We start from the raw sequence: 182,257 nt of genomic DNA, 5'->3' as shown, positions 1-182,257 counted from the left end.
CCCCAGCCGGAAACCCTTTCCACCACCAGACCATGCGGTCAGCGGTCACATCCGGTATTAGCCCCAATTTCTTGGAGTTATCCCAGAGCCGGGGGCAGGTTGCCCACGTGTTACTCACCCGTTCGCCACTGATCCCCCACCGAAGCAGGTTCACCGTTCGACTTGCATGTGTTAAGCACGCCGCCAGCGTTCGTCCTGAGCCAGGATCAAACTCTCCGTAGATGCTTGAACCAGGCCGAGAACCAAGAGCTAGCACTCTCGATATCCATCAACCCAAAGAAACCCACAAAGGGGTTGTTACTTGGCACTAACTTTCGGCACGCTGTTGAGTTCTCAAGGAGCGGACGCGCTCGTACTCCAGCCTTTCGGCCTTCGTTCGAGGCGGTATCTCGATTGTACACCGCGCTCCGCAGCAGTCAAACCTCGGGGGCTTGTCCGGCGGTTGACCAGGCTGGCGGCCCGGTCCGTTCTCGCTCGGTGCAGGAAGAACGGTACACCACTCTCGAGGCCCCTTGCACGGGGGTCCGGAGAGGGGGTCGTCCTCCCCGCGCCGTCCCTGTCGCCAGGGCCGGCGACGTCCTCGGGAGCGACTGGGACGCCGCTCGGCCAGGACGTGTGGTGGAACGTCGTCCGCGCCGTCTCCCTTCCCGCACCGTGCACGTCCTGCGACACGCGAGGGGCGAGGTGGCGGGGCGCGCCGGCGTCCCAGCTGCCAGGGCGGCGGACACCCTCGCCGGCTCCCCCGCCGCATCCGCGCTCCGCGTCATGGAGCCGCGGCCGGGTGGCCGGCCGCTGGCGCCGCGATGTCCCGACGGGAGCGCACGACGCAGCCCCCTCGTCGGCGCTCCCGGCTACGACCGCGGCCTCCGTCGCAGCGGCGCGAGAAGGTCAGGCGACGCCACGGGGACGGAACTGCACGCTGACCCGGGGGCCCACGGGCCTGGCCGTCTTCGGGATGCAGTGCTCCCACGTGCGCTGGCAGGACCCGCCCATGACGACGAGGTCGCCGTGGCCCAGAGGAAAGCGCAGGCTCTCCCCGCCCCCGACCGGGCGCAGCAGCAGCGGCCGCGGCGACCCGAAGGACACGATCGCCACCATCGTGTCGGCGCTGCGGCCACGACCGAGCCGGTCACCGTGCCAGGCGACGCTGTCCCGCCCGTCGCGGTAGAGGCACATGCCTGCGCTGACGAAGGGCTCGCCGAGCTCCGGACGGTAGTGCCTGGTGAGCATCTCCCGGGCCTGGGTCAGCAGCGGGTGCGGCAGCCGCTCCTCTCCGCCGTACCACCGCAGCAGGCGGGGGACGGCGACCTCGCGCTCGTACATCTGCCGCCGGTCCGCCCGCCAGCCGATGTCCCCGAGCAGCACCTCGAGGACCTCGTCGGACCCCTGGACCCAGCCGGGCAGGTGGTCGACCCAGGCGCCGCGGCCGAGGTGGTGCCGGGTGAGCAGGAGCGGTTCGAGCGTGGCCTCCTCGGCGAGGTCCCACATCGACGGCTGGTGCAGGAGCGACATGGGCGGAGGCTACGACAGATCGAACGTGTGTACGAGCGCGAACGGCGCCGGCGGCTCTCCCGAGGTGTGGCCCCGTCCCGGGTCCCGCCCTGAGCCTGCGGAGGGTAGGCAGGACGGGGTCCTTCTTCAGGCGGTGAGGGCCAGCGCGAAGGGCAGGACACGGGAGACGCCGGCCAGCCGCAGCTCACGACCGGCGACGGTCATGGTCCAGCGCGAGTCGGCGAGGTCGTCGACCAGCAGCACCGGCACCGGACCCAGCTGGGCCAGTCGCTCCCGCAGGTCCGGGCCGACGACGATGCGCTGCCACACGCCGGCGAGGCGGAAGGCGCTGTTCCCGCCGGGCTGGCCGGTCGGACCGCCCTGCGCCAGGGACAACTCGCCGAGGTAGGGCAGCCGGCCCAGACCGGCCAGACCCTGCGCCAGCCCGGTCACCAGCCGCGGCCGGCGGCGGGAGGGGACGGCGACCACGGCGGCCGGTCGTTCGGCCCAGTCCCAGGCCCCGAGCACCCGCGCACACGCACGCAGCAGCTCGTCGTCCGGCGGTACGTCCGACGGCGTCCGCCGCACGGGCACGTCGAAGGCGGCGTCCGGGTCCTCCTCCAGCCCCGGGGCCTCGAGGTCGACCACGCCGCCGACGCCGTCGTCCCCCAGCAGGGTGCGCAGCCGTTGACCCCAGCCGAGGTCGGTCAGCCGGGCGACGGCGCGGCCCGGGTCGAGCTGCTCGCCCGGTGCGATCTTGCCCTTGACCTCGACGCCGAGGCGGTCGGCGCCGGTCGGCCACTGGGCGCGCGGAGCGAGCTCCACGCCGGGGCGGTCGAGCGCGGCCGAGGCGGCCCGGGCCGCGCCCTCCGGGACGTCGGAGGAGTACCAGGGGCCTGCGCAGACGTCGCAGCGGCCGCAGGGTGCGGCGCTCGGGTCGTCGAGGGCCTCCTGCAGGAAGGCCATCCGGCACCGCGCCTCGTCGACCGGCTTCGCGTAGGCGATCATCGCCCGCTGCTCGGCCTCGCGGGTGCGCGTCACCCGGGCGTACCGGTCGGCGTCGTACACCCACGGGCGGCCGGTGGACCGCCACCCGCCCTGCACCCGTTCCACCGCGCCGTCGACGGCGAGCACCTTGAGCAGCAGCTCCAGCCGGGAGCGGCGGACGTCGGCCACCGTCTCCAGCCGCGCCACCGACCAGGCCTTCCCGTCGGCCATCGCCGAGAGCACCGCGGCGGCGTGGTCCTCCCGCGGCATGGAGGAGGTGGCGAACCACTGCCAGATCGCGAGGTCCTCAGGGCCGGGCAGCAGCAGCACGTCGGCGTGCTCGACGGCGCGGCCCGCGCGGCCGACCTGCTGGTAGTAGCTGACCGGCGACGACGGTGCCCCGAGGTGGACGACGAACCCGAGGTCGGGCTTGTCGAAGCCCATGCCGAGCGCGGAGGTGGCCACCAGCGCCTTGACCCGGTTCTCCCGCAGCGCCTCCTCGGCGTCCTTGCGGTCGGCGTCGTCGAGCCGGCCGGTGTAGGCGCGCACCTCGTGGCCCGCGTCGCGCAGCAGCGCGGCGGTCTCCTCGGCCGCCGCCACCGTGAGCGTGTAGACGATGCCGCTGCCCGGCAGGTCCCCGAGGTGGGCGGCCAGCCAGGCCAGCCGGGCCCGGTCGGTGGGCAGCCGGAGGACGCCGAGGCGCAGCGAGTCACGGGCCAGCGGACCCCGCACCGTCGTCACGCCCACACCACCGGCGCCGAGCTGCTCGGCCACGTCGGCGACGACCCGCTCGTTGGCGGTGGCGGTGGTCGCGAGCACGGGCGTCCCGGCCGGGAGCGTGCCGAGGAGGTCACGGATGCGGCGGTAGTCGGGGCGGAAGTCGTGCCCCCAGTCGGAGACGCAGTGGGCCTCGTCGACGACGAGCAGGCCGCAGCGGGCGACCAGGCCCGGCAGCTGCTCCTCGCGGAAGCGCGGGTTGGTCAGCCGCTCCGGGGAGACCAGCAGGACGTCGACGTCGTCGGCGGCCAGCGCGGCGGCGACGTCGTCCCACTCGGTGGCGTTGGCGCTGGAGATCTCGACGGCGCGGATGCCGGCGCGCGCGGCGGCGGCGACCTGGTCGCGCATCAGCGCGAGCAGCGGGCTCACCAGCAGGGTCGGCCCGGCGCCGCGGCGGCGCAGCAACGCGGTCGAGACGAAGTAGACCGCCGACTTGCCCCACCCGGTGCGCTGCACGACCAGCGCCCGCTCGGAACGCTCGACCAGCGCGGCGACGGCGGCGTCCTGACCCTCGCGGAACTCGGCGTCGGGCCGGCCGGTCAGCTCGCGGAGGACCCCGAGGGCCTCGAGGGCCAGGTCGGTCGTGGGTGCGGCGGTGCTCATGGCGTCCGACAGTAGGCAGCGCGGGCGACGGGACCGGCCGCCGCGCGGATCCTGGGGACGAGGGAGGACAATCCACACACGATGCGACCACCGGACAACCACGTGCACACCAGGTGGTCCTGGGACACCGCCGACTCCTCCACGATGGTGCGCGCGTGCGAGCGGGCGGTGGCCCGGGGCCTGCCCGCCATCGCCTTCACCGAGCACCTCGACTTCACGACCTGGACGCCGGAGGACCGCGCGACCGCCGACGGGCTGGTCGACCGGCACGCCTCCCGGCACCTGCCCATCGACGTCGAGGGCTACTTCGCGGACCTGGAGGAGTGCCGGGAGCGCTTCCCCGAGCTGCGGATCTGGTCGGGCGTGGAGACCGGCGAGCCGCACCTGTTCGCCGCCAGCGTCGCCGCCCACCTCCGCGACTCCCCCGTCGACCGGGTGCTCGGCTCGCTGCACTCGCTGAGCCAGGACGGCCGGCTCTACGGCGTGGGTCGGCTGCTCTACCCCGACCCGGACAGCACGATGCGCCGCTACCTGGCCGAGGTCGTCGACATGGTGGAGGACAGCGACGTCTTCCAGGTGCTCGCCCACGTCGACTTCCCGCGGCGCTACTGGCCCGGCGGCAGCGACCGGTACGCGGAGAAGGACTACGAGGAGGAGTACCGGGCGGTGTTCCGGGCGCTGGCCGGCACCGGGCGGGCGCTCGAGGTCAACACGACGAGCCCGCTGGCCTCGGTCGACCAGGTGCGCTGGTTCCACGAGGAGGGCGGCGAGGCGATCAGCTTCGGCAGCGACGCCCACCAGCCGGCCGGCGTCGGCCAGCACTTCGACCTCGCGGTGGACGTCGTCGAGGCCGCCGGCTTCCGGCCCGGACGGGACGCCTTCGACTTCTGGCGGCGCTGAGGTACTTCAGCGCTGAGACATCCCGGACTAGGGTCGCCGGGGTGACCCCCGGCCGCGTCGTCATCGCCCTCGGGGGCAACGCGATGACCGGCCCGGACGGCTCGGCGACACCCCGCGCGCAGCGCGACGCGATCGCGGCGGCCTGCCGGCACGTCGCGGCGGTCGTGGCCACCGGCGTCCAGGTGGTGCTGACCCACGGCAACGGGCCGCAGGTGGGCAACCTGCTGGTCAAGAACGAGCTGGCCGCGCACGAGGTGCCGCCCGTGCCGCTGGACTGGTGCGTCGCCCAGACCCAGGCGACCATCGGCTTCACGCTGGCCGACGAGCTCGACGCGGCCCTGTCGGCCCGCGGGCTGCCGCAGCGCACCGCCGTCCTGGTCACCCGCACACTCGTCGACGCCGACGACCCGCACTTCCGCGAACCCTCGAAGCCGGTCGGCCGCTACCTGCCGCGCGAGCGGGCCGAGCGCTCCATGGCGCACGGGCAGGTTTGGGAGGACCGCGGCGAGCGCGGCTGGCGGCGGGTCGTCGCCTCGCCCGAACCGCGCAGGGTGCTCGACGTGCCGGCCGTCGAGGCGCTGCTCGCGGCGGGGTTCGTCGTCGTCTGCGCCGGCGGGGGCGGCGTCCCGGTGGTGGACGACGGCACCGGTGGAGCGCTGCACGGCGTCGAGGCCGTCGTCGACAAGGACCTCACCGCCGCGTTGCTGGCCCGCGAGCTGGACGCCGGCGCGCTCGTGGTCGCGACCGACGTCCCGCAGGTGCTGGTCGGGTACGGCGGGCCCGGCGCCCGGCCGCTGGGCCGGGTCACCCCCCGCGAGCTGCGCGAGCACGCCGCGGCCGGCGAGTTCGGCCGCGGCTCGATGGGCCCCAAGGTCGAGGCTGCGCTGCGCTTCGTGGAGGGGGGCGGCGCGCGCGCCGTCATCACGTCCCTCGAGCACATCGCCGACGCCGTCAGTGGTGACGACGCCGGCACCGTCCTGATCGCCAGCTGAGAGGAAGCTCCGTGCCCGCACCCATCGAGGTCCGCAAGGTCCCGCTGCACAACGTCAGCGACGCGTCCGAGCTGGCGAAGCTCATCGACGACGGCGTCATGGAGGCCGACCGGGTCGTCGCCGTCATCGGCAAGACGGAGGGCAACGGCGGGGTCAACGACTACACCCGGATCATCGCCGACCGGGCCTTCCGCGAGGTCCTGCTCGAGAAGGGCACCCGGTCCAAGGAGGAGGTCGGGGAGATCCCGATCGTGTGGTCGGGCGGCACGGACGGCGTCATCAGCCCGCACGCCACGGTCTTCGCGACGCTGCCCGAGGAGCGGGTGGAGAAGACGGACGAACCGCGACTGACCGTCGGCTACGCGATGAGCGACGTCCTGCTGCCCGAGGACATCGGCCGCATCGCCATGGTGGAGAAGGTCGCCGCCGGCGTGCGCCGGGCGATGGCGGAGGCGGGCATCACCGACCCGGCCGACGTCCACTACGTGCAGACCAAGACGCCGCTGCTGACCATCGAGACCATCCGCGACGCCAAGGCGCGAGGCGAGGACACCTACTACGACGAGCCGCACGGCTCGATGGACCTGTCCAACGGGACGACGGCGCTGGGCATCGCGGTGGCGCTCGGCGAGATCGAGATGCCGGAGCAGTCGCAGGTCATGCGCGACCTGTCGCTGTTCAGCGCGGTCGCCTCCTGCTCGTCGGGCGTGGAGCTGGACCGGGCGCAGATCGTCGTCGTCGGCAACGCGCGCGGGCACGGGGGCGCCTACCGGATCGGCCACTCGGTGATGCGCGACGCCCTGGACCAGGACGGTATCTGGAACGCGATCCGCGACGCCGGCCTGGACCTGCCCGAGCGGCCGCACCCCAGCGACCTCGGCGACCGGCTGGTCAACGTCTTCCTCAAGTGCGAGGCCGACCCGACCGGCTACGTCCGCGGCCGGCGCAACGCGATGCTCGACGACTCCGACGTCTTCTGGCACCGGCAGATCAAGGCGACCGTGGGCGGGGTGGCCGCGTCGGTGACGGGCGACCCGGCGGTCTTCGTGTCGGTGGCGGCGGTGCACCAGGGCCCGTCGGGCGGTGGGCCGGTGGCCGCGATCGTCCGCGCGTGACCCGCTCCGAGCGCTGCTCCTGAGGTGGCCGCGGGATCGAGCTCCCGGGAAGGACACGGAGGCGAGCGGTCCCTCAACCGGCACCCAGCCGGGACGCGATGACGGTCATCGCGCTGCTCGCCGAGGCGGCGACAAGCGCCGTGGCCGCGGACGCGACCCCAGTCGACGGGAAGGCCACCGTGCGGCTGGCGTGGTGGACGTCGAGCAACCCCCGAAGCTGAGCCCGCGCGCCGCAGGCACCGCGCCCTCGAAGTCCCCGGCCGGGGACAGCGCCCTCAAGGCCGGCACGAATCCAGGGAGGCCTGAGACGGCTTCGACCAGTTCGTCGATACTGCAACCCCATCGAGGGCGATAAGCTACCCCGGCGCATCCAGCACCTCCGTTTGTCGCGTGCCGTTCAGCTGTGGAAGTGGCCGCATGGGTAGATCGCCGGTCGGCCGATTCTCATCGGAGACCCGTCGAGCCTCTCCGTATCGGGAGGCCACACCGCACCCTGTCCTCAGCAGGGGGCAGGACCGCACACTCGGTCCACCGTCCGCCACCCAGTCCCTGGTCGCCACGAGACGGTGTGAGGCGGACGGTACGACGACTCTGACGGCGGTACCGGGACGACCGGGGGACGAGATCGACCCGGCTGCGGCGCTGTCAGCCGATCCTCGATCCGGTCACGACTTCAGCCGTGTTCCGATCCACGGTGACCAGGACGCCCCCAGTGGCATCCGACCGCTCTGGGCGACAGCCGGTGGCCATGGTCTCCGCGGGACGAGCGCTCACGCCGCGGATTCGTTCGTCCAGCGCCGGGCGGACACCGATCCCCACTGCGGCGGCGCCCAGGAGGACGCCCCCCATCGCCTGGCTCGCGACGCCTCCTCGGGGCGGTCGGGGTCGGGCCGCGGCGGACTCGCGGCGGGGGGGCCTCCTCCCGTTCTCTCGGGTCTGCGCGTCAGCCGCCAGGACGACCCGCTGGAGCGGGAGGCGGAACGGACGGCGCGGTCGATCCTCGCGGGCACCGGCACGCCGGTCATGCACGGGACACGCTCACCTGGCGCACCCCTCGCAGTGCAGATGGCGCGGGACGCAGCAGCTCCCGGTCTGCCGAGCTCAGCCCCATCCGGGATGGGCAGCGGCCATCCGCTTCCTCGGGGCGAACGGGAGGAGTTGGAGGCGCGCTTCGGACAGGACCTGTCGGCCGTGCGGGTACACACGGACTCGGCGGCCGCCACCCTGGCGGAGCGGTTGCACGCGCGTGCCCTCACCGTCGGAACCGACATCGCATTTGCCGCCGGCGAGTATCGCCCCGGTACCGCAGACGGACGGATGCTGCTGGCTCACGAGTTGACCCACGTCCTGCAGCAGACGATCGGCCTCGAACAGGCGCCACCCGCAGCAGCCGTGGTACAGCGCGCGTGCCCCCCGACGGCATGCCCGCCGGTCGCGGTGCCGGTCACCGCGCTGAACCCCGTCTGGAAACAGGCCGAGATCTGCGTCCAGGAGACCTACGAGGCGACGCACCCTGCCAGCCGCCGGGGCGTCTCACTGGGCTTCAACCTGGACTGGGTCTACCTGCGCGGTGGAAGCCCCGCCGAGCAGGACGCCCTCAGGTGCCTGCGGGGGAACTTCACGGCCAAGAGCGGGATGTACCAGGGGGAACCCGACATCTGGGACTTCCGCAACGCAACGATGTACGAGATCACCACGGCGTCCGGAGCATCGTTTCGCATCGGCAAGCTCGCCGCGGAGATCGCGCTCGCCAACAAGCTGACGGGTCCAGCGGAGTGCGGCGGGCTCATGTTCGCACCGGGCACCTGGATCCCACCTGGGCCGTGCTACGCCATCGGTGGGGATCTGTACATCAGCGTCGTCAACACCGCTGGGGTCCTGGTCTACGCGGTGATGCGCGACGCCACCAAGGAGGCCGCGCTGGCGGCCATGCTCGCCGCCCTGGGGGTGATCGCGAAAGGCACCGGCACCGTCGCGAAAGGCGCCGGGAAGAAGGTGCCAGTCTATGCCGCGGCGAGTCTAGTCGCGGCCGTGGTCCTGCTCGGTTCCGGCAGGGCGACGGCCCAGCTCGGGCCCGGCACCGAGGAGCCTCTCGTCCAGCTCTTCCAGGCCGTGGCAGCGAGTGGCACGCCAGTACCGCCCGAGGTCCAGCAGATGATCGAGTCCGATCCGGCCCTGAAGGCGAGGATCGAGGAGGCCATGAGGAAGGGCGGCGACCCCTCCGCCGCTCAGGAGGAGCTCAACCGGGAACTCCTGGCTGTCATCGCTGCGAACAAGGACCAGTTCAGCACGGCGGATCTCGAGCTCCTGCTGGCCGTGACAGGAACCGCCCAGGGAAGACTGCCGCGGGGACAGCAGACTGTGGACACCGTGCGCAGGATCTTGGCCGATCAGCGTCACGGTGCGGGCCGGGGGACGGATGGCGGCGGCAGGGCCGCTGTGCCCGGCGCTCCGAAGTCGGCGCCGACCGACGGAGTGCCGGCCGAGGGCCGTCCGGCCGATCGCGCCGCGAGCCCGGAGATCCGAGCGGAGATCGCCAAGGCGAACGCTCCAGTCCGGAGGCTGTGGGAGGCGATCGTCGGCGCGGGCAGTGGGCCTGGCGTCACAGCCGGGGATGCCAGGCGCTTCGTCTCGGAGGTTCCCTCGGACCTCTCGAACGAACAGGTGGACGCCGTCATCGCTGCGCTCGGACCTGTCGCGGGGACGTCGTTCGATCGGGTGCTCGCCCAGCTCAAGCGCGCCATCGAGGACCTCCGCACCCGGTCGGGCGCCGCGGGGGGAGCGGCCGGTGTGGATGACGTGCCGTCCCGGGGGGCGACGACAGCGACGGACGACAGCAGGCTGGTCAAGGAGCTCGCAGCAGCCGCTGCCGCCATCGACCCCGCCACGTACGCCCGTGGCGACTACGACCTGACATGGCGGAACGAGAAGGACGGTGTCATCGAGGCCACGATCCGCGGCCGCACCGGACGTGGGCAGTTGTACGCCGGCACGGTGCGCGCACGCATCGACGACCGCGCCCCCGACGGCAGGACGTTGATGATCACATTCCTCACCTCGTCACCTTTCGTCGACCCTCGGGGCCAGATCGTCCTCGCGGCGAACGCCCTCAAAGGGACGCGGGAGACCGTCCAACGGCGCCCATAGTCCACACGCACGGTGTTCGGTGTGAGCTGCTCCCACGAGGGACGAGCGGATCGGATGAGCCAGGCCGAGCCGCGCAACCAACCGGACGGCTCTGCACAAGCGAGGCTGGATCGAGTTGATGCGCCGCTGCGAGCGAGTGATCGGTGCGTCGGCGTAGCGGGACCCCAGGCCGCCTCGGCCCCATGGGACATCGACCTGCTGACGAGCGCTGCCAGCGTTGAGTGCGGCAGGTCCGGACGGGCCCGGTCAGCTACCCGAGAGGGCCTCAGACACCCCCGCTGGCGCCCAGGTCGCACTCATGGCCAGGCTGCGACCTGCCGCCCCAGCGCCCGGAGGTACCGGGGTGGGACGGCGTCGACCAGCCACACGCCGTTCGCCGACCGGGTGAAGACGGCGCCGTCACGCGCCACGCCCCCGGCGTCGACGCGGAGGACGACCGGCCGGCCGTGGCGCGCTCCGACCCGGCGCGCGGTGACCTCGTCGGGGCTCAGGTGCACCGCGTGCCGGCGTCCGGGCCGCAGCCCCTCGGCCTCGATGGCCGGCAGGTTCCGCTCCGCCGTCCCGTGGAAGAGGACCGGGGGCGGGGTCAGCGCGGCGTAGCCGAGGTCGACGGCGACGCTGTGGCCCTGGCTGGCGCGGATCCGGGTGCCGCTCTCGTCGAGGGCGAACCGGCGCTTGTCGTTGGTGGCGACCACCCGCTCCAGCTCGGCCCGCGTCCAGCCGAGGGCGGCGAGCAGGGCGTCGACGTCCGTCCAGCCGGCGGCGTCGAGGGTCAGCCCGACGCTGCCGGGAGCGTGACGGAGCACGTAGGACAGCCGCTTGCTGCGCCGGACGACGTCGCGGGGGTGCACGTCCCGGCGGCTACCCGCCCGGCGCGAGATCTGCACAGTGGCGCCGACCAGGGCCGTGGTGGTCACGAGTGTGCAGATCTCGCGGGGATCAGCGGGAGTAGTGCTCCACGACCAGCTGCTCCTCGCAGACCACCGGCACCTCGTCGCGGCCGGGCACGCGCTCGACACGGGCCACCAGGTCGGCCAGGCGCACCTCGAGGTAGGCCGGCGGGGTGGCGTGCGCACCGGAAGCGGCGACGACGAACGGCTCCAAGGTCTGCGACTTCTCGGCGATCTGGACGAAGTCGCCGGGCCTGAGCCGGTAGGAGGGCCGGTCGACCCGCTTGCCGTTGACCAGCACGTGCTGGTGGGTGACGAACTGGCGGGCCTGGTAGATGGTGCGAGCGAAGCCGGCCCGCAGCACCGTGGCGTCGAGGCGGGACTCGAGGTCCTGGATCAGCGCCTCGCCGGTCTTGCCGCCGGTGCGCCGGGCCCGGTCGAACGCGGCGCGCAGCTGCGTCTCGCTGATGTCGTACTGGGCCCGCAGCCGCTGCTTCTCCCGCAGCCGGGTGGAGTAGTCGCTGTCCTTGCGGCGCTTGCGGCCGTGCTCGCCGGGCGGGTACGGGCGGCGCTCGAAGTACTCGACGGCCTTGGGCGTGAGCGGGATGCCGAGGGCGCGGCTGATCCGGACCTTGGGACGAGGGGTGTTCACGGGACCTCCAGTGTTTGGTTAGGCTCACCTTATTCCAGGGACGTCGACCCCGAGGGGCACCCATGACCATCGGACGCCGGACGTCCTCCCCCGCCCACCAGGACCGCACCGCGGACGCCGCTCAGCGGGCCCGCACGGTCGCCACCCGGCCCGTGGCCTCGGTGCAGGCCCTGGGCCTCGGCACCAGCCGGCTGCTGGCCGCGGCCACGCTGGACGACGGGCGGGTGCTGGTCGTCGTCCCCCGGAGCGGAGGGCTGGCGGCGGCGGTCCGCGAGGCCCCGGAGGGCGACCTGCCGGCGAAGGTGACGGTGACCTCCCGCTCGGTGCAGCCGCTGCGCAACCCGCTGCGAGCGCAGCTGGAGCTCGCCGGGTGGCTGACGCCGGTGCCCGCCGAGGACGAGGCCGACCTGGTGCTGGCCTTCGCCGCCGTCCGCCCGGACGACGTCCTGCTCGACGTGGGGCTCACCGCGACGCTGCTGCGCCTCGACGTCGCCGAGGTGCTGCTGCACGAGGGCGGCGGCTGCACCGAGGTCACGCCGGAGGACTACGCCGCAGCCCGGCCCGACCCGCTGGGCGCCGCCGAGGCCGACCTGGTGAGCGAGCACGCCGGCCCGCTGGCCGAGCTGCGCGCCCGGGTGCAGGCGTGGGCCGGCGACGACCCGGTGCACCTGCTGGGCCTCGACCGCCACGGCGTGCTCTTCCGCGTCGAGCCCCGCACCGGCTGCTACGACCTGCGCGTGCCGTTCCCCGCACCGCTCACCTCGACCGGTGAGCTGGCGGGCGCGGTCCGCACGCTGCTGACCTGCGCCCGCTGAGGCGCCCTGCCCGCTCCCGCCGCCGAGATCGGCGATCTCGCACGTCTGGAGCCCGGGACCCGGGCGAGATCGACGATCTCGTGGCCATCAGCGGCCGATCACCACGAGTCCGTCGCACTCGACGGTTCAGGCGGCGGCGCGGGCCTCCGCGGTGAGGGCGGCCAGCGCCTGCTCGAAGCACTCACGCGGCGGCTGCACCAGCCCGGCGCCGACCTGCCCCGTGCCGGCCACCCGCCCCGCCATCCCGGTGTTGATCTGCGGCAGCCACCCGGTGCGCGCCACGGCCAGGACGTCGATGCCGGTCGGTGAGCCGCGGAAGCCGAGGATCGGCACCTGCATCGCCGGGTTCTCGGCCAGGGTCAGCTGGTACATCCGCTCGGTGGTGGCCAGCGCGTCGGGCACGGTGCCGCCGACGAACCGGACGATCGCCGGTGCCGCGGCCATGGTGAACCCGCCGACGCCGTAGGTCTCCATGATCGCGGAGTCGCCGATGTCGGGGTTCGCGTCCTCCGGGCCGTAGTCGCCGAGGAACAGGCCGACCGGGGTGTTCGCCGGGCCGGTGAACCAGCGGTCGCCGGTGCCGGCGGTCCGGATACCGAACTCGGTCCCGTTGCGGGACATCACAGTCACCATCGTCGAGCCCGGCACGTCCCGCGCCGCGTCGAGAGCGAGCTTCGCCGTCGGCATGCCGAGGTTGAGGAAGAAGTGCTCGTTGCCGCCGATGAAGCGCAGCACCGCAGCGACGTCGGACGACGGCGCGTCCACCTCGACGACCGCCGGGGACAGCTCGCGCAGGGTCATCAGCGAGCCGGCGCGGTTGCGGTTGTGCCCCTCGTCGCCCATCTGCAGCATCTGCGCGAGCACGGCCTTGACGTCGAGCGGGTCGGCCATCGAGCGCACCGCCGCCTGCAGCACCGGCCCGAGGACGTCGCGCATCCACCGCAGCCGGGTGAGCACCTCGTCGGCGTAGGCGCCCATCCGCAGCACCTTGCCCAGGCCCTCGTTGAGGTTGCAGTACGCCTGGCCGCCGGTGACCGGGTCCTCCAGGCACCACGTCCACATCGACGGCGAGGTCACCCCGGCCATCGGCCCGACACACGAGCGGTGGTGGCACGGGTCGAGCGCGACCCCGCCCGAGGCCAGCAGCCGCTCGGCCTCCTCGACGGTCGAGGCCCACCCCTCGAACAGGCAGGCGCCGACCAGGGCGCCGCGCAGCGGGCCGCTCGCGTCGTCCCAGCCGATCGGCGGGCCGGCGTGCAGCAGCGTGCGGTCGGTCAGGCCGAGCACGTCCCTCGCCGGCCGGACGTCGACCAGCCGGGACCCCGCGGCCATCACCCGCTCGACGGCGGTGCGGTTGGCCGCGGCCCGGCGCCGGTCGAGGGCGAGGGCAGCGAGGTCGGCGGGGTCGCCGAGGCCGGGCGGGCGCCAGTCGACGTCGTGCACGTCGGCGCCCTGGGCGCGCAGCGCGTCGGAGAAGACGTCGACGCCCGCGGCGACGACCGTCGGCGTCCCGGAGAGCAGGTCCCTCATCGCGCGGCTCCCAGCAGGTCGAGCGCGTGCCGGGTGGCCTGCGCGTTGGAGGCGAAGACGGCGGCGCCGGCCGCGGCGAGGGCGTCGGCCTGGCGGGACCAGCCCTGCGGGTCGGCCTCGGTGCCGATGAGGGCGACGACGGCGGGCAGCCCGGCCGCCCGCAGCGCGGGGGCCAGGGTCGCGGCCGGGTCGGGGTCGGCGCCGTGGCCGAGGACGACGTCCACCAGCACGACCGCGGGCTCGCCGGACGCCGCGATCCGGGCCAGCGCCTCCAGCCGCAGCGTGGGGTCGATCATCGGGTGCGCCCGGCCGACGGTGAGCGCGTCGTCCCCGAAGTCGACGACGACGTGGCCGCGGGCGGACAGGTCCGTCCCGAGGTCGAGCTCGGCGCGCAGCGGGGTGTTGGACCGCACGTCGCCGAGCACGGGGGCGGCGATGAGCATCGCCTCGTCGGCGAGCGTCCCGCCGGCGAAGAGGCCCTTGAGGACGGCGCCGGGGGCGGCCCGCAGTGCGGCGGGACGTGACGGCCACTCCGGCACCGCGACCCCCGCGTCCCGCAGCAGGGCCTCGACCGCGGCGGTGAGGTCGGGGGTCTCCGCCGACAGCGCGGCCGAGGACACCGGCACGGACAGCTCCGCAGCGGCCTTGGCCACCGCCGCGGCCACCGACGGCGCCGGCGGCTTCGACACCAGCAGCACCCGCTCGGTGGCCGGGTCGGCGTCCAGCAGCGCGAGCGCGTCGATGGTGGCCAGCCCGCCGACCGCCTCGGAGAGGTCGCGGCCGCCGACGCCGAGCACGTGCGAGACGCCGACGCCGGCGACGTCGAGCAGGCAGGACACCTGCTGGGCGCCGGTGCCGGACGCCGCGACCAGCCCGACCGGGCCGCGGCGGACGACGTTGGCGAAGCCGAGCGCCAGGCCGGAGACGATCGCCGTCCCGCAGTCGGGGCCCATGACCAGCACCCCGGCGTCGCGGGCGGCCTGCTTGAGCGCGACCTCGTGCTCGACCGGGACGCCGTCGGAGAAGACCAGCACGCTGCGGCCGGCGGCGATCGCGTCGGCGGCCTCGGCGACGGCGTACTGCCCGGGGACGCTCACGATGGCCAGCGCGGGGCCGTCGGTGGGCAGCGCGTCGAGGCCGGCGCCGAGGGTGCGCAGCGGGACGGCCTGCGCGGGGCCGGCGGTGCGCTCGCGGGCGGCCAGCGCGGCGTCGACGGCGGCGACCGCGGCACCCAGCGCGTCGTCGTCCGCAGCCTCGATCGCGATCAGCAGCTGGTCGGGCGAGGCGCCGTCCCCGGGCCCCAGACCCATGCCCGCGGCGAGCTCCAGGTTGAGCGGCGTGGCCATCGCGACGAGCACCGCGGTGACCCCCTCGCGGGCGCCGACGTCCCGGCTGACCTGCATCAACCGGACCGAGTCGGCATAGACGCCGCTGCGCAGGGAGACGTGCCGGACGCCGGTAGCTGTCACCCCGCGCACCGTACCGGTCGATTACCTCAGCAGTGAGACATCCCTGCAACGACGATTTAGCACTGAGGTACTTCCGCCCTGTCAGTCGGGCGTGTCACATTGACGCCTCCCTGGGAGCCGGCGACGTCCGTCGGGGGGAGCCGGCCAGGTCCCAGGGGCAGGTCGAGGAGGCGGTCATGGCGTTCGGCTGGAAGCTCTACGGGGACGGGAAGACCCCGCCGCTGGGCGAGGCGGTGGCACCCGACGAACGCCTGTCCTGGCCGCGGACGATCGGCATCGGCGGGCAGCACGTGGTCGCCATGTTCGGAGCGACCTTCGTCTTCCCGCTGATCATGGGACTGGACGCCAACCTGGCGATCATGATGAGCGGGATCGCGACGATCATCTTCCTGCTCATCGTGAAGAACCGGGTGCCGAGCTACCTGGGCACCAGCGCGGCGTTCGTCGGTGGCGTGGCGGCGATCCGCGCCAACGGTGGCGACTCCAGCGACGTCGTCGGCGCCCTCCTGGTCGCCGGTGTCGTCCTCGCCCTCGTCGGCCTGCTGATCCACGTCGCCGGCCTCGGCGCGATCAACAAGGTGCTGCCGCCCGCCGTCACCGGCGCGGTGGTCATGCTGATCGGCTTCAACCTGGCCCCGGTCGCCGCCGGCGTGTACTGGCCGCAGGACCAGTGGGTGGCGCTCGCGACGATGGCCTTCGTCATCGTGGCCTCGCTGGCGCTGCGGGGCTTCCTCGCCCGCATCTCCATCCTGCTGGGCCTGGTCTTCGGCTACCTGCTGTCGGTCCTGCTCGACGTGACCGCCGGGCAGATCACCTCACCCGACGGCACCGGCACGGTGTCCACCCGCGACCGGATCAACTTCGACTCCGTCGCCGCCGCCGACTGGTTCGGCCTCCCGGACTTCACCGCGCCGAGCTTCTCCCTGAACTACTCGCTGCTGGTCATCCCCGCTGTCATCGCCCTGGTCGCGGAGAACGTCGGCCACGTCAAGGCGGTCGCCGAGATGACCAAGCGCGACCTGGACCCGGTGATGGGCCGCGCGGTGATGGCCGACGGTGTCGCCACCGTCGTCGCCACCTCGGTCGGCGGGTCCCCCACCACCACCTACGCGGAGAACATCGGCGTGATGGCGGCGACCCGCGTCTACTCGACGGCGGCCTACTACGTGGCGGCGATCGTGGCGATCCTGCTGGGCCTGATCCCCAAGTTCGGCGCGCTTATCAACATCGTCCCCGGCGGGGTGCTCGGTGGGATCACCGTCGTGCTCTACGGGATGATCGGCCTGCTCGGCGCCAAGATCTGGAAGGAGAACCGGGTCGACTTCGCCAACCCGATCAACCTGGTGCCGCTGGCCGCCGGGATCATCATCGGGATCGGCAACGTCACCATCGCGTTCAACGACCAGTACCAGCTCACCGGCATCGCGCTGGGCTCGATCGTCGCCGTGCTGGCCTGGCACGTGGCCCGGGCGCTCGCTCCGGCGGACATGAAGGCCGCGCTGCTGCGTGAGGGCTCCCACCCGGTGGCGGGCACGACCTTCGGCCACGTGCACGGCGACGAGGTGAGCCCGGACCCGTCCTCGGTCGACGAGGTCGGCCGGCCGGGCGTCCCCCGCCGCAACCCCGGAGAGGGCACGCTGCCCCGGTGAAACCCGCCCCCTTCCGGTACGCCGACCCGCGCTCGGTGCCCGAGGCCCTGGAGGTCCTCGCCGCCGAGGAGGGCGCCAAGGTGCTGGCCGGTGGCCAGTCGCTGCTGCCGCTGCTGTCGATGCGGCTCGCGGCGCCGACCACGCTGGTCGACCTCAACCGCGTGCCCGGCCTCGACACCGTCGAGGTCGGCGGGGACGGCGTGCGGGTGGGGGCGCTGGTCCGGCACGCGGGACTCCTGGCGCACCAGGGAGCCGCCCGGGTCCAGCCGCTGCTGGCCCGGGCGACGGCGAACGTGGCGCACCCGGCGATCCGGAACCGGGGGACGACGGTCGGCTCGATCGCGCACGCCGACCCCGCCGGCGAGATGACGTCGGTGCTGGCGCTGACCGGCGGGTCGGTGACGGTGGCCTCGTCGTCCGGCACGGGCACCGTCGGCTGGCGCGACCTGTTCGTCGGCCCGCTCGAGACCTCGCTGCCGGGCGCCGCCGTCGTCACCTCGGCCTTCTTCCCGGCGCTGCCGCCGCGGTCGGGCACCACCTTCGCCGAGGTGGCCCGGCGGAAGGGCGACTACGCGGTGTGCGGCGCCGGCGTCGTCGTCACGCTCGACGAGGACCGCCGCGTCGCCGCCGTCCGGGCCTCCTACGTCTCGGTGGGCCTGACCCCCGAGGTGCACGACCTCACCGACGCCGTCGCCGGTTCCCCGGTGGAGAAGGCCGACTGGGCCGCCGCCGGCGCGCTGGCCCGCACGCTGGTGGAGCCGGACGGCGACCTGCACGCCAGCGCCGACTACCGCCGCCTGCTGGTCGGCGTGCTGACCGAACGGACGCTGGCCGATGCCGCCGTCGAAGCCGCAGGGGGATCCGAGTGACCGTCTCCGTCGACACCGAACGGACCGTCCGGCTGACCGTGAACGGTGTTCCACGTGAAGCCACCGTGCCGGCGCGGCGGCTGCTCTCCGACGCGCTGCGGCACGACCTCGGGCTGACCGGCACGCACGTCGGCTGCGAGCACGGCGTGTGCGGGGCCTGCACGGTGCTGGTGGACGGCGAGCCGGTGCGCTCCTGCCTGGTGCTGGCCGTGCAGGTGGACGGGGCCTCCGTCACGACCGTCGAGGGGCTGGCCCGCGAGGACCACCAGGGCGGGCAGGTGCTGCACCCGGTCCAGGAGGCGTTCCGCGAGTGCCACGCCCTGCAGTGCGGCTTCTGCACGCCGGGCTTCCTGGTGACGATCGCCGCCGGGCTCGAGGCGCGGGACGCGGCCGAGGAGATCACCGAGGCGGAGGTCGACGACCTGGTCGGCGGCAACCTCTGCCGGTGCACCGGCTACGCGAACATCAAGAAGGCCGTGCGCCACGCGGCCGCGACGATGCGGGACGGCGCCGCGTGACCACCAAGCTGTTCGGCGAGCCGGTCCGCCGGCGCGAGGACGCCCGGCTCATCACCGGCCGGGGTCGCTACCTCGACGACATCGGCGCCGGCGCGCTCGCCGCCGCCTTCGTGCGCAGCCCGCACGCGCACGCCCGCATCGTCGACGTCGACGTGGACGCCGCCCTCGACGTCGAGGGCCTGGTCGCCATCTACACCTACGAGGACCTCACCGGCCCGCTCGCCGAGCCGCTGCCCGTGCTCATCCCCCACCCCCAGCTGACCGCGCCGCGCACCGGCTACCCGCTGGCCAACGGCGAGGTCAACCACGTCGGCGAGCCGGTCGTGATGGTGGTGGCGACCGACCGGTACGTCGCCGAGGACGCCGCCGAGCGGATCGCCGTCACCTACGAGGAGCTGCCCGCCGTCGTCGGGGTGGACGCAGCCCGCGAGGCGCGGGCGTGCGTCCACGAGGAGATCCCGGACAACGTCGCGGCGCGGCACCACCAGGAGACCGGGGACGTCGAGCCGGCGCTGGCCGTGTCACCGCACACGCTCTCCTTCACCCAGTACGTCGAGCGCAGCGCCGGCATGCCGCTGGAGGGCAAGGGCGTGCACGCGCGGTGGGACGCCGACGACCGCTCGCTGCGGGTGCACACCAGCACCCAGGCCTCGACGTCGGTGCGGGCCGCCATCGCCGCCAAGCTCCAGCTCTCCCTCGACCAGGTGGAGGTCGTCGCCCCGGACGTCGGCGGCGGCTTCGGCGTGAAGATCGTGCACCCGTGGCCCGAGGAGCTGCTGGTGCCGATGGCCGCGATCGCGCTGGGCCGCGAGGTGAAGTGGACCGAGGACCGCCGCGAGCACTTCATCTCCAGCGCCCACGAACGGCAGCAGCGGCAAGAGGTCAGCGTCGGGTTCGACGACGACGGCCGGATCACCGCGCTCGACGTCCACGTCTGGCACGACCACGGCGCGTACACGCCCTACGGGATCATCGTGCCGATCATCACCGCGACCCAGCTGGTCGGCCCGTACGTCATCCCCGTGTACCGGGTGGTCGTGGAGAGCGTCTACACGAACACGGTCATCGTGACGCCGTACCGCGGCGCCGGGCGGCCGCAAGGCTGCTTCGCGATGGAGCGGACGATGGACCGCATCGCCGACGCGCTCGGCCTGGACCGGGCCGTCGTCCGCGAGCGCAACCTCATCCAGCCCTCGCAGTTCCCGTACGACCACCACCTCACGTTCCAGGACGGCCGGCCGGTCGTCTACGACTCCGGCGACTACCCGGCGCTGCTCGAGAAGCTGAAGGCGCTGGTCGGGTGGGACGGGATCGACGCGCTGCGGGACGACGCCGAGGCGCGCGGCAAGCTGCTCGGCGTCGGGATGGCGCTGTACGTGGAGGGCACCGGGCCCGGCCCGTACGAGGGCGGGCACGTGCAGGTGCTGGGCAGCGGCAAGGTGCTGGTGTCGACCGGGCTGACCACGCAGGGCCAGGGGCACGAGACGTCGTTCGCGCAGATCGTCTCCTCCGAGCTCGGGGTGCCGATCGCGGACGTCGAGGTGACCACCGGCGACACCCGCCGCTTCCCGTACGCGGTCGGCACCTTCGCCTCACGGGCCGCGGTGATGAGCGGCAACGCGATCGCGCTGGCCGCGCGCGGGGTGCGGGACAAGGCGCTGCGGATCGCCGCCGACGTGCTGGAGGCCGACCCGGGGGATCTGGAGATCGCCGACGGCGTCGTGCAGGTGAAGGGGACACCGGGGGCCTCGATCCCGCTGCGGACGGTCGCGGTGCTGTCCAACCCGCTGCGGTACGCGTTCGACGAGGCGGCCAAGCAGGCGACGCAGTTCGCCGTCCAGGCCTCGAACGACCAGCCGCCGGTGACGCCGGGGGACGCGCCGGGGCTGGAGCACCGCGACTACTACTCCCCGATCCGCTCGACGTTCGCGTCGGGCGCGCACGCGGCGATCGTGGAGATCGACCCGCAGACGTGGGAGATCGACGTCGTCAACTACGCGGTGGTGCACGACTGCGGCAACGTGGTGAACCCGATGATCGTCGAGGGCCAGGTGCACGGCGGGGTCGCGCAGGGCGTGGGCGGGGCACTGTACGAGCGGATGGCCTACGACGCCGACGGGCAGCTGCAGAACGCGTCGTTCATGGACTTCCTCATGCCGTACGCGTCGGAGGTCCCGGACATCGTGATCGACCACCAGCAGACGCCCTCGCCGCTGAACCCGCTGGGCATCAAGGGCGCCGGCGAGGCCGGGGTGATCCCGGGGTCGGCGGCGCTGGCGTCGGCCATCGAGGACGCGGTGGGACGGCGGATCACCTCCATGCCGATCTCCCCCACCGAGCTGTACGACCTGATGCGTTCGGAGACGGCCGAGCGGACGGCGGCGTCGGGCCGCAGGACGGGAGTGGGTGCGTGAACCTCGACGGCTCGGCGGTGCTGCACGGCTCCCCTGAGGCGGTGTGGGCCGCGCTGACCGACCCGGCCGTGTTGGCGCGGACGATCCCGGGGTGCCTGGCGCTGGAGCGGGTCGGCGAGGACTCGTACCGGATGGACGTCTCGGTGGGCGTCGGGGCGGTGAAGGGGACGTACGCCGGCGAGGTGCACCTGACCGACCAGGAGCGACCCAAGTCGTACGTGATGCACGCGTCCGGGGCCGGGGCGCCGGGGCAGGTGCGGGCGACGGTGACCATCGAGCTGGCGCCGGACGGCGATGGCACCGTCCTGACCTACTCGGCGGACGCGGTGGTGGGCGGCCCGGTGGCCGGTGTGGGCCAGCGAATGATCACCGGTGTCGCCAAGCGGCTGGCCGCCCAGTTCTTCACCGCGGTGGACGCCGAGCTGGCCGGTGCCGGGGCTGCTCCTGTCGAGCCTCGGCCCTCGGCTGCCGCAGTGAGCTCGACGGACGTCGAGGCTCCCGCTGCTCCCCAGCCGCAGGTCTTCACCGGCCGTGCCGGCGTTCCCGCGGGAACGTCGGACCTCCGCACGCTCGCTCTCGGCGCGGCGGGCGGCAGCCTGCTCACCTTGATTGGCGTCCTGGTCGGCTACCGCCTCGGCAGCCGTCGCAACCAGTGATCGGGCCTACGGGATCACCGCCTCAAACATATCGACCTTTTTCCAGTTCATGCGCGCAGACCGGTGCAGAATCACTGCGAAGGTGAACGATCTCCCAAGCAACGGAGGACGGATTGATCTCCATGAGGCCGCCCGACCCGCCGCGAAGGGTATGACGTTGACCTATTGGCTCGCGCAATACCGTCATCTGATCCAGGTGCGCCCAACGGTCAAGCCCAGGACACGAGGCTAGTGCCAGGCGCAAGCACCGCTCGTGCATCAACGTCTCTCCATTGAAACCGCTCTGGGCATCCTGGCGTCCATACTGCGGTATCCCATATGAACGTTCACCAAGATTCTCCCCACAGACTTGACACAAGCCCGCGGTTAATACTGCCTGGAGTTCGTGTCGACCAAACGGCCCTATGAGGTCGTGTGGGTGTCGTGAAACAAACAGGACTGCTTGGCCCGCACAGTTCTTAGGTCGCGGCCAGCCCGCGAACCCAACTGGGGCACAAGGGGCCAACTGGGAGCATGGCGCTGTCCGGCGAGCTGACTGTCCAGCCGTCCACTTGCCGCAAGGGCACACTTTAATCACGACTCTGTTTCGACCCCCCGATGCTCCCGTGGACGCGCAGCGTTCCTGCGTAGGACGCGTGGAAATGCCTGGCCAGAGGATACTCCTCAATGTGTGCACCCATTCCTGGTCCCGGTGCACATCGTGCTGCCGCGAGCAAGGTGCACCGAGCGCATCCTGCTTGCGTGTGCCTGATGGTCAGCCGCTGGTCGAGGACGGTCGTGTCCTAAAGCGCGTTTCTACCGGCTTCAAAGGAACGCGACCTGGAAAGCGCGACGCGACGGGCAGCCCGAGCCGCCTGCCGACCCCCAGCCGCAGGCCTTCTCCCCTGCGAGCACGGGCGCCATGCCGACCATCGCCGCCGCTAGGAGTCGAGCCCTGTCAAACAGACGCTCAAGTGCAACGTTGAGCGCAGGGAGCCCCTGTCAGGGGAGAGGATGACTCAACGCGACGTTCAGCTGAATGCCGGTCTCGCGCTCGGAGACCTGCCACAAGACGTCGATCTGCTCCTGCAGGCCCCATCGGCGCAGGATGGGCCGCCGCACGGCCGGGCCGTGCGACCCGTACCGCGGCGCGTACAACTCCCCGCCATGAGCCCGCGGATCGGTCGCGGCCCGCAGCTGCGGCCGGGCACCCTCGAACGGCGACATCCCCGACCGCGCCGTCATCACCTCGAAGAACGCCCCCACCCGGCCGGCGCCGCCCTCCCGCACCGCGCGCGCCTGCAGGTCGGTGTTCGTCAGCCCCGGGTGCGCGACCAAGGACGCAGCCCGGACGCCGACGGCCGCGAACCGCTGCTGCAAGCCCAGCCCGAAGTGCAGGTTGGCCATCTTCGACCGCGCGTAGGCCGACCACGCCCCGTAGCCCCGCTCGCGCTCGAGGTGGACGTCGGTCGGGTCCAGCCGACCGGCCCGGTGCCGCGCCGTGCTCGTCACCGTCACCACCCGCGCGGCCGTCGCCCGCAGCAGCGCCGGCAGCAGGTGTGCGGTCAGCGCCCAGTGCCCCAGGTGGTTCACGCCGAACTGCTCCTCGAACCCATCGACCGTCGTCCGCCGCGGCATCGCCATGACCCCGGCGTTGTTCACCAGCAGGTCGACGCGCTCGTGCCGATCCAGCACCGACCGCGCGGTGGCCGCCACGGACGACAGGTCGCCGAGGTCCAGCGGCACCACCTCCAGCGACGCCGACGGGGAGCCCACCCGGATCCGCGCCTCCGCCGCCGCGGTCTTGGCGCCATCACGCGCGGCGAGAACCACGTGCGCACCCGCGCCCGCCAGCGCCAGCGCCGTCTGCAGGCCCAGCCCACCGTTCGCGCCGGTCACCACCGCCGTCCGGCCGGTCAGGTCGGGGATGTCGCGCTCGGTCCAGGCCATCGTCACCTCTCCCCCGCGGGGCGGCCTGGACGTGTCTCGGACTCATCCCGGACCGCGTCCAGGGCGGCGAGAGCGTCGTCATGGGAGACCTGCGCCGAGTCGGTGCCGAGCGTCGCCAACCAGGCGTCCGTGGCCCGGCCGGTCGGGTCGGGGATGTCGCGCTCGGTCCAGGGCATGCACGAGTCCTACCCGGACCGCGCCTCGGCGCGCATGGCGACGGCGGTGAGCAGCTCCCACCGGATCGCCGAGCTGCCCGGCTGGACGGCGAGCCAGTAGAGCCCGAAGCGCCGCCGCGAGACAGCATCGGTGCCGACGATCCGCGTCTCGCAGCTCAGCCGGGTGCCCCCGAGGGTCCGCGTCAGCCGGAACTCCATGCCCACCTTCACCCAGCCGGGCTCTGACCACTCCCGGACCCCGGCCGCGTCCAGCACCGGCGGTCGCTTTCCGCCGGTCAGCTTCCAGGGCTGCAGCACGCCACCGAACACCACGTGCGAGGGCGGGTCGGAGGCCAGCTCCGGGATCGGCACCACGTCCAGGACGGTCCGGTCGAGCCCGCCGCGCCGGCGCCCCCGGCCCGCCAGCAGCACGGGCAGCGCGCGCACCGCGCTGAACAACAGGGTGACCGGCAGCGACGAGAGCCTCAGCCGGTGCAGCTCCTCCCACACCACGGACGGCGACGCGTCGATCACCCGCGACTGCCGGGTGACGTGGTCAGCGTCCGGCACCACGTCGTCGAGGTCCATGCCGCTCCTCCCCCAGACCTCAGCCGAGCGCGGAGTACACCGCCCGGGTGTAGGCCGCACTGCGGTCCGAGCCCAGGATGCCCGGCGCCATCCGGTTCATCAGGTAGCCGATCGTCAGCCGGCGGTCGAGGTCCATGATGATCATCGACCCACCCCAGCCGCCCCAGAAGAAGGTCCGCCCCTCGGGCACGTACGGGACGAGCGGCGACCCGAGGCAGAAGCCGATCCCGAAGCGGAACGGCGCCTCCAGCACCAGGTCCACGCCGTCGGACTGCTGGTCGAAGACCAGGTCGATCGTCTCGGGTGACAGCAGGCCCGCGCCGCCCAGCGACAGCACGCGCATGGCGCGCACCAGCCCGCGCGCGTTCGTGTGCCCGTTGAGCGCGCCCAGGTCCGCCCGCCGCCACTCCGGCGTGTTCGCCGCCTTCGCCGAGGCCACCGGCGCGGTGAAGGTCCTGACCGCCACCGACTCCGGGTCCAGCTCCCGCGGGTCCTCCTCCGGCCGCGGCGGCGGGACGACGGGTGCGATGCGGTCCCAGTCGGACTCCCGCGCGCCGATCTGGAGGTCCGCGCCCAGCGGCCCGGCGATCTGGTCGGCCACGAACTGCCGGAAGGTGTGCCCGGTGATCCGCCGGATCACCTCACCGACCAGGTGCCCCTGGTTGTTCGCGTGGTAGCCCGACGCCGTCCCCGGCTCCCACCACGGCGCCTGCGCGGCCAGCCGCTCGGTCGCGGTCTGCCAGTCGTACATGTCCCGGATCGAGAACGGGCGCTCCCAACCGGAGACGCCCGACGTGTGCGACAGCAGGTGCCGCACCTCGACGTCCTTCTTGCCCTTGGCCGCGAACTCGGGCCAGTAGTCGGCGACCGGCGCGTGGACGTCCAGCTCGCCGCGCTCGACCAGGAGCAGCGCGGCCAGCGCCAGGACCGTCTTCGTCGTCGACCAGCCGTTGACGATGGTGTCCTCGGTCCACGGCGTCGTCCGCTCCTCGTCGCGGTACCCGCCCCACAGGTCGACGACGGTCTCCCCGTCGAGGTCGACGGCGATCGACGCCCCCAGCTCGTCGCGTTCCATACCGCGCTCGAACGCCTCCCGCACGCCGGAGAAGCGGTCGTCGCAGCTGCCGTGCACCTCGGCCATGGAGCCTCCTCGTCGCGGCGCGACCGCGGTGTCGCGCCGCGACGATCACATCACGGCCCGCTCAGGGAGCGGCGGCGCCGGCCGCTGCCACGAGCGCGATGGTCTGTTCGACGACGGCCCTGCGGTCGGCCTCGAACTCGGGACTCGTCAGCACCGCCGGGTCCTCGGGGTACACCAGCGCTGAGATGTGCAGGTGGCCGCCGGGGACGTCCCACGCCTGCATGCCGATCCGCAGCCGGTTGGAGCGGTACATGCTCTCGTTGGAGAGGTAGTTGCCGCCCGGGCCGGACGCCGCGCGGGAGCCCTCCGACGGGTCGTCCTGGCAGCGCACCGCCGACGGGGCCGGGAAGGTCCCTGCCGGCCACTCGCAGATCCCGTCGTTCAGCACGACCGGCCAGGGGCCGGTGCCGGCGGCGATCATCGCCTCGTAGGGCAGCGTCGTCTCGATCCACTCCGGGGAGTCGAACGGCTGCGGCCAGTGCGACGGCCGGGAGATGGGCCCGAAGAGCGTGTTGCGGTTGTTGTCGGCCGAGCCCCCGCGGGCGTTGGCGGCCCACTGCTCGACGTCCATCCGCCCACGCCTCGTCTGGCTGATGGTCATGATCAGGTCGGCGCGGTCCTCCCCGGTGCCCAGGACCTGGCCGAACGCGTCCTCGACGATCCCCTCGTCGAAGTCGGTCCAGTTCACCGGGAACACGACCGACTGGACGACGACCGGGCCGGCGTCCGTCTCCAGCGTCCGGCCGTCCAGCTGCAGGGCCGTGGCACCCGAGGGGTTCGAGTTCCGCAGGCTCTGGTCGAGGCCGTACGTGTCGAAGCCGCTGATCATCACGCGCTTCGCCTCGGCCGGCGCCTCCGGCCAGTCGACGGTGGTGAGCCCCCGGGACGCGTGGTCGAGCAGCTGCACCAGGGCGTTGCGCTGGACGACGCTCAGCTCGACGGGCGCCTCCCACTGCCGCACCGCACGCGTCATGTGCAGGCGGGCCCAGTAGAGCGGCCGGTCGTCGTACCGGTCGATCGTGCCGATGTCCCGCTCCCCCTGGGCCCGCGCCAGCGCCAGCTCCCACAGCGCCTCGCCGGAGCGCACGACGAGCTCCTCGGCCGCGACCAGGTCCGGTGCGGCGCAGAGGTCCGTGGCGAACTGCGCCACCGTCTCCTCGAAGCCGGCGGCCCGGAGGAACTGGGCCGCGGCCGACTCACCGCCCTCGACCAGGGGCTGGCCGATGCGCTGCTCCTCCACCGTGAGCACCGCGTCCTCGGCGGAGCAGTCCGGGGCGTCCGCCCCCACCGCGGCTTGCGAGGCCGTCGACGACACCGCCCACAGCGCCGAGGCGGACAGCGCGACGGCGGCGGCGACACCGACCCGGGTGGTGAGCTGGGGGACCGACCTGGACCGTGACATCGCGACCTCCGGAGGTCGTCGAGGAGTGGTGACCCCCGTCACTGTCCCCGCGGACCGCGCGCACCGACACCCGACCCGGCGAGTCGTGCCCGGACTCGGCGTCCGCGCGATCGAGCCCACCGGCCCCCTGCAGGGTCCCGCCGCGAGCCTGCGAGCGGTGGGGGCAGGGGGTCCTTCCTCAGCCGGCCTTGAGCGTCGGGTAGTCGGTGTACCCCTCGGCGCCCGGGGCGTAGAAGAGGTGCGACTTCGGCTCGTTCTCCGGGTGCTCGCCCTGCCAGCGCTCGACCAGGTCGGGGTTGGCGATCACGGCGCGGCCCACGGCGACGGCGTCGGCGTGCGCGGCCTCGATGAGGCGCACCGCCTCGTCGCGCGTGGTGACCGAGCCGAAGCCGCTGTTGGCGACCAGCGGCCCGCCGAAGCGCTCGCGCAGCTCCTGCACCAGCTCCCCGGCCGGCTCGGAGTGCAGCACCGACAGGTAGGCCAGGCCCAGTGGGCGCAGCTGGTCGACCAGCGCCCCGTAGGTGGCCCGGACGTCGTCCCGGTCGGTCTCGTAGGCGTCCTGGATGTTGTGCTCGGGCGAGATCCGCAGGCCCACCTTGCCGGCGCCGATGGCCGCGGCCACCGCGGTCACCACCTGGACGACGAAGCGCGCCCGGCTCTCCGGCGTGCCGCCGTACTCGTCGGCGCGCCGGTTGGACGCTGGGGAGAGGAACTCGTGCAGCAGGTAGCCGTTGGCGCCGTGGATCTCCACGCCGTCCAGGCCGGCCTCGATGGCGCGCCGGGACGCGGAGACGAAGTCCTGCAGGGTCTGGCGGGCCTCGTCGACGGTCAGCGCCTGCGGCACCGGGTAGGGCTGCTTGCCCTCCTCGGTGTGGCCCTCGCCGTCGATCGCGACCGCGCTCGGGGCCACGACGCGGCGGCCGCCGTTGACGTCGGGGTGGGTCACCCGGCCGCCGTGCATGACCTGCAGGACGATCCTGCCGCCGCGGGCGTGCACGGCGTCGGCCACGCGGCGCCAGCCCTCGACCTGCTCGTCGGTGACGATGCCGGGCTGCCCGACGAAGGCCTGGCCCTCGTGGTTCGGGTAGGTGCCCTCGGTGATGATCAGGCCGACGCCGGCGCGCTGCCGGTAGTGCTCGACGACGAGGTCCCCGGGGACGCCGGAGGCGCCGGAGCGCATGCGGGTGAGCGGGGCCATGACGACGCGGTTGGCGAGCTCGAGGTCGCCCAGGGTCACAGGAGAGAACAGGTCCACGGGTGGTTGTGACGCCGTGACGGGGGTGTCCCATTCCGGACCGCCACCGTCACGGTGCTCACAGTGCGGTCTGCTGCGGACCGGCCACCGACGAGCTCTCCCGGGTGACCAGGATGGCCAGCTCGGTCCGGGAGCGGACGCCGAGGCGGCGCATCGACGCGGTCAGGTGGCTCTTCACCGTCGCCAGGCTGAGGAACAGCCGGCCGGCGATCTCCTCGTTGCTGAGCCCCTGGGCCACCAGATCGGCGACCTCGCGCTGCCGGTAGGTCAGCCGGTCGAGGGCCCGCGGCTCGGGAGCGGACCGCGGCTGGGGCCCGGACGTCAGGTGGCGCACGAGGTGGCTGGTGGCCGCGGGGTCGAGCGCCGCCTCGTGCCGGGCCAGCGCCCGCACGCCGTCGACGAGCCGCTGCGCCCCGGACCGGCGCGGCAGGAAGCCCCGCACGCCGGCCTGCAGGATCTCCACGAGCTCGGGTTCGGACTCGGTCTCCGGCTCGGCGAGCACGAGCACTGCCGTGTTCCGCCGGCACAGGGTGCGCAGCAGCGGCAGTGCGTCGCCGGCGACCAGCCCCTGCCGGACGACGACGACCACGGTGCCCTCGCCCTCGGCGGCCTCGAGGGCCTCGGGGAGGTGGGACGTCTCGGCCACGACCGCCATGTCCGGCTCGGCCTCGAGCACGACCCGCAGCCCGATGCGGAACACCTCGCGGTCCTCGCAGAGCAGCACGCACACCAGGGTGGTCGGCGAGGGGACCGCGCGCGGGCGGACGGGTGCCGGCCCGGCGTTCCGGGGTCTCGGGACGAGCCCCGCGGGGCCGCGTCGATGGAGACCTGCTGATCCCGGTCGTGTGCCAACCCCGTCCTGGTCCATGCCGTTCCCCCTGTGTGCAGCCCGATCAGGCTCCCGCCCGATCCGCCGACAGTTCCGACACGCGTCCGTCTCCTCCGGACTGTAGCGACTCTAGCGTTACACCTCCAGGTTGTGTCCAGCCCATTCCCAGCGTCTTCCCAGGAACGCCCGGGGGAGCTTCGCGCACCTTCCGGACCTCAGCCCCGGGCCGGAGAGAGCCCCCACCCCGTGTCCGGGCCCGCGCTGCGGTGCACGTGGATCGCCAGCTGCGTGCGGTCCCGCAGTCCGAGCCGGCGCAGCGCCACCGTGATGTGGCCCTTGACGGTGGCCCTGCTGACCTCCAGGCGGGCGGCGATCTCCGCGTTGGTCAGCCCCTCCGCCACGAGCTCGGCCACCGCCTGCTGCCGGGCGGTCAGCGGTCCGTGGGCCGCCGCCCGGTCCCCGCCCGCCGTCCGCGGCGCGCCGTCCAGGCGGTGCAGCAGCTCCCCGGTGACGCTCGCGTCGAGCACGGTCTCCCCGTTGGCCACCGCTCGCACGCACTCCACCAGCCGCTGCGGGCTCGCGGTCGTGTGCACGTAGCCGCGCGCCCCGGCCCGCAGGACGTCGACCAGGTCGCTGCCGGCACCGGCCTCACCGAGCAGCACGACCCGGACGCCCATCCCGGTCAGCTCCCGCACCAGGTCCTGCAGCAGCGGCCCCTGCCCGTCCAAGCCCACCAGGGTGACGTCCGGCCGGACCATGGCGGCCAGCGACAGCGCCTCGCGGACGCAGTCGGCCTCGGCCACGACGCTGAGCCCCGGGATGCGGCGCAGCACCGTGCGCAGACCGTGGCGCAGGACCTCGTGGTCGTTGCAGATGAGCACCCGGACCGGCGGACCGGCGCCCGACCCACCCGAGTCGGGGACGGCGTCATCCGGTCCGGTCATGCGTGTCAGCTCCGCTCCTGCCCGTCCTGGGTCGGGCGCTGCCGGGTCGGTTCCGGAAGTTAGGCCGCTCCGGTACCCGTCGCCACACCTGTACGCGAGGTGAGGGCGAAACCACCGGCGAGTTCATACCCAGGTCGGGGGTCCGCCCCTCCCACACGAGGGGGTCGCACGCCCCAGGTCGGAGGCGGACGGTCCCCAGGGAGGGGTCCGGCGCACCCTCCGGACGGCGTCCGTGCACCTCCGGACGGGCCTGGGGCACACCACCCGCCCCCCGTGGACGTGCCCCTGAACTGGACCTGTGGCCGATGCCGTAGGTCCCGACGCCGACCTAGCGTCGTCGCATCCCCGAGCCCCTCCCCCGGGCCGCAGCGACGCTGGGAGTCCCCGTGCACCAGACGATGATCATCGCCAAGATGGCGCCGACCGACGCCGACAAGGTGGCCGACATATTCGGCCGCTACGACGCCACCTCGATGCCCCACGAGATCGGCGTGCGGAACCGCTCGCTGTACCAGTTCCACGGCATCTACGTGCACCTCATCGACTTCGACCGGCCGGCGTCCGAGGCGATGCGCGTCGCCCAGGGCCTGCCGGCCTTCCGCGCCGTGAGCGAGGACCTGCGGCCGTACATCGAGGCCTACGACCCCAACTGGCGCTCACCGCAGGACGCGATGGCCCGCCGCTTCTACCACTGGACCTCGGCCCCGGCGTGAGACCGCTCCGAGCGACTGGGAGGCCGTCATGACACGTTCCTCGCCGACCACGGCCGCAGCCGTGCAGGCCGCGCCCGACCAGACCGGATGGGTGTGCTGCCCCGACTGCGGGTGGCTGCTGTACCGCAAGCGACTCGACCGCAACCTCCACGTCTGCCCGGAGTGCGACCACCACCTCCGGCTGAGCGCACGGGCCCGGATCGTCCTGCTCGCCGACCCGGGCAGCTTCTCGGAGGTGGCGTTCCAGCCGGGCGCGCCCGACCCGCTGTCCTTCACCGACCTGCGCGACTACCCCGACCGGCTGGCCGACGCGGCACGGCGCTCCGGTGAGTCGGAGGCCGTCGTGGTCGGCATCGCCCGGATCGGCGGTGCCGAGACGGTCGTCGCGGTCATGGACTTCGCCTTCCTCGGCGGCAGCATGGGCGTCGAGGTCGGCCGGCGGGTGAGCGGTGCCGCGGAGCTGGCCCTCGAGCGCGGCCTGCCGCTGGTGACCGTCTGCGCCAGCGGCGGGGCCCGCATGCAGGAGGGCGTCTTCTCGCTCTTCCAGATGGCCCGCGTCAGCCAGGCGTTCGGCCGGCTCCGCGAGGCCGGCCTGCTCTCGGTGTGCGTCCTCACCGACCCGACCTACGGGGGCGTGTCCGCCTCCTTCGCCACCCTCGCATCGGTGCTGGTCGGCGAGCGGGGCGCGCACGTCGGCTTCGCCGGGCCGCGCGTGGTCCAGGAGACCATCCGCGCCGAGCTGCCCGACGACTTCCAGACCGCCGAGTTCCTCCTCGCGCACGGCCTGGTCGACCGGGTCGAGAACCGCGGTGACCTGCGGCCGCTGCTGGTCCGGCTGCTCGCCCTGCACGGGGCCGGCGTCCCCGACGAGGCGCCGGACGACGGCGGTGGGACCGGCGTCGCCGCGAGCGACGCGGAGGAGGCCGACCCGTGGGACGTCGTCCAGCGGGCGCGGGACGTGGACCGGCCGACGACCCTGGACTACCTGCACACGGCGTTCGACGACTTCGTCGAGCTGCACGGTGACCGGTCCTTCGCCGACGACGCCGCCGTGGTCGGCGGGGTCGCCTCGATCGGCGGACGCACGGTCGTCGTCATCGGCCAGGAGAAGGGGCACACGGTCCGCGAGCGGGTCGCCCGCAACTTCGGGATGCCGCACCCCGAGGGCTACCGCAAGGCGCTGCGGCTGCTCGACCACGCCGAGACCTTCGGGTTCCCGGTCGTCACCCTCGTCGACACCCCCGGCGCCCACCCGGGACCCGAGGCCGAGGAGCGCGGGCAGTCCCACGCGATCGCCGAGACGATCATGCGCAGCAGCCGGCTGCGGGTCCCGGTCGTCTCCGTGGTCACCGGGGAGGGCGGCAGCGGCGGCGCGCTGGCGCTGTGCACCTCCGACCGGCTGCTGGTGCTGGAGAACGCCTACCTGTCGGTCATCAGCCCCGAGGGGTGCGCGGCGATCCTCTGGCGGACGGCGGTGGCCGCACCGACCGCCGCCCGCGCGATGCGGCTGGGCGCGGCCCACCTGCGGGCGTCGGGCATCGCCACCTCGGTGGTGCCCGAGCCCCCGGGCGGCGCCCACACCGACCCCGCCGCGGCCGCTCGCCTGCTGCGGCAGGCCCTGGTCCGCGAGCTCGACGACGTCTGCCGCCTCGACGTGGCGACGCTGATGGACAGCCGGTCCCGGCGGCTCGACCGCATCGGCGGGGACGACGGCCGGACCCTGCAGCCGGTGGAGGGATGACCGTGCACCCCAGCGAGATCTCCCCGCGGATGAGCGCCACGCCGCCACCGGAGCCGGACCAGGGGGCCCGGGACCTGCGCGACGAGGTCGTGGCGCTGGCCCGCAGCCTCCCCGGCGGGCTGCGCCGGCTGACCGTGCGCGACGGCGACCGCGCCATCGAGGTCGAGTGGGCCGCGGACGCCCCGGCGACCGGCTCTCCCGCGCCCGTGACCCCGGCGCCCGCCGCCCCGGCAGCCTCCGACGACCGCTCCGAGGCAGCCGAGGCGGCAGGGGCGGTCCGCTCCCCTCTCGTCGGCACCTTCTACGCGGCGCCGTCGCCCGGGGCCGACCCCTTCGTCCGCGTCGGCGACGAGGTCGAACCGGGACAGACCGTCGGGATCGTCGAGGCGATGAAGCTGATGAACCCGATCCTCGCCGACGAGGCGGGGGTGGTCGCCGAGGTCCTCGTCGGCGACGCCGAGTCGGTCGAGTACGACCAGATCCTCATGCGGCTGCGGCCGACGGGGCGCGCCCGGTGATCGGCCGCATGCTCGTCGCCAACCGCGGCGAGATCGCCGTCCGGGTGGCCCGTGCCTGCCGCGAGCTCGGCATCGAGGTCGTCGCCGTCTACTCGACCTCCGACCGCAACTCCGCCGTCGTCGACCTGGCGGACGAGGCCGTGCACATCGGGCCGCCGGCCCCGCGGCGCAGCTACCTGCACGTGGCCAACATCGTGGAGGCGGCCCTGCGCACCGGCGCCGACGCGGTCCACCCCGGCTACGGCTTCCTGTCCGAGGACCCGGACTTCGCCGAGATCTGCGCCGCGGAAGGGCTGACCTTCGTCGGCCCGCCGCCGGCGGTGATGCAGCAGATGGGCAACAAGGCCACCGCGCGCCGGCTCATGGCCGACGCCGGCCTGCCGCTGCTGCCGGGCGTCGTCGAACCGGTGGGCAGCGTCGACGAGGCCCGGGAGGTCGCCGAGCGGATCGGCTACCCGCTGATCATCAAGGCGGCGGCCGGCGGCGGCGGGCGGGGCATGACCGTCGTCCGCGAGGCGGCGGACCTGGCCGAGGCGTTCACCACCACCCGCGCCACCGCCCGTGCGGTGTTCCGCGACCCCGCCGTCTACGTCGAGCGCCACCTCGCCCGGGCGCGGCACGTGGAGGTGCAGGTCCTCTGCGACACCCACGGCAACGGCGTCTCCCTCGGCGAGCGCGACTGCTCGCTGCAGCGGCGGCACCAGAAGCTCCTCGAGGAGGGTCCGGCCGGCCACCTCAGCCCCGAGCAGCGCGCTGAGCTCGGCCGGCTGGCGGTGCACGGCGCGCTGTCGGTGGGCTACACCGGCGCCGGGACGATGGAGTTCCTGGTCGACGGGTCCGGGGCGGCCTACTTCATGGAGATGAACGCCCGGATCCAGGTCGAGCACCCGGTCACCGAGCTGCTCACCGGCGTGGACCTCGTCCGCGAGCAGATCCTGGTCTCCGCCGGCCGGCGCCTGCAGCTGACCCAGGCCGACGTCGTCCCCCGCGGTGCGGCCATCGAGTGCCGGATCAACGCCGAGGACCCCGCCCGGGGCTTCGCCCCGGCACCCGGCCGGCTCGACGTGCTGCAGGTGCCCGACGGGCCGTGGACCCGGTTCGACACCGGCTACCGGCAGGGCGACACCGTCCCCCCGGACTACGACTCGCTGCTCGGCAAGCTCGTCGTCTGGGCCCCCGACCGGGAGCAGGCCATCCGCCGGATGGACCGCGCCCTGGCCGAGCTGCGGGTCGAGGGCCCGGGCGTGCACACCACCGTCGGGCTGCACCGGGCCCTGCTGCGGGACCCCGACGTCACCGCCGACCGCCACGACATCCAGTTCCTCGACCGGCAGCTGCCCGAGGTGCTCGCCCGTGCCGCGTCGCTCGCCGACGCCCCGGAACCGGGCCTCCCGGCCGCCCGCGGCTCCCTCTCCCTCGTCCAGACCCCGGCTGCAGAGGCGCAGCCGGACTCCACCCCACCGGAAGGACCGACACCGTGCCCGACACGACCTTCACTCTCAGCGACCTCATGAACCTGCTCAGCGAGAAGGCGGGGCTGCCCAGGACGTCGCACACGACGGACCCGGACGCCCACTTCGCCGACATCGGCCTGGACTCGCTGGCCTTCCTGTCCATGCAGACCGAGCTGCAGGACCGCTTCGGCACCGAGATGCCCGACGACAGCCCGGACCACTACACGCTCGGCCAGATCGTCGAGCACGTCGACGCCGCCCAGCGCTCGGCCGGGATGGCCTGAAGGAGGAAGAGGACCCCGTCCTCACGCCACTCGTAAGAGGCCCCCCTGCCCCCACCACTCGCGAGCTCGCGGCGGGGCCCTGCAGGGGGCCGGACGCCCCCGCCACATCCCCAGGAGGGACCGACATGAGCAGCACTGTCGAGCCGGGCACCGCCACCGCCGGGCACACGGACAACTCGATCTACATCGACGCCCCGATCGACCACGTCTGGGCGATGACCAACGACCTGCCGACGTGGCCGGACCTGTTCACCGAGTACGCCGAGGTGGAGATCCTCGTCTCGACCGAGAACTGGTTCCGGTTCCGGCTCAAGATGCACCCGGACGAGAGCGGGCGGGTCTGGAGCTGGGTCTCCGAGCGCACGCTCGACGAGGCGGCCCACGAGGTGCGCGCCCGACGGGTGGAGCCCGGCCCGTTCGAGTTCATGGACATCCGGTGGAACTACGCCCCGGAGGGGTCCGGCACCCGGATGCGCTGGGTGCAGGACTTCCGGATGCGCCCGGAGGCCCCCATCGACACCGAGGGGATGACCCGGCGGATCGACGCCAACAGCAAGGTCCAGATGGGGATCATCAAGGACAAGGTGGAGGCGGCGGCCGCCGCCCGGTCCGGGGAGCCGGCGACGTGACCGGCACCGCCGTCGTCCTCGCCGGGGAGGCCGGCGTCCGGGCCGGCGCGGTCGACGCCTGGCTCGAGGACGCGGCGGCCCGCGCGGTGGTCGACGAGGCCTCCGCGGTGGTGGGGCGCGACGTGGCCACGTGGTGGCGCGACCCGCTCAACCTCTGCTGCGACACCACGGCCGCCCACGTCGAGGTCGTGGTCAGCGGGATCGCCGGGTACCGCAGCCTGGCCGCGCGCGGCCTGCGGCCGGTCGTCGTGGCCGGGCACGGAGTCGGCGAGTACGCCGCCCTGGTGGCCGCCGGCGCGCTCCCCCTGGACCAGGTCGTGGAGCTGGTCCACTGGCGCGCCGAGCTGCTGTCCCTGTCGCCGCGCCCGTCCTGCGCGGGCATGGCGGCCGTCATCGGGTCCGGCGCCGGCGAGGTGGCCCGCGCGGTCGTCGAGGACGTCGGCAACACCGGGGCGCTGGCGATCGCGGCGGTCGACGGGCCGTCCCAGGTCCTGCTCGCGGGCGGCTGCGAGGCGCTGGCCCGGGCACGGGAGGCCGTGCTCGCCGCCGGGCTGGACCTGGTCCGGCTGCCCGGACGCACCGCCTGCCACGGCCCGCTCGTCGCGCCGGTCGCCCGGCACCTCGGCGCCGCCATCGCCGACCTCGAGTGGTCCGAGCCCGACGTGCCCGTCGTCCCCAACGCCGACGGCCGGCCGACCCGCGACCCCGAGCAGCTCGCCCGCTGCCTGCGCGCCCACCTCACCTCGCCCGTGCAGTGGGAGGCCACCTCCCGCGCGCTGGTCGAGGCGGGGGCGACCGAGGTCGTCGAGGTGGCCGCCGTCCCGGTCCTGGGGCCCCTCGTCCGCCAGGTCCACCCCGACCTCCCGGTGCACCTCGCCGCCGGGCCCGGGACCCCGCTCCCGACCACACCCCCGGAGCCCGCTCCCGCGGTGCCCGTCCACACCGGAGGAGAGACATGACCACCATCCAGCACCCCCCGTCGGCCAAGGTGCGCTGCGGACCCACCGTCCACCGCGCCGACACGCCCCCCAACCGGCGGCGCGGCGGCGACATCCGCGTCCTGCTGTCGCCGGCCAGCGTCGGCTCGACCGCCGGCTTCATGGGCACCCTCACCCTCGAGCCCGGCGAGGTCGTCACCGAGCACTGGCACCCGTACTCGGAGGAGTTCCTCTACTGCCAGAGCGGGGACGTCCTGGTGACCCTGGACGGCGAGGAGCGGCGGCTGACCGGCGAGTCCGCCGTCCACATCCCGATCGGGGTGCGGCACCGCATCGTCAACGACTCCGCGACGACGGCGACCTTCGTCTTCCTCTGCGGCCCGCTGGCGCCGCGGCCGGAGCTGGGCCACGTCGACACCGAGCCGTCGCCGGGCGTGCGGTGAGCGCCACTCGACGGCGGGTCGTCATCACCGGGATCGGCGTGGTCGCACCCGGGTCCATGGGCCGCGAGGGCTTCTGGGACATGATCACCGCCGGCCGGACGGCGACCCGCCGGATCACCTTCTTCGACCCGAGCCGCTTCCGGTCGCAGGTGGCCGCCGAGGTGGACTTCGACGGCCGGAAGCTGGGCCTCACCGCCCAGGAGGTGCACCGCAACGACCGCTTCGTCCAGTTCGCGATGGTGGCGGCGGACGAGGCGGTCGCCGACAGCGGGCTGCGCATGGGGGTCGGCGGCGCCCCGGACGCACCGGAGCCGGAGCGGGTCGGGGTCACCATCGGCAGCGCCGTCGGGGCCACGACCCGGCTGGAGGACGAGTACGTCCAGGTCAGCGACGCCGGCAAGCACTGGCTGGTCGACCCCCGCTACGCCTCGCGGTTCCTCCACCAGGCCCTGGTGCCCAGCTGCGCGGCCACCGAGGTGGCCGTGCGGTTCCGGGCGCAGGGCCCGGGGACGGTCGTGTCCACCGGCTGCACGTCGGGCATCGACGCGGTCGGCTACGGCAGCCAGCTGATCGAGGACGGCGACGCCGACGTGGTGCTCGCCGGTGCCAGCGACGCGCCGATTTCGCCGATCTCGATGGCCTGCTTCGACACCATCCGGGCGACGACGGGCAACAACGCCGACCCGGAGCACGCCTCCAAGCCCTTCGACGCCCGCCGCGACGGCTTCGTCATGGGTGAGGGCTCGGCGGTGATGGTCCTGGAGGAGCTGGAGCACGCCCAGCGGCGGGGCGCGGAGATCTACTGCGAGGTCACCGGCTACGCCAACCGCTGCAACGCCTTCCACATGACCGGCCTGCGTCCGGACGGCGTGGAGATGTCCGAGGCCCTGGACCAGGCACTGGCCCAGGGGCGGATCGACGGCAGCGAGGTCGGCTACGTCAACGCGCACGGGTCGGGGACCAAGCAGAACGACCGGCACGAGACCGCCGCGGTCAAGCTGAGCCTCGGCGAGGCCGCCTACAGCGTGCCGATGAGCTCGCTCAAGTCGATGGTGGGGCACTCGCTGGGCGCCATCGGCTCGATCGAGATCGCCGCCACCGCGCTCGCCGTGCAGCGGCAGGTCGTCCCGCCGACGGCCAACTACGAGGTGCCCGACCCCGAGTGCGACCTGGACTACGTCCCCAAGACCGCCCGCGACCACAAGGTCGACGTCGCCGTCTCGGTGGGCAGCGGGTTCGGCGGTTTCCAGTCGGCCATCGTGCTGGCCAAGCCCGATCGGAGGCCCGCATGACCGACGTGACCGTGATCAACGACGAGGGCGTGGTCACCGAGGTGGCCGGCTACGCCCGGGACACCGCCCCCGAGGGCCGGGCCATCACCGCACCCCCGCGCGGGACCACCCGGCTGCTGGTCACCGGCCTCGGCATCGTCGCCCCCACCGGCGTCGGCGTCGAGCAGCACTGGCAGTCGCTGCTCCGCGGGGAGCTGGCGGTGCGCCCCATCGAGGGGTTCGACGCCTCGCGGTACGGGGTGACCGTCGCCGGGCAGGTGCGCGACTTCGACCCCGAGCAGTACGTCGTGCCGCAGCTCAAGGTGCAGACCGACCGGTGGTCGTGGATGTCGCTGGCCGCGGCGACGCTGGCCGCCGAGGACGCCGGCTACATCCCGCCGGAGGAGGCCTACGCCACCTCGGTGTTCCTGGCCGCCGGCTCCGGCGGCAACGAGTTCAGCCAGCACGAGATCCAGGGGCTGTGGGCCAAGGGCCCCCGGTCGGTGGGCGCCTACCAGTCCATCGCCTGGTTCTACGCGGCCAGCACCGGCCAGGTGTCCATCCGCGACGGCTACAAGGGCCCCTCCGGCGTGGTCGTCAGCGAGGGCGCCGGCGGGCTGGACAGCATCGGCTGGGCGCGGCGGGTGGCGCGCCGCGGCACCCCGGCCGTGCTGGTGGGCGGCACCGAGGCCGGCGTGACGCCGTACGCGCTGCTGTGCCAGGTCACCAGCGGTCGGCTGTCCACCGCCCCGCGCCCCGAGGACGCCTACAAGCCCTTCGACGAGCGGGCCAACGGCCAGGCCATCGGCGAGGGCGGCGCGATCCTGCTGCTCGAGGAGGCCGACGCCGCACGGGCCCGTGGTGCCCGGCGCGTGTGGGGCGAGGTGGTCGGCTACGGCGCCACCCACGACGCCCACCACCACGAGGACCCGGCTCCCGACGCGACCCAGTACACGCGCGCCATCCGGCTCGCGCTGGCCGACGCCGGCGTGGCGCCGGAGGAGGTGGGCATGGTGGTCGCCGACGGCGCCGGCGTCCCCGAGCTCGACGTGCTGGAGGCGCAGGCGATCACCGCGGTGTTCGGCGAGCGCGGCGTGCCGGTGACGGCGCCGTCGAGCTGGACCGGGCGGCTCATGGCCGGCGGGTCGGCGCTCAACGTGGCGACCGCCCTGCTCGCCATGCGCGACGGGGTGGTGCCGGCCACCGGCAACGTCGACCGGCCGGTGGCGGAGTACGGGCTGGACCTGGTGGTCGAGAACCGGGAGCGCGACCTCGACGTCGTCGTCGTCCTCGCCCGGGGCTTCGGGGGCTTCAACAGCGCCCTCGTCCTGCGCCGGTACCGGGAGGAGGAGTCGGGATGACGACCGCCCCGCCGACGGGGGTGCGCACCGTGCTGCGGATGCGCACCCGGGAGGGCTGCGAGGCGGAGTTCGAGGCCGCCTGGCGCCGGGCCGCCGCCGAGATCAGCCGGGTGCCGGGCAACCTGCGCCAGGAGCTGATCCGCGACGCCGACGACCCCCGCACCTTCCTCATCACCAGTGACTGGACCGACCGGGCCGCGGTCGACGAGTTCGGGCGCAGCGAGGCCCGGGAGACGCTCACCGAGGCGTTGCGCGACCTCCGCGAGGACGCGGCCCGCAACACCTACGAGGTGCTGGCCACCGTCCCGGGCGCGCAGGGGACCGCATGACGGCGGCGCCGGGGACCGGCGGCCGGGCGGCGGTGCGGACCCTCCTGCGGATGCGCGCGCGGGAGGGCTGCGAGGCGGAGTTCGAGGCCGCCTGGCGCCGGGCCGCCGCGGACATCAGCCGGGTGCCGGGAAACCTGCGCCAGGAGCTGATGCGCGACGAGGGCGATCCGCGCTGGTTCGCCATCGTCAGCGACTGGACCGACCGCGCGTCGGTGGACGCCTTCGGGCGCAGCGAGGCCCGGGAGACGCTCACCGAGGCACTGCGCGACCTGCGCGAGGACGCCACCCGCTCGACGTTCACCGTGCTGGCGACGGTGGACGCCGAGCGGCCCCGGCCGGTGCGCATCGACTTCTCCACCAGCGTCAAGCCGGGTGAGCAGGCGGCCTTCGAGCGCGCGTACACGACGGTCACCGAGCGGATCGGGGACTCGCGCGGGTACGTGCGCGAGGAGCTGCTGCGGGACGCCGCCGGCCTGCGCTACCACATCTTCGCGGAGTGGGAGTCCGAGGACGACTTCGTGCAGTGGGTCGAGGACCCCTCCCACATGGCCGCCGGCGCCCCGCTGGCCCGGTGGCACTCGGTGGAGTTCCGGCGGGAGGTGCTGGAGATCCGCCGGCGGCCCGACGCGGACACCGACTTCCCGCCGCTGGACTCGCCCGGCGGGGACGTCGAGGTGGAGCGGGTGCGCGTCGACTCCGCTGTCGCCGTCGAGCCCTGGGAGCAGGAGGCCTTCGAGCTCGCCTACCTCGCCGCCGCGCAGCTCGCCCGCAGCGCCCCCGGCCACGCCCGCGAGGAGCTGCTGCGCGAGCCCGACGGGCGGCGCTACCACGTCGTCGCCGAGTGGGACTCCGAGCAGCACTTCACCGACTGGACGGCGGAGCCGGCGAACTGGGCCGCCGGCCCGCTCGGCCGGTGGCTGGCGAGGGGCGAGGACCGCAGGGTCTTCGCGCTGCGCGTGCGACCCGTGCCGCCGGCGGAGGCCGCCGCGGCCGGGGCGCTGCCCGCGGAGCAGCCGTCGGCCGTCGACGCCGTCGTCCCCGACGGCGTGCCCGTGGCGCCGGAGCCGGACCTGGAGGTGGTGGCCGGAGAGCCGTTCCGGCTGCCCGGGGAACGGTCCGTCGACCTGGAGCCGGCCCCTCCCAGCACGGTGCCCAGCGCCAGCGTGCAGGAGTTCGTCGAGAAGCCGGACGACGAGCACGCCCCCGCCGCGGCGGCGCTGCCGGCCCCGGCAGCGGACGTCGTCGCGCGGCCCGGGCGGGCGGTCGAGGTGCTCGTCGTCGGCGCCGGCCCGGCCGGCCTGACCCACGCGATCGAGCTGGCCCGCCGCGGCATCGCCGTCCGCGTCGTGGACAAGCGACCCCAGGCGTCCACCCAGGCGGACAAGGCGATCGGCATCCACTGCCGGACGATGGAGATCTGGGAGGACCAGGGCATCGTCACCGAGGCGATGGACGCCGGGATCTGGCTGTACGGCCAGACGGTGTTCGTCAACGGCGAGCAGACCCACCAGGTCGACTGGGCCGGCCTCGACGAGCTGCCCTACGCCCACCTCGGCCTGCCACAGTACGACACCGAGCGCATCCTCGGCGCCAAGCTCGCCTCCCTGGGCGTGGTCGTCGAGCGCGGGGTCGAACTGGTCGGCTTCACCCAGGACGACGACGGCGTCACCGCGCAGCTGCGGCACGCCTCCGGCGAGGAGGAGACCACCCGGGCGCAGTACCTGGTCGGCTGCGACGGGGCGCACAGCGCCGTCCGGTCCGGGCTGGGGCTCCACTTCGAGGGCGGGCTGTCGATGTTCCCGCAGCTGTTCATGCTCGGGGACGTCGACGTCGACTGGGACCTGCCGGCCGGGCACCTGGTGCGCTTCGTGCGCATCGAGAACGGCGACGACTTCACCGGGATGCTCGTCTGCGTGCCGCTCAAGGGCCGCAACCGCTACCGGATCGCGACCCTGGCCCCGCAGCGGTGGCAGGAGGCGGTCGGCTCCGGCGTCGTCCCGGCCGGGTTCTGGCAGGAGTACGAGCCGCCGACCCTGGCCGACATGCAGGCCGCGATCGACGACCTGGGTCCGCCCGGGACGACGGCGAGCAACCTGCGCTGGTCGTCGATCTTCCGGATCAAGCACGGCATCGTCGACCGCTACCGCGAGGGGCGAGTCTTCGTCGCCGGCGACGCCGCGCACCTGCACCCGCCGGCCGGGGGGCAGGGGATGAACACCGGCATCCAGGACGCCTGGAACCTCGGCTGGAAGCTCGCCCTCGCCGTCCGGGGGGAGGCCGCGGCCGGACTGCTGGACAGCTACGACGCCGAGCGCCGTCCCGCCGGGAAGATGATCGTGGACCGGGCCGTGGCCATCGCGTTCACCGACGAGATGGACATGGCGGACGAGAAGGCCCAGTTCCTGCTCGAGATGCAGATGACCATGAACTACGCCGGAAGCCCGCTGGTCGGCGAGACGGCTCCCGGCGGTTTCCCCGCCGGGCCGGAACCCGGGCACCGGGCGCCGGACGTGCAGGGTCTGCGGCGCTTCGGCGTGGCCCACCCGCTGCGGCTGTTCGACCTCACCCGCGGCACCCGCTCCACGCTGCTGCTGCACGCCGACGCCACCGCATCGGAGGAGCAGGTGTCGGACCTGGAGAAGCTGGCCGTCGCCGTGCGGCAGCAGACCCGCGGCGAGGTGGGGGCCTACCTCCTCGCCGCTCCCGACGCCCGGGTGCCGCTCCTCGTCGACCTGCCCGTCGTCCGCGACGCCGAGGGCACCTTCGCCGCCGCCTACGGCACCGCGGGTGCGGGGACGGCGGCCTACCTGGTCCGCCCCGACGGTCACGTCGGCTTCCGCAGCCGCCCCCTGGACGAGGACGCCCTCCTCGACCACCTGGCCGGGGTCTTCGCGCAGTGACCGGACCCCACCACCACGACCACCCCCACCCGAGGGAGACCCCATGACGCAGACCGCACCCGCGAGCTCCGGGACGAGCGACGACGTCGTCCCCGGCGGGGAGATCTACACGCCGGAGTTCCGCGCCGACCCCTATCCGGTGTACGCCCGGCTGCGCGCCGAGCGGCCGGTGGTCAAGGTGCGGACGCCGCGCTTCGACTCCTTCCTGGTCACCCGCTACGACGACGCCCGGCAGGCGCTGTCGGACCCGCGGCTGTCCAAGGACCTGTACCGCGCCGGGGACACCTACCTGGCGGTGTTCGGCGAGAAGGCGCGGCAGATCAACACCAACATGCTCAACTCCGACCCGCCGGAGCACAGCCGGCTGCGGCGCCTGGTGACGCAGGCGTTCACCCCGCGGCGCATCGAGGCGATGCGCCCCCGGGTGGAGGAGATCGTCGAGGGCCTGCTGGACCGGATGGCGCCGCGCGGGCGCACCGAGTTCGTGGACGACTTCGCCCTCCGGCTGCCGCTGGCGGTGATCGGTGACCTGCTCGGGATCCCCGAGGCCGACCACGAGGAGATCCTGGCCGGCACCCAGGTCATCCGGACCGTCGGCACCGGCGGGCGCAGCCCCCAGGAGGACCGGGCGGCGATCGGCGAGGCCCAGCAGCGGCTGCACGCCTACTTCACCGGCCTGGTGGCGGCCAAGCGGCGCGAGCCCGGCGAGGACCTGGTCAGCGCGCTGATCACCGCCCGCGATGGGGACGGGCGGCTGTCGGAGGCGGAGCTGGTGTCCACCTGCTTCCTGCTGCTGTTCGCCGGCTACCAGACCACCTCGGACTTCCTCGGCAACGCCGTGGTCGCGCTGCTGACCCACCCCGAGGAGCTGGCCAAGCTGCTGGCGGACCCCGGCCTGGTGCCCGACGCCGTGGAGGAGCTGCTGCGCTTCGACGGGTCGGTGCCGGTGTCCAGCTTCCGGTTCGCCACCGAGGACCTGGAGATCGGCGGCGTGCCGATCCCGGCTGGGTCGATCGTCACGGTCGTCCTCAGCTCGGCCAACCACGACCCGGCCCTGGTCGCCGACCCGGACGGGCTGGACCTGACCCGCGGCGACACCCAGCACATGGCCTTCGGCCACGGCGTCCACTACTGCCTGGGCACCGCCCTCGCCCGGCTGGAGGCCACGACCGCACTGCGGCGGATCCTCGTCCGCCTGCCCGACCTGCGCCTCGACGTCCCCGTCGAGGAGCTGCAGTGGCTCCCGGCGGCCTCGGCCTTCCGCGGGCTGCTCGAACTGCCGCTCCGCTTCACCCCCACTCCCACCTCAGGAGGCACCCGATGACACAGACGACGCCCTCGCCCACTCCCTCGGCCGACCCTGCGGCCGACGCCTCGACGACCCCCACGGAACAGCCCTGGGCGAACGACACCGTGGAGTTCTCGAACACCGCCTCGGCGCCCGCGACGTGGTACTCCGGCACCTGGCGCCCGTTCCGCAACGTCATCGTCTGCCGGATGGTCCCCGGTAGCGAGGACAAGGTCGGGCCGGTGTTCGCCTACTACGACCGGACCACCCGGCCGCAGGACCTCGGCGTCGTCGGCCGGGCACTGCTGTCGTACGAGGGCCTGTACCTGCACGTCATCGAGCGCAAGGAGGACCCGGAGGTCTCCGGCCAGCGCCGGGGGCTGCCCGCCTTCCAGGCGATCGCCGAGGCCATCGCCCCGTACGTGACCCCGTACCCGAGCTACTGGCAGAACCCGTCGCACTCGGTGGCGAAGCACTTCTACACGTGGGTGCCCGAGGGCGAGGTCTCCCCCGACCGGGAGATGACCGTCATCGTCCAGCGGATGCGGCCGGGCAGCGAGGAGGACATCGCCCGGGTGTTCACCGAGTCCGACGCGGGTGGGCTGCCCACGGAGACCGGCGTCACCGGCCGTTGGCTGTACTCGATGGAGGACGTGTTCGTGCACCTCCTCGAGCAGGACCGGGTCAAGGCCGCGGCCGTGCGGGAGAACCACGAGTCGATGCGGCCGGCCTTCGCGAAGGTCATGGCGGACCTGGCGCCCTACGTCAGCCCGTACCGCCCGGAGACGTGGCAGAGCCCGCGCGACTCGGTGGCCCGGGTGTTCCACCGCTGGACGGCTCCCGACTGGCAGCCGGAGGCCTGACGATGAGTCTGCGAGGGTTCTCGACGCTCATCTTCCTGGTGGACGACGTGGCCGCGGCCACGACCTGGTACACCGAGTTCCTGGGCCACGCGCCCGTGTTCACCCGGCCCGGGCCGGGTGGCCGCGTCATCTACGCCAAGTTCGTCATCGGCGACGACCAGGGCGAGCTGGCCCTCGCGGACAGCAGCCGGGCTCCGGCGGGCCGGCCGGCCGGGCCGGGCGGCGCGATCGTGCACTGGCGCGTCGACGACGTGGCGGGCACCCTCACCCGTCTGCTGTCGATGGGTGCGCAGGAGTACACGCCGATCACGCCGCACGGGCCGTTCGTCACCGCGGTCGTCGTCGACCCCTTCGGCAACCTGCTCGGCCTGCAGGGCGTCCTGGCCGTCCCCCACTACACCGACGACCACCTGGCCGTCACCACGGCGACCTGAGCGCGGACGACGCACCCCCCGGAGCCCCGCCCCAGGGGGTGCGTCCGCCTGCACCCGATCAGGCGGGAACGGCCTGCATCGCCTCGGCGGTCAGCTGGACCGAGCGCAGCCGGCCCTCCACCCCCGGGAACTGGTGGGCGACGATCAGCTCGTCGGCGTCGGCCTCGCGCGCGAAGCCGGTCAGGTACTCCCGCACCTCGGTCGGGGTGCCGACGGCGGTGTGCGTCAGCATGGTGTCGACGTGCAGCCCGGCGCCGCCGTCGAGCAGCAGCTGCGCCTCGTCGTCCGAGAGCTGCCGGCCGCGGCCGAACAGGCCGACGGCGAGCCGCCGCCGGGCCGCGGTGAACGCCGCCTCCGCGTCCTCACGGGTGTCGGCCGCCACCGCGTTGACCCCGGCGATCACGTACGGCCGGTCGAGCTGGGCCGACGGCTGGAACTCCCGCCGGTAGGCCTCCACCGCGGGCTGCAGCATCGCCGGCGCGAAGTGCGAGGCGAACGCGTACGGCAGGCCCAGCGCGGCGGCCAGCGTCGCGCCGAACATCGACGAGCCCAGGATGTACAGCGGGACGTTCGTGCCCTTCCCGGGGACGGCGTCGACGCCGGGCACCCGGGTCTCGCCGGCCAGGTAGCCCTGCAACTCGAGCACGTCCTGCGGGAAGCGGTCGGCCGAGCGCGGGTCGCGGCGCAGCGCGTACATCGTGTTCTGGTCCGAGCCCGGCGCCCGGCCCAGCCCCAGGTCGATCCGGCCCGGGTGCACCGCCTCGAGGGTGCCGAACTGCTCGGCGATGGTCAGCGGGGAGTGGTTGGGCAGCATGACGCCGCCGGCGCCGAGGCGGATCGACGACGTGTGCGCGCCGACGTGCGCGATCAGCACGCTGGTCGCCGACGAGGCGATCGTCGGCATGTTGTGGTGCTCGGCGTACCAGACGCGGCGGTAGCCGGACTGCTCCGCGCGCTGGGCCAGCGCGACGCTGGCCGCGATGCTCTCGCCCGGCGTTTGGCCCTTCGAGATCGGCGCCAGGTCGAGGACGGACAACGGGATGCTCATGTGCTCTCAGGACCTCTCAGCTGGTGTTGTCCTGCGCAACCACCGGCGTCCCGCCGTCCTTCCCGCCGGGTCCCTCCCCCACAGGGATGACCCGGCCCGACGCCGCTACAGCTCCGTCGCGCACCGGTCGATCAGGACGGGAGAGGGACAGGGAGAGGAGGCAGCTCATGCGCAGGAAGCGCTCGGCCGCCGACCAGCAGATCGCCGACCTGCTGGTGACTGCGAAGGAGTCGCTGGACCTGAGCGTCGCCTTCCTCAGCCGCATGGACGGCACCACCCAGCACCTGGAGGTCGTCGAGACCTCGGTGCCGGTACTGGTCCAGGAGGGCGCGAAGGTGCGCCAGGACAGCTCGTTCTGCCAGGCGATCCTCGACGGCAGGCTGCCCGCGGTCATCCCCGACGTGAAGCGGTTCCCCGCGGCGATGGCGCTGCCCTCGGCGCGCATCCCGCGCATCCGCAGCTACGTCTCCACACCCGTGCACCTGTCCGACGGCAGCCTCTACGGCACCTTCTGCGCCTTCGGCTTCCGCTCGGACAAGGAGCTCGGCAAGCGCGACCTGGCGCTGGTGGAGGTGCTGGCCTCCGCGGCCGCGGTGATCATCGAGCCCGAGGTCCGCGCCCGGCAGCGGCGGACCGAGATCGAGGGCCGCCTCGACCCGGTCGTCGCCGACGGTGGCCCGGTCGTCCTGCTGCAGCCGATCGTCGACCTCGCGACGGGCAGCCGCGTCGGTGCCGAGGCGCTGTCCCGCTTCCCGGCCGAGTGGGGGCTCACTCCCGACGTCGTCTTCGCGGAGGCGCACAGCGTCGGCATGGGTCATGCCCTGGAGCTGCAGGCCCTGGCGCGCGCCGCCGAGCACCTCGACCGGGTCGACGGCTACATCGCCCTGAATGTCTCGCCCGCCACCGTGCTCACCCCTGGGTTCGCCGAGCTGCTGGGACGGCTGCCGCTGGACCGCGTGGTCCTGGAGCTCACCGAGCACGACGCGGTGGAGGACTACGACCGCCTGTCCGCCGCCCTGGCCCCGTTCCGTAAGGCCGGGCTGCGGCTGGCGATCGACGACGTCGGTGCCGGCTTCTCGAGCCTGCGGCACATCGTGGTGACCGCCCCGGACGTCATCAAGCTCGACCGCAGCATCGCCGCCGGGGTGGCCACCGACCGGGTGCTCGCCACGCTGGTCGGCTCGCTGACCACCTTCGCGCACGGCTCCGGCGCCCGGGTGGTCGCCGAGGGCGTGGAGACCGCCGAGGACGCCACGGCGCTGCGGTCGCTGGGCGTCGACCACGGCCAGGGCTGGCACTTCGGCCGGCCGGGCCCGCCCGAGGCGCTGGCCCCGCTGGTGCCGCGGCCCGCGGTCGCCGCGCAGCCCGCCCTCAGCCGCTGACGGCGTCCTCGTACTCGGCGCCCATCGCGCCGGTCTCCACCTCGCCGCCCCGGCGGTAGGTGCACAGCAGCACGCCGGTCGGCGTGGCCGCCGACGCGGTCAGCCGCCATGACCGCGGGATCGCGCCGTCGCCGAACAGCCGCTTGCCCTCGCCGAGCACCACCGGCGCCACGACCAGGCGCAGCTCGTCGACCAGGTCCGCGCGCAGCAGCGTCTGCACCAGGCCGGGCGAGCCGTGCACCTGCAGCTCCCCGCCGTCGGCTGCCGTGAGTGCGCGCACCGCGTCGACGACGTCCCCCTCCAGCAGCCGCGCGCCGGACCAGTCGAGCGCGGTCAGCGTGCGGGAGGCGACGTGCTTGGTGCGGGTGTTCAGCGCCTCGGCGACCGGGTCGTCCTCGGTCGGCGCCTGGGGCCAGGCCGCGGCGAAGATCTCGTAGGTCCCACGGCCGAGCAGGAAGTCCTCGACGCCGGCGAACCAGGCGTCCATCTGCGCCCCGAGGGTGTCGTCGAAGAAGGGCACCAGCCAGCCGCCGTGCGGGAAGCCGCCGGAGGTGTCCTCGTCGGGACCACCCGGGGCCTGCACGACCCCGTCGAGCGTCGTGAACTCGGTGACGACGAGCGGTCGCACGATGGTCCTCCTCGGTTCCCGGCCGCCCCGGCCGGCGGCCTCTGCTCGTAGGACGGCCCGCGTGCCCGGTCCTCATCGGCGTCGCGGTCAACCCCCGGACCAGGGGGAGCGACGACCCCGGAGAGTATCGGCTTCGATGACCATGCGTGACGGCGCGGCGGACGGCCCCCAGCCCTGGGGAGGGGCGGTCGGCGTCAACGGGGGGTGTCCTCCCCCTCGCCCGGCGGTCAGTGTCGGTCCAGCTCGACGGGGGCCGGGCTCACCCGCCCTCGCACGTCCACCGGACAACGGGGGTTGTCATGAAGCGCACCACCAGCCTGATCGCCGCAGGAGCACTGGGTCTCGGCTCCTTCGCCGTGCTCGGCACGGTCGCACCGGGGATCGCCTCGGCGAGCGGCTGCGGGGTCACCCCGCTCGACCTGGCCGGGCTCGAGGGGGCCTTCACCGGGGCGCTCACCGGCGTGGGCGAGGGGGCGACCGCGGAGATGCGGACGGACGGGCTGCGCCTCACGATGCCGTCGGCCGAGGACGACCCGCGCAGCGCCGCCTACGCCTCCTACTTCATGGACGGGCTCGAGATCCCGCTGGCCGACGCCACGGCGCAGTCCAACGTCGACCTCGACACCACGCTCGCCCCGGGCCAGCCCGTCGGCAACCACCCGACGTACGAGCTGTACGTCGACCTCGACGGGCCCGCGGGCGACGACCCCGCCCAGGCCATCCTCGTGTACTGGGAGCCGGAGGCCGGCGAGCCGGCCGACCTGTGGTGGAGCGCGCTGGGCCCGCTGGCCGAGCTCGACTCCGAGAGCAGCCAGGAGGCCACCCTCGTCGAGATCAGCGCCGTCTACCCCGACGCGACGGTGACCAGCCTCGGCTTCCAGCTCCTCTACCAGCCGGGCGCTGACGTCGTGGTCCACGGCCTGACCTTCGGCTGCAACGACTTCCGGTTCGGCTCCGGCGCGGGCACCGACCCGGGCGGCGACCCCGGTGGCGACACGGGTGGCACCCCGGGCGGCGACACGGGTGGCACCCCGGGTGGCGACCCGGCCAACCAGGCGCCGATCGCCGCCGTCACGGCCACCGGCACCGGCACGACCTTCACCTTCTCCGCGGCCGGGTCGGCCGACAGCGACGGCGCGGTCACCGGTTTCACGTGGAGCTTCGGCGACGGCTCGGCGCCCGCCACCGGCCAGCAGGTGGTGCACGAGTACGCCGCCCCCGGCACCTACACCGTCACGCTGACCGTCACCGACGACGACGGCGCGTCCACCACGGCCAGCCGCCAGGTCGTCGTCCCGGCGACCGACCCCACGGACCCGCCCGCGCCGACCGAGTACGGCACCCCGCTGCCCGACACCGGTGCCGACGTCCTGGGCCTGGCCGCGGTCGGCGGACTGGTCCTCGCCGGCGGGAGCGCCGGGCTGCTGCTGAGCCGTCGCCGCAGGGCCGGCTCGGCGTCCTGACCGTGACCTCCCGCGTCCCGCCCGTCGGCACCCGGCGGGCGGGACGCGCCATCGGACAGGGGGACCGATGACCCGCACGATCCTGCGCGGGCTCTCCGAGCTCGCGGTCACCGCCGGCGCGGTGCTGCTCCTCTTCGTGGTCTACGAGGTGTGGGTGACCGACCTCTGGAGCGACCGGGCCCAGGACCAGGTGGCCGAGGAGCTCCGCGAGGACTGGACGTCCGGCACGCCCGACGCGGAGCCCGACTCCGGGCAGGCCTTCGCCTTCGTCCACGTCCCGCGCTTCGGCGAGGACTGGACCCGCGCCGTGGTCGAGGGGACCGACCCGGACGAGCTCGAGGACGGCCCCGGCCACTACGCCGGTTCGGCGATGCCCGGCGAACGGGGCAACTTCGCCATGGCCGGCCACCGCGTCGGCCGCGGCAGCCCGTTCATCGCCCTGGACGTCCTCCGGCCGGGCGACCCCGTCGTCGTGGAGACCGTGGACGCCTGGCACGTCTACCGGGTGACGACGACGACCGTCGTCGACCCGAGCCAGAGCAGCGTCGTCGCCCCCACTCCGGGCGGAGCGGCCAACGGCGAGGCGACCGGCGCCTTCCTGACGATGACCACCTGCCACCCCAAGTTCTCCACCCGCGAGCGGCTCGTCGTCCACGGCGAGCTCGAGACCTCGGTCGGCAAGGCCGAGGCCCCGGACGGCCCCGCGGCCCTCGAGGAGGTCTGAGCCGTGTACGCCTGGATCTGGCGCCACCTGCCCGGCTCGCACGCAGTGCGGGGGACGACGGCGCTCCTGCTGGTCCTCGCCGCGGCGGCGCTGCTGCTGTTCGCCGTGTTCCCCGCGCTGGACGGCCTGTGGGAGCCCAGGCCCTAGGCCGCCACCGGCACGTCCCGGTCGCCGGCGGCCACCAGCGCGGCGTACCGGCCGCCGCGGGCGACCAGCTCGTCGTGGGCGCCGCTCTCGGCCACCCGGCCGGCGTCCAGGACGGCGATCCGGTCGGCGTGCCGCACGGTCGACAGCCGGTGGGCGATGGTGATCGTCGTCCGGCCCCGGCTGGCCTCGTCGAGGGCGGCCTGCACGGCCCGCTCGGTGCCGGTGTCCAGCGCGCTGGTGGCCTCGTCGAGCACCAGCACCCGCGGGTCGCGCAGCAGCGTGCGGGCGATGGCCAGCCGCTGCTTCTCGCCGCCGGAGAAGCGGTGCCCGCGGGCGCCGACGACGGTGTCGTAGCCGTCGGGCAGCGCGGCGACCACGTCGTGGACCTGGGCCCGGCGCGCGGCGTCCTCCATCTCGGCGTCGGTCGCGTCGGGCCGGGCGTGCCGCAGGTTCTCCCGCACGGTCGTGTGCAGCAGGTAGGTCTCCTGCGCGACGACGCCGACCACCCGCGACAGCGTGGCCAGCGAGAGGTCGCGCAGGTCGACGCCGTCGACGGTCACCCGGCCGGCGGTCGGGTCGGCCAGGCGGGCGACCAGCGAGGCCAGCGTGCTCTTGCCCGAGCCGGTCTCCCCCACCAGCGCCAGCGCCGTCCCGGCGGGGACGGTCAGGTCCACGCCGTCCAGCGCCGGCCGGTGGCCGTCGGGGTAGGTGAAGGAGACGCCCTCCAGCCGCACCTCGCCGCGCACGTCCGCCGGATCCAGCGGCACCGGATCGGCCGGGTCGTCGACCTCCACCGGCAGGTCGAGGTACTCGAACACCCGGCTGAACAGCGCCATCGAGGCGGTGACCTGCACGCCGACGTCCAGCAGGCCCATGAGCGGGCGGAACAGCGTGCCCTGCAGCGCGGTGAAGGCGACCAGCGTGCCGATCGTCATGCCGCCGGAGGTCGCCGGCAGGCCCGCGGCCAGGTAGATCAGCGCCGGGATGCCGGCGAAGACGATGCTCATCGTGGCCATCCGCCAACGCCCGGCCAGCTGCGCGCGCACCTCGAGGCCGACGAGGTCGGCCGACGTGTCGGCGAAGCGGCGCGACTGGGCGGGCCCGGCACCGAGGGTCTTGCCCAGCAGCACACCGCTGACCGACAGCCCCTCCTCGACCTGCGCGTGCATGTCGGCGAGGTGCCGCTGGCGCTGCGCGGTGACCGTGCGGCGCATCCGGGCGACCTTGCGGGTCAGCAGCACGGCGGGCGGCAGGACGACCAGCGAGAGCAGCGACAGCCGCCAGGACAGCGCCACCATCGCCGCCACCGTGCCGACCACCGTGGTGGCGTTGGCCGCCAGCGACGTCGCCGTCGAGGTCACCACCGACTGCATGCCGGCGATGTCGTGGGTGAGCCGCGACTGCACCTCCCCGCCGCGCGTGCGGGTGAAGAAGCCGAGCGACTGCCGTTGCAGGTGGGTGAAGACCGCCGTCCGCAGGCCGTGCATGACCCGCTGGCCGACGGTCGTCGACAGCCAGGTCTGCACCACGCCGAGGACGGCGGTGGTGGCGGCGACGGCGAGCATCCCCAGGACCGCCCGGACGAGCAGGCGCACGTCCTCGCGGGGCAGGGCCTCGTCGATGACCAGCCGGACCAGGAACGGCGTCGCCAGCGCCACCAGGGACGAGGCGACGATGAGACCCACGACCGTGGCGACCTGCCAGCGGTAGGGGGCGAACAGCGCGGTCACCCGGCGCAGCGGCACCGGGTGGCGCTCGAGCTGGGCGCGGTCGGCCGGGTCGGCGGTGCGCCCCGGGCGCCCGCCGCCGCCCGGTCCTCTGGTGTCGTCGATGGCGACCACCTCCTCGATACTGAGGCTACCTCACCATGAGGCAACCAGGCGGTCGTCGGTAGGATCCCCGTCATGCCGGAGGACGACGCCGAGGCGCTGGGCGAGCTGCTCGTGCGGGCCGCCCGCGGGCAGCGCCGGCGGTGGCGGGACACGCTGGCGCCCTGGGACCTCTCGCCACACCACGCCCGCGCGCTGCGCGTCGTCACCGACCGGGCCGGCACGCGGCTGTCCGACCTGGCCGAGGCGCTGCACATCGCCCCGCGCTCGGCCACCGAGGTCGCCGACGCGCTGCAGGCCCGCGGCCTGGTCGAGCGCACGCCGGACCCGACCGACCGGCGGGCGGTGGTGCTCACGCCGACCGCCCGAGGACGCCGGGTCCAGCAGGAGATCGCCGCCGCCCGGGCCGCCGACAACCGCGACCTGTTCGCCCGCCTCGACGCCGCCGACCGCGCCGCGCTGGCCCGGATCCTGCGCACGCTCGCCGAGGGGTGAGTCCGCTCCCGCGGTCTCCCGCGCGCTCCTGCGGCACCGCAGCACCGCAGGAGCGGCGACGGCACCGCAGGAGTCGGACCGCGCGTCGCACCGCCCACGGCGTCCGGTCGCGGTGCCACGATCGGCACGTGGTCGAGCCGGTGCACCCCGACGAGCTGCGCGTGTCGGACCCCGAGCGGGCCGCCGTCCAGGAGAGGCTGCGCCGCGCCGTCGCCGCGGGCCAGCTCGACCTGCACGAGTTCGACACCCGCGTGCAGTCGGCCTGGGCCGCCCGCACCCGCGGCGAGCTGTCGCGGGTCACCCGCGACCTGCCCGAGCTGCCGCCCGAGCCGCCGGCCCCGCCGCCGCTGGGCCGGCGGTTCTCCGACGACGACGCCGGCACCGCGATGCGGGTGCTGACGATCGTCTGGGCGAGCATCGCCGCGGTGAACCTGGTGGTGTGGGGGCTGGTGACGGTCACCAGCGAGGGCGGCATCTACCCCTGGTGGATCTGGTTGAGCGTCCCCGGTGCCGCCTTGCTCGTCCTGTACGTGGTGGGCATCGGCCGGCCCAGGCGCTGACGCCGTCGTCCCCCGGCCACCGCACGCCGGGAACCGCCCCCGCGCTCGCGGGGACGGTCACCGGCGTGTCCTCACCTCAGCGTCGCGCCGTCGGGCGCGCCGGGGACGCCGTCATCGGACGGCTCCGGGCGGCACGCGTCGTGCGGCAGCCGCCCGCGCGGCCGCCAGCGTGCCGACGGGGTTGGTGAGGGTCCCGACGTGCTCGACGGTCACCTGCACCTCGTCCCCCTCGAGCAGCGTGAAGTCCAGGCCCGGCACGATCCCGGTCCCGGTGGAGAGCACCGCTCCGGCCGGGAAGTCCTGCGCCGCCACGAGGTGGGCGACGAGGTCGGCCACCGACCGGTGCATCCGGGCCGTCGTCGTCGACCCCTCGAACACCGTGGCACCGTCCCGGGTCACGCGGAGCTCGATGGCCAGCGCCGACGGGTCGGGCACCTCCCACGCGGGCCGGATCCCCGGAGCCAGGGCGCAGCTCCCGGCGTAGACCTTGGCCTGGGGCAGGTACAGCGGGTTCTCGCCCTCGATGTCCCGCGAGGAGACGTCGTCGCACACGGTGTACCCGAACACCTCGGCGGTCGCCGTGACGACGGCCGCGATCTCCGGTTCGGGCACCGTCACCGCGGAGTCGGGCCGGACGGCGATCGGCTCGCCGTCGGTGACCACCCGCCAGGCGGCGGACTTGAAGAACAGCTCGGGCCGGTCCGCCGCGTAGACCCGGGAGTAGACGTCCTGGACCTGGCTCTCCTCGACGCGCGCGTCCATCGACCGCTCGTAGGTGACGCCCGAGGCCCAGACCTCGGTCAGCCCGTCGACCGGCGGGAGCAGCCGCACGTCCCCCACCGGGACGGCCGGCTGCCCGGCGGCGGCCTCGACCGCGGACCTGGCCGTGGCGAGGTCCCCGGCGAGCAGCCCGGCCATCGACCCCACCCCCGGCACGGAACGCACGCCCCCGCCGTCGAGGACCCCGACGAGCACGACCCCCTCCGACTCGTAGCGGACCACGTGGGTCATCGGCCGTCCTCCTCGTCCTCCGTGGCCGCGACCGGCTCCGGCCGCGGCGCCACCCGGTCCCGCCCCGTGGCGGAGGGGTCCGTCACCGGCCCTGCCAGACGACGGGCTGCTTGGTCGCGAACGCGGCGACCGCCGAGTGGAAGTCCTCGCTGGCGAAGACCCGGCTGACGATGTCGTCGCCGTCGGGGAGGGTGGCCCGGCGGATGCGGCGGACCGCCTCCTTCGCCGCCCACATGCTCAGCGGCGCGTGCCCGAGCAGCGTCGTCACGACGGCGTCCGTGGCCGTGTCGAGGTCCTCCTCGGCGCACAGCTCGGCGACGAAGCCGGCGGCTGCCGCCTCCTCGCCGGTGAACAGCCGCGCCCGCAGCAGCATGTCCAGGGTCCGGGCCGGGCCCAGGTGGTTCAGCAGGAGCGAGTAGTTGTTCATCGAGAGGCAGTTGCCCAGGGTCCGCGCGATGGGGATGCCGAAGCGGGCCGAGGGAGTGGCGATCCGCAGGTCGCAGACCGAGGCGATGCCCAGGCCGCCTCCGACGCAGAACCCACGGATGGCCGCGACGGTCGGGACGTCGACGTCCTCCAGCCGGTTGACGATCCGGGCGATCTTCTCCTCGTACGCGACGCCCTCGGAACCCTCCCGGAAGTCGGCGAACTGGCCGATGTCCGTGCCGGCCACGAACGCCTTGTCCCCCGCCCCCTTGAGGACGAGGACCCGGACGTCGTCATCGGCGTCGGCCTTCTCGCAGGCCTCGTGGAGACCCTCGTACATCCCCCAGGTCATCGCGTTGCGCTGGCGGGGGCGGTTGAACGTGACGGTCAGGACGCCGCCGTCCTGGGTGACGAGCAGCTCTGGTTCATCCACGGGTGGAACCCTCCGGGGTGCTGTCGGCGGGGTCGGACCGCCGGGAACGGGTGGTGGCACGGCGCCGCAGCAGCCGGGCCATGATGCTCGGCGCCGCGAGCTGGAGGACGGCGATCGCCAGGACCACCAGCGCGAGCGGGCGGGTGAAGACGACGAGCAGGTTGCCGTCGCCGATCGCCGAGGTCTGGACCAGCGCCTTCTCGAACAACGGGCCGAGCACGAGGCCGAGGACCAGCGGAGCCATGGGCAGGTCCAGCCGCTTCATGAAGTAGCCGATGACGCCGAAGACCAGCACCACCCAGACGCTGTACATGCCGTTGGTGATGGAGTACGCGCCGACCAGGCTGGTCAGCAGGATCAGCGGGTACATGTAGCCGTAGGGCACGCGCAGCAGCTGGGCGAACACCGGGGCCAGCGGCAGGTTGAGGAACAGCAGGATCACGTTGCCGATGAAGAAGGACGCCAGCAGGCCCCAGACGAGGTCGGGCTGCTCGTCGAACAGCAGCGGACCCGGCTGGATGCCGTAGATCATGAACGCCCCCAGGAGGACGGCCGTGGTGGCACCGCCCGGGATGCCGAGGGTCAGGGTCGGCACGAAGTTGGCGTTGGCCGCCGCGTTGTTGGCCGCCTCCGGAGCGGCCACGCCCTCGATCGCGCCCGTGCCGAACTCCTTGCCCCGCTTGGAGACCCGCTTCTCGATGCCGTAGGCCATGAACGAGGCCAGCGTCGAGCCGGCCCCGGGCAGGATGCCGAAGACGAAGCCGAGGAAGCTGCCGCGCAGGATCGGGCCCCCGGAGCGGCGGAGGTCCGCACGGCTGATCATCAGCTCCCGGAAGCCGGCACGGATCGGCGCCGCAGCGCCCTGCCGGATCTGGTACAGCACCTCGCCCACCGCGAACAGGCCGATCATGACCTCGACGAACGGGATGCCGCTGAGCAGGTAGATGGACCCGAAGGTGAACCGGGACGTGCCGCTGCCGGGGTCGACGCCGACGGTCGCGATCAGCAGCCCGACCAGCGCCATGAGCAGCCCCAGCCTCCGGTTGTCGCCGGCGAAGCTGACGATCGTGGCGAGGCCGAGGACCATCACGGCCAGCATCTCCGGCGGACCGAAGTCCAGCGCGAACTCCGCGAAGGGCGGCGCCAGCGCCACGAGCAGGGCGAGCGAGATGATCGCCGCGACGAAGGACCCGATCGCCGCGATGGACAGGGCCGCCCCCGCCCGCCCCTGCCGTGCCATCTGGTAGCCGTCGAGCGTGGTGACCACGCTCGACGCCTCGCCCGGCGTGGAGATGAGGACCGAGGTGATGGTCCCGCCGTACTGGGAGCCGTAGTAGATGCCCGCCAGCATGATCAGGCCGGTCACCGGCTCGAGGGAGAGCGTCAGCGGCAGCAGCACCGCGACGCCGGTGGTCGACCCGAGACCCGGCAGGACGCCGATGACGGTGCCGACCAGCACGCCGACGAAGCACCAGAGCAGGTTCTCGAAGCTCAGCGCGGTCGAGAAGCCGAGGACGAGGTTGTCGAGCACGTCAGCCCCCGATGCCGATCAGCCCGGTGGGCAGCGGCACGCCCAGGAACCCGACGAAGACGCCGTAGACGGCGGCGACCGCCAGGAACGACACGACGAGGGAGGGCACCCAGCCGCGCCGCTCCACCACCGCGGAGACGAACACCGACAGGACGAAGAGCGAGCCGAGGAGCCCGAGCAGCGGGACGAGCAGGGCCGCCACGACGAGCGCGGCGCTGACCGTCCACAGCTGGCGGCTCCGGTCCTCGGGCGTGCGCCCGAAGATGTCCACGTCGTCCGGACCCGGGCCGGAGCCGAGGATCTGGACCGGGCCGCCGTCCGGGGACATGGACCCCGAGCTGCCGGAGGGGGGACCCCCCGGGGCGGCGCTCTGCGACGAGGCGCCGCCCCGGGGGGCGTCCACGGCAGCGGCGGCGACGACCTCGGCCAGCCCCTGGTCGTGCGGGGTCCGGTGGCCGCGCAGGGTCGCGATGAGCTCCCAGCCGGCGATGAGCGCGGTCAGGCCGCCGACCACAGCGGGCACGAGGCCGGGCCCGACGCGGGACTCCTCGAGGAAGAGCCCGTAGTCGAGCGCCATGACGAGTGCGCCGAGGCCGAGGGCGGTGAGCAGGCCGTACACGACGGCCTGCTCGACCGCGATGCCCCGCCGGGCCGCTGGCGCGGTCATCCGCCCAGGACCTGCTTCAGCAGCTGGTTGTTGCCCTCGAGGTACTCGACGAACTCGTCTCCGGCAGCGGTGTTGGCCTGCAGGTAGTTCTCCTCGATGTACTTCTGGTACTCGTCGGTCTCGACGGCGGCCTGCATGGTCTCGATCCAGAACTGGCGGGCTGCCTCGTCGATGCCGCCGGGCGCGAGCACGCCGCGGAACTGGGCGAAGGCGACGTCGATGCCCTGCTCCTTGGCCGTCTGGATGTCGGCCAGCTCCGCGTAGTCGGCGTAGCGCTCCTCGGAGAAGGCGCACAGCGCCTTGACCTCGCCGGCCTCCAGCTGACCGATGATCTCGCCCGGGTTGAGCGAGGCGATGTCGATCTGGCCGCCGAGCAGGGCGGCGGTCAGCTCGCCGCCGGACTCGAAGGGCACCCGGTCGAACTCGACGCCGGTCTGCTGCTCGGTGAGCGTGAAGACGATGTTGTCCAGCCCGGTGATGCCGCTGATGCCGGCGGTGATCCGCTCGGCCTTGGCCGCCTCGACGACGTCGGGGCAGGTCTGGTAGGGGCTGTCGGCACTGACGATCATGAGGGTGTAGTCGTCGCCCAGCTTCATGATCGGCGTGAAGTCGGTGTAGTCGAACTCGACGTCACCGCTGATCGGCAGGGCCAGCAGCGCCGTCTCGGTGGCGAGCAGGGTCTCCGCGTCGCCGGCCTGACCGAGGAAGTTCGAGTAGCCGACGGCACCGGAGCCACCCTCGCGGTTCTCCACGTTGACGTTCACGTCCCCGTTCGCGGCCTCGATCATGGTGGCGGTCGCGCGGCCCGCGAGGTCGCTGCCGCCTCCGGCGCCGAACGGCACGATCATCGTGACGTCGCCGCGCGGCGTGAACCCACCGCCGCCGGCCGACGAGCCACCGGCGGACTCGCCACCGCCGCAGGCGGCGAGGGACAGGGCCAGGACCGAGGTCGTGGCCAGGACGGCCGAACGCGTGCGCTTCACAGGAACTCCTCGTCGGTTGGGGCGGATCGGGTGGCGCGGGATCACCGGAGCTGCTCGGCCTTGGCGGCGAGCCGGCCCTCGAACGAGGGCAGGTCGACGACGAACCGTTCGTGCGTGCCGTGGCCGATCAGTTCCGCGTCGTCCTCGACGCGGATGTCGAACAGGACGCGGCGACGGTCGACCTCGGTCACGGTGGCGGTCGCCCGCACGGTCTGGCCCCGCAGCGTCGGGGCGATGTGCGCGACGTCGACCTTGCTGCCCACGCTGGCCTGGTCGTCCCGCAGGTGCGGGGCCAGGCCCTCGATCGCGGCCTCCTCCAGCAGGAGGACCAGGTTGGGCGTCGAGAAGATGTCGTACCCACCGCGGCGGGTGCAGTGCTCGACCTCGACGGTGCGCTCCAGGACGCCCTGGACACCGGGTGCGAGTGTGCTGGTCATGGGAGGGCTCCTCAGAGGGGTCGGTCGTCGGCGGGGAGCGGGGTGACGTCGGGGGTGGCCGCCACGGTGTGGGCCGGGTCGGCGGCGACCCCGGACTCGATGAGCGCGTCGATCTCGGTGGGCGGGATCCCCGCCCACTCCAGGGCCGCGCGGGTCCCGGTCCCCAGCTGGGGACCGGCGCCGTCCTGACGGGCGGGGGTGCGCGACAGGCGCATCGGCGATCCGAGCTGGCGGACCGGGCCGAGGGTCGGGTGGGGGGCGTCCCAGAAGTAGCCCCGCTGGTCCAGGTGGTCGTCGGTGAAGACCTGGCCGTAGTCGGCGATCGGGGCGCACGGCACGCCCGCCTCGTCGAGCGCGGACACCACCTCGGCGGTGGTCCGGGTGGTGGTGACCGCCTCGATCGCCGGGATGAGGGTGTCCCGGTGGCCGTGCCGCGCGGAGGCCTCCTGGTAGCGCTCGTCGTCGAGCAGCTCCTCGAGCCCCAGGGCCGTGCACAGCCCCTTCCACGTCTTCGGGGTGACGGCGCCGACCGTGACGTGGCCGTCGGCGGTCCGCACCGCCTGGTAGGGCGCCGTGCTCTGGTGCGCCGACCCCAGCGGGCGACCCACCTCACCGGTCGCGAAGTACTTGCCGGCCTCCCAGATGGCGAACGAGACGCCGCTCTCCAGCAGGGACACGTCCAGGTACTGGCCCTCGCCGGAGCGGTCGCGCTCCTTGAGGGCGGCGGTCACCCCGAGCGCGACGTACAGGGCGCAGACCAGGTCGCAGATCGGGACGCCGATCTTGACCGGGTCGCCGTCCGGCGTGCCGGTGATGCTCATCAGCCCGCCGCGCGCCTGGGCCATGATGTCGAGGCCCGGCAGCATGGCCAGCGGGCCGTCCTGGCCCCAGCCGGACGCCGAGGCGTAGACGATCCGGGGGTTGACCTCGCGGATCGCCTCGTAGCCGAAGCCGAGCCCGCGCATCGCGCCGGGCCGCAGGTTCTCCACCAGCACGTCGGCGCGCGCGGCCAGCCGCAGGAACGCCTCCTTGCCCTCGGGGGACTTCAGGTCGAGGGCCACCGACTCCTTGTTCCGGTTGAGCCGCACGAACGGCGAGCTCTCGCCGTCCAGGAAGGGGCCGGTCGCCCGGACCGGGTCGCCGCCGGTCGGGTTCTCGACCTTGAGGACCCGGGCACCGAGGTCGGCGAGCTGCATCGTGGCGAAGGGGGCGGCCATGAAGGCGCCCACCTCGAGCACCGTGACGCCGCCCAGCGGGCCTGTCGGTTCGACCGCCATCAGCAGCCTCCGTTCCGAGATTTCGCGGTGCCGGAGGTGGTGCACCTCACAGCGGATGGACTACTGTCTACAAAAGGCAGACGGATATGACAAGCCTCACAGGCACAACCGTTACGAAGGCACGTCGACACCGAGGAACCGCAGCGCAGCGGCACCACTCCGGGACCAGGAAGGGAGGAACACCGTGACGGCAGTGCCGGACCCCGTGTCCTCCGCGCGCCGCATCGCGGCACCCCCGAGCATGTCGGCCCTGGCCGCCGAGGCGCTCCGCGAGATGGTCCTCAGCGGCCACCTGAGGCCCGGGGACCGGGTGGTCGAGAACCGGCTGACCGAGGAGCTGGGCGTGAGCCGCCCTCCGCTGCGCGAGGCGATGCGGGTGCTCGAGCAGGAGGGGCTCATCGTGCAGACGCCCCGCAAGGGCGCCGTCGTCGCACCGGTCACGCCGCACGACATCTACGAGATCGTGTCGCTGCGCGAGGAGATCGAGCAGATCGCCGTCCGGCTGGGGGTCCCCGTCCGGTCGCAGGAGCGGCTGGACCGCCTGCGGCAGGCGTTCGCCGACCTCGAGGCCGCTGCCGCGGAGGAGGGCGCACCGCGGGTGGTGGCGAGCAGCTTCGCCTTCCACCTGGCGATCGTCGGACTGGCCGGGCACCGGCGGCTCGAGGACGTCTACCGGTCGCTGTCGCTGCAGCTGCGCATGTGCATGGCCATGAACCGCCGGGCCCGTGCCGGGATCGAGACCGCCCGCCAGGACGCCGCCCGCCACCGGCCGCTCATGGACCTCGTCGAGGCCGGCGACGTCGAGGGCATGGCGCACACGCTGGCCCACCACGGCCAGCGGACGTTCCTGCTGAGCATCGAGGACGACGCCGAAGGGCACTCGCCCGAGTCCCGTGCGTGGTTCGCCCGGATCCGTGAGGAAGAGGAGGCGGTGCGGCGTGACGGACACGCCTGACGGGGGGACCACCCCGCTGGAGGCGCTGCAGGCGGCGGTCGGCTGGACCGGACCGGAGCGCGTCGACGTCGTCGAACGGCGCCACCTCCGGGACTACCGGCGGGCCATCGGCGCGGACGAGGACGGCACCGAGGTGCCGGTCACGCTCACCGCCTGCTTCCTGACCGAGCCCCCGACCATGCCGGAGGCGCTGGCCTACGGCCTGGGCTGGATCAACGGCGGCGACCGGTTCGAGGTGCACCGCCCGCTGCGGCTGGGCGACGAGGTGACCTCGCAGCTGACCTTCACCGGGGTGGAGGAGAAGAGCGGGCGGTCGGGCACCCTCGCCCTGCTCACCTTCGTCACGGAGTTCCGGCTGCCGGACGGGACGCTGGCGGTCCGCCACGTCGGGACGCGGGTGCGGCGATGAGCGCTCCCGACCAGCAGCCCGACGAGCTCGTCCGGACCGAGACCGCCTCGCTGCGGACCCTCGTGCAGTACGCCGGCGCCAGTGGTGACTTCTACGAGATGCACTACGACATCCCCTTCGCCCGGGAGCGCGGCCACCGCGAGCTCGCGGTGCACGGGCTGCTCAAGACCGCCTGGCTCGGCCGGCTGGTCGAGGAGTGGTTCGCCGGCCGGGGCCGGATCACCGTCCTGGACGTGAGCTACCGCGGCATGGACTTCCGCGACGAGCCGGTCAGCTGCGGAGCCCGGGTCACCGGCCGGGACGGCGACCGCGTCGTCCTCGAGGTCTGGACGGCGGGCGCGGACGGGACGCGGACGACCATCGGAACGGCCGAGGTCGCACTCACGGAGGGCCGGTCATGACCCTGCAGCACATCCACAGCCTCTGTGCCGGCCTGGGCCACCCGGTGCTCACCGACGGCGCCGACTCGGCCGGCCGGTTCCCCGACGGCTCGCGCTACCGGATCGAGATCCCGAGCTGCGAGGGCCCGGACGTCATGGCGGCCGTCCTCGACGAGGCCGACCGCCGGGGCGTGCCGGTGCACCGCGTCTCCCAGGGCAGCGGCGTCATGATGCTGACCGACGCCGAGATCGAGCGGATGGTCGCCCTCGGCGCCGAGCACGACGTCGAGGTCAACCTGTTCCTCGGTCCGCGCAGCTCCTGGGACATCGGCGGCCAGACCAAGGTGTCGGCGGCCGTCGGCGCCGCCGCCCGCGGGAACGCCGCCGTGGCCGCCTCCCTCTGCGACGCCGAGCGCGCGGTGCGGCTCGGCGTCCGGAGCCTGCTGATCGGTGACCTCGGCGTCCTCGCGCTGCTGGGCCGGATGAAGCGCGACGGCCGGATGCCCGAGGACCTCGTGCTGAAGACGTCGGTGCTCATGCCGCTGTCCAACGGCCCGACCGCCGCCCTGTACGAGGAGGTCGGGGCGACCAGCCTCAACATCTCCACGGACCTGACCGTCGCGCAGATCGCCGAGATCCGGGCGGCGACGACGGTGCCCATCGACATGTACGTCGAGGTGCCCGACGACCAGGGCGGCGCCGTCCGGTTCTACGACGTCCCCGAGGTCGTGCGCGTGGCGGCCCCGGTGTACCTCAAGCTCGGCCTGCGCAACGCCCCCAACATCTACCCGGTGGGGGCGCACATCGGCGCGATGGCCCAGAACCTGGGCCGCGAGCGCGTGCGGCGCGCGGAACTGGTCCTGCGGCTGCTGTCCGAACTGGCCCCGGAGCTGGCCGCCGCCCCCGCCACGGTCGCCGGCTGAACCGGTCCTCCCCCACTCCCGAGAGGAACCCCATGCCCCCGCTGTTCACCGGTGTCGGCGTCGCCCTCGTCACGCTCTTCGACGACGACGGCCGCCTCGACACCACCGCCACCGCCGATCTCGCCGTCCGGCTGACGGACCTGGGCATGCGCTCGGTCCTGGTCGCCGGCACCACCGGGGAGGCGATGTCGCTGTCCGCCGACGAGCGCAGCGCGCTGATCAGCGCCGTCCGGGGGGCCGTGCCGGCGGACGTGCCGGTGCTCGCCGGGACCGGCGCACCCACGGGCGCCCAGGCCGCCGACCTCACCACGCGGGCCTTCGACGCCGGCGCCGACGCCGCCCTGGTGCTGTCGCCGCCCGCGGTGGCCGACCCGCGGCCCTACTACGAGCGGGTCGCGCAGGCCGCCGCCGACCGGCCGCTGCTGGCCTACCACTTCCCCTTCGCCGCCTCCCCCGGCATCCCGGTCGAGGTGCTCCCGGAGCTGCCCGTGACCGGGCTCAAGGACTCCTCCGGCGATGCCGGCCGGCTCCTCGACGAGCTCGAGGTCTTCGACCGCGACATCTACGTGGGTGCGACGACCGTGCTGACCATGGGCGGCGCGGTCGGCGCCACCGGCGCGATCCTCGTGCTGGCCAACGCCGAGCCCGAGCGCTGCACCGCCGCCTTCGCCGGGGACGGCAAGGCGCAGGTCGAGCTGGCCGCGCCGCACCGCGCCTCGATGGTCGGTTTCCCGGCGGGCATCAAGGACATGGTGGCCGCGCGCTTCGGCGTCTCGGCCGTCGCCCGGATCGGCGCCTGACCACGACGCCCCGGGCCGTCGGGGCACGGACGCCGCGGAAGGAAGAGGCACGACCGTGACAGCACCGATCTCCGAGCTGGCGGCACTGCTGCCCGAGGGCGCCCTCGTCACCGACGAGGCGACGAGCGACGCCTACCGGCACGACAGCGCCAGCTCGTGCGCCGCCGGGCGTCCGCTGGGCGTCGTCCGGCCCACGACCACGGCCGAGGTGCAGGCCGTGATGCGCTGGGCCAGCCGGCACCGGGTGCCGGTCGTGCCCCAGGGCGCCCGGACCGGGCTGTCGGGCGCTGCGAACGCCGTCGACGGCGCGCTGCTGGTCTCGATGGTGCGGATGGACCGCATCCTGGAGATCGACGAGGTCGACCAGGTCGCGATCGTCGAGCCGGGGGTGGTCAACGCCGACCTGTCCCGGGCCGTGGCCGCGGTCGGCCTGTTCTACCCGCCGGACCCCTCCTCCTGGGAGCTGTCGACGATCGGCGGCAACCTCGCCACCAACGCCGGCGGCCTGTGCTGCGTGAAGTACGGCGTCACGGCGGACTTCGTCCGCGGGCTGGAGGTGGTGCTCGCCGACGGGGAGGTGGTCCGCGTCGGGCGCCGCACCGCCAAGGGCGTGGCCGGCTACGACCTCACCCGTCTGCTCGTCGGGTCGGAGGGCACGCTCGGCATCATCACGGAGGCGACGCTGGCCCTGCGTCCGGCACCCGAGCCGGCGCTGACCATGGCGGCGGTCTTCGCCAAGACCGCCGACGCGATGACGGCCGTCACCCGCATCATGGCGTCCGGGATGCGCCCGTCGATGATGGAGTTCCTCGACAAGCCCTCCATCCGGGCGGTCCAGGCCTACCGCGACATGGGCCTGCCCGTCGACGCGGAGGCCATGCTCATCACCCAGTCCGACCGGGGTCCCCTCGCCGCGGCGGACGTGGCCGCCATGGGGGCGATCTGCGAGGAGCTCGGGGCGAGCGAGGTCGCCGTCGCCGAGGACGCCGTCGAGTCCGCCATGCTGACGCAGGCCCGGCGGCTGGTGAACCCCGCGGTCGAGGAACTGGGCGCGACGCTCATCGACGACGTCGCCGTGCCGCGCGCCCGGCTCGTGGACCTGCTGGCCGGCATGGAGCAGATCGCCGCCGCGACCGGGACGTTCGTCATCTGCCCCGGTCACATCGGCGACGGGAACATGCACCCGACGGTGGTGTTCGACCGGGGCGACGACGCCGCCGCCGAACGGGCCCAGCGGGCCTTCGACGCCATCATGCGGCTGGCCCTGGACCTGGGCGGCACCATCACCGGGGAGCACGGCGTCGGGCTGCTCAAGCGGACCTGGCTGCGCTCGGAGCTGGGCGAGCGGTCCTACGCCCTGCAGCAGCAGATCAAGTCGGTCTTCGACCCGCTGGGGATCCTCAACCCCGGCAAGGTCCTCTGAGACCACCGCGGCCCGGCGCCCAGGACGGCCGGTCGGCCGGCCGTCCGGGGCGCGGGCCACGCGGTGCTCGACCAGCCCGGTCGGCCGGCCCGGCAGTGTGCTCGACCCGAGGGGTCCGGCGGGCCCTCCGGCCACGACCGAGGAGCAGGGGATGAGTCTGACGGCGACGCAGCCGCACCAGGACAGCGAGCAGGACCGCGCACTCCGGGAGATCGAGCAGCGGGTGCTCTGGCTGGCCACCTCCATCGTCGACCACGCCAACCGGCTGCGCCCGAACCCGACGGGCCTCAAGGTCGGCGGCCACCAGGCCTCCAGCGCCTCGATGGTCACGATCATGACCGCGCTCTGGCTGGAGCAGCTGTCGGCGCAGGACCGCGTGTCGGTCAAGCCGCACGCCTCGCCGGTGCTGCACGCGCTGGAGTACCTGCTGGGCCAGCTCGATGCGTCCCACCTCCCCCGCCTGCGCGAGTTCGGCGGGCTGCAGAGCTACCCCAGCCGGCTCAAGGACCCGGTCCCGGCGGACTACTCGACGGGATCGGTCGGCATCGGGGCCACCGCGCCGATCTGGGGGGCGCTGGCCCGCCGCTACGTCGGCGCCCACTTCGGCCCCGGCGAGGTGGGCGCGAGCGGCCGCCAGTGGTCCCTGGTCGGCGATGCCGAGCTCGACGAGGGTGCCGTGTGGGAGGCCGTCCTCGACCCGATGGTCGCCGAGCTGGGCGAGGTCGTCTGGGTGGTGGACCTCAACCGGCAGTCGCTGGACCGCGTCGTCCCGATGATGGGCGCCACCCGGCTGCAGGGCATGTTCGCGGCGGCCGGCTGGCAGGTGCTGACCGTCAAGTACGGGCGCCTGCTGGAGGAGCTCTTCGCCCGTCCCGGCGGCGCGCACCTGCGCGACCGGATCGACGAGATGACCAACCCCGAGTACCAGCGGATGCTCCGGCGCACCGCCGCGCAGCTGCGGGAGGCGCTCCCCGGGGACGGCCCCGGCGCGGCCGAGATCGCCCGGCTGGTCGCGGACGTGCCCGACGCCGACCTGCGCGCCGCGGTGCGGAACCTCGGTGGTCACGACCTCTCGGCCCTGCGGTCGGCGTTCGCGCAGATCGACGACACGCGGCCCACCGTGGTGCTGGCCTACACGCTGAAGGGCTACGGGCTGGCCACCGAGGGGCACCCGCAGAACCACTCGGCGCTGCTGACCGAGGCCCAGATCGGGCAGCTCGCCGACTCCCTCGGCGTGGACCCCGCCGACCCGTGGGCGGTCCCCCCGCCCGGCAGCGCGGCCGCCCGCCTGCTCGCCGACGCCGCCGACCGGCTGCGGCGCGTCGAGGAGGTCCCCGCCGAGGTCCCGGCCGTCCCGGCGGACCTGGGCCGCACCCCCACCGGCACCGCCACGACGCAGGCGGCGCTGGGCCGCGCGCTGCTCGACCTGAACCGGGCCGCTCCGGAGGCCGGCCGCCGCGTCGTCACGGTCAGCCCGGACGTCAGCTCCAGCACCAACCTGGGCGGCTGGGTGAACAAGGTCGGCGTCTGGTCGTCGGCCGAGCGACCGGACTGGTTCGCCGACGACGCCGAGACGATCCTGCACTGGCGGGAGCAGCCCGGCGGCCAGCACATCGAACTGGGCATCGCCGAGACCAACCTGGTCGGCCTCATGGGGGAGCTCGGCGCCACCTGGAACCGCTGGGGACAGCCGCTGCTGCCGATCGGCGTCATGTACGACCCGTTCGTCGAGCGGGCACTGGAGCCGTGGTCGTTCGGCATCTACGCGGGCGGCCAGTCCATCCTGGTCGGGACGCCGTCCGGCGTCACGCTCGCGCCCGAGGGCGGGGCGCACCAGTCGATCAAGACGCCGTCCATCGGGCTGGAGCAGCCCGGCTGCGTGACCTACGAGCCGGCGTTCGTGCTGGACACCGAGTGGTGCCTGCTCGCCTCGCTCGCCCGGCTGGGGCGGCCCGGCGGCAGCTCGGCCTACCTGCGGCTGTCGACCCGGCCGGTCGACCAGACCCTCGCGGCCGTCCCCACCGACCCCGCCGCCCGGGAACGGCGCCGCCGGCAGGTCACCGCGGGGGCGTACGCGCTGCGCCGCGCCGGACGTCCGGCGGTCACGCTGGTCACCATGGGCGCCGTCGTGACGGAGACGCTGGCGGCCGCCGACCGGCTCGACGCGCTCGGGGTCGGCGCCGACGTGGTCTGCGTGACCAGTCCCGGGCTGCTGTTCCGCGCGCTGCAGGGACGACGGGGCCTCGACGACGCCGGGACGTGGGTCCTCGACACGGTCTTCCCGCGCGACCGGGCCACCCCGCTCGTCACCGTCCTGGACGGCCACCCCCACACGCTGGCGTTCCTGACGGGTGTCAACGGGGTGCCCGGGACCCACCTCGGCGTGACCGCGTTCGGGCAGAGCGGTGACCTGGCCAGCGTCTACCGTCACCACGGCCTGGACGCCGACTCGATCGTCGGCGCAGCGCTGGACCTGGTGGACTGACCGCCCAGGACGGAGGGTGGCGGCCGTGGGAGTCTCCGTGACGCGCGGGCAGGTGCTCGCGTTCCGGGTGCGCGGGCAGCAGCTGGACCGCGAGGCCGGCACGCCCGACGACACCGCCGTGCTCGACATCGGCGTGCAGGACACCGGCCCGGACGGCGGGCGGTGGGCGCTCGCGCTCCGCGGCGTCCCCACGCCGGCGGACGACCAGCTCGCCACCGCGTGGACGATCCGCGGCGCCCCGCACCTGTACCGGCGGGCCGACCTGCCCGGGGTCGCCGCGGCCACCGCCCCGTTCTCCGACGCGGACGCCGGCAAGCGCATCTACGACGCGGCCAAGCCGCTCGCGGCCGCGGGGATCGGCAACCTCGAGGGGCTGGACGCCGTGGCCGCGACCATGCGGTCGGTGGTCACCGCCCCCATGGTCAAGGGCGAGGTGTCCGGTCGGCTGACCGAGCTCCTGCCGGAGCCCCACCTGCGGTTCTGCCGGCCGTGCGACGCCAGGCACGTGCACGAGATGCCGTTCCGGCTGGCCGCGCTGCGCGCCGGGCTGGAGCTGGAGCCGGGCACCTCGCCGCCGGTGCTGCGCCCGGTCCCGGGCCTGGTCCCCGCCGACACCGTGCCGCCGCACCTGGACGTCGTCCGCGGCTACCTGCGGCTGCTCGGCCCGGCCACGCCCAAGCTGGTCGCCGGCTACCTCGACGCGCCGGTCGGGGACGTGCGGGCCCGCTGGCCGGAGGACGCCGTCGAGGTCGCGGTGGACGGCGAGCGGCGCTGGCTGCTCGCCGAGGACGCCGCCCGGATCGGGGACGTCCCACCGGCGACCGGGGTCCTCCTGCTCGGCCCGTTCGACCTCTTCCTGCAGGCCCGCGACCGGCCGCTGCTGGTCGACGACCCGGTCCGGGCCAAGGCGCTGTGGCCGGTCCTCGGCCGGCCCGGCGCGGTGCTGGCGGACGGCGAGGTCGCGGGCACCTGGCGGCCGCGCAAGACCGGCGCGACGCTGACCGTGGCGGTCCAGCTGTGGACCCCGCTGCCGCGGGAGGTCGTCACGGCGGCCGCCGAGCGGTTGGCCGCCTTCCGCGGGGTAGTGCTCAAGGACGTCCACATCGACTGAGGGAGAGGCCATGACCGGTCCTGACGACGCCTTCCTGGCTCCGGACGACGCGCTGCGCGGCTTCGACGACGACAGCGACGTCGAGTCCGGCACGGGCGACGGCGAACGCCCGGGGGCGGACGACGTCGAACGCCCGAACCCCGCCGGCGCCGCGGTCGAGGACGCCGGCCGCTCGGCCGGCTCCCTCCAGGACGGGACCGGGGAGCAGTAGCTCCGGCGACAGGTCCTCCGGCGGGCCCGCAGGTCGGCGGCCCACCGGCCTGGCAGGCTGCCCGCATGACCCCGCCCGGGCACGCCTCCGGCGTCCGCCCGTGGACGGTGTGGACGCCGCTCGGCGTCGCCCTCGCCGTCGTGCTCTTCCTCGCGACCGTCGGCAGCGTCGGTGTCGGCTTCGGCGTGATGACCGACTGCACCAACACCTACAGCTGCACCTCGACCGGGTGCCCGCCGTGCGGGACGACGAGCGCCTGGCTGACCGCCGGCTGGATCGGCCAGGGGGTGCTGCTGCTCGTCGGCTCCGTCCTCGCGGTCCTCGCCGTGCGGCGCCGGCGGCTGCCCGCGGTCCGGGTGGCCGCCCTCGCGCTCACCCCGGTCAGCATCGCGCTGGTCGTGGTCACGACCGCGCTCGCGGTCGCGGCCGGCTGACGCTTCCACCGCCGGTATCTCAGCCCTAAGGTATCCGGGCATGGAGCCGCGCCGAGTCCGCATCGGCATCGACACCGGCGGGACCTTCACCGACGTCGTCGCGGTGGACGAGGCGACCGGCCGGACCACGACCACCAAGACGCCGTCCACCCCGGCCGACCCCGCGGAGGGGTTCCTCACCGGCGTCCGCAAGGTGCTCGGCCTGCTCGGGCTCGACGGCAGCGCGGTGACCGCCGTCAGCCACGGGACGACGGTCGCGACCAACCAGCTGCTCGAGGGCGAGCTGGACCGGATCGGCTTCCTCACCACCGAGGGCTACGAGTCGGTGCTGGAGATCGCCCGCCAGTCGGTACCCGACGGGTACGGCAACAGCTACTTCTGGGTCAAGCCGCCGCGGATCGTCCCCGCCGACCTGGTGCGCACCGTGCGCGGCCGACTCGGCTCCCGCGGCGAGGAGGTGCGGCCCCTCGACGAGGAGGACGCCCGCGCCGCCGCCCGGTTCTTCCGCGACGCCGGGGTCGGCACGATCGGCGTCTGCCTGCTGCACTCCTACGCGGACGACGCCCACGAGCGCCGCGTGCTGGAGATCCTGCGCGAGGAGCACCCCGGCGCGGTGGTGAGCGCGAGCTCGCAGGTGCTGCGCGAGTACCGGGAGTACGAGCGGTCGGTGACCACGCTGGTCGACGCGGCGGTCAAGCCGCGGGTGGGCGCGTACGTGACGGCGATCCGGGAGGGGCTCGACGGCATCGCGCCGGGCGTGCCGTTCTACGTGATGAAGAGCAACGGCGGCGTGCTCTCGGCCGCCGAGGTCGTGCACCAGCCGATCACCACGGTGCTGTCCGGGCCGGCCGCCGGCGCGCTGGGCGCGGCCCTCGTCGCCGGCGCGGCGGGCTTCGACCGGGTGCTCACCTGCGACGGCGGCGGCACCTCCACCGACGTCGCCGTGGTCGTCGACGGCGAGCCGGCGATCACCACCGAGGGCTCGGTGGGCGCCTACCCCTCGAAGATCCCGATGATCGACGTGGTCACCGTGGGCGCGGGCGGCGGCTCGATCGCGTGGCTGTCACCGGAGGGCACGCTCAAGGTCGGGCCCCGCTCGGCCGGCGCCGACCCGGGGCCGATCTGCTACCCGTCCGGCGGCTCGGAGCCGACCGTCACCGACGCCCACGTGGTGCTCGGCCGCATCCCGCCGCACCTGCTCGGCGGGGAGATCCCGCTGTCGGTCGGCGCCGCCCGCGCCGGGCTGGAGCAGCTGGGCGAGGAGCTCGACCTCGACCTGGAGCGCACCGCCACCGGCATCCTGGAGATCTCCGCGTGGAACCAGGCCAACGCGCTGCGCCAGGTCACCGTCGCCCGGGGCCTCGACGTCCGCGACTTCACGCTGACCACCTTCGGCGGCTCCGGCTCGCTGCTGGCCTGCCGGCTGATGGACGTCCTCGGCCTGCCGCGCACCCTCGTCCCGCCGGACCCGGGCAACCTCAGCGCGTTCGGCCTGCTGACCGTCGACGTCCGCAACGACCACGTGCAGACGGCGATCAGCCGGCACGCCGACCTGGACCTCGACCGGGTGCGGTCGGTGTTCACCTCGCTGGAGGACGACGCCCGGGCCGCGCTGGACGGCGAGGGGTTCTCCCGCGACCGGCAGCGGCTGCAGCGCAGCGCCGACCTGCGCTACGTGGGCCAGGCGTTCGAGGTGCGCGTCCCGGTAGCGGACGGCGACCTGGACGCCGCAGCCGTCGACCAGGCCTGCGAGGGCTTCCACGCCGCGCACCGCGTGCTCTACGGCTACGACTTCGCCGAGGACCCGCGCCAGGCCGTCGAGTGGGTCAACCTGCGGGTGAGCGGGATCGGGCCGATCCGCCGTCCGGACCTGGTGGAGCTCGCGCCGGCCGACGGGCCCGTGACGGACCGGGCCGTCACGGGCTCCCGGCCGGTCTTCTTCGACGGCGACTGGGTGGGGACGCCGACGTACGACCGGCCGCGACTGGCGCCCGGTGACGTCGTGCCGGGACCGGCCGTCATCGAGGAGTTCGGCTCGACCGTGCCGGTGCACCCCGGCTTCCACGCGACCGTGGACCGCCACGGGAACCTGCTGATCGAGAGGGACGCCTGATGGGCCTTCCGGACGCCGACCCGGTGCTCGTCGAGATCGTGGCCGGCACGCTGGCCGCGATCGAGCGCGAGGTGGAGACCTCGATCGGCCGGACGTCGCGGTCGCCGATGATCCGCGACGCGCACGACTTCCGCGCCGGCATCCACGACCGGAAGCTGCGCAAGCTCACCGGTCGCTCGTACTCGGCACTGGTGCACCCGGTGGTGCGCGACCACCCGATCGAGACGATGAACGTCGGCGACGTCTACTTCCACAACGACGTCTACCTCTCCGAGGGCGGCATCGGGCACCTGCCCGACCTGTGCGTCACCGTGCCGGTGTTCGCCGAGGTGGACGGCCCCGCCGGTCCGCAGGCGGAGGTCGTCGCCTTCGTGCAGGCGTTCGGCCACCACGACGACATCGGCGGCGCGGTGCCCGGCTCGATGCCGTCGGCGGCCACCTCGGTCTACGAGGAGGGGCTGATGGTCCCGCCGATCAAGCTGTGGGACCGCGGCGTCCGCAACGAGGCGGCGCTGGCGATCATGACCCGCAACTCGCGGATGCCCGACTCGCTGGCCGCCGACCTCGACGCCGAGTGCTCGGCCTGCCTGGCCGGCGCGCGTCGCCTCGGGGAGCTGTTCGCGCGGTACGGGGTGGCCGCCGTGGAGGCCTGCTTCGAGGCCATCCTCGCCAACTCCACCGAGGTGTACCGCCGGGAGGTGCTGTCGCAGATCCCCGACGGCACCTACGTCTGGGAGGACTACGCCGAGCACGACGGCGTGGAGCCGCCGAAGCTGCACCGCCAGCGGATCACGCTGACCATGGACAGCACGGCCGACGTCCCGCTGGTCATCGACTTCACCGGCACCGGGCCGCAGGCGAAGGGCCCGATCAACCACTGCGGTGACTACGCCGACGGCAACTTCCTCAAGAAGTGGCTGGCGCCGATCCTGCGCAACCTCGCCGAGACACCGGAGCGGATGGCGCAGCTCGACGTCAACGAGGGCGTCGTGCCGCTGATCGAGATGCGCTTCCCGGAGAAGGGCACGCTGCTCACGCCGGTCTTCCCCGCGCCGACCAACGCGCGGACGTTCGTCATCCTGCGGCTGCTCGGCGTCCTGTCGGGCGTGCTGGCCAAGGCGACCGGCGGCCGGATGCCTGCCGACCAGGAGACGATCCGCTACACCGGCGTGTACGGCGTCGACGAGGCCGGTGAGCCCTACCTGATGCGCGAGGTGCTCGGCGGCGGGTCGGGCGGGCGGTACTACGCCGACGGCGAGGACACGATCCACGTCGTCCCGGACTCGCGGAACCTGCCGACCGAGTTCACCGAGAGCCGCTTCCCGCTGCGGGTGGAGCGGCTGGGGCTGGCCCTGGACTCCGGGGGGCCGGGCCGGTACCGGGGCGGCTGCGGCTACGAGAAGCACATCCGGGTGCTGCGGGACGCGCACTTCATGTCGATCGCCGACCGCTCGATCCTGTCCTGCTGGGGGGTCGCCGGCGGCCGCGCCGGGCGCCCGTTCCGGATCACGGTCGACCCGGGCGGGCCGGACGAGCACGACGTCGACGCGCTCGCCGACGCCGAGCCCCTGGCGGCGGGCACGGTCGTCCGCATCCGGACGACGGGCGGCGGCGGGTGGGGCGACCCGCTGGACCGGCCGGTCGAGGAGGTGCTGCGCGACGTCGCCTGGCGGAAGGTGAGCGTTGCCGGGGCCCGCGAGGACTACGGCGTCGTCGTGGCCGACGACGGCACCTGCGACGAGGCCGCGACCGGCCGGCTCCGCCGGGAGGTGCGGGACGCGCGCACCGGCGACGAGCCGTTCTTCGACCGCGGGCCGGGCTACGCGCGGCTGTCCGGCGGCGCCGCGTTCAACGAGTTCGACCTGCTCTGAGGGGACCCGCTGCTCCGGGCCCGCTGCAGGGTCCCGCCTCGAGCTGGCGAAGGGTGGGAGGACGGGGCGCTTGCTCAGTTCGCCCGCAGCCAGGCCAGCGCCGCCAGCACACGGCGGTTGTCGTCCGGGTGGAGGGGCAGGCCCAGCTTGGTGAAGACCGCGGCGACGTGGGTCTCCACGGTCTTGGGGCTGAGGTACAGCTCGCGGCCGATGCGCTGGTTCGACCGGCCCTCGGCGATGAGCCGCAGCACCTCACGCTCCCGCGGGGTCAGCGGGTCGCCCCCGGTCGTCCCACGCCGGGGGGCCGGCAGGGTGAGGGCGACACCGGCCGGCCGGGCGGAGGCGGCACCGGCCGGCACTGCGGAGGTGGCACCGGCCGGAGCGGACCGGCCGCCGACGGTCGCCGGGACGACGAGCGGGGCGACCTGGAGCGCCGGCACCTCCACCGGGGAGCGCCGGGCGTGCCGGAGCACGGCCACGACGTGCGGGGACACGAGTGAGACGAGGTCGCGCTCCCAGTCGGTGAACGACCGGGCGGAGCGACCGACGCTGATCCCGCTGAAGGCGGACCCGTGGTCGGTGGCGCCGAAGGCGATCTGGTCGTCGACGCCCAGCTCGCGGTACGCCTCGCGGTAGACGGCGTTGGCCTGCCACTCCCGCCGGCTGACCAGGTCCGTGGTGCGCAGCGGCTCGCCGAGGGCGGGCAGGGCCATGGTGTAGGCGACGATCGGGTGCTGCGCCATGACCGAGGGGTAGCCGCCCAGGAGCTCCGCGCGGTAGGTCTCGGCCGGCCACCCGAGCGCCACCTCCCGGCCGGTCCGCCGGTCGACCTCGTGGTAGACGGCCAGGTGGGACCCCAGCAGTCCGGCCAACCCCGGCAGCACGACGTCCCGCACACCGGCGAAGTCCTCGACCTCGTCGAGGCTCCGAACGAACTCGCGGCACCGGCGCAGGCGCAGCACCGGGGACGCGTCGACCAGGCGCTGCGACTCCATCGTCCCCCCAGGCACCAGGGTTCATCACCCACGGTGTGCCCCCGGGTGCGCCCTGCGACCAGTGTGCGGACGGCTGCCCGCCCACGGCAAGAGCCGGGGCCACCCCCGAGGCGGGACCAGGGCCGGCCCCGATCCGCCCGCGGCCCCGACGGGCCACCCTCGTCCCCACCTGGCCGCACCGGCCGGGTGCGTCCCCACCGGTCCGAGGGGGACGCGGACCGGACCGGAGCAGGTGATCCCGGATGCGTCGCTCCCTCGTCGTGCTCGCGTCGGCGCTCGGCGTCGTGCCTCTCCTCACCGTCCCGGCACAGGCGGGCGGCGAGGCGCTCCCGTTCGTCTTCAGCAGCGACCGCGACGGGGACGCCGAGGTCTACCGGTTGCTGGCCGACGGGCGCATCCGGCAGCTGACCCACAACGACGTCGAGGACGACCAGCCGGTCTGGTCGCCGGACGGCCGACGGATCGCCTTCGTCAGCACCAGGGACGGCAACGCCGAGGTCTTCGTGGTGGACGCCGACGGTTCCGACCTCGTGCAGGTGACGGACACCGCGACGACACCCGACGGAGCGGAGGTCCGGAACGACTCGCCCGCGTGGTCGCCGGACGGCCGGACCCTCGCCTTCACGTCGAACCGCGACGACCCGGAGGGTGAGGTCTACCGGGTGGCGGCCGACGGCACGCGGCTGCAGCGCCTGACCACCAACCCCTTCGTGACCGACAACGCCCCCGCCTGGTCACCGGACGGCCGGTACCTCGTCTACGCCGTGATGCCGCCCGCGGACGACGCGGACCTCCACCGGATGCGCCCGGACGGCTCGCGCATCCGGCAGCTGACGGACACGCCGGACGTCGACGAGAGCACACCGGAGTACTCGCCGGACGGCCGGACGATCGCGTTCAGCCGCTTCGACCTGCTCGCCGACGAGCGGGACCTGGCCACGATGCGTGCCACCGGCGGGCCGGCACGCCCCCTGACCGGGGAGCCGGACCGGGACGACTGGTACCCGCGGTGGACGGCGGACGGCCGGCAGGTCGCGTTCTGGGCCCACGACGGGGCGCGCTCCACCACCTGGCTCGTCGACCGTGACGGGACCGACGTGCGTCAGCTGACCCCGGGGACGGCGGACGACACCTTCCCCGACCCCCGGCCCTGACCCGCCGGACCCCCACCCGCAGCGGCCAGGGGGAACCGCTGCGGGTGGGCCCCCGGCTCCCGGGCCCCCGGCTCCCGGGTCCCCGGCCGCGGGTCCACGTCCGGTGCGGAGGCCCCGCTGCAGCGGCCCGTCCCAGGTCCTCCCCTGAGCCGGCGAAGGGCGGGGAGGACGGGTCCTCCCACGGTGGGGCGGCGGGTCCTCCCTCAGCGGGTGCCGAACTCGGTGCTCCCGGCCGGCGGCTTGGCCCCGTCGCCGGTCTCGCCCTCGTCGCCCCGGTTCGTCGGGTGGTCGGTGTGGCGCGGGTCGTCGTCGGTGTCGTCGACGTCCTCGGGGACCAGCGGCGTCTCGTGCAGGACGTTCTCGCGCGCCTCGTCGCGGTCGGTGCCCGGTACCTCGGTCATGGCGACCTCCTCATCTCGGGGCCGCTGCCGTACCCGACCGCTGCCCGGGGATGCACCGGCGGCTACGCCCGCGGCGAACGGAGGCGGTGCCACCAGCGGGACCGCGGGGGCGCCGGCGGGACGACCGGCTCGGGGAGGGACGGCGGCGGGCGGGTGGCCTGCCAGAGCCGCACGAGGGCGTCCTCGTCGGCCAGCCCGGGGACGGCGTCCGGCCCGTCCTGCGGACGCCGCCAGTGCTGCTCCACCCGGGCGTTGAGATCCGCCACCGTCGCCCGGACCGCGGCCTCGCTGGGCAGCTGCGGCACCCGCAGCGCCAGGTCCTCGCGCTCGCGGCGCAGCGCCATGCCCGGCGGCAGCATGTCCTTGGGGTCGGCCTGCTGGCGGCGTGCCCACTCCAGCGCCCACTCGTAGCTGGTCTGCTCCCTGTCCCGCCGGGGCAGCGGGCGGCCGGTGCCCTCGAGCCCCTCGAACGCCCCGCGCTCCTGCGCCTGGGTGATCTGGTGGTCGATCCAGGTCTCGAAGGACATCCCCGGGGGCTTGCGCTCGGTCATCACCCTCCTTGGTACCCCGCCGTTGCCGGATCGTGCCTTGACCTCCGGCACCGCTCGTGCGGGTACCTCGGCCTCCTCGCGGAGCGTGGCGACGTGCCCCGAAGGGGTGAACCGGCAGCTCAGCGACCCGCGCGGGCGCCCGGCAGCCCCCAGGCTGTCCGTCGTGCCGCTGTCCGTGCCCGGCCTGCCCGACGTGCCGCCCGAGCTGGCCGGCCCGGTCGCGGTGGAGCTGGCCAAGCCGGTGCGCGACCTGCCGCGGGCCGACGCGCTGCCCGGCGGGGTGCTCTACGAGCCCAAGTGGGACGGCTACCGCCTGGTCGTCGTCCGCACCGGCGGCACGACCCGGGTCTGGTCCCGGCAGGGCCGCGACCTGTCCTCCCGGTTCCCGGACGTCGTCGCCGCGGCCGTGGCCCAGGTGCCCGCGGGCACGGTGCTCGACGGCGAGGTCGTCGTCTGGAACGGCTCCCGGCTGGACTTCGGGCTGCTCCAGCAGCGGATGGTCGCCACCGCCGGCCGGATCGGTGCGCTGGTCGCCGCCGCGCCCGCCTCCTACGTCGCCTTCGACCTGCTGGCGCTGGGCGGCGCGGACCTGCGCGCGCGCCGGCTGCGGGAGCGGCGGGCCGCGCTGGAGGACCTCGCCGCCCGGTGGGCCCCGCCGATGCAGCTCTCACCGGTCACCGCCGACCCCGCCGAGGCCCGGCAGTGGTCGGCCGACTTCCGGCCCGCCGGGGTGGAGGGGCTGGTCGCCAAGGGCGCCGGGACCCGCTACGCGCCCGGCCGGCGGGAGTGGCTGAAGGTGAAGTCCTGGGAGACCACCGAGGTGCTCGCCGGCGGCGTCATCGGACCGCTGGAGCGGCCGAGCCAGCTCGTGGCCGGGCGGTACCGGGACGGCGAGCTGGTCGTCGTCGGCCGGACCAGCCCGCTGTCGCCCGCGCAGTCCGCCGAGCTGACCGCCGTCCTCACCCCGGCCGGGCCGGACCACCCGTGGCCGGAGCGGATCGGCACCGGCGCCTTCGGCGGCGGCCGGCTGTCGGTGCCGCTGACCCGCGTCCGCCCGGACGTCGTCGTCGAGGTCAGCGCGGACGCCGCGCTGCAGGCCGGCGTCTTCCGCCACCCGCTGCGCTTCGTGCGGGTCCGCCCCGACCTCGCCCCGGACGACGTACCCGCACTGACCTGAGCGGCCGACCGGAGACGCCCTGCGGTGGCGGCGCGAGGAGTGGGGGCCGCAGGCTCCCGCGATCGAGTGCCGGGCAGGGCTCGACGCAGCAGGGGGACGGCACCTGGCCGCGGTGCGGTCCGGAGGACCGCCGTGTCAGGGCACGCGGCCCAGGGCGACGAGCAGCCGGCGCAGCAGCCCGGCGAGGGCGTCCAGGTCGTCGTCGGCGAGGCCGGCCAGCAACCGGCGCTCGGTCTCCAGGTGGTCGGGCAGCGCGGCGTCCAGGGCCGCGCGGCCGGCCTCGGTCAGTGTGACGACGACGACCCGCCCATCGGCCTCGCTGCGCTCGCGGGTGATCAGCCCCCGCTCCTCCAGCCGGTCCAGCCGCTGGGTGATGGCACCGGAGGTGACCAGCGCCGTGCGCATCAGCGCGGTGGGCGTCAGCTGGTAGGGGGCACCGGCGCGGCGCAGCGCGGCCAGCACGTCGAACGAGGGGACGTCGAGCCCGTGGCGGGCGAAGGTGGCGCGCTGGGCGAGGAAGACCTCCCGCTGCAGCTGCGAGATGCGCCCGACGACGCCCATCGGGCTGCAGTCCAGGTCGGGCCGCTCCCGGGCCCACTGGGCCAGGATCTGGTCGACGGCGTCCCCCACGCCGGTACCTCAGCAGTGAGAGATCGACGGCGTCAAGCAGGCTGCAGGCGGGTGCTGAGCCGGACGGTGAGCCCCTCGGGGCCGGGGACCAGGTCGACGGAGTCCCAGAGCTTGCGGGCCAGCCACAGGCCCATGCCGCCACGGGCGAGGTCGGCGCCGTGGGCGGGCCGGAACCCGGCCAGCGGGTCGCCGAAGGAGTGCCCGCAGTCGGTGATGGCGCAGACCAGCCGCTCGCCGTCGGTCCACATCCGCACCGACACCGGGCGGACGCCGTGCCGGAAGGCGTTGGCGGCGACCTCGGCGGCGGCCAGGTGCAGGTCCTCCCGCTGGTCGCGGTCGGGCACCCGGGCGGCGAGGACCCGGCCGATCGCGTGACGCAGCGCCACCAGCGTGGGGACGTCGTCGAGGGCGAGCACCGGTGCGGTGTCCTGGACCGGCTCCCGCGGCCACGGCAGCCGGGGCAGGTACTCCACCGGGTCGCGGTAGGCCGGGCTCGGCCCCCAGGCACCGTCGACGACCAGGAACGGGTGGGTGGCGGCGGCGGTCTCGACGACCTCCGCGGGCAGCCGGCGCCGGTCGTAGAGGCACAGGGCGTCGACCGCCATGTCCTGCACGACCCGGTTGGCCGCCGACTCGAACCGCACCCCCTCGCGCCAGCCGGCCGGGGTGGGCCCGAAGTCCACGAGGGAGAGGACGCGCAGCTGCCGGTCCCCCGCCTGCTCGGCGGTCCGCCGGGCGTGGGCCAGCGCGTCGGGCGCCCGGGCACCGAGCAGGCTCAGCCGCGGGTCGTCGCGGACCTGCCCGGCGCGCTCACCGAGCTCGCCGCAGAGCAGCGCCGCGATGTCGGGCGGGCAGGTCAGCGCGACGACGTCCCCGGCGCGCAGCCCGGCGTCGAGGAAGGGCAGGGCCACGGCCAGCAGGTCGGCCTCCCCGCGCACCACCGCGGCGGAGTGCCGCGACGGGACCGGGGACCCCGCGCCGCTCCCCGGGTGCGGCAGCGGCGCCCGGGCCTCGCCCACCGCTCGGTCCACCTCGTCCGGTCCTCCCTCCGGCCGAGAGCTCAGGCCGGGTGCCGCGTCATCCTCGTCCACGCCCACCCCCGATCACCCAGGGGGTGCCCACTGTGCGCGCCGTCACGCCTGCAGTCCCTCCCAGGCCTGCTCGTCGACCCCCGCCAGGGCGAGGATCCGCGCCGGCGGGGTCCCGGGCCGGGCCAGCACCCGCAGCTCGACGCCGGCCCGCCGCGCCCGCGCGACGGCCTCCAGCACCAGCCCGACGCCGGCGCTGGCCAGGTAGCCGGTCGGCCCGAGGTCGAGCGTCGCGACCGACCCCGGGGCGAGCTGCTCGAGCCGGGTGAGCACCTGCCGCCGCAGCCGCCCCGCGGTGGCCAGGTCCACCTCGCCGTGCACCTCCAGGCGCGGCCCGCCCGGCTCGTCGTGCACGGTCACCACGGCGCCCCCGTCGAGGGGAGGACCCACCGTGCCGCGCCGCGGACGGACCTCGGGGGTGCCGGGGACGGCGGGGGCCACCCGGAAGCGGACGGTCGTGCCCGCGACCTCCGGGACGTGCACCACCTCGACGTCGGTGGCCAGCGCGCTGATCAGCTCGAGGCCGCGGCCGCGGTAGCCGCGGTCGGCCGGCGGTGGCCGCCACAGGCCGGAGTCGCGCACCTCGACCCGCACGCTCCCGTCGGCCTCGCGGGCCACCCGGTAGCTGCACTCGCCCTCGGCGGCGGCCGCCGCGTAGGCGTGCTCCACCGCGTTGGCCAGCGCCTCACCCAGCGCCAGCTGCAGGTCCTCGGCGGTGTCGTCGGGCAGTCCGGCCGCCGCCGTCCACGCCGTCACGGCCCGCCGGACCGCGGACAGCCGCCGGGGGTCGGCCGGCAGCCGGGCGGACAGGGGGGCGGGCAGCAGCCGGGCGGCGATCAGCGCGACGTCGTCGGGCTGGTCGGCGCCGGCGAGGACCTCGGCGAGCAGCCGTCCGGTCAACCCGACCGGGTCGGCCGCGGCGTGCCGGGCCGCGGCGGCGCGCACCCGCTCCAGCCCGTCGTCGAGGACCTCGCCGCGGCGCTCGACCAGCCCGTCGGTGTAGAGCAGCAACGTCGCACCCGGGGTGATCTCGACCGTGCCCTCGGTGTACGGGCGCCGGCCGGGTGCGCCGAGGACGGCGCCGGAGCCGGCACCGTCGAGCAGCTGCGCCCCGTCGGAGGTCACCAGCAGGGCCGGCGGATGACCGGCTCGGGCCCACCGCACCGTGCCGGCCGTGCCGTCGACGACCAGGCAGGCGGCGGTGGAGGCCAGTGCGCCGGGCAGCCGGGCGGCGAAGCGGTCGAGCAGCTCGAGCGCCTCCGCGGGCCCGCAGCCCTGCAGGACGGCCGCCGAGAGCGCGCTGCGCAACTGGCCCATGACCGCGGCGGCGGCCGGACCCTGCCCGACGACGTCGCCGACGGCGATCGCCACCCGGTGGTCGGCCAGCTCGACGACGTCGTACCAGTCGCCGCCGGCCTGGGTGCCCTCGGCGCCGGGCAGGTAGTGCGCCGCCAGCGCCAGCCGTTCCAGTGCGGGCAGCTGCGCCGGCAGCAGGCTCAGCTGCAGCGTCTCGGCGATGCCCCGCTCGGCCCGGTAGAGCCGGGCGCGGTCGAGGGCCTGCGCGCACTGCTCGGCGACGGCGAGCAGCACCGCCCGGTCGGTCGCCGAGAACCGCTGCACCTCGGGCCAGGCGATCGACAGGACGCCGACCACCCGCCCGGCCGCGGACAGCGGCAGGGCCGCGACCGCAGCGAGCCCGAAGTCCGCCGCCGACGCGGCCAGCTCCGGCGCGAGCTCGCGGTGGGCCGGGGGCTGCGCGGCGACGTCCTCCACCCACACCGGACGGCGCTCGGTGACGGCGGTCGTGGCCACCAGCGGGGCCGACATCGGCAGCGTCCGCCAGGCCTCCAGGCCGGCCGGGCTCCCGCCGGCGATAGCCAGCGCGGACAGCGCCCGGTGCGACGGGTCCAGCTCGTAGACCGCGACGCGGCTGTCCGGGCCGGTGAGCGCGCGGACGTGGCCGCCGGCGACCTGGGCGACCTCCAGCGGGGTGGTCGCCGCGGACAGCTCGGCGGTCGCCCGTTGCAGCAGGGCCAGCCGTCGTGCGGCCGCCCGCTCGTCGGCGAGGAGCAGCGCGTTGTCCACCGCCAGGGCGGCGCGGCCGGCGACCTCCTCGACGAGCACCCGGTCGTCGTCGTCGTACGGCGGCGCGTCCGGACGCCGGGCGAGCCCGAGGACGGCGAGGACCCGGCCGCGGACGGACAGTGGCACCGCCATCCCTGGGCCGACGGCCAGGACCTCCGCGACCTCCGGGCGGTCGGGGGCCACCTGGGGCAGCTGCGCCCGCAGCACGGTCCGGCCGGTGCGCACCACCTCGGGGCCGAGCCCCGACTCGGGGTCGAGGTCGGCCACGGCGGCCTCGGCGGCACCGTGGAGCCCGGCGATCCCGGCGAAGCGCAGCCGTCCGTCGTCCGCCAGCACGCGGGCCGTGCAGAGGTCCGCGAGCCGCCTGTCCACGAGCAGCCGGGCCAGCGCACCCAGCTGCCCGTCGACGGTGGTCTCCCGGTCCAGCGCGGTGCCGACGTCGGCCAGCAGGGTCTGCCGGGCCGTCTCCCGGGTCCGGGCGTTGATGTCGGTGCAGCTGCCCACGTAGCCGGCGGGGGTCTCGCCCGCCCCGGTCGGCTGGCCCCCGATCGGCACGGCCCGCTCCAGCAGCCAGTGGTAGGTGCCGTCGGCGCGGCGCAGCCGGACGTCGACCTCCCAGCCCTCCCGGCGCGCGGTCGCCGCGGCGACGACCTGGGCGTAGCGGTCCCGGTCGTCCGGGTGCAGGCCCTGCTCCCAGCCGTCCCCGACCTCCTCGCGGGCCGGGCGGCCGGTGAACTCGGTCCAGCCGCGGTTGACGAACACCCGTCGTCCGTCGGGGTCGGTGACCCAGATGAGGGCCGGCGCCAGGTCGGCCATCGCGGTGAACTGCTCCTCGGCGGCCCGCCGGGCCCGGCCCAGCTCCAGGTGCGCGCGGACCCGCGCGAGCAGCTCCTGCGCGGAGAACGGCTTGACCAGGTAGTCGTCGGCCCCGGCCGCCAGGCCCTCGACGGCGGCCTCCTCGCCGGCCCGCGCCGACAGCAGCACCACCGGGACCCGGGCGGTGCGCGGCTCCGCGCGCAGCGCGGCCAGCAGGCCCATGCCGTCCAGCTCGGGCATCATCACGTCGCTGACGACCAGGTCCGGCGGGTCGGCCAGCGCCGCGTCGAGGGCCTGCCGGCCGTCGGCGACCGCCCGGACCTCGTAGTGCGGCCCCAGCAGCCGCAGCAGGTACCCCCGCATGTCGGCGTTGTCGTCGGCGACCAGCACCCGGCCGGAGACCACCGCCGGACCCGCGCTCGCCGGCGCCGGCTCGGCGGCGGCGTCGCCGTCCGGCAGCCAGCGCAGCGCCTCGGTGACGAAGGGGACGGCGGCCGGGGACACGGTGGGCGCGTCGGGAGCGGTTTCGGCCAGCCGGTCGGCAGGCAGGTGGGCGGCGCCCATCGGCACGGTGACGGTGAACGTCGTCCCGGTGCCGGGGGCGCTGTCGACGTCGATGGTGCCGCCGTGCAGTCCGACCAGCTCGCGCACCATGGCCAGGCCGATCCCGCTGCCCTCGCCGGACCGCCCGCGCGCGTCGGCCACCCGGTGGAACCGCTCGAAGAGCCGGGGCAGCTCGTCGGCGGGGATGCCCGTGCCGGTGTCGGTGACGCTCAGCCGCGCGCAGCCGTCGTCCTGTCGCAGCCGCACCGCGATGCCGCCGGTGAAGGTGAACTTCAGCGCGTTGGAGAGCAGGTTGAGGACGACCTTCTCCCACATGTCCCGGTCGACGCGCACCGGCCCGTCCAGCGGGCCGCAGTCGACGGTGAACTCCAGACCCGCCCGGGCGACGGCCGAGCGGAAGACGCTGGCCAGCTCGGCGGTGGTGGCGGCGAGGTCGACGGGCTCGAAGCGGGCGTCGATGCGGCCGGCCTGGATGCGGGAGAAGTCCAGCAGGGTGTTGACCAGCTTGCCCAGCCGCTGGGCGTTGCGCTCGATGACCTCCAGCTCCTCGCGCACCCGCGGGTCCGACGCGGCCACCGGCGAGGCGCGCAGCTCGGCGACCGGGCCGGCGATGAGCGTCAAGGGGGTGCGGAACTCGTGGCTGACGTTGCTGAAGAAGTCGGTCTTGGCGCGGTCCAGCTCGGCCAGCGCCTCGGCCCGGCGCCGCTCGGCCTCGTAGCTGCCGGCGTTGGTGAGGGCGGCGGAGAGCTGGTTGGCCACCAGGCCGAGGAAGCCGCGGTAGGCGTCGTCCCAGCGCCGGTGCGGGTTGAGGCCGACCACGAGGAAGCCGGCGACCGGGCCGCGGTCCTGGGACGACGAGGCGATCGGCAGCGCGGCCGCCTGGACGGGGGGCACCTCCCAGGCGCCGGTCGGCAGGCCGGGGAACCGGCGGTCGAGGTCCGCCACCACGACGTCCTCGCCGGCCAGGAGCCGCGCCACCGGCCACACCGCGTCGTCCTCGGCGGTCAGCACCCGGGGCAGTGCGGCCGACCCGGGCTCGATGCCGGCCGCGCTGCCCAGCCGGGCGGTCCCGTCGTCGTCGAGCAGGTAGACGGCGCTGAAGGGCAGGTCGACGTCGTTGCGGGCGAGCTGCTCGCCGGCGGCGGCGAGCACGGTCTGCTCGGAGCGGGCGGCCCCGAGCGCTGCGGCGAGGTCGCGCAGCGTGGCCATCCGCCGCTCGCCCACGACCTGCTGGGTGGTCTCGGTGACCACGCAGAGCAGGCCGCCGGTGCCGCCGTCGTCGTCGGGCAGGGGGCTGTAGGAGAAGGTGTGGTACGTCTCCTCCCGGTAGCCGCTGCGCTCCAGGAAGAGCAGCAGGTCCTCGTCCCAGGTGGCGGTGCCGTCGTGGAGCACCGCCGAGGTGCGCGGCGCGATGTCCGGCCAGATCTCGGCCCACACCTCGGAGGCCGGCCGGCCCAGCGCCCAGGGGTGCTTGGTCTGCAGCGTGTCGTGCCGGTAGGCGTCGTTGTAGAAGAAGGCGAGCTCCGGGCCCCAGCCGGCCCACATGGCGAAGCGCGACGTGAGCAGGATCCGGACGGTGTGCCGCAGCCCGGAGGGCCACCGCTCCGGCGGGCCGAGCGGGGTCTGCGCCCAGTCGATCCCGGCCATCGCCCGGCCGACCTCGCCGCCGCCGGCGAACAGCGACGCGCCGAGGTCCTGGTCGTTCACGAGGGGATGGTAGGTCGAGGGTCGCCCGGGCCGGTCGCGGACGTGTCGACCCGCGCGCTGCGCCCGGCCAGCCGCGCCAGCTCGGGGCGCCCGACACCGGTGGCCGTCCGCACCTCGCCGTCGTCCAGCGCGCCGCAGTCCAGCCCCCGCAGCACGACGGTGGCCAGCGCCCTCGCGGTGGCCGGCTCGTCGAGGACGCCGCCGTCGACCCGGTCCAGGTAGGCCGCCAGCCGGGCCGCCGCGGCGGGCAGCGCCGCGCGGAAGAAGGCGTAGGTGGCCGCGTAGCGGGTGACCAGCTGGGCCGGGTGCAGGTCCCAGCCCTGGTAGAGGCCGCGCTCCAGGGCGTGGCGAACCAGCCCGGCGTGCAGCCGCCAGGCCGCGTGCACCGCGTCGCGGTCGCCCGCGGGCAGCACGTTGGTCGAGCCGTCGACCGCCACGGCCCCGGTGCCGGCGACGGCGACCTGCAGGAGCTGCTTGGCGAGGTCGAGCGCCGGGTGGTCGGAGGACTGGTGGGCCGCGGCGATGCCGAGGGCGGCGCTGTAGTCGTAGGTCCCGGAGTGCAGACCGGTCAGCCGGGGTCCGGCCGCGTGCACCAGCCGGGCGGCGGCCACCGCGCCGTCGGGACCCACGACGGCCTGCGGGGTCTCGACCTGCAGCTCCAGGGCGAGGACGACGCCGTGCTCGGCCTCCAGCGCGTCCAGCACCGGCAGGAACGCCCGCACCTGCTCGACGTCGGTCACCTTGGGCAGCGTGACCGTCGCCGCCCGCGCGTGCGGGGCGACGTCACCGGGGGACAGGCCGCCGAGGAAGAGGTCCAGGGAGCGGACGCCGCGCCGCCGGGTGGGACCCTCCAGCGACTTGGCCCGGATGCCGACCGACGGTGGGGCGCTGCCCGCGGCGAGGTCCCCGGCCACGGCCGCGGCGGCCCGGCGGACGTCGTCGTCCTCCCGCCCGGGCGGGCCGCGGTAGCCGTCCTCGGCGTCGACCCGCAGGTCCTCCACCGGCTCGGCGGCGAGCTTGGCGCGCACCCGCGGCAGCACCTCCTCGAGCAGCCCGCCGTCCAGGCCGAGGTCGGGGAGTCCGTGCTCGTCGAGCGCGGCCAGCGCCTCGGCGCCCCAGGCGGCGGCGAGGCCCGGGACGACGGCGTCCGCGGGCACGTAGCAGGTGTGCACCGGCTGCCGCGTCGTCCGCTCGCCGGGGAAGGCGGCGGCGCGGGCGGCGTCGACGGGTGCCAGCCGCCGGTCGAGCTCGGCGTAGACGTCCTCCGGCAGCGGCATCCCCCGACCCTGCCACGCCGGTGGTCCCCGCGCGGGGGCCGCCGGACGGGCTGCCATCCTCGTCGCATGGGTGCCCTCGACGACTTCAACGCCGAGCCCGCCGACCGCGCCGTCCAGGCCCTGCGAGCGTGCAACGCCGCACCCCGGTTCGCCGCCGAGGTGGTGGCCGGCCGGCCCTACCCGGACGTCGACGCGCTCGTCGCCCGCGCCGAGGACGTCGTCCGCGGCCTGCCGTGGGAGGAGGTCGAGCTGGCGATCGCCGTGCACCCCCGGATCGGCGACCGACCCGGGGGGTCCTCGCCCGAGGCGGCGGCCTCCCGCCGGGAGCAGAGCGCGGTGGGCTCGGCGGACGACGCGACGCGCACCGCGCTGGCCGAGGGCAACCGGGAGTACGAGGAGCGCTTCGGCCGGGTCTTCCTCGTCCGCGCGGCGGGCCGCTCACCGGAGGAGCTGCTGGCCGAGCTGCGCCGGAGGCTGGGCAACGACGAGGAGACCGAGCGGGCGGAGGTCACCGGTCAGCTGGCCGAGATCACCGCGCTGCGGGTGCGGGAGCTCGTCTCGTGAGCGTGTCCACGCACGTGCTGGACTCCGTGCTGGGCCGGCCGGCGGCGGGGATGACCGTCCGGCTCCTCGCCGGGGACGAGCTGGTGGCCGAGGGGGTCACCGACACCGACGGCCGGTGCCGGCTGGCCGAGGGGGCGACCGCGCCGTGCGCCCACCGGCTGGTCTTCGCCACCGGTCCGTGGTTCGCCGGGCAGGGGCGGGACACCTTCTACCCCGAGGTGGTGCTCTCCTTCGACGTCCGCGAGCCCGCCGAGCACCACCACGTGCCGCTGCTGCTGGCGCCGTTCGCCTACTCGACCTACCGGGGCAGCTAGCGGCGCCGCCGGGCGCGCTGTTCCACGTGCAACAGTGCCGCGCATGGCGATCCGGCTCGGCCCCAACCAGTACGGCAAGGCGGAGGTCCGCGTGGTGGCGGTCGACCGCAGCAGCCCGCGGCACACCCTGGTCGACCTGGACGTCAGCAGCAGCCTGCGCGGGGACTTCGCCGCCGCGCACACGGCGGGCGACAACGCGCACGTGCTGGCGACCGACACCCAGAAGAACACCGTGTTCGCGTTCGCCCGCGACGGCGTCGGGTCACCCGAGGCGTTCGCCCTGCGACTGGCCCGCCACTTCGCCGGCGCCTACGACTGGATCACCGGCGCCCGGGTCGCGGTCGACTCGTTCGGGTGGGACCGCATCGCCGTCGGCGGGCAGCCGCACGAGCACGCCTTCCGCCGCGACGGCGGCGAGGTGCGGACGGCGGTGGTCACGGTGGACGGGGACGACGCGCACGTGCTCGCCGGGCTGCGCGACCTCGTCGTCCTCAAGACCACCGGCTCGGAGTTCCGGGGCTTCCCGCGCGACCGGTACACCACCCTCGCCGAGACCCGCGAGCGCATCCTGGCCACCGCGGTCACCGCCCGCTGGCGCTGCACGGGCACCGACCTGGACTGGGACGCGACGTACGACGTCGTCCGGACGACGCTGCTGGAGACCTTCGCCGGCACGCACTCCCTGGCGCTGCAGCAGACCCTCTACGCGATGGGCGAGGCGGTGCTGGAGCGCTGCCCCGACGTCGCCGAGGTGCGGCTGTCCCTGCCCAACAGGCACCACGTCCTGCAGGACCTCTCGGCGTTCGGGCTGGACAACCCCGACGTCGTCTACTCCGCCGCGGACCGGCCCTACGGGCTGATCGAGGGCACCGTGCTGCGCGACGACGTCCCACCCGCGGAGGTCGCGTGGCTGGGGACCCCCGGCTTCTGCTGATCGGCGGCGTCAGCGGCCCCAGCTGTCGTCCTGCGGCGCGCCCTCGATGCCGATGCCGCCCAGGAGCACGACCGCGTGCACCCGCAGGTCGGCGCCGCGCTCGTCATCGGTGTGCACCAGCCCGTCGTCCTGGGCGAAGCCGACCCCACCCACGCCCCGGCAGTCCCACCACACCTTCCAGCCGGCCGGCACCGTCAGCCCGACCCCGCCCATGAGCGCCCGCACGGTGAGGTCCACCCCGCCCGGCACGTGCGGGACGGCGGTGAGGTCCAGCCGGGCCCCGGCCATCAGCAGGTCCAGCCGCACCCGCGACAGCCCGGGGTGGACCGGCCGCAACTCCACCCCGCCGAGCGCGACGACCCGCCGGATGCCGGCGGTGCTGTCGTCGCCCTCGTCCTTGCGCCGGGCCACCAGCCGGCCGACGACGGCGAGCACGGCCTGCACCGCCCACCAGCGCAGCAGCCAGGGCAGCACCCTGCGGACGACGGGCGGCAGGGTGCTCGGGGTCCTCATGCGGCCAGCCTGCCCGCCGTCCCGCCCGGTGCCCAGCCCCGGCCTCCCAGCACCACCGGCCGCGCGGGTGCCGAGCCCGAGGTCCCGACCCACGAGACGTCCGGCACCGGGGGCAGAGGGGTCCGCTCAGTAGCGGAAGCGCTGCACCGACGCGCTGAGCGCCGAGGCCATCCGGGCCACCTCGTCCATCGCCGTCCGCGCGTCGGTCATCGCGCGGGTCGTGGCGTTGGCCGCACCGGCGACGGAGCTGATGTTCTCGGCGATCTGCCCGGCGGACTGCGCTGCCTCGGCCACGTTGCGGTTCATCTCGGTCGTGGTGGCGGTCTGCTCCTCCACGGCGGCGGCGATGGTGCCCTGCGAGTCGTTGATGAGCCCGATGATCTGGGCGATCTCCCCGATCGCGCGCACCGCGCCCTCGGTGTCGCCCTGGATGGCCTCGACCCGGGCGGTGATGTCCTGCGTCGCCTTGGCCGTCTCCTGGGCCAGCTCCTTGACCTCGTTGGCGACGACGGCGAAGCCCTTGCCGGCCTCGCCGGCGCGCGCGGCCTCGATGGTGGCGTTGAGCGCGAGCAGGTTGGTCTGCTCGGCGATCGCGGTGATGGTCTTCACCACGCTGGCGATCTCCAGCGAGGACTCCCCCAGCTTCGCGACGGTGGCGTTGGTGGTGCCGGCGACGTCGACCGCCTGGGCGGCCACCCGGGCGACCTCGCTGGCGTTCTGGGCGATCTCGCGGATGGAGACGCCCATCTCCTCCGACCCGGCCGCCACCGTCTGCACGTTGGACGACACCTGGCCCGCCGCGTCGGCGACGATGCCGCTCTGCACCGAGGACTCGTCGGCCAGCCGGGTCATGTCCTGGGCGGTCACGGACAGCTCCTCGGTCGCCGACGCCAGGGTCGACGTCGTGTCGCCGATCGTGGTGAGGACGGCGCGCACGGTGCCCATCGATGCCTCCAGCGCGGCGGCCATCCGGCCCACCTCGTCCCGGCTGGTCACGCCGGTGGCCCCGCGCAGGTCGCCGTCGGCCATGGCGGCCAGCACCGCGCCGACGCGCTGCAGCGGCCGCACGACCGAGCGGGTGACCACCCAGCCGAGCAGGGCCAGCACGACCACCCCCGCGACCGCGACCGCCAGGGCCAGGGAGATGGCGGTGCTGCGCTGACGGTCGGCGTGCGCGACCGCGTCCTCCGCGAACGCCGCCACGGCGTCCCCGAGCACCGGCAGCTGGTCCTCCAGCGCCGAGAACGCCTGACCGAAGGCCGGATAGGCCGCCTGCGCGGCCACCGGGTCCTGCCCGGCGGTCGTGACGATCTGCCGGGCGGCGACGAGGTACGCGTCGACGGTCGGGGTCACCTCCTCGGCCGCCGCGACGATCTCCGGGTCCAGGTCGTCCCCGGCGATCTCGGCGAGGAGGTCGCGGAAGACCTGGTCGTGCTCGGCCAGGTCGGTGACCGCACCGCGGTAGAGGTCGCCCTGCCCGCCGCTGACCAGGGCCTGGAGCACGTCGCCGCGGACGGCGTCGTGCACCATGTCGGCCGAGAGCACGTCCTCGGTCACCTCGGCACTGGCGAGCAGCTCACCCGCGGTGGTCTCGGTGCTCTGCAGCGCCCGGATGGCGATCACGGCGAAGACCGCGAGGATCACCGCGCCGGCGGCGACGAGGGCCGCGAGCTTCACGCCGAGGGGACGGTCGGACCAGAGGTTGCGCGCCATGCCGGCACTCCTGCGGGAGGGGGAGGTGCGCTCGGTGCGCACCGTTGTCCCCTGTTCGGCAGCGGAGTGGAGCCGCTACAGCGCAACGGGACCCGGGTGGAGTCCTTTCTCGTTCCGGTACGGGTCGGGCCTCACGCCGCGGCGCGCAGCCGGTAGAAGCGGAAGAAGTCGTGCTCGACGGGGAGGACGTCGACCCCGGCGAACCCGGCCTCGCCCGCGTAGCTCTCCAGCGTGGCCGGGCGCATCACCGTGCCGGTGCCCGCCGAGGGCCGGGTGGACAGCCCGTCGGGGAGACAGCAGGTGAGGCTGTAGCCGTACATCAGTCGCTCGACCGCGTCGCCGGGAGCGGTGAACCGCTCGGCCACCTTCTCGTCGACGACCAGCACGGTGCCGCCCGGGCGCACCATCCGGCGCATCGCGGCGAGCACGGCCACCGGGTCGGCGAGGTCGTGCACGCACTCGAACGCGGTCACCAGGTCGTACCCGCCGTCCTCCCCCGCGGCCGCGGCGTCCACGGTGGTGAACCGCACCCGGTCGGCGACCCCGGCCTCCTCGGCGTTGCGCCGCGCCTGCTCGACCGAGGGCTCGTCGACGTCGAAGCCGTCGACGCGGGCCTGCGGGTAGGCGCGGGCGATGCCGATGGCCGACCAGCCCATCCCGCAGCCGACGTCGGCGACCCGGCCGCCGGCGCGCAGCGCCGCGTCGATCTCGGGCACGGTGGCGAGGTCCTGACTCGCCATCGGACCGAGGAAGTAGGCACGGTTGGCGGCGGCCTGGGCGTCGCGGGCGTCGCCCATCTCCGCCCAGGAGAGCCCCTGGCCGGTCCGGTAGACCTCCAGCAGCCGGGGGACGTTGCGGGCGAAGACCAGCGCGGCGTGCACGAACGGCGGCATGAAGGCGAGGTCATCGCGGTCGACGAGGACGGGGCGGTGCGCCTCCGGGAGGGCGTAGCGCCGCGCGTCGGGGGCCGCTGCTTCGTCGTCCACGGTGAGGAGGCCGGCCACGGCCTGCTGCTCCAGCCACTCGCGGGCGTACCGCGGTGCGGTGCCGGTGCGCTGCGCCAGCTCGGGGGCGGTGGCGGGCGCCTCGGCCAGGGCCCGGTACCAGCCGAGCTCGCTGCCGAGGTGGACCGCGGCCAGCTCCAGGGTGGCTATCACCCCGTCGAGGAGACGCTCGGCCAGGGCGGTGGTGGCGTCGACGGGCGGTGTCTCGGTCGTCGTCATGCCACCCGACCGTGGCCCGGGCACCTCGCCCCGGCCAGGGTCCTCGGGCCCGGGCGAGCCGGCCCCGTCCAGGGTCCTCCTAGGGGTCCTTCGCGGAGACCGTGACGGTGAAGCGCCGGTCGGACGCGGCGACCTGCGTGGGACCGACCAGCCGGCGCAGCGCGGCACGGTGCGGCAGCCGGTTGTTGTAGACGCACCACAGCTCACCGCCCGGCCGCAGCACGCGCGCCGCCGCGGCGAACAGCCGGTCGGCCGCACCGGTGACCACGGCCGCGCCCAGGTGGAACGGCGGGTTGCAGACGACGAGGTCCACGCTCGCGTCCGGCACGCTCGACCCCGCGTCGTCCCGCACCACCCGCACCCGGTCGGCCACTCCGTTGGCCGCCGCGGTCTGCACGGCCGAGGCCACCGCCGCCGCGGACTGGTCGCCGGCCAGCACGGTCAGCCCCGGCCGGGCGAGGGCGAGCGAGGTGGCCAGCACGCCGGTTCCGCAGCCGAGGTCCAGGGCCGTGCGGGCGTCCGGGGCCATCCGGGGCAGCGCGGCGAGCAGCGCGCGGGTGCCGGCATCCACCCTCGTGCCGGCGAACGCCGCGCCGTGCGCGCAGACGACGAGCCCCAGGTCGCGGTGCTCCTGCCGGCGCGGGAAGGTCGACGCCACACCGGGCCGCGGCCCGCGAGCGACCAGCACCCGCGACTTCTGCCGGGCCAGCGTCGCGTGCACCTCGCCGAACCCGACGGCGAGGACGTCGTTCATCGCGTGGGTCATGTGCTTGACCCGCCCGCCGACCAGCAGCGTGACGTCGGGCGCGGCCGAGGAGGCCACCACCTCGGTGAGCTCGCGCAGCGCGTCGAGCGACTTCGGCGCCTTCGCCAGCACGAGCCGGACGCCGTCCGCCAGCCCGGCGCCCAGCGGCAGCGAGCGGTGCGTGCCGCTCAGCCCGGTGCGCTCGGCGTTGCGGGCCAGGGCCAGCTCGCCGACCAGCAGGTCCTGGTGCACCCGCACGTCGTGGGACCCGGCGGCGACCGCGCCCAGGGTCAGCGCGCCGTAGGAGTCGTCGACGACGGCGACCCCACCGGGCCCGGCCGCGGCGAGCAGCTCGGCCGCCTCGTCGAGCAGCAACCGGTCGGTGGCGTCGACGGCGACCAGGTCCGGCGCCTCGACGTCCGGCTCACGCCGCAGCTGCTCGAGGAGCCCGAGGTCGGCCACGGAGTCCCCCTCTCCGCGAGGTACCGGAACGGCCACCCTTCCCCCCGCGCCGAGCTCGCGAGGCGTGGGGGGAAGGGTGGTCCTTCTTCAGACGCCCGAGAGGCCCACCGGGCAGGAGACGCCGGTCGAGTGGATCGGGCAGTAGCCGTTCGGCACCTTGTACAGGTACTGCTGGTGGTAGTCCTCGGCGTAGTAGAAGTCGCCGAGCGGCGCGATCTCGGTGGTGATCTCGCCGTAGCCGGCCGCGGTCAGCCGCTGCTGGAACGCCTCGCGGCTGGCGCGGGCGGCCGCCTCCTGCTCCGGCGAGGCGTGGTAGATCGCCGAGCGGTACTGGGTGCCGACGTCGTTGCCCTGGCGCATGCCCTGCGTCGGGTCGTGGTCCTCCCAGAAGACCTTGAGCAGCTGCTCGTAGGAGGTCACCGCCGGGTCGAAGACGACCAGCACGACCTCGGTGTGGCCGGTCTGCGCGGAGCAGACCTCCTCGTAGGTCGGGTTGGGCGTGTGGCCCCCGGCGTAGCCGGCCGCGGTCGAGTAGACGCCCGGCTGCTCCCAGAACACCTTCTCCACGCCCCAGAAGCACCCGGCCCCGAAGACGGCGGTCTGCATGCCGTCGGGGAACGGCGGCTGGATGCGGTTGCCGTTGACCGCGTGCAGCTCCGGGACGTTCGACAGGGGCATCGGGCGGCCCGGCAGCGCGTCCTCGACTGCCACCGGCTGGGTCCTGGACCGGGAGAAGAACATGCTCCGAGCGTAGGCCGGGTCCGCAACCGACCCGGCGGACCGACCAGGCCCGATGCAGGATCGGGGCATGGCTGCGACGACGCGCGAGTGGCACCTGGCGGCCCGGCCGCACGGCGAGCCGACCCCCGAGGACTTCCGGCTGGTCGAGGTACCGGTCCCCGAGCCGGCCGAGGGCCAGGTCGTCGTCCGCATGGTCGTGATGTCGGTCGACCCGTACATGCGCGGCCGGATGCGCTCGGGGCCGTCCTACGCGCCGCCGTGGGAGGTCGGCGAGGTGATGAGGGGCGGCGCCGTCGGCCGGGTGGTCGCCTCGCGCGCGCCGGAGCTGCCGGAGGGGTCGCTCGTCCTCACCGACGCCGCCTGGCGCGAGGTCGCCGTCCTGGACGCCGCCGCGGTGACCCGGCTGCCGGCCGCGGAGGACGTCGCGCCGTCCTGGTACCTCGGCGTGCTCGGCATGCCGGGCCTGACCGCGTACGCCGGGCTCTTCCGCGTCGGCGCCTTCCGCGAGGGGGACGACGTGTTCGTCTCCGGGGCCGCCGGCGCGGTGGGCAGCCTGGTCGGCCAGTTCGCGCGGCTGCGCGGTGCCGCCGGCGTGGTCGGGAGCGCCGGGTCGCCGGAGAAGGTCGCCTGGCTGCGGGAGGTGGGCTTCACGGCCGCCTTCAGCTACCGCGACGGGGTCGCGCGCGGGCTCGCCGAGGCCGCTCCCGACGGGATCGACCTCTTCTTCGACAACGTCGGCGGTGAGCACCTGGAGGCCGCCATCGGCGCGTTCCGGGTGCACGGGCGGGCTGCGCTGTGCGGCTCCATCTCGGGTTACAACGCCGTCGAGCCGCCGCCGGGGCCGCGCAACATGGGCCTGATGGTCGGCAAGCGGCTCACCCTGCGCGGCTTCCTGGTCAGCGACCACGCCGACCTGCGCCCGGAGTTCACCGAGACCGTCACCGGCTGGCTGCGCTCGGGCGACCTCGTCGTCCGGGAGACCGTCCACGAGGGCATCGAGCAGGCGGTGCCGGCCTTCCTGGACCTGCTGCGCGGGGGCAACGTCGGCAAGATGGTCGTCCGCCTGGCGCCCGACCCCGACTGAGGTCCCCGCCGACCCCGGCAGGGCAGACTGCCGATCATGTGGCTCTTCCTGACCAGCCGGTTGCGCACCTGGCTGCTGCTCACCGTCGTCGTCCCCCTCGCCACCGGCCTGCTGCGCCGGGCCGCGCAGGTCCTCGAGCGGCGCACCGGGTCCACCCAGGTGAGCCGGGCGCTGTACAAGGCCGGCGACCTCGGCGATCGCGCCCGCGCGACGCTCCGCGGCGGGCGCCGGCGTCGCCGCCGGTGACCACCGGCGGCGGGCGCCCCGGTCTGGACCACGAGCCGGCCGCGGGGCCGACCCGGGCGCTCGCCGTCTTCTGCCACGGCGGCACCGTGGCCAGCGTGCAACCGCCCAAGGAGCGGGCGTTGTCGCTGCTGCGGATGCGTGCCATCGAGCAGTTCGTGCGCGCCTCCGCCGCCGAGCGGGGGGTGGGCACCTACCTGCTGCGCTACCGGGTGGCCGGCTGGAACGGGGTGGCGGCCGACGCGCACGCCGACGTCCGGTGGGCGCTCGACCAGGTGCGGGAACGCCACGGGGACGACGTCCCGGTGGTGCTGGTCGGCCACTCCATGGGCGGCCGCGCGGTGCTGCGCGCCGGTGACGACCGCTCGGTCCGCGCCGTCTGCGCGCTGGCGCCGTGGACGCCGCCGAGCGAGCCGGTGGGCCACCTGCGCGGGCAGACCGTCGCCGTCCTGCACGGCCGTGGCGACCGCTGGGTGCCGGCCGCGCTGTCCGCCGACTTCGCCGTCCGCGCGCAGCGAGCCGGCGCGCACATCGCCCGGTTCACGATCGCCGGCGGGCACAGCATGGTGCGCCGGGCGCCGGTGTGGCACGCGTTCGTGCGGGACGTCGTCCTCGCCGGGTCCGGGCTCGCACCGTGGCGCGCCGACCTGCGCGCGGCCCTGGACAGCCGCGAGCTCGCCGTTCCGCTCTGAACCCCGGCGGCCGGCGCGAGCAGGGAGTCGCACTCCTCGCGCGGAGAGCGCCGGATCCGCGACGCCTTCGACGAGCCCGACGGCTCGGCCGGTCAGCAGCGGCTGCCGAGGTCGGGCGCCGGGTCGTCGGCCAGCCGGCTCCAGAGCAGCTCGTCGTGCCGGACCCCGTCGCCGTAGCGGTACGAGCGGCGCAGCCGCCCCTCCAGGGTGAAGCCGGCCTTCTCCGCCACCCGGCCGGAGGCGACGTTCTCCACGGCGTGGCACAGCTCGACCCGCTCGAGCGGCACGGTCGCGAAGACCCACCGGCAGGCGGCGTCCACGGCCCGGGCGGCGACCGCGCGACCCCGAGCGGCGGGGACGGTCCAGTAGCCGATCTGCGCGTCGCCCTGTGCCGGCCGGATGGAGTGCACGGACACCGAGCCCAGCAGTTCGCCGCCGATCACGTCGGTGACGGCCCACGAGACGCGGCCCTCCTGCCCCATGAGGCGCCGCAGCAGGGCAACGGCCTCCTCCCGGGAGGTCACGCCTCCGGCCCACAGCCGGATCTCCGGGTCCTGCTGGACGACCAGGACCTCGTCGGCGTCGTCCTCCCGCCAGGGCCGCAGGCGCAGCTCGCCGGTGGTCAGCTCGACCGGTTCCACGGGGAGCCATCCTCCCCGGACGATCAAGCAGGGACGGAGACCCCCACGCCGCCGCGGGTGTCGGCGCCGTAGCGGGCGATCTCGCGGTCGAGGTCCAGCGGGGCGGTCATCGGGGCGCCCTCGGTGAGCTCCGGGGTGATCAGCGCGGCCGGGACCAGCCAGGAGACCTCGAACTCCAGGCCGTCGGGGTCCTGCGCGTAGAGGGCCTTGGTGGTCACGTGGTCCGAGGCCCCGACCAGCGCGCCGGCCTGCAGCAGCGCGTCGCGGACGCGGGCCAGCTCGGCGAGCGTGTCGACCTCCCAGGCCAGGTGGTAGAGGCCGACGGTGCGCCGGCCGGCCTCGGAGGCGCCGGCCGCGGCGCCCACCCGGAACAGGCCCAGGTCGTGGTCGTTGGTCGACCCCTCGGCCTGCAGGAACACCGCGGCACCGGGGATCTCGGTCTTGACCCGGAAGCCGAGGACGTCGCGGTAGAAGGCGAGGCTGCACTCCACGTCGCGGACGTAGAGGACGGCGTGGTTGAGGCGCTGGACGGGCACGGCGGGCTCCCTGGGAGGACGAGGACGACGGCGTCCAGTGTGCCCCCATTTGCTTGAGGCTTCAAGCATCTGTCGCCACCCATCGGGTAGGGGACACCGGTGGTCCTCCCGTCCGCTCGGCCCCTCGCCGTCCGGGTGCCACCCGAGCTGGCGTTCCTGCTGCGCCCGCGGGATCGGGCGGCGGGCGAGCGGCGGCTCGGGTACGACCCGGACGCCACGGTCGCCCACGTCGTCCAGGCGGCCGGGGTGCCCCGGACCGAGGTGGGCGGCGTGCGGGTGGACGGCGAGCCCGTGCCGCTGTGGGCACGCACCTACCCCGGCGCCGTGCTGGAGGTCGACCCGGTCCCGCGCCCGCAGCCGGTGCCGCCCGGCGGCTTCCTGCTCGACGTCGGGCTGGGCACGCTGGCCCGCCGGCTGCGGCTGCTGGGCCTCGAGGCCGCCTGGTCCCGCGACGCCGACGACCCCGATCTGGCCGCCCGGGCCGTCGCCGAGGACCGGGTGCTGCTCACCCAGGACCGCGGCCTGCTGATGCGGCGGGGCGTGCCCGGGGCGCTCGTGCGCGGGAGCCGGCCGGACGACCAGCTGGCCGACGTCCTCGACCGGTTCACGCCTCCCCTGGCCCCGCTGACCCGGTGCACCGCCTGCGGGGGCCGGCTCGAGCCGGTGCCGAAGGCCGACGTCGCCGACCGGCTGCCGCCGGGCACCCGCCGGACCTTCGACGACTTCTCCCGCTGCCCGACGTGCGGCCGGGTCTACTGGCGCGGCGCGCACGCCCGCCGGATCGACGAACTCGTGACGGCCGTACGGCGTAGGTGAGGCTCACTTCGGCCCCCGGGGGCCACGGGCTGGCCCCGGTGTGACACCGGCGGGGGGCAGGACAGGAGCGACCGCCCACCCGCTGGGACCACCCGCTCCTGCGAGGCCGCCGTGTACCTCTCCAAGACCGAGGCCGCCGTCCTGCCCACCACGCTGGTCGGCACCCCGAGACGACCACCGCAGGTCAGCGGCCGGCGCCGGATCTGGCCGCTGCTGGGCCCGGCGTTCGTGGCCGCGGTCGCCTACGTGGACCCGGGCAACTTCGCCACCAACTTCTCCGGCGGCGCCGCCTTCGGCTACACGCTGCTGTGGGTGATCGTCGCGGCCAACCTGATGGCGATGCTCATCCAGTCGCTGACCGCCAAGCTGGGCCTGGCCACCGGCCGCGACCTGGCCACGAACTGCCGCGAGCAGCTGCCGAAGCCGGTCACCCGGGGACTGTGGCTGCAGGCCGAGGCGGTCGCGATCGCCACCGACCTGGCCGAGATCGTCGGCGGCGCGGTCGCGCTCAACCTGCTGTTCGGCGTCCCGCTGCCCATCGGCGGGCTGATCACCGCCGTCGTCGCCTTCGTGCTGCTGGCCGCCCAGTCCCGCGGGCACCGGCCCTTCGAGCGGGTCATCACCGGACTGCTGCTGGTCATCGGCCTGGGCTTCGGCTACACGCTGGTCGGTTCGGGTGTCGACATGGGCGGGCTGGCCGGCGGCCTGGTGCCCTCCTTCGCGGGCCCGGACAGCCTGGTGCTGGCCGCCGGCATCCTCGGTGCGACGGTGATGCCGCACGTCATCTACGTGCACTCCGCGCTCACCCCGGGCCGCTACGGCGACGCCGTCACCGCCGGGCGCACGCACGAGGGACGGCGCCGGCTGCTGCGGGCGCAGCGGCTCGACGTCCTGCTGGCCATGGGGCTGGCCGGGCTGGTCAACGCATCGATGCTGATCATCGCCGCGCAGCTGTTCACCGGCGGCCAGGACGCGAGCTCGCTGGAGGGCGTGCACGCCGGGCTCGGCGACCAGCTCGGTGCCGGAGCCTCGCTGGCCTTCGCGCTCGCGCTGCTGGCCTCGGGGTTCGCCTCGTCGTCGGTCGGCACGCACGCCGGCCAGGTGGTCATGGCCGGGTTCCTGCGCCGGCACATCCCCGTGCTGGCCCGCCGGCTGATCACCCTGGCCCCGGCCCTGCTGGTGCTCGTGCTGGGCGGCGACCCGACGACCGCGCTGGTCTGGTCGCAGGTGGTGCTCAGCTTCGGCATCCCGTTCGCACTGGTGCCGCTGCTGTGGCTGACCAGCCGGCGCGACCTCATGGGCGGCTGGGTGAACCGCCGGGTCACCACGGTCGCCGGCGCGGTGGTCGCGGCGCTCATCATCGGCCTCAACGGCCACCTGCTGCTGGGCTTCGTCCTCGGGTGACGGACCCCGCTGCCCCGCGGCCCACCGCAGGGAGGCCGCGAGCCGGCAGACCTCAGGCGGGTTCCGGGACGCCGCCCGGGTCGCCGCCGGGGTCGTCCGGCGTCGCCTCGATCGGCGGGGGCGGGAGCGGCTCCGGCGCGTCGGGGAGCAGCTCGCCCGGATCATCGGGCACCGGCTCGGTCGGATCGATGCTCGGGTCCGGTTCGGGGATCGGCGCGACCATGCGGGCAGTCAACCAGCGCGGCCCGCCGCCGGGTGCCCCGCAACCCACGGCCACCCCGCAGGGGCCCGCCGCGAGCCCGGTGACGTGCTGGAACGGCCTCCCCCCAGGGGCCCGCCGCGAGCCTGCGAGGAGCGGGGGGAGGGAGGTCCTTGTTCAGGCTCCGCGCCAGGCCGCCTCGAAGAAGCCGACCTCCAGCTGCATCGCGCGGCGGTACGCCGTCCGGACGGCGGGGGTGTCCTCGGCGTGCCGGTCGAGCAGCCGCTCCAGCGTGACGGCCAGCTCCTCGAACCCCGGGTCGGCGTAGGTGGTGACCCACTCGGCGTAGTCCCCGGCCGACTCCGGCGACAGCGACCGGCCCAGGTGCGCGTAGAGCCGCACGCAGGGGGTCATCGCCGCAGCGGTCAGCGTGATCCCACCCAGGAACGCCGTCGACATGAGGAAGTCGGTGTAGGCCAGCGTCGCCGGGTGCGGCTCGACCCCCACGAGGTCGATCCCCCACCGCGCGGCGTAGCCGGCGTGCAGCGCGAGCTCCTCCCGGACGCCGGCGAGCAGGTCGGCGAACGTGTCCAGGGTCGCCCGGTCGGGGCTGTGCGCGATCCCGACGGCGTAGGCGCGGGCGAAGGACTCGAGGAAGAACGCGTCCTGGGCGACGTAGCCGGCGAAGACCGCCCGTGGCAGCGTGCCGTCGCCGACGCCCGCGACGAACGGGTGCGCCAGCGCCTCGGCGGCCAGGTCGGCGTTCGCCGTCCAGAGGTCGGTGGAGAGCGTCATGCGGCCACCGCCATGTCCCAGAAGGCCGTCTCCGCCGCGACGACCTCGGTGAACACCGCGTCGGCGTCCGGCGCGGGGACGCCGTCCGCCGCCGTCTCCAGGCCCGCGACGTAGTGCGCGAACCCCGGCAGCGTCCAGTGCTCGACGAACGGGCGGTACTCCGGCGCCCCGGGCGAGGCCCCCGACCAGGCGTCGAGGTAGGTGCGCTCGACGACCCACAGCGCGGTCAGCGCCGTCCCGACGTCGGCGGCGTCGAGCCGCGCCAGCAGCTCCGCGTAGGCGGCGGTGGCCGGCCGCGCCGCGACGGCGAGGTCCAGCCCGCGGACGGCGGCCTGCTCCTCGAACCAGGCCAGCTCGTCGACCAGCGCGACCAGCCCGCCGGCCAGGACCGCCTGCGCCGGCCGGGGCGCGCGGGCCAGCAGCCGGGCCTGGAAGCGCAGCAGGTCGGCGACGAACCGGGCGTCCTGCACCAGCCAGGTGTCGAAGGCCGCGACGGGGATCGTCCCGTCGCGCACCGCGTCCAGGAACGGGTGGCGGGTCGCTCCCCGCCAGAGGTCGGGGTGGCGGGGCAGGAGGTCGGCGACCGGCACGGCGGCGACCGTACGCGGCCGGGTCGCAGGGACCGCAGCGCGTGCCGTTGGGTGGGCCTATGGTGGGCAGCGCCATGTGCGGGAGCTCGGGCGGACCGGGCTGAGAGGGCGACTCCGACGCGTCGCCGACCGCTGGAACCTGACCGGGTAATGCCGGCGTAGGGAGCGACCATGAGCACGGCGGACGACGTCCGTACCGGCGCGCCTTCCGGCGACGCGCCGCTCACCCTCACCGAGGCCCCCGCCCCGGTCCTCGGCCTGCGCGACGCCTTCGGGCTGTGGGCCAACCTCGGCGTCAGCCTGCTGCTGCCGGTCGCCGCGGTCTTCGTCGTCCTCCCCGGGCGGCCGCTGTCGACGACGCTCGGCGCGATCGTCGTCGGCGCGGTCGTCGGGGCCACGCTGCTCGGGCTGGGTGCCGCGGCCGGCGCGCGCGAGCGGGTGCCCACGATGGTGCTGCTGCGCGGGCTGCTCGGCCGGCACGCCTCGGCCCTGCCCACCGCGATCAACCTGGTGCAGTGCATCGGCTGGGCGACCTTCGAGATCGTGATCATCGCCGAGGCGGCGTCCCGGGTGCTCGACGCGCCCCGCTGGCCGTTCGTGCTGGCCGCGGGCGTGCTGGCCACCGCGATGGCGCTGCGCCCGCTCGGCGTGGCCCGAGTGCTCGCCCGCTACGCGATCTGGGCGGCGCTGGCCGCCCTGGTCTACCTGTTCGTGAACGTGCTGGCCGAGCCGCTGCCGCCACTCACCGAGGGCGCGGCGACGTCGTTCTGGACGGCGGCCGACATCGTCATCGCCCTGCCGATCTCCTGGTTCCCGCTGGTCGCCGACTACACCCGGCACGTGCGCAGCGGCCGGGCGGCGTTCACCGGCGCGGCGGCCGGCTACGGCCTGGCGACCATCGTGATGTTCACCCTGGGCGTGGTCGCGCTGGCCGCCTACGGCAGCGCCGGGTTCGACGTCATCGACGCGCTGCTCGCCGTCCCGCTGGGCGCCCTGGCCGTGCTCGTGCTGGTCTCCGTCGAGCTGGACGAGGCCTTCGCCAACGTCTACTCGACCGCGGTGTCGGCGCAGAACATCGTCACCCGGGCCGACCGCCGGGTGCTCGCCGTCGTCGTCGGCGCGGTCGCCACGCTGCTCGCGCTGACCTTCGACATCGCCGCCTACGAGCCGTTCCTCTTCCTCATCGGCGCGGTGTTCGTCCCGCTGGTCGGCGTCTTCGTCGTCGCCTACCACTCGACTCCCCGCGGCGCGTGGGACACCTCCGACACCGCTCCCGCCCGGCCGGTGTTCCTGCTGCCGTGGGTCGCGGGCTTCCTCGCCTACCAGCTGACGCTCCCGACCTCCTTCGCCGGACCCGGCGCGGGCTGGACGGCGTGGTGGACCGCCCGGCAGGCCGACCTCGGCATCGACCCGGCCAACGGCTGGTCGGCGTCCCTGGTGAGTCTGGCCGTGGCGGTCACGATCACCGCGCTGGTCTGCCTGCCCGGGTGGCTGCGCCGGCGGAGGGTCCCCGCATGAGCGACGTCGCGGTCGCCGGTGGCGGGCTCATCGGGCTGGCCACCGCCTGGCGGGCGGCCCGGCGTGGCCTGTCGGTGACCGTCGTCGACGACTCCCCCGGCACCGGCGCGTCGGCGGCTGCGGCCGGGATGCTCGCCCCGGTCACCGAGGCCGGCTACCGCGAGGAGGCGCTGCTGCGGCTGGGGCTGGCGTCGGTGCAGCGCTGGCCGGCCTTCGCCGCGGACGTCGAGGCGGCGAGCGGGACGTCGGTCGGCCTGCGCACCGCCGGCACGCTCGTGGTCGGCTTCGACGAGGACGACGTCCGCGAGCTGACCGCGTTGCACGCCTTCCAGACCGAGCTGGGCCTGGCCGCCGAGCGGCTGACCCCGCGGGAGTCGCGCCGCCGCGAGCCCTCGCTCACCCCGCGGGTGCGTGGCGGGCTGCTCGTGGCCGGCGACCACTCCGTCGACGGCCGGGCGCTGCACGCCGCGCTGCTGGTCGCCGCGCAGGCCGCCGGCGTGCGCCTGGTGCGCGACCGGGTCACCGAGCTGCGCGTCGTCGGCGGCCGGGCGGTGGGGCTGGAGACGGCGGACGGCGGTGCGCTCGCGGCGGGCACCGTCGTCCTGGCCCTGGGCGCGCACAGCGGGCGGCTGCCCCGGGTGCCGCCGCTGCCGGTGCGCCCGGTCAAGGGCCAGATCCTGCGGCTGGCCGGGGCGACCGACCTGCTGGAGGGCACGGTGCGCGCGCTGGTCCGCGGCCGGCAGGTCTACCTGGTGCCCTACGCGGGCGACCGGCTGATCGTCGGCGCCACGACCGAGGACCGCGGTTTCGACCCGACCGTCACCGCCGGTGGGGTGCACGACCTGCTGCACGACGCGATCGACGTCGTCCCCGGCGTCAGCGAGCTGGAGCTGGTCGAGACGCTGGCCCGGTGGCGACCGGGCACCCCGGACAACGCCCCGCTGCTGGGCCCCGGCCCGCTGCCCGGCCTGGTGCTGGCCACCGGGCACCACCGCAACGGCGTGCTGCTGACCCCGGTGACCGCTGAGGTCACCGCCGAGCTGCTGGCCACCGGCGTCCTGCCCGAGGTCGCCGCCCCGTTCACCACCGACCGCTTCGGGAGGTAGCCGTCGTGCAGATCACCGTCAACGGCGAGGACACCGCGCTGGCCGAGGACGCCACCGTGGCCGACCTGGTCGCCGCCCGCAGCGGCGGGCACGACCGGGTCGCGGTGGCGCTCAACGGCGACGTCGTGCCCCGCAGCAGCTGGCCGGACACCCGGCTCTCCCCCGGCGACACCCTCGAGGTCCTCGCCCCGACCGCAGGAGGCTGACCGTGTCCACGTCCGAGCTCGCACCCGCCCTCGCCCGCGAGGAAGCGGCCGACCCGTTCACCATCGCCGGCGAGACCTTCACCTCGCGACTGCTGCTCGGCACCGGCGGCGTCCCCAGCCTGGAGACCCTCGAGGCGGCGGTGCGCGCCTCGGGCACCCAGCTGGTGACGGTCGCGCTGCGCCGGGTGGAGGCGTCGTCGAGCGCGTCGATGCTCGAGGTGCTCGACCGCTGCGGGGTGCGGCTGCTGCCCAACACCGCCGGGTGCCGCACCGCCCGCGAGGCCGTGCTCACCGCCCGGCTGGCCCGCGAGGCGTTCGGCACGTCGTGGGTGAAGCTGGAGGTCATCGGCGACGAGCACACACTGCTGCCCGACGCCGTGGAGCTGCTCGACGCCGCCGAGCAACTGGTCGCCGACGGGTCCACCGTGCTCGCCTACACCACCGACGACCCGATCCTGGGCCGTCGGCTGGCCGACGCCGGGTGCGCCGCGGTCATGCCGCTGGGCTCGCCGATCGGCAGCGGGCTGGGCATCCGCAACCCGCACAACATCGCGCTGCTGCGCGAGGGCGTCGACGTCCCGGTGGTGCTGGACGCCGGGATCGGCACCGCCTCGGACGCCGCGCTGGCCATGGAGCTGGGCTGCGACGCGGTGCTGCTGGCCTCGGCGGTCACCCGCGCCCGCGACCCCGAGCGGATGGCGCTGGCCATGCGGCAGGCGGTCGAGGGCGGTCGGCTGGCGAAGCTCGCCGGCCGGATCCCGCGCCGCTGGCACGCCGAGGCCTCGACGTCCTTCGAGGGCCTGCCGGAGCTGTGAGCCTCCCCCGGCTGCTCGTCGTCACCGACCGGACGCAGGCGACCGGGCCGCTGGCCGACGTGGTGGCCGCCGCGGTGGACGCCGGCGCCCGGGCGGTCCTGCTGCGGGACCGGGACCTGCCGGACGCCGAGCGCGCCGCCCTGGCCGCCGGCCTGCGGGCCGTGCTCGACCCGGTGGGCGGCCTGCTGGTCACCGCCGGGGCGGGCGGCGGACCCGCGTACACCGCCGTCCACCTCGCCGCGGCCGAGCCGTTCCCCGACCCGCGCCCGGCGCTGGTCGGCCGCTCCTGCCACTCGGCCGCCGAGCTGGTGCAGGCCCGCGCCGAGGGTTGCGACTGGGCCTTCCTCTCCCCCGTCTTCGCCACGGCGTCCAAGCCCGGCTACGGCCCGGTCCTCGGCGTGGCGGGGTTCGCCCGCCTGCAGCCCCTCGGGCCCCCGGTGTACGCGCTCGGCGGCGTCGGGCCGGGCGACGTGCCCGCACTGCTCGCCGCCGGCGCGCACGGGGTCGCGGTCATGGGACCGGTCATGCGCGACCCGGCCGTCGTCCGGGACTACCTGGCGGCCCTGGCCTGACGGTCGGACCGCCGGCGGCCGGCCGGGGTGGTCGCCACCGCAGTGCTCCCGGAGGTGGGGACCCCCACCGCGAGCGGGGTCGTGGCCCCGTGGCCGCCCGGGGTGCGATCCGCGGGGTGACTCTGTGTGACACCTGTCTCACGATGTTTGGGGTCGCCCCCACAGGTCGATACGCAGGTGTTCGGCTCGCCCGCGGGCCGTCATCGGTCGCGCCCGCCGGGCGCGGGCCAGGGTGCGCCTCCGGGCGGGAACGAGCACGTGAGGGGACCACGGCGTGACAGGCGACACGGCCCGGTCGCTCTGGCCGGCCGCACGGCCGCCGGCGGCTCCCGACCGCTTTGCCTGGGACCTCGGGTCCGTGGCCGAGCTGCCCGTCGTCCGCGCCGAGGTGCGGGCCCACCTCGCCGCCCCGGAGCTGTCCGACCTGCGCGACCGGCTGGTGCTGGCCCTCGACGAGATGGCCTCCAACGCCCTGCGGCACGGCGGCGGGCAGGTCCGCGCCTCGGTGCGCCCGCTCGCCGACGCCTGGCTGATCGAGGTCCGCGACGGCGCCCCGGGCACCCCGCCGTCCCCCGCAGTCGGCCGCGACCCCAGCGAGGGCGGCCTCGGGCTCTACCTGATCGCCGAGCTGGCCACCGACCACGGCTGGTACGTCACGGCCGGCGCCAAGCACGTCTGGGCCGTGCTCGCGCCCTGAAGGAGGGCGCCTCCGCCCCGCACCGTGGGAGGACCCCGTCCCCCGCACGCCTCGGAGGAGGACGGGGTCCTCCCACCTGCGGAGGGGCTGTGCGAGAGGGCCGACTGCCGCACCGCCCTCCGGATCGCGTCGGGGTGTGCTGACCGGTAGGACAGGGGACGGGACGCCGGCCTCGGCGTCCGTCCCGTTGCCGGACGACGCGAGCGAGGACCGTGCGTGACCGCCCCCACCCTGGACGTCGACCCCTGGCTGGTGCGCGAGCCGCACGTGGAGCCCGGGACGATGCCCGTCGCCGAGTCGCTCTTCAGCCTCTCCAACGGCTACGTCGGGATCCGGGGGACGCTCGACGAGGTCGAGCCCTTCGGCATGCGCGGCACCTACCTCTCCGGGGTCTACGAGACCCACCCGCTGTCCTATCCCGAGGGCGGCTACGGGCAGCCCGAGGTGGGGCAGGCGATGCTCACCGTCGCCGACGGCACGCCGCTGCGCCTGCTGGTCGACGGGGTCCCGCTCGACCTACGCGAGTTCGAGCTGGACGTCCACGAACGCACGCTGGACCTGCGCGCCGGCACGCTCGACCGCCGCGTGCGCTGGGCGACGCCGTCGGGCACGACGGTGGAGGTGTCCTCGCGGCGGCTGGTCTCCCTGGTGGAGCGGTCGGTCTGCGCGGTGCGGTACGAGGTGCGCGTCCTGGACCGGCCCGCGCACGTCGTCGTCCGGTCCGAGCTGGCCGCCGGCGAGGTCACACCCGCGGGCGTGGACAACGACGACCCGCGCGTCGCGGAGTGCCTGGACGAGGCCTTCGAGCCGCGCGCCCAGATCGGCAACGCGAGCGGTGGCGCCCTGGTGGAACGGACCCGCCGGTCGGGCATCACGGTCGCGGCCGCGGTCGGTCACGAGGTCGACGGCGGGCGGGTGAGCACGCGCGTCGACGAGCAGCACGTCGTCACCACGGTCGCCGCCGACCTGCGCCCCGGCGAGGGCGTCACGGTCGTCAAGGTCGTCGGGTACAGCTGGTCGCACGACGCGGGGTCCGACTCCGTCCTCGCCGAGGCGTCGGGGGCCGTGAGCTCCGCCTTCGACCTCGGGTGGGAGGGTCTGCTCGCCGGTCAGCGGGCCGCGCTCGACGAGCTGTGGGCGACGGCGGACGTCGAGGTCGACGGCGACCCCGAGCTGCAGCAGGCGCTGCGCTACACCGTCTTCCAGCTGTTCTCCTCCGCCGCCTGCATCTCCGGTGCCCCCGTCGGCGCCAAGGGACTGACCGGGATCGGGTACAGCGGCCACACCTTCTGGGACGTCGAGGGGTTCGTCGTGCCCGCCCTCACGCTGCTGCGCCCGGACGCGGCGGCACGGCTGCTGCGGTGGCGCGCCGCCACGCTCGACCTCGCGCGGGAGCGGGCCCGGACCCTGGGTCTGGCGGGCGCGTCCTTCGCGTGGCGCACGATCAGCGGCCGCGAGGTCTCCGCGTACTGGCCGGCGAGCACGGCCGCGATGCACGTCAACGCCGACATCGCGCGCGCCTTCTGGCTCCACCAGAACGTCACCGGCAGGGACCTCGACACCCTCGGTGGCCTCGCGGTGCTCGTCGAGACGGCCCGGTCGTGGGTCTCGGCGGGCCACGAGGACGCGGCCGGCGCCTGGCACCTCTACGGCATGACCGGGCCGGACGAGTACACCGGGGTCGTCGACGACAACGTCTTCACCAACCTCATGGCCCGGCGCAACCTCCGGTGGGCCGCCGATGCGTGCGAGAGGCTGCCGGAGCGCGCGTCGGAGCTGGGCGTGGACGACGCCGAGACCGCCGCCTGGCGGTCCGCGGCCGACGCCGTGCACGTCCCGTGGGACGAGCGCCTGCGCGTGCACCCGATGAACGACAACTTCACGACCTACCGGGAGTGGCCCTTCGAGGACGAGCGCGACCACTACCCGGTGCAGGAGCACCACCACTACGCCGACTTCTACCGGCGACAGGTGCTCAAGCAGGCCGACCTGGTCCAGGCGCTGTGGTGGTGCCGCGACGAGTTCACGGCGGAGGAGGTGGCGCGCGACGTCGACTACTACGAGGCGCGCACCGTCCGGGACTCCTCGCTCTCGGCCGCCGTCCAGGCCGTCGTGTGCGCCCAGGCGCAGCACCCCGACCTCGCCCTGCGCTACCTGCGGGAGGCCGCCCTCGTGGACCTGCGTGACGTCCGGGGTGACACCCCGAACGGCCTGCACCTGGCCGCCGTGGGCGGGACGTGGCTGGCGTTCGTCGCCGGCCTGGGTGGCCTGCGGGAGGACGCCGAGGACCTGGAGATCGCGCCGCTGCTGCCGTCCTCGCTCTCGCGGACCGCCTACTCCGTCACCTGGCGCGGCAGCCTGCTCCGCGTCGAGACGACGCGGGAGGGCACCACGGTCACGCTGGTGCGCGGCGAGGAGCCGGTGACCGTCGTCGTGGACGGCGCCCCGCTGTCGGTCACGACCGCCGCTCCCGTGCACGCGCCGCTGCGGGACCCGACCCCGCTGCTCGACGAGCCGAGTCAGCCGGTCGGTCGCGAACCGCGCACCTGAGGGGGTCGTCGGTGACGCGCGGCGGGACTCAGCCGCCGACGGGCACGCAGTCCAGCCCCTCCTGGAGCGCCCGCAGGTTGGCCCGCATGGTGCTCAGGTAGTCCTCGCCGGACGCGGGCACCCGCTCCACCGGGTCCAGCACCCCGGTGCGCAGGCCGAGGTCGTCGGCGAGCGCCCGGGTGAGCCCGGGGCCGGTCGACACCTCGAAGAACACCGTCCGCACGTCGCGGCCCTCGACCACCTCGACGACGTCGCGCAGGCGGGCCGGCGAGGGCTCGACCGCGGGATCGAGACCGGCGATGCCCACCTGCACCAGGCCGTAGCGCTCGGCCAGGTAACCGAACGCCTCGTGCGACGTCACCAGCGTCCGCCCGCGGCACCCGGCGAGACCCTCCCGGTACGCCGCGTCGAGCGCGGCCAGGTCGGCCTGCAGGGCCTCCGAGGCGGCGGCGTGGTCGACCGCGTGCCCGGGGTCGACCTCCGTGAGCTCGGTGGCCACCTGGTCGGCGACCGAGGCCAGCCGCACGGGATCGAGCCAGAAGTGCGGGTCGAGCGCAGGGGACCCCTGCTCCCCCGGCGGGCGGCCCGGAGCGCCGGCCAGGCCGGCGACGTCGGCGGCGTCGACGACGTGCCCGGAGCCGTGCGGCTCGAGCGCGGCATCGGTGGACGCCTGCAGGCCGGAGACGTGCACGACGAGGTCGGCCTCCCCGAGCCGGCCGACCTGCCGGGGCGTGAGCTCGACCCGGTGACCGTCGCCCGCGGTCCCGACCAGCCCCTCGACCGCCACGTGCGCGCCGCCGATCCGCTCGACGACGTACTGCAGCGGATAGGTGGTGGCGACGACCTCCACCCGGCCCCCGCCTCCGCCCGATCCCTCGGAGCACGCCGCGGCAGCGAGGGCGGCACAGCAGACGGCGACCCAGCGGGCGAGGACCGGGGCGGGGCGGGTGGGCACGGGAGCTCCTCCGGGAAGGGCGGCGGCAGGGGCGGGGGCGGTCGCGTCAGTCCTCGTGGTCGGAGCCGGTGTCGTCGCCGGTCACGCCGGCGAGCTCGTTGGGCACCACGCCGACGTCGGCGCTGCGCCACACCTCGCCGGTCAGGACGTCGACCGCGTGGACCTGCCCGGTCGCCGGCTCGGTGACGTACGCGGTGCCGTCCAGCACCTGCAGAGCCGGGCGCGGCTGCTGCCACTCCAGCGGCTCCTCCCAGGGCGCGACGACCGGGACCGAGCGCTCGAGGGTCCCCGACTCGGGGTCGATGACGTGCAGCGCGCCGTCGGTGCCCAGCACCAGCGCCTCGCCGTCCTCCCCGCGGGCGAGGGAGCGGAAGGAGTAGGACGCCGGCAGGTCGACCAGCCGCAGCTGCGCCGTCCGGGTGTCCACCAGCGCGACCCGGGTGGGGCGCTCGAGCTCGGCGTCGGGGTCGGTCTTGTAGTCGCCGAGCACGACGGCGGAGGACGCGCTGCCGGCCTGGTTGCCGATGCGGCCGTACGCGTCGGGGCTCTGCACCTCGCGGACCTGCCCGCCGGCGTGGACCAGCGCGCCGTCCTCGCACCCGATGACGACGGCGTCGTCCGCGGCGACCGCCTCGCCGTGCACGCCCGGGCAGCCGGCCGAGGAGGCGACCTCCGCCCCGGCGGCGTCGAGCACCCGGATGCCGGTGCGCTCGTCCTCGGTCCCCTCCGACACGACCAGGGTGCCGTCCCCGAGCGCGACCGCGACGCCGTGGTGCGGCGAGGGGGTGGTCAGCCGCCGCGCGCCGTCGGCGCCCGCGGCCACCCGGTCGCTGTCGAGGACGACGACCTCGCCGGTGCCGTCGTCGAAGAGGGCCGTGTGCCCGTCGTGGGCGACGACGTGCCCCGGCTCCTCGGCGGGGTGCAGGACGTCGGTGAGCTGCGGCGCCGACGTGTAGTGGTGGCCGTGGTCGCCGTGCGGCTCGGTCCACGTGCCCGCGTCGAGGACCCGGAAGCCGCCCTGCGTGCTGACCAGCAGGTGCCGCCCGTCGCCGGCCGCGTTGAGCCGGTTGAAGCCGGCGAGCGGCAGGTCCGCGACGGTCTCCAGGGTGGTCGCGTCGAGGACCCGCACCCCGCCGTCGTGGGTCAGCGCGAGCCGGGGGCTGCTCGCCGCCACCTCCCGGACGTCGGAGGCCGGGGTCGGCTCGGCGGGCGCGGACGGGGACGCGCCACTCGCGCCGCTCCCGCCGGTGCCGCAGGCGGTGAGCAACAGCGGCAGGGCGAGGCCCGCGGCGGCCAGGGGGCGGGCAGGCGTGGGGGTGCGCGGCATCGTCGGTACGGGCGGGCCGGAGCCCGCCCACTCCTTCCAGGAGGGGATGAGGACGCCGCCGACGCTAGCAAGAACGAGAATCATTCGCAGTAAGGCCCGTGCGAGACACCGGTGCACGGTGGTACGGGCGGTCGGCCGGGTGGCGGGGACCGGCGGTCGGTCCGGTGCGGTGCCGGCGAGGGGACGCCTCGCTGCAGGGTGCCGCCGCCGGTCCGTCCCGAGCCGGGCGGAGGACGGGGTCCCTCGATGGCGGGAGGGGTCCGCTCAGCCCTGCGGGTGGAGGCGGATCGCCACCAGCGCGATGTCGTCCTGCAGCCGTTCGGGGCGCACCCGCTCGATGACCGCGTCGCACAGCCGCTCCAGCGGCTGGTCGCCGAGCTCGGCCAGCGCGGCGCGCAGCCGGCCGATGCCCTCGTCGAGCGGGAGGTCGCGGCCCTCCACCAGACCGTCGGTGTAGAGCAGCAGGGTCGCCCCGCGGCGCACGGTGACCACGCTCTCGGTGCGCCGCGCGGCCGGGTCGACGCCCAGCATCAGGTCCGGCCGTTCGGCGCCCAGCGCCTGCACCCGGCCGTCGGTGTGCAGCACCAGCGGCGGTGGGTGCCCGGCGTTGGACCAGCGCAGCGTGGTCAGCCCGGCGTCCCGCTGCTCGGGTGTCTGCTCGACCCGGGCCACGGCCGCGGTCGCCATCGTGGCCATGCCGAGCCCCTGCACGGCGCGGTCGAGGTCGCTGAGCACCTGCGCCGGCCCGACGCCGTCCCGGTAGGCGATGCCGCGCAGCAGCCCGCGCAGCTGCCCCATCGACGCCGCGGCCTCGGTGTCGTGTCCGACGACGTCCCCGATGACCAGCACCGTCGTCCCCGCCGGCTGGACGAAGGCGTCGTACCAGTCGCCGCCGACCTGGGCGACCTCCATCGCCGGCCGGTAGCGGACGACGATCTCCGCGGAGTCCGGCGCCGGCGGGGCACTGAGCAGACTGCGCTGCAGGCCCTCGGCCAGCCGGCGCTGCTGCTCGTAGAGGCGGGCGTTGTCGAGCGCCAGCGCGACGCGCGCGGCGACCTCCTGGGCGGTGGCGACGTCGTCCTCGTCCGCGGCGAGCCGGCCGGCGGAGCGGTAGACGCTCAGCGCGCCCAGCGTCCGCCCGCGGGCTGCCAGCGGCAGCGTCACCGCCGTCCGCGGATCGAGGGCCCAGAACACGTCGCTGACCTCGCCCGGGGGCAGGGTGCGCCCGACGGCGGCACCCACGTCGGGGACGGTCAGCGTCCGGCCCGAGGCCAGCGCCCGCATGACCGGTGCGTCCGGCCCCAGCGCGGCCAGGCGCAGCTCGGCGTAGCGCGCAACGGTCGCCCGCTCCGCCGCGTCGGCGTGCCAGCTCCCGACGTCGCGCATCCGGCCGTCCTCGCCGGCGAGGCTCACGATCGCCCAGTCCCCCAGCACGGGGACGACGGACTCGGCCAGCCGCTGCAAGGCGGCGCCCTCCCCCGCTCCGGAGCCCAGCGTCTCCCCGGTGACGGCGCCGACCTCGGCGATGAGGGCCAGCCGCGCGGCGCTCGCCCGGGCTCGCTCCTCGGCGGCCCGGCGCTCGGTGACGTCGAGGAAGTAGACGGACAGCCCGTCGGGCCCCGGCCACGCCCGGACCTCGTACCAGGCCTCCAGCGGCGCCGGGTAGTACGCCTCGAAGACCCGCTCGCGCCCGGTGGCTGCCGCGCCGCGGTAGTGCACCTCGAAGTCGCTGCCCACGGCGGCGGGGAACAGCTCCCAGATGTCGCCGCCCAGCAGGTCGCCGCGCGAGCGCTGCAGCACCCGCTCGGCCTCGCCGTTGACGTAGGTGAACCGCCAGTCGCGGTCCAGGGCGAAGAACGCGGCGTTCATCGACTCGAGCACCCGGGCCACCCGGGCGTCCGCTTGCCGGTGCTCGGTCGTGTCGTACCCCGCCCCCAGCAGCCGCACGGAGTTCCCCGCCTCGTCGGCCAGCGCCCGGCCGCGGCCCTGCACCCAGCGCGTCTCGCCGGTGGGCAGGACGATCCGGAACTCGGCGTCGTACTCCCCCTGGGTGTCGATGGCGTCCTGCAGCGCCTCGAGGGTGCGGGCCGCGTCGTCGGGGTGGAGCCGCTCGGCGAAGGCGTCGATGGTGCCGGGCCAGCCGGCCCGGTCGTAACCGAAGATCTCCAGCAGCCGGTCGTCCCACTCCAGCCGGCCCGTTCCCAGGTCCCAGTCGAAGCTGCCGATCCCGGCCGCGTCGATGGCCAGCTCGAAGCGCAGGCGGGTGGCCGCGGCCTGCGGGTCGGGATCCCCGGTCTCCGCCGGCCTCCGATCCAGGTTCACGGTCGACTCACTCGCATCCTCGGGGGCGGGCTCGGACGTCGGGACTCCGTCCGGGTTACCCGGTCGGTGCACCGGGACGCGCACCCCTTTTGTCTCATGTCCGAGGGGTCCGGGGCCACCTGGTGTGCCGGATGTGACAACTGGTGTTGCGAGCGGGCTCGCCCTCGGCAGCAGGGGATCCAGGCTCCGCCCGCGTCGGCCGCGTGTGACCGGGAGGCGCCGGTGGGACGTCGTCCCCACGACGAGGGCGACCCGGTCACGCAGCGGGCGCGGCTGTCACGCACCACCCACGACGGCCGACGGCGGGCGCCCCGGTCCGGGGGCGCCCGCCGTCGGCGGGAGGGGGACGGCGGGTCCCGTGCGGAGCTCGTCCTGCGGCGCACTGCCCCCGGGCGGCCTGCCCGGGCGGTCTCCTGCGGTCGACTCCCGGCACCGGCGACCGGCCGGCGACCCGGCCCCGGACGGCGCCCGGCCAGGTCGGTGCCGGTCAGAGACCCGGGGAACGGGTACCGGCGCGGACCTGTCGTCCCGTCGGACGGTCTCCGTCGCCGGACAGCCGTGCCGCTCGGCGGTCGCCGCCTCCCTGGAGGGTCCGCGCGCTGCGTCGGGGCGCAGTCGGCGGGGGGTCGAGGCGGGTACCGGTGGAGCAGGGACGTCTGGGCGGCGGGAGATCCCGTCGGGGACAGCCAGGGGCGGTGCGGGGTCGGTCGGGAGGAGCGGGGACCACCGGGCTCCGGTCGCGGCCACCGGAGGGGGCGGTGGCGCGGCCGTGGCCGGGAGGCGGTGCGGGGAACGGCGTCCGCGGCGGGTGCCGTGGTGGTGCCGGGTCAGCCGGGTGGCTGGCCGCGGGCCGGAGGGGGTCGCGGATCACCGCGCGCCCGGGCCGGGGCGGAGGCCCGAGCGGCTCCCGGTGGGCGGCCCCCCTGCGCGGTCCTCGGTGCGGGGACGGGCCGCGGTGCCGGCACCTGCCGGGCGAGCGGGGCGACCACCGGGACGCGGGGGCGGGCAGCCGGCCAGGGGTACCGGGCCGGACGGAGCGCCGCGGCGGGGGAAGGCGCCGCGGGCCGGATCGTGGGGGTGTTCGGCAGCTCGGTGAGGACCACCGGGCCGTCGGGGCGGGGTGCCGGGGCGGTCGAGGCCGGGCGCCCCCACGCGAGGTGGGCACCGTCGGGGCCGGCGCCCCAGAGCGCCAGCCGGCGGACCAGGCCCCGCACCCGGGCGCGCAGGCCCGGCCGGGGCGCCGGGGCAGGGGCCGGCGCGGACCAGACCGGTGTGTCCGGTGCCGGTGCCGGGAGCGCCGGCCGGGGGCGCACGGCCGGCACGGGGACCGGCCGGACGGCGGCCGGCCGCCGGGCGCCGCCGGTGCGGTGCACGGCCGCGCGGCGGGGACGCGGCCGGGTCCGCGCGGGCAGCGGCTCGGCCCGGTCCAGCACGTCAAGCAGGCCGCCGAGGGTCAGGTCGTCAGCCGAGCGCGACGGACGCGGAGCCACTGCCCGGTCGTTCGCCATGACGTCCTCCTCAGGTCGGTGCCGCGGTCGCTGCGGACAGGGAGAACGGTAGGGACGACGGCCTCTCGCGACGGCCTCCTGCGACACCTCCTGGAGCGCGCGTGACCGAACCGTTGCGACGGCGTCCTGGGGCGGACGGTGACCCGCCCCACCGGCCGACCGCTTGTCGACACGACCACCGCCCTCGAGCGTGGAACGCGCTGGTCGGGGCGCCGGTCACCCCCGGGTGCGACCCGACGCGCCCGGCGTGTCGGGTCCTGGACGCAGCGGTCCGCGCGGAGTTGCCGGGCCGTACGGCCCTGCCGAGACTCGACCGGTGACAGACCAGGCCGCACCGCCCGCCGACCCGACCGGCACCCGGCTGCGCCGGGCCGTCACCGGGCCGCTGCTGTTCCTCTTCATCCTCGGCGACGTCCTCGGCGCCGGCGTCTACGCGCTGGCCGGCCGGGTGGCCGCGGAGGTGGGCGGGGCGATCTGGGTGCCGCTGCTCGTCGCGCTGCTGCTGGCCCTGCTCACCGCGGCGTCCTACGCGGAGCTGGCCACCAAGTACCCGCGCGCCGGCGGGTCGGCGGTGTACGCCGAGCGGGCCTTCCGGCAGCCGCTCGTCGCGTTCCTCGTGGGCTTCTGCATGCTCGCTGCCGGGGTGACCAGCGCGGCGGGGCTGGCGCTCGCCTTCGCCGGCGACTACCTGGGTGTCTTCCTCGACGTGCCCGCGACGCCGGCCGCGCTGGTGTTCCTGCTGCTGGTGGCGCTGCTCAACGCCCGGGGGATCCGCGAGTCGCTGCGCGCCAACCTGGTGATGACCCTGGTCGAGGTGTCGGGCCTGGTGCTCGTCGTCGTCCTCGGTGCGCTGGTCCTCGGCCGTGGGGACGGCGACCTGGGCCGCACCGTGGAGTTCACGCCCGGCGTCGCCCCGGCCTCTGCGGTGCTGGCCGCCGCGCTGCTGGCCTACTACTCCTTCGTCGGCTTCGAGACCTCGGCCAACCTCGCCGAGGAGGTGCGCGACGTGCGCCGGGTCTACCCGCGGGCGCTGTTCGGCGCGCTGCTCACCGCCGGTGTGGTGTACGTGCTGGTCGGCCTGGCGGCCTCGGTGGTGCTGCCCCCGGAGGAGCTCGCCGCCTCCACCGGCCCGCTGCTGGAGGTGGTGCGCGCCGCGGACGCCGGGGTCCCCGACCGGCTGTTCAGCGCGGTGGCGCTCGTCGCGGTGGCCAATGGCGCGCTGCTCACGATGATCATGGCCAGCCGGATGGCGTACGGGATGGCCGGGCAGCGGCTGCTGCCCGGCGTCCTGGGCCGGGTGCTGCCCAACCGCCGGACGCCGTGGGTGGCCATCGCCGTCACCACGCTGGTCGCGATGGCGCTCACCCTCGTCGGCGACCTGTCCACGCTGGCCAACACCGTGGTGCTCCTGCTGCTGTTCGTCTTCCTCAGCACGAACACCGCGGTCCTGGTGCTGCGCCGCGACCGCGCGGAGGCCGAGCACTTCCGCGCCCCGACGGTGCTGCCGGTGCTCGGCACCGCCTCCTGCCTGCTGCTCCTGTGGCAGCAGGAGGCGCAGGTCTGGGGCCTCGCCGCGCTGCTGCTGCTGGCCGGGGTCGTGCTGTACGTGGTCACTCGGCTGGCCGGACGTCGTGCGAGCGCCGCCGGGGGCGCCCGGCGCGGCTGACAGGATCGGCAGCCGTGGCGACCCCCCTCGTGATCGACACCGACCCCGGCATCGACGACGCCCTGGCGATCCTGCTGGCGCTGGCCAGCCCGGAGGTCGACCTGCGCCTGGTCACCACGGTGCACGGCAACGTCGAGCTGGCGCAGACCACCGACAACGCCCTGCGGGTGCTGCACCTGGCCGGGCGCTCCGACGTCCCGGTGGCCGCCGGCGCCCGTGACTCGCTGGTGTACCGGCAGCCCGAGCGGGCCGGCCACGTGCACGGCGAGACCGGCCTGGGCGGCGTCCGGCTGGCGGCCTCGCCGGCCGCACCGGACCCGCGCCCGGCGGTGGTCTCGCTGGCCGAGGTGCTCCTGGCCGCGGAGGCGCCGGTGACGGTGGCCGCGATCGGTCCGTGGACCAACGTCGCGCTGCTCCTGGCCACCTACCCCGAGGCCGCCGAGCGGATCGGCCGGCTGGTGCTCATGGGCGGCTCGGCCGCGCGGGGCGGCAACGTGACCGCGGCCGCGGAGTTCAACGTGTGGGCCGACCCGGAGGCCGCGCAGCGGGTGCTGGGCTCCGGGGTCCCCACCGTGCTGGTCGGGCTGGACGTCACGCTGCCCACCGTGCTCGACGACGACGGCATCGCCCGCTTCGCCGCGGCCGGCCCGGTCGGGGCGACCGCCGCCGCGATCCTGCAGCAGTACGTCGACCACGCCCGCACCAGCTACGGCACCTCGGGTGTCGTCCTGCACGACGCGCTGGCGCTCACCGAGGCCATCGTGCCGGGCACGCTGGGCACCGTGCGGCGGGACGTCGTCGTCGACACCACCCTCGGGGCCGGCCGCGGGCAGACGCTGGTGGACCGGCGCGCGGTCTCGGACTCCCCCACCGCGGTGGAGGTGGCCGAGACGGTGGACAGCGCCGCGGCGGTGGAGTTCCTGGTCGGCCGGATCGAGGCGCTGGCCCGGTCGGCCGGCTAGCGGACGCGACCCTCGCGGGTGCCGTCCACGATGGCCTGGGCGATCTCCCGCAGCTTGCGGTTGTAGCGCTGCGAGGCCTCCCGCAGGATCTCGAACGCCGCGTCGGCGTCCACGTGCCGCTGTGCCATGAGCACCCCCTTCGCCTGCTCGATCACCGCACGCGACTCCATCGCCAACCGCATGTTGCGGGCGTGGTCGGCGAGCCGCTCGTGCGCGTCGGCGTTGGCCACCGCGACCGCGACCGCCTCGGCCACCGCCGTCGCCACCTCCACCGACTCCGGTGCGGCGAAGGCGGCCTGCTGCGACGAGTAGACGTTGAGCGCCCCGATCGTGCTGCCCTGGTAGGGCAGCGGCATCGACAGCGAGCTGCGGACGCCCACGTCGAGGACCCGGGCGGTGTAGTCGGCGTAGCGCTCCTCGGTGCGCATGTCGTCGATCCGGATCACGACGCCGGCGCGGCCGGCGTCCATGCAGGGCCCGTAGCCGCGCGCGTACTGCATCTCGTCGGCGGCCAGGGCCATCTCCCCGGTGTGCGCGGCGGTGAAGGCCCGGTCGCCGCGGACCAGGGTGATCGAGGTCGACTCCGCGCCCGGGACGGTACGGGCGGCGATGCCCGTCACCTCCCCCAGGACGTCGTCCAGGGGACGGTCGGCCCACACCACCTGGCTCAGGTCGCGCCACAGGTCCTGCACGCGGCCAGTGTGCCCCCGACCGGCGCCGCCGTGGGGCCGGGCCGCGCCCAGGGGGTCGCCGCTGCAGGGAACGGCCCTTTCGGTCAGGATGGAGGAGAGGGCCGGCCGGGGATCTCCAACCGGCCCGCTCGCCCAGCGACGGCGGAGGAGGTTGCCTTGGGCCAGGAGCCGTGGCCGCACGCACCCGTGCCGTCCCTCGGGGGCGACGTGTGGCACTGGCAGCTCGAGGCGATGCACGTCGTCTCCCGGGTCCGGGCGGACCTGCGGGCCAGGATCGCCCACCCCTCGGTCTGCTCGACGTCGACCGACGACGCGCGTGACGGGCTGCTGCTGGTCTTCGAGGAGCTGGCGTCCAACGCCCTGCGCCACGGCGGCGGCGCGGTGCGCGCACTCGTCGTCGCGGGCACCGACGGCTGGCTGCTCGACCTCAGTGACGAGGCGCCTGACCGCCCACCGGTGCCCGCCGTCGACCGCGACCCGGCACTGGGGGGCATGGGCCTGCACCTGGTCGCCCAGCTCTCCACGGCCTACGGCTGGGAGAGCCGTCCCGGGCGCAAGCACGTCTGGGCCCTGCTGCCCAACGGCCTGCGCCCGCTGGAGCCGGTGCAGGACCGGGTGCCCGAGCCCCGGGCCCCCGAGGTCCCGCGCAGCACGGACTGAGCCCGGAGAGCCCGGCGGCGGCTCGCCGGCGCTCACCTCCCCGCGCGGGTCACCGCCGCGCAGTAGCGGTCGTGGTCCTCGCGCACCTCCGCCATCGGCGCGAGCACCTCCTCCTGCGCCACGACGTCCACCGCCGCGTACAGCCGCTGCTCGGCCCGGCGCGCCCGCCGCCGCGCCCGCAGCCCGACCAGGGGCCGGGCCACCAGCGCCAGCAGCGCCCCGGCCAGCAGCCCGCCGACCAGCAGCAGCGTGGGCAGCGGCAGTCCCTCCACCCGGGGCAGCGGGACGACGTCGTCGAGCTGGAAGAAGCCGAGGACCACCAGGGCCAGCAGCCACAGCGCCCCCGCCAGCGCGACCAGGGTGAGCAGCCACTGCAGCCCGCCGACCGCCCGCTGCCACAGCGGGGTGCGCTGCGGGCCGAGGTCGGTGCCGGCGACGGCCCGGTCGAGCCGGTCGGCCAGCTGCTCCTCCGACACCTCGACGGTGCGCCGCAGCTCGTCCCGCCACGCCTGGGGCAGACCCTCACCGGCGGCCTCGCGCGCCGCGCGCACCGCCCGGGTCACCCCGGCCCGCTGCACCGCGCCGGCGGCCGGCAGGGAGGTACGGGCCACCGCCGCCCCGTCCTCGCCCGTGCCCTGTCCCAGGTGCAGCCGCTCCAGCGGGTCCGGGCGCAGCTTGCGGGTCCAGCGCACCAGCGGCCAGCCGGTGGCCGCCGTCCCGCTGCGGCGCACCGACCGCTCGACGGCGGCGGTGACCGCGGGCACCCCGGCGGCCTCGGCCAGCGCGTCGGTGAGGTGCTCGTGCTCGGCGCGGCCCACCCCTCCCCCGCCGTCCGGGGCGCAGTGCGCCCCGAGCGCCGTGGCGACCCCCCGGACGTCGGCGGCGAGCCGGTCGGTCGCCGCCCGCCGGGCCGTCACCCGCTTGGCCAGATCGGCCCGCAGCTCGCCGAGGCCGGTGCCGTTGCGCGCCGAGACGGCCAGCAGCGGCGTGTCCGCCAGGCCCTCGCGGTCGAGCAGGCCGCGCAGGTCGGCCAGGCAGGCCCGCGCGGCCGCGGGGTCCAGCCGGTCGACCTGGTTGAGGACGACGAGCAGCACGCCCGCGTGCCCGGCCAGCGGCACCAGATAGCGCTCGTGGACGGCGGCGTCGGCGTACTTCTCCGGGTCCAGCACCCACACCAGCACGTCGACCAGCTGCACCAGCCGGTCGACCTCCAGCCGGTGCTCGAGCCGCACGCTGTCGTGGTCGGGCAGGTCGAGCAGCACCAGGCCGTCCAGCGCCGGCTCGGGGGGGTGCCGGTGCCGGCGGGGCACCTGCAGCCAGTCGAGCAGCCGGTCGGTCGCCTCGTCGGCGCCCCAGACGGTGGCGTGCGCGACGCCGGTGGTCGGTCGGCGGACGCCCGGGGTGCTCACCTCGCTGCCCGACAGCGCGTTGAACAACGTGGACTTGCCGCTGCCGGTGGCGCCGGCCAGGGCGACCACGGTGGCGTCGCCGAGGGCCTCGCGGGCTCCGGCCTTGGCCAGCAGGGTCCGGGCCGAGCCGAGCTCGGGCACCTCGAGGCGGCCGTCGGCGACCTCGACCGCCTCGCGCAGCGCCGCCAGCCGGTCGGCCAGCAGCGGCGTCCGTCCCCTCACGCCCGGTCCCGGGCCGCGGCCAGGCCGGCCGCGGCGGCACGCAGCTCGGGGGCGGCGTCGGGTCCCGGTCCGGCGGCGTCGACCAGTGTGTCGAAGCGGTCCTGCTCGTAGCGCAGCAGCGCGTCGGCACGCGCCTGCAGGTCCTCCCGGGCGCGGGCGGCCAGCGAGCGGACGGCCGCGTCGCCGAAAACCGCCTCCAGCAGCCGCTGGCCGACCGCCGTCGTCCCGCCGGCCACCGCCACCTCACCACCGGTGAGCCCCCCGGTGTGCGCGAAGACGGCGACCATGACCGCGGCGCCGGCGCCGTTGACGCCCCAGGAGAGCACCCGGGCCTGGGTGCGCTTGCCCGCGCCCTCCTCACGGACCAGGTCGAGCACGTAGCCCTGCCAGTCGCGGACCTGCGCCGCCGCGGCCTCCGGGAAGTCCGGCGACACCCGGTCCAGCGGCTCGTCCGCCGCGGTCAGCAGCGGCGGCCCGCCGGGCAGCGCGCGCCAGGTGGTGACGGTGCGCTCGGCGGCGCGGTCGGCCTCGGCGCGCAGCAGCGTCTCGACGCTGGTCTCCAGCGCACCCTGCAGCTCTGCGGCCGGCGAGGGGCGGCCCGTGAGGGCGGCGGTGACCCGGTCCCGCACCCGGCCGATCGAGCTCTGCAGCGACCGCATCCACTCACCGGTGCCGACGAACTCCTGCCAGCGGGCCAGCACCTCGCCGCGCAGCAGGCTGCCGCTGCGCACGCCCTCGTCGATGCCCTCGTAGGCGGCGGTGTAGGCCGCCGCCGCAGCCTCCCGCAGCGCGGTGGCGGCCAGCGCCTGCTCCTCGACGGCGGCGGCGATGCCGGCCACCCGGTCCTCCAGGCTGGCCAGCGCGCCGGTCAGCGTCTGGCGGACGACGGCGGCGCGCTGCTCCTGGTCGGCGGCGAGCGCGTGCAGCCAGCCGCGCAGCGGTTCGACCTGGTCCGCGGGCAGGAACCCGTCGACCAGCGGCCGCTCCTCCACGACGAACAGCCGCACCCCGGTCAGGCCCGCGCGGTCGAGCATCCCGGCGAGGTCGGGCGCGATCTCGCCGGCGGCGCCGGGCGGCACCCGGTCCAGCACGACGGCCAGCGCGGTGCCCCGCTCCTGCGCCGTCCGCAGCACGTCCCACGGCACGGCGTCGGCGTAGCGGGCCGCGGTGGTGACGAAGACCCACAGGTCGGCGGCGGCCAGCAGCTGCGCGGCCAGCTCGCGGTTGGACTCCACCACCGAGTCGACGTCCGGCGCGTCGAGCAGCGCGAGACCGGGCGGGACGTCGTCCCGCGGCACCAGCTGCAGCGTGCCGGGGCCGCCGGCCCCGCCGGTGACCCGGGCGAGGCCGGGCAGCACCCGGTCGCCCTGGAAGGCCGTCAGGTCGGTCCGGGCGCAGACCAGCACCGGCGCCCGGGTGGTCGGCCGCAGCACGCCCGCGGTGGTGACCGGTGCCCCGATGATGCTGTTGACCAGGGTGGACTTGCCGGCCCCGGTGGAGCCGCCGACGACGGTGAGCAGCGGGGCGTCCAGGTCGCGCAGCCGCGGCAGCAGGTAGTCGTCGACCTGCTCGACCACCCCGCGGGCCGCACGGCGGGCCGCCTCGCCCCCCGGCGTGGCCAGGCCGAGCGGCGCGGCGGCGACGGCGTCCCTCAGGGAGGTCAGGGCCTCGGGCAGGCGAGCGGGCGCGGTCACGCCCCGGGACTATCCCGCCGGCGCAGTTCCTAGTCGGCCTGGCGGAGACGCTCGAGTCGCAGCGCCTCGAAGACCCGCCGCCGCAGCCGGTCCTGCTCCTGCTCGGTCAGCTCCGGGAACTTCATGGAGATCAGCCAGCGCGGTCCCCGGGGTTCCACGCGCACCACCTCACCGGCCGCGTTGAAGGTGCCGTCCCCCAGCTCCAGGGTCACGTCGATGGGGGTGCCCGGTGGCGGCTGCAGACCCCAGCCGTCGAACCAGACGCGGGCGCCGGCCTCGCTGAGATCCACGGTCTGACCGGTGATGAGCACGGTTCCGCACCGGGCCACGACCGGGAGCTCGACACGGGCACGCACCGACTGACGCCGCTGGCTGGCCTCGGCCGGGCCGGTGATCTGCAGGACCCAGCGCAGCTCCGGGTCGGACCGGACCTCGGTCACCTCCGCGGGGAGCGACCGCCCGCCCGTCGGGCCACCCCACAGGACCTCGACGCGGTGCCCCGGCTGGACCTTGAGCTTCTCGGCGTACTCGGCCAGCACGAGCCGGACCAGCAGGTCGGTCCCGTCCGAGACCTCCACGTGACTGGGCAGCGCGACACCGCGGGCCAGCGGGATGACCTCGGCTGCACCGCCCGGCTCTGGCCAGTCCACCCCGGCAACGCTCATCTTCGTCTCTCCGATCGGATCCACCGTCCCCCGGTGGCGTGCGGCCGGAGGCGATCCGGCCGCACGTCCCCGGGGATGCACGACGGTCCTGGGATCGGCCGGGCAGGCGTCGGGCTTGAGTGGAACCGGGGTCCCCTTCCCCCGGGGGACCGCCGGTTCAGGTCGCCGCGCGGGCCCGCTCCTCGCGCATCGCCTGGAACACGCGGCGGCGCAGCCGGTCCTGGTCCTTCTCCGGCAGGTCGGTGAAGCGCAGGGACAGCGTCCAGCGACGACCCCGCACCTGGTACCAGACCACCTCGGCCGAGGTGGTCAGCGCGCCGTCCTCCAGCTCCAGGACGACGGCGACTGCGGCACCCGGCGACGGAGGTGCGCCGTAGGCGTCGACGACGGCGCGGGTGCCGGCCTCGCTGAGGTCGAGGACGTCACCGGCGAGGTCGACGCCGTCGACGGTCACGGTGAGCCGCACCGCGAAGCGGCCGCGGACGGCCTCCCGGCGCTGGACCGGCTCGGCGGGTGCGGTGACGTCCAGGTGCCAGCGCGGTACGGCGCCGTGCTGGACCGTGGCCACCTCGGCCGTCACCATCCGGACGTCGGGAGCGTCGTGCCAGACGAGCTGCACCTCCTCGCCGATGCGGACGACCTGCCCGGCGAACTCACCGACCGACGGGCGGACGACGACCGTGGCCGCGTCGGCGGCCTCGACCCTGGCGTTCACGGACACCCGGTGCCCGGGCAGCACCACCTCCACCTCACCGTCCCGGTGCGGGTGGTCGACCCCAGGCGTGTTCATGGTGCCCCTCCGTTCGGCTGCTGCAACGGGCAGTGACGAGGGCCCGCGAGGCGGAACGGTAACCGCCGCCCGTCCCGCCCCCTGCCGAGGACCGTCGGGTCGGCGTGCCGCTCACGGCGGGACCCGCTTCGCCCCTCGGCGGGGGCAGGCGACGGTCGAGCCCTCAAGGTCCCGCGCCCACCACCCGATCTGCAGTCCCATGACCCGCAAGCTCCGTCCGTGGCGCCGTGCCCGCGGATCGGTCGGGACCGCCGTCCCGACCCTCGCCGACCGCCTCCTGGCCGTGACGAACCAGGGCGTCTACGCCGTCGACACGGCCGGACGGTGCATCCTGGCCAACGAGGCCGCCGCCCGCCTGCTCGGGACCGTCCGTCCCCTCCTGCTGGGCGCCCACGTGCACGAGGAGCACCACGGCCGGCCGGCCGGGGAGCCGGCCGAGGACTGCCCGCTCTGCGCACCCCTGCACTCCGGTCGCCCGGCTCGTGGCACGGCCACCCTCACCGCGGTCGGCCGCAGCACGCTCACGGTGGACTACGTCAGCTCGCTCGTGACCCACGAGGACGAGCCGGTCGCCGTCTTCTGGTTCCAGGACGTCGCACCGCGGCACCAGACGGAGTCGGCGCTGCACCAGCTGGAGACGAAGTACCGCGCGGTCACCGAGTCGGCCAGTGACGCGATCGTCTCCGCCGACGCCCGCGGGCTGATCGTCAGCTGGAACCGCGGCGGTGAGGCGATGTTCGGCTACGCGGCCGAGGACGTCATCGGCAAGCCGCTGACCGTCCTGATGCCCGAGCGCTACCGCGACGCCCACGAGCGCGGCATGGGTCGCTTCCTGCTCACCGGGGAGCCCCGCGTCATCGGCTCGGGTGCCGTGGAGGTGCACGCCCAGCGTGCGGACGGCACCGAGTTCCCCGTGGAGCTCTCGCTGTCGCACTGGGCCGAGGGCGAGGGGCGGTTCTTCACCGGGATCCTCCGGGACATCACCGAGCGCAAGCGGGCCGAGGCGGCGCTCGCCCGGGAGACCGGCTTCGTCCGGCTGCTGCAGCGGGTCAGCGTCGCGTCGAACGAGACCTCCAGCGGGCGCGAGGCGCTGGAGACCGGCCTGCGCATGATCGCCGAGCACACCGGGTGGCCGGTCGGGCACATCTACCTGGTCGATGACGACGGCGAGACGCTGTGCTCGTCCAACATCTGGGTGCGGCCGGACGACGATCGGCTCCTGCCCTTCCTGCAGGTCACCACGGCGACGCCGTTCCGCGCCGGCACCGGGCTCCCCGGACGCGTCCTGGCGACCAAGCAACCCAGCTGGATCTGCGACGTCACCACCGACGACAACTTCCCCCGGCGCGGCGCCGCCCGGGACAGCGGTCTGGCTGCGGCCTTCGCGTTCCCCGTGCTGGTCGGGAGCGAGGTCACCGCCGTCCTGGAGTTCTTCACCTCCGAGCCGCTGCAGCCCGACGACGCCCTGTGCGAGGTCATGGGGCAGATCGGCACCCAGCTGGGCCGCGTGGTGGAGCGGGAGCTCGCCCAGGGCAGGCTGACCCACCACGCCCTGCACGACCCGCTAACCGGGCTGCCCAACCGCGTCCTGCTGCTGGACCGGCTGGAGGTGGCCCTGGCTCAGCGCAACCGCGGCGGGGTCGCGGTGGCGTTCGTCGACCTCGACCACTTCAAGCTGATCAACGACAGCCTCGGACACGCTGCTGGTGACACCGTGATCGCCGCTGCAGCCACGCGGTTGCGGGCCGTGGTCCGGCCGGGCGACACCGTCGCCCGGTTCGGCGGCGACGAGTTCGTCATCCTCGCCGAGTCCGTGGTGGACGAGCGGGACGTCGAGGGGCTGGCCGAGCGCCTCGCCGGTGCGCTCGCCGCGCCCTTCGACCTGGACGGCGACGAGGTGTTCGTCACCGCCAGCATCGGCATCGCGCTGTCGAGCGGCACCGACGGGGACGCGCACGGCCTGCTCCGTGACGCCGATGCGGCCATGTACCGCGCGAAGGACGCGGGGCGCGCCCGGCACGAGGTCTTCGACTCGGTCATGCGGGCCGGGGCCGTGCGCCGGCTGGAGATCGTCAACGACCTGCACCGTGCGCTCGAGCGCGACCAGTTCGTGCTGCACTTCCAGCCGCAGATCGACCTGCGGACCAACAGCCTCATCGGCGTCGAGGCCCTGCTCCGGTGGGTGCACCCCGAACGGGGGCTGATCCCGCCGATGGAGTTCATCCCGGTCGCCGAGGAGACCGGCCTGATCAACGACCTCGGGCGGTGGGTGCTGCGCGCCGCCTGCCAGCAGGGCCGGACCTGGCTCGACCGGTTCCCCGAGCGGGAGCCGCTGGTCATGAGCGTCAACCTCTCGGGCCGTCAGCTGCACCAGCCACGCCTCGCGGAGGAGGTGGCCGCGGCGCTCGAGGACTCCGGCTTCCCTGCGGACCAGCTCGTGCTGGAGATCACCGAGAGCGTCCTCATGAACGACACCGCGGCGACGATCCACACCCTCGAGGCGCTCAAGGAGCTGGGCGTCCGCCTGGCCATCGACGACTTCGGCACCGGCTACTCCTCGCTGACCTACCTGCAGCGCTTCCCCATCGACATCCTCAAGATCGACAAGTCCTTCGTCGACGGGCTGGGTGGCGCCAACATCGAGGAGTCGGCGGTGACCCGCACCATCGTCGCGCTGGCCAAGACGCTGCGCCTGGAGACCGTCGCCGAGGGCGTCGAGCGCAGCGAGCACGTGCGTGAGCTGCAGAGCCTGCACTGCGACATCGGCCAGGGCTACTTCTTCGCCCGGCCCCTGGACGCCGGCGCGCTCACCACGCTCATGGCCCAGCCGGACACCCCCGTGGCGGCACTCGGCTCCCTGGCCGACGTGGACCGGCTCCTCGAGTCCCGCTGACCGCCCCCCTCCCCTCCGAACCCGAGGAACCCCCATGCCTGGCTCGACCGGCGAGCACCTGCTGCAGGAGCGGTACGGCACGACCGCCCGCGCCCGCGGCTTCTACAACCACCAGATGCTCGACCACCTCAACGACCACATGCGGGAGTTCGTGGCCCGCATGGAGATGGTCTTCGTCGCCACCTCCGACGGCGCCGGCGAGGCCGACTGCTCCTTCCGCGCCGGACCGCCCGGGTTCGTCTGCGTCCTGGACGACACGACCCTCGCCTACCCGGAGTACCGCGGGAACGGCGTCATGGCCAGCCTCGGCAACATCGCCGAGAACGGGCACATCGGCCTGCTGTTCATCGACTTCTGCGGTGACGCCATCGGGCTGCACGTGAACGGCCGCGCCTCGATCCTGGACAACGACCAGCTGCTCGCCCGCCCGGACCTGCCCGACAGCGTCCTCGACGGGCTGCTGCAGGACGGCGGGCGGCGTCCCGAGCGGTGGGTGGCCATCGACGTGGTCGAGGCCTACATCCACTGCTCGAAGCACATCCCGCAGATGGTCAAGCGGTCCGAGGTCCGCCAGGCGTGGGGCACCGACGACGTCGTCCGCAAGGGCGGGGACTACTTCAAGGCCAAGCACTCGTCCCGTCCGTGGGTGGACGGCGTCCCCGCCGGCGACGCCCCGGCCGGGCAGCGCAGCCACTGATGCCGCGGACCGTCCCCGAGGCCGCCGCCGAGCTGGCGGAACAGGCCGCGGCCAAGGCGGCCGCGGCGACCGGACCGGCCGGCTACCTGAAGAGCTCGGTGCTGGCCGGCGGTTACGTCGGGATCGCCGTCGTGCTCCTGGTCAGCGTGTCCGCCCCCCTGGCCGCAGCCGGCTCCCCCGTGACCAGGCTGGTGCAGGGAGCCGTGTTCGGCCTCGCGCTCACCCTCGTCGTCTTCGCCGGGGCCGAGCTGTTCACCGGCAACGTCATGGTGATGGCGCACGGCATCAGCCGACGGAGCTCGGGCTGGCGCTCCGCCGGCACCGTGGGTGCCCTGTCGCTCGTCGGCAACGCGATCGGTTCGCTGGGCCTCGCCGGCGCCGTCCACCTGAGCGGCGTGCTCAGCGCGGGACCGGGGCCGACCGGCGCGTCGCCGGCCGTGGCGCTGCTGGGCAGCATGGTCGACGGCAAGACGGCCGCCACCGGACCGCAGCTGTTCTGGCGGGCGGTCCTGTGCAACGCGCTCGTGTGCCTGGCGGTCTGGATGGCGACGCGCGCGGCCACGGACGGGGCCAAGCTGGTGGTCCTGTGGTGGGGGCTGCTCGCGTTCACCGGTTCGGGCTTCGAGCACTCCATCGCCAACATGACGACGTTCTCCCTCGCTGCGCTGGAGGGTGTCGCGGGATGGTGGGACCTGGCCGGGAACCTGGTGTGGACCATCCCGGGCAACGTCGTCGGCGGCCTCCTGGTCGCGGCCGCCTACGCCGGGCGGGCCGGACGGGCCGGTCGCAACCCGGCCGTGCTGCCCCCGGGAGCGGTCCGCGAGGCAGCCGTGCCGGGCCCGCGCCAGGCGGCCTGAGTCCCGCCGGGCCCCTCCTCGGCGGTCCCCCGGGGTGCGGGGCCCGGGTGCGGCCGCGCGGGCCGAGTCGCGGACCGGGACACCGGCACGGTGGTCAGCGGCGGCGGGTCGACCTGCCGTGCACCCGCGGCCGGAAGCTGCGGCGCACCCGTTCCCACCGGTTCGGCGTCCGCTCGGCGTCGAGCAGCTCGGTCTCGGCCAGCGCCTGCTCCACCGGGCCGAGGTCCGGCGGGGCCAGGGGCACCAGCGAGCGGCCGATCGGCCGGCGCAGGCTCTCCACGGCCTGCAGCAGCGACCCGCCGCAGGCCTCGACCGCGTCGGCGACCGCGGACGGCGGCACGCCGAGGTGCTCGCCCAGCAGCCGGTCGCGCAGCCCGGTGACGGCAGCGGCCTTCTCCTCCGCGCGCGGGTCGCCGGGACGCACCTCGATGGACACGTCGCACTCGGTGTCCATCCCCATGGACCGGTTGTTGAGGTTCGACGAGCCGATCCGCAGCAGCCGGTCGTCGACCACCGTGACCTTGGCGTGCACGTAGATCGGCCGGCGTCCCTCGGTGACCGGCACGTAGAGCTGGAACCGGCCGTGGACGTCGGCCTCCCGCACCAGCGCGAGCAGCTTGGCGCGGGCCGTGCCCATGGCCTTCTCCTGCAGCCACCCCTCGGCGGTCTCGGGGTTGACGACGACGAACTCCGGGCCGTCGGGCTCGCGCAGCCGCTCGGCGATGGCCTCGGCGATCCGGCGGTTGGCGAAGTACTGGCTCTCGATGTAGACCGAGCGCCGGGCCGCGGCGATGACCGCCAGCCACAGCAGCTCGATCTCGTGCACCAGGCTCGTCCCGCCGTGCTCGGGCCGGGTGCGCGAGATGGCGACGTCCACGTCGGTCAGCAGCGGCTCGACGTCCGGCCAGCAGGCCTCGACGTCCTCGACCGGCTCCAGCGCCCGCCCGGTGCCGCTCTCCCACCGCTCCCGCGCCAGGTCGCCGATCGCGCGGGCGGCCGGCCCGGACACCAGGCTGGTCACGTCGTGCCAGGGGCCGGTGAGCCGGTGCGACGAGGGACGGCGCCGCAGCTGGTTCCGGTCGAGGTGCTCGGAGGTGTCCCAGCGGTCGGTGGTGACGTCGATGCCGCCGGCGAAGGCCAGGCAGTCGTCGATGACCACGATCTTCTGGTGGTGGGCGCCGCCCACGGGGTGGTGGGTGTCCACCGTCATCGTCAGCCGGTCGGGGGTGCGCCGGTCGAGCAGCACGACCGGCACCAGGCCGCGGCCGAGCGCGCCGACGACGCCGTAGTCCCAGACCAGGACGCCGATCTCCAGCTCCGGGTTGGTGCGGACGGCCTCCTCCAGCACCCGGCCCAGCTTGTCCGGGCGCCGTCCGCCGACGCGCCGCCGCCCTGCCCCGCGCGGGTCCATCCGGATCCGCGGGTCGAAGTCCCAGCCGATGAACAGCACCCGACGCCGGGCGTTCAGCACCGCTTCCCGCAGGACCGCGAAGTAGTCGGCCGCGTCGACGAAGACCGCGTGCCGGTCGGCGCGCTCGATCCGCCAGCAGGTCTCGCCCGGGACCAGCAGCTCCTCGGTGGCGACCGGCCCGGTGCCCTCGTCGAACACCTGGGTCAGCCGTTCCGGCGGACGTAGGAGCTGACGAAGTCCCGCAGGCTGCGGGTGGGCCGCAGCCATGCGCCGTCCGGCGGCAGGGCGTCCAGGCGCACCCGGTCCAGCGGGACGGCGAAGGCGCCCGGCACGTCCTCGATGTCGATGAACTCCAGCAGGTCCGACCCGATCGCGTAGCCGGCGACCTCGCTGAAGGCGACCACCGTGACCTGCGTGCCGGTGCGGGCCAGCTCCTCCAGCGGCTCGGCGAAGTTGCGGCCGTCACCGGAGAAGACCACCAACCGGCGCAGCCGGTGGCTGTGCCGGCGGACGTCGATGTGGTCGAGCATCGCCTGGTCGATGTCGTCGTCGGGCTGCTGCTTGGGCCGGGCGAAGACGGCGAAGCCGAAGCTGCGCAGCGCCTCCACCCAGCGCTGCAGGCTGCCCACCACGGGCGGGATGTTGGCGAAGACGCAGGCCTCGACATCGGGGGCGTCGGGCGCGCCGGAGTCGCCCGCTCCCTCCACGAACCAGGCGGCGATGGCGTCGAACCGGGGGCGCGACGCCGCGGTCGGGCGGGCGCCGATGACCGTCGACAGGGTCATGTCGATGTTCGGCGCGTCCCAGATGAGCAGGTCCAGCGCCGGGCGTGCCCGCCCGTCGAGCGCGTCGGTGTCGGGCGCCGTCTCCGCGGCTGCGTCCAGGTCGGTCACGGGGGCAGTCTGCCCGGCCGGGACCTCGACGGGGGACGGCACACCCGTCGAGCGGGGCGGGCCGGCCGGTGCGGTGGCCCGTCGCGGCGTGCGGCGGCGCAGCCGGCGGGCCCGCACCGGACCTCTCAGCGCCTGCTCGCCTGCAGCGCGAGGGCGCACGAGTCACCGCCGGCGGCCCGCACCCGGGACGCCCAGCGCAGGACCTCGGAGGCCGGCATCGGGCGGGCGAGGAGGTATCCCTGGGCGAGGTCGCAGCCGGCCTCGCGGACCATCTGCAGGTGCTCGGCGGTCTCGACGCCCTCGGCGACCGAGCGGATCCCCAGGGTGCGGGCCAGCGAGACGATGGCGGCGAGCACCGGCCCGGTGCCGTTGCACGCCAGCCGGGCGGCGGCGGTGAGCAGCGAGCGGTCGATCTTCAACGTCCCGACGGGCAGCGCCAGGAGCTGGGCGAGTGAGGACCAGCCGGTCCCGAAGTCGTCGATCGCGACCGACACCCCGGAGGTCTGCAGGATCGACAGCTGGTCCTCGGCCCGGGTGGGGTCCTCCGCGACGCTGGTCTCGGTGAGCTCGAGCACCAGGTTCTCCGGGGCCAGTCCGGAGTCGTGCAGCGCCACCCGCACGTCGCGCACCAGCGTCTCGGCGGAGAAGTGCCGGGCGCTGATGTTGACCGACATGCGCAGCGGCAGCCCCTGCGCGGCCCACTCGGCGGCCTGCCGGGTCGTCTCACCGAGCAGCCACCGGGTGATCGGGATGAGCTGGCCGGTCTCCTCGGCCACGGAGAGGAAGGCGTCGGGGGCGAGCAGCCCGCGCTCGGGGTGCTGCCAGCGCAGCAGCGCCTCCACGCCCTCGACCTCGCCGGTGTCCACCCGGACGACGGGCTGGTAGTGGACGACGAACTCGTCGACGGCGCCGTCCCGCAGCCGGTTGGCGACCTCCAGCCGCCAGCGCGCCGCCTCGCGCAGCCCCGGGGAGAAGACGTGCACGCGGTCGCGGCCGGCGCCCTTCGCGGCGAAGGCGGCGGTGTCGGCGTCGCTGAGCAGCTGGTGGGGCCGGTCGGCGCCGGGCTGGGCGGCCGCGACGCCGATGCTGACCGACAGCGGCACCGAGATGCCCTCGGCGTGGAAGGGACGGGAGAAGGAGCTCTGCAGCCGGAAGGCCAGGGAGGCTGCCTCGGCGATGTCGCAGTTCCGGGCGAGGACGAGGAACTGGTCGGCGCCCAGCCGGCCCACGGCGTCCCCCGGACGGACCTGCTCGGCGAGCCGGCCGCCGACCTGGCGCAGCAACTCGTCCCCGACGTCGTGGCCGAGCGAGTCGTTGACCGTCTTGAACCCGTCGAGGTCGAGGAAGAGCAACGCCGCCGGGCCGTGACCCGGCTCCAGCGCCTCTCGGATCAGCTGGAGCAGGCGGGTGCGGTTGGGCAGTCCGGTGAGGTCGTCGTGGTTGGCCTGCCAGGCCAGCGCCTGCTGGTCGCGCACCCGCTCGGTGATGTCGGTGTGGGTGACGATGACCCGGTCGGAGGCGTCGACCCGCGCGGCCTGCAGGCGGAACCACGCCGGCTCCGGGCCGACCTGGTGCGGGTAGTCGACGGCGAACGTGGACCCGGGGACCAGGCCGTCGGCGAGGCGCCGCAGGCCCGCGGCGATCTCGGCGTGGTGCTCGGCGTCGACGTACCGGGCCATCGCGTCCAGGTAGTGCTCGCCGACCCGGGCCGGCCGGCCGCCGCTGCGTTCCAGCGCCTCGCCGTTCGCCGTCCACGCCCGGTTGGTCATCTCGATCCGGCCGTCGCCCGCCAGCAGCACCGTGGCCGGGGGCAGCGCCTCGAGGACGGCGCCGAGCTGCCGCAGCTCGGCGAGGCGCCGCTGTTCGGTGCGGCGCTGGTCGTCGACGTCGCGCAGGACGGCGGTCAGACCGCCGGCGTCGGCGAAGGCGCGGATCTCGAACCAGCGGTCCAACGGTGGGTAGAAGTAGTCGAACTCGCGGACCCGCCCGTCCAGGAGCACCGCCCGGTACTCGTCCTCGATGACCGTGCCGAGCGTCTCCGGGAAGCACTCGAAGGCATAGCGGCCGATCATGTCGTCGGCTCGGCGGCCGAGGAGCCGCGCGGCGGCGGCGTTCACGTAGGTGAACCGCCACCTGCGGTCGATCCGGTAGACGGCGTCGGTGACCGAGGAGAAGGGGTCGGCTGGTGTGACGTGGCCAGCTGGAACGTGTCCGTGCACCCCTGCCCGCTCTCTCGACCCCTGCGGAACACGCGTCAGGTCCCGCCCGGGGACCGCAGCCTCGCCACCGTCCCCCACGACGGCGCCGGGCGCGCAACGCACGACTGAGGGTAACCACACGGATGCAATTCAGGCAGAGGGGACGGAGGACCGCTCGACGATCGCGCCCACCGGCGCCCTCCGGAGCGGGTGCCGAGCACCGCCCCCCGTCGCCTGCCGGCCCGGGTCGCGCGCGTTCCACGTGGAACGCGCGGCGGTCGCGGCCCCGGCGGTGGGGGCCAGCGGTCAGGCAGCGGCGGCGGGAAGAGGTGGGCCGGTGCGGCCCGGTCCGGTGCGCAGGAGTCCGGTGCGGATCTCGCTGCCATCCGGGCGCCGGGTGCGCCATCGCCCGTCGGGTTGCCGCTCGACCCGGAAGCCGTGGTGGACCTTGGTGTGATGCCGTTCGCACAGCAACGCGCTGTTGGCCAGGCTGGTCTGCCCGCCGTCGATCCAGGCGAGCAGGTGGTGCACGTCGCACCAGTGCGTGGGGGCGCCGCAGCCGGTGAACACGCAGCCGCGGTCGCGGACCTCGGCGGCCCGGCGCACGTGCGGAGGCACCAGGCGCACGGTGCGGCCGTGCTCCAGCGGCATCCCGCCCGGGCCCAGCACGATCCGGGTGACGACCCCGTCACAGGCCAGCCACCGGGCCCGCGCCGCGGAGACGGTCGCACCAAACCCCAGCTCGGCGGCACCGGCGCCGACCGAGGGGTCGACCAGATCCTCGACACCGACCTTGACGATGACCTGGGGCTTGTGCCCGCGCAGCACCGGCAGGTTGCCGGAGGCCAGCTGGTTGTCGCACAGCTGCACCAGCGCATCGGCCAACTGCTGGCCCCTGGTGCGCTCGTCCCCGGCGCAGCGGCCGGCCTGCACCACCGACTCCAGCGCGGCCTGCAGCTTCTCCCCACCCACCGCCTCCAGGTCGAACCGGCCGGAGATCGACCCGTCGGCGTGCCGGGCGATGACCAGCCGCCGCCCCCCGGTCGGATCGGGCTCCGGCCCGTCGGCGTCGAGGCGCTGCAGGTAGTGGTGCACCGCCCTGGCGACATCGGCGTGCGGACGGGTGATGGCCACCTGCGTCAGCACGGTGTCCACGCCGCCCAGGTCCACGCCCTGCTCCGCGGCGCGGGTGAGGTGCTCCGGCTCGGCCACCCGGCCGATCACCGCCGCCTGCTCGGCGGTCACCGTCCCGGCGGCGAACGCCGCGGCCATGCCGGGCAGCTGCGCCAGGGCGCGGCCCGTGCGCACCACCCGCGCCGCCTCAACCGTCGACAGGTGCCCGTGCCCGCGCAGCCAGGAGGCCATCGTCTGCAGCCCGTCGACCTCCGCCGCGCCGGACACCTCGGCCTCGCGCACCGTGCGGGCGACCTCGGCGGCCAGCCGGTTCTGCGCGGCCAGCAGCGAACTCAACCGGTCCAGCAGCGCCGGGCCGAACAGCGGCCCCAGGTTCTCGGCGGCCAGGGCGTCCACAGCGGCCAGCAGCTGCTCCACGACACCCCCCAGCACTCCGATCAGGTGTTCGAAGTCTATTGGAGTCGGGACCCCGCAGCAGCACAAATCCCCAGCTCAGAAGCCTGTCCCCAGCTGTCACGACGGCCTTGACACCAGTCGCGGACGTCGCTGGCGACCACCGTGCACCCGTATGCCTCGAGACCCGCAAGTGCTCGTCCACGAACGCTGCGCGCCGCCGCTGCGAGAGGCATCCCTCGCAGACCCACCCGCTCGTCCCCCTCCCGGGGCGTCAGCGCAGCGGGTGGACCAGCCGGCCGATCGCGAACTGGGCCAGCGGCGCGTAGCCGACCACCAACGGCGCCGGCCCGGAGATCCGCAGCCCCGTCGTGCTGCCGCCGTCCGGACCCTCGGTGACCCAGTGCAGCAGGCGCAGCCGCACCGGCCCGAGCGACACCGTCCACGACCACCGCCGAGCCGCCTCGTCCACCGTGTCGACGACGAACGGCAGCGTCACCCCCAGCGGCGCGCGCACCCGCCCCTGCACGCCGGCGGCGAGCCGGGCGACCGGCACCTCGACGCCGGTGATCTGCGGAGCCCACTCCGGCCAGCGCGCCGGGACGGCGTAGCGCTCCCAGACCTCGTCCGGCCCGACGGGCCCGGTCGCGTGCAACGTCAGGGTGGTCACGGCGCCTCCTGGGGCAGCGGACGGGCACGGCACTGCACCACCACGGCAGTCAGCCCGTCATCGGATGCCGTCGCGGGGTCCTCACCGGGCGACCACGGAAGGACCTCGTCCTGCGGTCCTGCACGAGCGCCGCGCCCGGCCCCTCCAGGGCACCGCCCCGAGATCGCGAGGGGTGGGGAGGGGCGGGTCCTTGCTCATGCCGGCGGCCCGCCGAGCAGGAGCTGGCGCACCATGTGCATCGCCAGGCTGACCGACCGGTGCCGCACCGCCGACCGCGAGCCGGGCAGCACGACCGAGCGCGCCACCCCCTCGGGGGACGGCCCGACGGCGCACAGGTGCACGGTGCCCACCGGCTTGTCCGGCGTCCCGCCGCCCGGTCCGGCGATCCCGGTGATGCCGACCCCCACGTCAGCACCGAAGCGGGACCGCGCCCCCTCGGCCAGCGCGGCCGCGACCTGGGCGCTCACCGCGCCGTGCGACGCCAGCACCTCCGACGGGACGCCGACCAGCGCCTCCTTGGCCGAGTTCGCGTACGAGGCCACCCCGCCGAGCACCCACGCCGACGACCCGGCCCGCTCGGTCAGCCGGGCCACCAGCAGCCCGCTGGTGCACGACTCCGCCGTCGCCACGGTCAGCCCTCGGTCGGCGAACGCCGACGCCACCAGGTCGTCGACCGTGGGGCCGGTCGAGAACAGCTGCGGCCCGTGGGCCTCCCGCACGGCCCCGACCAGCCGGTCGTACTCCGGCTGGGCGTCGGGGCCGTAGCGGGTGACGATCTCCAGTTCGCCGTCGCGCAGGCAGGTGGTGACCTCCAGGCCCGGGAACTCGGACTCCCGCAGCGTCGCCGCCAGCTGGGACTCCAGCGTCCCCCACAGTCGGAGCGTCTCCTGGCGCAGCTCGCTGCGCGCGGCCAGCACACGCTGCACCGGCTCGGCGTCCAGCGCCGCCGGCCACATCCCCTGCAGCTCCGACGGCGGCCCGGGGAGGACGACGACGACCGGCCCGTCGCGCCCCTCCGCCGGGGGGACGACGAGCCCCGGCGCCGTCCCGACCGGCGGCAGCACCGTCGCGCCCTCGGGTACGAGCGCCTGCTTGCGGACGCCGGCCGCCGTCGCCGTCGGGTCGGCGCGCCAGCCGCGGCCGTCCATGAGCCCCTCGACGATGCCGGCGACGTGGCGCTCCAGCTCCGGGTCGACCGACGACGGCCGGCCCTGCACGCCGGCGACGACCTCCGCGGTCAGGTCGTCGGCGGTCGGGCCGAGCCCCCCGGTGGTGATGACGACGTCCTCGCCGGCCAGGAAGCGCAGCGCGTTGCGCAGGTCCTCGGGCCGGTCGCCGACGACGAGCACCGCGCCGACGTCCACGCCGAGCCGGCGCAGCTCCTCGGCCAGCCAGGGGCCGTTGCGGTCGCTCACCCGACCGGTGAGCACCTCGGTCCCGGTGACGACGATCCCTGCGCGCACGGCCACCCGGCCGACCCTAGTGAGCTGTCCGCCCGCCCGCGTTTCCTGCCGGGTGGCGAGGCGCCGCGCCGCTAGCGTGCGGAGACGAACCGGTCCGGCGCGCGCCCGCGTCCGAGCGAGGAGGATCCGTGACGCACCCGACTCCCACCCCCGACCCACCGGCCCCCCGGGACCCGGCCGACACCGGCGCCCACCAGATCGGGGTGGGTGCGACCGCGGCCTCCGTCGCCGGCACGCACCAGGTGCCGCGCGTGGACGCCGCGCCGGTGTCCGGCGGGGTCCAGCCGACCGGGCCGGTCGGCGCGGTGCCCGGCCCGCCCGGGGTCGCCTCGTCGCCGTCGGCGGACACCTCCGACCACTCCCTCGGCCTGCCGCGCACCGCCGGGCCGCCCCGCAGGGCGCGCACCCCGCGCACACCCCGGACACCGCGGACCCCCCGCCCCTCGCGCGCCCCGCGTTCCGCGCAGGAGCGGGCCGTCCGCATCGGCGCCGGCCTGATCGCGCTCTCCTTCCTGCTGCTCCAGCTCGGCCTGACGCTGGGCTTCGGCGAGACCCCGCTGTGGTCCGCGGGGACGCTGTGGGCGGTCTTCGCCACCCTCGCCACCCTCCTCGGGGGGCTGCCGTTCGCCGGCCGGTTCCTGCCTGCCGCCCGGCTGCGCCCGGACGCGGCGTGGAAGGTCGCCGCCGCCGGCCTGATCGGCGTGGCCGTGTTCTGGGTGCTCGTCGTGCTGCCGCGCGTGGACAACGACCGCGGCTTCGTCCTCACCGCGGCGCTGGCCGCCCTCGGTGCCGCGCTCTGGGTGGCCCCCAACCGCAGCCGGGGCTGAGCGGCCGGTCAGCCCCGGCCGTTCCCCCGGCCGGAGGAGTCCGGCTTCCCCTTGCCCTTGCTCTTGCCCGGGGCCGCGTCGTCCTCGGCGTCCTCGTCCCGGACCGGGACGGGGGCGGGCTCCGGAGCCGGCGGGACCGGCACCCTGAGCACCTCCGGGACGACGGGCTGCGGGGCGGACGTCGGGGCGACGGGCTCCGGCGCGGACGTCGGGACGACGGGCTCCGGCGCGGGCGCCGGTGCAGGCGCGGGCGCGGGCGGGGCCACCGCGACGGTGAGCGTGACCAGGTCGCCGGGCGCCAGCGCGCCGACCGGCCCCAGCTCGACCACCCGACCCGGGGGGACGTCGGAGCGCTCCACGGTCTGCCGGTGCACCCGCAGGCCGAGCGCCGCCAGCTCCGCCTCGACCACGTCGGCCGGGCGCCCGAGGTGGTCGGCCGCGGTGACCACGAGCGCCGCCACCGGCTCGACCGCGGCCGTCGTCGGGGCCGCGGTGCCGGCGACGGCCGCCGACGTCGCGGTGTCCTCGCTCCCGACCACCTGCAGCGCCCCGATCCCGAGCCCCACGCCGAGCAGCAGGGCGGCCGCGGGGACGAGCAGCCGACGCCGGTCCCTCGCGGCCGGCAGCACGGCGGTGGTCGGCGGCAGGGGCGCGAGCGGCCGGCCGGCGCGCACGGCGTCGACGGCCGCACGGAACGCCGCGCCGTCGGGGAAGCGCCGCGCCGGGTCCTTGACCAGGGCGCGGGCGACGAGCGTGCGCAGCGGCTCCGGGACGTCGGCGGGCAGCGGCTCGGGCTCGTCGCGGATCTGGGCCAGGGCGATCTGCACCGCGCCCTCGCCGTCGAACGCGCGCCGGCCGGCCAGGCACTCGTAGGTGATCGCGCCCAGCGCGTAGACGTCGCTGGCCGGCCCGGCCCGGCCGCCCCCGGCCTGCTCCGGTGAGAGGTAGTGGGCGGTGCCGACCACCTGGCCGGTGCGGGTGAGCGGCACGCTCGAGGCCGACCAGGCGATCCCGAAGTCGGTGATCTTGACGACGCCGTCCCGGCCGACCAGCACGTTGCCCGGCTTGACGTCGCGGTGCACCACCCCGGCGGCGTGCGCCACGGCCAGCGCCGCGGCGGTCTGGCGCACGATGTCCAGCGTGCGGTGCGGGTCGAGGCGGCCGCAGCGGGTCAGCAGTGCCGACAGCGGCTCGCCCTCGACCAGCTCCATCACCAGGTAGGCGAGGGTCTCCCCGCTGCCGTCGGTCGCGACGACCTCGCCGTAGTCGTGCAGGGCCGCGATGTTCGGGTGCACCAACCGCGCGGTGTGCTGCGCCTCGGCGCGGAACCGGGCGAGGAACGTCGGGTCGCCGGTGTACTCGCTGCGCAGCAGCTTGACCGCGACCAGCCGGTCCAGCAGCGCGTCGTGGGCCCGCCACACCTGGCCCATGCCGCCGGTGGCGACGAGGGAGAGCAGTTCGTACCGGTCGCCGAGCCTGCGGACCCCCGGCTCGGCCACCCGTTCCCCCTGCCCGTACCCGCTCGGGGCGGTCCCGGCGGATGCCCAGGGTGCCACTGCTGGCCGGTCCCGAAACCCCGGACCGGCACGTCCACCCGTCCGGGGGCGTCAGCGCTCGCTGCGGTCCCAGTCGCCGTCACCGTCACCGTCACCGCTGCCGCCATCCCTGCCGTCCCCGTCGCCGTCGCCGTCCGAGGGGTCGGGAGGCGGGGTCGACGTCCCCGACGTGCTGTCCGGCGCCGACGTCGTCTCGGACTCCGTCGGCGAGGTGGTGGCGGGCGGGGTCGACGTCTCGGTCGGCGCGGCGCTGGCCGGCAGCTCCTCCGGCGTGGCCGTCGGCGTGGGTTCCGGCTCGGTCGGCGTGGGCTCGGCGACCGGCAGCTGCCGGTCCGGGGTGTCCTCGGAGACGCGGGTGGCCGGCGAGGAGCTCCGCTGCTGCCGCGGGGAGGGCTCGGGCGCGACGGCGTAGCGGACCCGCACGACGTCACCCGGCCGCAGCTGCGCGCCGACCGGGTCGACGGCGGTGACGACGCCGGGGGCGGTGTCGCCGGTGACCTCCTCCTCCCGCTGCACGAGCAGCCCCAGGGCGGACAGCGCGAGCGCCGTCTCGTCGACCTGCCGGCCGACGTAGTCCTCGGCGGCCAGCTCGATCCGGGCGTCCTCGGTCTGGGCGGCGACCACGGTGGGCCCGCGGTCCCCCTCCTCGCCGGAGACGGCCACGAAGACACCCGCCGCCGCACCGGCGCCCAGCAGCAGCGTCACCACCGGCACGAGGACCGCGGCCACGCCCCGGCGGCGGTGCGCCGGTGGGCTAGCTGTCCGCACGGCCGGCCCGGCGGCCGGACCGGCGACCGGCGGCAGGCCAGGGACGGCGGCCACGGTGCGCGTGGGCGCGGGCTCGGGGACGGGACGGCCGGCCCGGACGTCCTCGATCGCGGCGACGAAGGCGGCGCCGTCGGGCATCCGCGCCGTCGGGTCCTTGGCCAGCGCGCGGCGGATCAGCCTGCGCACGTCCCTGGGCAGGTCGTCGGGCAGCGGCTCGGGGTCGTCGCGCACCTGCTTGAGCGCGATCGTCACCGCGTTGTCGCCGTCGAACGCGGGGTGGCCGGTGAGGCATTCGTAGCCGACCAGGCCCAGGGCGTAGACGTCGCTGGCCGGGGTGGCGTGGTGGCCCTCGGCGACCTCCGGGGCGAGGTACTGCGGGGTCCCGATCACCTGCCCGGTGCGGGTGAGCGGCACGCTGCCGGCCGACCACGCGATGCCGAAGTCGGTGATCTTCACGCTGCCGTCGTCGCGGACCAGGATGTTGCCGGGCTTGACGTCGCGGTGCACCAGCCCGACCCGGTGCGCCTCGGCCAGCGCGGAGGCGGTCTGCTCGAGCAGCGACAGGGCGACTGCGGCCGACAGCCGGCCCTCGCGCTGCAGCACCGACGACAGGGGCTCGCCCTCGACCAGCTCCATCACCAGGTAGGCCAGCGTCTCGCCGCTGCCGTCCGTGGCCTCGGTCTCGCCGTAGTCGAAGACGGCGGCGATGTTCGGGTGGGAGAGCCCGGCGGCGTGCTGGGCCTCGGCGCGGAAGCGGGCGCGGAAGGTCGGGTCGCCGGTGTACTCGCTGCGCAGCACCTTGACCGCGACCGGCCGGCCCAGGAGGACGTCGGTGCCGCGCCAGACCTGCCCCATGCCGCCGGCGGCGATCAGCTCGGCGAGCTCGTACCGCTCACCCAGGTTGCGCCGACCCGGCTCCACCACCGTGGCTCACTCCTCGCCTGTCCGGCCGTCCGTCCGGCCCGGGGCGCCGGTCCCCGTGTCCCTGCATGTCCCGCACCCCGCCGGGCTACACATCAGCGCAGGACGCTGGGCGTGTCGCCGACCGGGGGGACGGCGCCGCGCGCCCGACCCGCGCCGCGTCCGTCCGCCGTCCATCCTCCCAGGCCGACCGCTGCCGTGAGGGGCTCGTCCGTCACGATCCGGCCACGGCCGGGTGACCGGGAGGTGTCCCGCCGCGACCAGCGCGCCCATCGGTCGTCGTCGCACCGGTCCGCCCGTCGGGCCCGGCCCGGGCAGCCCCGGTGGGATCGCCGGTCTCGTACGCTTCCGGCCCCCGGGAGCGGGCGGGATCGCCGATCCCGCCGCACGCCGGGTCGCCGAGGACGACGAGGAGGGGCGACCGTGCCCGAGACCGTGACCCGTGAGGACGCCGGCGGGGTCGCCACGATCACGCTGCTGCGGCCGGGGCTGACCCACCAGTCGCGCCGCGAGCTGCTCGACGTCGTCCGCGAGGTCGCCGCCGACGGCTCGGTGCGGGCCGTGGTGCTGACCGGCACCGGGCGGGCCTTCTGCGTCGGTCAGGACCTCGGCCAGCACGTGGAGGCGCTGCGCGGGGACGCGGCGACGTCGCTGTCGGTGGTCGAGGAGGAGTACAACCCGCTGGTGCTGGCCCTGGCCGGGCTGCGGGTGCCGGTGGTCGTGGCCATCAACGGCGCCTGCGCCGGCGCCGGGCTCGGCATCGCGCTGGCCGGTGACCTGCGGGTGGCCGCCGCCGGCGCCAAGTTCACCACCGCCTTCGCCGGCATCGGGCTGTCCAGCGACTCGGCCCTGGCCTCCCGCCTCGTGCACTCCGTCGGCGGATCGCGCGCCGCGGAGCTGCTGCTGCTGCCCGAGCCGTTCCTCGCCGAGAGCGCCGCCGAGTGGGGGCTGGTGCACCGCGTGGTGCCGCCCGAGCAGGTGCTGGCCGAGGCGCAGACGCTGGCCGCGCGGCTGGCCGCGGGTCCGACCGCCGCGTACCGGGCCATCAAGACCGTGCTGGCCACGGCGGCCACCGACTCCCTCGAGGGCACCCTGGCGCTCGAGGCCGGGCTGCAGACCGACCTGGGCCGCACCGCCGACCACCGCGAGGCCGTCGAGGCCTTCCTGGAGAAGCGCGCTCCGCGGTTCACCGGTCGCTGAACGAGGGCCACCCGTCCCCCGCGCCTCGCGGGAGGACCCGTCCTCCGCCCCGCTCGTAGGCGCGCGGCGAGCCTCCGGACGGGGCCCGCGGGAGACCCTGGGGGTGACCGTTCCAGCACGTCACCGGGCTCGCGGGGAGCCGCGGGACGGGCCGACCCCTACCGGGTCAGCACGACGCAGGCGGGGCATACGTCGCGGGCCGGCGTGGGCCAGGGCTGGTCGACGTCGATGCGGGCCAGCGAGCCGCAGAGGGTGAGCTCGCAGGCGCCGTCGACCTCGGCGGTCGGGCGGTGCAGCGAGACGGCGTGCCACAGGGCGGTCGTGGGGCCGTGGGCGCGGCTGCGGGCGGCGACGACGGTGGCGGCGACGGTGGGGGCGCTCATGCCCCAGGTGTCGGCAGGACGCCGCTGCGACGTCACCGTCGACGGCGGTCACCTCACCCGTCCGGGTGGAGCAGTGCACCCGGGAGCGGGCCGGGCGGGTCTCGCGGGGCCCGGGCAGGATGCCAGACATGGAGCTGACCAAGCACGGGCACGCCTGCGTCGTCCTCAGCGAGGACGACCGGCGGCTCGTCATCGACCCCGGCGCGTTCACCGACCCGTCGGCGCTGGACGGGGCGGGCGCGGTCCTGATGACCCACGAGCACGCCGACCACTTCGCGCCCGACGTGCTCCGCGCGGCCATGGACGCCGACCCCGCGCTGGAGGTCTGGACCAACGGGTCGGTGGCCGGCCGGCTCGACGGCGCGGCCGGGCGGGTGCACGTGGTGGGGGACGGCGACGCGCTCACCGTCGCCGGGTTCGACGTCACCGTGCACGGGGAGCTGCACGCGGTCATCCACCCGGAGATCCCGCGGGTGGGCAACGTCGGGTTCCTGGTCGGTGGCGTGGTCTTCCACCCGGGGGACGCCTTCACGGTCCCCACCGAGCCGGTGGCCACGCTGCTGCTGCCGGTGCACGCCCCGTGGTCGAGGATCGCCGAGGTGATCGACTACGTGCGCGCCGTGGACGCGGACCAGGCCTACGCCATCCACGACGGGCTGCTCAACGACGCCGGCCTGGGCATCGTCGGCGGCCTGCTGGGTGAACGGGGGCCGGGGACCCCGACGCCGTTCAGCCGGCTGGCCCCGGGAGACTCGGTCGAGCTCTGAGCCCCCGGGGAGCCGGGTTCAGCGGACGGCGCGGTTGCGGCCTGCGGCCACGCCCTCGGCGACGCCGATGAGCAGGATCGCGGCGAGCAGGGCGAAGAGGAAGCCCCAGAAGTTCAGCTCGGTGATCGAGCCGACGTCCAGCCAGTCGGCGATGAGACCGCCGATCACCGCGCCGGCGACGCCGAGCAGCATCGTGGCGAGGATGCTCATCCGCTGGCGGCCGGGCTGGAGCAGCCGGGCCAGGGCCCCGATGACCAAGCCGACCGCGATGAGGCCGAGGATCTGCACGGTCTACTCCCTGGTGCTCACGGGCCGTGGGCGCCGACCCCGTCCGGCCGACTGACCCCGGGGGACTCCGTCCAGCTGTGGAGCCCCCCGGGGGACCGGCGTCAGCGGATGGCGCGGCTGTTCCGGCCGGTGAGCGTCGATGCCGCCACCACCAGCACCGCTGCGACGATGATGGAGATGATCCACCTCATCCAGTCGATGCCCGGAGTGGCCGCCACTCCCAGCGCGCCGCTCAGGTAGTACCCGATGAGCACCCCGCCGATGCCGCACAGCAGCGTGAGCCAGAGGGGCGTGTTGTCTCGCGCACCGGGGGCGACGAACTTCCCCAGCAGGCCGATGATGAGTCCCGCGATGATCAAACCGATGATTTCCATAGCCAACTCCTCGGTAGCCCGTCCGGAGCGCCCGCACCCGGCACAGCGCCGGGTGCTGCACTCCGAATCATGGCTCCCCTGTACCCGGCGGTCGAGGAGACGATGCGCGCCTCGCCCGATCAGATGATCACCCCTGCGTGCGGGCGACGTGGGCGGGCAACCGGTCGAGTTCGCCGTCCACCGTGCGCTGCACCATCTCCCGCACGCCACCGCGCATCAGGCGCTGGGTGAGCCGCTGGGGGAGCCCCCCGGCGGAGTGCGGTTCGTGACTGACGGTGATGGTCACGCGCGTGGCGCCGGGCCCGGCGTCGGCGAGCTCGATCGTCGTCGTCCAGGTCTCGGGGGTCAGCTGCAGGCGGGTGGTGACCCGCTCCTGCGGCACCCACTCGACGATCTCGCCCTGCGGGGAACCGGCCGGTGGCTGCACGCCGTCGTCGAGGCGGCCGGGCACGCAGACGAACCGGGTCCCGCGGCCCGGCGCGCCCCGGCCGTCGACGACGTAGGACACGTCGCAGACGGCGCAGTACGGCTCCAGGACGGCGAGCGCCCGCCACACCCGGGGCCGCTCGTGGGGCACCTCGCGGCTCCCGGTGACGGTGACCGGCTGGGGCATGGGACCTCCGGGACGACGGGGAGCGACCGCGCCGACGGTAGTCCGCGCCCGATGGTCAGCGGCTCGCCGCGAGCCCTGACGGCCCCGTGCAGGGTCCCGCCGCGAGCCTGGTGGGGTGCGGGAACGGCTCCCGTCCAGGGGCGCACTCTGAGCCTGCGGAGGGTGGGGAGGACGGGGGTCCTCCGTCAGCGGCCGCTGACCGAGACCTCGAACTCCACCTGGCTGACGTCGGGCCGCAGCCGGGAGAAGCTGTGCACGAGGGGCTGGCCGGCGCTGTCGCGGACCGTCGTCCGGACCACCAGCAGCGGCGAACCCGCGACCACCCGCAGCAGGTCGGCCTCCTCCGGCGCCGCGGTGCCGACGTCGACGACGATCCGGGCGGTGGCGAGGTCGGCGGAGTACTCCCGCCGGAGGAACTCGTAGAGCGAGCCCTCGCTCAGGTCCACCTCGGCGGCCTCCGGGTACGTGGCGGCCGGCAGGAAGCTGTGCGCCACGTGGTTGGGTGCGCCGTCGACGCTGCGCAGCCGGACCAGCTCGACGACATCGGTCGCGGGCTCCAGACCCAGCTCGGTGGCGACGGGCGGCTGGACCGGGACGATCCGCTGGGTCAGCACCGTGGTGCCCACCTGCGCGCCCTGCTCGGTCATCACCGAGCTCCACCCGGCGATGCGGTGGACGAAGCTCTCGCGGTACTCGTGGCGGATCGCGGGGCGGGTCACGTAGGTGCCCCGGCCCTGCTCGCGCACGAGGTGACCGTCGGCGACCAGGCCGTCGACGGCACGGCGCAGCGTGATCCGGCTGACCCCGTACTCCTCGCACAGCACCGGCTCCGGCGGGAGCAGGGTGTGCTCGGGCAGCGCGGACACCCGGCGTCGCAGGTTCTCGCGGACCGACAGGTACTTCGGTCCCGACACGGCGCTGGTCACGTCCCCAAAGGTACTGCGCGTGTAGACGTCTGGTCGTCTACAGACGTCTCCCTCACCCGGCCGTGTCCCCCCGGCGCCCGGCTCGTCCCCCGGCGGGACGGGGAGCCGACACGGGAGTGCTGCGGATGCACCGGGCACGACACATGATGTGGTGTCGTCTCGGCGTTCTCGCCCGGTCCCTGTCAGAAGTGGCCGAGCGCCGGAGGCGCCGCGGACGAGAGGGGGACCGGTCGTGGCCCAGGACCACCGCGCCCGTCAGTACGCCTCGACGCACCAGCGGATCTACGACACCGCGATGGAGCTGTTCCGGCAGAGCGGGTACGAGGACGTGCCGATCTCCCGACTGGCCGGCGCAGCCGGGGTCTCGGTGCAGACCTTCTACGCGCACTACCCGAGCAAGGACGACCTGATCATGGCGCCGCCGGACCGCGCCGAGGTCACCGCCCTGCTCGCGTCGGTGCCGCCCGACCTCCCCCTCGGCGAGCGGGTGCGCGGCGTGCTCCGCCAGTTCCTCCAGGGCCTGCAGGGGGAGCGCCGGTCCGGCGCGCTGGCCCGCTGGCAGCTCATCGCCGCCACCCCGCGGTTGCGCTACCGAGCGGCGGAGTACGAGCGGGCGACGGCGCAGATGTTCCTCGACGCACTCTGCGACGGGGAGCAGGGACACCCGGCCTCGACCGTGGTCGTCACCGCCCACCTGTCGGCGTACACGCAGGCGCTGCTGCGCTGGGCCGAGTCCGGCGGCGAGCTGTCGCTCGAGGACGTCATGGAGGAGGCGCTGTCGGCGTTGCGTGAGCTCTGACCCTCAGGGGGCGCGGAGCTCGACGACCGCGACCTCGGGCCGCGCGCCGATCCGCATCGGCGGACCCCAGAACCCCGCGCCGGTCGTGACGTAGAGCTGGGTGTCGCCGACCCGGGACAGCCCCTGCACCGCCGGCTGGTCGAGCCGCACCGCGTAGTCGAAGGGCCACAGCTGGCCGCCGTGCGTGTGCCCGGACAGCTGGAGGCCCACCCCGGCCGCCGCCGCCTGCTCGACCTGCACCGGCTGGTGGGCCATGAGCACGACCGGAACGGCGTCGTCGCGGCCGTCCAGCGCGGTGTCGAGGTCGGCGCCGTGACCGGGTACGCCGGAGCGGATCGCCGTCCGGTCGTCGATGCCGGCCAGGTCGACCGACGCGCCGCCGCGCACGATGGGCACCCGCTCGTTGCGCAGCACCTGGACCCCGAGGGTGGGCAGGTGGCGCAACCAGGCGGTCGTGTCGACGAAGTACTCGTGGTTGCCCGTCACGAAGTAGACGCCCTGCGCGCTGACCAGGTCGGCCAGCGGTGCCACCTCCTCGCGCAGCTCGCCGAGCTCGCCGTCGACCAGGTCGCCCACGATCGCCACGACGTCGGGCTGCTGGGCGTTGACGATCTCCACCAGCCGCTCGAACCGCCGGGTGCTCGACATGGCCGACAGGTGGCCGTCGGAGAAGGTCACGATGCGCAGGCCGTCCAGGGCCGGGTCGAGCCCGGCGAGCGTCACCGGCACCCGGCGGACGACGGGGGCGCTGTTGGCCAGGTACGCGCCGGTGCCCGCCGTCCCCAGCGCGACGGCGCCGGCCGTGACGGCGAGACCGCGGGCCAGCAGCAAGCGCCGCGAGGGGTCGGCGACACCGCGGTCCTCCGGGACCGGGGTCTCCCCCGGCGCGGGCACGGCTCCCACCGGGACGGCGACGGGCTCCGCGGTCGGTGCGCTGCGGAACCGCCGGCCCAACAGCAGGCGGACGGGTTCAAGCACCAGCAGGGTCAGGAAGAGGTAGAACGCGACGCCCAGCCAGCTGAAGCCGACCCACTGCACCACGGTGCTGAGCACCGAGTCCTCGCGGCGCAGCAGGACCGCCCCCACCGGGAGGACGGCGAGGACGAGCACGCCCAGCGTCAGCAGCCGCCGCGTGCGGCCCGGCCGGGTGGTGCTGCGGACCAGCCGCCACCACAGGTAGCCGTGCAGCAGCAGCACGGCCAGGAGGACGACGGTGGCGAAGCCCAGCAGGCCGATCAGGGACAGCGGAAGGACCTCCTCGCCTCCCACCGCTCGCAGGCTCGCGGCAGGACCCTGCAAGGAGGCCGACGGGAGAGGGGTCCTCTCTCAGGGTAACGAGGCCACGGCCTTGACGGCGCGACGCAACCCCCGCTCGAGCGTCCAGAACCCCGCCTCGGCGGCCTCGGCACGGGCCTCCTCGAGGCCGTGCAGCCGGCCGTAGGTCCAGGCGTTCTCGCCCGCCGCGAAGGCGGCCCGGCCGACCCGCACGGCGACGTCCCGGGTGACGACGGTGTCCTGCGCGGCGCCCAGCAGGTCCTGCACCTGCTTGGTGCAGTCGACCAGCGCCGTCGCCGGCGCACCGAACTCGGCCTCCGCGACCTCCGCGGTGTACCGGACCCGCTTGGTGGCCTTGCGGACCTCGTGCAGCAGGTGGTGCCGGTCGTCGCCCTCGGCCTCGCGGGCCGCGTCGACGACCCGGCGCAGCCGCTTCCCGGTGCGGCGGACGGCGTCGGCCAGCTGCGCCGGGGCGGGCGCTGCGGCCAGCTCGGTGACCGGCGGGTCGGCCAGCAGCGCGTCCAGGGCGTCGAGCAGCCGGAGGTACCGCCGGTCGGTGAGCGTGCGGGTGACCCGGCCGGCGCCGGCGTGGTGGTCCTTGATCTCGGTCTGCTGCAGCCGGGCGGCGACCGGGCCGAGCACGAGCTCCACCGGCTGGGCCGCCACCAGCTCCCGCAGGTGGGTCAGCGCGACCTCGGTGTCGCGGGCGCCGGACAGCTGGGCGCCCACCCACCGCAGCTCCTCGCGCAGCGGGTCGGTGCGCTCGCGGTCGAGCACCGGGCGGAAGGCGGCGAGGATGCTGCGCAGCCGGCGGCAGGCGACCCGCAGGTCGTGCACCCCCTCGGGCTGCTCGGCGCGCACCGCCAGGTCGGCGTCCCGCAGCGCCTGCAGCTGCCCGGCCACCGCCCCGAGGACCACCTCGCCGGCGGTGCGGACCGGGGCCTTCTGCTTCTTGCCCTTCTTCCCCTTGCCCGTCTTCCCGTCGTCCGCCGCCTCCGGGGCGGCGGCCGCCGACGCCGGCAGCCGCCCGTCGAGCACGCGGCCGAGCTTCGAGGGGACGGCGGAGGGACGGGCGCCGGCCGCGACGAGCCGCTCGGTGACCGCCTCGAGCAGGGCCTCGTCACCGTCGACCAGCTCGACCTCGAGCTCGCGCCAGGTGGTCACGGTGGCCGGCTCGCCGGGCTCGGTCGCGAACGCCGTGCCGACGACGGCGTCGTCGGCCACCTCGGCCAGCACCCGGCCGCCCTCGTCGAGCAGCCGGTGCACCACCCGGCGGGTGGAGACGGTCGCGACCGGCTCGGCCGCGGCGGTGCCCAGCAGGCCGAGCACGGGTGCGACGACGGCGCGCGGGGCGGTGCGGGCCGCGCGACCCAGCGGCTGGTGCAGCTCCCGCCGGGCGCCGGCCGCCGCCGGCAGCTTCACGTGCCAGCCGGCGTCAGCCCCGCCGGTGCGCCGCCGCAGCGTCACGTGGGAGCGCAGCAGCCGCAGGTCCGGGGTGTCGTAGTAGGTCGCCTCGAGCGACTGCTCCTCCGGGTCGCCGACCGCGGCGACCTCCCCGACACCGGTCAGGTCCGGGAGGGCGAAACCCTCGCCGGCCTCGAACTTGCGCTCGACCTCGATGTGCTCGCTGGTCACGGATGCCACGGTAGGCAGAGGAGAGCGGGTCGGCACACCGGCGGACGCCGCGCGGCGACCCATGTTCGGCCGGTGTCCCGGGTGGGCACGCTGGACCCGGCAGGTCCCGCGGGGGACCTGCGAGGACGAGGGGAGCCGACCCGGTGTTGAGCGAGCGAGAACTGTCCGCGGCGATCGGCAGCGCGGCCTATGGCCCCGACGGCGAGAAGATCGGCACGGTCGAGCACTTCTTCACCGACGACCGCACCGGCGCCCCCACCTGGGTGGCGGTCTCCACCGGGCTGTTCGGCACCCGGCACTCCGTCGTCCCCGCGATCGACGCCACCTTCGCCGAGGGCAGCGTGCGCCTGCCGGTCACCAAGGACGCGGTCCGCACCGCGCCGTCGGTGTCCGACCAGCACCTCGACCCCGAGGCCGAGGCGCTGCTGCGCCAGCACTACGGCCTGGACGCCGGGACGACGGCAGGGACGACGACGGCCGGGACCACGACGGCCGGGACGACGACGGCCGGGACGACGACGGCCCTGGCCGGCGACGACACCACCACCCGTGACCTCTCCCAGCTGCCGGCCGACACCAGGGCGGGCGGCACCCGGCAGGACACCGCCGGTACCGACCGGGAGGCCGACCGCGACCGGACCGTGCCGGCCGCCGCCGTGCCCACGCCGCCCCCGACCGACGGCGCCATGACCCGCAGCGAGGAGCAGCTGCGGGTGGTCACCGAGCGCTACGCCGCCAAGCGGGTGCGGGTGGTCAAGTACGTGGTCACCGAGGAGGTGCAGGTCACCGTCCCCATCCGCCGCGAGGAGATCCGGATCGAGGAGATCCCCCTGGGCGACGGTGCCCCTGCGACGGCCGGCGCCCTCGACACGGTCGGCACCGGCGGCCTGCCGGAGACCATCGTGCTGCACACCGAGCGGCCCGTCATCGGCACCGAGGTCGTGCCGGTGGAGCGGGTGCGGCTGCGCACCGAGTGGGTGCAGGAGCACGTGCAGGTCCGCGACCAGGTGCGCCGTGAGCGGGTCGACGTCGACCAGGACCACCTGGGCCAGGACCGCCTCTAGCCTGCGCGGGGTGACCGCGCAGCTGTTCGCCTACGTCAGTTACCGCGACGCCCGTGCCGCCCTGGACTGGCTGACCGCCCTCGGGTTCTCGGAGGTCCGGCGGCAGGAGGGGTCCGACGGCGTCGTGACCCACGCGGAGGTCCGCTGGGGGGACGCCGTCCTCATGGTGTCCGGCGACACCGCCGACCACCAGGTCCCACCCCTGGTCGGGGAGTCCACCGGGCGTGGCCTCTACCTCCGCGTCGAGGACGTCGACGGGGCCTTCGAGCGGGCCGTTGCCGCAGGTGGCCGGCCGGTCGTCGCCCCCGAGAACACCATCTGGCACAGCCGGCGGGCCCGGGTGCTGGACCCCGGCGGCCAGGAGTGGAGTTTCGGCACCTACGAGCCGGGCGTGGCCTGGTGAGCGGCGGGAGCGGGGGCGCGACCGACGCGCGGGAGGTCCCTGCTCAGCCCCGCCGGTCGGCGAGGAACCGCAGCCGCTCGCGGGTCGCGGCCACCTCGGCGGGGTCGACGTCGGCCACCAGCACCGTCTCCACGCCCGCGGCCGTCGCCAGCAGCTCGCCCATCGGGCTGACGATGCGGCTGTCGCCGGTGTGCTCGGTGCCGTCGCCCGCGGTGCCGACCCGGTTGCAGCCGACGACGTAGGCCTGGTTCTCGATCGCCCGGGCCTGCAGCAGCGTCTGCCAGTGCAGCCGGCGGGCGGCCGGCCAGTTCGCCGTCACCAGGTAGACGTCGGTGTCGAGCGCGGCGGACCAGAAGACGTCGGCGAAGCGCAGGTCGTAGCAGATGAACGGCGTCACCCGCAGGCCGCCGACCTCCACGGTCACCGGCTTCTCTCCGGCCCGGAAGCGCTCGTGCTCGCCGCCGTGGGTGAACGGGTGCAGCTTGCGGTAGCGGTGCACCGTGCCGTCGGGACCGGCCAGGACGAACGAGTTGTAGGGCAGCGCTGCGTCACCCCCACCCGCCCCGCCGGTGTCCGGGGCGACCTCCGGGCAGCTGCCGGCCACCCAGACGCCGTGCCCGGCCGCCTGCTCCTGCAGGAACTGCGCCGACGGGCCGTCCTCGGGCTCGCCGATCCCCGGCGTCATCGAGAAACCGGTCGAGAACGTCTCGCTGAGCAGCACGAACTCCGCCCCGGCGCCGGCCGCGCGGGCGACCAGCGGCGCCAGGCGCGCGAAGTTCGCCGCCCGGTCCTCCCAGACGATGTCGTGCTGGACCACCGCGAACCTCATCAGCCCATCCTCCCCAGTCGCTCGACCGCCTCGGCCAGCACGGCGTCGCTCTTGCAGAACGCGAAACGCACCAGGTGGCGCCCCAGGTGCGCGTGCTCCGACGAGTAGAAGACCACGGTCGGGACGGCCACCACACCCGCGCGCTCGGGGAGCGACCGGCAGAACGCCACACCGTCCCCGTCGGGCTGCACCGGCCGGACGTCGACCGTGGCGAAGTACGTCGCCTCCGGGCACACCACCGGCAGGCCCGCGGCGGTCAGCCCCTCGACCAGCACGTCGCGGCGGTGCTCCAGGTCCCGCGCGATGCCGGCGAAGTAGTCGCCGGGCAGCCGCAGCCCGGCCGCGACCGCCGGCTGGAACGGTCCGCCGTTCACGTAGGTGAGGAACTGCTTGGCCGTGCGGACGGCGGACACCAGCGGCGCCGGCCCGCAGATCCAGCCGACCTTCCAGCCGGTGACGTTGAAGGTCTTGCCGGCGCTGCCCACCACGAGGGTCCGCTCCCGCATGCCCGGCACGGTGGCCAGCGAGGCGTGCCGGCTGCCCGTGAAGACCAGGTGCTCGTAGACCTCGTCGGTGAGCACCAGCAGCTCGTGCTCCATCGCCAACGCGGCCAGCGTGCCCAGCTCCGCGCGGGTGAAGACCTTGCCGGTGGGGTTGTGCGGGGTGTTGAGCAGCAGGAGCCGTGCCCGCGGGGTGACCGCGGCGCGGAGCTCGGCGGGGTCGAAGGTCCACGATCCGGTGCCGGACGCCGGGGGCCGCAGCGGCACCGGCCGGGCGACCCCGCCGGCCATCGCGATGCCCGCCGCGTAGCTGTCGTACATCGGCTCGAACAGGACGACCTCGTCGCCGGGCTCGAGCAGCGCCAGCAGCGCGGCGGTCAGCGCCTCGGTGGCCCCTGCGGTGACCAGCACCTCGGCGTCCGGGTCGTAGGTGTGTCCCCCGAAGCGCTGCACGTGCCCGGCCACCGCGGACCGCAGCTCCGGGGTGCCCGGGCCGGGCGGGTACTGGTCGTGCGCCGTGCCGATCGCGGCGCGGGCGACGTCGAGCACCTCCGGCGGCCCCGGGTAGTCCGGGAAGCCCTGCCCGAGGTTGATGGAGCCCGTGGCGACGGCGAGCGCGCTCATCTCGGCGAAGACCGTCGTCCCGAAGCCCTGCAGCCGGGACGACAGGTACGGGGCGCGCGTCATGGGCCACAGCGTTCCACGGGGAACTCAGCCGACGCGCACGTCCTCCATGCCCTCGACGCTCACGACGTCTCCCTTGCGGACCTGCCGGCCGCGCCGCTCCTCCGGCTCGCCGTTGACCCGCACCGTGCCGGTGAGCAGCACGTCCTTGACCTGGGCGCCGGTCGGGACGGCGTCGACCAGCTTGAGCAGCTGCCCCAGCCGGATGGACTCCTCCCCCGGCCGCAGTTCGACGGTGCGCACGCGGCTCATGCTGTCAGCACGTCGCCGACCGCGACCGTGCCGGTCCGGGCCACCAGCGCCCCGATCGCCAGGCAGCCGTCCCGCTCGCGGTGGATGGTCTTGAGGACGCGGTTGTCGCGGCCGATCCCGCCGGGCTGCGGGCGGGTGACCATGACGCAGCGGTCCACCTGCTTGACGACGTCCAGCTCGGCCCCGCCCAGCCGCACCCGCTGCCCGACCAGCGCGTCCTCCCCCGCCCCGTCGAGGACGACGTTCGCCCGGAAGCGCCGCCGGTCCCAGGTGCCCAGCGTGTCGGCGGAGACCAGCGAGACCCGCGTGCGCGAGCTGTCGTGGAAGGCACCGCGGGCGCCGGGGAAGGCGTCCCAGTCGTACTCGCCGGCCTCGCCGACCTCGTTGGGGTTCTCGTACATGCGCTCACCGGGCGCGTCCGCCGCGGCCCGCAGCGCCACCGACCGGCCCAGCCAGTCGGACAGGGCCGCGTCGTCGGACGTGACCGTCCCGTCCGGGAGCACCACCTCGACGGCCCCGTCGGGACGCAGCCGCCCGGCGAGGAACAGCAGGTCGGGCACCCGCCGCGCGGTCAGCCCGTAGCCGGTCGCGACGTCGAACAGCGCCCACTGCCGGTCCCCGGCCAGCCCCTCCGGCCCGACGTCGACGGTGGTCAGGCGCTGGCCCTGCAGCGACTTGACCGGGTAGCGCCACAGCTCGGCGACCTGCACGTCAGGCGCTCCAGCCGAGCGTCCAGGTGCCCGTCCAGTCCGCGCCCGGCTCGAGGACGACGAGGTCGACGTGGTCGGCCAGCGCGTTGGGCGGGCAGGTCATCGGCTCCACGGCCACGCTGCGCCGGCGCTGCCCGGGCCGCAACGTGTCGCCGGTGAAGACCTGCAGCCACGGCCAGGACCCGTCGACGGCGAGCTCCAGGGTGCCCAGCGTCGCGCTCCGCAGCCGCACCCGCGCCCAGCCGTCGGCGTCGCGGTCGAGGTCGGTGACCGGGGTGTCGAAGGCGCGGTGCCCGATCCGGCCGATGGTCCCGGCGAGGGGACGGCGCTCCCCCGTCGGGAGCCCGCCGTCGTCCACCACCAGCTCGGTGCGGGCGGGCAGCTCCAGCTCGGCGTCGGCGATGGCGCCGTCCTCCTGCGCACCGACGGCCAGGTAGGGGTGGAAGCCGGCGCCGAAGGGGGCCGGCTCGGCACCGGCGTTGCGGACCCGCATGGTCACGGTGAGGCGGCCCGGCTCGAGCACGTGGTCGATCGCCGCGGCGAGCCGGAACGGGTAGCCGGAGCGGGCCTCGACGACGGTGCCGACGGTGACCGCGTCGCCGGACTGCTCGAGCACCGCCCACGGCTGCCAGCCGACCAGCCCGTGCATCGCGGTGGGCTTGTCCGGGCCGGCCAGCTCCAGCTGCAGGTCCCGGCCGCCCCAGCTCCAGCGGCCGTCGCGGATCCGGTTGGGCCAGGGCAGCAGCACCCGGCCGCGGCTGGCGCCGGGCACCGTGCCCGCGCCGTAGCCGTCGAGGAGCTCCCGGTCGCCGGCGGTCAGCGTGCGCATCCCGCCGCCGCGCAGGTCGACCACCAGCCGCGCGTCGCCGGCGGCGATCGCCACCTCGGTGGGCTCGGTCGCGGGCCAGGCAGCACTCATGGGTCCCACCCCACCACACCTCGGGCCTCCCGCACCGGCGGGATCGGCGGTCTCGCACGGGCCGCCGTCCTGACGCGTTCCACGTGGAACCCGTGACGTCCGTCAGTACCGCGGGGGCCCGCCCCGGGAAAGACTGGAGCCCCGACCCGAGGAGGCCACCCCGATGCCCCAGCCGCACCTGCGCGCCGCCGACGCCGACCGCGCCGCCGTCGCCGCCCAGCTGGGTGAGCAGATGAGCGCCGGGCGGCTCACCGTCGTCGAGTACGACGAGCGCCTGGCCCGCGCCTACGCCGCCCGGACCTACGGTGAGCTCGAGGAGCTCACCGCCGACCTGCCGCGCCCGGCCGCACAGCCCCCGGCACCCGCTCCGGTCCTTCCGCAGCCCGCCGCCGCCCACGGCTGGCACCACGGAGGCTGGAGCGGCGGGCCCTCCCGCGAGGCGGCCTGGCGCAACTGGGCCGTGACCGCCCTCATCGTGCTGGTGGTCTGGACCGCCACGGTCATCGGCTCGGGGGAGCTCCGCTACTTCTGGCCGATCTGGGTCATCGGCCCGTGGGGCGCGGTGCTGCTCGCCCAGACGCTCGGCCGAGGCCGCGGCGACGACGACGACCGTCGCAGACTGACCTGACGGCAGGGGTGAGGGTGGCTGGAGCGGGTACACCGACGCCGACCGCCCACGCCGCAGACCGGGGGACCCCGATGCACTCCATGACCGAGCGCTTCACCGATGCGCTGCACCGGATCGACAGCGACCGCGACGTCCAGCCCATGGTGGACCTCACCGGGGACGACGCCCAGCTGGTCAAGCTCGACGAGCACCACGAGACCCGGGGCAAGGACGGCGCGAAGACCTTCTGGGAGGACTACCGCAACGTCTTCGGCGACCTGGAGACCACCTTCACGCACAGCGTCGTCGGCGAGGACAGCGCCGCCCTGGAGTGGACCTCGACCGGCACCCTGCGCAGCGGCAAACCGTTCCGGTACCGCGGGGTGACCGTCATCGAGGGCGACGAGGACCGGCTCACCGGGGTCCGCACCTACTACGACTCCGCGGCCTTCCTGCAGGAGCGGGCCGGTACGGCCTGAGGGAGGCCCCACGCCCCCGATCCAGGAGGGGGTCACCGGCGCGGGGGCCCCGGGGAGGTGTCCCCGGGGCCCCGTCACGCCGGTGGGCACGGCCGGGGTCGGCAGGTGTGCCGCTGGACAGTCCCCCGGCAGCGTGCCCCTCGCGACCGGCACACCGGCGCCGGCCGGCCACCGGTGCCGGGCCGCACCCCCGGCGTCCACGTGACCCGTGGGGGTGAGCCGCGGTCAACCACCGCGCCGGACGGGCCGACCCACCCCGCATGAGTTCCACCCGCCCACCGGCCGGGCACGCTGCCCGACGCGGGGCTCCCCTCTGGCTGTACCTCACGGCCCTGGTGCTCGTCCCGCTGCTCGGCGTCGCCGGGCTGACCACGGTGCTGGTCCGCTCCGCGGTGGTCGACGCCGACAGCGCCGCGCGCGCCGCGGCGGCCGTGGGTGCCGTCGCGCAGCTGGACGCCGTCCGCAGCGGGGTGGCGCACGAGGTGATCCCCTCGCTGTCCCTGACGGTCATCGAGGACCCGGCCAGCGCGGCCGAGCTCGGGGTGCCCGTCGAGCAGGTGGCCGCCCAGCGCCAGCTGGTCCTGGGCCTGCTGCAGCAGAGCCGGGCGGTGACCGACGGCGTCCTGAGCTCGGCCCCGGCGGATCCCGCCGGCTCGTCCCCCCTGGGCCGCGCCGCCGGGGAGCTCGCGGAGCTGCGCGCTCACGTGGACGCGCACGACCTGCGCGTGGACCTCCTCCACGACCGGTACCTGGCGCTCCTCGACGACCTGGGCACCGCACAGGAGGAGGCGGTCGCCGCAGCCGCGTCCGAGCAGGTCCCGGTCGCCACGCTGAGCGCCACCCGCGACGTGCAGCTGGTGGGGGAACTCGTCACGGCGGCCATCCGGCAGATGCCGGACTTCTTCGGCGCCCAGCTCGGCGGGGACCGGTCGGCCGACTTCCGGCAGGACTGGCGGGCCGGCTGGGCGGCCTACACCGACGCCCAGCAGATGATGAGCCAGCTCGCCCAGGCCGCCCTGCGTGCGGAGTGGCAGGAGATCAGCACCTCCCCGGAGGTGACCACGGTCGACGGCGTGCTGGCCACCCAGGCCGGCGGCACCACCGCGGCTCCGTTGCCGCTCCCGGACCTGGTGCGGCTGGTGATCGCGACCTCGGCCCGCGACACCGCGCTGACCGGCCTGCTGGACAGCGCCGTGGACCGGGCCCAGGACCTCGCCGCCGCGGACCGCGACCGGGCCACGCAGCACCGCGACCTCCTCCTGGCTCTCGGTGCCGGGCTCGTGCTGGTCTCGCTCCTCGGCGCCCTGCGGGTCGGGCGGAGCATCTCGCGCGCCCTCGGCCTGCTCGCCGACCGGGCCGAGCACATCACCCAGGGGAGCCTGGTGGACGTGGAGAGCGTGGGCCCCCGCGAGGTGCGCACCGTCTCGCGGGCCCTCGCCTCGGCCGTCGCCGGGCTGCGCCGCATCCAGCACCAGGCGCGGGCCATCAGCCGCGGGGACCTGTCCCACCCCGTCCTGGACGAGCCCCTCCCCGGGCCACTCGGCCAGCTCCTCCACGCGTCCGTCGAGCAGCTCGTCAGCGCCATCCGCCAGCGGGACACCCTGCAGTCCGCGCTGGCGCACCAGGCCGCGCACGACCCGCTCACCGAGCTGCCCAACCGGGCGCAGGCACTGTCCCTGGTCACGGCTGCGCTGCACCGCGGTCGGCGTTCGGGCTCCATGACCGGCCTGCTGTTCGTCGACCTCGACGGCTTCAAGGCGGTCAACGACGGGCACGGCCACGCGGCGGGGGACGAGGTGCTGCAGGAGGTCGCGCGCCGGCTGAGGGAGTCCGTGCGTCCCGGGGACGTCGTCTGCCGGCTCGGTGGGGACGAGTTCGTCGTCCTCGTCGAGGAGGCCGGGTCCGGACGCGACCTCCAGGGCCTCGCGGAGCGGCTGATCGGGTCGGTCAGCGAGCCGATCACCGCCGATGGCCGCCAGGTGCGGATCGGCGCCAGCATCGGGATCGCCGTCTGCCGCGACGCGGACACCGACGCCGACGCGCTCATCGCCGAGGCCGACACCGCCGCCTACCGCGCCAAGGACCGCGGACGTGGCCGGGCGGAGATGTTCGACGAGGCGCTGCGCCTGCAGCTGAGCGCCCGGTCGGAGATGGCGGCCGCGATCGCCGCCGGCCTGGCCGCCGGCCAGATGCGGCTGCACTACCAACCCGTGGTCGACCTGTCCGCCGGCCGGTTGAAGGGCTACGAGGCCCTGGTGCGCTGGGAGCGGCCGGGCGTGGGGATGGTGCCGCCCAACGACTTCATCCCCGTGGCCGAGGAGAGCAGCCTGATCTGCGACCTGGACCGCTGGGTCCTGCACGAGGCGACCCGCCAGCTGGCGGAGTGGCGGCTCGAGGACCCGGTCGAGCCCGGTGAGCCCGAGCCCACCGTCGCGGTGAACGTCTCCGGCCGCCATCTCGCCGACCGGCGCATCCTGCAGGACGTCGCGGACGCCCTGGAGGCGTCGGGCCTCCCGCCCCGGTTGCTCGTCCTGGAGGTCACCGAGACCGTGCTGGTCAACGAGCCCGTGGCGTTCGGCCACCTCGCCGCGCTGCGGGACCGGGGCATCACGATCGCGATCGACGACTTCGGCACCGGCTACACCTCGATCGGTCAGCTGGGGAACATGCCGGTGGACACCCTCAAGATCGACCGCAGCTTCGTCGCCTCGACGCAGCCCGGGCACTCCGAGCTCGTGGCCCTCATGATCCGCGCCGCCCACACCTTCGGGCTCACCGTGGTGGCCGAGGGCGTGGAGGAGGTCGAGCAGGTGGAGTGGCTCAAGGACCAGTCGTGCGACCAGGCGCAGGGCTACCTGCTGTCCCGACCCCTGCCCCCGGCCGACGCAGCGGCCCTGCGCCGGCCGGCGGTGGGTGCCGTCCGCGCCCACCGCTGAGCCGCCGGGCGGGACGGCGGGACCACGACAGCAGCGAGGCCCCGGGGACTCCCCGGGGCCTCGCTGTCGCTGTGTGTGGGCAAGGGGGGAGTTGAACCCCCACGTCCTCACGGACACACGGACCTGAACCGTGCGCGTCTGCCATTCCGCCACTTGCCCTGGCGCGGAACGACACTAGCAGCCGGTCCGTGGACCCCGAGGAGGGGGTCGGACGTCCGCCCGGCGGGTCCGGTGCGCACCCGGGGAACGTGAGTCGGTCCCCGGCTGGCGAGTCCGTTGACGGCTACGATCATCGGTGGCAGACCGGACGACCGCGCGAACACGAGGGAGCGACTGTGGGTGTGCTGCAGCGCTTCGAGCGGCGGCTGGAGGGCATGGTCGGACTGGCCTTCGCCCGGATCTTCAAGGGCAAGGTCCACCCGGCCGAGATCGCCAAGGCCCTGACCCGCGAGGCCGACGAGCAGCGCTCGGTGATGGGCGAGGGCCGGGTCCTCGCCCCGAACATCTACGACGTCCGACTGGGCTCCACGGACTACGAGCACCTCGCCGAGTGGTCCGAGCAGCTGGCCACCCAGCTCGCCGACATGGTCACCGAGCACATCGAGGGCGAGGGCTACCAGGTCTTCGACGCCGTGCAGGTGCGTCTGGAGCGCGACGACGAGCTGCCCACCGGCGTCTTCGAGGTCAGCTCGCACGTCGCCGACCCGTCGGCGAAGCCGGGTCCCCGCCTCGACGAGCCGGTCGGCCCCCGCAGCGGCGCCGTCCCGCCGCTGCCCCCGCTGCCCCCGCTGCAGGGCGGCCGGATGGCCACCGACACCGGCCGGCAGTCGCCCTCGAGCGTGATCGGGCGCGCCGGCAGCCGCCCCGGCGCGACCCACGTCCTGGTCGTCGACGGCCCCGGCACCCGGCACGAGCTGACCACCGGGCGCAACGTCATCGGCCGCGGCACCGACGCCGACATCCGGCTCCCGGACACCGGGGTGAGCCGCAAGCACGTCGACGTCGTCCTGGACAACGGGACGGCGATCGCCGAGGACCTCGGGTCGACCAACGGCACCCTGGTCAACGGCCGGCGCATCACCCGCCAGCCGCTCGCCGACGGCGACGTCATCCGCATCGGCCACTCGGTGCTGGTCTACCGGCAGGACGGCGCGTGAGGCGGGTCGCGCCATGACGGCCGAGATCGTGCTGCAGATCTTCCGCTTCGGCTTCCTCCTGCTGCTGTGGCTGTTCATCTTCGCCGCGTTCCGGGTGGTCCGGGCCGACCTGTTCGGCGGCCGCGCCGGGCGGGTGGCGTCGGTGCCGCCGCGCGCGGCCGCGCCGGGGAAGAAAAAGGCCCGCGGGGGCCCGAAGACGCTCGTCGTCACCGCCGGCCCGCTCACGGGCACCAAGATCACCCTGGGCGACCAGCCGATCCTCATCGGTCGCGCCGACGACTCGACCCTGGTGCTCACCGACGACTTCGCCAGCTCCCGGCACGCGCGGCTGACCAACCGCGGCGGCCAGTGGTACGTCGAGGACCTCGGCTCCACCAACGGCACCTACCTCGACCAGCAGCGCGTCCAGGGCCCGCTCCTCGTCGGGCCGGGCCAGCCGATCCGCATCGGACAGACCGCCCTGGAGCTGCGCTCGTGACCCGCCGCACCACGGGGAGCCACCCCCGATGAGCCTCGCGCTGCGCTACGCGGCCCGGTCCGACCGCGGCCTGGTCCGCGGCAACAACCAGGACTCCGTCTACGCCGGGCCGCGGCTGCTCGCCGTCGCCGACGGCATGGGCGGGCACGCGGCCGGCGACGTCGCCAGCAAGGTCGTCATCGCCGCGCTCGAGCACCTCGACGACGACGCGCCCTCCGGCGACATGCTGCAGGCGCTGCGCGAGGCGGTCTTCGACGGCAGCGAGCACCTGCGCGAGGTCATCCGCGAGTCGCCGCAGCTCGAGGGCATGGGCACCACGCTCACCGCCGTCCTGTTCGCCGGCGGCCGGCTGGCGCTGTGCCACGTCGGGGACTCGCGCGCCTACCTGCTGCGCGACGGCGTGCTGCAGCAGATCACCCACGACGACACGTTCGTCCAGACGCTGATCGACGACGGGCGCATCACGCCCGAGGAGGCCAACCACCACCCGCAGCGCTCGCTGCTGCTGCGCGCCCTCAACGGCCAGGACGTCGACCCGGACCTGTCGATGCGCGAGGCCCGCGCCGGCGACCGCTACCTGCTCTGCTCCGACGGGCTGTCCGGCGTGGTCAGCGAGGAGACCCTCGCCGAGGCCCTGCAGGACCCCGACCCGCAGTCGACCGCCGACCGGCTCGTCGAGCTGGCGCTGCGCAGCGGCGGGCCCGACAACATCACGGTGATCGTGGCCGACGTCGTGGAGGACGACGGCGAGGGCACCTACCCGGTCGAGCCGGTCGTCGACGGCGCCGCGGGCGACAACGTCGGGCAGCGCGCGGTCGACCCGCGCTCGGCCGCCGGGCGGGCCGCGCTGGCCGACCCGCGGCCGGAACCGCCGGCCGCCGGGTCGGGTGGGGGTGCCGGCAGGGCGGCCGCGCCGTCCCCGCGCCGCCGCCGGCGCCGCGTGCTGGGGGCGCTCGCCGCCGTCGTCCTGCTCGGCGCGGCCGCCGTCGGCGCCTACCTGTGGGTGCTCTCGAACTGGTTCGTCGGCGTGCAGGCGACCGACGCCGGGGAGCGGGTGAGCGTGTTCCGCGGCCTGGACACCTCGCTGCTCGGCGTGGACCTCAACCAGGTCTCCGACGTCACCGACCTCCCCGTCACCGACCTCACGCCGGCCGCCGCGAGCAAGGTGCAGCGCGGCATCGACGCCATCGACGCCGAGCACGCCGAGCGCATCGTCTCCACGCTGCGCGGGCAGCGGCTGCCGTTGTGCCCCGCCGTCGAGGACGATCCCGCGCCGTCCGCGGCCGCCCCCGTCCCGACACCCCCGGCGTCCCCTCCGCCGGCCCCGGACGGCGCGGCGCCGACCGACGCCGCCCCCACCGACGCCGCCCCGACCGACGGCGCTCCCATCGACGCCGCTCCCACCGCTCCCGCGCCGACGTCGCAGCGCGCCACGGCGACGCTCGAGCCCGGGGTGGACTGCCGGGAGGCCCAGTGACCGCCGGCCCCACGACCGACCCCCGCGCCGCAGCAGCGGGGACGGCGACCCCGCCCAAGCGCCGGGGCACCGAGCTGGCCCTGCTCGGCTTCGCCGTCCTCATCACGCTGGTCGCCCAGGCGATCGTCGACCTCACCGTCACCGGCTCGCTGACCACCGAGCTGGCCACCTTCGGCCTGTGGTTCACGGCGCTGTGGACCGTCGCGCACCTCGTCGTCCGCAGGTGGGCGCCCTACGCCGACCCGCTGCTGCTGCCGGCGGTCGCACTGCTCATCGGCCTCGGGCTGTCCTTCATCCACCGGCTCGACCTGGCCGCCCGGCAGGCGGGCAGCACGGTCAGCCGGGAGGACGCCCCCGTCCAGCTGGTGTGGGCCACGCTGGGCCTCGTCCTGTTCGTCGGCGTGCTCCTGGTGCTGCGCGACCACCGGCTGCTGTCCCGGTTCGCCTACACGCTGGCCCTGATCGGCCTGGTGCTGCTGGCCATCCCGGCGGTGCTGCCGGCCTCGCTGTCGGAGGTCAACGGCGCCAAGATCTGGATCCGGGTGGCCGGCTTCAGCATCCAGCCCGGCGAGTTCGCCAAGATCTGCCTGACCGTCTTCTTCGCCGCCTACCTGGTCGACAAGCGCGACGTCCTGGCCCTGGCCAGCCGTCGCGTCATGGGCCTGGAGCTGCCGCGCGGCCGCGACCTCGGCCCGGTGCTGGTGGCCTGGGGGCTGTCGATCCTGGTGCTGGTCTTCGAGCGCGACCTGGGCAGCTCGCTGCTGCTGTTCGGCATCTTCGTCGTGATGCTCTACGTGGCCACCGAGCGGGCCAGCTGGCTGGTCATCGGCCTGGGGCTGTTCGCCGGCGGCGCGCTCATCGCCTACCAGCTGTTCGGCCACGTCCAGCAGCGCGTCGACTCCTGGCTCGACCCGTTCGAGTACTACGACGGCTCGGGCTTCCAGGTGGCGCAGGCGCTGTTCGGCCTGGGCACCGGCGGGCTGTTCGGAGCCGGGCTCGGCGGAGGCCGTCCCGACCAGGTGCCGGTGGCCAAGAGCGACTTCATCGCCGCGGCCGTCGGCGAGGAGCTGGGGCTGTTCGGCCTGGTCGCGGTGATCATCGTCTACCTGGTGCTGGTCGAGCGCGGCCTGCGGACCTCGTTGATCGTCCGCGACGCCTTCGGCAAGCTGCTGGCCGCGGGCCTGTCGTTCGCGATCGCCTGGCAGGTGTTCGTCGTCCTCGGCGGGGTCACCGGACTGCTGCCGCTGACCGGTCTCACCACGCCGTTCCTCGCCTACGGCGGCTCGTCGCTGGTGGCCAACTTCGTGCTGGTCGCCGTCCTGGTGCGGATCAGCGACGCCGCCCGTCGCCCGGCCGCCCCCACCGGGCCCCCGAAGCCGGCGCTCGGTGACGCCCCCACCGAGGTGGTGCAGACGTGAACGCCCCGCTGCGCCGCGTCGCGATCAGCGTGCTGGTCCTGTTCACGCTGCTGATCGTCAACGTCAACGTGATCCAGGTGGTCCGCTCCGAGGAGCTGCGCTCCGACGGCCGCAACACCCGCGTGCTCGCCGAGGAGTACGACCGCGAGCGGGGCTCGATCGTCGTGGCCGGCACCGAGATCGCCAACTCGATCCCGACCGACGACCGGCTCACCTACCTGCGCCAGTACGCGAACGGCCCGGTGTGGGCCCCGGTGACCGGCTACTACTCGCTGGTGTACGGCAACGTGCAGATGGAGCGGGCCGCGAACGGGGTGCTCTCCGGCACCGACGACCGGCTGTTCGTCCGGCGCCTCGCCGACCTGTTCACCGGGCGGGACCCCTCCGGCGGCGACGTCGTCCTGACCACGGACCCGGCGGTGCAGGAGACGGCGATGGCCGGCCTGGAGGGCGTCACCGGCGCGGTCGTGGCCCTCGACCCCTCGACCGGCGCGGTGCTCGGCATGGCAAGCACCCCGACGTACGACCCGAACCAGCTCTCCAGCCACGAACCGGCCGCCATCCGCGAGTACTCCGACCAGTTGGACTCGCTGGAGATCGACCCCCGGCTCAACCGGGCGATCGACGCGCGCTACTCCCCCGGCTCGATCTTCAAGGTGGTCGTCTCCGCCGCTGCGCTGGCCAGCGGCGAGTACACGTCCGACACCGTCGTCCCGGCGCCCGACGAGCTGACCCTGCCCCAGTCGACGTCGACCCTGGAGAACTTCGGGGGCTCGGCCTGCGACCCCAGCGGCCAGCAGAGCCTGATCGACGCGCTGACGATCTCCTGCAACACCGCGTTCGCCCAGCTCGGCATCGACCTCGGCGAGGAGCGGGTGCGGGAGATGGCCGAGGCCTTCGGCATCACCGGCGAGGGCTTCGACATCCCGCTGACCGTGGAGGGCAGCACGCTCGGCGAGATCGAGAACGACGCCCAGCTCGGGGTCAGCTCGATCGGCCAGCAGGACGTCCAGCTCACCCCGCTGCAGGCGGCGATGATCGCCTCCGCGGTGGCCAACGACGGGACGCTGATGAGCCCCTACCTCGTCGACCAGGTGCGCGCGCCGGACCTGTCGGTCATCGACCAGACCGACCCCGACGAACTCGGCGAACCGGTCTCGGCCGACGTCGCCGGCGAGTTGACCGAGATGATGACCAGCGTCGTGGAGAACGGCAGCGGCCGGCGCGCCCGGATCCCCGGTGTGACGGTCGCGGGCAAGACCGGGACGGCGGAGAACGCCGGCCCCGACCACAACTGGTTCATCGGGTTCGCCCCGGCCGACGACCCCCAGATCGCCGTGGCGGTCTTCGTGGCCAACGGCGGCGGCACGGGCGGCGACGTCTCCGCCCCCATCGCCCGGGACGTCATGCAGGCCTACCTCGACGGGCAGGGCGGCTGATGGCACTGTCGACCGGGACGATCCTCGCCGGGCGCTACGAGATCACCGCACCCATCGCCACCGGCGGCATGGGCGAGGTGTGGCGGGCGCGGGACCGCGTCCTCGACCGCGTGGTCGCCGCCAAGGTGCTGCGCAGCGAGTTCACCGGTGACCCGAGCTTCGTGGCCCGCTTCCGCAACGAGGCCCGGCACACCGCCGCGCTGTCCCACCCCAACATCGCCTCGGTCTACGACTACGGCGAGACCGAGGACGAGCGCGGCTCGCAGCTCGCCTTCCTCGTCATGGAGCTGGTCGAGGGCAAGCCGCTGGTCACGATCCTCCACGAGGAGGGCAAGCTCCCGGTCGACTGGACGCTGCACGTCCTGGGCCAGTCGGCCGACGGGCTGTCGGCGGCCCACCACGCCGGCGTCGTCCACCGCGACATCAAGCCGGGCAACCTCATCGTGCGCCCCGACGGCGTCGTCAAGCTGACCGACTTCGGCATCGCCCGGGCCCGCGACGCGACACCGCTGACCCGCACCGGCATGGTCGTCGGCACCGCCCAGTACCTCTCCCCCGAGCAGGCGCAGGGCTTCGAGGTCACCGCCGCCTCCGACGTCTACTCCCTGGGCGTGGTCGGCTACGAGTGCCTGACCGGCGGCCGGCCCTTCGACGGGACGTCGCAGGTCGCGGTGGCCCTGGCGCACATCAACCGCCCACCGCCGCCGCTGCCGGCGAACGTGCCGCCCGCGGTGCGACAGCTGATCGAGCGCGCCCTGGCCAAGGACCCGGCCGACCGCTTCGCCGACGGCGCCGCCTTCGCCGCCGCCATCCGGTCGGTGGCCTCCGGGAACGGTCTGCCCGCCGCCGCGCCGGGGACGACCCCGCCGCTCCCGGTCGGGGCCGCCCCGACCGCGCAGACCGAGGTCGTCGACGACCTCGCCGACTCCCGCACCCAGGTGCTGGGTGCCGCCTCGGCCGGGGGCACCGCCACGGGGGCGCGCACGTCGGTGGGCGCCATGCCGCCGCTGCGCCGCACGGAGGACGACGACGAGGACGACCGGTACGCCGCGCCGCTCACCCGGGACGACGGCCGCCGGCGCAACCGCTGGCTGTGGCTGGTCGCCGGCCTGGTGCTGCTCGCCCTGCTGGGTGGCGGGCTGTGGGCCCTGCTGCGTCCCGACGGGGCGGACTCCCCCGCCGCCGACGCCGCTCCCTCAACCTCGGCACCCGCGGCGTCGGCCCCGAGTGCCCCCGGGACCGTGTTCGTGGACAGCACCGGCTACGTCGGCGACCCGGTCGACGACGTCGAGCAACTGCTGACCGACCAGGGCCTGCGGGTGACGACGGAGGAGGCGAGCGCCGCGCAGCTGGCCGAGCTGGGCCAGGCGCTCGACGAGGGCGACGTCGTCACCACCGACCCCTTCAACGCCAACGTGGCCCCGGACTCGGCCGTCACGCTGTACTACGCGCCCGCCGACTACGCGCCCGGCACCGGCGACGGGGGCACCGGGGACCAGGACCAGGTCCCCGCGGACCCGACCACCGCGGCCCCGACCCGGACCACCGCCGCGGCCCCGAGCACGAGCAGCGGCCAGGGCGACCAGGACGGCGGCAACGGCCAGGGCAACGGCCGGGGGAACGGCCAGGGCGACAGGCAGGACACCGACCCGGGCACCGACACGGGGGGCGGCAGCGGCACGGACGAGGACGGCGCCACGACGCCGGAGCCCACGCTGCCCGGCAGCACGCCGACGGCGACCGTGCCCGGTGGCCCGACCGACCCGCCGGCCGGCAACGCCCAGGGCCAGCAGATGGCTGGGGAATCGGGCCCGGCGGCGTGAGCCCCGCCCCTCGCGCCGCCCGGATGGTGGGCGCCGCAGCGGTTACGCTGCCCGGCGGCCCAGCCGTCCGCTGCGCTCCGCCGGGCCGCGCCCGGTCTCAGGACCGCACCGCCCGAGAGGACCTCCGATGACCACGCCCCAGGTGCTCGGCGAGCGCTACGAGATCGGCGGGGTGCTCGGTCGCGGCGGCATGGCCGAGGTGCACCGCGGCCGCGACCTGCGCCTCGGCCGCGAGGTGGCGGTCAAGGTGCTGCGCAGCGAGCTCGCCCGCGACCCCTCCTTCCAGGTCCGCTTCCGCCGGGAGGCGCAGGCCGCGGCCTCGCTCAACCACCCGGCGATCGTCGCCGTGTACGACACCGGCGAGGACCGGTCGTCCAGCGGCGCCACCCCGTACATCGTCATGGAGTACGTCGAGGGCGAGACCCTGCGCGACGTGCTCCGCCGGGAGGGCGTGCTCTCCCCGGCGCGGGCGATGGACTTCGCGGCCGACATCTGCGCCGCCCTGGACTTCAGCCACCGCAACGGCATCGTGCACCGCGACGTGAAGCCCGGGAACGTGATGGTCACCCCCCAGGGCACGGTCAAGGTCATGGACTTCGGCATCGCCCGGGCGGTGTCGGACTCCGCCGCGACCATGACGTCCACCGCCGCGGTGATAGGGACCGCCCAGTACCTCTCCCCCGAGCAGGCCCGCGGCGAGAGCGTCGACGCCCGCTCGGACGTGTACTCGGTCGGCTGCCTGCTCTACGAGCTCGTCACCGGGGCGCCGCCGTTCACCGGCGACTCACCCGTCTCGGTGGCCTACCAGCACGTGCGCGAGGACCCGCGCCTGCCGTCGTCGGTGAACCCGGCCATCCCGCCGGAGCTCGACGCCATCCTGCTGAAGGCGCTGAGCAAGAACCCGGCGAACCGGTACCAGTCGGCCGCCGAGATGCGCAACGACCTGCTGCGGGCGATGGCCGGCCAGCCGGTCGAGGCCACGCCGGTGATGGGCGACGCCGAGAAGACCGCCATCATCGGCACCCCGCCCGGCGGGTACGGCGACGGCGACTGGGACGACGAGGACGACGACGCTGCCCGCAAGCGCCGGCGCAACCGCATCATCGCCGCCGTCATCGCCGGCGTGCTGGTCCTCGGCGGCGTGATCGCCGTGGCGCTGCTGATCGGCTCCGACGGTGAGGAGGCGCCGGCGGCGACCCCGACGGCCACGCAGGTGTCCGTGCCGAACGTCGCCGGCCAGGACCAGGCGACGGCGACCCGCAACCTCGAGGCCGCCGGCCTGACCGTCGGCACGGTGACCACCCAGGTCACCGGTGACGAGTCCCAGGTCGACACCGTCCTGGGCACCGACCCGTCGAGCGGCACCCAGGTCGCCCAGGGCAGCACCGTCGACCTGGTCGTCGGCGTCGGCCCGGACACGGTGGAGGTCCCCGCCGTCATCGGCCTGGACGTCGACCGTGCCGAGGCCACCCTGGCGAACGCCGGCTTCGAGGACGTGCAGACCGAGGAGGTCGACTCGCTCTCGCCCGCCGACCAGGTCACCGACGTCACCCCCGGCGAGGGTCAGTCGGTCGACCCGGGCACGACCGTGACGCTGCAGGTGTCCGACGGCACCGCCGCCGTGCCCGACGTGACCGGTCAGCAGCAGGCGGCGGCCACGCAGGCGCTGCGGAGCGCGGGCTTCACCAACGTCACCCCCGAGCAGGTGGAGTCCGACCAGCCCGAGGGCACCGTCGTCGCGACCGACCCCTCCGGCGGCGAGCAGGCGGCCGCGGACGAGCCGATCACCCTGCAGGTCTCCAGCGGTCCGGCCGAGCCGGAGACGGTCACCGTCCCGGACGTGGTCGGTCAGCTCCAGGCGACGGCCCAGGCGCAGCTGCAGGCCGCCGGCTTCTCGGTCGACGTCCGGGAGGTCCCGGCCGGCGACGAAGCCGACGTCGGCGTGGTCCTCTCCACCAGTCCGGCCGGCGGCAGCGAGGCCGATGCGGGCAGCACCGTGACCATGACCGTCGGGGCGGTTCGCCAGACGACGCCAGGCGGGGGCGCCGCACCGCCGGCCTGAGACGGGAGCGGGGCCCCTCCCCCACACCGCGGAGGGGCCCCGCTGCCGAGAGGTCGGTCCCTGCAGGCTCCCGCCGCGAGCCTGCGAGTGGCGGGGCAGGGGGTCCTCCGTCAGGCCGTCGTGGCCACCGTGGTGAGCCGGTGGGCCGCGGCGCTGGCCGCCTCCACGGCGGCCGGGTCCGGGGTCAGGCCACAGGCCTCCAGCCAGGTGGCGAGCATCCGGTGGCCGCCCTCGGTGAGCACCGACTCGGGGTGGAACTGCACTCCCTCGATGGGCAGCTCGCGGTGCCGCAGCGCCATGACGATGCCCGAGGGCGTCGTCCCGGTGACCTCCAGCTCGGCGGGCACGGTGTCGCGGTCGACGGCGAGGGAGTGGTAGCGGGTCGCGGTGAACGGGGACGGCAGCCCGGCCAGCACGCCCACGCCGTCGTGCACCACCTGGCTGGTCTTGCCGTGCAGCAGCTCCGGTGCGCGCACCACCTCGGCGCCGAACGCCGCACCGATCGCCTGGTGGCCCAGGCACACGCCCAGGACCGGCGTGCCCGCCTCGGCGGCGGCCCGGACCATCGGCACGGTCACCCCGGCGTCCGCGGGCGTCCCCGGACCCGGGGAGAGCAGCACCCCGGCCACGTCGAGGTCGGGCAGCTCGTCGACGGTGACGGCGTCGTTGCGCCGCACGACGCACTGCACGCCCAGCTGGCCCAGGTACTGGACCAGGTTGTAGACGAAGCTGTCGAAGTTGTCGACGACCAGGACGGGACGGCTCACGGTCCCTGTGTACCAAAGGACCCCGTGCCCCTGCCCGGCCCCGTCCAGGGCATGGCCCCCGGCGCGCGGGACCTCAGCCGTCAGCGGCGGTGGCGTGCTCCATGGCCGGTGGGCCGTCGTAGCCGGGCAGCGTGAGCGCCGCCCGCGGCTGGACGGCGAAGCCCAACCCGTAGTCCTCCACCGCCTGCCGGAACACCTGCACCTGCGGTGAGGCGGCCAGCTGGGCGCGGATGGCGTCGGCGTCCCCGATGGCGGTCACGACGAACGGCGGGGAGTACGTGCGGCCCTGCAGCAGCAGGACGTTGCCGACGCAGCGGACGGCGCTGGTGGCGATCAGCCGCTGGTCCATGATCGCCACCGCGTCCGCGCCGGAGGCCCACACGGCGTTGACGACGGCCTGCACGTCGGACTGGTGGATGACGACGTCGTCGGGGCGGGCGCCGATCGGCAGCGAGCCGTCCGGCCGCCGCGGCGCGTCGTCGAGGGTGATCTCCACCCCGGGACCGGTGAGGGCCACCAGGCCGGCGGACAGCGCTCCGGCCTGACCGGCGTCCCGGGCGGCGGCCACGTCACCGTCGCGGGACGCCGCCTGGTCGGTGAGGGCCTGCACCTGCGCCTGCAGCGCCGCCAGCTGGTCCTCCTGCGCGGCGACGACGTCCCCCCGGGCAGGGATGAGCGCGGAGAGCTCGGTGGCCTCGCCCCCGCGCAGGTCGGTGCCCTGGGCGGTCTGGCTCGAGGTGGCGAACAGCAACCCCGCCGCCAGCGCCACCACGGGCACCAGCGCGGCCCAGGCGGCACTCCCACGGGTCATCCGTGGGCGCAGGGTGCGGGCTGTGGCCACACCTGGAGCTTAGGCTGGGGAACGGTCACGGCCGGTCGCGACGGACCGGCCCCGGAGGGAGTACGACGGTGCCCAAGTCCAAGGTGCGCAAGAAGTCGGTCTACACGCCGCCGCAGGGCACCCTGCAGTCCGGGACGACGCACGCGCGGGCCGTCCAGCCGAGCCCGCGCTGGTACGCCCCGCTCATGGTCGCCCTGATGCTGCTGGGGCTGCTGTGGATCGTCGTGTTCTACGTCGCCGGGGAGCTCATCCCGTTCATGGCCGACCTCGGCGTGGCGAACTTCGCCATCGGCTTCGGCCTCATGGTGGCCGGCCTCGTCATGTCGATGCGCTGGCGCTGAGGTAGGCCCCCGCCCACCCCGCTCCCCGCACGCTCGAGGCGGTGCCGGCAGGGGCGGTACCCCTGCACGAGGCCCTCGTCCCACATGGGACGGGGGCCTCTCGTCTGTCACCGGTCGGATACGCACAGTGTTGTCCACAAGCAGCGTTGTGCACAGCGACTCGACGCTGTCCACAGGTCGACAAAGCGCTGAACCCCCAGGGTTGTCCACGACGTGTGGAGAACGGGTGTTCGACCGCGTGGCTCTGACCTGCGGTTTGACCAGAGGTGTGGCAGGTGTGACGAGAAGGGCACCCCAGTAACTACACCCCTGTGAGTCCATCCCCAGCTGTGCACACAACTGTGGACGAGTCGACATGGCGCCAGCCGCGGGACGGGAGCCCAGGTGCCGACGTACCCGTCGTGTGATAGCGCGACACGCGGCCTGACCACGGCAGATCCCGGTCGCCACAGGCGTCGTCCCCAGCACGGCGACGGCCCCCGGTCCGCAGGGGACCGGGGGCCGTCGTCGGGCGCCTGTGGAGATCTCAGTCGGTGACGAGCTCCAGGATGGTCGCGTTGGCCATCCCACCGCCCTCGCACATCGTCTGCAGGCCGTAGCGGGTGCCGGTGGCCTGCATGGTGTGGACGAGCGTGGTCATGATGCGCGCGCCCGAGGCGCCCAGCGGGTGGCCCAACGCGATCGCGCCACCGCGCGGGTTGAGCCGGCCGGCGTCGGCCCCCGTCTCGGCCTGCCAGGCCAGCGGCACCGGCGCGAACGCCTCGTTCACCTCGAAGACGCCGATGTCCCCGACCGACAGGCCTGAGCGCTGGAACAGCTTGTGCGTGGCCGGGATGGGCGCCGTCAGCATGATGACCGGGTCGTCGCCGGCCATGACGGTCGTGTGGATGCGCACCAGCGGGCGCAGGCCGAGCTCGCGGGCCCGCTCCGAGGTGGTGACCAGCAGCGCGGCCGAGCCGTCGGAGATCTGGCTGGCGTTGCCGGCGCTGATGACGCCGTCCTCCTTGAACGGGGTCTTCAGCGACCCCAGCTTCTCCAGGGTGCCGCCGGGGCGGATCCCCTCGTCGGCGCTCACCACGATGCCGTCCGGCGTGGTCACCGGGACGATCTCCTCCTCGAAGGCGCCGTCGGCCTGCGCCTTGGCGGCCTTCTCGTGCGAGGCGAGCGAGTACTCGTCGAGTTGGGTGCGGGAGAAGCCCCAGCGCTCGGCGATCATCTCCGCGCCGATGCCCTGGTTGGGGAAGACCCCGCCGTAGCGCTCGAGGAAGCGCGGCCCCAACGGCTTGCCGGCCGAGCCGTCCGCCCGGGCGGCGCCCATCGGGACCCGGCTCATCGACTCGACGCCCCCGGCGACCACGACGTCGGCCTGGCCGCTGATGACCGTGGCGGCGGCGAAGGCCACCGACTGCTGCGAGGAGCCGCACTGCCGGTCGATCGTCGTCCCGGGCACCGACTCCGGCCAGCCCGCGGCGAGCACGGCGTTGCGACCGATGTTGAACGTCTGCTCGCCGACCTGGCTCACGCAGCCCCAGAAGACGTCCTCGACCACGGCCGGGTCGATGCCGGTGCGTTCCACCAGGGCGTCGAGCACGGCGGCGGACAGGTCCACGGCGTGCACGCCGGACAGCCCTCCGCCCCGCTTGCCCACCGGGGTGCGCACCGCGGCGCAGATGACGGCATCTCGCATGACCACTCCTCGTCGACGTGGGCGGCGGTCCACCCACCGTGGCGCCGATCGTAGGACGTCCACGCACCCGTCCCCTGGCCCCGTCCAGGGGCTCGCAGGCTCCCTGCAGGGTCCCGCCGCGAGCCTGCGAGTGGCGGGGGGCAGGGGGTCCTCTCCCGAGGCGTGAGGGGACGGGGTCCTCCTGCTGGGAGGCTGGACGGCGTGGAGTGGTCACCGCGCGCCGGGGAGTCGGCGGTGCCGGCGGTCACGGGGCTCCTGCTGGGGCTGGCGACCGTGTTCCTCGACCCGCTCGGGCGGGTCCTCGTCGGCGCGGCCGCCGTCCTGCTGCTGGCGCTGGCCGCGCGCGACCGCCTGCTCCGCCCCCGGCTGGCCGCCGGACCGGCCGGGGTCGCCGTCCGCCGGCTCAGCGGCACCACCGAGCTGCCGTGGGCGCGGCTGCGGGTGCGGGTGCGAGACACGCGGCGCTGGGGCGTGCGCTCCCGGCTGCTGGAGCTGGACACCGCCGCCGGACCGGACGACGACGGCGAGCTGGTGCTCCTCGGCCGCCGGGACCTGGGTGCCGACCCGGGCGACGTCGCCCGGGCGCTGCACGCGCTGCGTCCCGGCTGACCGACGGAGCAGACGTCCGGGGCCGGCCCCGTCCAGGGGCTCGCCGCCGGCCTGGTGACGGACGGGAACGGCCACCCTCCAGGGGCCCGCGCCGAGCCCTGACGGCTCCCTCGCGGGGTCCCGCCGCGAGCCCTGCGAGTGGCGGGGGCGAGGGGGTCCGTCGAGAGGGGAGGGGTGGTCCTCTCAACCGAGGACGACGAGCGTCGACACGGTCAGCGCGACCACGACGAGCAGTGCCGTCAGCAGCATGAGGCCCAGCACCTGCAGCTCGGTGCGCCGCCGGGCCAGCACGACCACCCCCGTGGCCGCGAAGCCGGCCACCAGCCCGCCCAGGTGCCCCAGCAGGGAGACGCCGGGCAGGAAGCTGATGAGCACGTTGATGGCCAGCAGGGTCAGCAGGCCGCGCAGGTCCTCCCGGCGGGCCAGCATGACGACGGCGAGCCCGCCGAGCAGGCCGTAGATCGCGGCCGAGGCCCCGGCGACCGGGCGTCCCGGCTCACCGAACAGCTGCAGCGCGACCGCGCCGCCGAGCAGCGACACGAGGTAGACGGCGAGGTAGCGCCACCGGCCCAGCTGGCGTTCCAGCTCGGAGCCGAAGACCAGCAGCGCCAGCATGTTGAGCACCAGGTGCACGAGGCCGATGTGCAGGAACGCCGCCGTGACCAGCCGCCAGTCCTCCCCCAGCTCGACCAGGACGGGGATCTGCGCCAGTCGGGCGAACAGCGGCGACAGCTGGTTGTCCAGCGGGTTCGCGCCGACCAGGCCCGCGGAGACGGCGGTGGCGACGAACATGGCCACGTTGAGCGCGATGAGGCTGACCGTGACCGCACCGAAGCGCCGGCCGGCCCGCTGCAGCAGCGGGGCCTGCCGGACCTGCCGCACGCCGGCGTTGCCCGCGCGGACGTCGTCGGGACACTGGAAGCCGACCGAGGCCGGCGTCATGCACTCCGGGCAGATCGGCCGATCACAGCGGGTGCACGAGATGCGGGTGGGCCGGTCGGGGTGCCGGTAGCAGGTCGGTGTCGGGGGCGCCGGCTGCGGCTGGCCGGGACCGGCGCCCCCGTCGTCCGGGCTGGTGGTCAGCTGCGCTGCACCTCGACCGACTGGAGGACGACGTCCTCCACCGGGCGGTCGCCGCGGCCGGTCTTCACCTTGGCGATGCGGTCGACGACGTCCCGGCCGGCCTGGTCGGCCACCTCGCCGAAGATCGTGTGCTTGCCCGTCAGCCAGGTGGTGGGCGCGACGGTGACGAAGAACTGGGAGCCGTTGGTGCCGGGGCCGGCGTTGGCCATGGCGAGCAGGTAGGGCTTGGTGAAGGCGAGGTCGGGGTGGATCTCGTCGCCGAACTGGTAGCCCGGGCCGCCGATGCCCTGCCCCAGCGGGTCGCCGCCCTGGATCATGAAGCCGTCGATGATCCGGTGGAAGACGGTGCCGTCGTAGAGGCGGTCGGTGGTCTTCGCGCGGGTCTGCGGGTGGGTCCACTCGCGGCGGCCCTCGGCCAGGTCGGCGAAGTTCGCGACCGTCTTGGGGGCGTGGTCGGGGAACAGGTCGACGGTGATGTCGCCGTGGTTGGTGTGCAGGACGGCGCGGCGCGCAGGAGTCGCTTCAGTCACGACGTCCACTCTCCCACTGGTCCGCACCCCGCGAGCACGGGGAGCGGACCGGTGGACACCGGCGTCAGGGCCGCAGCACGCGGACGACGTCGAGGTCGCGGTAGGACGCCTCCCCGTCGGTGACCTCCTGCATCCGCTTGGCGAAGTCCGCGGTCACCGGGTGGTCGGAGTTGCGCATCGCCGAGGCGTGGTCGGGGAAGGCGACGATCTCGACGTAGGTGCCGGCGCGGTGGCGGTCGGCGGCGACCACACCCCAGCGGACGGTGGTCTCACGCCCCATCCGCTCCTGCCACTCCTCCACGATGCGGCCGAAGCCGTCGAGGTCGCGGGCGTGGAACTCGACCAGCTGCAGGAAGGAGCCCGGCTCGGCCAGGAGCCCCTCCTCCTCCCGCAGGGCGGCCCGCAGCCCCTCCCGCAGCTCGGCGCCGTCGGTGTGCCCGTGCGCGGCGACGGCGTGCGCCACCGCCAGTTCGAGGACCTCGTCCTCCTCGCCGGAGATCTGCACGGTGCAGTTGCGCTCGCTGGGGGCCATCCGGCAGTCCAGGCTCTTGCGCGCCACGGCTCCTCCTCCGTCGCGAGGTCCCGGCCCGCCCCAGCCGGTGGGCCAGCGGCCGGGGCGACGGTGGCGCAGGGAGGGGGTGGCGTCCAGTGCCGGAGGTCCTGGCCGACGCGGGGCCTCAGCGGGGCGTGCAGACGGCCGAGAGCTCCCCGTGGTAGGCGAGGACCAGCGGGGCGCCGGTGCACACGATGCTGCGGCCGGGTTCGCTCTCCACCGGAGCAGCACCGATGCCGCCCACCGGCCCGCTCGCGGCGAGGAGGGACTCGACGAGGCCCGGCGCCACCACCCGGTCCACGCGGGTGTCAGCGGGGTCGACGCCGTTCATCTCGGCGGCGTGGCGGTAGGCCTCCTCGCGGCCGAGGACCCGGTCGACCAGACCACGCTCGACGGCGGTGTAGCTGTCGAAGACGAAGGCACCCAGCTCGTCGACGATCGTCTGCGGCGGTATGCCCCGCGCCTGGGACACCCACGCGACGAACGCCTCGTACTCCCGGTCCAGGCCGCGTCCCAGGACCGCCCGTTCCTCCTCGGTCATGTCGCGGTAGGGGTTGCCGAAGTCCTTGCCGCGGCCGCGGGTGAGGTACTCCTCGGTGACGCCGCCGTCCGTCGTCACACCCGGTTCCAGCAGCGAGCCCGGGATGCCGGTGACGTCGCGGAAACGCTGGAAGGGGCCCATGATCACACCGATGCTGCCGACGAGGCTGCCGTGGTCGGCCACGATCTGGTCGGCTCCGGCCATGGCGTACACCCCGCCCGAAGCCGACATGCCCTGCACGTGGGCCATCACCTGGTTGCCGGTCCGCTTCTGGTAGCGCTCCACGGCGTCGGCGATGGCGCGGGAGCCGTGGATCGCGCCTCCCGGGGTGTTGAGCTCCAGGATCAGACCATCGGCGTCCTCGGTCCCCAGGGCGTCGATGGTGTCGGCGACGTCGTAGCCGTAGGTGGCGCCGCCGAAGGTGACGCCGTCGCTCTGGCTGCCCAGGATGACGCCGGTGACCGGGACCGCGATCAGCCGCGCCGGGGCACCCGCCGCTCCCCAGACGGTCTCCGTCGGCGGCCCGCTGGGAGGGCTGTCGCCGCCCGCGGTCAGCCCGACCAGGGCCAGCACCATCACCACGGTCAGGCCCACGGCCACCACGGCCAGCACCACGCCGGCGCCGAGGGTCGCCCCGAGCCCGAGGGCGAAGCCGTGCCGGAAGGAGCCGGGCTGACGCACCTGCGGTGCCTGCTGCGGCCGCCAGGCGGGCGGCGGTGCCTGCTGCAGCCACCCGGCAGGCGGCCCTGCCGGCTCCGGCCGCCCGACGGGCGGCGGCGCATCGGGTGCTGGCGGCTGGGTGCTCACGTCGGGCCCTCCAGGATCTCGTGACGGCGAGGCGGCGACAGTAACCACGGACGCCAGCCGCGGATCGCCACCGCGCCGCACCGTCCGAACGCCGCGGGCAGGCCGGTCGGGGACGGGGAGGGGGACCGCCGAGCCCGGGCGGGCAGGCCGTCGCGCACGGAGCCCGGTGGTGGACCGGCCCGGGGACGAGCTCGCGGCGCCGACCTCCTCGACGACCTGGACGAGGTGGTCCACCGGCTGGACGCCCCGCGGGCGGCCCCGCGCGGACAGCGCCCGGACCGCACCGGCTCAGTGACGCGCCGCGGCCCCGCCTCCGGGCGGGGGATCACAGGCCCGTCGGCCCGTCGAGGGAGTGGAGACGAGGGGAATCGAACCCCTAACCCCCGCCTTGCAAACTCGACCAAGGGGTGGTTTGGCACGATGGGCAGTGACTGAAACGGACCTCTGAGCAGCGCTTTCGCCATTGAGCATCGTCGGCCGTCGTTGACCGATTCTGACCGTTTTGCGGACTATCTGCGGACTCTGTGCGGACTGAACACCTCTAGGCAGCAGCCGCCGAGGCAGTCGCGGAGCACCCGCCCATCCCCGCCGGAGCATCTCCGACTGCGCCGGCCGCCGGAAGGGCGCTTCGCGTCCCTGTGGGATGGGCCTGCGGCCCACCCTTCCTCCGGCGCTGTGCAGTCGGAGGTTGGCGGTTGTGGACAGCGGTGGGGTCTGGACCGTCCCGTCACCAGGGGGAGGTGGTCATATACCGGCGCGTTGGAAGCGAAGGCGACGGCGTCCGCCGACTCAGCGGCTGTACGGCAAGGGTGCCGCGATGGCTACGTGACCAGGCGGGAGCTTGTCGAGGACCGGACTGCCGGCGACCACGACCGTGGCGTGCGTCCAAGGCTCCTCCCGCCGGAGGAAGGGCTTCTCCTCGCGCGCCCAGTCCTCGACGAGACGCAGCTGCTCCGGCGCCGCGCCGTCGCGGTCCAGCAGCCGTTGCGCAGCAGTGACGTGGTCGACCTGGATCCAGATCGAGGCGTCTAGCAGCGGTCGCAGCTGCTGCCGGAGCACCCCCGTGCCCTCGACCCAGACGGTGTCCAGGCCGCCCGGCACATCGATCGAGCCGGGTCGGCGTCGCTTTTCCCATGCGCGCGGTCGGTAGTCGACTGCCTCGCCTCGGCGGAGCGGGAGGAGCACGGACTCGGCGAGCAGCCCGGCCCAGTCGAAGTAGGCGTGGTGCCAGGCGACGTCGTCGGTGTGCACCACCGCCGAGCGAGGTACATGCGCCCGGAGCAGCTCGACGAGCGTGCTCTTGCCGGCGCCGCCGCGCCCGTCGACCGCCACGATTCGCGGTCGACCGACCGGCTTGCTGGACGCCCCGTCGAGCAGGCCGACCAGCTCGGATAGCGGCACGCTCCGCCAGGGGCCGGCGTGAGGTTCGCCGGCCTCGAGCTCCATCACCGCAGCGACCCGGGCGTGGCCGGGTGCGTCCGGCTCACGGGCTGGTCCGCGTCGGGCCGGCAGCAGGCGTGCTCGACGGCGGCATGCCTTGATCATCGTCCGCCGGGTGGGCGGCCGTCACGAGGACCCGGCCGAGGAGCAGCACGACGAGCCCGGCGACGACGACGCTGACCAGCGCCCCGCGCAGGCTGACGACGTCGGCAAGCAGGCCGATGAGCGTCGGCGAGACGAGGAAGCCGAAGCGGAGCAGGAAGCCGACGACAGTGAGCCCCACACCGTTCGACAGGCCCGGCAGCTCGTCAGCGGTGTGCATGACGGCCGGGACGAGGGTGGCCACGCCGAGGCCGGTCAGCGCGAAGCCGACGAGGACGGTGCTGACGGAAGGGACGGCGAGCGCGAGCGTCATGCCGACGGCGGTGACGGCGCCGCCGACGCGGGCGACGCGGCGCTGCCCGAACCGGTCGACCGCGCGGTCCCCGACGAGCCGACCGGCGGTCATCGCAACCTGCAGCGCAACGAAGGCGAGCCCGCCCACGGCGGCGGTGGCGCCGACCTCGCCGCGCAGGTACAGAGCCCCCCAGGACGAGCCGGCATCCTGGACGAACGCCTCGCAGGCAGCGAGGGCACCGAGCACGCCGAGCAGGAGCACGGTACGGCCGGCGAGGTGGCCGTGGCGGCGGTGACCGGCGGGCGGCTCGTCGGCGCCGGCCGGGAGCGGGACACGCTCGGCGTCCTCGGGTCCGCTGAGCAGAAAGCTCAGCACGGCGACCGCCACGCCGCCGAAGACGATCGCCGACGCAGCAAGGTGTGCGGTCATCGGCACGTCGAGACCGGCGGCGAGGGAACCGAGCAGGCCGCCGAAGACCGCGCCGATGCTCCACAGTGCGTGCAGGCCGTTGACGATGGAGCGCCCGTAGGCGCGCTGCACGCGGAAGCCGTGCGCGTTCTGCGCCACGTCCACGATCGCGTCGAGGCCACCGACCACCAGCATCAGCGCCGCGAAGGCGACCCACCCACCGGTGAGCGGCAGGCCCGCGATCGCAAGCCCGAGCGCGAGGAGCCCGAGCGAGGCCACCTTCGCCGAGCCGAACCACCGGATGAACAGCGGCGCCAACAGGCCGGCAAGCAGTGCGCCGGCCGGCATCGCGGCGATGGCGCTGCCGAACGCGGCGTTGCTCAGCTCCAGGCGGTCCTTGATTTCGGGCAGGCGCGGGACCAGGTTGGCGAACAGCACGGCGTTGACGAAGAACACCGCCGAAACCGCGGCACGGGCATGGCGCAGGCGTGGTGCGACGACGCGTGCGGGCACGGACATGAGCAGGCTCCGGGAGGAGAAGGGCCGCTGAACTGCGACTCAGCGGGTGATGCGCACGAGGGCGTGGCGAACCTGCTCGGGCGTCATGGGATCGGTGGACAGGAACTGGTGCAGGACCAGCCCCTCGACGAGGGCGTCGAGCTCACGGGCGGTGACCGGGTCGAAGTGCAGCTCCAGGGCGCGGCGGCTGCGCTCCATCCAGTCCTGCGTCACGACCCGCAGCGCGGGCCGACGCGCTGCGGCTACGTACAGCTCCACCGCGAGCACCAGGGTCCGATCGCTCCCCAGTAGGTCCGCGGACAAGTGCCGGGCGAGCGCGTCCAGCGCGGCCTGTCGGTCGGGCGCCTCGCGCATCCGCTCCTCGAGTGCCTGCGCGACCCGCTCGGCGTGCACGGTGAACACAGTGGCCAGTAACTCGTCGATCGAAGCGAAGTGGTAGGTGGTGGAGCCGAGCGGCACGTCAGCGGCGCGGGCGATCGCTCGGTGCGTGGCGCCGATGACGCCGTGCTCGGCGATGACCTCGAGCGCCGTGTCGACCAGCCGCTGCCGACGATCTGGGTCGTAGCGCCGCACGCGGTGAACCCGCTCGTCCCCGGCGCCGGGGAGCGCCTCGGCCGTCACGCCTATGCGCCGGTGTCCGGGGGCGGGTCGCCGACCGCACGGACGATCCGCGCCGGATTGCCGACGGCGACCACGTTCGGCGGCAGGTCCTTCGTGACGACGGAGCCGGCGCCGACCACGGTGTTCTCGCCGATGGTCACGCCGGGCAGCACGATGACGCCGCCGCCCAGCCAGACGTTGTTGCCGATGGTGATGGGCCGGGCGGCCTCCCACTTGTCGCGGCGCGGCTGGGGCTCGACGGGGTGCGTAGGCGTGAGCAGCTGGACGTTCGGGCCGATCTGCACGTCGTCGCCGATGGCGATCGCCGCGACGTCGAGGGCGACCAGGCCGAAGTTGGCGAAGCAGCGGGCGCCGACGCGCACGTGTGTGCCGTAGTCGACGAACAGCGGCGGTCGGATCTCGGTGTCCTCGCCGACGGCACCGAGCAGGCGCTCGAGCAGCTGGCGCCGCAACGGACGCTGACGGACCGTCGTGGCGTTGTAGGCCGCCGTCAGGTCCAGCGCCGTGGCGTTGGCCTCGGCCAGCTCGGGGTCATCGGCGATGTAGAGGTCGCCCGCGAGCATCCGCTCGCGCATCGACCGTCCATCGTTCTCGCCCACAATCATGCGTACAAGCGTACACATCGTTGTGGACGCCCGTCCACAACGGACAAATCGGCGTCGACGACTCCGCCGGCCGATGCTGCAGCAGCGCGCCCATCATCAGCTACAGCGACAGGTGAGCACGGCGAGCCCCACGCCGAGCCGGCCCGACCCAGCCCTGAGCCCCCCGTGAGACCGCGCGCTCCCCGCGATGGCCGTACGTCCCAGCCGCGCGGGCTCGAAGACGTTTGGTCAAGGCTGTACAGCGGATGCTCAGGCACATCTCGGCGGCGATCATGGAGCACTCCCTCGACCCACGGCCCCGCGTCGAGCTCTAGCGACCTGGGGCTAGCCACATCCGGGTGGGAAGAGGCGGTCCGGGGTCCCCGGCGGCAGCGCTGCGGCTCGACGCGAGTTGCGGACAACACGCTCGCTCATCGAGCACTAGCGGGGCGTCCCGCAAGCCGAACGCAACCGGGAAAACCGCAGGACCACGCACGTCCCCCTCGGCTGCCGTCCTGTAGGGCCGGCCCGATGAACCTTCCGCAAGGGTGGGGCAAGCGGGCCTCTACGGCAGAACTGCGTTGTCCGGCCGGCCGCCCGGCGCCCACACCACCGTGTCGCCGCAGGCTGCTGTCCACCGAGAGCAGACACTCTGCTCGCACTCAATAATTGCCATAGACGACCAACGGCATGACGAATGCAACGACCCCAGACCGCGACACAAACATCTTCCGTGCCGTTCTCCAGCCTTCACCAAGCAGCGGCACGCATGCTACCAATATGGGTAGTTCGGGCCCCGCTTCGCGGGGCCCGTCGCCGTTTCTAGGGGTGACCTGTTGGTCATTGTTGGGTAGCGTTAAAAATGCGCGGTGGAATGAAGGTGTACGCCGGGTCGCCGGCGGCTGCCCGGGCGTATCTGGAAGCCGACCGTGGCCGGGCCGATGACTACTACCTGGCCGAGGGCACCGGCCTGGCCCGCCGCTTCGTGGCCCGCGACGGACGGATGGCCGAGCGGGCGCCGCTGGCGGGGGAGGCCTACGAGACCTGGGTGGCCGGCCAAGATCCGGACACCGGCGACCCACGGGGGCGGCTGCGCACCGACGAGCGCGCGGTGCGCTTCGTCGAGGTGGTGGTCAACGGCCCGAAGTCCTGGTCACTGGCCGCCGCGATGCACTACGACGTCGCGGACGCCTACGACGCCGCCCAAGACCGCGCCGCCGCCCAGATCATCGGCTGGCTCGCCGCCCACGCGACCACCCGGGTCGGCCCCCGCGGCGGGCAAGTGCAGGTGCCGGTCCAGGTGCTGGAGGCGGTGACGGTGCGGCACTACACCTCCCGGGCCGGAGACCCGCACCGGCATCTGCACCTGCAGATCGGCGCCCGGGTGTTCGCCGCCGAACAGTGGCGCGGGCTGCACACCGTCGGCGTGCGTGACTTCCTCGCCGCGCTCAACGGGATCGGGCACGCGGCGGTCGCGTGCGATCCGCAGTTCCGGGCCGCCCTCGCCGCGCACGGCTACACCCTAGATGCGACTGGAGGAATACTGGAGCTTGCCGAGTATGCGGGCCCGTTCAGCGCACGGGCGGCGCAGATCGGGCGGAACCTGGACCGGTACGAACGCGACTGGATGGCGGCGCACCCCGGCGAACGGCCAGGTCCGGCGCTGCGGCGGGCCTGGGACGCCCGCGCCTGGGCCGAGGGGCGCCCGGACAAGGTCATCCCCCGCTCTGGGGCCGACCTCGTGGCGCGGTGGCGGGCCGAGCTGGGGTCACTGGGCTATCGCGATCCCTCCCATCCCGTCTCGCTGGCGCCGACTCTGGTCGGCGCGCTCGACCGCGCGGCTGCCGTCGACAGAGTGCTGAGCCGGCTGGGCGCCGGCCGCTCGGCGTGGAACGCCGCCGACGTGCGCGGCGAGGTCGAGCGGCTGATCGCCGCGGAGGGCGTCATCGCCGACACGGCGGTGCGCCTCGAGTTGGCCGAGGACCTCACCGCCCGCGCTCTCGACCGGTGTGTTCCCCTCGTGGACCTGGAGGGAGTGCCGGAACATGTCCGGTCCTGGACCTCGCGGCCGGTGCTGGCGGTGGAGGCCGATCTGCGGACCCGGTTCGCCGCCCGGGCCGACCAGCCAACCCTGGCCGGGCCGCAGCCGGAGCTCCTGCCAGTGGGACTCATGGGGCACCTGGACGCCGGTCAGGCCGCCGCAATCGCCGTCCTGACCGGGAACCGGCGGTTGGTCGTGGTGGAGGGCGCGGCCGGGGCGGGCAAGACCACCACGCTGGCCGCCACGCGCGCCCTGCTCGAACGGCAGGGACGGCGACTGGTGGTGGTCACCCCGACGCTGAAGGCCGCCCAGGTCGCGCGCGCGGAGGTCGGCGCGGCCGCTGGATCAGTGGCGTCCCTCGTCTTCGCCCACGGCTGGCGCTGGAACGACCGTGGCGAATGGACCCGGCTCGTTCCCGGCGAGGCCGACCCGGTCACCGGCCGCAGCCACACCGAGCCGGCGGAGGGGACCCGGCTACGGCCCGACGATCTGCTGATCGTCGATGAGGCCGGCATGCTCGACCAGGACACCGCCCACGCTCTGCTCATCGTGGCCGACGAGGCCGGGGCGCGGCTCGCGTTACTGGGCGACCGTCACCAGCTCGCCGCCGTCGGGCGCGGCGGCGTCCTGGACCTTGCCATCGGCAGCGTCGACCCAACTGCCTGCCTGACACTCGAGTCGGTGCACCGCTTCACCCGCACCGACAGCGCCGGCCAGTCGGTTCCGGACGGTGAGTACGCCGAGGTGACGATGGCGATGAGGCGGGGTGACACCCCAGGTGCGGTGTTCGACGTCCTCCTCGCCCGCGGCCGGATCCACCTGCACCCCGACCACGCAGCGCTGCAGGACGCCCTGGCCGCGGCGGTCGCTCACGTCCCCCGGGCGGCCAACGTCGCAGTGGTGGCGGACACCCGCCAGCAGGTCAACGAGCTCAACGCCGCCATCCGCAACCGGCTGGTCACCGACGGCCGCGTCGACGACGTCCGGGTCGTGACCACGCGGGCGGGCCAGCGGATCGGCGCCGGCGACAGGATCGCCACCCGGCGCAACGACCGGGACCTGGAGGTCGCCAACCGGGACACGTGGACCGTCACCGCGGTCGGGCGACGCGGTGGGCTGCTGGTCACCGCCGGCAGGGCCACCGGTGACGTCCCCCGGGGCGATGTCACCCCGGCCGGCGCACGGGTCCGGGTGCTGCCCGCCGACTACGTCACCCAGCACGTGGAGCTGGCCTACGCCAGCACCGCGCACGGCGTGCAGGGTGACACCGTTCCCGCCGCGCACGTGGTGATCGGTGACCAGACCGGCGGGGCCTCGGCCTACGTCGGCATGACCCGCGGACGGTTGGCCAACACCGCGCACCTCGTCGCGGCCGACGTGGCCAAGGCCCGGGCGCAGTGGATCGCCGTCTTCGGCCGCGACCGGGCCGACCTCGGCCCCGGCCACGCGGCCGAGCTGGCCGCTCGAGAGGCCGCCCGCGACCGCCAGGACCGGTCGCGCGACCGGACGGCAGCCGCTGCCCCGCGGCCGGTCGCGCCGGTACTCAGCGTCCCCCGGCCCGAGGCGGAACGGCGGGGACCAACCCTCGCCCGTGGAGGCGCCACGCCGGGCATCGGCCGATGAGCAGGGCCGCCTGCACCGGCCGGCCACGGGCCCGGACACCAGCAACAGGAGAACCGGAGGAATCCGCAAGACATCGGTGGTCAGCTGTCACCAATCGCTCCCGAATGGCGCCTTCTCCCGTGACGGAGCACAGCCCACCCGAGCCCACCGAAGCCAGCCATGTCCGACGATCCGGCCCGCCGCGAGACCGAACTGCTCACCATCACCGAGGCCGCCGAACTCCTCCGCGCTCCGGTGGCCACCCTCCGGTACTGGCGCCACCTGGGCACCGGTCCCCGCAGCTTCCGCCTCGGCCGCCGCGTCCTCTACCGCTCCGACGACCTGCGCAGCTGGATCGACGCCCAGCACGATGGCCAGGTCTCCCCCGCAGCGGGTGTCCGGCGGTGACCGCCCTGGCCCCCGGCGCACATCGCCGTCCACAGACCGTGCCGCGGCCGTCCATAGAGGCGGGGATCGACGGCAGGCTCTTGCCCAAGACGGTCGCGCCGGTGGTAGACCTCCGCCGGCGCGGGGCGCGGCCGGGACTCGAAGAGAGGCGGGTGATCGAAGGTGGCGTCGATCGCGCGGAGGCCTGACGGCACGTACCGGCCGCGGTACCGCGATGCGCAGGGCAAGGAGCACGCCCGGCACTTCAAGCGGAAGATCGACGCTCAGCGGT

General features: G+C 74.9%; 165 protein-coding genes, 1 tRNA gene, 1 rRNA gene, 2 pseudogenes and 1 riboswitch (1 of these 170 running past the window's edge). Of the genes and pseudogenes, 88 read left to right on the top strand and 81 right to left on the bottom strand.

What is annotated here, in order from left to right:
• The 3 genes from BMW27_RS17560 to BMW27_RS17550 form a co-directional block, all read right to left on the bottom strand.
• Window positions 1-222 (bottom strand): 16S ribosomal RNA (locus BMW27_RS17560); the annotation flags it as partial.
• A gap of 666 nt (window positions 223-888) precedes the next feature.
• A complete protein-coding gene (locus BMW27_RS17555; protein WP_091446333.1) occupies window positions 889-1,512 on the bottom strand; it encodes an alpha-ketoglutarate-dependent dioxygenase AlkB in 624 nt (207 codons plus the stop codon).
• A gap of 126 nt (window positions 1,513-1,638) precedes the next feature.
• Entirely contained in the window at window positions 1,639-3,858 is a 2,220-nt protein-coding gene (locus BMW27_RS17550; RefSeq protein WP_091446331.1) for a RecQ family ATP-dependent DNA helicase, read from the bottom strand.
• A gap of 81 nt (window positions 3,859-3,939) precedes the next feature.
• Between BMW27_RS17550 and BMW27_RS17545 the strand changes: the two genes are divergently transcribed.
• The 5 genes from BMW27_RS17545 to BMW27_RS23755 all read left to right on the top strand — a co-directional run bounded on the left by BMW27_RS17545 (window position 3,940) and on the right by BMW27_RS23755 (window position 10,012).
• The gene (locus BMW27_RS17545) at window positions 3,940-4,758 is read left to right on the top strand and encodes a PHP domain-containing protein (RefSeq protein ID WP_091446329.1); all 819 of its coding nucleotides are present in this window, start codon (window positions 3,940-3,942) and stop codon (window positions 4,756-4,758) included.
• A 41-nt stretch (window positions 4,759-4,799) separates the two neighbouring features.
• Complete coding sequence (locus BMW27_RS17540) at window positions 4,800-5,750, top strand: carbamate kinase (RefSeq protein ID WP_091446328.1); 951 nt, start codon at window positions 4,800-4,802, stop codon at window positions 5,748-5,750.
• An 11-nt stretch (window positions 5,751-5,761) separates the two neighbouring features.
• Window positions 5,762-6,865 carry a barbiturase gene (gene bar, locus BMW27_RS17535; RefSeq protein WP_091446326.1) on the top strand — a complete coding sequence of 368 codons (1,104 nt, stop codon included), beginning with the start codon at window positions 5,762-5,764 and terminating at the stop codon, window positions 6,863-6,865.
• A 98-nt stretch (window positions 6,866-6,963) separates the two neighbouring features.
• Window positions 6,964-7,086, top strand: a complete 123-nt coding sequence (locus BMW27_RS24410) for a hypothetical protein (RefSeq protein ID WP_281244773.1) — start codon at window positions 6,964-6,966, stop codon at window positions 7,084-7,086.
• 196 nt (window positions 7,087-7,282) lie between these two features.
• The gene (locus tag BMW27_RS23755; RefSeq protein ID WP_342707467.1) at window positions 7,283-10,012 is read left to right on the top strand and encodes an eCIS core domain-containing protein; all 2,730 of its coding nucleotides are present in this window, start codon (window positions 7,283-7,285) and stop codon (window positions 10,010-10,012) included.
• Window positions 10,013-10,308: 296 nt separating this feature from the next.
• Here BMW27_RS23755 and BMW27_RS17520 read toward each other — a convergent pair whose 3' ends face one another.
• Together BMW27_RS17520 and rpsD are read right to left on the bottom strand one after the other, a co-directional pair.
• Window positions 10,309-10,929 carry an RNA 2'-phosphotransferase gene (locus BMW27_RS17520; RefSeq protein ID WP_245743674.1) on the bottom strand — a complete coding sequence of 207 codons (621 nt, stop codon included), beginning with the start codon at window positions 10,927-10,929 and terminating at the stop codon, window positions 10,309-10,311.
• A 22-nt stretch (window positions 10,930-10,951) separates the two neighbouring features.
• On the bottom strand, window positions 10,952-11,554 hold the full coding sequence (gene rpsD / locus BMW27_RS17515) for a 30S ribosomal protein S4 (protein ID WP_091446321.1): 603 nt from the start codon (window positions 11,552-11,554) through the stop codon (window positions 10,952-10,954).
• A 62-nt stretch (window positions 11,555-11,616) separates the two neighbouring features.
• Between rpsD and BMW27_RS17510 the strand changes: the two genes are divergently transcribed.
• Window positions 11,617-12,369 (top strand): hypothetical protein, encoded by a 753-nt coding sequence (locus tag BMW27_RS17510; RefSeq protein ID WP_091446319.1) that lies wholly within the window; start codon window positions 11,617-11,619, stop codon window positions 12,367-12,369.
• 126 nt (window positions 12,370-12,495) lie between these two features.
• On the opposite strand, the gene BMW27_RS17505 is transcribed toward BMW27_RS17510, so the two are convergent.
• Complete coding sequence (locus BMW27_RS17505) at window positions 12,496-13,899, bottom strand: YlbE family protein (protein ID WP_091446317.1); 1,404 nt, start codon at window positions 13,897-13,899, stop codon at window positions 12,496-12,498.
• Window positions 13,896-15,368, bottom strand: a complete 1,473-nt coding sequence (locus BMW27_RS17500; RefSeq protein ID WP_091446316.1) for an AllF/FdrA family protein — start codon at window positions 15,366-15,368, stop codon at window positions 13,896-13,898. The genes BMW27_RS17505 and BMW27_RS17500 overlap by 4 nt, the downstream gene beginning before the upstream one ends.
• Window positions 15,369-15,544: 176 nt before the next feature.
• On the opposite strand from BMW27_RS17500, the gene BMW27_RS17495 reads away from it, so the two are divergent.
• Genes BMW27_RS17495 through BMW27_RS17475 form a run of 5 tightly spaced genes read left to right on the top strand, consistent with a single transcriptional unit; the run spans window position 15,545 to window position 21,474 of the window.
• Window positions 15,545-17,017 (top strand): uracil-xanthine permease family protein, encoded by a 1,473-nt coding sequence (locus BMW27_RS17495; protein WP_091446314.1) that lies wholly within the window; start codon window positions 15,545-15,547, stop codon window positions 17,015-17,017.
• Window positions 17,014-17,886, top strand: coding sequence for an FAD binding domain-containing protein (locus BMW27_RS17490; protein ID WP_091446312.1), 873 nt, complete (start codon window positions 17,014-17,016; stop codon window positions 17,884-17,886). Before BMW27_RS17495 ends, BMW27_RS17490 begins: the two co-directional genes overlap by 4 nt.
• Window positions 17,883-18,404: a (2Fe-2S)-binding protein gene (locus BMW27_RS17485; protein ID WP_091446309.1), complete on the top strand. Its 522-nt coding sequence runs from the start codon at window positions 17,883-17,885 to the stop codon at window positions 18,402-18,404. The genes BMW27_RS17490 and BMW27_RS17485 overlap by 4 nt, the downstream gene beginning before the upstream one ends.
• Window positions 18,401-20,818 (top strand): aerobic carbon-monoxide dehydrogenase large subunit, encoded by a 2,418-nt coding sequence (gene cutA / locus BMW27_RS17480; protein WP_091446306.1) that lies wholly within the window; start codon window positions 18,401-18,403, stop codon window positions 20,816-20,818. Before BMW27_RS17485 ends, cutA begins: the two co-directional genes overlap by 4 nt.
• The gene (locus BMW27_RS17475; RefSeq protein ID WP_091446303.1) at window positions 20,815-21,474 is read left to right on the top strand and encodes an SRPBCC family protein; all 660 of its coding nucleotides are present in this window, start codon (window positions 20,815-20,817) and stop codon (window positions 21,472-21,474) included. The genes cutA and BMW27_RS17475 overlap by 4 nt, the downstream gene beginning before the upstream one ends.
• A 981-nt stretch (window positions 21,475-22,455) precedes the next feature.
• Here BMW27_RS17475 and BMW27_RS17470 read toward each other — a convergent pair.
• From BMW27_RS17470 to BMW27_RS17440, 7 genes are all read right to left on the bottom strand, one after another.
• On the bottom strand, window positions 22,456-23,403 hold the full coding sequence (locus BMW27_RS17470; RefSeq protein WP_091446301.1) for an oxidoreductase: 948 nt from the start codon (window positions 23,401-23,403) through the stop codon (window positions 22,456-22,458).
• Between the two features lie 185 nt (window positions 23,404-23,588).
• Window positions 23,589-24,146, bottom strand: coding sequence for a hypothetical protein (locus BMW27_RS17465; RefSeq protein ID WP_091446299.1), 558 nt, complete (start codon window positions 24,144-24,146; stop codon window positions 23,589-23,591).
• 19 nt (window positions 24,147-24,165) lie between these two features.
• On the bottom strand, window positions 24,166-25,287 hold the full coding sequence (locus BMW27_RS17460; protein ID WP_091446297.1) for a serine hydrolase domain-containing protein: 1,122 nt from the start codon (window positions 25,285-25,287) through the stop codon (window positions 24,166-24,168).
• Between the two features lie 61 nt (window positions 25,288-25,348).
• Window positions 25,349-26,689, bottom strand: a complete 1,341-nt coding sequence (locus tag BMW27_RS17455; protein WP_091446296.1) for a hypothetical protein — start codon at window positions 26,687-26,689, stop codon at window positions 25,349-25,351.
• A 178-nt stretch (window positions 26,690-26,867) separates the two neighbouring features.
• The gene (locus tag BMW27_RS17450) at window positions 26,868-27,944 is read right to left on the bottom strand and encodes an alkene reductase (RefSeq protein WP_091446294.1); all 1,077 of its coding nucleotides are present in this window, start codon (window positions 27,942-27,944) and stop codon (window positions 26,868-26,870) included.
• Window positions 27,945-28,002: 58 nt separating this feature from the next.
• Entirely contained in the window at window positions 28,003-28,668 is a 666-nt protein-coding gene (locus BMW27_RS17445) for a LuxR C-terminal-related transcriptional regulator (protein WP_245743672.1), read from the bottom strand.
• A gap of 320 nt (window positions 28,669-28,988) precedes the next feature.
• Window positions 28,989-29,717 carry a LuxR C-terminal-related transcriptional regulator gene (locus BMW27_RS17440; protein ID WP_091446290.1) on the bottom strand — a complete coding sequence of 243 codons (729 nt, stop codon included), beginning with the start codon at window positions 29,715-29,717 and terminating at the stop codon, window positions 28,989-28,991.
• Between the two features lie 386 nt (window positions 29,718-30,103).
• Between BMW27_RS17440 and BMW27_RS17435 the strand changes: the two genes are divergently transcribed.
• The 15 genes from BMW27_RS17435 to BMW27_RS17365 all read left to right on the top strand — a co-directional run bounded on the left by BMW27_RS17435 (window position 30,104) and on the right by BMW27_RS17365 (window position 44,883).
• Entirely contained in the window at window positions 30,104-30,430 is a 327-nt protein-coding gene (locus BMW27_RS17435; RefSeq protein ID WP_091446288.1) for a TcmI family type II polyketide cyclase, read from the top strand.
• Between the two features lie 28 nt (window positions 30,431-30,458).
• Window positions 30,459-32,171, top strand: coding sequence for an acetyl-CoA carboxylase carboxyltransferase subunit alpha (locus BMW27_RS17430; protein WP_091446286.1), 1,713 nt, complete (start codon window positions 30,459-30,461; stop codon window positions 32,169-32,171).
• Window positions 32,168-32,689, top strand: a complete 522-nt coding sequence (accB, locus tag BMW27_RS17425; protein ID WP_245743670.1) for an acetyl-CoA carboxylase biotin carboxyl carrier protein — start codon at window positions 32,168-32,170, stop codon at window positions 32,687-32,689. Before BMW27_RS17430 ends, accB begins: the two co-directional genes overlap by 4 nt.
• The gene (locus tag BMW27_RS17420) at window positions 32,686-34,203 is read left to right on the top strand and encodes an acetyl-CoA carboxylase biotin carboxylase subunit (protein ID WP_245743668.1); all 1,518 of its coding nucleotides are present in this window, start codon (window positions 32,686-32,688) and stop codon (window positions 34,201-34,203) included. Before accB ends, BMW27_RS17420 begins: the two co-directional genes overlap by 4 nt.
• A complete protein-coding gene (locus BMW27_RS17415) occupies window positions 34,167-34,427 on the top strand; it encodes an acyl carrier protein (RefSeq protein WP_139206926.1) in 261 nt (86 codons plus the stop codon). Before BMW27_RS17420 ends, BMW27_RS17415 begins: the two co-directional genes overlap by 37 nt.
• A 125-nt stretch (window positions 34,428-34,552) precedes the next feature.
• On the top strand, window positions 34,553-35,056 hold the full coding sequence (locus tag BMW27_RS17410) for an SRPBCC family protein (protein WP_091446283.1): 504 nt from the start codon (window positions 34,553-34,555) through the stop codon (window positions 35,054-35,056).
• Window positions 35,053-36,015 carry an ACP S-malonyltransferase gene (locus BMW27_RS17405; RefSeq protein ID WP_091446281.1) on the top strand — a complete coding sequence of 321 codons (963 nt, stop codon included), beginning with the start codon at window positions 35,053-35,055 and terminating at the stop codon, window positions 36,013-36,015. The genes BMW27_RS17410 and BMW27_RS17405 overlap by 4 nt, the downstream gene beginning before the upstream one ends.
• The gene (locus BMW27_RS17400) at window positions 36,012-36,437 is read left to right on the top strand and encodes a cupin domain-containing protein (protein WP_012946394.1); all 426 of its coding nucleotides are present in this window, start codon (window positions 36,012-36,014) and stop codon (window positions 36,435-36,437) included. The genes BMW27_RS17405 and BMW27_RS17400 overlap by 4 nt, the downstream gene beginning before the upstream one ends.
• Window positions 36,434-37,729: a beta-ketoacyl-[acyl-carrier-protein] synthase family protein gene (locus BMW27_RS17395; protein WP_091446278.1), complete on the top strand. Its 1,296-nt coding sequence runs from the start codon at window positions 36,434-36,436 to the stop codon at window positions 37,727-37,729. The genes BMW27_RS17400 and BMW27_RS17395 overlap by 4 nt, the downstream gene beginning before the upstream one ends.
• Window positions 37,726-39,069 carry a beta-ketoacyl synthase N-terminal-like domain-containing protein gene (locus BMW27_RS17390; RefSeq protein WP_091446277.1) on the top strand — a complete coding sequence of 448 codons (1,344 nt, stop codon included), beginning with the start codon at window positions 37,726-37,728 and terminating at the stop codon, window positions 39,067-39,069. The genes BMW27_RS17395 and BMW27_RS17390 overlap by 4 nt, the downstream gene beginning before the upstream one ends.
• Window positions 39,066-39,398, top strand: a complete 333-nt coding sequence (locus BMW27_RS17385) for a putative quinol monooxygenase (protein WP_091446275.1) — start codon at window positions 39,066-39,068, stop codon at window positions 39,396-39,398. Before BMW27_RS17390 ends, BMW27_RS17385 begins: the two co-directional genes overlap by 4 nt.
• Window positions 39,395-42,298, top strand: coding sequence for an FAD-dependent monooxygenase (locus BMW27_RS17380; RefSeq protein WP_091446272.1), 2,904 nt, complete (start codon window positions 39,395-39,397; stop codon window positions 42,296-42,298). The genes BMW27_RS17385 and BMW27_RS17380 overlap by 4 nt, the downstream gene beginning before the upstream one ends.
• A 43-nt stretch (window positions 42,299-42,341) precedes the next feature.
• Complete coding sequence (locus BMW27_RS17375; protein ID WP_091446271.1) at window positions 42,342-43,622, top strand: cytochrome P450 family protein; 1,281 nt, start codon at window positions 42,342-42,344, stop codon at window positions 43,620-43,622.
• Window positions 43,619-44,449 (top strand): TcmI family type II polyketide cyclase, encoded by an 831-nt coding sequence (locus BMW27_RS17370; RefSeq protein ID WP_091446269.1) that lies wholly within the window; start codon window positions 43,619-43,621, stop codon window positions 44,447-44,449. The genes BMW27_RS17375 and BMW27_RS17370 overlap by 4 nt, the downstream gene beginning before the upstream one ends.
• A gap of 2 nt (window positions 44,450-44,451) precedes the next feature.
• On the top strand, window positions 44,452-44,883 hold the full coding sequence (locus BMW27_RS17365) for a VOC family protein (protein WP_091446268.1): 432 nt from the start codon (window positions 44,452-44,454) through the stop codon (window positions 44,881-44,883).
• Window positions 44,884-44,941: 58 nt separating this feature from the next.
• Here the strand turns inward: BMW27_RS17365 and BMW27_RS17360 are convergent, their stop codons facing one another.
• The gene (locus tag BMW27_RS17360; RefSeq protein WP_091446266.1) at window positions 44,942-45,931 is read right to left on the bottom strand and encodes an LLM class flavin-dependent oxidoreductase; all 990 of its coding nucleotides are present in this window, start codon (window positions 45,929-45,931) and stop codon (window positions 44,942-44,944) included.
• Window positions 45,932-46,098: 167 nt separating this feature from the next.
• On the opposite strand from BMW27_RS17360, the gene BMW27_RS17355 reads away from it, so the two are divergent.
• The gene (locus BMW27_RS17355) at window positions 46,099-47,313 is read left to right on the top strand and encodes a sensor domain-containing phosphodiesterase (RefSeq protein ID WP_091446264.1); all 1,215 of its coding nucleotides are present in this window, start codon (window positions 46,099-46,101) and stop codon (window positions 47,311-47,313) included.
• Here BMW27_RS17355 and BMW27_RS17350 read toward each other — a convergent pair.
• A complete protein-coding gene (locus BMW27_RS17350; RefSeq protein WP_091446263.1) occupies window positions 47,303-47,941 on the bottom strand; it encodes a dihydrofolate reductase family protein in 639 nt (212 codons plus the stop codon). The two genes, BMW27_RS17355 and BMW27_RS17350, sit on opposite strands and share 11 nt — an antisense overlap.
• Window positions 47,942-48,240: 299 nt before the next feature.
• On the opposite strand from BMW27_RS17350, the gene BMW27_RS17345 reads away from it, so the two are divergent.
• From BMW27_RS17345 to BMW27_RS23500, 3 genes are all read left to right on the top strand, one after another.
• Window positions 48,241-49,404: a PKD domain-containing protein gene (locus BMW27_RS17345; protein WP_091446261.1), complete on the top strand. Its 1,164-nt coding sequence runs from the start codon at window positions 48,241-48,243 to the stop codon at window positions 49,402-49,404.
• A 67-nt stretch (window positions 49,405-49,471) separates the two neighbouring features.
• A complete protein-coding gene (locus BMW27_RS17340; protein WP_091446259.1) occupies window positions 49,472-50,128 on the top strand; it encodes a class E sortase in 657 nt (218 codons plus the stop codon).
• A 3-nt stretch (window positions 50,129-50,131) separates the two neighbouring features.
• On the top strand, window positions 50,132-50,275 hold the full coding sequence (locus tag BMW27_RS23500) for a hypothetical protein (RefSeq protein ID WP_091446258.1): 144 nt from the start codon (window positions 50,132-50,134) through the stop codon (window positions 50,273-50,275).
• Here the strand turns inward: BMW27_RS23500 and BMW27_RS17330 are convergent.
• The gene (locus BMW27_RS17330; protein WP_091446256.1) at window positions 50,272-52,116 is read right to left on the bottom strand and encodes an ABC transporter ATP-binding protein; all 1,845 of its coding nucleotides are present in this window, start codon (window positions 52,114-52,116) and stop codon (window positions 50,272-50,274) included. The genes BMW27_RS23500 and BMW27_RS17330 overlap by 4 nt on opposite strands.
• Window positions 52,117-52,179: 63 nt before the next feature.
• Between BMW27_RS17330 and BMW27_RS17325 the strand changes: the two genes are divergently transcribed.
• Together BMW27_RS17325 and BMW27_RS17320 are read left to right on the top strand one after the other, a co-directional pair.
• The gene (locus tag BMW27_RS17325) at window positions 52,180-52,599 is read left to right on the top strand and encodes a MarR family winged helix-turn-helix transcriptional regulator (protein ID WP_091446254.1); all 420 of its coding nucleotides are present in this window, start codon (window positions 52,180-52,182) and stop codon (window positions 52,597-52,599) included.
• A gap of 128 nt (window positions 52,600-52,727) precedes the next feature.
• Window positions 52,728-53,159, top strand: coding sequence for a DUF1707 SHOCT-like domain-containing protein (locus BMW27_RS17320; protein ID WP_175486547.1), 432 nt, complete (start codon window positions 52,728-52,730; stop codon window positions 53,157-53,159).
• A gap of 111 nt (window positions 53,160-53,270) precedes the next feature.
• Here BMW27_RS17320 and BMW27_RS17315 read toward each other — a convergent pair whose 3' ends face one another.
• The 7 genes from BMW27_RS17315 to BMW27_RS17285 all read right to left on the bottom strand — a co-directional run bounded on the left by BMW27_RS17315 (window position 53,271) and on the right by BMW27_RS17285 (window position 59,924).
• Window positions 53,271-54,170 (bottom strand): fumarylacetoacetate hydrolase family protein, encoded by a 900-nt coding sequence (locus BMW27_RS17315; RefSeq protein WP_091446251.1) that lies wholly within the window; start codon window positions 54,168-54,170, stop codon window positions 53,271-53,273.
• A gap of 82 nt (window positions 54,171-54,252) precedes the next feature.
• Complete coding sequence (locus tag BMW27_RS17310; protein WP_091446249.1) at window positions 54,253-55,029, bottom strand: enoyl-CoA hydratase/isomerase family protein; 777 nt, start codon at window positions 55,027-55,029, stop codon at window positions 54,253-54,255.
• Window positions 55,022-56,560: a tripartite tricarboxylate transporter permease gene (locus tag BMW27_RS17305; RefSeq protein WP_091446247.1), complete on the bottom strand. Its 1,539-nt coding sequence runs from the start codon at window positions 56,558-56,560 to the stop codon at window positions 55,022-55,024. The genes BMW27_RS17310 and BMW27_RS17305 overlap by 8 nt, the downstream gene beginning before the upstream one ends.
• Before the next feature lies 1 nt (window position 56,561).
• Window positions 56,562-57,227 carry a tripartite tricarboxylate transporter TctB family protein gene (locus BMW27_RS17300; RefSeq protein WP_091446245.1) on the bottom strand — a complete coding sequence of 222 codons (666 nt, stop codon included), beginning with the start codon at window positions 57,225-57,227 and terminating at the stop codon, window positions 56,562-56,564.
• Entirely contained in the window at window positions 57,224-58,210 is a 987-nt protein-coding gene (locus BMW27_RS17295; protein ID WP_091446243.1) for a tripartite tricarboxylate transporter substrate binding protein, read from the bottom strand. Before BMW27_RS17295 ends, BMW27_RS17300 begins: the two co-directional genes overlap by 4 nt.
• A gap of 41 nt (window positions 58,211-58,251) precedes the next feature.
• Entirely contained in the window at window positions 58,252-58,647 is a 396-nt protein-coding gene (locus BMW27_RS17290) for a thioesterase family protein (protein WP_091446241.1), read from the bottom strand.
• An 11-nt stretch (window positions 58,648-58,658) separates the two neighbouring features.
• On the bottom strand, window positions 58,659-59,924 hold the full coding sequence (locus BMW27_RS17285) for a CaiB/BaiF CoA transferase family protein (protein WP_091446239.1): 1,266 nt from the start codon (window positions 59,922-59,924) through the stop codon (window positions 58,659-58,661).
• Window positions 59,925-60,108: 184 nt separating this feature from the next.
• On the opposite strand from BMW27_RS17285, the gene BMW27_RS17280 reads away from it, so the two are divergent.
• From BMW27_RS17280 to BMW27_RS17225, 12 genes are all read left to right on the top strand, one after another.
• The gene (locus BMW27_RS17280) at window positions 60,109-60,879 is read left to right on the top strand and encodes a GntR family transcriptional regulator (RefSeq protein WP_217638193.1); all 771 of its coding nucleotides are present in this window, start codon (window positions 60,109-60,111) and stop codon (window positions 60,877-60,879) included.
• A complete protein-coding gene (locus BMW27_RS17275) occupies window positions 60,863-61,288 on the top strand; it encodes an FAS1-like dehydratase domain-containing protein (RefSeq protein WP_175486546.1) in 426 nt (141 codons plus the stop codon). Before BMW27_RS17280 ends, BMW27_RS17275 begins: the two co-directional genes overlap by 17 nt.
• On the top strand, window positions 61,285-61,689 hold the full coding sequence (locus tag BMW27_RS17270) for a MaoC/PaaZ C-terminal domain-containing protein (RefSeq protein WP_091446236.1): 405 nt from the start codon (window positions 61,285-61,287) through the stop codon (window positions 61,687-61,689). The genes BMW27_RS17275 and BMW27_RS17270 overlap by 4 nt, the downstream gene beginning before the upstream one ends.
• Window positions 61,686-62,591 carry a U32 family peptidase gene (locus tag BMW27_RS17265; RefSeq protein ID WP_091446234.1) on the top strand — a complete coding sequence of 302 codons (906 nt, stop codon included), beginning with the start codon at window positions 61,686-61,688 and terminating at the stop codon, window positions 62,589-62,591. Before BMW27_RS17270 ends, BMW27_RS17265 begins: the two co-directional genes overlap by 4 nt.
• Before the next feature lie 32 nt (window positions 62,592-62,623).
• The gene (locus tag BMW27_RS17260; protein ID WP_091446232.1) at window positions 62,624-63,391 is read left to right on the top strand and encodes a dihydrodipicolinate synthase family protein; all 768 of its coding nucleotides are present in this window, start codon (window positions 62,624-62,626) and stop codon (window positions 63,389-63,391) included.
• Window positions 63,392-63,446: 55 nt separating this feature from the next.
• Complete coding sequence (locus BMW27_RS17255) at window positions 63,447-64,814, top strand: FAD-binding oxidoreductase (protein WP_091446229.1); 1,368 nt, start codon at window positions 63,447-63,449, stop codon at window positions 64,812-64,814.
• A 151-nt stretch (window positions 64,815-64,965) separates the two neighbouring features.
• Window positions 64,966-67,299, top strand: coding sequence for a transketolase-like TK C-terminal-containing protein (locus tag BMW27_RS17250; protein WP_091446227.1), 2,334 nt, complete (start codon window positions 64,966-64,968; stop codon window positions 67,297-67,299).
• Window positions 67,300-67,336: 37 nt separating this feature from the next.
• Entirely contained in the window at window positions 67,337-68,410 is a 1,074-nt protein-coding gene (locus tag BMW27_RS17245; protein WP_245743666.1) for a winged helix DNA-binding domain-containing protein, read from the top strand.
• Window positions 68,411-68,420: 10 nt separating this feature from the next.
• On the top strand, window positions 68,421-68,621 hold the full coding sequence (locus tag BMW27_RS23495) for a hypothetical protein (protein WP_091446225.1): 201 nt from the start codon (window positions 68,421-68,423) through the stop codon (window positions 68,619-68,621).
• A 65-nt stretch (window positions 68,622-68,686) separates the two neighbouring features.
• Window positions 68,687-69,055: a cytochrome c-type biogenesis protein gene (locus tag BMW27_RS17235; RefSeq protein ID WP_091446223.1), complete on the top strand. Its 369-nt coding sequence runs from the start codon at window positions 68,687-68,689 to the stop codon at window positions 69,053-69,055.
• Between the two features lie 40 nt (window positions 69,056-69,095).
• Entirely contained in the window at window positions 69,096-71,168 is a 2,073-nt protein-coding gene (locus BMW27_RS17230; RefSeq protein WP_091446221.1) for a hydantoinase/oxoprolinase family protein, read from the top strand.
• The gene (locus tag BMW27_RS17225; protein WP_091446219.1) at window positions 71,168-73,039 is read left to right on the top strand and encodes a hydantoinase B/oxoprolinase family protein; all 1,872 of its coding nucleotides are present in this window, start codon (window positions 71,168-71,170) and stop codon (window positions 73,037-73,039) included. The genes BMW27_RS17230 and BMW27_RS17225 overlap by 1 nt, the downstream gene beginning before the upstream one ends.
• A gap of 74 nt (window positions 73,040-73,113) precedes the next feature.
• Here BMW27_RS17225 and BMW27_RS23750 read toward each other — a convergent pair whose 3' ends face one another.
• Window positions 73,114-74,034 carry a helix-turn-helix transcriptional regulator gene (locus BMW27_RS23750; RefSeq protein WP_245743664.1) on the bottom strand — a complete coding sequence of 307 codons (921 nt, stop codon included), beginning with the start codon at window positions 74,032-74,034 and terminating at the stop codon, window positions 73,114-73,116.
• Between the two features lie 242 nt (window positions 74,035-74,276).
• On the opposite strand from BMW27_RS23750, the gene BMW27_RS17215 reads away from it, so the two are divergent.
• A complete protein-coding gene (locus tag BMW27_RS17215) occupies window positions 74,277-75,188 on the top strand; it encodes a TolB family protein (protein WP_091446216.1) in 912 nt (303 codons plus the stop codon).
• 203 nt (window positions 75,189-75,391) lie between these two features.
• On the opposite strand, the gene BMW27_RS17210 is transcribed toward BMW27_RS17215, so the two are convergent.
• Both BMW27_RS17210 and BMW27_RS17205 read right to left on the bottom strand, forming a co-directional pair.
• The gene (locus BMW27_RS17210; RefSeq protein WP_091446214.1) at window positions 75,392-75,589 is read right to left on the bottom strand and encodes a hypothetical protein; all 198 of its coding nucleotides are present in this window, start codon (window positions 75,587-75,589) and stop codon (window positions 75,392-75,394) included.
• 62 nt (window positions 75,590-75,651) lie between these two features.
• Complete coding sequence (locus BMW27_RS17205; protein ID WP_091446212.1) at window positions 75,652-76,140, bottom strand: DnaJ family domain-containing protein; 489 nt, start codon at window positions 76,138-76,140, stop codon at window positions 75,652-75,654.
• A gap of 163 nt (window positions 76,141-76,303) precedes the next feature.
• Here BMW27_RS17205 and BMW27_RS17200 point away from each other — a divergent pair, with 163 nt between their 5' ends.
• Window positions 76,304-77,317, top strand: a complete 1,014-nt coding sequence (locus tag BMW27_RS17200; protein WP_091446397.1) for an ATP-dependent DNA ligase — start codon at window positions 76,304-76,306, stop codon at window positions 77,315-77,317.
• Between the two features lie 135 nt (window positions 77,318-77,452).
• On the opposite strand, the gene BMW27_RS17195 is transcribed toward BMW27_RS17200, so the two are convergent.
• The 4 genes from BMW27_RS17195 to BMW27_RS17180 all read right to left on the bottom strand — a co-directional run bounded on the left by BMW27_RS17195 (window position 77,453) and on the right by BMW27_RS17180 (window position 85,484).
• The gene (locus BMW27_RS17195; RefSeq protein ID WP_091446210.1) at window positions 77,453-77,947 is read right to left on the bottom strand and encodes a MarR family winged helix-turn-helix transcriptional regulator; all 495 of its coding nucleotides are present in this window, start codon (window positions 77,945-77,947) and stop codon (window positions 77,453-77,455) included.
• A 32-nt stretch (window positions 77,948-77,979) separates the two neighbouring features.
• Window positions 77,980-78,978: a sensor histidine kinase gene (locus tag BMW27_RS17190; protein ID WP_175486545.1), complete on the bottom strand. Its 999-nt coding sequence runs from the start codon at window positions 78,976-78,978 to the stop codon at window positions 77,980-77,982.
• Between the two features lie 102 nt (window positions 78,979-79,080).
• Complete coding sequence (locus tag BMW27_RS17185; protein ID WP_091446206.1) at window positions 79,081-84,207, bottom strand: SpoIIE family protein phosphatase; 5,127 nt, start codon at window positions 84,205-84,207, stop codon at window positions 79,081-79,083.
• Window positions 84,204-85,484, bottom strand: coding sequence for a DUF6986 family protein (locus BMW27_RS17180; protein ID WP_217638192.1), 1,281 nt, complete (start codon window positions 85,482-85,484; stop codon window positions 84,204-84,206). The genes BMW27_RS17185 and BMW27_RS17180 overlap by 4 nt, the downstream gene beginning before the upstream one ends.
• Before the next feature lie 66 nt (window positions 85,485-85,550).
• Between BMW27_RS17180 and uraD the strand changes: the two genes are divergently transcribed.
• Genes uraD through pucL form a run of 3 tightly spaced genes read left to right on the top strand, consistent with a single transcriptional unit; the run spans window position 85,551 to window position 87,296 of the window.
• The gene (uraD, locus tag BMW27_RS17175) at window positions 85,551-86,048 is read left to right on the top strand and encodes a 2-oxo-4-hydroxy-4-carboxy-5-ureidoimidazoline decarboxylase (RefSeq protein ID WP_091446204.1); all 498 of its coding nucleotides are present in this window, start codon (window positions 85,551-85,553) and stop codon (window positions 86,046-86,048) included.
• Entirely contained in the window at window positions 86,045-86,362 is a 318-nt protein-coding gene (gene uraH / locus BMW27_RS17170; protein ID WP_091446202.1) for a hydroxyisourate hydrolase, read from the top strand. Before uraD ends, uraH begins: the two co-directional genes overlap by 4 nt.
• Window positions 86,363-86,405: 43 nt before the next feature.
• Entirely contained in the window at window positions 86,406-87,296 is an 891-nt protein-coding gene (gene pucL, locus BMW27_RS17165) for a factor-independent urate hydroxylase (protein ID WP_091446395.1), read from the top strand.
• Between the two features lie 9 nt (window positions 87,297-87,305).
• On the opposite strand, the gene BMW27_RS17160 is transcribed toward pucL, so the two are convergent.
• The 5 genes from BMW27_RS17160 to msrA all read right to left on the bottom strand — a co-directional run bounded on the left by BMW27_RS17160 (window position 87,306) and on the right by msrA (window position 92,693).
• Window positions 87,306-87,809, bottom strand: a complete 504-nt coding sequence (locus BMW27_RS17160; RefSeq protein WP_139206925.1) for a hypothetical protein — start codon at window positions 87,807-87,809, stop codon at window positions 87,306-87,308.
• 126 nt (window positions 87,810-87,935) lie between these two features.
• Entirely contained in the window at window positions 87,936-89,522 is a 1,587-nt protein-coding gene (locus BMW27_RS17155) for a methyl-accepting chemotaxis protein (protein WP_091446198.1), read from the bottom strand.
• 131 nt (window positions 89,523-89,653) lie between these two features.
• Window positions 89,654-90,745, bottom strand: coding sequence for a class I SAM-dependent methyltransferase (locus BMW27_RS17150; RefSeq protein ID WP_091446196.1), 1,092 nt, complete (start codon window positions 90,743-90,745; stop codon window positions 89,654-89,656).
• 79 nt (window positions 90,746-90,824) lie between these two features.
• On the bottom strand, window positions 90,825-91,952 hold the full coding sequence (locus BMW27_RS17145) for a class I SAM-dependent methyltransferase (RefSeq protein ID WP_091446194.1): 1,128 nt from the start codon (window positions 91,950-91,952) through the stop codon (window positions 90,825-90,827).
• A gap of 87 nt (window positions 91,953-92,039) precedes the next feature.
• On the bottom strand, window positions 92,040-92,693 hold the full coding sequence (gene msrA / locus BMW27_RS17140) for a peptide-methionine (S)-S-oxide reductase MsrA (RefSeq protein WP_091446192.1): 654 nt from the start codon (window positions 92,691-92,693) through the stop codon (window positions 92,040-92,042).
• A 67-nt stretch (window positions 92,694-92,760) separates the two neighbouring features.
• On the opposite strand from msrA, the gene BMW27_RS17135 reads away from it, so the two are divergent.
• From BMW27_RS17135 to BMW27_RS17125, 3 genes are read left to right on the top strand one after another with little or no spacing between them, the layout of a single operon-like run.
• Window positions 92,761-93,777, top strand: coding sequence for an NADP-dependent oxidoreductase (locus BMW27_RS17135; protein ID WP_091446190.1), 1,017 nt, complete (start codon window positions 92,761-92,763; stop codon window positions 93,775-93,777).
• A 36-nt stretch (window positions 93,778-93,813) separates the two neighbouring features.
• Window positions 93,814-94,023, top strand: a complete 210-nt coding sequence (locus BMW27_RS17130) for a hypothetical protein (RefSeq protein WP_091446187.1) — start codon at window positions 93,814-93,816, stop codon at window positions 94,021-94,023.
• A complete protein-coding gene (locus tag BMW27_RS17125; RefSeq protein ID WP_091446185.1) occupies window positions 94,020-94,712 on the top strand; it encodes an alpha/beta hydrolase in 693 nt (230 codons plus the stop codon). The genes BMW27_RS17130 and BMW27_RS17125 overlap by 4 nt, the downstream gene beginning before the upstream one ends.
• 92 nt (window positions 94,713-94,804) lie before the next feature.
• Here BMW27_RS17125 and BMW27_RS17120 read toward each other — a convergent pair whose 3' ends face one another.
• Complete coding sequence (locus tag BMW27_RS17120; protein WP_091446183.1) at window positions 94,805-95,353, bottom strand: GNAT family N-acetyltransferase; 549 nt, start codon at window positions 95,351-95,353, stop codon at window positions 94,805-94,807.
• Window positions 95,354-95,376: 23 nt separating this feature from the next.
• Window positions 95,377-95,889 (bottom strand): VOC family protein, encoded by a 513-nt coding sequence (locus BMW27_RS17115; protein WP_091446182.1) that lies wholly within the window; start codon window positions 95,887-95,889, stop codon window positions 95,377-95,379.
• Between the two features lie 99 nt (window positions 95,890-95,988).
• Here BMW27_RS17115 and BMW27_RS17110 point away from each other — a divergent pair, with 99 nt between their 5' ends.
• Window positions 95,989-96,705 (top strand): Mut7-C RNAse domain-containing protein, encoded by a 717-nt coding sequence (locus BMW27_RS17110; RefSeq protein WP_091446180.1) that lies wholly within the window; start codon window positions 95,989-95,991, stop codon window positions 96,703-96,705.
• Window positions 96,706-96,816: 111 nt separating this feature from the next.
• Window positions 96,817-98,109, top strand: coding sequence for an Nramp family divalent metal transporter (locus tag BMW27_RS17105; protein ID WP_091446178.1), 1,293 nt, complete (start codon window positions 96,817-96,819; stop codon window positions 98,107-98,109).
• Between the two features lie 52 nt (window positions 98,110-98,161).
• Here the strand turns inward: BMW27_RS17105 and BMW27_RS23490 are convergent, their stop codons facing one another.
• The 3 genes from BMW27_RS23490 to BMW27_RS17095 form a co-directional block, all read right to left on the bottom strand.
• On the bottom strand, window positions 98,162-98,332 hold the full coding sequence (locus BMW27_RS23490) for a hypothetical protein (protein WP_012946348.1): 171 nt from the start codon (window positions 98,330-98,332) through the stop codon (window positions 98,162-98,164).
• 153 nt (window positions 98,333-98,485) lie between these two features.
• Window positions 98,486-99,103, bottom strand: a complete 618-nt coding sequence (locus tag BMW27_RS17100) for a TenA family protein (protein ID WP_091446177.1) — start codon at window positions 99,101-99,103, stop codon at window positions 98,486-98,488.
• Entirely contained in the window at window positions 99,100-99,693 is a 594-nt protein-coding gene (locus BMW27_RS17095) for a TenA family protein (RefSeq protein WP_091446174.1), read from the bottom strand. The genes BMW27_RS17100 and BMW27_RS17095 overlap by 4 nt, the downstream gene beginning before the upstream one ends.
• A 68-nt stretch (window positions 99,694-99,761) precedes the next feature.
• A riboswitch (TPP riboswitch) is annotated at window positions 99,762-99,875 on the top strand.
• On the opposite strand from BMW27_RS17095, the gene BMW27_RS17090 reads away from it, so the two are divergent.
• The 7 genes from BMW27_RS17090 (at window position 99,865) to BMW27_RS17060 (ending at window position 107,157) form a co-directional block, all read left to right on the top strand.
• On the top strand, window positions 99,865-101,211 hold the full coding sequence (locus BMW27_RS17090; protein ID WP_091446172.1) for a purine-cytosine permease family protein: 1,347 nt from the start codon (window positions 99,865-99,867) through the stop codon (window positions 101,209-101,211). It overlaps the preceding riboswitch by 11 nt.
• Entirely contained in the window at window positions 101,208-102,317 is a 1,110-nt protein-coding gene (gene thiO / locus BMW27_RS17085; protein WP_091446392.1) for a glycine oxidase ThiO, read from the top strand. The genes BMW27_RS17090 and thiO overlap by 4 nt, the downstream gene beginning before the upstream one ends.
• A gap of 5 nt (window positions 102,318-102,322) precedes the next feature.
• Window positions 102,323-102,523 (top strand): sulfur carrier protein ThiS, encoded by a 201-nt coding sequence (gene thiS, locus BMW27_RS17080; RefSeq protein ID WP_091446170.1) that lies wholly within the window; start codon window positions 102,323-102,325, stop codon window positions 102,521-102,523.
• Between the two features lie 2 nt (window positions 102,524-102,525).
• Entirely contained in the window at window positions 102,526-103,338 is an 813-nt protein-coding gene (locus BMW27_RS17075) for a thiazole synthase (RefSeq protein ID WP_091446168.1), read from the top strand.
• Entirely contained in the window at window positions 103,335-103,910 is a 576-nt protein-coding gene (locus tag BMW27_RS17070; RefSeq protein ID WP_091446166.1) for a thiamine phosphate synthase, read from the top strand. The genes BMW27_RS17075 and BMW27_RS17070 overlap by 4 nt, the downstream gene beginning before the upstream one ends.
• Window positions 103,911-104,184: 274 nt before the next feature.
• The gene (locus BMW27_RS17065) at window positions 104,185-104,607 is read left to right on the top strand and encodes an ATP-binding protein (protein WP_091446164.1); all 423 of its coding nucleotides are present in this window, start codon (window positions 104,185-104,187) and stop codon (window positions 104,605-104,607) included.
• A 216-nt stretch (window positions 104,608-104,823) separates the two neighbouring features.
• On the top strand, window positions 104,824-107,157 hold the full coding sequence (locus BMW27_RS17060) for a glycoside hydrolase family 65 protein (RefSeq protein ID WP_091446162.1): 2,334 nt from the start codon (window positions 104,824-104,826) through the stop codon (window positions 107,155-107,157).
• Window positions 107,158-107,185: 28 nt separating this feature from the next.
• Here the strand turns inward: BMW27_RS17060 and BMW27_RS17055 are convergent, their stop codons facing one another.
• The 3 genes from BMW27_RS17055 to BMW27_RS17045 all read right to left on the bottom strand — a co-directional run bounded on the left by BMW27_RS17055 (window position 107,186) and on the right by BMW27_RS17045 (window position 111,761).
• Complete coding sequence (locus tag BMW27_RS17055; RefSeq protein WP_091446160.1) at window positions 107,186-108,112, bottom strand: metal ABC transporter substrate-binding protein; 927 nt, start codon at window positions 108,110-108,112, stop codon at window positions 107,186-107,188.
• A gap of 46 nt (window positions 108,113-108,158) precedes the next feature.
• Window positions 108,159-109,439 carry a zinc metallochaperone AztD gene (gene aztD, locus BMW27_RS17050; RefSeq protein ID WP_091446158.1) on the bottom strand — a complete coding sequence of 427 codons (1,281 nt, stop codon included), beginning with the start codon at window positions 109,437-109,439 and terminating at the stop codon, window positions 108,159-108,161.
• A gap of 264 nt (window positions 109,440-109,703) precedes the next feature.
• Window positions 109,704-111,761, bottom strand: coding sequence for a SpoIIE family protein phosphatase (locus BMW27_RS17045; protein ID WP_091446156.1), 2,058 nt, complete (start codon window positions 111,759-111,761; stop codon window positions 109,704-109,706).
• A gap of 1,824 nt (window positions 111,762-113,585) precedes the next feature.
• On the opposite strand from BMW27_RS17045, the gene BMW27_RS17035 reads away from it, so the two are divergent.
• The gene (locus BMW27_RS17035) at window positions 113,586-114,935 is read left to right on the top strand and encodes an APC family permease (protein ID WP_091446152.1); all 1,350 of its coding nucleotides are present in this window, start codon (window positions 113,586-113,588) and stop codon (window positions 114,933-114,935) included.
• Window positions 114,936-114,949: 14 nt separating this feature from the next.
• A complete protein-coding gene (locus BMW27_RS17030) occupies window positions 114,950-115,897 on the top strand; it encodes a nucleoside hydrolase (protein ID WP_091446150.1) in 948 nt (315 codons plus the stop codon).
• Here BMW27_RS17030 and BMW27_RS17025 read toward each other — a convergent pair.
• Entirely contained in the window at window positions 115,894-116,589 is a 696-nt protein-coding gene (locus BMW27_RS17025; RefSeq protein ID WP_175486544.1) for a GAF and ANTAR domain-containing protein, read from the bottom strand. The genes BMW27_RS17030 and BMW27_RS17025 overlap by 4 nt on opposite strands.
• Window positions 116,590-116,745: 156 nt before the next feature.
• On the opposite strand from BMW27_RS17025, the gene BMW27_RS17020 reads away from it, so the two are divergent.
• Window positions 116,746-117,249 carry an ATP-binding protein gene (locus BMW27_RS17020; RefSeq protein WP_245743662.1) on the top strand — a complete coding sequence of 168 codons (504 nt, stop codon included), beginning with the start codon at window positions 116,746-116,748 and terminating at the stop codon, window positions 117,247-117,249.
• Window positions 117,250-117,281: 32 nt separating this feature from the next.
• On the opposite strand, the gene BMW27_RS17015 is transcribed toward BMW27_RS17020, so the two are convergent.
• The 4 genes from BMW27_RS17015 to BMW27_RS17000 all read right to left on the bottom strand — a co-directional run bounded on the left by BMW27_RS17015 (window position 117,282) and on the right by BMW27_RS17000 (window position 122,029).
• Window positions 117,282-118,880 carry a YfjP family GTPase gene (locus tag BMW27_RS17015; protein ID WP_091446148.1) on the bottom strand — a complete coding sequence of 533 codons (1,599 nt, stop codon included), beginning with the start codon at window positions 118,878-118,880 and terminating at the stop codon, window positions 117,282-117,284.
• Window positions 118,877-120,574: a GTPase family protein gene (locus BMW27_RS17010; RefSeq protein WP_091446146.1), complete on the bottom strand. Its 1,698-nt coding sequence runs from the start codon at window positions 120,572-120,574 to the stop codon at window positions 118,877-118,879. Before BMW27_RS17010 ends, BMW27_RS17015 begins: the two co-directional genes overlap by 4 nt.
• 29 nt (window positions 120,575-120,603) lie before the next feature.
• Window positions 120,604-121,239, bottom strand: coding sequence for a flagellar brake protein (locus BMW27_RS17005; protein ID WP_091446144.1), 636 nt, complete (start codon window positions 121,237-121,239; stop codon window positions 120,604-120,606).
• Window positions 121,240-121,396: 157 nt separating this feature from the next.
• Window positions 121,397-122,029: a flagellar brake protein gene (locus BMW27_RS17000; protein ID WP_091446388.1), complete on the bottom strand. Its 633-nt coding sequence runs from the start codon at window positions 122,027-122,029 to the stop codon at window positions 121,397-121,399.
• Window positions 122,030-122,228: 199 nt separating this feature from the next.
• Between BMW27_RS17000 and BMW27_RS16995 the strand changes: the two genes are divergently transcribed.
• From BMW27_RS16995 to BMW27_RS16985, 3 genes are read left to right on the top strand one after another with little or no spacing between them, the layout of a single operon-like run.
• Window positions 122,229-124,922 (top strand): sensor domain-containing protein, encoded by a 2,694-nt coding sequence (locus BMW27_RS16995; protein WP_175486543.1) that lies wholly within the window; start codon window positions 122,229-122,231, stop codon window positions 124,920-124,922.
• A gap of 34 nt (window positions 124,923-124,956) precedes the next feature.
• Window positions 124,957-125,619: a pyridoxamine 5'-phosphate oxidase family protein gene (locus BMW27_RS16990; protein WP_091446140.1), complete on the top strand. Its 663-nt coding sequence runs from the start codon at window positions 124,957-124,959 to the stop codon at window positions 125,617-125,619.
• Entirely contained in the window at window positions 125,619-126,476 is an 858-nt protein-coding gene (locus BMW27_RS16985; RefSeq protein WP_091446138.1) for a formate/nitrite transporter family protein, read from the top strand. Before BMW27_RS16990 ends, BMW27_RS16985 begins: the two co-directional genes overlap by 1 nt.
• 94 nt (window positions 126,477-126,570) lie before the next feature.
• Here BMW27_RS16985 and BMW27_RS16980 read toward each other — a convergent pair whose 3' ends face one another.
• The 6 genes from BMW27_RS16980 to BMW27_RS16955 form a co-directional block, all read right to left on the bottom strand.
• On the bottom strand, window positions 126,571-128,085 hold the full coding sequence (locus BMW27_RS16980; protein ID WP_091446136.1) for a phospholipase D-like domain-containing protein: 1,515 nt from the start codon (window positions 128,083-128,085) through the stop codon (window positions 126,571-126,573).
• A gap of 5 nt (window positions 128,086-128,090) precedes the next feature.
• Window positions 128,091-128,780: an NYN domain-containing protein gene (locus tag BMW27_RS16975; RefSeq protein WP_245743661.1), complete on the bottom strand. Its 690-nt coding sequence runs from the start codon at window positions 128,778-128,780 to the stop codon at window positions 128,091-128,093.
• 125 nt (window positions 128,781-128,905) lie between these two features.
• Window positions 128,906-130,999 (bottom strand): putative bifunctional diguanylate cyclase/phosphodiesterase, encoded by a 2,094-nt coding sequence (locus BMW27_RS16970; RefSeq protein ID WP_091446133.1) that lies wholly within the window; start codon window positions 130,997-130,999, stop codon window positions 128,906-128,908.
• A 285-nt stretch (window positions 131,000-131,284) separates the two neighbouring features.
• On the bottom strand, window positions 131,285-132,529 hold the full coding sequence (locus tag BMW27_RS16965) for an HNH endonuclease signature motif containing protein (protein ID WP_091446386.1): 1,245 nt from the start codon (window positions 132,527-132,529) through the stop codon (window positions 131,285-131,287).
• Window positions 132,530-132,779: 250 nt separating this feature from the next.
• Window positions 132,780-133,175: an SRPBCC family protein gene (locus BMW27_RS16960; RefSeq protein ID WP_091446131.1), complete on the bottom strand. Its 396-nt coding sequence runs from the start codon at window positions 133,173-133,175 to the stop codon at window positions 132,780-132,782.
• A 194-nt stretch (window positions 133,176-133,369) separates the two neighbouring features.
• Complete coding sequence (locus tag BMW27_RS16955) at window positions 133,370-134,644, bottom strand: competence/damage-inducible protein A (RefSeq protein WP_091446129.1); 1,275 nt, start codon at window positions 134,642-134,644, stop codon at window positions 133,370-133,372.
• 122 nt (window positions 134,645-134,766) lie between these two features.
• On the opposite strand from BMW27_RS16955, the gene BMW27_RS16950 reads away from it, so the two are divergent.
• On the top strand, window positions 134,767-135,465 hold the full coding sequence (locus BMW27_RS16950; protein ID WP_091446127.1) for a hypothetical protein: 699 nt from the start codon (window positions 134,767-134,769) through the stop codon (window positions 135,463-135,465).
• Between the two features lie 8 nt (window positions 135,466-135,473).
• On the opposite strand, the gene BMW27_RS16945 is transcribed toward BMW27_RS16950, so the two are convergent.
• Complete coding sequence (locus BMW27_RS16945; protein ID WP_091446126.1) at window positions 135,474-136,964, bottom strand: protein kinase domain-containing protein; 1,491 nt, start codon at window positions 136,962-136,964, stop codon at window positions 135,474-135,476.
• Window positions 136,965-137,072: 108 nt separating this feature from the next.
• A complete protein-coding gene (locus BMW27_RS16940) occupies window positions 137,073-138,713 on the bottom strand; it encodes a serine/threonine-protein kinase (RefSeq protein ID WP_091446124.1) in 1,641 nt (546 codons plus the stop codon).
• A 420-nt stretch (window positions 138,714-139,133) separates the two neighbouring features.
• Here BMW27_RS16940 and BMW27_RS16935 point away from each other — a divergent pair, with 420 nt between their 5' ends.
• Window positions 139,134-139,910 carry an enoyl-CoA hydratase-related protein gene (locus BMW27_RS16935; RefSeq protein ID WP_091446122.1) on the top strand — a complete coding sequence of 259 codons (777 nt, stop codon included), beginning with the start codon at window positions 139,134-139,136 and terminating at the stop codon, window positions 139,908-139,910.
• Between the two features lie 158 nt (window positions 139,911-140,068).
• Here BMW27_RS16935 and BMW27_RS16930 read toward each other — a convergent pair whose 3' ends face one another.
• Window positions 140,069-140,293 carry a hypothetical protein gene (locus tag BMW27_RS16930; RefSeq protein WP_091446120.1) on the bottom strand — a complete coding sequence of 75 codons (225 nt, stop codon included), beginning with the start codon at window positions 140,291-140,293 and terminating at the stop codon, window positions 140,069-140,071.
• Window positions 140,294-140,421: 128 nt separating this feature from the next.
• Between BMW27_RS16930 and BMW27_RS16925 the strand changes: the two genes are divergently transcribed.
• The gene (locus BMW27_RS16925; RefSeq protein ID WP_091446119.1) at window positions 140,422-141,060 is read left to right on the top strand and encodes an MBL fold metallo-hydrolase; all 639 of its coding nucleotides are present in this window, start codon (window positions 140,422-140,424) and stop codon (window positions 141,058-141,060) included.
• Between the two features lie 18 nt (window positions 141,061-141,078).
• Here the strand turns inward: BMW27_RS16925 and BMW27_RS16920 are convergent, their stop codons facing one another.
• From BMW27_RS16920 to BMW27_RS16905, 4 genes are all read right to left on the bottom strand, one after another.
• Complete coding sequence (locus BMW27_RS16920) at window positions 141,079-141,348, bottom strand: GlsB/YeaQ/YmgE family stress response membrane protein (RefSeq protein ID WP_217638190.1); 270 nt, start codon at window positions 141,346-141,348, stop codon at window positions 141,079-141,081.
• Between the two features lie 101 nt (window positions 141,349-141,449).
• A complete protein-coding gene (locus BMW27_RS16915) occupies window positions 141,450-141,722 on the bottom strand; it encodes a GlsB/YeaQ/YmgE family stress response membrane protein (RefSeq protein ID WP_091446117.1) in 273 nt (90 codons plus the stop codon).
• Window positions 141,723-141,849: 127 nt separating this feature from the next.
• Window positions 141,850-142,335: an SRPBCC family protein gene (locus BMW27_RS16910; RefSeq protein ID WP_091446115.1), complete on the bottom strand. Its 486-nt coding sequence runs from the start codon at window positions 142,333-142,335 to the stop codon at window positions 141,850-141,852.
• Between the two features lie 185 nt (window positions 142,336-142,520).
• Window positions 142,521-143,261 carry a GntR family transcriptional regulator gene (locus BMW27_RS16905; protein WP_245743660.1) on the bottom strand — a complete coding sequence of 247 codons (741 nt, stop codon included), beginning with the start codon at window positions 143,259-143,261 and terminating at the stop codon, window positions 142,521-142,523.
• Window positions 143,262-143,493: 232 nt separating this feature from the next.
• Between BMW27_RS16905 and BMW27_RS16900 the strand changes: the two genes are divergently transcribed.
• Window positions 143,494-144,060: a TetR/AcrR family transcriptional regulator gene (locus BMW27_RS16900; protein WP_091446113.1), complete on the top strand. Its 567-nt coding sequence runs from the start codon at window positions 143,494-143,496 to the stop codon at window positions 144,058-144,060.
• 3 nt (window positions 144,061-144,063) lie between these two features.
• Here BMW27_RS16900 and BMW27_RS16895 read toward each other — a convergent pair whose 3' ends face one another.
• Together BMW27_RS16895 and BMW27_RS16890 are read right to left on the bottom strand one after the other, a co-directional pair.
• Window positions 144,064-145,329: a metallophosphoesterase gene (locus BMW27_RS16895; RefSeq protein ID WP_245743659.1), complete on the bottom strand. Its 1,266-nt coding sequence runs from the start codon at window positions 145,327-145,329 to the stop codon at window positions 144,064-144,066.
• A 57-nt stretch (window positions 145,330-145,386) separates the two neighbouring features.
• Complete coding sequence (locus tag BMW27_RS16890) at window positions 145,387-146,970, bottom strand: CYTH and CHAD domain-containing protein (protein WP_091446111.1); 1,584 nt, start codon at window positions 146,968-146,970, stop codon at window positions 145,387-145,389.
• A 143-nt stretch (window positions 146,971-147,113) separates the two neighbouring features.
• Between BMW27_RS16890 and BMW27_RS16885 the strand changes: the two genes are divergently transcribed.
• On the top strand, window positions 147,114-148,034 hold the full coding sequence (locus tag BMW27_RS16885; RefSeq protein WP_091446109.1) for a PRC and DUF2382 domain-containing protein: 921 nt from the start codon (window positions 147,114-147,116) through the stop codon (window positions 148,032-148,034).
• Window positions 148,035-148,044: 10 nt separating this feature from the next.
• Window positions 148,045-148,437: a VOC family protein gene (locus BMW27_RS16880; protein WP_091446107.1), complete on the top strand. Its 393-nt coding sequence runs from the start codon at window positions 148,045-148,047 to the stop codon at window positions 148,435-148,437.
• 43 nt (window positions 148,438-148,480) lie between these two features.
• Here BMW27_RS16880 and BMW27_RS16875 read toward each other — a convergent pair whose 3' ends face one another.
• From BMW27_RS16875 to BMW27_RS16855, 5 genes are read right to left on the bottom strand one after another with little or no spacing between them, the layout of a single operon-like run.
• Window positions 148,481-149,266 carry a nitrilase-related carbon-nitrogen hydrolase gene (locus BMW27_RS16875; RefSeq protein WP_091446105.1) on the bottom strand — a complete coding sequence of 262 codons (786 nt, stop codon included), beginning with the start codon at window positions 149,264-149,266 and terminating at the stop codon, window positions 148,481-148,483.
• Window positions 149,266-150,453 carry a pyridoxal phosphate-dependent aminotransferase gene (locus tag BMW27_RS16870; protein WP_091446103.1) on the bottom strand — a complete coding sequence of 396 codons (1,188 nt, stop codon included), beginning with the start codon at window positions 150,451-150,453 and terminating at the stop codon, window positions 149,266-149,268. Before BMW27_RS16870 ends, BMW27_RS16875 begins: the two co-directional genes overlap by 1 nt.
• Window positions 150,454-150,477: 24 nt before the next feature.
• Window positions 150,478-150,702 carry an RNA-binding S4 domain-containing protein gene (locus tag BMW27_RS16865; RefSeq protein WP_175486542.1) on the bottom strand — a complete coding sequence of 75 codons (225 nt, stop codon included), beginning with the start codon at window positions 150,700-150,702 and terminating at the stop codon, window positions 150,478-150,480.
• Window positions 150,699-151,412, bottom strand: coding sequence for an MOSC domain-containing protein (locus tag BMW27_RS16860; RefSeq protein ID WP_091446102.1), 714 nt, complete (start codon window positions 151,410-151,412; stop codon window positions 150,699-150,701). The genes BMW27_RS16865 and BMW27_RS16860 overlap by 4 nt, the downstream gene beginning before the upstream one ends.
• A 1-nt stretch (window position 151,413) precedes the next feature.
• Window positions 151,414-152,331 (bottom strand): aldose 1-epimerase family protein, encoded by a 918-nt coding sequence (locus BMW27_RS16855; protein ID WP_091446100.1) that lies wholly within the window; start codon window positions 152,329-152,331, stop codon window positions 151,414-151,416.
• Between the two features lie 163 nt (window positions 152,332-152,494).
• Between BMW27_RS16855 and BMW27_RS16850 the strand changes: the two genes are divergently transcribed.
• The 3 genes from BMW27_RS16850 to BMW27_RS16840 all read left to right on the top strand — a co-directional run bounded on the left by BMW27_RS16850 (window position 152,495) and on the right by BMW27_RS16840 (window position 156,353).
• The gene (locus BMW27_RS16850; RefSeq protein ID WP_091446098.1) at window positions 152,495-152,959 is read left to right on the top strand and encodes a DUF1707 SHOCT-like domain-containing protein; all 465 of its coding nucleotides are present in this window, start codon (window positions 152,495-152,497) and stop codon (window positions 152,957-152,959) included.
• A gap of 80 nt (window positions 152,960-153,039) precedes the next feature.
• The gene (locus BMW27_RS16845) at window positions 153,040-153,417 is read left to right on the top strand and encodes a nuclear transport factor 2 family protein (protein ID WP_175486541.1); all 378 of its coding nucleotides are present in this window, start codon (window positions 153,040-153,042) and stop codon (window positions 153,415-153,417) included.
• Between the two features lie 260 nt (window positions 153,418-153,677).
• Window positions 153,678-156,353 (top strand): putative bifunctional diguanylate cyclase/phosphodiesterase, encoded by a 2,676-nt coding sequence (locus BMW27_RS16840; protein ID WP_091446095.1) that lies wholly within the window; start codon window positions 153,678-153,680, stop codon window positions 156,351-156,353.
• A 76-nt stretch (window positions 156,354-156,429) separates the two neighbouring features.
• On the opposite strand, the gene BMW27_RS16835 is transcribed toward BMW27_RS16840, so the two are convergent.
• Window positions 156,430-156,512, bottom strand: a tRNA-Leu gene (locus BMW27_RS16835).
• 182 nt (window positions 156,513-156,694) lie between these two features.
• Between BMW27_RS16835 and BMW27_RS16830 the strand changes: the two genes are divergently transcribed.
• From BMW27_RS16830 to pknB, 7 genes are all read left to right on the top strand, one after another.
• Entirely contained in the window at window positions 156,695-157,510 is an 816-nt protein-coding gene (locus tag BMW27_RS16830) for an FHA domain-containing protein (RefSeq protein WP_245743658.1), read from the top strand.
• 13 nt (window positions 157,511-157,523) lie between these two features.
• Window positions 157,524-157,988 (top strand): FHA domain-containing protein FhaB/FipA, encoded by a 465-nt coding sequence (locus BMW27_RS16825; RefSeq protein WP_091446091.1) that lies wholly within the window; start codon window positions 157,524-157,526, stop codon window positions 157,986-157,988.
• Window positions 157,989-158,016: 28 nt separating this feature from the next.
• Complete coding sequence (locus BMW27_RS16820) at window positions 158,017-159,465, top strand: PP2C family protein-serine/threonine phosphatase (protein WP_091446089.1); 1,449 nt, start codon at window positions 158,017-158,019, stop codon at window positions 159,463-159,465.
• The gene (locus BMW27_RS16815) at window positions 159,462-160,883 is read left to right on the top strand and encodes an FtsW/RodA/SpoVE family cell cycle protein (protein WP_091446087.1); all 1,422 of its coding nucleotides are present in this window, start codon (window positions 159,462-159,464) and stop codon (window positions 160,881-160,883) included. The genes BMW27_RS16820 and BMW27_RS16815 overlap by 4 nt, the downstream gene beginning before the upstream one ends.
• Window positions 160,880-162,322 carry a peptidoglycan D,D-transpeptidase FtsI family protein gene (locus BMW27_RS16810; RefSeq protein ID WP_091446085.1) on the top strand — a complete coding sequence of 481 codons (1,443 nt, stop codon included), beginning with the start codon at window positions 160,880-160,882 and terminating at the stop codon, window positions 162,320-162,322. Before BMW27_RS16815 ends, BMW27_RS16810 begins: the two co-directional genes overlap by 4 nt.
• Window positions 162,322-164,145: a serine/threonine-protein kinase gene (locus BMW27_RS16805; protein ID WP_091446083.1), complete on the top strand. Its 1,824-nt coding sequence runs from the start codon at window positions 162,322-162,324 to the stop codon at window positions 164,143-164,145. Before BMW27_RS16810 ends, BMW27_RS16805 begins: the two co-directional genes overlap by 1 nt.
• Before the next feature lie 127 nt (window positions 164,146-164,272).
• Window positions 164,273-166,207 (top strand): Stk1 family PASTA domain-containing Ser/Thr kinase, encoded by a 1,935-nt coding sequence (gene pknB, locus BMW27_RS16800; RefSeq protein ID WP_091446081.1) that lies wholly within the window; start codon window positions 164,273-164,275, stop codon window positions 166,205-166,207.
• Between the two features lie 110 nt (window positions 166,208-166,317).
• Here pknB and BMW27_RS16795 read toward each other — a convergent pair whose 3' ends face one another.
• Both BMW27_RS16795 and BMW27_RS16790 read right to left on the bottom strand, forming a co-directional pair.
• The gene (locus BMW27_RS16795) at window positions 166,318-166,974 is read right to left on the bottom strand and encodes an aminodeoxychorismate/anthranilate synthase component II (protein WP_091446079.1); all 657 of its coding nucleotides are present in this window, start codon (window positions 166,972-166,974) and stop codon (window positions 166,318-166,320) included.
• A 73-nt stretch (window positions 166,975-167,047) separates the two neighbouring features.
• Window positions 167,048-167,785, bottom strand: coding sequence for a DUF881 domain-containing protein (locus BMW27_RS16790; protein ID WP_245743657.1), 738 nt, complete (start codon window positions 167,783-167,785; stop codon window positions 167,048-167,050).
• A 98-nt stretch (window positions 167,786-167,883) separates the two neighbouring features.
• Between BMW27_RS16790 and crgA the strand changes: the two genes are divergently transcribed.
• Complete coding sequence (gene crgA / locus BMW27_RS16785; protein ID WP_091446075.1) at window positions 167,884-168,156, top strand: cell division protein CrgA; 273 nt, start codon at window positions 167,884-167,886, stop codon at window positions 168,154-168,156.
• A gap of 526 nt (window positions 168,157-168,682) precedes the next feature.
• On the opposite strand, the gene BMW27_RS16780 is transcribed toward crgA, so the two are convergent.
• Window positions 168,683-169,843: a thiolase family protein gene (locus tag BMW27_RS16780; protein ID WP_091446073.1), complete on the bottom strand. Its 1,161-nt coding sequence runs from the start codon at window positions 169,841-169,843 to the stop codon at window positions 168,683-168,685.
• A gap of 201 nt (window positions 169,844-170,044) precedes the next feature.
• Between BMW27_RS16780 and BMW27_RS16775 the strand changes: the two genes are divergently transcribed.
• On the top strand, window positions 170,045-170,452 hold the full coding sequence (locus BMW27_RS16775) for a PH domain-containing protein (protein ID WP_091446071.1): 408 nt from the start codon (window positions 170,045-170,047) through the stop codon (window positions 170,450-170,452).
• Between the two features lie 183 nt (window positions 170,453-170,635).
• Here the strand turns inward: BMW27_RS16775 and BMW27_RS23485 are convergent, their stop codons facing one another.
• The 8 genes from BMW27_RS23485 to BMW27_RS16735 form a co-directional block, all read right to left on the bottom strand.
• Window positions 170,636-171,394: a rhomboid family intramembrane serine protease gene (locus tag BMW27_RS23485; protein WP_091446070.1), complete on the bottom strand. Its 759-nt coding sequence runs from the start codon at window positions 171,392-171,394 to the stop codon at window positions 170,636-170,638.
• A gap of 137 nt (window positions 171,395-171,531) precedes the next feature.
• On the bottom strand, window positions 171,532-172,065 hold the full coding sequence (locus BMW27_RS23480) for a peptidylprolyl isomerase (protein ID WP_091446374.1): 534 nt from the start codon (window positions 172,063-172,065) through the stop codon (window positions 171,532-171,534).
• A 64-nt stretch (window positions 172,066-172,129) separates the two neighbouring features.
• The gene (locus tag BMW27_RS16760) at window positions 172,130-172,624 is read right to left on the bottom strand and encodes a DUF1059 domain-containing protein (RefSeq protein WP_091446068.1); all 495 of its coding nucleotides are present in this window, start codon (window positions 172,622-172,624) and stop codon (window positions 172,130-172,132) included.
• A gap of 118 nt (window positions 172,625-172,742) precedes the next feature.
• Complete coding sequence (locus BMW27_RS16755) at window positions 172,743-173,840, bottom strand: S49 family peptidase (RefSeq protein WP_139206922.1); 1,098 nt, start codon at window positions 173,838-173,840, stop codon at window positions 172,743-172,745.
• A gap of 915 nt (window positions 173,841-174,755) precedes the next feature.
• Complete coding sequence (locus tag BMW27_RS16750; protein ID WP_217638189.1) at window positions 174,756-175,412, bottom strand: uridine kinase family protein; 657 nt, start codon at window positions 175,410-175,412, stop codon at window positions 174,756-174,758.
• 37 nt (window positions 175,413-175,449) lie between these two features.
• The gene (locus BMW27_RS16745) at window positions 175,450-176,667 is read right to left on the bottom strand and encodes an MFS transporter (protein ID WP_245743656.1); all 1,218 of its coding nucleotides are present in this window, start codon (window positions 176,665-176,667) and stop codon (window positions 175,450-175,452) included.
• A gap of 102 nt (window positions 176,668-176,769) precedes the next feature.
• On the bottom strand, window positions 176,770-177,351 hold the full coding sequence (locus tag BMW27_RS16740; protein ID WP_091446063.1) for a TetR/AcrR family transcriptional regulator: 582 nt from the start codon (window positions 177,349-177,351) through the stop codon (window positions 176,770-176,772).
• A 2-nt stretch (window positions 177,352-177,353) separates the two neighbouring features.
• Window positions 177,354-177,950, bottom strand: coding sequence for a sugar O-acetyltransferase (locus BMW27_RS16735; protein WP_245743655.1), 597 nt, complete (start codon window positions 177,948-177,950; stop codon window positions 177,354-177,356).
• An 859-nt stretch (window positions 177,951-178,809) separates the two neighbouring features.
• On the opposite strand from BMW27_RS16735, the pseudogene mobF reads away from it, so the two are divergent.
• From mobF to BMW27_RS16720, 3 genes and pseudogenes are all read left to right on the top strand, one after another.
• Window positions 178,810-181,524: pseudogene (gene mobF, locus BMW27_RS16730) on the top strand (MobF family relaxase); the annotation flags it as partial.
• Between the two features lie 234 nt (window positions 181,525-181,758).
• The gene (locus tag BMW27_RS16725; RefSeq protein ID WP_091446058.1) at window positions 181,759-181,986 is read left to right on the top strand and encodes a helix-turn-helix transcriptional regulator; all 228 of its coding nucleotides are present in this window, start codon (window positions 181,759-181,761) and stop codon (window positions 181,984-181,986) included.
• A 162-nt stretch (window positions 181,987-182,148) separates the two neighbouring features.
• Window positions 182,149-182,257 (top strand): annotated as a pseudogene (locus BMW27_RS16720) (tyrosine-type recombinase/integrase); its annotated part runs 839 nt beyond the window's last position; the annotation flags it as partial.

This window comes from Geodermatophilus poikilotrophus (assembly GCF_900111455.1).
In the GTDB taxonomy this organism is placed as follows: domain Bacteria; phylum Actinomycetota; class Actinomycetes; order Mycobacteriales; family Geodermatophilaceae; genus Geodermatophilus; species Geodermatophilus poikilotrophus.
This window is presented reverse-complemented; position numbering and strand designations above follow the sequence as displayed.

Coding starts and splice junctions, on each gene's coding strand:
- BMW27_RS17555 (WP_091446333.1), bottom strand. CDS start 1,512: ATGTCGCTCCTGCACCAGCCGTCGATGTGGGACCTCGCCGAGGAGGCC.
- BMW27_RS17550 (WP_091446331.1), bottom strand. CDS start 3,858: ATGAGCACCGCCGCACCCACGACCGACCTGGCCCTCGAGGCCCTCGGG.
- BMW27_RS17545 (WP_091446329.1), top strand. CDS start 3,940: ATGCGACCACCGGACAACCACGTGCACACCAGGTGGTCCTGGGACACC.
- BMW27_RS24410 (WP_281244773.1), top strand. CDS start 6,964: ATGACGGTCATCGCGCTGCTCGCCGAGGCGGCGACAAGCGCCGTGGCC.
- BMW27_RS23755 (WP_342707467.1), top strand. CDS start 7,283: ATGGGTAGATCGCCGGTCGGCCGATTCTCATCGGAGACCCGTCGAGCC.
- BMW27_RS17510 (WP_091446319.1), top strand. CDS start 11,617: ATGACCATCGGACGCCGGACGTCCTCCCCCGCCCACCAGGACCGCACC.
- BMW27_RS17505 (WP_091446317.1), bottom strand. CDS start 13,899: ATGAGGGACCTGCTCTCCGGGACGCCGACGGTCGTCGCCGCGGGCGTC.
- BMW27_RS17495 (WP_091446314.1), top strand. CDS start 15,545: ATGGCGTTCGGCTGGAAGCTCTACGGGGACGGGAAGACCCCGCCGCTG.
- BMW27_RS17470 (WP_091446301.1), bottom strand. CDS start 23,403: ATGGCCTGGACCGAGCGCGACATCCCCGACCTGACCGGCCGGACGGCG.
- BMW27_RS17465 (WP_091446299.1), bottom strand. CDS start 24,146: ATGGACCTCGACGACGTGGTGCCGGACGCTGACCACGTCACCCGGCAG.
- BMW27_RS17460 (WP_091446297.1), bottom strand. CDS start 25,287: ATGGCCGAGGTGCACGGCAGCTGCGACGACCGCTTCTCCGGCGTGCGG.
- BMW27_RS17455 (WP_091446296.1), bottom strand. CDS start 26,689: ATGTCACGGTCCAGGTCGGTCCCCCAGCTCACCACCCGGGTCGGTGTC.
- BMW27_RS17440 (WP_091446290.1), bottom strand. CDS start 29,717: ATGACCGGACCGGATGACGCCGTCCCCGACTCGGGTGGGTCGGGCGCC.
- BMW27_RS17430 (WP_091446286.1), top strand. CDS start 30,459: ATGACACGTTCCTCGCCGACCACGGCCGCAGCCGTGCAGGCCGCGCCC.
- accB (WP_245743670.1), top strand. CDS start 32,168: ATGACCGTGCACCCCAGCGAGATCTCCCCGCGGATGAGCGCCACGCCG.
- BMW27_RS17410 (WP_091446283.1), top strand. CDS start 34,553: ATGAGCAGCACTGTCGAGCCGGGCACCGCCACCGCCGGGCACACGGAC.
- BMW27_RS17400 (WP_012946394.1), top strand. CDS start 36,012: ATGACCACCATCCAGCACCCCCCGTCGGCCAAGGTGCGCTGCGGACCC.
- BMW27_RS17390 (WP_091446277.1), top strand. CDS start 37,726: ATGACCGACGTGACCGTGATCAACGACGAGGGCGTGGTCACCGAGGTG.
- BMW27_RS17385 (WP_091446275.1), top strand. CDS start 39,066: ATGACGACCGCCCCGCCGACGGGGGTGCGCACCGTGCTGCGGATGCGC.
- BMW27_RS17380 (WP_091446272.1), top strand. CDS start 39,395: ATGACGGCGGCGCCGGGGACCGGCGGCCGGGCGGCGGTGCGGACCCTC.
- BMW27_RS17375 (WP_091446271.1), top strand. CDS start 42,342: ATGACGCAGACCGCACCCGCGAGCTCCGGGACGAGCGACGACGTCGTC.
- BMW27_RS17370 (WP_091446269.1), top strand. CDS start 43,619: ATGACACAGACGACGCCCTCGCCCACTCCCTCGGCCGACCCTGCGGCC.
- BMW27_RS17365 (WP_091446268.1), top strand. CDS start 44,452: ATGAGTCTGCGAGGGTTCTCGACGCTCATCTTCCTGGTGGACGACGTG.
- BMW27_RS17360 (WP_091446266.1), bottom strand. CDS start 45,931: ATGAGCATCCCGTTGTCCGTCCTCGACCTGGCGCCGATCTCGAAGGGC.
- BMW27_RS17355 (WP_091446264.1), top strand. CDS start 46,099: ATGCGCAGGAAGCGCTCGGCCGCCGACCAGCAGATCGCCGACCTGCTG.
- BMW27_RS17345 (WP_091446261.1), top strand. CDS start 48,241: ATGAAGCGCACCACCAGCCTGATCGCCGCAGGAGCACTGGGTCTCGGC.
- BMW27_RS17340 (WP_091446259.1), top strand. CDS start 49,472: ATGACCCGCACGATCCTGCGCGGGCTCTCCGAGCTCGCGGTCACCGCC.
- BMW27_RS17325 (WP_091446254.1), top strand. CDS start 52,180: ATGCCGGAGGACGACGCCGAGGCGCTGGGCGAGCTGCTCGTGCGGGCC.
- BMW27_RS17315 (WP_091446251.1), bottom strand. CDS start 54,170: ATGACCCACGTGGTCCGCTACGAGTCGGAGGGGGTCGTGCTCGTCGGG.
- BMW27_RS17300 (WP_091446245.1), bottom strand. CDS start 57,227: ATGACCGCGCCAGCGGCCCGGCGGGGCATCGCGGTCGAGCAGGCCGTC.
- BMW27_RS17290 (WP_091446241.1), bottom strand. CDS start 58,647: ATGACCAGCACACTCGCACCCGGTGTCCAGGGCGTCCTGGAGCGCACC.
- BMW27_RS17285 (WP_091446239.1), bottom strand. CDS start 59,924: ATGGCGGTCGAACCGACAGGCCCGCTGGGCGGCGTCACGGTGCTCGAG.
- BMW27_RS17270 (WP_091446236.1), top strand. CDS start 61,285: ATGAGCGCTCCCGACCAGCAGCCCGACGAGCTCGTCCGGACCGAGACC.
- BMW27_RS17265 (WP_091446234.1), top strand. CDS start 61,686: ATGACCCTGCAGCACATCCACAGCCTCTGTGCCGGCCTGGGCCACCCG.
- BMW27_RS17260 (WP_091446232.1), top strand. CDS start 62,624: ATGCCCCCGCTGTTCACCGGTGTCGGCGTCGCCCTCGTCACGCTCTTC.
- BMW27_RS17250 (WP_091446227.1), top strand. CDS start 64,966: ATGAGTCTGACGGCGACGCAGCCGCACCAGGACAGCGAGCAGGACCGC.
- BMW27_RS23495 (WP_091446225.1), top strand. CDS start 68,421: ATGACCGGTCCTGACGACGCCTTCCTGGCTCCGGACGACGCGCTGCGC.
- BMW27_RS17235 (WP_091446223.1), top strand. CDS start 68,687: ATGACCCCGCCCGGGCACGCCTCCGGCGTCCGCCCGTGGACGGTGTGG.
- BMW27_RS17230 (WP_091446221.1), top strand. CDS start 69,096: ATGGAGCCGCGCCGAGTCCGCATCGGCATCGACACCGGCGGGACCTTC.
- BMW27_RS17225 (WP_091446219.1), top strand. CDS start 71,168: ATGGGCCTTCCGGACGCCGACCCGGTGCTCGTCGAGATCGTGGCCGGC.
- BMW27_RS23750 (WP_245743664.1), bottom strand. CDS start 74,034: ATGGAGTCGCAGCGCCTGGTCGACGCGTCCCCGGTGCTGCGCCTGCGC.
- BMW27_RS17215 (WP_091446216.1), top strand. CDS start 74,277: ATGCGTCGCTCCCTCGTCGTGCTCGCGTCGGCGCTCGGCGTCGTGCCT.
- BMW27_RS17210 (WP_091446214.1), bottom strand. CDS start 75,589: ATGACCGAGGTACCGGGCACCGACCGCGACGAGGCGCGCGAGAACGTC.
- BMW27_RS17205 (WP_091446212.1), bottom strand. CDS start 76,140: ATGACCGAGCGCAAGCCCCCGGGGATGTCCTTCGAGACCTGGATCGAC.
- BMW27_RS17180 (WP_217638192.1), bottom strand. CDS start 85,484: ATGCCGCTGCCGGAGGACGTCTACGCCGAGCTCGACCGGCGGCTGGCA.
- uraD (WP_091446204.1), top strand. CDS start 85,551: ATGGGTGCCCTCGACGACTTCAACGCCGAGCCCGCCGACCGCGCCGTC.
- pucL (WP_091446395.1), top strand. CDS start 86,406: ATGGCGATCCGGCTCGGCCCCAACCAGTACGGCAAGGCGGAGGTCCGC.
- BMW27_RS17160 (WP_139206925.1), bottom strand. CDS start 87,809: ATGAGGACCCCGAGCACCCTGCCGCCCGTCGTCCGCAGGGTGCTGCCC.
- BMW27_RS17155 (WP_091446198.1), bottom strand. CDS start 89,522: ATGGCGCGCAACCTCTGGTCCGACCGTCCCCTCGGCGTGAAGCTCGCG.
- BMW27_RS17150 (WP_091446196.1), bottom strand. CDS start 90,745: ATGACGACGACCGAGACACCGCCCGTCGACGCCACCACCGCCCTGGCC.
- msrA (WP_091446192.1), bottom strand. CDS start 92,693: ATGTTCTTCTCCCGGTCCAGGACCCAGCCGGTGGCAGTCGAGGACGCG.
- BMW27_RS17135 (WP_091446190.1), top strand. CDS start 92,761: ATGGCTGCGACGACGCGCGAGTGGCACCTGGCGGCCCGGCCGCACGGC.
- BMW27_RS17130 (WP_091446187.1), top strand. CDS start 93,814: ATGTGGCTCTTCCTGACCAGCCGGTTGCGCACCTGGCTGCTGCTCACC.
- BMW27_RS23490 (WP_012946348.1), bottom strand. CDS start 98,332: ATGGTCGCGCCGATCCCCGAACCGGACCCGAGCATCGATCCGACCGAG.
- BMW27_RS17100 (WP_091446177.1), bottom strand. CDS start 99,103: ATGACGCTCTCCACCGACCTCTGGACGGCGAACGCCGACCTGGCCGCC.
- BMW27_RS17090 (WP_091446172.1), top strand. CDS start 99,865: ATGAGCACGGCGGACGACGTCCGTACCGGCGCGCCTTCCGGCGACGCG.
- thiO (WP_091446392.1), top strand. CDS start 101,208: ATGAGCGACGTCGCGGTCGCCGGTGGCGGGCTCATCGGGCTGGCCACC.
- aztD (WP_091446158.1), bottom strand. CDS start 109,439: ATGCCGCGCACCCCCACGCCTGCCCGCCCCCTGGCCGCCGCGGGCCTC.
- BMW27_RS17005 (WP_091446144.1), bottom strand. CDS start 121,239: ATGAGCGTTGCCGGGGTGGACTGGCCAGAGCCGGGCGGTGCAGCCGAG.
- BMW27_RS17000 (WP_091446388.1), bottom strand. CDS start 122,029: ATGAACACGCCTGGGGTCGACCACCCGCACCGGGACGGTGAGGTGGAG.
- BMW27_RS16995 (WP_175486543.1), top strand. CDS start 122,229: ATGACCCGCAAGCTCCGTCCGTGGCGCCGTGCCCGCGGATCGGTCGGG.
- BMW27_RS16990 (WP_091446140.1), top strand. CDS start 124,957: ATGCCTGGCTCGACCGGCGAGCACCTGCTGCAGGAGCGGTACGGCACG.
- BMW27_RS16985 (WP_091446138.1), top strand. CDS start 125,619: ATGCCGCGGACCGTCCCCGAGGCCGCCGCCGAGCTGGCGGAACAGGCC.
- BMW27_RS16930 (WP_091446120.1), bottom strand. CDS start 140,293: ATGAGCGCCCCCACCGTCGCCGCCACCGTCGTCGCCGCCCGCAGCCGC.
- BMW27_RS16925 (WP_091446119.1), top strand. CDS start 140,422: ATGGAGCTGACCAAGCACGGGCACGCCTGCGTCGTCCTCAGCGAGGAC.
- BMW27_RS16915 (WP_091446117.1), bottom strand. CDS start 141,722: ATGGAAATCATCGGTTTGATCATCGCGGGACTCATCATCGGCCTGCTG.
- BMW27_RS16910 (WP_091446115.1), bottom strand. CDS start 142,335: ATGCCCCAGCCGGTCACCGTCACCGGGAGCCGCGAGGTGCCCCACGAG.
- BMW27_RS16875 (WP_091446105.1), bottom strand. CDS start 149,266: ATGAGGTTCGCGGTGGTCCAGCACGACATCGTCTGGGAGGACCGGGCG.
- BMW27_RS16870 (WP_091446103.1), bottom strand. CDS start 150,453: ATGACGCGCGCCCCGTACCTGTCGTCCCGGCTGCAGGGCTTCGGGACG.
- BMW27_RS16865 (WP_175486542.1), bottom strand. CDS start 150,702: ATGAGCCGCGTGCGCACCGTCGAACTGCGGCCGGGGGAGGAGTCCATC.
- BMW27_RS16855 (WP_091446100.1), bottom strand. CDS start 152,331: ATGAGTGCTGCCTGGCCCGCGACCGAGCCCACCGAGGTGGCGATCGCC.
- BMW27_RS16850 (WP_091446098.1), top strand. CDS start 152,495: ATGCCCCAGCCGCACCTGCGCGCCGCCGACGCCGACCGCGCCGCCGTC.
- BMW27_RS16845 (WP_175486541.1), top strand. CDS start 153,040: ATGACCGAGCGCTTCACCGATGCGCTGCACCGGATCGACAGCGACCGC.
- BMW27_RS16840 (WP_091446095.1), top strand. CDS start 153,678: ATGAGTTCCACCCGCCCACCGGCCGGGCACGCTGCCCGACGCGGGGCT.
- BMW27_RS16825 (WP_091446091.1), top strand. CDS start 157,524: ATGACGGCCGAGATCGTGCTGCAGATCTTCCGCTTCGGCTTCCTCCTG.
- BMW27_RS16820 (WP_091446089.1), top strand. CDS start 158,017: ATGAGCCTCGCGCTGCGCTACGCGGCCCGGTCCGACCGCGGCCTGGTC.
- BMW27_RS16805 (WP_091446083.1), top strand. CDS start 162,322: ATGGCACTGTCGACCGGGACGATCCTCGCCGGGCGCTACGAGATCACC.
- pknB (WP_091446081.1), top strand. CDS start 164,273: ATGACCACGCCCCAGGTGCTCGGCGAGCGCTACGAGATCGGCGGGGTG.
- BMW27_RS16790 (WP_245743657.1), bottom strand. CDS start 167,785: ATGACCCGTGGGAGTGCCGCCTGGGCCGCGCTGGTGCCCGTGGTGGCG.
- BMW27_RS16780 (WP_091446073.1), bottom strand. CDS start 169,843: ATGCGAGATGCCGTCATCTGCGCCGCGGTGCGCACCCCGGTGGGCAAG.
- BMW27_RS23485 (WP_091446070.1), bottom strand. CDS start 171,394: ATGACGCCGGCCTCGGTCGGCTTCCAGTGTCCCGACGACGTCCGCGCG.
- BMW27_RS16750 (WP_217638189.1), bottom strand. CDS start 175,412: ATGGAGCTCGAGGCCGGCGAACCTCACGCCGGCCCCTGGCGGAGCGTG.
- BMW27_RS16725 (WP_091446058.1), top strand. CDS start 181,759: ATGTCCGACGATCCGGCCCGCCGCGAGACCGAACTGCTCACCATCACC.